This is a genomic window from Pseudomonas tremae (genome assembly GCF_023278125.1).
Classification (GTDB): domain Bacteria; phylum Pseudomonadota; class Gammaproteobacteria; order Pseudomonadales; family Pseudomonadaceae; genus Aquipseudomonas; species Aquipseudomonas tremae.
On the sequence record NZ_CP066270.1, the window covers coordinates 5,268,605 to 5,499,290 of the forward strand.

Annotated in this window: 219 protein-coding genes, 2 tRNA genes and 9 pseudogenes (2 of these 230 cut by a window edge); 98 read left to right on the forward strand and 132 right to left on the reverse strand. The window is 55.0% G+C overall.

From position 1 onward, the window contains the following. The 4 genes from I9H09_RS23695 to I9H09_RS23710 form a co-directional block, all read left to right on the forward strand. Positions 1–50, forward strand: the end of a protein-coding gene (locus I9H09_RS23695) for an amino acid permease (RefSeq protein ID WP_054989380.1). 1,327 nt of this gene lie to the left of the window's left edge; only the last 50 of its 1,377 coding nucleotides appear in the window; its start codon lies beyond the left edge, outside the window; its stop codon occupies positions 48–50. A 15-nt stretch (positions 51–65) separates the two neighbouring features. Beyond that, positions 66–1,271, forward strand: a complete 1,206-nt coding sequence (gene hutI / locus I9H09_RS23700) for an imidazolonepropionase (RefSeq protein ID WP_122346885.1) — start codon at positions 66–68, stop codon at positions 1,269–1,271. A gap of 11 nt (positions 1,272–1,282) precedes the next feature. Beyond that, positions 1,283–2,083: an N-formylglutamate deformylase gene (gene hutG, locus I9H09_RS23705; RefSeq protein ID WP_122346886.1), complete on the forward strand. Its 801-nt coding sequence runs from the start codon at positions 1,283–1,285 to the stop codon at positions 2,081–2,083. A gap of 62 nt (positions 2,084–2,145) precedes the next feature. Beyond that, the gene (locus I9H09_RS23710) at positions 2,146–2,604 is read left to right on the forward strand and encodes a thiol-disulfide oxidoreductase DCC family protein (protein WP_054989383.1); all 459 of its coding nucleotides are present in this window, start codon (positions 2,146–2,148) and stop codon (positions 2,602–2,604) included. 47 nt (positions 2,605–2,651) lie between these two features. On the opposite strand, the gene I9H09_RS23715 is transcribed toward I9H09_RS23710, so the two are convergent. Continuing rightward, complete coding sequence (locus I9H09_RS23715; protein WP_122346887.1) at positions 2,652–4,904, reverse strand: heavy metal translocating P-type ATPase; 2,253 nt, start codon at positions 4,902–4,904, stop codon at positions 2,652–2,654. 85 nt (positions 4,905–4,989) lie between these two features. On the opposite strand from I9H09_RS23715, the gene cadR reads away from it, so the two are divergent. Next, positions 4,990–5,436, forward strand: a complete 447-nt coding sequence (gene cadR, locus I9H09_RS23720; RefSeq protein ID WP_122346888.1) for a Cd(II)/Pb(II)-responsive transcriptional regulator — start codon at positions 4,990–4,992, stop codon at positions 5,434–5,436. A gap of 158 nt (positions 5,437–5,594) precedes the next feature. On the opposite strand, the pseudogene I9H09_RS23725 reads toward cadR, so the two are convergent. The 3 genes and pseudogenes from I9H09_RS23725 to I9H09_RS23735 form a co-directional block, all read right to left on the reverse strand. Next, positions 5,595–5,912 (reverse strand): annotated as a pseudogene (locus I9H09_RS23725) (thymidylate synthase); the annotation flags it as partial. A gap of 390 nt (positions 5,913–6,302) precedes the next feature. Then, positions 6,303–6,641: a hypothetical protein gene (locus I9H09_RS23730; protein ID WP_236502248.1), complete on the reverse strand. Its 339-nt coding sequence runs from the start codon at positions 6,639–6,641 to the stop codon at positions 6,303–6,305. Positions 6,642–6,742: 101 nt separating this feature from the next. Next, positions 6,743–7,905 (reverse strand): IS3 family transposase gene (locus I9H09_RS23735; RefSeq protein WP_122346372.1). Its coding sequence is split into 2 segments (ribosomal slippage): positions 6,743–7,650 and positions 7,650–7,905, totalling 1,164 coding nucleotides; the frame shifts between segments, so codons are not numbered across the junction. 124 nt (positions 7,906–8,029) lie between these two features. Between I9H09_RS23735 and I9H09_RS23740 the strand changes: the two genes are divergently transcribed. Next, positions 8,030–8,791, forward strand: coding sequence for an SIR2 family NAD-dependent protein deacylase (locus tag I9H09_RS23740; RefSeq protein WP_057431720.1), 762 nt, complete (start codon positions 8,030–8,032; stop codon positions 8,789–8,791). Between the two features lie 5 nt (positions 8,792–8,796). Then, positions 8,797–9,405, forward strand: a complete 609-nt coding sequence (locus tag I9H09_RS23745) for a BPSL0761 family protein (RefSeq protein ID WP_236502630.1) — start codon at positions 8,797–8,799, stop codon at positions 9,403–9,405. A 106-nt stretch (positions 9,406–9,511) separates the two neighbouring features. Here I9H09_RS23745 and I9H09_RS23750 read toward each other — a convergent pair. Beyond that, positions 9,512–9,720 (reverse strand): annotated as a pseudogene (locus I9H09_RS23750) (IS66 family transposase); the annotation flags it as partial. A 605-nt stretch (positions 9,721–10,325) separates the two neighbouring features. On the opposite strand from I9H09_RS23750, the gene I9H09_RS23755 reads away from it, so the two are divergent. The 17 genes and pseudogenes from I9H09_RS23755 to I9H09_RS23835 all read left to right on the forward strand — a co-directional run bounded on the left by I9H09_RS23755 (position 10,326) and on the right by I9H09_RS23835 (position 29,057). Further along, positions 10,326–11,381 carry an aspartate carbamoyltransferase gene (locus I9H09_RS23755; RefSeq protein ID WP_236502629.1) on the forward strand — a complete coding sequence of 352 codons (1,056 nt, stop codon included), beginning with the start codon at positions 10,326–10,328 and terminating at the stop codon, positions 11,379–11,381. 381 nt (positions 11,382–11,762) lie between these two features. Then, a complete protein-coding gene (locus I9H09_RS23760) occupies positions 11,763–12,743 on the forward strand; it encodes an IS5 family transposase (protein WP_046463982.1) in 981 nt (326 codons plus the stop codon). Between the two features lie 185 nt (positions 12,744–12,928). Continuing rightward, a pseudogene (locus I9H09_RS23765) lies at positions 12,929–13,820 on the forward strand (IS5 family transposase). A gap of 436 nt (positions 13,821–14,256) precedes the next feature. Further along, positions 14,257–15,117 (forward strand): phosphoenolpyruvate mutase, encoded by an 861-nt coding sequence (aepX, locus tag I9H09_RS23770; RefSeq protein ID WP_248972583.1) that lies wholly within the window; start codon positions 14,257–14,259, stop codon positions 15,115–15,117. Between the two features lie 16 nt (positions 15,118–15,133). Further along, positions 15,134–16,363, forward strand: coding sequence for a phenylacetate--CoA ligase family protein (locus I9H09_RS23775; protein WP_248972584.1), 1,230 nt, complete (start codon positions 15,134–15,136; stop codon positions 16,361–16,363). Between the two features lie 11 nt (positions 16,364–16,374). Beyond that, entirely contained in the window at positions 16,375–17,364 is a 990-nt protein-coding gene (locus I9H09_RS23780; protein ID WP_236502661.1) for a pyridoxal phosphate-dependent aminotransferase, read from the forward strand. After that, the gene (locus tag I9H09_RS23785) at positions 17,361–19,217 is read left to right on the forward strand and encodes an alpha/beta hydrolase family protein (protein ID WP_248972585.1); all 1,857 of its coding nucleotides are present in this window, start codon (positions 17,361–17,363) and stop codon (positions 19,215–19,217) included. The genes I9H09_RS23780 and I9H09_RS23785 overlap by 4 nt, the downstream gene beginning before the upstream one ends. A 20-nt stretch (positions 19,218–19,237) precedes the next feature. After that, positions 19,238–20,392 carry a phosphonopyruvate decarboxylase gene (gene aepY / locus I9H09_RS23790; RefSeq protein ID WP_248972611.1) on the forward strand — a complete coding sequence of 385 codons (1,155 nt, stop codon included), beginning with the start codon at positions 19,238–19,240 and terminating at the stop codon, positions 20,390–20,392. Beyond that, on the forward strand, positions 20,392–21,510 hold the full coding sequence (locus I9H09_RS23795; protein ID WP_103379373.1) for a sulfotransferase family protein: 1,119 nt from the start codon (positions 20,392–20,394) through the stop codon (positions 21,508–21,510). The genes aepY and I9H09_RS23795 overlap by 1 nt, the downstream gene beginning before the upstream one ends. A 52-nt stretch (positions 21,511–21,562) precedes the next feature. Further along, positions 21,563–22,369 carry a Fe(II)-2OG oxygenase family protein gene (locus I9H09_RS23800; RefSeq protein WP_248972586.1) on the forward strand — a complete coding sequence of 269 codons (807 nt, stop codon included), beginning with the start codon at positions 21,563–21,565 and terminating at the stop codon, positions 22,367–22,369. Positions 22,370–22,402: 33 nt separating this feature from the next. Next, positions 22,403–22,591 (forward strand): hypothetical protein, encoded by a 189-nt coding sequence (locus I9H09_RS23805; protein WP_236502653.1) that lies wholly within the window; start codon positions 22,403–22,405, stop codon positions 22,589–22,591. Positions 22,592–22,799: 208 nt separating this feature from the next. Then, positions 22,800–23,852, forward strand: a complete 1,053-nt coding sequence (locus tag I9H09_RS23810; protein ID WP_236502654.1) for a hypothetical protein — start codon at positions 22,800–22,802, stop codon at positions 23,850–23,852. Between the two features lie 17 nt (positions 23,853–23,869). Next, complete coding sequence (gene cysC, locus I9H09_RS23815) at positions 23,870–24,469, forward strand: adenylyl-sulfate kinase (RefSeq protein WP_057431038.1); 600 nt, start codon at positions 23,870–23,872, stop codon at positions 24,467–24,469. Then, on the forward strand, positions 24,463–25,200 hold the full coding sequence (locus I9H09_RS23820) for a TSUP family transporter (RefSeq protein ID WP_236502527.1): 738 nt from the start codon (positions 24,463–24,465) through the stop codon (positions 25,198–25,200). Before cysC ends, I9H09_RS23820 begins: the two co-directional genes overlap by 7 nt. A 7-nt stretch (positions 25,201–25,207) precedes the next feature. Further along, positions 25,208–26,647, forward strand: coding sequence for a phosphonoacetaldehyde dehydrogenase (gene phnY / locus I9H09_RS23825; RefSeq protein ID WP_236502528.1), 1,440 nt, complete (start codon positions 25,208–25,210; stop codon positions 26,645–26,647). 30 nt (positions 26,648–26,677) lie between these two features. Further along, positions 26,678–27,895: an MFS transporter gene (locus I9H09_RS23830; RefSeq protein ID WP_283108489.1), complete on the forward strand. Its 1,218-nt coding sequence runs from the start codon at positions 26,678–26,680 to the stop codon at positions 27,893–27,895. Beyond that, a complete protein-coding gene (locus I9H09_RS23835) occupies positions 27,873–29,057 on the forward strand; it encodes an ATP-grasp domain-containing protein (RefSeq protein ID WP_236502529.1) in 1,185 nt (394 codons plus the stop codon). The genes I9H09_RS23830 and I9H09_RS23835 overlap by 23 nt, the downstream gene beginning before the upstream one ends. 518 nt (positions 29,058–29,575) lie before the next feature. On the opposite strand, the gene I9H09_RS23840 is transcribed toward I9H09_RS23835, so the two are convergent. Further along, complete coding sequence (locus tag I9H09_RS23840; protein WP_236502530.1) at positions 29,576–33,565, reverse strand: ATP-binding protein; 3,990 nt, start codon at positions 33,563–33,565, stop codon at positions 29,576–29,578. Between the two features lie 63 nt (positions 33,566–33,628). Between I9H09_RS23840 and I9H09_RS23845 the strand changes: the two genes are divergently transcribed. Further along, positions 33,629–33,973 carry a LexA family protein gene (locus tag I9H09_RS23845; RefSeq protein WP_329610891.1) on the forward strand — a complete coding sequence of 115 codons (345 nt, stop codon included), beginning with the start codon at positions 33,629–33,631 and terminating at the stop codon, positions 33,971–33,973. Here the strand turns inward: I9H09_RS23845 and I9H09_RS23850 are convergent. The 10 genes from I9H09_RS23850 to I9H09_RS23895 all read right to left on the reverse strand — a co-directional run bounded on the left by I9H09_RS23850 (position 33,873) and on the right by I9H09_RS23895 (position 46,812). Then, the gene (locus tag I9H09_RS23850) at positions 33,873–34,529 is read right to left on the reverse strand and encodes a hypothetical protein (protein WP_236502538.1); all 657 of its coding nucleotides are present in this window, start codon (positions 34,527–34,529) and stop codon (positions 33,873–33,875) included. The two genes, I9H09_RS23845 and I9H09_RS23850, sit on opposite strands and share 101 nt — an antisense overlap. Positions 34,530–34,624: 95 nt before the next feature. Next, positions 34,625–35,458, reverse strand: coding sequence for a thymidylate synthase (locus I9H09_RS23855; protein WP_236502531.1), 834 nt, complete (start codon positions 35,456–35,458; stop codon positions 34,625–34,627). Positions 35,459–35,798: 340 nt separating this feature from the next. After that, positions 35,799–36,314, reverse strand: a complete 516-nt coding sequence (locus I9H09_RS23860; protein ID WP_236502532.1) for a hypothetical protein — start codon at positions 36,312–36,314, stop codon at positions 35,799–35,801. 1 nt (position 36,315) lies between these two features. Further along, positions 36,316–38,406 (reverse strand): tyrosine-type recombinase/integrase, encoded by a 2,091-nt coding sequence (locus I9H09_RS23865; protein ID WP_236502533.1) that lies wholly within the window; start codon positions 38,404–38,406, stop codon positions 36,316–36,318. A gap of 37 nt (positions 38,407–38,443) precedes the next feature. Next, the gene (locus tag I9H09_RS23870; RefSeq protein ID WP_236502534.1) at positions 38,444–40,807 is read right to left on the reverse strand and encodes a site-specific integrase; all 2,364 of its coding nucleotides are present in this window, start codon (positions 40,805–40,807) and stop codon (positions 38,444–38,446) included. Beyond that, the gene (locus I9H09_RS23875) at positions 40,804–42,036 is read right to left on the reverse strand and encodes a tyrosine-type recombinase/integrase (RefSeq protein WP_236502535.1); all 1,233 of its coding nucleotides are present in this window, start codon (positions 42,034–42,036) and stop codon (positions 40,804–40,806) included. Before I9H09_RS23875 ends, I9H09_RS23870 begins: the two co-directional genes overlap by 4 nt. Before the next feature lie 87 nt (positions 42,037–42,123). After that, the gene (gene thyA / locus I9H09_RS23880; protein ID WP_268949037.1) at positions 42,124–42,828 is read right to left on the reverse strand and encodes a thymidylate synthase; all 705 of its coding nucleotides are present in this window, start codon (positions 42,826–42,828) and stop codon (positions 42,124–42,126) included. 52 nt (positions 42,829–42,880) lie between these two features. Further along, positions 42,881–43,693 carry a prolipoprotein diacylglyceryl transferase gene (gene lgt, locus I9H09_RS23885; protein ID WP_005896178.1) on the reverse strand — a complete coding sequence of 271 codons (813 nt, stop codon included), beginning with the start codon at positions 43,691–43,693 and terminating at the stop codon, positions 42,881–42,883. A 338-nt stretch (positions 43,694–44,031) separates the two neighbouring features. After that, positions 44,032–46,311 (reverse strand): phosphoenolpyruvate--protein phosphotransferase, encoded by a 2,280-nt coding sequence (gene ptsP, locus I9H09_RS23890; RefSeq protein WP_024668687.1) that lies wholly within the window; start codon positions 46,309–46,311, stop codon positions 44,032–44,034. 21 nt (positions 46,312–46,332) lie between these two features. After that, positions 46,333–46,812, reverse strand: coding sequence for an RNA pyrophosphohydrolase (locus I9H09_RS23895; protein ID WP_002555745.1), 480 nt, complete (start codon positions 46,810–46,812; stop codon positions 46,333–46,335). Positions 46,813–46,954: 142 nt separating this feature from the next. Between I9H09_RS23895 and I9H09_RS23900 the strand changes: the two genes are divergently transcribed. Further along, positions 46,955–47,611: a histidinol-phosphatase gene (locus tag I9H09_RS23900; protein WP_122346766.1), complete on the forward strand. Its 657-nt coding sequence runs from the start codon at positions 46,955–46,957 to the stop codon at positions 47,609–47,611. Positions 47,612–47,624: 13 nt separating this feature from the next. Here I9H09_RS23900 and I9H09_RS23905 read toward each other — a convergent pair whose 3' ends face one another. Further along, positions 47,625–48,053, reverse strand: a complete 429-nt coding sequence (locus I9H09_RS23905; protein ID WP_054989389.1) for a DUF2269 family protein — start codon at positions 48,051–48,053, stop codon at positions 47,625–47,627. 195 nt (positions 48,054–48,248) lie between these two features. Further along, complete coding sequence (gene ilvA, locus I9H09_RS23910; RefSeq protein ID WP_248972587.1) at positions 48,249–49,763, reverse strand: threonine ammonia-lyase, biosynthetic; 1,515 nt, start codon at positions 49,761–49,763, stop codon at positions 48,249–48,251. Positions 49,764–49,929: 166 nt separating this feature from the next. Between ilvA and rpiA the strand changes: the two genes are divergently transcribed. Further along, complete coding sequence (gene rpiA / locus I9H09_RS23915) at positions 49,930–50,601, forward strand: ribose-5-phosphate isomerase RpiA (protein ID WP_005896165.1); 672 nt, start codon at positions 49,930–49,932, stop codon at positions 50,599–50,601. Positions 50,602–50,646: 45 nt separating this feature from the next. Here rpiA and I9H09_RS23920 read toward each other — a convergent pair whose 3' ends face one another. The 4 genes from I9H09_RS23920 to I9H09_RS23935 all read right to left on the reverse strand — a co-directional run bounded on the left by I9H09_RS23920 (position 50,647) and on the right by I9H09_RS23935 (position 54,933). Further along, complete coding sequence (locus I9H09_RS23920; RefSeq protein WP_055002595.1) at positions 50,647–51,552, reverse strand: SdiA-regulated domain-containing protein; 906 nt, start codon at positions 51,550–51,552, stop codon at positions 50,647–50,649. 124 nt (positions 51,553–51,676) lie between these two features. Further along, positions 51,677–52,609, reverse strand: coding sequence for an SdiA-regulated domain-containing protein (locus tag I9H09_RS23925; RefSeq protein WP_122313108.1), 933 nt, complete (start codon positions 52,607–52,609; stop codon positions 51,677–51,679). A 195-nt stretch (positions 52,610–52,804) separates the two neighbouring features. Continuing rightward, entirely contained in the window at positions 52,805–53,470 is a 666-nt protein-coding gene (locus I9H09_RS23930) for a fumarylacetoacetate hydrolase family protein (RefSeq protein WP_024670419.1), read from the reverse strand. Positions 53,471–53,538: 68 nt separating this feature from the next. After that, entirely contained in the window at positions 53,539–54,933 is a 1,395-nt protein-coding gene (locus tag I9H09_RS23935; protein ID WP_122324431.1) for an FAD-binding oxidoreductase, read from the reverse strand. Between the two features lie 157 nt (positions 54,934–55,090). On the opposite strand from I9H09_RS23935, the gene serA reads away from it, so the two are divergent. Next, positions 55,091–56,320, forward strand: a complete 1,230-nt coding sequence (gene serA / locus I9H09_RS23940; RefSeq protein WP_005896155.1) for a phosphoglycerate dehydrogenase — start codon at positions 55,091–55,093, stop codon at positions 56,318–56,320. Between the two features lie 183 nt (positions 56,321–56,503). Here serA and I9H09_RS23945 read toward each other — a convergent pair whose 3' ends face one another. Further along, positions 56,504–56,941: a DUF4399 domain-containing protein gene (locus I9H09_RS23945; protein WP_005888892.1), complete on the reverse strand. Its 438-nt coding sequence runs from the start codon at positions 56,939–56,941 to the stop codon at positions 56,504–56,506. Positions 56,942–57,078: 137 nt separating this feature from the next. Then, positions 57,079–57,714 (reverse strand): 2OG-Fe(II) oxygenase, encoded by a 636-nt coding sequence (locus I9H09_RS23950; RefSeq protein ID WP_024670418.1) that lies wholly within the window; start codon positions 57,712–57,714, stop codon positions 57,079–57,081. A 141-nt stretch (positions 57,715–57,855) separates the two neighbouring features. Here I9H09_RS23950 and I9H09_RS23955 point away from each other — a divergent pair, with 141 nt between their 5' ends. Together I9H09_RS23955 and I9H09_RS23960 are read left to right on the forward strand one after the other, a co-directional pair. Beyond that, a complete protein-coding gene (locus I9H09_RS23955) occupies positions 57,856–58,614 on the forward strand; it encodes a DUF2059 domain-containing protein (protein WP_005896151.1) in 759 nt (252 codons plus the stop codon). A 50-nt stretch (positions 58,615–58,664) separates the two neighbouring features. Beyond that, positions 58,665–58,856 (forward strand): hypothetical protein, encoded by a 192-nt coding sequence (locus tag I9H09_RS23960; RefSeq protein WP_122346350.1) that lies wholly within the window; start codon positions 58,665–58,667, stop codon positions 58,854–58,856. Here the strand turns inward: I9H09_RS23960 and bipL are convergent. Beyond that, the gene (gene bipL / locus I9H09_RS23965; RefSeq protein WP_005896147.1) at positions 58,853–59,794 is read right to left on the reverse strand and encodes a phospholipase BipL; all 942 of its coding nucleotides are present in this window, start codon (positions 59,792–59,794) and stop codon (positions 58,853–58,855) included. The genes I9H09_RS23960 and bipL overlap by 4 nt on opposite strands. Positions 59,795–60,070: 276 nt before the next feature. Between bipL and I9H09_RS23970 the strand changes: the two genes are divergently transcribed. Beyond that, positions 60,071–62,458 (forward strand): penicillin acylase family protein, encoded by a 2,388-nt coding sequence (locus I9H09_RS23970; protein WP_005896146.1) that lies wholly within the window; start codon positions 60,071–60,073, stop codon positions 62,456–62,458. 169 nt (positions 62,459–62,627) lie between these two features. Here I9H09_RS23970 and I9H09_RS23975 read toward each other — a convergent pair whose 3' ends face one another. The 7 genes from I9H09_RS23975 to I9H09_RS24005 all read right to left on the reverse strand — a co-directional run bounded on the left by I9H09_RS23975 (position 62,628) and on the right by I9H09_RS24005 (position 70,913). Next, positions 62,628–63,509: an ABC transporter permease subunit gene (locus tag I9H09_RS23975; protein WP_005896144.1), complete on the reverse strand. Its 882-nt coding sequence runs from the start codon at positions 63,507–63,509 to the stop codon at positions 62,628–62,630. Beyond that, the gene (locus I9H09_RS23980) at positions 63,506–64,426 is read right to left on the reverse strand and encodes an ABC transporter permease subunit (RefSeq protein ID WP_005896142.1); all 921 of its coding nucleotides are present in this window, start codon (positions 64,424–64,426) and stop codon (positions 63,506–63,508) included. Before I9H09_RS23980 ends, I9H09_RS23975 begins: the two co-directional genes overlap by 4 nt. Next, positions 64,423–65,565 carry a polyamine ABC transporter ATP-binding protein gene (gene potA, locus I9H09_RS23985; protein ID WP_005896140.1) on the reverse strand — a complete coding sequence of 381 codons (1,143 nt, stop codon included), beginning with the start codon at positions 65,563–65,565 and terminating at the stop codon, positions 64,423–64,425. Before potA ends, I9H09_RS23980 begins: the two co-directional genes overlap by 4 nt. Positions 65,566–65,620: 55 nt before the next feature. Next, a complete protein-coding gene (locus I9H09_RS23990; protein WP_024670413.1) occupies positions 65,621–66,715 on the reverse strand; it encodes a polyamine ABC transporter substrate-binding protein in 1,095 nt (364 codons plus the stop codon). 172 nt (positions 66,716–66,887) lie between these two features. Then, on the reverse strand, positions 66,888–67,985 hold the full coding sequence (locus tag I9H09_RS23995; protein ID WP_005896135.1) for a polyamine ABC transporter substrate-binding protein: 1,098 nt from the start codon (positions 67,983–67,985) through the stop codon (positions 66,888–66,890). A 132-nt stretch (positions 67,986–68,117) separates the two neighbouring features. Further along, positions 68,118–69,485 carry an aspartate aminotransferase family protein gene (locus I9H09_RS24000; RefSeq protein ID WP_024691076.1) on the reverse strand — a complete coding sequence of 456 codons (1,368 nt, stop codon included), beginning with the start codon at positions 69,483–69,485 and terminating at the stop codon, positions 68,118–68,120. 69 nt (positions 69,486–69,554) lie between these two features. Next, positions 69,555–70,913 carry a glutamine synthetase family protein gene (locus I9H09_RS24005; RefSeq protein WP_024670410.1) on the reverse strand — a complete coding sequence of 453 codons (1,359 nt, stop codon included), beginning with the start codon at positions 70,911–70,913 and terminating at the stop codon, positions 69,555–69,557. Between the two features lie 596 nt (positions 70,914–71,509). Here I9H09_RS24005 and I9H09_RS24010 point away from each other — a divergent pair. Both I9H09_RS24010 and I9H09_RS24015 read left to right on the forward strand, forming a co-directional pair. Continuing rightward, complete coding sequence (locus I9H09_RS24010; protein WP_005896129.1) at positions 71,510–72,886, forward strand: glutamine synthetase family protein; 1,377 nt, start codon at positions 71,510–71,512, stop codon at positions 72,884–72,886. 183 nt (positions 72,887–73,069) lie between these two features. Next, positions 73,070–73,714, forward strand: coding sequence for a TetR/AcrR family transcriptional regulator (locus I9H09_RS24015; RefSeq protein WP_183130949.1), 645 nt, complete (start codon positions 73,070–73,072; stop codon positions 73,712–73,714). Between the two features lie 10 nt (positions 73,715–73,724). On the opposite strand, the pseudogene I9H09_RS24020 reads toward I9H09_RS24015, so the two are convergent. The 8 genes and pseudogenes from I9H09_RS24020 to I9H09_RS24055 all read right to left on the reverse strand — a co-directional run bounded on the left by I9H09_RS24020 (position 73,725) and on the right by I9H09_RS24055 (position 79,823). Continuing rightward, positions 73,725–74,804, reverse strand: a pseudogene (locus I9H09_RS24020) (RHS repeat-associated core domain-containing protein). A 43-nt stretch (positions 74,805–74,847) separates the two neighbouring features. Beyond that, positions 74,848–75,333 (reverse strand): hypothetical protein, encoded by a 486-nt coding sequence (locus tag I9H09_RS24025; RefSeq protein WP_147473312.1) that lies wholly within the window; start codon positions 75,331–75,333, stop codon positions 74,848–74,850. Between the two features lie 74 nt (positions 75,334–75,407). Then, positions 75,408–75,938 (reverse strand): annotated as a pseudogene (locus I9H09_RS24030) (RHS repeat-associated core domain-containing protein); the annotation flags it as partial. Between the two features lie 134 nt (positions 75,939–76,072). Beyond that, positions 76,073–76,288, reverse strand: a complete 216-nt coding sequence (locus tag I9H09_RS24035) for a TOBE domain-containing protein (protein ID WP_002555770.1) — start codon at positions 76,286–76,288, stop codon at positions 76,073–76,075. A gap of 25 nt (positions 76,289–76,313) precedes the next feature. After that, the gene (gene ssuB, locus I9H09_RS24040) at positions 76,314–77,129 is read right to left on the reverse strand and encodes an aliphatic sulfonates ABC transporter ATP-binding protein (RefSeq protein WP_024691078.1); all 816 of its coding nucleotides are present in this window, start codon (positions 77,127–77,129) and stop codon (positions 76,314–76,316) included. Beyond that, positions 77,126–77,923 (reverse strand): aliphatic sulfonate ABC transporter permease SsuC, encoded by a 798-nt coding sequence (gene ssuC / locus I9H09_RS24045; protein WP_024670407.1) that lies wholly within the window; start codon positions 77,921–77,923, stop codon positions 77,126–77,128. The genes ssuB and ssuC overlap by 4 nt, the downstream gene beginning before the upstream one ends. A 28-nt stretch (positions 77,924–77,951) precedes the next feature. Further along, the gene (locus I9H09_RS24050; RefSeq protein WP_122312195.1) at positions 77,952–78,917 is read right to left on the reverse strand and encodes a sulfonate ABC transporter substrate-binding protein; all 966 of its coding nucleotides are present in this window, start codon (positions 78,915–78,917) and stop codon (positions 77,952–77,954) included. A gap of 267 nt (positions 78,918–79,184) precedes the next feature. Then, positions 79,185–79,823: a peroxiredoxin gene (locus I9H09_RS24055; protein WP_053931785.1), complete on the reverse strand. Its 639-nt coding sequence runs from the start codon at positions 79,821–79,823 to the stop codon at positions 79,185–79,187. 957 nt (positions 79,824–80,780) lie between these two features. Between I9H09_RS24055 and I9H09_RS24060 the strand changes: the two genes are divergently transcribed. Beyond that, a complete protein-coding gene (locus I9H09_RS24060; protein ID WP_236502643.1) occupies positions 80,781–81,023 on the forward strand; it encodes a helix-turn-helix domain-containing protein in 243 nt (80 codons plus the stop codon). Positions 81,024–81,990: 967 nt separating this feature from the next. Here the strand turns inward: I9H09_RS24060 and I9H09_RS24065 are convergent. The 5 genes and pseudogenes from I9H09_RS24065 to I9H09_RS24085 form a co-directional block, all read right to left on the reverse strand. Then, a pseudogene (locus tag I9H09_RS24065) lies at positions 81,991–82,142 on the reverse strand (IS3 family transposase); the annotation flags it as partial. Positions 82,143–82,191: 49 nt separating this feature from the next. After that, positions 82,192–82,896: a DUF2971 domain-containing protein gene (locus I9H09_RS24070; protein WP_236502644.1), complete on the reverse strand. Its 705-nt coding sequence runs from the start codon at positions 82,894–82,896 to the stop codon at positions 82,192–82,194. Between the two features lie 289 nt (positions 82,897–83,185). Then, positions 83,186–84,109, reverse strand: a complete 924-nt coding sequence (locus I9H09_RS24075; protein WP_248972588.1) for a hypothetical protein — start codon at positions 84,107–84,109, stop codon at positions 83,186–83,188. Then, a complete protein-coding gene (locus I9H09_RS24080; RefSeq protein ID WP_329610893.1) occupies positions 84,093–85,109 on the reverse strand; it encodes a nucleoid-associated anti-phage protein in 1,017 nt (338 codons plus the stop codon). The genes I9H09_RS24075 and I9H09_RS24080 overlap by 17 nt, the downstream gene beginning before the upstream one ends. Beyond that, entirely contained in the window at positions 85,046–85,258 is a 213-nt protein-coding gene (locus tag I9H09_RS24085) for a hypothetical protein (protein WP_236502597.1), read from the reverse strand. The genes I9H09_RS24080 and I9H09_RS24085 overlap by 64 nt, the downstream gene beginning before the upstream one ends. Positions 85,259–85,439: 181 nt before the next feature. Between I9H09_RS24085 and I9H09_RS24090 the strand changes: the two genes are divergently transcribed. From I9H09_RS24090 to I9H09_RS24100, 3 genes are all read left to right on the forward strand, one after another. Beyond that, positions 85,440–86,039 carry a hypothetical protein gene (locus I9H09_RS24090; RefSeq protein ID WP_236502598.1) on the forward strand — a complete coding sequence of 200 codons (600 nt, stop codon included), beginning with the start codon at positions 85,440–85,442 and terminating at the stop codon, positions 86,037–86,039. A 23-nt stretch (positions 86,040–86,062) separates the two neighbouring features. After that, positions 86,063–86,215 (forward strand): hypothetical protein, encoded by a 153-nt coding sequence (locus tag I9H09_RS24095; RefSeq protein WP_236502599.1) that lies wholly within the window; start codon positions 86,063–86,065, stop codon positions 86,213–86,215. Positions 86,216–86,448: 233 nt separating this feature from the next. Further along, the gene (locus I9H09_RS24100) at positions 86,449–86,700 is read left to right on the forward strand and encodes a hypothetical protein (RefSeq protein ID WP_058428200.1); all 252 of its coding nucleotides are present in this window, start codon (positions 86,449–86,451) and stop codon (positions 86,698–86,700) included. Between the two features lie 270 nt (positions 86,701–86,970). On the opposite strand, the pseudogene I9H09_RS27275 reads toward I9H09_RS24100, so the two are convergent. Further along, positions 86,971–87,400 (reverse strand): annotated as a pseudogene (locus I9H09_RS27275) (IS66 family transposase); the annotation flags it as partial. After that, positions 87,300–87,692, reverse strand: a complete 393-nt coding sequence (locus tag I9H09_RS24110; RefSeq protein ID WP_236502600.1) for an antitoxin Xre-like helix-turn-helix domain-containing protein — start codon at positions 87,690–87,692, stop codon at positions 87,300–87,302. The pseudogene I9H09_RS27275 and the gene I9H09_RS24110, both read right to left, overlap by 101 nt. Positions 87,693–88,385: 693 nt before the next feature. Here I9H09_RS24110 and I9H09_RS24115 point away from each other — a divergent pair. Further along, a complete protein-coding gene (locus tag I9H09_RS24115) occupies positions 88,386–88,964 on the forward strand; it encodes a hypothetical protein (protein ID WP_236502601.1) in 579 nt (192 codons plus the stop codon). A gap of 1,391 nt (positions 88,965–90,355) precedes the next feature. On the opposite strand, the gene I9H09_RS24120 is transcribed toward I9H09_RS24115, so the two are convergent. Next, a complete protein-coding gene (locus tag I9H09_RS24120) occupies positions 90,356–92,563 on the reverse strand; it encodes a glycosyltransferase family 4 protein (protein ID WP_236502602.1) in 2,208 nt (735 codons plus the stop codon). Continuing rightward, the gene (locus I9H09_RS24125; RefSeq protein ID WP_248972589.1) at positions 92,560–97,107 is read right to left on the reverse strand and encodes an ATP-binding protein; all 4,548 of its coding nucleotides are present in this window, start codon (positions 97,105–97,107) and stop codon (positions 92,560–92,562) included. The genes I9H09_RS24120 and I9H09_RS24125 overlap by 4 nt, the downstream gene beginning before the upstream one ends. A 147-nt stretch (positions 97,108–97,254) precedes the next feature. Here I9H09_RS24125 and I9H09_RS24130 point away from each other — a divergent pair. The 7 genes from I9H09_RS24130 (at position 97,255) to I9H09_RS24160 (ending at position 111,745) form a co-directional block, all read left to right on the forward strand. Continuing rightward, positions 97,255–98,417, forward strand: a protein-coding gene (locus tag I9H09_RS24130; RefSeq protein ID WP_122346372.1) for an IS3 family transposase whose coding sequence is annotated in 2 segments (ribosomal slippage) — positions 97,255–97,510 and positions 97,510–98,417 — 1,164 coding nt in all. Because the reading frame shifts where the segments join, the coding sequence is not laid out codon by codon here. A gap of 102 nt (positions 98,418–98,519) precedes the next feature. Beyond that, on the forward strand, positions 98,520–99,170 hold the full coding sequence (locus I9H09_RS24135; protein ID WP_236502570.1) for a toll/interleukin-1 receptor domain-containing protein: 651 nt from the start codon (positions 98,520–98,522) through the stop codon (positions 99,168–99,170). Between the two features lie 84 nt (positions 99,171–99,254). Next, positions 99,255–99,515 (forward strand): hypothetical protein, encoded by a 261-nt coding sequence (locus I9H09_RS24140; protein WP_236502569.1) that lies wholly within the window; start codon positions 99,255–99,257, stop codon positions 99,513–99,515. Positions 99,516–100,210: 695 nt separating this feature from the next. Continuing rightward, the gene (locus tag I9H09_RS24145; RefSeq protein ID WP_236502568.1) at positions 100,211–101,914 is read left to right on the forward strand and encodes a ShlB/FhaC/HecB family hemolysin secretion/activation protein; all 1,704 of its coding nucleotides are present in this window, start codon (positions 100,211–100,213) and stop codon (positions 101,912–101,914) included. A 24-nt stretch (positions 101,915–101,938) separates the two neighbouring features. Beyond that, positions 101,939–110,611, forward strand: coding sequence for a two-partner secretion domain-containing protein (locus I9H09_RS24150; RefSeq protein WP_248972590.1), 8,673 nt, complete (start codon positions 101,939–101,941; stop codon positions 110,609–110,611). After that, positions 110,608–110,946, forward strand: a complete 339-nt coding sequence (locus I9H09_RS24155) for a hypothetical protein (RefSeq protein ID WP_236502566.1) — start codon at positions 110,608–110,610, stop codon at positions 110,944–110,946. Before I9H09_RS24150 ends, I9H09_RS24155 begins: the two co-directional genes overlap by 4 nt. A gap of 475 nt (positions 110,947–111,421) precedes the next feature. Beyond that, positions 111,422–111,745, forward strand: a complete 324-nt coding sequence (locus I9H09_RS24160; protein WP_236502412.1) for a hypothetical protein — start codon at positions 111,422–111,424, stop codon at positions 111,743–111,745. Between the two features lie 554 nt (positions 111,746–112,299). Here I9H09_RS24160 and I9H09_RS24165 read toward each other — a convergent pair. From I9H09_RS24165 to I9H09_RS24195, 7 genes are all read right to left on the reverse strand, one after another. Next, on the reverse strand, positions 112,300–112,887 hold the full coding sequence (locus I9H09_RS24165; RefSeq protein WP_236502413.1) for an HAD domain-containing protein: 588 nt from the start codon (positions 112,885–112,887) through the stop codon (positions 112,300–112,302). Beyond that, complete coding sequence (locus I9H09_RS24170; protein WP_019741356.1) at positions 112,884–113,297, reverse strand: hypothetical protein; 414 nt, start codon at positions 113,295–113,297, stop codon at positions 112,884–112,886. The genes I9H09_RS24165 and I9H09_RS24170 overlap by 4 nt, the downstream gene beginning before the upstream one ends. 2 nt (positions 113,298–113,299) lie before the next feature. Further along, positions 113,300–115,270, reverse strand: coding sequence for a hypothetical protein (locus I9H09_RS24175; RefSeq protein ID WP_236502414.1), 1,971 nt, complete (start codon positions 115,268–115,270; stop codon positions 113,300–113,302). Positions 115,271–115,285: 15 nt separating this feature from the next. Next, on the reverse strand, positions 115,286–116,812 hold the full coding sequence (locus I9H09_RS24180; protein ID WP_329610887.1) for a site-specific integrase: 1,527 nt from the start codon (positions 116,810–116,812) through the stop codon (positions 115,286–115,288). Then, complete coding sequence (locus I9H09_RS24185; RefSeq protein ID WP_236502416.1) at positions 116,809–118,041, reverse strand: tyrosine-type recombinase/integrase; 1,233 nt, start codon at positions 118,039–118,041, stop codon at positions 116,809–116,811. The genes I9H09_RS24180 and I9H09_RS24185 overlap by 4 nt, the downstream gene beginning before the upstream one ends. 130 nt (positions 118,042–118,171) lie before the next feature. Beyond that, a complete protein-coding gene (locus I9H09_RS24190) occupies positions 118,172–119,530 on the reverse strand; it encodes an OprD family outer membrane porin (protein ID WP_122346320.1) in 1,359 nt (452 codons plus the stop codon). Positions 119,531–120,587: 1,057 nt separating this feature from the next. Continuing rightward, positions 120,588–121,028, reverse strand: coding sequence for a hypothetical protein (locus I9H09_RS24195; RefSeq protein ID WP_122346321.1), 441 nt, complete (start codon positions 121,026–121,028; stop codon positions 120,588–120,590). Here I9H09_RS24195 and trmL point away from each other — a divergent pair. Then, a complete protein-coding gene (trmL, locus tag I9H09_RS24200; RefSeq protein WP_005896110.1) occupies positions 121,027–121,482 on the forward strand; it encodes a tRNA (uridine(34)/cytosine(34)/5-carboxymethylaminomethyluridine(34)-2'-O)-methyltransferase TrmL in 456 nt (151 codons plus the stop codon). The two genes, I9H09_RS24195 and trmL, sit on opposite strands and share 2 nt — an antisense overlap. Positions 121,483–121,563: 81 nt before the next feature. Here trmL and secB read toward each other — a convergent pair whose 3' ends face one another. Genes secB through I9H09_RS24215 form a run of 3 tightly spaced genes read right to left on the reverse strand, consistent with a single transcriptional unit; the run spans position 121,564 to position 122,760 of the window. After that, complete coding sequence (gene secB, locus I9H09_RS24205) at positions 121,564–122,052, reverse strand: protein-export chaperone SecB (RefSeq protein ID WP_005896108.1); 489 nt, start codon at positions 122,050–122,052, stop codon at positions 121,564–121,566. Positions 122,053–122,092: 40 nt separating this feature from the next. After that, the gene (gene grxC, locus I9H09_RS24210; protein ID WP_005896105.1) at positions 122,093–122,344 is read right to left on the reverse strand and encodes a glutaredoxin 3; all 252 of its coding nucleotides are present in this window, start codon (positions 122,342–122,344) and stop codon (positions 122,093–122,095) included. A 2-nt stretch (positions 122,345–122,346) separates the two neighbouring features. Next, the gene (locus I9H09_RS24215) at positions 122,347–122,760 is read right to left on the reverse strand and encodes a rhodanese-like domain-containing protein (protein ID WP_005896103.1); all 414 of its coding nucleotides are present in this window, start codon (positions 122,758–122,760) and stop codon (positions 122,347–122,349) included. Between the two features lie 144 nt (positions 122,761–122,904). Between I9H09_RS24215 and gpmI the strand changes: the two genes are divergently transcribed. The 5 genes and pseudogenes from gpmI to I9H09_RS27280 all read left to right on the forward strand — a co-directional run. Further along, complete coding sequence (gpmI, locus tag I9H09_RS24220) at positions 122,905–124,437, forward strand: 2,3-bisphosphoglycerate-independent phosphoglycerate mutase (RefSeq protein WP_122312197.1); 1,533 nt, start codon at positions 122,905–122,907, stop codon at positions 124,435–124,437. Positions 124,438–124,590: 153 nt separating this feature from the next. Continuing rightward, on the forward strand, positions 124,591–125,919 hold the full coding sequence (locus I9H09_RS24225; protein WP_005896098.1) for a murein hydrolase activator EnvC family protein: 1,329 nt from the start codon (positions 124,591–124,593) through the stop codon (positions 125,917–125,919). Positions 125,920–125,952: 33 nt separating this feature from the next. After that, the gene (locus I9H09_RS24230; protein WP_005896096.1) at positions 125,953–127,290 is read left to right on the forward strand and encodes a S41 family peptidase; all 1,338 of its coding nucleotides are present in this window, start codon (positions 125,953–125,955) and stop codon (positions 127,288–127,290) included. A gap of 3 nt (positions 127,291–127,293) precedes the next feature. Next, a complete protein-coding gene (locus tag I9H09_RS24235; protein ID WP_024691083.1) occupies positions 127,294–128,076 on the forward strand; it encodes a divergent polysaccharide deacetylase family protein in 783 nt (260 codons plus the stop codon). A 67-nt stretch (positions 128,077–128,143) separates the two neighbouring features. Further along, positions 128,144–128,269 (forward strand): annotated as a pseudogene (locus I9H09_RS27280) (serine protease); the annotation flags it as partial. Positions 128,270–128,273: 4 nt separating this feature from the next. Here the strand turns inward: I9H09_RS27280 and I9H09_RS24240 are convergent. From I9H09_RS24240 to I9H09_RS24275, 8 genes are all read right to left on the reverse strand, one after another. After that, positions 128,274–129,029 (reverse strand): substrate-binding periplasmic protein, encoded by a 756-nt coding sequence (locus I9H09_RS24240; RefSeq protein WP_005896090.1) that lies wholly within the window; start codon positions 129,027–129,029, stop codon positions 128,274–128,276. Between the two features lie 184 nt (positions 129,030–129,213). Continuing rightward, positions 129,214–129,984 carry an imidazole glycerol phosphate synthase subunit HisF gene (hisF, locus tag I9H09_RS24245; RefSeq protein WP_122324969.1) on the reverse strand — a complete coding sequence of 257 codons (771 nt, stop codon included), beginning with the start codon at positions 129,982–129,984 and terminating at the stop codon, positions 129,214–129,216. Between the two features lie 19 nt (positions 129,985–130,003). Continuing rightward, positions 130,004–130,741 carry a 1-(5-phosphoribosyl)-5-[(5-phosphoribosylamino)methylideneamino]imidazole-4-carboxamide isomerase gene (gene hisA / locus I9H09_RS24250; RefSeq protein ID WP_005896086.1) on the reverse strand — a complete coding sequence of 246 codons (738 nt, stop codon included), beginning with the start codon at positions 130,739–130,741 and terminating at the stop codon, positions 130,004–130,006. A 107-nt stretch (positions 130,742–130,848) separates the two neighbouring features. Beyond that, positions 130,849–131,109: a DUF2164 domain-containing protein gene (locus I9H09_RS24255; protein WP_005896084.1), complete on the reverse strand. Its 261-nt coding sequence runs from the start codon at positions 131,107–131,109 to the stop codon at positions 130,849–130,851. Positions 131,110–131,113: 4 nt separating this feature from the next. Beyond that, positions 131,114–131,752, reverse strand: a complete 639-nt coding sequence (hisH, locus tag I9H09_RS24260) for an imidazole glycerol phosphate synthase subunit HisH (protein WP_005896081.1) — start codon at positions 131,750–131,752, stop codon at positions 131,114–131,116. Beyond that, positions 131,752–132,345: an imidazoleglycerol-phosphate dehydratase HisB gene (gene hisB / locus I9H09_RS24265; protein WP_053931860.1), complete on the reverse strand. Its 594-nt coding sequence runs from the start codon at positions 132,343–132,345 to the stop codon at positions 131,752–131,754. Before hisB ends, hisH begins: the two co-directional genes overlap by 1 nt. Before the next feature lie 93 nt (positions 132,346–132,438). After that, positions 132,439–133,638, reverse strand: a complete 1,200-nt coding sequence (locus I9H09_RS24270; RefSeq protein ID WP_236502417.1) for an amino acid aminotransferase — start codon at positions 133,636–133,638, stop codon at positions 132,439–132,441. A 274-nt stretch (positions 133,639–133,912) separates the two neighbouring features. Beyond that, on the reverse strand, positions 133,913–135,574 hold the full coding sequence (locus I9H09_RS24275) for an OFA family MFS transporter (protein ID WP_053479540.1): 1,662 nt from the start codon (positions 135,572–135,574) through the stop codon (positions 133,913–133,915). Between the two features lie 499 nt (positions 135,575–136,073). Between I9H09_RS24275 and I9H09_RS24280 the strand changes: the two genes are divergently transcribed. The 18 genes from I9H09_RS24280 (at position 136,074) to I9H09_RS24365 (ending at position 150,032) form a co-directional block, all read left to right on the forward strand. Continuing rightward, complete coding sequence (locus tag I9H09_RS24280; protein ID WP_122346818.1) at positions 136,074–138,311, forward strand: AsmA family protein; 2,238 nt, start codon at positions 136,074–136,076, stop codon at positions 138,309–138,311. Positions 138,312–138,400: 89 nt separating this feature from the next. Further along, positions 138,401–139,468: an A/G-specific adenine glycosylase gene (gene mutY / locus I9H09_RS24285; RefSeq protein ID WP_122324971.1), complete on the forward strand. Its 1,068-nt coding sequence runs from the start codon at positions 138,401–138,403 to the stop codon at positions 139,466–139,468. After that, the gene (locus I9H09_RS24290) at positions 139,465–139,737 is read left to right on the forward strand and encodes an oxidative damage protection protein (RefSeq protein WP_002555777.1); all 273 of its coding nucleotides are present in this window, start codon (positions 139,465–139,467) and stop codon (positions 139,735–139,737) included. Before mutY ends, I9H09_RS24290 begins: the two co-directional genes overlap by 4 nt. 101 nt (positions 139,738–139,838) lie before the next feature. Then, positions 139,839–139,914 (forward strand) — tRNA-Phe (locus tag I9H09_RS24295). 173 nt (positions 139,915–140,087) lie between these two features. Continuing rightward, entirely contained in the window at positions 140,088–141,404 is a 1,317-nt protein-coding gene (locus I9H09_RS24300) for a tyrosine-type recombinase/integrase (protein WP_053931781.1), read from the forward strand. After that, on the forward strand, positions 141,404–142,207 hold the full coding sequence (locus I9H09_RS24305; protein WP_053931780.1) for a hypothetical protein: 804 nt from the start codon (positions 141,404–141,406) through the stop codon (positions 142,205–142,207). Before I9H09_RS24300 ends, I9H09_RS24305 begins: the two co-directional genes overlap by 1 nt. A 100-nt stretch (positions 142,208–142,307) precedes the next feature. Next, a complete protein-coding gene (locus tag I9H09_RS24310) occupies positions 142,308–142,538 on the forward strand; it encodes a helix-turn-helix transcriptional regulator (RefSeq protein ID WP_053931779.1) in 231 nt (76 codons plus the stop codon). Beyond that, on the forward strand, positions 142,538–143,101 hold the full coding sequence (locus I9H09_RS24315) for a hypothetical protein (protein WP_236502423.1): 564 nt from the start codon (positions 142,538–142,540) through the stop codon (positions 143,099–143,101). Before I9H09_RS24310 ends, I9H09_RS24315 begins: the two co-directional genes overlap by 1 nt. After that, a complete protein-coding gene (locus I9H09_RS24320) occupies positions 143,098–143,814 on the forward strand; it encodes a hypothetical protein (RefSeq protein ID WP_236502418.1) in 717 nt (238 codons plus the stop codon). Before I9H09_RS24315 ends, I9H09_RS24320 begins: the two co-directional genes overlap by 4 nt. A 2-nt stretch (positions 143,815–143,816) precedes the next feature. Beyond that, positions 143,817–144,224 carry a virulence-associated protein E gene (locus I9H09_RS24325; protein ID WP_024690530.1) on the forward strand — a complete coding sequence of 136 codons (408 nt, stop codon included), beginning with the start codon at positions 143,817–143,819 and terminating at the stop codon, positions 144,222–144,224. Then, complete coding sequence (locus tag I9H09_RS24330) at positions 144,221–145,600, forward strand: AAA family ATPase (protein ID WP_236502419.1); 1,380 nt, start codon at positions 144,221–144,223, stop codon at positions 145,598–145,600. The genes I9H09_RS24325 and I9H09_RS24330 overlap by 4 nt, the downstream gene beginning before the upstream one ends. After that, a complete protein-coding gene (locus tag I9H09_RS24335; RefSeq protein ID WP_236502420.1) occupies positions 145,600–145,890 on the forward strand; it encodes a hypothetical protein in 291 nt (96 codons plus the stop codon). The genes I9H09_RS24330 and I9H09_RS24335 overlap by 1 nt, the downstream gene beginning before the upstream one ends. 295 nt (positions 145,891–146,185) lie before the next feature. Beyond that, positions 146,186–147,385 carry a tyrosine-type recombinase/integrase gene (locus tag I9H09_RS24340; protein WP_017277744.1) on the forward strand — a complete coding sequence of 400 codons (1,200 nt, stop codon included), beginning with the start codon at positions 146,186–146,188 and terminating at the stop codon, positions 147,383–147,385. 91 nt (positions 147,386–147,476) lie between these two features. Further along, positions 147,477–147,677, forward strand: a complete 201-nt coding sequence (locus tag I9H09_RS24345; RefSeq protein ID WP_017277745.1) for a hypothetical protein — start codon at positions 147,477–147,479, stop codon at positions 147,675–147,677. Next, positions 147,677–148,069, forward strand: coding sequence for an HNH endonuclease (locus I9H09_RS24350; protein WP_017277746.1), 393 nt, complete (start codon positions 147,677–147,679; stop codon positions 148,067–148,069). The genes I9H09_RS24345 and I9H09_RS24350 overlap by 1 nt, the downstream gene beginning before the upstream one ends. Before the next feature lie 85 nt (positions 148,070–148,154). Further along, positions 148,155–148,391, forward strand: a complete 237-nt coding sequence (locus I9H09_RS24355) for a MerR family transcriptional regulator (RefSeq protein ID WP_017277747.1) — start codon at positions 148,155–148,157, stop codon at positions 148,389–148,391. A 140-nt stretch (positions 148,392–148,531) separates the two neighbouring features. Next, positions 148,532–149,773, forward strand: a complete 1,242-nt coding sequence (locus I9H09_RS24360) for a phage major capsid protein (protein ID WP_236502421.1) — start codon at positions 148,532–148,534, stop codon at positions 149,771–149,773. A 52-nt stretch (positions 149,774–149,825) separates the two neighbouring features. Further along, positions 149,826–150,032 carry a hypothetical protein gene (locus I9H09_RS24365; protein ID WP_053931967.1) on the forward strand — a complete coding sequence of 69 codons (207 nt, stop codon included), beginning with the start codon at positions 149,826–149,828 and terminating at the stop codon, positions 150,030–150,032. A gap of 644 nt (positions 150,033–150,676) precedes the next feature. Here I9H09_RS24365 and I9H09_RS24370 read toward each other — a convergent pair. Then, positions 150,677–151,402 carry a hypothetical protein gene (locus I9H09_RS24370; protein WP_147476505.1) on the reverse strand — a complete coding sequence of 242 codons (726 nt, stop codon included), beginning with the start codon at positions 151,400–151,402 and terminating at the stop codon, positions 150,677–150,679. Between the two features lie 24 nt (positions 151,403–151,426). Next, positions 151,427–152,461, reverse strand: coding sequence for a DGQHR domain-containing protein (locus I9H09_RS24375; RefSeq protein ID WP_053931969.1), 1,035 nt, complete (start codon positions 152,459–152,461; stop codon positions 151,427–151,429). Between the two features lie 521 nt (positions 152,462–152,982). Here I9H09_RS24375 and I9H09_RS24380 point away from each other — a divergent pair. From I9H09_RS24380 to I9H09_RS24400, 5 genes are all read left to right on the forward strand, one after another. Beyond that, positions 152,983–153,210, forward strand: coding sequence for a type II toxin-antitoxin system Phd/YefM family antitoxin (locus tag I9H09_RS24380; protein WP_122312202.1), 228 nt, complete (start codon positions 152,983–152,985; stop codon positions 153,208–153,210). Further along, complete coding sequence (locus I9H09_RS24385; protein WP_024671245.1) at positions 153,207–153,581, forward strand: type II toxin-antitoxin system VapC family toxin; 375 nt, start codon at positions 153,207–153,209, stop codon at positions 153,579–153,581. Before I9H09_RS24380 ends, I9H09_RS24385 begins: the two co-directional genes overlap by 4 nt. 155 nt (positions 153,582–153,736) lie before the next feature. Next, complete coding sequence (locus tag I9H09_RS24390) at positions 153,737–154,015, forward strand: hypothetical protein (protein WP_005896060.1); 279 nt, start codon at positions 153,737–153,739, stop codon at positions 154,013–154,015. Between the two features lie 322 nt (positions 154,016–154,337). Continuing rightward, positions 154,338–155,708: a methyl-accepting chemotaxis protein gene (locus I9H09_RS24395; RefSeq protein ID WP_236502422.1), complete on the forward strand. Its 1,371-nt coding sequence runs from the start codon at positions 154,338–154,340 to the stop codon at positions 155,706–155,708. Positions 155,709–155,836: 128 nt separating this feature from the next. Further along, positions 155,837–156,322, forward strand: a complete 486-nt coding sequence (locus I9H09_RS24400) for a hypothetical protein (RefSeq protein ID WP_005896058.1) — start codon at positions 155,837–155,839, stop codon at positions 156,320–156,322. 56 nt (positions 156,323–156,378) lie between these two features. On the opposite strand, the gene gabP is transcribed toward I9H09_RS24400, so the two are convergent. After that, entirely contained in the window at positions 156,379–157,770 is a 1,392-nt protein-coding gene (gene gabP, locus I9H09_RS24405) for a GABA permease (RefSeq protein ID WP_005896056.1), read from the reverse strand. A gap of 524 nt (positions 157,771–158,294) precedes the next feature. On the opposite strand from gabP, the gene I9H09_RS24410 reads away from it, so the two are divergent. The 5 genes from I9H09_RS24410 (at position 158,295) to I9H09_RS24430 (ending at position 162,568) form a co-directional block, all read left to right on the forward strand. After that, positions 158,295–159,068, forward strand: coding sequence for an ABC transporter ATP-binding protein (locus tag I9H09_RS24410; RefSeq protein ID WP_053931972.1), 774 nt, complete (start codon positions 158,295–158,297; stop codon positions 159,066–159,068). 14 nt (positions 159,069–159,082) lie between these two features. Continuing rightward, positions 159,083–159,847 (forward strand): ABC transporter substrate-binding protein, encoded by a 765-nt coding sequence (locus I9H09_RS24415; protein ID WP_122324973.1) that lies wholly within the window; start codon positions 159,083–159,085, stop codon positions 159,845–159,847. A gap of 66 nt (positions 159,848–159,913) precedes the next feature. Next, positions 159,914–160,609, forward strand: coding sequence for an ABC transporter permease (locus I9H09_RS24420; protein ID WP_122346816.1), 696 nt, complete (start codon positions 159,914–159,916; stop codon positions 160,607–160,609). Further along, positions 160,606–161,295, forward strand: coding sequence for an ABC transporter permease (locus tag I9H09_RS24425; RefSeq protein ID WP_005896047.1), 690 nt, complete (start codon positions 160,606–160,608; stop codon positions 161,293–161,295). Before I9H09_RS24420 ends, I9H09_RS24425 begins: the two co-directional genes overlap by 4 nt. Before the next feature lies 1 nt (position 161,296). Beyond that, positions 161,297–162,568 (forward strand): methyltransferase, encoded by a 1,272-nt coding sequence (locus tag I9H09_RS24430; protein ID WP_122346815.1) that lies wholly within the window; start codon positions 161,297–161,299, stop codon positions 162,566–162,568. A 295-nt stretch (positions 162,569–162,863) separates the two neighbouring features. Here I9H09_RS24430 and I9H09_RS24435 read toward each other — a convergent pair. From I9H09_RS24435 to I9H09_RS24445, 3 genes and pseudogenes are all read right to left on the reverse strand, one after another. Then, positions 162,864–163,189: pseudogene (locus I9H09_RS24435) on the reverse strand (DUF6124 family protein). A 228-nt stretch (positions 163,190–163,417) separates the two neighbouring features. Continuing rightward, positions 163,418–164,580 (reverse strand): IS3 family transposase gene (locus I9H09_RS24440; protein WP_122346372.1). Its coding sequence is split into 2 segments (ribosomal slippage): positions 163,418–164,325 and positions 164,325–164,580, totalling 1,164 coding nucleotides; the frame shifts between segments, so codons are not numbered across the junction. 386 nt (positions 164,581–164,966) lie between these two features. Next, entirely contained in the window at positions 164,967–165,980 is a 1,014-nt protein-coding gene (locus I9H09_RS24445) for a J domain-containing protein (protein ID WP_122346814.1), read from the reverse strand. Between the two features lie 767 nt (positions 165,981–166,747). Between I9H09_RS24445 and I9H09_RS24450 the strand changes: the two genes are divergently transcribed. The 3 genes from I9H09_RS24450 (at position 166,748) to I9H09_RS24460 (ending at position 168,497) form a co-directional block, all read left to right on the forward strand. Then, positions 166,748–166,823: transfer RNA gene (locus I9H09_RS24450), tRNA-Thr, on the forward strand. A gap of 1,129 nt (positions 166,824–167,952) precedes the next feature. Next, positions 167,953–168,201, forward strand: a complete 249-nt coding sequence (locus I9H09_RS24455) for a hypothetical protein (protein WP_236502465.1) — start codon at positions 167,953–167,955, stop codon at positions 168,199–168,201. Then, positions 168,201–168,497: a hypothetical protein gene (locus I9H09_RS24460; RefSeq protein ID WP_236502466.1), complete on the forward strand. Its 297-nt coding sequence runs from the start codon at positions 168,201–168,203 to the stop codon at positions 168,495–168,497. Before I9H09_RS24455 ends, I9H09_RS24460 begins: the two co-directional genes overlap by 1 nt. 117 nt (positions 168,498–168,614) lie before the next feature. Here I9H09_RS24460 and I9H09_RS24465 read toward each other — a convergent pair whose 3' ends face one another. The 27 genes from I9H09_RS24465 to I9H09_RS24595 all read right to left on the reverse strand — a co-directional run bounded on the left by I9H09_RS24465 (position 168,615) and on the right by I9H09_RS24595 (position 188,936). Continuing rightward, the gene (locus tag I9H09_RS24465) at positions 168,615–169,004 is read right to left on the reverse strand and encodes a hypothetical protein (protein ID WP_236502467.1); all 390 of its coding nucleotides are present in this window, start codon (positions 169,002–169,004) and stop codon (positions 168,615–168,617) included. Positions 169,005–169,134: 130 nt separating this feature from the next. Then, on the reverse strand, positions 169,135–169,644 hold the full coding sequence (locus I9H09_RS24470; protein WP_236502468.1) for a hypothetical protein: 510 nt from the start codon (positions 169,642–169,644) through the stop codon (positions 169,135–169,137). Then, positions 169,644–170,555: an endonuclease/exonuclease/phosphatase family protein gene (locus I9H09_RS24475; protein ID WP_236502469.1), complete on the reverse strand. Its 912-nt coding sequence runs from the start codon at positions 170,553–170,555 to the stop codon at positions 169,644–169,646. The genes I9H09_RS24470 and I9H09_RS24475 overlap by 1 nt, the downstream gene beginning before the upstream one ends. Before the next feature lie 79 nt (positions 170,556–170,634). Then, positions 170,635–171,606 carry a hypothetical protein gene (locus tag I9H09_RS24480; RefSeq protein WP_236502470.1) on the reverse strand — a complete coding sequence of 324 codons (972 nt, stop codon included), beginning with the start codon at positions 171,604–171,606 and terminating at the stop codon, positions 170,635–170,637. After that, positions 171,579–172,289 (reverse strand): hypothetical protein, encoded by a 711-nt coding sequence (locus tag I9H09_RS24485; protein ID WP_236502471.1) that lies wholly within the window; start codon positions 172,287–172,289, stop codon positions 171,579–171,581. The genes I9H09_RS24480 and I9H09_RS24485 overlap by 28 nt, the downstream gene beginning before the upstream one ends. Continuing rightward, positions 172,286–172,816 carry a baseplate complex protein gene (locus I9H09_RS24490; protein WP_116828092.1) on the reverse strand — a complete coding sequence of 177 codons (531 nt, stop codon included), beginning with the start codon at positions 172,814–172,816 and terminating at the stop codon, positions 172,286–172,288. Before I9H09_RS24490 ends, I9H09_RS24485 begins: the two co-directional genes overlap by 4 nt. Next, positions 172,813–173,745, reverse strand: a complete 933-nt coding sequence (locus tag I9H09_RS24495) for a hypothetical protein (RefSeq protein ID WP_236502472.1) — start codon at positions 173,743–173,745, stop codon at positions 172,813–172,815. The genes I9H09_RS24490 and I9H09_RS24495 overlap by 4 nt, the downstream gene beginning before the upstream one ends. After that, positions 173,735–174,235 (reverse strand): hypothetical protein, encoded by a 501-nt coding sequence (locus tag I9H09_RS24500; RefSeq protein WP_236502473.1) that lies wholly within the window; start codon positions 174,233–174,235, stop codon positions 173,735–173,737. Before I9H09_RS24500 ends, I9H09_RS24495 begins: the two co-directional genes overlap by 11 nt. After that, on the reverse strand, positions 174,232–176,658 hold the full coding sequence (locus I9H09_RS24505; protein WP_236502474.1) for a phage tail protein: 2,427 nt from the start codon (positions 176,656–176,658) through the stop codon (positions 174,232–174,234). The genes I9H09_RS24500 and I9H09_RS24505 overlap by 4 nt, the downstream gene beginning before the upstream one ends. Positions 176,659–176,666: 8 nt before the next feature. Continuing rightward, the gene (locus I9H09_RS24510) at positions 176,667–177,191 is read right to left on the reverse strand and encodes a phage tail protein (protein ID WP_024670949.1); all 525 of its coding nucleotides are present in this window, start codon (positions 177,189–177,191) and stop codon (positions 176,667–176,669) included. After that, positions 177,188–178,357 (reverse strand): baseplate J/gp47 family protein, encoded by a 1,170-nt coding sequence (locus I9H09_RS24515; protein WP_236502475.1) that lies wholly within the window; start codon positions 178,355–178,357, stop codon positions 177,188–177,190. The genes I9H09_RS24510 and I9H09_RS24515 overlap by 4 nt, the downstream gene beginning before the upstream one ends. Beyond that, positions 178,354–178,671, reverse strand: a complete 318-nt coding sequence (locus I9H09_RS24520) for a DUF2590 family protein (RefSeq protein WP_003342289.1) — start codon at positions 178,669–178,671, stop codon at positions 178,354–178,356. Before I9H09_RS24520 ends, I9H09_RS24515 begins: the two co-directional genes overlap by 4 nt. Beyond that, complete coding sequence (locus I9H09_RS24525; protein ID WP_236502476.1) at positions 178,671–181,118, reverse strand: phage tail tape measure protein; 2,448 nt, start codon at positions 181,116–181,118, stop codon at positions 178,671–178,673. Before I9H09_RS24525 ends, I9H09_RS24520 begins: the two co-directional genes overlap by 1 nt. 5 nt (positions 181,119–181,123) lie before the next feature. Then, positions 181,124–181,267 carry a DUF6890 family protein gene (locus I9H09_RS24530; protein WP_003342293.1) on the reverse strand — a complete coding sequence of 48 codons (144 nt, stop codon included), beginning with the start codon at positions 181,265–181,267 and terminating at the stop codon, positions 181,124–181,126. Positions 181,268–181,287: 20 nt separating this feature from the next. Then, a complete protein-coding gene (locus I9H09_RS24535) occupies positions 181,288–181,578 on the reverse strand; it encodes a putative phage tail assembly chaperone (protein ID WP_236502477.1) in 291 nt (96 codons plus the stop codon). Between the two features lie 33 nt (positions 181,579–181,611). Next, positions 181,612–182,091, reverse strand: a complete 480-nt coding sequence (locus I9H09_RS24540; protein WP_236502478.1) for a lysis system i-spanin subunit Rz — start codon at positions 182,089–182,091, stop codon at positions 181,612–181,614. After that, positions 182,088–182,615 carry a lysozyme gene (locus I9H09_RS24545; RefSeq protein ID WP_236502479.1) on the reverse strand — a complete coding sequence of 176 codons (528 nt, stop codon included), beginning with the start codon at positions 182,613–182,615 and terminating at the stop codon, positions 182,088–182,090. Before I9H09_RS24545 ends, I9H09_RS24540 begins: the two co-directional genes overlap by 4 nt. After that, a complete protein-coding gene (locus I9H09_RS24550) occupies positions 182,612–182,818 on the reverse strand; it encodes a hypothetical protein (protein ID WP_024670943.1) in 207 nt (68 codons plus the stop codon). The genes I9H09_RS24545 and I9H09_RS24550 overlap by 4 nt, the downstream gene beginning before the upstream one ends. Next, the gene (locus I9H09_RS24555; protein WP_236502480.1) at positions 182,815–183,027 is read right to left on the reverse strand and encodes a TraR/DksA family transcriptional regulator; all 213 of its coding nucleotides are present in this window, start codon (positions 183,025–183,027) and stop codon (positions 182,815–182,817) included. The genes I9H09_RS24550 and I9H09_RS24555 overlap by 4 nt, the downstream gene beginning before the upstream one ends. Continuing rightward, positions 183,027–183,479 (reverse strand): phage protein, encoded by a 453-nt coding sequence (locus I9H09_RS24560; RefSeq protein WP_003342306.1) that lies wholly within the window; start codon positions 183,477–183,479, stop codon positions 183,027–183,029. The genes I9H09_RS24555 and I9H09_RS24560 overlap by 1 nt, the downstream gene beginning before the upstream one ends. Before the next feature lie 3 nt (positions 183,480–183,482). Continuing rightward, on the reverse strand, positions 183,483–184,595 hold the full coding sequence (locus I9H09_RS24565) for a DUF2586 domain-containing protein (RefSeq protein ID WP_236502481.1): 1,113 nt from the start codon (positions 184,593–184,595) through the stop codon (positions 183,483–183,485). 14 nt (positions 184,596–184,609) lie between these two features. Beyond that, the gene (locus I9H09_RS24570) at positions 184,610–185,278 is read right to left on the reverse strand and encodes a phage virion morphogenesis family protein (RefSeq protein ID WP_055002628.1); all 669 of its coding nucleotides are present in this window, start codon (positions 185,276–185,278) and stop codon (positions 184,610–184,612) included. Next, a complete protein-coding gene (locus I9H09_RS24575) occupies positions 185,268–185,711 on the reverse strand; it encodes a phage tail protein (RefSeq protein WP_044422694.1) in 444 nt (147 codons plus the stop codon). The genes I9H09_RS24570 and I9H09_RS24575 overlap by 11 nt, the downstream gene beginning before the upstream one ends. Next, positions 185,708–186,169, reverse strand: a complete 462-nt coding sequence (locus I9H09_RS24580) for a head completion/stabilization protein (RefSeq protein WP_236502482.1) — start codon at positions 186,167–186,169, stop codon at positions 185,708–185,710. The genes I9H09_RS24575 and I9H09_RS24580 overlap by 4 nt, the downstream gene beginning before the upstream one ends. A gap of 100 nt (positions 186,170–186,269) precedes the next feature. Then, entirely contained in the window at positions 186,270–186,992 is a 723-nt protein-coding gene (gene gpM, locus I9H09_RS24585; protein WP_236502483.1) for a phage terminase small subunit, read from the reverse strand. Continuing rightward, positions 186,989–188,011, reverse strand: a complete 1,023-nt coding sequence (locus I9H09_RS24590) for a phage major capsid protein, P2 family (protein WP_236502484.1) — start codon at positions 188,009–188,011, stop codon at positions 186,989–186,991. Before I9H09_RS24590 ends, gpM begins: the two co-directional genes overlap by 4 nt. A 1-nt stretch (position 188,012) precedes the next feature. Beyond that, positions 188,013–188,936: a GPO family capsid scaffolding protein gene (locus I9H09_RS24595; protein WP_236502485.1), complete on the reverse strand. Its 924-nt coding sequence runs from the start codon at positions 188,934–188,936 to the stop codon at positions 188,013–188,015. A 161-nt stretch (positions 188,937–189,097) separates the two neighbouring features. Here I9H09_RS24595 and I9H09_RS24600 point away from each other — a divergent pair, with 161 nt between their 5' ends. The 3 genes from I9H09_RS24600 to I9H09_RS24610 all read left to right on the forward strand — a co-directional run bounded on the left by I9H09_RS24600 (position 189,098) and on the right by I9H09_RS24610 (position 192,266). After that, positions 189,098–191,152, forward strand: coding sequence for a terminase large subunit domain-containing protein (locus I9H09_RS24600; RefSeq protein WP_236502486.1), 2,055 nt, complete (start codon positions 189,098–189,100; stop codon positions 191,150–191,152). Next, on the forward strand, positions 191,079–191,930 hold the full coding sequence (locus tag I9H09_RS24605) for a phage portal protein (protein ID WP_236502493.1): 852 nt from the start codon (positions 191,079–191,081) through the stop codon (positions 191,928–191,930). The genes I9H09_RS24600 and I9H09_RS24605 overlap by 74 nt, the downstream gene beginning before the upstream one ends. Before the next feature lie 75 nt (positions 191,931–192,005). Beyond that, entirely contained in the window at positions 192,006–192,266 is a 261-nt protein-coding gene (locus I9H09_RS24610) for an ogr/Delta-like zinc finger family protein (RefSeq protein ID WP_057426302.1), read from the forward strand. Positions 192,267–192,330: 64 nt separating this feature from the next. Here I9H09_RS24610 and I9H09_RS24615 read toward each other — a convergent pair whose 3' ends face one another. Both I9H09_RS24615 and I9H09_RS24620 read right to left on the reverse strand, forming a co-directional pair. Next, complete coding sequence (locus I9H09_RS24615; protein ID WP_057426303.1) at positions 192,331–192,516, reverse strand: hypothetical protein; 186 nt, start codon at positions 192,514–192,516, stop codon at positions 192,331–192,333. Between the two features lie 101 nt (positions 192,517–192,617). Further along, the gene (locus I9H09_RS24620) at positions 192,618–192,986 is read right to left on the reverse strand and encodes a helix-turn-helix domain-containing protein (RefSeq protein ID WP_236502487.1); all 369 of its coding nucleotides are present in this window, start codon (positions 192,984–192,986) and stop codon (positions 192,618–192,620) included. 87 nt (positions 192,987–193,073) lie between these two features. Here I9H09_RS24620 and I9H09_RS24625 point away from each other — a divergent pair, with 87 nt between their 5' ends. The 9 genes from I9H09_RS24625 to I9H09_RS24665 all read left to right on the forward strand — a co-directional run bounded on the left by I9H09_RS24625 (position 193,074) and on the right by I9H09_RS24665 (position 199,300). Then, positions 193,074–193,274, forward strand: a complete 201-nt coding sequence (locus I9H09_RS24625) for a DNA-binding protein (protein ID WP_057426304.1) — start codon at positions 193,074–193,076, stop codon at positions 193,272–193,274. 29 nt (positions 193,275–193,303) lie between these two features. Next, entirely contained in the window at positions 193,304–193,783 is a 480-nt protein-coding gene (locus I9H09_RS24630; RefSeq protein WP_283108492.1) for a YmfL family putative regulatory protein, read from the forward strand. Then, positions 193,780–194,142, forward strand: coding sequence for a hypothetical protein (locus I9H09_RS24635; protein ID WP_236502489.1), 363 nt, complete (start codon positions 193,780–193,782; stop codon positions 194,140–194,142). The genes I9H09_RS24630 and I9H09_RS24635 overlap by 4 nt, the downstream gene beginning before the upstream one ends. 69 nt (positions 194,143–194,211) lie before the next feature. Further along, positions 194,212–194,451: a hypothetical protein gene (locus I9H09_RS24640; RefSeq protein ID WP_236502490.1), complete on the forward strand. Its 240-nt coding sequence runs from the start codon at positions 194,212–194,214 to the stop codon at positions 194,449–194,451. Next, positions 194,448–197,141: a toprim domain-containing protein gene (locus I9H09_RS24645; protein ID WP_236502491.1), complete on the forward strand. Its 2,694-nt coding sequence runs from the start codon at positions 194,448–194,450 to the stop codon at positions 197,139–197,141. Before I9H09_RS24640 ends, I9H09_RS24645 begins: the two co-directional genes overlap by 4 nt. Positions 197,142–197,160: 19 nt before the next feature. Then, positions 197,161–197,559 (forward strand): hypothetical protein, encoded by a 399-nt coding sequence (locus I9H09_RS24650; protein WP_235668778.1) that lies wholly within the window; start codon positions 197,161–197,163, stop codon positions 197,557–197,559. Between the two features lie 72 nt (positions 197,560–197,631). Further along, entirely contained in the window at positions 197,632–197,865 is a 234-nt protein-coding gene (locus I9H09_RS24655; RefSeq protein WP_024670924.1) for a hypothetical protein, read from the forward strand. A 77-nt stretch (positions 197,866–197,942) separates the two neighbouring features. Further along, the gene (locus tag I9H09_RS24660; RefSeq protein WP_024670923.1) at positions 197,943–198,155 is read left to right on the forward strand and encodes a hypothetical protein; all 213 of its coding nucleotides are present in this window, start codon (positions 197,943–197,945) and stop codon (positions 198,153–198,155) included. Beyond that, on the forward strand, positions 198,152–199,300 hold the full coding sequence (locus I9H09_RS24665; protein ID WP_024691070.1) for a site-specific integrase: 1,149 nt from the start codon (positions 198,152–198,154) through the stop codon (positions 199,298–199,300). The genes I9H09_RS24660 and I9H09_RS24665 overlap by 4 nt, the downstream gene beginning before the upstream one ends. 147 nt (positions 199,301–199,447) lie before the next feature. Here I9H09_RS24665 and I9H09_RS24670 read toward each other — a convergent pair whose 3' ends face one another. The 3 genes from I9H09_RS24670 to I9H09_RS24680 are packed head-to-tail and all read right to left on the reverse strand — an operon-like array spanning position 199,448 to position 201,182. Further along, positions 199,448–199,789, reverse strand: coding sequence for a hypothetical protein (locus I9H09_RS24670; RefSeq protein WP_236502492.1), 342 nt, complete (start codon positions 199,787–199,789; stop codon positions 199,448–199,450). 40 nt (positions 199,790–199,829) lie between these two features. Next, a complete protein-coding gene (locus I9H09_RS24675; RefSeq protein ID WP_053486733.1) occupies positions 199,830–200,675 on the reverse strand; it encodes an RNase A-like domain-containing protein in 846 nt (281 codons plus the stop codon). A 12-nt stretch (positions 200,676–200,687) separates the two neighbouring features. Further along, positions 200,688–201,182, reverse strand: a complete 495-nt coding sequence (locus tag I9H09_RS24680) for an Hcp family type VI secretion system effector (RefSeq protein WP_024691073.1) — start codon at positions 201,180–201,182, stop codon at positions 200,688–200,690. A 649-nt stretch (positions 201,183–201,831) separates the two neighbouring features. Between I9H09_RS24680 and hsdR the strand changes: the two genes are divergently transcribed. The 4 genes from hsdR (at position 201,832) to I9H09_RS24700 (ending at position 209,021) form a co-directional block, all read left to right on the forward strand. Then, the gene (gene hsdR, locus I9H09_RS24685) at positions 201,832–204,198 is read left to right on the forward strand and encodes an EcoAI/FtnUII family type I restriction enzme subunit R (protein ID WP_122346813.1); all 2,367 of its coding nucleotides are present in this window, start codon (positions 201,832–201,834) and stop codon (positions 204,196–204,198) included. 88 nt (positions 204,199–204,286) lie between these two features. After that, complete coding sequence (locus I9H09_RS24690) at positions 204,287–205,756, forward strand: type I restriction-modification system subunit M (protein ID WP_122346812.1); 1,470 nt, start codon at positions 204,287–204,289, stop codon at positions 205,754–205,756. Beyond that, complete coding sequence (locus I9H09_RS24695) at positions 205,753–208,116, forward strand: restriction endonuclease subunit S (protein ID WP_122346811.1); 2,364 nt, start codon at positions 205,753–205,755, stop codon at positions 208,114–208,116. Before I9H09_RS24690 ends, I9H09_RS24695 begins: the two co-directional genes overlap by 4 nt. Positions 208,117–208,526: 410 nt before the next feature. After that, a complete protein-coding gene (locus tag I9H09_RS24700; protein ID WP_122346810.1) occupies positions 208,527–209,021 on the forward strand; it encodes an Hcp family type VI secretion system effector in 495 nt (164 codons plus the stop codon). Positions 209,022–209,369: 348 nt separating this feature from the next. On the opposite strand, the gene I9H09_RS24705 is transcribed toward I9H09_RS24700, so the two are convergent. From I9H09_RS24705 to I9H09_RS24835, 27 genes are all read right to left on the reverse strand, one after another. After that, entirely contained in the window at positions 209,370–210,014 is a 645-nt protein-coding gene (locus I9H09_RS24705) for a hypothetical protein (RefSeq protein ID WP_122346808.1), read from the reverse strand. A gap of 93 nt (positions 210,015–210,107) precedes the next feature. Further along, a complete protein-coding gene (locus I9H09_RS24710; protein ID WP_236502541.1) occupies positions 210,108–210,902 on the reverse strand; it encodes a DNA adenine methylase in 795 nt (264 codons plus the stop codon). Positions 210,903–211,105: 203 nt separating this feature from the next. Then, a complete protein-coding gene (locus I9H09_RS24715) occupies positions 211,106–211,651 on the reverse strand; it encodes a glycoside hydrolase family 19 protein (protein WP_122347951.1) in 546 nt (181 codons plus the stop codon). A 38-nt stretch (positions 211,652–211,689) separates the two neighbouring features. Beyond that, positions 211,690–212,733, reverse strand: a complete 1,044-nt coding sequence (locus tag I9H09_RS24720) for a phage late control D family protein (protein WP_122347952.1) — start codon at positions 212,731–212,733, stop codon at positions 211,690–211,692. Between the two features lie 92 nt (positions 212,734–212,825). Next, entirely contained in the window at positions 212,826–213,032 is a 207-nt protein-coding gene (locus I9H09_RS24725; protein WP_122347953.1) for a tail protein X, read from the reverse strand. Then, complete coding sequence (locus tag I9H09_RS24730; RefSeq protein WP_183142517.1) at positions 213,007–213,852, reverse strand: phage tail protein; 846 nt, start codon at positions 213,850–213,852, stop codon at positions 213,007–213,009. Before I9H09_RS24730 ends, I9H09_RS24725 begins: the two co-directional genes overlap by 26 nt. Before the next feature lie 9 nt (positions 213,853–213,861). Continuing rightward, entirely contained in the window at positions 213,862–216,615 is a 2,754-nt protein-coding gene (locus I9H09_RS24735) for a phage tail tape measure protein (RefSeq protein ID WP_236502542.1), read from the reverse strand. A gap of 138 nt (positions 216,616–216,753) precedes the next feature. Next, positions 216,754–217,056, reverse strand: a complete 303-nt coding sequence (locus I9H09_RS24740; RefSeq protein ID WP_024690546.1) for a phage tail assembly protein — start codon at positions 217,054–217,056, stop codon at positions 216,754–216,756. 15 nt (positions 217,057–217,071) lie between these two features. Beyond that, on the reverse strand, positions 217,072–217,581 hold the full coding sequence (locus I9H09_RS24745; RefSeq protein WP_024670873.1) for a phage major tail tube protein: 510 nt from the start codon (positions 217,579–217,581) through the stop codon (positions 217,072–217,074). 12 nt (positions 217,582–217,593) lie between these two features. Next, entirely contained in the window at positions 217,594–218,757 is a 1,164-nt protein-coding gene (locus tag I9H09_RS24750) for a phage tail sheath C-terminal domain-containing protein (RefSeq protein WP_116828073.1), read from the reverse strand. Positions 218,758–218,850: 93 nt separating this feature from the next. Beyond that, a complete protein-coding gene (locus I9H09_RS24755) occupies positions 218,851–219,393 on the reverse strand; it encodes a tail fiber assembly protein (RefSeq protein ID WP_116828072.1) in 543 nt (180 codons plus the stop codon). A gap of 7 nt (positions 219,394–219,400) precedes the next feature. After that, positions 219,401–221,563 (reverse strand): phage tail protein, encoded by a 2,163-nt coding sequence (locus I9H09_RS24760; protein ID WP_236502543.1) that lies wholly within the window; start codon positions 221,561–221,563, stop codon positions 219,401–219,403. After that, positions 221,560–222,165 carry a phage tail protein I gene (locus tag I9H09_RS24765; RefSeq protein ID WP_024660490.1) on the reverse strand — a complete coding sequence of 202 codons (606 nt, stop codon included), beginning with the start codon at positions 222,163–222,165 and terminating at the stop codon, positions 221,560–221,562. Before I9H09_RS24765 ends, I9H09_RS24760 begins: the two co-directional genes overlap by 4 nt. A 1-nt stretch (position 222,166) precedes the next feature. Next, positions 222,167–223,048: a baseplate assembly protein gene (locus tag I9H09_RS24770; protein WP_236502523.1), complete on the reverse strand. Its 882-nt coding sequence runs from the start codon at positions 223,046–223,048 to the stop codon at positions 222,167–222,169. After that, complete coding sequence (locus I9H09_RS24775) at positions 223,045–223,371, reverse strand: GPW/gp25 family protein (protein ID WP_024690888.1); 327 nt, start codon at positions 223,369–223,371, stop codon at positions 223,045–223,047. Before I9H09_RS24775 ends, I9H09_RS24770 begins: the two co-directional genes overlap by 4 nt. Before the next feature lie 3 nt (positions 223,372–223,374). Then, entirely contained in the window at positions 223,375–223,653 is a 279-nt protein-coding gene (locus I9H09_RS24780; RefSeq protein ID WP_122325360.1) for a hypothetical protein, read from the reverse strand. A 42-nt stretch (positions 223,654–223,695) separates the two neighbouring features. Then, positions 223,696–224,280: a phage baseplate assembly protein V gene (locus I9H09_RS24785; protein ID WP_054990875.1), complete on the reverse strand. Its 585-nt coding sequence runs from the start codon at positions 224,278–224,280 to the stop codon at positions 223,696–223,698. Next, positions 224,280–224,807 carry a hypothetical protein gene (locus tag I9H09_RS24790; protein ID WP_122347361.1) on the reverse strand — a complete coding sequence of 176 codons (528 nt, stop codon included), beginning with the start codon at positions 224,805–224,807 and terminating at the stop codon, positions 224,280–224,282. Before I9H09_RS24790 ends, I9H09_RS24785 begins: the two co-directional genes overlap by 1 nt. Further along, complete coding sequence (locus I9H09_RS24795; protein WP_122347360.1) at positions 224,800–225,456, reverse strand: hypothetical protein; 657 nt, start codon at positions 225,454–225,456, stop codon at positions 224,800–224,802. Before I9H09_RS24795 ends, I9H09_RS24790 begins: the two co-directional genes overlap by 8 nt. Further along, on the reverse strand, positions 225,453–225,767 hold the full coding sequence (locus tag I9H09_RS24800) for a head-tail joining protein (protein WP_122347359.1): 315 nt from the start codon (positions 225,765–225,767) through the stop codon (positions 225,453–225,455). The genes I9H09_RS24795 and I9H09_RS24800 overlap by 4 nt, the downstream gene beginning before the upstream one ends. A gap of 2 nt (positions 225,768–225,769) precedes the next feature. Further along, entirely contained in the window at positions 225,770–225,991 is a 222-nt protein-coding gene (locus I9H09_RS24805; RefSeq protein WP_031596562.1) for a hypothetical protein, read from the reverse strand. Position 225,992: 1 nt separating this feature from the next. Further along, entirely contained in the window at positions 225,993–227,021 is a 1,029-nt protein-coding gene (locus I9H09_RS24810; RefSeq protein ID WP_004663036.1) for a major capsid protein, read from the reverse strand. Between the two features lie 12 nt (positions 227,022–227,033). Continuing rightward, positions 227,034–227,384, reverse strand: a complete 351-nt coding sequence (locus tag I9H09_RS24815; protein WP_122347358.1) for a head decoration protein — start codon at positions 227,382–227,384, stop codon at positions 227,034–227,036. A 13-nt stretch (positions 227,385–227,397) separates the two neighbouring features. Further along, complete coding sequence (locus tag I9H09_RS24820; protein WP_122347357.1) at positions 227,398–228,630, reverse strand: S49 family peptidase; 1,233 nt, start codon at positions 228,628–228,630, stop codon at positions 227,398–227,400. A gap of 2 nt (positions 228,631–228,632) precedes the next feature. Further along, positions 228,633–230,234 carry a phage portal protein gene (locus I9H09_RS24825; RefSeq protein WP_122347356.1) on the reverse strand — a complete coding sequence of 534 codons (1,602 nt, stop codon included), beginning with the start codon at positions 230,232–230,234 and terminating at the stop codon, positions 228,633–228,635. Positions 230,235–230,236: 2 nt separating this feature from the next. Continuing rightward, entirely contained in the window at positions 230,237–230,452 is a 216-nt protein-coding gene (locus tag I9H09_RS24830) for a hypothetical protein (RefSeq protein WP_004663043.1), read from the reverse strand. A 10-nt stretch (positions 230,453–230,462) separates the two neighbouring features. Further along, positions 230,463–230,686: the 3' end of a phage terminase large subunit family protein gene (locus I9H09_RS24835; protein ID WP_346348451.1), read on the reverse strand. Its footprint extends 1,729 nt past the window's final position; the window shows 224 of its 1,953 coding nt (coding positions 1,730–1,953); its start codon lies beyond the right edge, outside the window — the gene reads right to left on this strand; it ends in the stop codon at positions 230,463–230,465.

Sequence of the window (230,686 nt, forward strand, 5' to 3'; positions counted from 1 at the left end):
TCGCCTACGCGGTGTGGGTCAAGCCGAAGGCGCTCAACAACCCCCATTGATCAAAGAGGCCCGGAATGAAAATGCTCTGGAAAAACTGTCACATCGCAAGCATGGCGCACGGCAAATACTCGATCATCGAAAATGCCGCCATCGTGACCTCCGGAGCACTCATCGAGTGGATCGGGCCTCAGGCCAAGCTGGCTGGGTCAGAACATGACAACTGCATCGATCTGGGCGGCGCGTGGGTGACGCCCGGCCTGATCGACTGCCACACACACACGGTCTTCGGCGGCAATCGCAGTGGCGAATTCGAGCAGCGTTTGCAGGGCGTGAGCTATGCCGAGATTGCTGCAGCAGGCGGCGGTATCGCCAGCACGGTACGGGCCACGCGTGCCGCCAGCGAGGATGAACTATACTCCAGCGCCGAGCGTCGTCTGCGGCACTTGCTCAAGGACGGCGTCACCACCGTCGAGATGAAGTCAGGCTACGGGCTGGACCTGGAAAACGAGCGCAAGATCCTCCGCGTGATCCGCCGTCTGGGCAATACCCAGCCGGTCACCGTGCGCGCCACCTGCCTGGCCGCCCATGCGCTGCCACCGGAATACACCGATCGCGCTGACGACTACATCAACCACATCTGCAACGAGATGCTTCCGACGCTGGCGGCCGAAGGTCTGGTGGATGCGGTGGATGCTTTCTGTGAGTACCTGGCGTTTTCGCCTGCGCAGGTCGAGCAGGTTTTCATCACGGCCGGGCAATTGGCACTGCCAGTGAAATTGCATGCCGAGCAGCTTTCTTCGCTGGGCGGCTCTAGCCTGGCAGCGCGCTACAAAGCGCTGTCGGCAGATCATCTGGAGTTCATGACCGAAGACGACGCCATTGCCATGGCCGCTGCCGGGACCGTCGCGGTGCTGCTACCGGGGGCGTTTTATTTCCTGCGAGAAACTCAACTGCCGCCGATGGACGCGCTGCGCAAGCATGGCGTGCCGATTGCCATTGCCACCGACCTGAACCCCGGCACCTCGCCCGGGCTTTCGCTGCGCCTGATGCTCAACATGGCCTGCACGCTGTTTCGCATGACGCCCGAAGAAGCGCTGGCCGGGGTCACATTCAACGCCGCCAAGGCACTGGGGATGAGCGCGACACATGGCTCGCTGGAAGTCGGCAAGGTGGCGGACTTTGTGGCGTGGAACATCGAACGACCGGCTGATCTGGCCTACTGGCTGGGCGGCGATCTGGACAAACGCATCGTGCGCCACGGCGTCGAAACATCGATCTGAAGGAGAGCCCTGTGGACAACGTTCTGACATTCAATCGCGGTCGCATTCCGCTGCTGATCAGCATGCCGCATGTCGGCCTGAAGCTGACGCCGGTCGTCGAGGCGGCGCTGGTGGACGAGGCGCTTAGCCTGCCGGACACCGACTGGCACATCCCGCGCCTGTATGACTTTGCTGCCGAACTGGGCGCGAGCACCCTGGCCGCCGAGTATTCGCGTTTTGTCATCGATCTCAATCGGCCATCAGACGACAAGCCGATGTACGTGGGCGCAACCACCGGCTTGTTCCCGTCGATCCTGTTTGACGGCGTGCCGTTGTTCAAGGAAGGCCAGACGCCCAGTGCCGAAGAGCGTGCGCGGTATCTGCAGCAGATCTGGACGCCCTATCACCAGACGCTGGAGCAGGAGCTGCAGCGGATGCGCGATGAGTTTGGCTATGCGCTGCTGTTCGACGCCCACTCGATTCGCGGGCACATTCCGCACCTGTTCGAGGGTCGCTTGCCGGATTTCAATCTGGGCACTTTCAATGGCGCAAGTTGCGACCCGGAACTGGCCAGCCGAATGGAGCAGGTCTGCGCAGCGGCCAAGGATTACAGCCATGTGCTGAACGGGCGCTTCAAGGGTGGTCACATCACCCGCCATTACGGCGACCCTGCCAACAACATCCACGCCGTGCAACTGGAGCTGGCGCAAAGCACTTACATGGACGAGTTCGTACCCTTCCACTATCGCCCGGACCTGGCCGAACCGACCCGCGCCGTACTTAAACCGTTGCTGGAAACCTTCATTGCCTGGGGGCAGAAGCGGTTTGGCTGACCGCCCCATTGTGGGTCTGGGTCATTGGGCATATCTTGTCAGGTCGATACGGGGGCTCACACATGTACCAGAAAACACATTGGCCACTGACGCTCTATTTTGACGGTGAATGCCCGCTCTGCGCTCGAGAAGTCAAGATTCTACGCGCGCGTGCCGCACCTGATCGCCTTGGTTTTGTTGATATCAGTGATGAAGCTTTTGATGCTGAAGCTGTGGGGTTCACGCTGGCGCAGATGGAGTCGTCATTGCATGCGAAATTTGACGATGGGACATGGGTAACCGGCCTGGACGCGACGCTCTGGAGCTGGCGAGCGGCGGGCCTGGGTTTCTGGGCTGCGCCGTTATCATGGCGGTGGGCCAGGCCGCTCCTTAACATTGTTTACCGTCTGTTTTGCCGCTGGCGTCCGCATTTGGCGTGGCTGCCTCATCCTGATGGCAGTGCTCGCTGTCGGGGCGACAGCTGTGCAGTTCCGGAAAACAACCGAGGTGCGCACGACCGTTCACCACCTGACAAACGTTAGACGCTTCGCTCAATCTTGTTGAAGAACGTCCGACCTGATGTGTCTGATCACTTCTTAAGCAAACGCAGCCCGTTGAACACCACCAGCAGGCTCACGCCCATGTCGGCAAACACGGCCATCCACATGGTCGCCATGCCTGCAAAGGTAACGCCGATGAATAGCACTTTGGTCGCGATCGCCAATGTAATGTTCTGCTTGAGCACCGCCGAAGTCAGGCGGGACAGTCGGATAAACGCCGGAATTTTGCGTAGATCATCATCCATCAGGGCGACATCTGCCGTTTCGATAGCCGTATCCGTACCCGCAGCGGCCATCGCAAAACCGATTTCGGCGCGAGCCAGTGCCGGTGCGTCGTTGATGCCGTCGCCCACCATGCCCACTCGATGGTCGCGAGCGTAAAGCGCTTCGATAGCACTCAGCTTGTCGGCCGGCAGCAGATTGCCCTGCGCCTCATCAATCCCGACCTGATCGGCAATCGCCTTGGCGGTGTGCGGATTGTCGCCAGTCAGCATGACAGTCTTGATACCCAGCGCATGCAGTTGAACGATGGCCTCACGGCTGGTTTCCTTGACGGTATCGGCCACCGCAAACAGCGCAATCGGGCCAGACGCATCCAGCAACAAGACCACGGTCTTGCCCTGCATTTCCAGTGCATCCAGCTTCGCTTCCAGCGCGGGCGAGCACAGACCCAGTTCTTCAACCAGACGATGGTTGCCCAAGTGATACATCTGGCCGTTCACTTCACCCTTCACGCCCCGTCCGCTCAAGGCTTCGAATGCAGTCACCTCATGCAGCATCAGACCCTCATCAGCGGCTTTGGCAATAGCCTGAGAAACCGGGTGATCGGAGCGACCGGCCAGGCTTGCGGCGATAGCAGGTGCAGTCTCTGCGGTGGTCGCGTTCAACGGCACGTAGTCGGTCTGCACAGGCTTGCCGTGGGTCAGCGTGCCGGTCTTGTCGAGGGCCAGATAGTCGAGCTTTTCGCCCATTTCCAGGTAAACGCCGCCCTTGATCAGGATGCCCTTGCGCGCAGCAGCCGCCAGACCGCTGACGATGGTCACCGGCGTGGAGATGACCAACGCGCACGGGCACGCCACTACCAGCAGCACCAGCGCCCGGTAAATCCAGTCATACCATTCGCCGTCAAAGAACAGAGGCGCAACCAGAGCCATCGCCAAAGCGACAATGAACACGACCGGCGTATAGATGCGCGAGAAACTGTCGACGAAGCGTTGAGTTGGCGCGCGTGAGCCCTGCGCTGCTTCCACCGCGTGAATGATCCGCGCCAGAGTGGAGTTATTCGCAGCGGCGGTGACACGGTATTCCAGCGATCCTGACTGATTGATCGTGCCCGCGAAGACTTTATCGCCAACGGTTTTCTCGACCGGCAGGCTTTCGCCGGTAATGGATGCCTGATCGATGGTCGAATTGCCGGACACCACCTCACCGTCCAGGCCCACGCGCTCGCCGGGCTTTATCCTGACAATCGCGTCCAGTTCGACGCTTTTGGCTTCAATCTCCTTCCAGCTGCCATCCGCCTGCCTGACCGTTGCAAGTTCGGGCGTCAGCTGCATCAGGCCACTGATTGCATTGCGGGCACGATCCAGAGACTTGGCTTCGATCAATTCGGCAATGGTGAACAGAAACATCACCATCGCTGCTTCCGGCCACTGACCGATCAGGATCGCACCGGTCACTGCAATGCTCATCAGGGCATTGATGTTCAGATTGAAGTTCTTGAGCGCTATCCAGCCCTTCTTGTAGGTGGTCAGCCCGCAGCTGAAGATCGACACCAGGGCCAAAACGGCAACGACCCAGGTAGGGCCAAGCGACGCCAAATGGACCACTTCGGCGCCCAGCGCAGTCACGCCGGACAATGCCAATGGCCACCAGTGTTTCGCAGGCGCTGCAGCCGACGCTACAGGCTCGGCGCCCTCTTCGACCGGCTCGGCCTGCATACCCAGCGCGCCGATGGCCTCGCGGATCGGATCAGTGGACGGCAGATCGTGCCAGACACCCAGCATTCGATTGATCAGGTTGAACTCAAGCTTCTGCACACCCGCAAGTTTGCCGAGCTTGTTCTGGATCAGAGTCTGCTCGGTCGGACAGTCCATCGCTTCGATACGGAAACTGCTCAGGCGACTGCCGGACGCCGACGCTTCAGAGAATGTCACCACAGCGGGCTGTGCATCGCTGGCACAGCAGGAGTGTGCATGCGCTGCAGGCTCGTGCTTGTGTTGCGAGTGATCATCGTCGTGATCATGCTCGTGTGCGGGGGAAGTCTTGATCGTCGTGCCCATTCTGCGTGCTCCAGGATTCTGCTTGTTGCCAAGTGAACACCCTGTAGCCACTATAGGGTCAAGCGCTCAATCAAGACGAGTCCCCATGAAAATCGGCGAACTGGCAAAACTGACCGACACCCAGGTCGAAACCATCCGTTATTACGAGCGCGAAGGCCTGCTGCCGGCCCCCGCCCGTAGTGACGGCAACTACAGGATATACACCCAGGCACACATGGAACGCCTCTCGTTCATCCGCAATTGCCGCAGCCTGGACATGACCCTGGAAGAAATCCGCAACCTGCTGAACTTGCGCGATAGCCCGCAGGACCAGTGCGAAAGCGTCAACGCCCTGATCGACGAGCACATCGAACACGTCAACGCCCGCGTGGCGAGTCTGCAAGCGCTTCAGGAGCAATTGCTCGACCTGCGCCGCCGCTGCAGCGATGGTGTGGCGGACCACTGCGCGATACTGGAGAGGCTAGAAGTGACGGGCGCGGTGTCAGCGCCAGAGGGCCAGGCCTCGCATGTCGGGAGGAGTCACGGGCATTGAGGCGGGTTTAATAGAGCTTCCATTCAGGGGTGCTCAGCGTTGTCTGAGCGCCCGTCTTCGCGAAAAAGTTCGCTCCCAGCCCTTCGGGCAGTAGCGCGTTTTCCAGATTCTTCACAAGCTGCCTGTAAAGATAAGCGCCGGAACAAGAGAATATGCGCTCAAACCGCCATCGGCGCAGTCATCGCCGGGTGGTGCTGATAGCCTTCCAGGGTGAAATCCGAAGGTTCGATCAGCTCCAGCCATTCAGGCTGGTAGACGCCGGTTTTGGCGAATTCCGGCACGCGGTCGGAGATCACCAGTTTCGGCATCGGGTACGGCTCGCGTGTCATCTGCTCGTTGAGCATGTCCAAGTGGTTTTCATACACATGGGCATCGCCGATGAAGTAGGTGAACCAGCGCGGCGTGTAGCCGGTCAGGCGGCCGATCAGGCTGAGCAGCGCGGCGCCTTCGGTCAGGTTGAATGGCGTGCCGAAGCCTTTCCTCCTACAGCTTTTCTGCACATAACGCCGTATCTAAGCGGATAAATAGGCTTTTCTCACTGTGCAATTATAATATTGCACAGTACAAAAAGGAGTAAAAGCTCCTTTTTAAACGGGAGGAAAAATTATCTCAGCCCCCTCTATAGCTGGGATCTGAGCGACCATCAGGCCCGCTAACATCGCGTTTCGATGGAGACATCTCAGCATCAGACGCCGTAGTTTGGAAGACGGCCCTGAGGCCCACCTACAGATTCTAAATCATCACCGACGATTGGAAGCGAACCGGCTCGGCACGACAAGGAAGCCAGCGCCATCGACCGATACGACAGGCTCAGCAGGCCGACCTTACGGGATCGCAAATCCGGAGCACGTAATGCCTGTCAATCGTCACTCAATAACATCAACAACAACAACAACAACAACAACAACAACAACAACAACGAAAGAATCGCTCCTCGCAGGAATGTTTGGATGTTCTCTCAGCAAGGGAGCGAGCACCGCCGCTGAAGTGATCCAAGCCCAGTGCCCCTGAAGCCCACCGTGACGCAATAGCTCTATCAGGACTGTGTAAGTTCGCGCCAGCAAGTGCTCAGACTCCATCGTTCCAAGCATCGTCATCCATGCATCTCCCAAACTGGGCTGCATTCGGAACATCTTGAAGATGGCGTAAGTCACAGGCTCTATGATGCCGGCATTCCAACCGGGGACAAACGTACCGTCGTTCATTACTTGAGACAATAGTCTCGGACGAGGAGGCGGTTGTCGTTGAGGGGCGCTGAAGGGGTGACTCACACTTAGAGCTGGAGAAATTCCGAGCATTGTAGTGGTCAACTGATCCCGGACACGACGTTAAGTTTTTTCTCGTACTGAGCGGGTGCCAGTCCATTATTGAACTGGTGTGGCCGAACCCAGTTGTAGCGATGCATCAGATAATGACTGATATCCCGCTGTGCCTCTTGGGCCGTCATGTAGCCCACGGCGGGTATCCACTCGGTTTTCAAGCTGCGGAATACACGCTCCATCGGCGAGTTGTCGTAGCAATTACCTCGGCGACTCATGCTCTGGCGCATGCGGTATCGCCAAAGCCGCTGGCGAAACTGTCGGCTCCCATATTGGGAGCCCTGATCTGAGTGAAACAGCAGGCCCTGAGGCTTGCCGCGTTGCTCATAAGCCATGTCCAGCGCCTTGATGACCAAGTCCGTGTCCGGTTTGTTTGAAAACGCCCAGCCCACCACCCGACGCGCATAAAGATCCATAACCACCGCCAGGTAATGCCATTTTCCTTGCGCCCAGATGTAGGTGATGTCGCCACACCAAACCTGATTGGGCGCGGGTACATCGAACTGCCGATTCAAAATGTTCGGAATGTCAGGCCTCTCCACTGTTGCTTTTTTATAAGCATGAGAGCCAGGTTGCTTGCTGATTAATCCCAGTTCCCGCATCAGGCCACGTACCTTGAACCGGCCAATTTGCTCGCCATCTTCCTGCAATACCGAAACGATACTGCGGCTGCCAGCAGCGCTTCGACTTTGCCCGAACAGCTCATTGACTCGACTGAGTAAACGAACCCGCTCGGTGTCTGGAGCCCGACGCCGCTGGCAATGGTCGTAGTAGCACGAGCGAGGTGTCTCGAACATCTCGCACAGCAATTCGATCGGCTCATGGGCACCTAGCTGATCGATCAGCGCAAGCGCTCGTGTTCTTCCGACATCAAGAGCGCGGTAGCCTTTTTTAAAATGGATTTCTCCCGCTCAAGACGAGCGATGCGCGCTTCCAGCTCCTGAATTTTCTGCTGCTCGGGCGTCAGGGCTTTGCTCTGAGGCGTCACGCCATTGCGCTCCTGCTGGAGCTGGCTAACCCAGCGACGCAGCGCAGACTCGACCACTCCAAGCGAGCGAGAAGCTTCGACATGGCTATAACCTTGATCGAGCACGAGGCCTGCGGCCTCACGTTTGAATTCAGCGGAGAAGGTACGGCGTTGCTTGGTCATCAGACACCTCTATATCTGGCGATATTCTCGCCTAAATGAGTGTCCGGAATCATTAGACCACTACAGAGTCAATGACGCTCGCCAGATTCGCCTGACCTTACCGGCCCAGTATTGAGGATATTCTGTGCCTGAATTTGGAAACGCCGCGAAGGCCCTGTCGGACGCCCCCGACATCGTAGTCTTCACGGGTGCGGGAATCTCAGCTGAAAGTGGCATCCCCACGTACGGCGATCAATTGACCGGTATTTGGGCTCCATACGATCCGCGCAATATGGAAACAGCCAAGGCTTTTCGTGAAAACCCTCCGTTGGTTTGGGGATGGTACCTGTGGCGGCGCCAACAGGTCTCTAAAGCCGCTCCCAATGCTGCACATCTTGCGGTGAGCCGACTGGCCAAATCGGGGTATAAAATCTCTGTGATCACTCAAAACATTGATGACTTGCATGAACGAGCGGGATCCGTGGATGTACTGCATCTCCATGGGAGCCTTTCTACGCCAAAGTGCTTTGCGTGCCATCGAACGGCAGAAATACCTCCATCGCACGTGATTTCTCTTATCGGTGGCGAGGTCGAACCGCCACGGTGTGTCAGGTGCAACGGGAAGTTACGCCCAGGCGTTGTTTGGTACGGCGAGGACTTGCCTTCAGACGTTTGGAAGTCGGCAATCGCCTCGGTGAAGAGCTGCGACGTTCTGATCTCCGTGGGTACATCTGGAATCGTTACGCCCGCAGCTGACATCCCCAGGACTGCCCTGTCGTATGGTGCGACAGTGATTCACGTCAACACGGAGGATGTCAGCACCGGCGCGGTGAATGAGCTCATGCTGATTGGGAAGGCGACCGAAGTCTTGAAGAGACTGTGCGCCCTCCTACCGAGTAGGGAGTAAGCACTATGACCACTGCCTATGAGCGGACACGCAGCGTAATTGAAACGGGCGGTTTTTTGGCGAGGATTTCCCGAGATAAAACCTTGCCCGACTACGTCCGCGAGCAAGCCAGGCTGTTGCTGCGTCACTACCCCACGGCAGAAGCTGTAAGACTGGCTGGGCGAAGCGAAGCGATCAGGCAGGATGAAGTTTCAAAGCTCTCTGGCAGTCCGAGAGCACTGCATCCAGCACTTTCGACCTGGCCTCTTCTTGATCCTTTCTTCTACGACCCTACAATCCACGATGCTTCTCAGCCGAGTGCTCCACCGGTTGTGACTGGCTCTACCGCGCTGCAACCCAGCCCTCGCCCAAAGGACGGTATGGTGGCCGCCAGCTTTCAAATATTGGGGCTGGCTGCACCCGCAGGCATGGGCTGCTTGAGCATTGAACACCGCTGCTTCAAATCAGCTCGAGCGCTGGTTCTCTCACGCGCCACTGTGGTGTTGGGGTCACCAACAAGCGCCCGCAACTGGTTTGAGAGTCGCATCCGTAACCGGGATAAGCAGCAGCCCTGCACGCTGATGCACAACGTCCACGAATTGACCCTTGTCATGGACACTCTTTTCCGTCTTTAGCACAGAATCTTCTGATAAGTCTCTCGCTTGCGATGCCCAAGCAGATCGGCGACATCCAGAAATGAGAGACGCGAGCTGGAAAACGCAGTGGAGCGCGCGGTCATCCTCCACAGTTGGCGACCCATTGCGCCAGAGTTGAAAGAGCGATGGCCAGACCGGCTCGACCAAAAATCGACCCTGCCGACAGAGCGGTAAATGGTCGGCGAACTTCGCGATCATGACGTGCGCCAGCAGCCCGGCGGTTGGGATGCCTTTGTCGATGACCTGCGCCGGAACCGGTGCCTGGATAAGGGTTTCGCACTCATCCCTGAGCCATGGACTGTTATCGCTGATGCAGAATTGACCCAACTGCTGACTTGGCATTGCCCCATAAGTATTCAGCCCAAAGTCAGACCTGCTAACGTGTTACAAAGTAGAAGCTTGGGTCAGCGAAATTTCGGCAGCTGGGTCAATTCTGCATCAGCGGCAACACGCTGATGCGATTTTGGGCCAGCCGGCAGATTTTGACTGACCCATATACAGCTTCCGAAACCACTCGAAAAACCAATGCTTGCGTAATATTCGGACCGTGTAACCACCTCCAGAAGCCTAGGTCAAAATCAAACCAACGCCAACATGCAGAGGAACTAAAGGTGTTTCTGGCTGAACAATTAATAACCTATTTATTGTTTGGGCCCGACGTGAGCAACGTACTAGTAAACACGCCATAAACGTCGACCTTTTTAAGTGCTTGTAAAACAGAATGGCCGCCAAAGCTAATATTAATCTAAGCCATAGGTGAACTTACGTTGCGAGGCAATGAGATGTGGGTAGCGCCTGCACATACACAGGGCGTGCAGAAATGAAATCTGTGCCCTTGCAGCCATTGCATACGGGTTTTTCATCAATTATAATCGCGAAAATTCAACTGGAGCTTCAGTATGTCACTTTTGATTTCTTCTGAAAATAAACCTCAGCTCTTATCTGTTAGTCAAATGACACTCGAGGGCGTTAATGCTCTTTTTCATTACGCAGACATACTCAAGCCTGTTGCCAGTCGTAAAAAGGTTTGCAGAGTTCTAGAAGGCGCTGTTTTAGCAAATCTATTTTTCGAGGCAAGTACCAGAACCCGTATTAGTTTTGGTGCTGCATTTTGCCGGCTAGGTGGCGCTGTCTGCGATACAACAGGGTTTACTTCGTCCTCAATGGCGAAAGGTGAATCAATCGCTGATACCAGCCGCGTAATTAGTGGTTACGTGGATGCGATTGTATTAAGGCACCCTGAAAAAGGTGCTGTTGCCGAGTTTGCCAGAGCCACAAACCTGCCGGTTATCAATGGCGGAGACGGGCCCGGCGAACACCCCAGTCAAGCGTTACTTGATCTTTACACGATAATAAAAGAGTTGTCGCGTTCGGGTAAGGATATCAATGGTTCGCATATCGCTCTTGTAGGTGACTTGAAGTATGGGCGCACGGTCCACTCACTTATAAAACTTTTATCTCTTTATAAAGGGCTTAAGTTTACACTGATTTCTCCTAAAGACTTGCAGATGCCCAGTTACATACTGGATGAAGTTTCAAATGGCGATAATATCATTGAGCAATTCAGTGTGCTGGACAAAAATGTGCACGACATAGACATAGTGTACGCAACACGCATTCAAAAAGAGCGTTTCTCTGCTGGTGAAGAAGATAATTATTCTCCAGAGTTACAACTTAACAAAAGTTTTATTGATAGATTTTGCAAATCCAGTGTTATTGTAATGCACCCTCTGCCCCGTGACAGCCGAGCTGAAGCTTTTGATTTGAGCACGGATCTGGATAACGATCCAAGACTCGCCATTTTTCGACAAACCGACAATGGGATACCGATCCGAATGGCATTGTTTGCGGTGCTAATGGGGGTGGAGTCGAAAATTCATGGCTCATTGCGTGATACTACTTGGAAAGCTCCGAATTTTACGGGACCCAACGACCACTTCACGCTGCACGAATGACGTCTACGTTAGCGGGCAATCACTTATGCACCTGTAATAATGGTCACGACCACTGTATAAAGTTTTTGCCCAACGGTGTTTTCAACTGCACAGGTATACTATCAAACTCCGGTGTTAGCCCCTTCCCCGATCGTGCCAATCCCTAAAACCAAAGCATTGGCCACTTAAAATTATTTTTTACATTCAGGGCGAGAGGGGAGTGCCAGCTTCTACCTTCGTGACCAGCGCGCTGTATTCATTATCGGCGTGTTTGTAACCCAAACGATCGCCAATTCCTGAGCGTCTTCCCAAGACGTCTCGCCTCTATTCGCTTCCTAGGGAATCTCCGAACAAGTCCCCAAATGTGATGAAATACGCCTGACCACCTGATCCGAGCCGCCCATGAGCCAGATGAGCTTTTCCGATTTCGAATATGCCGGCAAGCGTAAGCAGACACGCCGCGAACGTTTTCTCGCCGAGATGGATCAGGTCGTGCCCTGGACAGGTCTACTGGGCCTGATCGAGCCGTTCTACCCGAAGGCCGGCGGAGGCAGAAAACCTTATCCTCTGGAAACCATGCTGCGCATTCATCTGCTGCAAAACTGGTTCTCCCTGAGCGACCCGGCCATGGAAGAAGCGCTCTACGAAATCACGCCCATGCGCCAGTTTGCACGCCTGACCTTGAGCGCCCCGATACCTGAAGACACCACGATCATGAACTTCCGGCACCTGCTGGAAAAGCATCAACTGGCCCCTGCGATCCTCGCGGTCATCAATGGTTATCTGCAAGACAAAGGCCTGTCCCTGCGCCAGGGCACCATCGTCGATGCCACCATCATTCATGCCCCTTGCTCGACCAAGAACGAGGAAGGAAAGCGTGATCCCGAGATGCATCAGACGAAGAAAGGTAACCAATACTTCTTCGGCATGAAGGCGCATATCGGCGCCGATGCGGAGTCGGGACTGGTTCATCATGTTCATGGCACTGCGGCCAATGTGGCCGATGTCACGCAGGTCGCCGAACTGCTCCACGGCGAAGAAAGCGCGGTGTATGCAGACGCTGGATACACCGGTGTCGAGAAGCGTGAAGAGCATGAAAGTCGTGAGGTCATCTGGCAAATCGCGGCGCGGCGCAGCACGTATTCCAGGCTCAATAAACGCAGCGTGCTCTACAAGGCCAAGCGCAAGATCGAGTACTGCAAAGCTCAGACACGGGCCAAGGTCGAGCATCCGTTTCGGGTAATCAAGCGTCAGTTTGGCTATGTGAAAGTGCGCTTTCGTGGGCTGATGAAAAACACAGCTCAGCTGACCACGCTGTTCGCCCTGTCGAATCTGTGGATGGCTCGAAAACAGCTGATGGGTATGGGTGAGTTGCGCGTTTAACACGGAAAACCGGGCGGAAACGCCCTCAACGCGCGTTGCATCAGGCCATTTTCAGCAAATAGCGCTGGGTGCCGGGCAAATTGCGACTCGCCGCCGCTGCGTAGCAAGTTGATCGGAGCATCCCTAGGTTTTGTACGAAAAGTAGGTGCGGGTAAAATTGCCGCCATGATTGGCTGGTGGCCCGCATGGCAAAGCGTTACGAACTCTCCGACGCATGGTGGGAATTGATCAGGGATCTGGTTTCTCCAGAGCAGAAAATGGGTCGCCCACGCAGTGTGATCGTCTGGTACTCCACGCAATCCTGTGGATCCTGTGCTCGGACGCAGCCTGGCGTGACCTGCCTGAACGCCTTGGGCCCTGGTCAACGGTGTATCAGCGTTTTCGTGACTGGCGCGACGACGGCACGTTCGACCGAATACTGGAGCGCTTGCATATTCGACTGAACCGGGAAGGGCTGATTGATCTGGACACCTGGGTGATCGATTTCACGGCGATACGTGCAACCCGAGCCTCTTCAGGCGCCGGAAAAAAAGGGGGGCCTGAAGAACCGCTAGACCATGCCCTGGGACGCAGTCGAGACGGCCTTACTACCAAGATCCACATGGTCTGCGACGCCAATGGCGTTCCCTTACGCTTCATCCTTTCGTCGGGGCAAGCCAGCGATATCGCCCACGCCCAGCCGCTGGTGGATCAGGTGCGAATGCACGGTAAGCAGGGACGACCACGCAAGCGTAGTCGCTGGTTACTGGCTGACAAAGGCTATGACGCAGAACACCTGCGTCATTGCTTCGACCGTTACCGAATGCAGCCGGTCGGGGTTTGCGCGACATGCCACGCAAACCCCGACCGGGCTTGCCCCGACTCTTTGATCGTCCTAAGTATCGACAGCGGAACATCATTGAGCGGATGTTTGGCTGGCTAAAAGAGAACCGCAGAATAGGGACTCGCTACGACAAGCTGGCCAGGAGCTTTGCAGCCATGGTCACGCCGGCCTGCAGCCTACGTTGTATGAGGCAATACTTTTCGTACAAAACCTATTCTCGACCCCTCTGCCGAATCAGCATGCACGCCCAGTGAGCTGTAAATGAAGTAAACGTCGGTCAGGCCGTATGTCTTCTCGAGTCTTACCCAAGCATTCTTACCCTGTCTTAAGCGTTTGCGAGCGCTACGCGCTGACCTCTTTTCTGTGCAGTTGAGCTTCGGGTATCCAAGGGATGGGGGGCGACGAGAGTGGGCGATGCTCGAAAACGACAGATAGGACGAGCAAAAGTCATGAAATGAAAAATATTTAATAAAAATTGCCAAAAAAAATAAAATATCTATCTATCTGATTTTAATAGAAAAAAAAAAGATCTTTAGTTTTAGACCTAAAAAAAAACAGGCTTTTTACCGTTTTATACCTAGGTGAAACGTTTAACCCGTGGAAAAATTTGACTTCCAGGCTATTCCGTTACAAATTTATTGCAACAAGATGTTACGGAGTTTTACTTCAAATGACTGTTAAGGATTAGCAATGAAAAAGCCACAAATGCTGGAAGCACTCTTCACTCAGCCAACCATGCAACATCTACTTGGTGTGCACGATGCCTTATCCGCAGTAATTGCAGAAAGAGCCGGATTCAAAGGAGCTTGGATTTCTGGTCTAGGACTTTCTGCTACCGCCGGGGTAAGGGACTCTAATGAGTTGTCTTGGACGCAAGTACTTGAGCGCACAGAGCAAATTTGTGATCGCCTAGAGATTCCATGTTTGCTCGATATTGATACCGGTTTTGGCGACTTTAATAACGTCCGGCTGACCGTTCAGAAGATGAAACGAATTGGTGTAGCCGGCGCTTGTATTGAAGATAAGCTATTCCCTAAGACGAATTCCTTTATTGGAAATAATCAATCCCTCGCCGATGTAAAAGAGTTCTGCGGGAAGATTCGCGCGGCGAAGGATACTGTGGGCGATGATATCTATCTCGTCGCTCGCTGTGAGGCGCTTGTCTGTGGACAGGGTATGAGCGAAGCTATCGAACGATGCCAGTCATACGAAGAGGCGGGCGCAGATGCAATTCTGATCCATTCCAAGAACACAGATGGGAAGGAAATTTTAGAATTTATGCGCCAATGGAGAAAAACGTCCCCCGTCGTCATAGTGCCTACTAAATATACATCTGTTCCGTCCTCAACCTTTGATGAAGCGGGCGTAGCCGTTGCCATTTGGGCGAATCAAAGTTTGCGCGCCGCTATTTTGGGGATGGAAGAGTACAGCCAAAGAATATTCAAAGAAAAATGCATGAGCGAAATCGAGGCCGATATCGCGCCATTGGATAAGATATTCACACTCATCAATAACGATGAGCTTGAACGCGCAAAAGCCAAGTACGCATAACTGTTAGATAAAAAATATGCCATTGGAAAACCGCATCCAGCAGGCCTACAGACGATACTGCGAACGTGAGTCATGGTTCGGAACGTTTGACAGGCTGCAAAAAATAAAAGAGTATGCAAGGGAGCATGTTGCCTTCTATAAAGGAAGTCATGTGCTGGATAATAACGAGGTATTCACAAAAAAAGACTATATAAAGTGCCAGACGAATTTCAAATCAGCCGCTGAGCTATTTGGGAAGAGTGATATAGGCATTTCAACTTCTGGCACATCTGGAAAGAAAACCAATATAGATTTAGATCCTGCATCGTGGTTTGCGGTTAATTTTGGCTACTTCCGGAATGTGATGGACGTGCTTGGGTACGACGCCGATGAAATCAAAAAATTTAAAATAGGCGTCATGTTTGTAAGCAATAAAAGTGGTAGAAATAGCTTTCAGTGTGCCAACCCTATATTGAATGACAGTTTGTATTTCAGATTGCAACTTGGAAGCGACGTACTGGCCTGTAAGGAAGAGCTTAAATTATTTTTCAACATGCCATCTTATATTCTTTATGGTAAGCCAAGTTACTTACTTCACCTACGAAAAATGTTGTTAGCGTTAGGCTTGGAGAAGTCTCCTTGGAGCCCTAGCTTCGTGTTGACGAGTGGTGAAAGCCTTTACACGAATCAAAAGATAAAAATCAAGGATTTTTTTGGAGCTCCAGTGGTTGATGCGGTGTCATCGAGTGAAAGCGGATTGATGGCGTTGAAGCATGAGTCGCATGGTACCTATAAAATCGTAGATAAGAACCTTTCCCTCAGCATACAAAAACACGGAGACAATGGCCAACAGGCGTATGGATATGTAATCAGCTCAAATTTGGCATACACCGGCACCGTCTTTTTAAATTACCTGACCGAGGACTTAGTAAAGTACGACAAGGATACCAAAGATATCCATTGGTTTTACGGGAAAAACCTGAGTCACCTGGAGACGTCCAAAGGCCCTATGGATACGATGTTAGTTGAAGGCGCCCTAAGCAATGAGCACTATTTAGAAGATTATCGCATCTTCAAAAGCGGAGTTGAATGGGTGTTCGAATACTCGTTGGAAAAAAACGATGAAGATGCACGCCGAGGAAATATTTCCGACGCAGTGAAATGTCTGCGGGAAGTGCTCGAATCGACTTCAATTAGGCCTATACAGCGAGAGTGTGTTGTTCCAAATGGAGGCAAAAGTGTCCGCTACCCTCTAATAAACTTATAATAAGGATATACATGATAGACTTAACATGGACTGGCAATGTTCTTATTGATATTGAACAGCATAATAATCGAATAGCCACGCTAGCGGGACGTATAGACTTTTCGAAGAAAGGAAGTTCCGACTCGTCAAATGTCAAAGTTTCTCTTGCCAACTACTACGACATCCCTGTTGAATATGTTGAGGTGGGTGCGGGAGCGACACAACTTATTGAGTTGTTACTACGTGGTAACTATAAGTCGAAGATTCTGGATGTCGTACCGAACTTTCATTTGGTCAGAACAGTTTCAATGCAAGAAGGTTTTGATTACACGCCTCTGACCGTCGGTTGTGACGATGACGTGCTGTCAATGCTGAAAAAAATCGACGCTGATAACGAGTGTATTCTTTCTCTGTCTTCGCCAAGAAATCCTTTAGGATATTCTTGGACAATAGAGGAGCTGAGAGAAATTGTTGAGTACTTTCCTGGGTTAGTTCTAATCGACCAGGTATACGCGGAATTCGATGATGATTCCATCATTCCCTTGGTGCATAACTATCCAAATCTGGTGATTGTCAGAACGTTCTCAAAAGCCTGGGGAATGGCCAATATGCGTATTGGTTATGCAATCAGTTCCGGTTTTAGCAATGGTATAAGGCTTACTGTCCTACCCAATAGCGTAAACGGTTTGGCACAGAACACAGCCATTATGTTGTTGGAGCAGAATGATCTAGTTGCTGACAGCTTGAAGGTGAACAAAGAGAACAGAACTTATTTGGAAGGTAAACTAAGTCAGGTCGATGGATTAAATCTCAGGCCCTCTCAAGCTAATTTTATCTGCTTCGAATCAGACAAATCTGACCTGTGGTTCGAGTCTCTATTAAAAGTAGGCATCATGGTGCGTAAACTTCACGACTTGAAAGACTATCCGCTTCATTGGCGCAAGGGGCTCAGAATAACTGTGCCTAATCGTGCGGCCTGCAAAGTTATAGTTGAGGTTATAACTGCAGGTAAAGTCGCTTGATTAAAAAATTCGACGTTCAGGTTCACTTGCCGCATGATGCCCAACCGTTTTTATGTAACGATGGTAATCATGTTGCGTGGCTCAGTTCAGTTAACACCGCAGTGCAAGTAGTAGTGTATAACATTCACACGAATGCATTGAAAAATATTGCGGCTGCTAGTGGCCTGATCATGACGAACATTCATCCCCTGAAGCACTGCACCGGCTTCTTGATTGAAACGGATACCGTCGGCAATGAAAACATTTGCCTCCATCTGTTGGATCACGCCACAGAGACGTGGAGCTGTATTAATTTACCGGATTTGCATAATGTTAAATTCATCTGTCAGCATTCCACGACTACAAATGTAGTGGTCCTGTCTGCTTGGGATGAAAGTAATATAAAGAAATACTATGAATACGACCTGTCGACCTGCGACTCCAAAGTTATTGAGATAACTAATAGTCGATCAAATAAGATTTATTTCAATCATGCATGTCAGCCTGTTATCTATGAGCAATACACCGAGCTCGGCGGGATAGACTACTATGACTTACTCGGAAAATGCCTGTTAAGCATTCCTGCTAGCGGCGATCTGATGGTGAAAATTCTCGAGTGTGACGTAACTGATATTGCTTTTTTATGTGTGACTGCGCATGGCAAAAAGGGGTCGAAATTATTGCGTATTCCCTTGAACAATCGGCTTGCGGCTGAAGAAATTTTTGTATGCGGGAAAGGCAGTATAAAGGCAGCGGTCTTGGACGAACATGGCACGCCAGCGTTTGTCATTGTCGAGAAACAACGTTTCTTCTCTATTGCCTTATCAAAAAAATATGCCCGTATATTAAAAATAATTCAGAATACCATCGGCCGCGATGCTGTCATTCTAGCGATTAACCATGGGAGAGTTTTTGCGAAAACATCGAGCTTGGGCTTGAGGTCAGCGTATTTTATATTTGATGTTTCCAGAAGCCAAAATGTCATTTTTACACATGTTCCGAGTAGTGCTGATAACCCCACCATTATTAATAAGCACATCAAAGTTATTGCGCATGATGGGTATCCGGTGCCTGTTTATATTTCTTATCAAAAGGAATCTTATGCTACAGCAGGCATAGAATTGCTCGCTCGTCCAACCGTAGTGCTTATACATGGAGGGCCTTGGAAGCGTGTCAGTTGGGAGTTTAGTGAGAAACGCGATTGGTTGACGTCATTAGGTTACCTAGTCATCGAACCGAACTATCGTGGATCTCTTGGGTTTGGTGAGGATCACCTCAATCAAGGAAACTTAGAGTGGGGTGGAAAAATGCGCACGGATATAGAAGATGTAATACGCTGGGCTATAGATAAGCAATACACAAACAAAGCACGTATAGCGCTTTACGGAGGAAGTTATGGAGGGTTTGCCGCTCTGAATTTAGCGGTCAATCCGCTTTTTGAGTATGCCTGTATTGTCGCCATGTCACCTATCGTTGACATCAATCATTTTTTGAAAAATATCCCGGTCACCTGGAGCGACGTCGAAAGCATGTTGAATCGTCGGGTCGCACGCCCCGGGCTCGCTGGAGGTGCCAGTAGTATTTCTCCCGCTGAGCAGGTTAAACATATAAAGATACCGGTACTGATCGGGCATGGAAAGCACGACCCACGGTTAGCGGCAAAAAACACCGTCGATTTTTTTTTGAAGGTTTGCGAAGTAAATAACGATGCGACATTTTTATTTTTTTTAAATGAAGGACATTCTTTAGCTAGACCGGAGAATAAAGAGTTTTTCCTCGATCAAGTTAGAGTTTTTCTTAATAACTATATTAATGGGTATTCGCTAGACCCAGTGGTCTGCCAGCCTGCTCAATGCAAACTTTATAAATCCTAAAAATTAGTGAGACCAACGTGATGATAGATTCAGGGACTTTTCTGTCAAGCCTAGTCGACAGCGGAATACAGCGTTTTATTGGGGTGCCGTGCTCTTATATTTCCGGGGTCTATACACGGCTCGAAGCCGAGCATCAGAACGAATATCTATCGGCTACCTCAGAAGGAGAGGCCATTGGTATTGGCGCTGGGGTTTGGCTCGGGGGTAAACAAGCCTGTGTAATGGGGCAGAACTCTGGCCTTGGGAATATGGTTAATCCGCTGACATCGCTTATACAATCTTACAGTATACCATTACTTATCCTAATCTCGCGCCGTGGTTGGCCGATCGGCACAGATGAAGCCCAGCACAAGTTGATGGGAGAAATTACGTCCAGCATGCTGTCACTAATGCAGCTAGACGTTAATGATCTGCCCAGTACCCAACCTGACTATGCTTCTGCGCTTGAAAAAATCACGCGCTCACTTTCGCTGAGAGTTAGCCAAGCGCTAATAATAAATAAAGGAACGATCGACAACCAAAATACGGCTGTACCGGTCAATTCTAAAGAGCCTGTAAACAACGGCTATAGCAATATCATAAGCGTCGCCGGGGGCCGAGCGCCGACTAGGACTGAGGTGATGTCGTGCTATCTAGAGCAGGGACTACCAAATAGGATAATCGCCAGCACGGGTTATAACGCCAGGACACTTTATGGTCTAAACGACTCAGCAGACAACTTCTATATGGCGGGCTCCATGGGCTGTGCTTCATCCATCGCTTTGGGTTATGCGCATTCCACTCTATTGCCGATCACGGTCTTCGACGGCGACGGTTCCTTATTAATGAAGCTCGGCAACCTGTCAACGGTGGGACGGTATGTTTCCTCCCATTACGTCTATATATTACTGGACAACGGCGCTCACGAATCTACGGGAGCGCAGAAGACCAATTCCGGCGGGGTGCGGTTTGCAGAAATCGCAAAGGCTTGTAATTTTAAGCACGTCTATGAGTGTGACGGCATTGACGCAGTTCATTCAGTAATGGCAGAGCTTAAAAATACGACTGGGACAGTATTTATACACTGTAGAACCGCCATCAACCCGAACGAGGTCTTTCCTAGACCGGAAATCCCACTCGACAATATTGCATTGAGGTTTAGATACAAAACCTTGGACCTAACGGAGGTTAACTGATGGCTATCTATTTTCCAGATCAAAACGCTCTACTGCTACTTGTACCCAAGACTGGCAGTACCTGGGTGCGTGCCGTACTTGAAGATATGAATTTGAATATAGAGATTGTCGGTGATACCAAGATGCGTCATCATGATCAACTGAGTTATTTTGACCGAGACAATTATAGTTTTGTAGGAGCGTTCGTCAGAAATCCGATCTCTTGGTACCAGTCATACTGGTCTTATCGAATGGAGAAAGGTTGGCGTCCCCAGTATGAAATTGACCGGATATGCGCGGATGATAATTTTGAGCAGTTTATACGAAACGTAACAACGAAAATGCCCGGTGCCTTGACGAATATTTTTAGCTCTTATATTTCGTCAGCGAGCAAGCCTATTGATTTTGTTGGCAAACAAGAATCTTTGTCAGAAGACCTATGCGCGTTCCTACAATTGATTGGAATATCCGTGGATGAGTCTTTTTTTCAAAAGTACGGATTGATCAATAATACCAATACTAAGGCCGAACTCACGAGTGAGCTGGAAGAACTCATCACGCTTTCCGAATGGGAAACGATGAAGCGATTTAACTACTTGGAGGACCGACTTGATTGTTTCGGTCTTAGGCAGATGGAGGTTACTTATCCGGAAAAAGCCGGAGATCTACGTTTGCTCGCCCTATGGACAGAGCAAATCCATTGGGTTCATGACGATCGAAAAAAACACTCAGGGGCTTACATTAATCCCCGAACACGCTACGCACGCGTGTGTTCGAATTATGCGCTATTCGCCCAGCACGAACAGAAAGACCTCAAGATAGCCGAGGCAAAATTTCTAGAAGCGCTGGAGCATGACCCTCGTCACCCTCGAACGTTATGTAATTACGCCTTGTATGTGTGGCGCCATTTACAAGACGCACCGCGAGCAAAAACAATCATGCTGCGTGCGTTGGAAGTCCGACCTAATCACCCCTATACGCTGGGTAAATTAGCCAGGTTTGTAAGGTTGGTGGAGAACAATTTTTCTCTGGCTCATGAGTATTATAATAAAAGCCTCGAACTTTCACCTGCGCAGGATGCGTTAAGGGAAGAGTATCTACAGTTTTCCAAAAAATGCCACCGCGTGGAGAGTGTTTAATGCTTACATCAGAAAAGGTCTGTTTCGAAGAGATCGCCTACGTTCCCGGCGCGTGTTTTTTGAAAAAGTAAAAGAACACTTGCTACGCAATGGATTGGCTTATGTAAAAAACTTTCCTTTAGACGCGGACGTTTATTTATCTCTGGTGGAAAATTACGGTCAGCCGTTAGTCAACTACTCCTCCAAAAGCCTGCTCGATGATGGAAGTCCGAACCCTTATATAAACAGAGTGAAGTTTAAGCTACCAAAGAACGATGAGGCTGTATCTATTCACTATGTCGGTGCTGAGCTAAAGCCCCACAACGCCAGGTCTTGGCTCAATCCGAGACCGAAGTATTTCGCAATGCTAATGGTGGATCCAGGCTGGCGTAATACCGACGTGGGTAGCCGGGGCGAGTCTAAGATTGTCGAGTGGGCCGACTTTTTTTACCGCTTGCGTAAGGCAGACGCGCACAGCTATGATCGTCATATACATACGTTACTAACAACCAATATTAGATTCACCGCAGATAATGTAAAAGAAGAGGTCTTGGATTCACCACTCGTTTATGAGTTGCAAGATAAAAAGGGGCCGTTCGATTTCGGCGTTAGGCTAAAGCAAGACTTACTCGAGCGGTATGCCGGATTTAGTAATGAAATAAAAGACAGTGATTGTTACCTCTCTGCGTTGACGTATTTAGTGAATGCAGTCAGAGCTGCCAGCGCGCACAAATATTATGTAATGGATTCCGGTGACTTGATTATAATGGATAACAACAGATTTGCTCATGGCCGCTATCCGATTGTGGGGCAGCGTACCGAGCAAGATGGCGAGATAGTATCTAACCCAAGAGAGCTGTGGAGCTTGAGCCTAGCTTGAGCATAACTGACATCTACGTTCGGGAGAGTCGAAATGACCGAAGACAATCAACAACAGCACCAAATCGAAAGGCAGGCAGCATTGGATGATATGAAACAAGAACTGCAGGACTTATTGTTCAGCGATGAGCAAGCCGTCACCAGTTCATTAAGTTCAGCCATCGCCAAACTGAAGAATGTTGAAGAAAATAACGTGTCTTCAGTGCAACTCGTTGCCCTGTAACAAATGAATATGCGCAAAAACAGCCGGCAATGCTGAGCGTCTTAGCGTGCTATTTTTCGGTCAACGAGTAGTGCAGGTGAACACTAGCCGACTATTGCCGTACGTAGAGTTCGCACGTAGTAAAAAACTGAACCTGTATGAGTGTTCATGGCGTGGTCGCGTCCGAAAGTAGAAGGCGCTTGTGTGCGTTATTTAACAAGGAGTTCAAATGAATAATGTCAAAGGTTTGCATGGGGCGAAGGTCATTTCTGGTTGTGCGCGATTTGTGCCCGGACATGCTTTGGAGCACAGTATCGTATGCCGTAAACCGAAACTGCTAAGAGCGGGGGATTTAGTGCTCTGCCAATCGCAGGAAACGAACGGGGTCTACCAGCATGTCGAAAACTTTCAAGGACACCCTGTAAGGATATTTGAACGTGACTATTTTGTTGGTGTGATTGCCAATCGATATTCGGGAACCAATGTGAATGGTTGTGTGCCCGAGGGTGAAATAGGCGAAAATAGTGTGCTGTACTTGTTAGCTCAAGGGGGCATTATCGGCGACGTCATCAGTTATGATACCGTCGAAGCATTGCCGATGCGACTGAGGGTTGTCGGAACACTTGCGGCGCCGACGATCTTCAGTACAATTAACGTTGCTGAATACCAGCATCTTGCGCCGGTCATTAACTTCGATTTTTCCACGCTTGGTAAAAAAGTCATTTTAGTCTGTGGAACTTCTGCAGAATCTGGGAAAACAACGTTTGTCAGTAACATAAACCTGGTTGCCAAGAAGGCTTCAACTGAAATAAAAACAGCGGCAATTAAGGTATGTGGTACAGGCCGCATGAAAGACTATCTAAATTTCGCGGACGCTAACTATGATGTAGTGCTGGATTTTGTACACTGCGGGTTGCCCACGACCTATGGCGTAGAGAAAGACGTTATCTGCAGCTCGTTTGTCACATTGCTTCATGCCGCAGTGCAATCAGCTGATTTGATCGTGATAGAAATAGGTGGTGATCTTCTCGAGGCTGGGGCAGATCTTATTTTGCCACTGATCACAAAAATCAACGGGCTGAGTATCGTACTGCTGGTCAATGATGCGATGGGCGCCCAAGAGGGCGTCCGAATATTAACCAGTCTTTCCAAAGCTCCAGACGTGATTGCCTCTTATCGGCAAAATCTATCTGCACTTTCTGCTCGACTGGACCTTGCCGATACTAAAATTATGCACCCCATGGATTTGGATAACATAAAAGGCTTTCTTCAGGCATTATGAGAACAGGAGTTGTCATTATGAGTAACATCGTTTGGACACACCATTTCATTTCGACGGCACAACGTGAACAAAAACAGAAGCACAGGTCTGGCGTATTTTGGTTTACGGGCCTATCTGGCGCGGGTAAAACAACGCTGGCCATGTTGCTGGAGAAAACTCTTTTTGATATGCACAAAAATATATGTGTCCTCGATGGCGATAATGTCAGATTGGGCATAAATAAGGATCTAGGTTTTTCCAGTGACGACAGGTCTGAAAATATTCGAAGAGCTGCTGAACTTTCAAAGATAATGGCCCGACAGGGATGTATTGTTATTGTCTCGCTTATTTCTCCCGCCGCTCATGATAGACAATTGGCACGTGAGATTATTGGAGAGAACTTTTTTGAAGTATTTATCAATGCTGGTTTGGACGTCTGCATTGACAGGGATACCAAAGGCCTTTACGCTAAAGCGCTTAAGGGAGAAATTGAGGGTTTCACCGGGGTTGGTTCTCCTTACGATGTGCCCTTGCTGCCCGACTTGGTAGTCAATACGGCTGAAATCAGTATTGAGGAAAGTAACAATCTTCTGTTGGATTTTATCCTGAGTAGGACGGTGGGGGCACTATCATGTTGAGTGGAGTTTACCTGCCACTGTTTATTTGTGTGCTGACGGCTGTTCAATCGATATTCGGCGTCGGGCTACTATTTTTTGGAACACCGCTTTTGCTTTTATGGGGCTACACGTACATTGATGCAATTAATATATTGTTGCCCTGCTCGTTGTTCTTAAGTTGCTATCAGGTTTTTGAAAGGCGGATCGGGTTACGTTTGTTCGAAAAGAGGGTGATACCGTTAATTTTGGTATGTGTCTCATTCGGTATGGTCGCGGCGTCGGCATTGACGGACACAGATTTTTTAAAGCCTTTCATCGCCGCATTGCTGGTATTGGTCGCCCTGCTGCGACTCAACCCTAAACTGTTAGAACTTTTCAGGCGGGTGTGTCGACGTTATAAGCATCAATCATTGGCTAGTATCGGTGTTGTGCACGGCTTGACCAATATGGGCGGCGGGCTGCTGACCTCATTTGCCTCCTCAACCTTCTCGCTAAAAGAAGAGGTTTCTAGTTATGTTGTTGTGGTGTACACGTTATTTGCGGCTACGCAAATAACCACCCTAGCATACTTAGGCAAGCTTAATATCCCTCGTGTGCAAACAGCTATATTGATAGCCTGTGTATTTTTGGTTCATAGGTTTATTGGGCGAGCATTGTTTAATAGCTTTAATAGCTTGGTTTATCAAAAAATATTTTCTATTTTCTTATTACTTAGCTCCCTGATGCTCAGCTATCAATATTTCTATAAGTGAGGTGGTTATGGGTCTTAATTTTGAAATGACAGGGGTGGTCGCGGGCAACGAAGCTGGATGTCAGTCCAGCATAGATATCTTCAATCCCTATAACAATGAGCGCGTGGGAAGTGTACCCTCGCTTGACGTGAAAGCTATAATTGAATCTATCAATTATGCGAATGGTTACAAAGCTAACTTAAAGCGCTCTGAAAGATTTGATATATTGATGCTCGCAAAAGACTTGTTGATGCATCGAAAACACGAATTCGCACGGCTCATTACATTGGAGTCTGGATTGTGCTTGCACGACACGCTGCATGAGGTGGAGCGCGCTTGCGATGTGCTACTTTTCTCAGCACAGCAAGCCTTGAGTGACGACGGCGCGATTATACCCTGTGATGTGACGGCCTCAAGAAATAATCGTGTGATTTATACTAAACGTGAGCCATTGAGCGGTACCATCGTCGCAATCACACCTTTCAACCATCCGTTGAACCAAGTCGTGCACAAGGTCGCCCCGGCGATCGCCAGCAATAATAGAATTATCGTCAAACCTTCAGAGAAGACGCCGCTCACTGCAATTCTATTTGCGAAATTACTCTATGAGGCTGGCCTCCCCAGCCATATGTTCCAGGTCGTCACCGCTAAAGCCGACGTGTTCGCAGATATCGTAATGAATCACGATGGGGTTGACCTGATCTCCTTTACCGGTAGCTCGTCCGTAGGCAAGGCCATTTCCAAGGCTGCCGGCTATAAGCGCCTGGTGTTGGAGTTGGGTGGGAATGATCCGTTGATCGTGTGCAACGATGCAGACCTTAAGATTGCGGCTGCGTTGGCGGCATCAGGTTCATTCGCTAATTCGGGGCAGCGATGCACGGCGGTCAAGAGAATCTTGGTCGACAGCAAGGTGAAGTCGGAATTTATTGAACTTTTCAAGATTGAGGCAATGAAGTTCAAGAGCGGGGACCCCATGGATGAATCAACCCGTGTAGGGTGTGTAATTGATAAACAAAGTGCGCAGAGCATCTTTGATCGAATCGATTCGGCGATTGCCGGTGGGGCGAAATTGATGTTTGGGGGGGAAGGTTCGGGCGCTTTGATCCAACCAACTATTATCAGTAACGTTAACCCGAGCATGGCATTGGTCGCGAATGAAACCTTTGGACCGACGGCACCGGTCATGGAGTTCAGCAGCATCGATGAAGCTATCAGTATTTCCAATAACACCCGATTCGGACTATCGGCCGGTATTGTTACAAACAACCTCAATTACATATCCAAATTTGTGAATGAACTTGAAGTTGGTACTATAAATTTTAATGAGGTACCCGGATACCGTACAGAGTCCTCGCCTTTCGGCGGTATCAAGGACTCGGGGTTAGGCTATAAAGAGGGCGTGGTCGAAACGTATAAAGGATATACCAACATAAAAACGTATTCGTTGCCTTGGGAACGAAACTATTAAGCTCGGTTTATAACTTCTGGAGTATACGTTGTGCGGGCGAGTAGAGATAGACAGCGAATAACGCGTTTTTTTCTTTTCAGCGCTTTTTTTTTAATGGCCGTGCAATGCGCGATTGAGCCATTTCTTGCATTCTTTTTGCTCCGGCTGCCTAACGTCAACGGACTGGCTGTGATTCTCATCGTTTCGTTTCAGCCATTAGGTGCGCTGCTGAGTGGTGTCGTGGGCGGAGCGATGTCGGATAGATTTGGCAGGAAGCTGATCTCGAATATCGGTATCTGCGGTGTTTCAATGGTTTTCTTTATTTTATACCTAGTTAGTGCGAGCTGGTCCGATGCCGATTTTTACCCGTACTTTGTCGCTTCTGCTCTGTTTTTATCAGGTGTTTGTTTTTCCTTGTATTGGCCAGTATCCCAAGCCCAGTTGGCGGATTTTTTGCCGATAGAAGAAAGGCATTCTGCATTCAGGAAGCGATATGTTGCTATTAACATAGGTGCCGCGCTGGGGCCCCTGGCCGCTTTATACACCGGTTTTGCTGCGTCTAAGGCAATGTTTCTTGTAGCGTCTATTGTCTATATTGTTTATTTGTTGGTCCAACTCGTTTTGGCGAGGTGTATGACGAGACTTGACGTACCCGTTAGCGCTGAGAAAAAGTCTATGACCAACGTGACCCAGGTACTCACGGATACTAAATTGGTATATACGCTGATCGGGGTCATATTCTTTTTAATGACGTATTCCCAGCTGGAAACTAACATTGCTTTGCTCATTCGAAATCTGTTTTCTGTGGACAGTCTTGCCTTTTATACACAGCTCGTGAGCTTGAATGCCATCAGTATCTTTTTACTTCAGCCGTTGTCTTCTTTTTTGGAGCGCCGACTTAGCAAGCAAATCACGCTGATCGCTGGAGGTTGTGTGTCACTGCTGGCCTACGGATTGCTGGGCAGCGTTGAAACTAGCAAGTACATATTGTTTTTATTTGTCGCACTCCTGAGTCTCGCGGAGGTTTTGATTATTCCAACAGCAGCTGCTTATGTCGATTCCTTGGCGCCCCCGAATATGCGCGGCACCTACCTTGGGCTCATGACCTTGAAGCGGATCGGTAATGTAACGGGGCCCGCAATCGGTGCGTTCGTTATCGCTAAAGGCGGCGCAATTGCATTTTCATTAGCGATGGCAGTGTTCTGCCTGCTATCTATTCTGTCTTTCAAATTATCTGGAGAAAAACGTGAATATACTAATTATTCATAAAAGCGAGTTTTCCAACATGCGCTACGATGTGGCCGTTGATCATGATGAGCACTCGGTCGTTTATTTTGGTGAGCAGGCGTATTTGGATAATGTCCCTGCGAATCTACGCTGCACTAAAGTGTGCGGTGGCGCCGAGGAACGCCTTGGCGCTGCTTTGGATAAGTACCTGAGCTCGGCAGTAAAGTTTGATCGGATTATCGCTCGACATGAATTGCTCATAGAGTTGGCGGCTGAGATGAGGCTTAAGTACGGCATCCCGGGAATGCTTCCCGACACAGCCATCAATTTCAGGTCCAAGGTGCGGATGAAGGAGGTTTTGTCCAAGACGGGAATCCCAACGCCACTTTTTGTTGATGCTCAAGCCTGTGATCAAATTGGCTGGACGGGACGAACGATTGTCAAACCGAAAGATGGCAGCGCCAGCCGCGGGGTTATCGATTTTGCTTCCGTCTCAGCTGCCGTTGAGCATTTGACGCATTTGGACGCTTCTACCTTATCTCAACTGGAAGTTGAGGAGTTCATTGAAGGGCAGATATGGCATGTTGATGGATACCTACACGACGGCGAAGTCGTGGTTGTGGGCACGTCTCGCTACTTCGGCACCTGCTTGGAGTTCATGGAGGGCCGACCCTTCGGTTCAATTCAATGCTATAACGCGGAACTGGAAAGTCTGGCCATTCGATGTGTAAAGGCGTTGGGTGGTGTGACACTGACATTTCATCTGGAAGCGATAGAGTCTTCTCGCGGATTTATATTTCTTGAAGTGGCTGCCAGAGCGGGTGGAGGATACATCGTTGAGATGCTGGAGAGGCGTACCGGCACCCACCTACATTCGCTGGCGATAGCCTCTGAAGTCAAGGGTAGTGTAGATGAACGGTTTGTCAGTACGGCGGATAATGGCTATGTGTATGAGGATTTCATGTACCCGGGCCATATATATGAGGGCGCTCCCGTCAGAGTTGATACCGCTGTACTTTCCATGGCTGATACGAACATCGTCAAACACGTCGTCAATGAGAACGTCCCCTTGACGACCTTAGCCACTTATAGACCGAGAAACCTGCCCTTTTCGGGTGTTGTTCAGGGGCTCACATCAGAGGCGGTGATAGAAAATATCAAAGCGATATTCAACACAACCGCGATAACGCCTATTGAGTCTTAAGGGATCAAGTTGTCCTTAATCGGTGTTCGGGCTAGATGTCGTTCAGTAAGGTGGACGTTCATTTTGTGCTTTAGACGCAAATTTGACACGTCCAAACTGCCAGCACTGCTGAGCCGTTACTTCGATGGGTTATAACCTTTGCGGTATGAATTCACGTAAATGATGTCACAAAGCGTCAGCTTAACGCTGATTTCCGAATCGAGGTCTTGCTTGGTGTATTTGTCCATAAGTTCCGGAGCCTTGCTAACTGTTATATGTGTTTTATCTTCAATAAATCATATACTTACCTAATCTAACTATTTTTCGGATTTTTCTTGCGAGAAAGTTCGTGGCCGTCAATCTGAAAAAACGGCAACCGCACGGTAACTTCCTTTTTTTGAGCGACCGTCGGGAGGAGGCCTATTCCGTTCAGGTGCCTCTGGGAGGTGGCTCACCATTGAATTAGCCCTTCAGCTCCCTGCGGCCTAGCTCCAGACCTTCGAGCGATCGTTTGGCGAAGTAAATTACAAATTATCAAATCAATCAGAAATACCACGCAGCACCCCTCGAACGCGCCACGCATCCATCAATTGCAGTATGTGGGAGGATGCTTGGGCCTTGCAGTTTATGGCTATTGCGTCTCCGAAGGTGCCTACACTGTCGAAGATTCGCAGCTCTCCGCTAACGGGCATTCCTACTCGCTTCAAATAAGCTTTGCGGTCCCCGTCACGGCTGGCTACCAACGTTACTAGCTCACCACGCAGGGCCTCTAAGTCCTCCGAACAGGAAATCTGTAGGGGTTCCAATAGCACCCAGTCGCGATGACGAATTAATGGGTAGCCGCTGTGGTCAACAATACGAGCGATTACCAACGGCGCTCCAAAAACTTTGCTGTTGTCGATATATCTGGCCTCACCTGCACCGACTTGCGCAATTGAGTCGTAGAGGACCCCGACGATGGGCATTAGACGGACTTTATTTCGCGGTAATGCCAATGCAGGCGCAACCTTCTCGCTAACGGATTGCTCACAAGCCAGCATCAATTTGCTGATATCAGTTTTATCTGAGTGGTAACGTCTGGCGAACGTCTTATCGCTATACAGAGCGATGACTGGATCGCCACATTTTGCTGCTTTTTCAAGAGAGACGATCACCACTTGTCCCTGTCTTGCGAGGGCGCCAAGTGAATCACCATGGATCGCATACAGTGCCACATTCCCCAGCGAGTCCAATGAGACCGCGCTTGGGGGCTCAGCGGGTGAGGCGACCTCTGTCTGTGTTTGAGCGCTAAAGTCACCAAGCACACGAAATTTCTGCTCGTTATGAGCTAGTACAGTGGGTGCTTCTGGTGATGTGGCAAAGAAAAGTTCTTCATCGTCTCGAGTCAACCGTCCCATGAACCTTGCATAAGCTGCTGCGCAGCTTCTTATCAGCCGGTCAACCTCCGAAAAGCCTTCATCAACGGCTGCGGCATCATGGGGCGTAATTTTTCGAAGGTCATGATGGGCTTGGTTGATCGTTGTGTAAAAGTGGGTGCCCGGTTTCAACGAGTTACAACTCAGCAGCTTTTCGAAAGGAGGCTCTTGGAAAGGTAATTCTCCAGCATTGCGTGCACTGGCTATATGAGCGATCAGGTCCGCTAGGGTTGGTTTGTAGAGCAGCATAGGGTCAGCTGCGAGCAAGTCCCACAAGCGGTTCTCGATATGCAGCCTAACCCGTTCCACAAACTCTTGGCTCGCCGCAACGTCATTGGAGTCGTTACACCATGCTTGGCGACGTTCATTTACTTCTTCGAGCGTAGGAGTCAGAGCGATTGTCAACCTGGACAAAGACAAAGGGCTGATCTGCAACATGGTCCATGATGGGATCGTGGAGGAGCTTCTCGGTAACTTGTCTTTTACTGCGGCGATGAACCGATTGTCGTTGGACGTGATAATGATCGCCATACCCGCTTTTACTAAAGCTGGTACTGCTGCGGCAAGATTCTCGGTGTTAATAGGATCAAAGAAGGTCTGTGGATCATCCAGCTGCAACACCTCCAACGCGCCAGAGCGTTCTCGGATGCGCTCCCATAGGCTGAAAACGAACGCCCATACACAAGCTCGCAGATGAGATGAATTCATGATTTCGTGAGCTTGGACGCGTACCGCGCCTAGCCCGGCGTATAGCCCTACCCCTTGAGAGCGGGCAGGATCTAGTCCGAGATACCGCGGTCCACCATTGTAATGAGGACGATAAATCAGATCGAGCCAAGCGGTTGTACGAGTCTCCAGCAACTGAATCAGGCCTTGGACTTGATATTCAACCAATTGTGGTAAACGTGTCAGCTGCTGTATCGCTGCGGCTGCGCGTTTAATTAGCCTAAGTCGTTGACTCGCGAGCACCCAGCGCTTACGAGCCTCCTCTATCACGTCAATCTGCCGCGTTAAGGCAATTAACGGCTCTGAAGTGGTAATCGCCTGGTGCAGTGCTGACAACTGGTGCCTGATTGGCAGGTTGATCAAATCGGGCATTTCGTCGACTTTCTCGCCCCGGGAAAATGATCCGACTCCCAAGTAGTTTGCCAAAAGCGTCTGCATTACCGCCTTGACAGCTATACGCTGCGTACTCAACGTCACGACGTGCTGTAGATTGGCAAATCGGCTGGCCAGCCCCCCCGTCGCAAGCTCCTCAGGCAAGCTGATAAGATCGGAATGCTGTTCGGCGGAAAGCGAGTGCGCTTTGATCAAGCGGTCCCAAAGCTTACGTGCATTCCTCTGGATTGGTTGAAGGTCCGCTGCGAAAGATTGGTCCTTGAGTGCCTCGTTGACATAAGCATTTTTATAAAGATCGAGAACAGTACCGCGACCTTTGTATTCGGCAAAGGTTTTCAGGTTCTTCGGTAGCGCCTCCAGCAGCTCACTCGCAGCACCCTGTTGCCAATCCGCAAGTGATTTTGTTGCGTCCTGGTGCGCCTGAAGCCCTGCCTGAAGAGCGGTAGCGACATCGGAGTCTAAGAGGGCGTCAGGTGGCACTTTGACCAGATCTGAACCGCAGACTGGGCAGTCAGAGATCGGTTTATCTGGGTGTTGCCGCCGGTGCCACAGCGCAACCATTGTGTATAACTGCTGGCGTGCGGCTTGTTCCTTGTTCTGCTGACGCTTGACCTGATCTGCCGCTCGTTGTGCTAGCTCTTCTAGTTTAGCGAGGACGGCGATTCGATCCGCGTCGCTGATTTCCTCGATCTGTTGGATGGTTCGAAGTGAGGGAAGTCCTTTCAGAGCTGCGCCGGTTAATTGCTCTCTTGCCAAGGCGAGCTGGCCAAGGAGGGTTTGACTGCGCTCTGGCGTTGACAACGAGGTCGTGCTGCCAAGAATCATCTCAATGTCGCTCAGACCGCTTGCTTGGTGCTGGACGAGCTTCTCGCGGACGGTTGCGATCGAGCCGCTACAACTTTGTTCAGGGCTTACCTTTTCAGGTGTCAGTAAATCGGGCTCAGGACCAAGCGTTTCAGCCTGTGCACGCCAAGCGTCGAGAAACGAAGCCTTGCTGCCTATGAAATGAATACGAGCAGCATCCTTGGCATCTATGGCAGTGTCGGTGTCGTCCTTCTCCAAGCGTCGGACGAGGCGTGGTAAACGCATGCCCAGATCCTGCAATGGCCGTAAACCTGTTAGCTGAGCGATTGCCTCGGCAAAGCTTGTCTTTTCATCGAAGCGCATATTTGCAGCGATAGCAGGCATCAACGTACCAGCTTCGATGGCCCACTGTGGCAGCCGTAAGTCGTCTAAGCCACTTACGTTTACAGATACAGTTCCTCTGGTATTTCGCGTCAGCTCGCGTCTGACGGTCACACCGTTTCCATCTTGGTCCTGCAAGTCCAGCTCCACCCATGTGTCACACGCGGGGCGGTCGCCTAGCAGCGAGAGATCTGACGCTGAAGGCAATGGGACGATCACGGGTAGAGTGAAACTGGTGTTAGTGTCGCTCTCGCCATTTGTTGACATTACGTCGACGGTGATTGGATTGTGTACCTCCGATGGCTTGTGTTGAGAACGATGTGCCTTACCAGTTAGGCACCACATGATCGCACTCTGCAATGCGGATTTACCGGCGCCGTTGAACCCCCAGATGCAGGTAACATCGCGATCGAGTCGAACGGTCAGAACCTCAGGTGCTTTCCCGGCCGAATCGCAGTGACGCTGAAGCCCAGCAAAACGATGGGCTCGAAACTCTTGGAGCCGCCAACAAGGACGCGAGGCTGCGGAACTCGCTACATGGCTGCGAGGCACATGTGGCTGCGGCTTACCAATGGCACCGAGTAGTTGATCAACCTCGCTGCTTGAAACTGGTTTTGCCTGCGCCCAGAGATCCTGCCGCCGTGCATAAAATCCCAGCGCGAGGCGAGCATCTTCAAGGTCTAGGAAAAATTGACCAGCGCCCTGAGGAAGGTTGATCGGTTGACCGGCACAAAGCACATCAACGATTTGATCTAGCGTGCAGTTTTCCAGATCCAGAGTTTCGGATTGCGTAGGAGGGTCAGCTTTCATGAGGGCATCCTTGGCTTCATCTATTGCTAAAGGCTAACGTGTAATACAGCGGGAATCTAACCTTTGCAAGGTGCGGGATCATGCCGTTTTCCTAACCCAGCAGCGGATCACATCGAGCAGGACTTTTCATTCGACCGGTTAATGGATTTGCGTGCGCCTCACATCTACGTGGCCAAGATCGATGGCGACAGTATGGAAGGTGCAAAGATTTTCCATGACAGCCTGGTGGTCATAGATCGGTCGCGAACGCCGTCCAGTGGCAGCATCGTGATTGCGGCGCTGAACAATGAGCCACTGTGCAAAATTCTTATCCTGCAGGGTGACCATGTCGTGCTGAAGTCAGCCAACCCGGCCTATCCATACTGGTATTACGGCAAAAAGCAGAGCGGACACGCTGCCCTTGTTTGATCTGTCGAACCAGGATTTCCCAGCGATGATCTGCCGGGATGACGGCTTCCTTCATTTCAGGCGGCAGCGTCTCTTGCTCACCTGCATGCATGGGGCGCAATCGGTGAGACCTGTCTGGATGGTTCTCGAACCACAGGGCATCACCGGTTTTCCATGGCGTATCAGAGAGGCAGATACCGCTGACAGGCCCTGTAACACCCGCACGCTGCATGGTGCTCTGAACAATCTTATCCTGCCCGCCGATACCCGACGGCAGGTTCTTCGACGCCTCTAATGCGTCACCGACAGGCTGGCCACCTGAACCACCTTTCATTTGGTCAATCGCATCCAGGATGGCATCAGTATTCTGGTTAATGTAAACCCCAGATCCCATGACGACATCAAGCTGGTTTTGGCAGCACTCCCCGGCCAGAGCGGCCTGGCCATCCGGCAAGACTCCGCCGAAAGTACGTGAATTGTGCGGCAAGGGCTTGCGGCATATGCCACAGGCATCACCCGCCTTTTTCAGAACCTTCGGAAACTCTTTCTCGTACCTGCGGCACTCTGATCGGTTCATTCCGTGGAAACCTCGTGGTCGGACGAAGGAAACGCTAGCGCCGAACGATCTCGGCGCACTGAATGCATCTGCGAATGGCCGCTGGGTAAGCCAGACTACACGGCCACTGGAGCTTTAATACTTGGGTAGGCGTCGTACCCTACGATTTCAAAGTCCTCGAAACGATAGTCATAGATCGAGTCTGGGCGGCGCAATATCTTCAGCTGAGGAAGCTGTCGAGGCGTACGACTTAGCTGCTCTTGGATCTGCTCCATGTGATTGGAGTAGGCATGAGTGTCGCCGGTCGTGACTATGATCTCGTGAGGGATCAGATCGCATTGCTGTGCCAGCATATGGGTCAGCAGTGCCAACGCAGCGGTGTTGTATGGGAGCCCCAGGAACACGTCAGAGCTGCGGATGTAGAGCTGCATCGACAGATGCCCATCGTGGACGAACGCCTGGTAGAGAAGATGGCAAGGCGGCAGAGCTTGCAAGCCGTTCTTCGCGTTCTCCTGTGGGCTCTGACGCTCATCTGGGAGGTACTCAACGTTCCAGCCATGGAACAGAATGCGACGGCTGTTAGGATTAGTCCTCAGCGTCTCAACCATGTAGTCGATCTGGTTGATCGTGCGACCATCCTTGGTCGGCCATGCAGTCCACTGTTCTCCGTAGACCGGGCCTAGATCACCCTCCTCGGTGGCCCACTCGTCCCAGATTCTGACGCCGTTTTCGTTGAGCCATTTGACGTTCGTGTCGCCACTGAGCATCCAAATCAGCTCATTGGCGATGCTCTTGAAGTGAAGCTTCTTGGTGGTCAACAGCGGGAAGCCATCGGCGAGGTTATGCCGGAACTGCCGGGCAAACACAGCTTTGGTGCCGGTGCCTGTCCGATCCCCTTTGACCAATCCATTGGTGATGACGTCTGTGAGGAGGTCTAGGTACGCTTTCATGATGGCCTCTGGTCGGTTGCCCCAAAGGGGGAACGTCTGAAAACTGCAATGATACCGAAAAGGAAAACCGGAGCGCAGTGTGTTTGGTCGTGGGCGCAAGCACCGGATGTTGAGTGATGACTGATTGAGAGCGAAAAAACTGGACGACAGCGACATTTTCATCACCCGCTTCCACAGCACGAACGTCAGGGAGCCCTATCAACCTAGTACGCCGCTCTCGCAATCCAGAGTTAAAATAGTGGGCTCATTAATCCGAACGCCAATGTATCCGGCATCTGCCCTGCATGCTCAAAAAATGATCAGTGAACCACTTCTAGTCTTGCGATACCCACGCCCAAAGTCATCCTCTGTTAGACGTTTCCAGAACATCGATCACGTCCTGGAGGCGCTCGATTTCTTTACGCGCTTTGGTCAAATTTTGCTGGGTCTCAGCGAGCCTTCGTTTATAGAAATCCAACGACTCGGCCAATAGCTTTGACTCTTGTAGATGCAAGCGATGGCTGTCCTCCTTTTCAGCAGCGTTGTTGAACCAATAGATTAATTCCAAACGCGACGCCGCAAGCTTTTCCGTAAGCACGCTGACTGGATCAGACTTTTTCTTCTTAGACATTGCTTTACGGATTTCAGCAATAGCCCTATCCTCCTTGATGGACTCAAGCCTTTTGAGAGGCCATTCCCGACCACGAAGTGTGTTGCGATGAAGCCCAGTCAAACGACTTAATTCAGCCGCTGTAGGTTTGAGTTTGATATCACCAGATATCTTCATCAATGCTTGGGTGATGGATTCGGTATTCTTGTCAAAATCCTCACCATTCTTGGCATCAAAATCATAGCCTGATTTTATAGACGCACTCATATTATACCTCGTGCCCAAGTAACAGCAGCACTTCGCGCGCTTCGGTCATTGCTTCTCGACTGGCCTCGTGTAGGTGGCTCATTGAGGGGCTGGCGAGAATGCGTTGATTTTGTTCAAACACCCCCTGCCAGGCAGGAGCATTGCCTTCTGTTATAACTGCACTGGAGCAACGATTAGGGTTGCATCGTAATCCGCCAAGACAAGGAATTGAGGGATCAAACTCCTCAGCTCGGTTGCCATAACAAAATGCCTGACCGACGCTGACAACCGCAATACGCTGTTCAGCGATGGCCTCATAAATCTCACCTTCGGTGTAGCCTGCGGCGAGGTAACCATCAAATGTTTTTTGCAGGTTAGCTACATGGTGCGCGGCATTTTTCCCAGCAAATCCTTTGCCTGGGTCATATATGTTTTTGACCAACTCCAGCTCGGCAGTATGCCGAAGAACTCTGCTAGAATCATGTTTAGAGTTAGAAGCGAGCATATCGCCAATTTCGCCATAGGCCAATGTAGTCTTGCTAAATCCCTTGGTAACCCCAAATGAACCAACAATCCCGCTGAAATGTTTCAACTGATGGGAAATGAATGGGAGCCCCACATCCGCGCGATACAATTGGTATGCGAGAGTATGTCGCAACATATAAGGATAAAAATTCAACTCATTATATTCGTTATCACTAAGAGCCTTTTTTAGAAAGGCGCCAATCGTCGATTTATAAGAGACCCCAGATAGCGCCTCCGGCTCCTTTCCAAAAGGCACAGTGAATGCATTGGAAAATACATAAGGATTGGCTTTTATTTGAGAGATCAGTATGCAGGCCTGGACAGCGTCGCGGACGATTGGGATTGCCACCCAATAATCATCGAACAAAAGTACAGACTCTTCCCGATGCTTATGAACATTGCTTCTGATCAACCACCGGCTGCCATCAGGCTTCAAGCATTCGGAACTGATCAGATCGGCCAACTCCGAGACACGCATGCCTGTGTATTGGGCGATCATGTACATGCAAGCGTAGGAAACGAAATTCAAATAAAACCAAAATGCCTCATCCGGCACATAACCATGAACTTCTTTGAACCGTTTGAAAGCGGTGACTGAGCAACATGACAACATTTCAACAGTAAACTGGTCATCCCGGCCAATTGCCCGCTTTATATCTTCCATCGGGTGTCCGGCAATGGATAGGCGCTTGTACGTGTAAAGGGCAAAGGTGTCAGGATTAATATTATTACGCTCGGACTCCCTGTAGCCTTGCTCATTCCGGCGAGCCAAAGAGTTAGCGTCAATTATAGGGATATTCATCGACTCCAAAAAGTCCACAATCACAAGGGAGCCCATCATCGAAGCATGCTGGAAAGCATTATTCGATAAGATTTTTTCCTTGGGTGGTTTCGGCAAATTTTCTTTTTGTTTGGCCGCTACGGACGCCCAAGGAAGATTTGCCGCAACCACATTCGCCAATGCCCCTACGAATACCGTCCCCCTGAAAAATGGCGACCATACAATGTCAAAGAATTGCCGAATCCGTTCAGAGTAAATGCGCGGATATTTTTTTGCCGCTATCTCATAGCAATGTACCGGAACAAGCTGGAGAGAGTTGATCTCGGCTAACACAAATTCATCGCCGAACGCCTCCGACATCACTGAAAATAGCGTATCCAAAAAAGCTAGACCTTCGTTGAACAAGCTCACCACTGTGGCGGCCTTAGGGATTCTTTTGGCCTTGGAGTTTTTGTCGGCAATCACTAGAGCGTTTGGAGCTAATGCGTAGCACTGGATGATGACCTTGAGCTCAATCAGGACGCCCGCAGGCACATTTGGAAAGCGCTCAAAATTAATCAGCAACTTGCTACCACGCATAGTCTTAGCGGCATTTCTATTGTCCAGATTCCAATCCCAGACAGGATCCAGAAAATGCGAGACCTTGGTGACGCTGTAACCCTTGAGATAGTTATAGAAAGCTAACGCATCTCCTGCCAACTCTTGGCGCACGCTTTGGTCCTCTACTTCCTGAACCAAGCGATCTGTGACAGATTTGAAGTATGCCAGCCTAAGCAAAGGCATCACTTTGTATTCTAAATCCAGCATACACTATCTCCAGCTTTAGATGCCAGTACAAACACTGTCACAAACCCACGCCATCAATCACGACAGTTGAGTCGATAAATTCTGATAAGATTTCCGCTTCTCGCAACTCATCAGGAGAAAAATCAGACCCCGGCCCAACGATGCCCTCAATAAGAGAAAGATTATCAAGAATAACCTGCCCATAAGGAGTATCCATCACCCGAGCTACCTCTGTAGCTCGTAGGTAATCTCTACGCATCGCAAAAATATCAGGCAAGTTCATGACGGTTATCATGCAGTTATCACACGCCAAGCACTTATTATAGAGAGAACATGGTTTACCAGGGACGTAATAGATCGACTTCTTGATCATCTCTGGGGGATTGAAAATATTCTTACAACTAGCCAATGGGGTTTTGAATATGATATCGGAATCTTCAACCTGCTCATATAGTAATGATTCGCCAAGTGCGCTCGCTGGCTCGCCTTTCAGGGTTGAATGCAGTGCTTTCTCCTGCAGCGAACGAAGCTCAGACTCAAGCTTGTCACGGGCAATGCGGTTATAGTCCAACTGATCCAAATAATCGATGGTGGTTGAAAGGTACTTATGACCAAGAATGACTTGTACCTCTCTCAGCGGCACCCCCTTTTCGATAAGCTCACTTATGAAACTAGGCCTTAACCTAGCTGCAGTGATAGACAACGGCTGTCCATCATCTCCCACCAACCCCTTAGCTTTAGAGTACTCCATAAACAGATCAGTCACTACATCTGCCCTAGCAGTCTTCAGAGACCTGATGGCATTATAGTTTTTGCGACTGCTAGACTGCCATATGAATAAATGTTCTTTAACCCCAGGCGACGCTTGGCTCCGTAACTGCGCAGTCAAGGCCAAAACATCATCGATAATTTTCTTAACCTCAATAGACTGAGAATGAGTCAACCATGTGATATCTGCCTGAAATATGTCCAAATGGTATTCTTTTTCGCCACTGGATCGCTCCTTCCAGTAACGCAAGCAAGGCCTGCCGCTAAGCCGATGGCGCGGCACGTAATCTTCAACGTCCAGATATTTTAGCGAGTTTGCGTTTAACCCTGTAACCTGAGCAAGCCGCACGACATAGGGGGCGATAACCTTCAAATCGACCTTCCATATGACACCCCAACTCTCCAAGACCGCGCGCGTACCTATGCCGCTATTAACCAGAGTCCGACTAAAAAAATACTTGTATCCTGAAATTGCATTAGCATGGGAGAAGTCAAATTTGCAATCGAATTTATTTTCAAATACCCATCGCGCGCTATCAAGTGCATTCTCAGCCCAAATAAATTTACCGTTGTGCTTCATGGGGTCTTGGCCCACCCCACTCTTCGCATATGGCTTAGCCATAGAATTGTATTTAGCAATATCGGCCTCAATGACATTCGCGATGATATCTCGCTCAGCTGGCGTGTAGGGCTTGTAGTTATCTGTCACCCGCTCACTTGAGAAACCAGGGGCATTGAAGAACCTAAGCCCCTCCATCCCTTTAATAGATCCAGTAACTTTCAACGCAACGCGAACGTAGCTAAGCTGAGTTGTGGCAAATGATGGTGAAATGATCCTACTATTGACAAGATTATTAAGATATTTACGAAATCTTGCAAGAAGCATAGGATCCAACAAGCGCTGATAGGCCTCCTGACCACTGCACCCCTCGGAGACCAACATATTGCAAATGTACGTATAAGCACTCCAGCACTTGTAGTACTTTTTCTCACCGGACTTCGCCAGTGCACTCTGAGAGAGAATATGTAGCAAAGGAGCGAAAGGCAGCTCTTCATTACTGGCTGCCAGGTCCTCAACAGAATTCAGTACTTTCCCCAAAATTGCGTTAACTTTATCATTAACGCTCAAGCCCTTTTCGGACGGACCATAAGCTGCAGTCCGTTCCTTTACAGTTTTATAGGAAGGGTCTGCATAACCAGCCTCGGCGTGTTCTGCATTGATAGTTTCAAAAGCATCAGCAACGCCCTTGAGATATCCGGCAGCGTGCGTAACGCCTTTGAGCTGGGACACTTTGGTATGGCAATAACGGACTGTGATCTTATTGCCATTAAGGGGGACTGACTGCTTTTCTTCCGGGCTGAGAAATCGATACCACCTGAAGAGTTTTAGACGCCAACTACATGCAGTAGTGGACATCTCTCCGACCTGCAGAAGCCCGAATGCCTGTAGATCCAACACAATCAAATCAGTGTATTTCTCCAGAACCTCCTTATCGACTGCATTTAGTCTGTGCAGGTTGATGTAGTCGTCACTGAGCTCAAGGCGACCATCTGTCCTCATAGGCACAAACTCAATCTCAGTCATAAGCATCTGACTGGATCTGGTTCGCTGATACCATTCTTCGACATGAATGATGGGATTGTGCCTATTCATTTCTTGTCTCCAAGACCAATACGCTTACGCGTCTCACTCACAAGCTGGGCCGTAATCTCAGCACGAGTCTTAAGCTCAGAGTCGGTACCACACAAAGTTCTGTAAATACTTTGGGGAATCGCTGTATACGTCTCTACGGTTTCGAGACGAGCATGCCCCAAGGACTTCTGGGTAATAACAAGCCTGTCCAAAAAATCAGTCCCCAAGTCCGGGCTATTAAGGATGGCGTAAGCGTTGCCATGCCGGAGCTTGTGAGGCGACACAGCACGTGAAAGCCTGCCGGACATCACCCCACGCTTCGACACCCTCTCCAACAGCTTGCTGATGGTGTCAGCACTATATGCCTCGCCGTCAGCGTTGAAAAAACAAGGCGTCTCACTCTCATCTCTGAACTTGCGCGCATATGTTTTATATAAAGGGGAAGCGTGGTACTTGCGGATACGCTCAAGGGTAGGCCGACTAACAATCGAATATCGAGGCTTGATCTCATTTCCGGCCCCCTTGCTGCCTTCAATATAGACCGGACAGTAAGCAGGCAATGCCGCAACCGTAGTCGCCGTACCGACCATTTGAGTGGTGGCAAACCGAAGCGCTTCCTTTACCGCGAGGAGAGTAACCCGGCCGACCTCAGAGCGACGGGTACCGGCATCGTGCATAAACTGCAGCAAGCAGCGCTCCCTCTCCAGCTCAGTACTAAGCAGAAGGCCTTTTAGCTCTGAAGGGTCGCAGCCAATAACTAAACGGCGCTTGGGCGCAGGCGTGATGAGACCGAGCTCGTAAGGATTATCCTCACGATAGGCTGAGCGCTGATGACCAGTGCTGCAAAGAAAGTTAGAAAAGAATGCCATGTAGCAAGCATCTCGATTTCGCAGCGTCGTTGAGTCGAGCTCTTCCTCGACCCTCAGGTGATAGAAATAACGACTCAAGCCGCTACGACTTATGACCATCAGAATCTGATCAGCGGTCAAGTGCTTGTAGTCGTCCAGGGCCTGGTGGTGCTTGATCAGGTAGCCGAGGTTACGACCATAGGTTTCGGCGCTCTGGTAAGCGAGACTGGCATCCTTCACTCCCCGGGAAAGGTATTCACTCACGAGAGGGACGATTCGTTCTTGATCGTCGAACAGGGCAGCGCCAACCACCGTCTTAGCGCCTTTGACGGTTGGGGCTTCTTCATTCAACTGGGACTGGCCAAGGTCAAGCTTCAACCTTGCAGCGATGACCACCTTCATAACATTCCTCCATCATCCTCGTGACCATACTCCGCACTATGTGCAAAAGGTCAACGTCAATATAAACAGGAGGAAGAGGGAAATTTTTTAGGCGGCTAGGGCGTACTGTGCAGTATCACCGTGCTCCAATAAAAGGAACAGATCGTTGGAGCGGATGTACAGCGTCAGGGAAATTTCGCGGGTCTGCGGGTTCGGGTGCAGCTGGTAAAGCAGGTGGCACGGCGGCAGAGCCATTTCATCGAGCTGGGCGCAGTTCCAGCCGTGGAACAGGATGCGGCGGCTGCCTGGGTCGTTGATGATGGTATCGACGCACTGACGGATCTGGTCGATGGCCTTGTACAGCACCACGAACGACTGGCTGTCCTCTTCGGACTCGGCAATCTGCCGATAACCCTGGCCGAGGGCAAGTTCGATGGCCGCCACGTTGCCAGCGTCGATGCGCTTGTAGGCGGGCCATTTGCGCCATTGCACGCCGTAGATTTCACCAAGATCGTCCTCGCCCTTGCGGAACGGATTGTTCAGCCACTGGGCGTTTTCGTTGGCGTTCTGGTCCCAGACCTTGCAGCCGAGCTCGCGGAACTCTGCGGCGTTGCTCACGCCACGCAGGAAGCCGACCATTTCGCCGATGGCCGACTTGAACGCCATGCGCCGAGTGGTGATCGCCGGGAAACCTTCCTGCAGGTCATAACGCAGCATCGCACCCGGAAAGCTGATGGTGTTCACACCGGTGCGATTGGCTTGCAGGGTGCCGTGCTTGATGACATGCGCGACCAGTTCCAGATATTGCTTCATAAATAACCTGCCTTGTTGAACGCGCCGGGCGCTGGCACCCGGCGTTTCGGTATTAAGCCGCTGCCTTGCTGGCAGCCGGGTCGCGCTTGTAGGCCAGCCAGATCAGGAACAGGCCGGCGATGATCATCGGCAGGCTGAGAACTTGACCCATGGTGACCCAGCCCCACGCCAGATAGCCCAGTTGGGCATCCGGAACGCGGACGAATTCGACCACAAAGCGGAAGATGCCGTAGAACAGTGCAAACATGCCGGAAACAGCCATGGTCGGGCGCGGCTTGCGAGCGTATAGATTGAGGATGATGAACAGCGCGACGCCTTCCAGTGCGAATTGATACAGCTGCGAAGGATGTCGCGCCAGTTGCGCGGGGTCGCTGAACGGCGGGAAGACCATTGCCCACGGCACATCAGTCGGTTTGCCCCACAGCTCGGCGTTGATGAAGTTGCCTATCCGCCCGGCGCCCAGGCCGATTGGCACCAATGGGGCGACAAAATCCATCAACTGGAAAAAGCTTTTGCCGTTACGCTTGCCGAACCACCAGGCCGCGATCATGACCCCGACAAAGCCGCCGTGGAACGCCATGCCGCCCTTCCAGACTTCGAAGATCAGTAGAGGATTGGCGATGTAGGCCGACAGGTCGTAAAACAGCACATAGCCCAGTCGTCCGCCGACGATCACGCCCATGGCCAGCCAGAAAATCAGGTCGGAGAGTTTTTCCTTGGTCCAGGTCGGGTCGAACTTGTTCAGGCGCCGCGACGCAAGCAGCCAGGCACCACCGATACCGACCAAATACATCAAACCGTACCAGTGAATTTGCAGCGGGCCGATAGCGACGGCTACCGGGTCAATCTGCGGGTAAGGCAGCATTGCGACTCCTTAATTGGAACGCCCTTGCGAGCGACTGAATCAGGCGCGCATGTTACCGGACCCCGGCGGGATGCTCTAGCGGCGACCGAAGGAAGCTGGCTGAACGAAGTGAAAAAAGCGCACCTGATGTGTCTGACCGCGCGGTTATCGCTCCCACGGTCTGCGTGGCAGAGTGATAATCCCGACTATCGTGCGCCGCTCCACATCGGCATGCAGTTGTGGAAACTCTGCGTCCGGCCTTGAATGTGCGGCGCGGCGCAGATTTTTGACGCGGAGCGTCGCCCACGGCATTCCCACGCTTGAGCGTGAGGAACGATATTCTCTGACTGTCGTGGCGCTTAGTGCCCTTTGACCGAACTCGGGTTGATCATTCGCGACAGGCCGAGGTTTTTCAGCGCCAGTTGCAGGGAGCTGCTGATGACTTGCGGGTTGTCGTTAGTCATCAGTTGCGCCAGCAGTTCCTTGGCTTTACTAAGATTGATCTGGCGCAGCATCCACTTCACTTTCGGCAGGTTGGTGGCGTTCATCGACAGGCTGTCGAAGCCCATTGCCATCAGCAACACCGCCGCTGCCGGGTCGCCGGCCATTTCGCCGCAGATGCTCACCGGCTTGCCCTCGGCGTGGGCATCACGCACCACACTTTGCAGCGCCTGAAGCACCGCCGGGTGCAGGTAGTCGTAGAGATCGGCCACACGCGGGTTGTTGCGGTCGACTGCCAGCAGGTACTGGGTCAGGTCGTTGGAGCCCACCGAGAGGAAGTCCACCTGCCGCGCCAGGTCACGAGTCTGGTAAACCGCAGCGGGTACTTCGATCATCACGCCGACAGGCGGCATCGGCACGTCGGTGCCTTCGTCGCGCACTTCGCCCCAGGCCCGGTGGATCAGGTGCAGCGCCTCTTCGACTTCATGGGTGCTGGAAATCATCGGCAACAGAATGCGCAGGTTGTTCAGACCTTCGCTGGCCTTGAGCATGGCGCGGGTCTGTACCAGGAAGATTTCCGGGTGGTCGAGGGTGACGCGAATACCGCGCCAGCCGAGAAACGGGTTGTCTTCCTTGATAGGGAAGTAAGACAGCGACTTGTCACCGCCGATGTCCAGGCTGCGCATGGTCACCGGTAACGGGTGGAATGCAGCCAACTGCTCGCGATAGATCGCCAGCTGCTCCTTTTCACTCGGAAAGCGCTGGTTGATCATGAACGGCACTTCGGTGCGATACAGACCGACACCTTCGGCGCCACGCTGCTGGGCGCGGGCTACATCAGCCAGCAGGCCGGTATTGACCCACAGCGGCATGCGGTGCCCGTCGAGCGTGACGCAGGGCAGCTCGCGTAACGCATCCAGGCCTTGAGAAAGCTGACGCTCCTCCTCCACCACCTTGCCGAACTGCTTGCGCATGATTTCGCTGGGGTTGGTGAAGACTTCGCCGTGATAGCCGTCGACCACCAGATCAATGCCATCGACCTTGGAGTACGGGAAGTCCACCAGGCCCATGACCGTCGGGATGCCCATCGCCCGCGCCAGAATCGCAACGTGGGAGTTGCCGGAGCCCTGTACCGACACCAGACCGACCAGCTTGCCTTCCGGCACTTCGCCGAGCATCGCCGGGGTCAGCTCTTCGCTGACCAGAATCGTGTTGTCGGGGTAGACCAACGCCTGTTGCCGAGCTTCCTGAAGGTAGGCCAGCAACCGGCGGCCGAGGTCCTTGACGTCCGACGCCCGCTCACGCAGGTAAGCATCGTCCATCAGCTCGAAACGTTTGACGTGCTCACTGACCACCGAGCGCAAGGCGCCTTGCGCCCATTGGCCGGTCTTGATGACGTCGGTCACCTCGCTGCCCAGCGAGGCATCGTCGAGCATCATCAGGTAGACGTCGAACAGCGCGCGCTCTTCGGGGCGTAATTGAGTGGCGAGTTTGGCGGACAGGGTGCGCATGTCATTGCGCACGCCTTCCAGTGCATTCTGGAACAGCGCCAGCTCGGCGGCGATATCAGTGACGGTCTTGTCCGGCACCACCTCAAGATCGGCAGGCGGGAGCATGACCACCGCTACACCGACTGCCGCACCCGGCGAACCGGCAACGCCGACGAACTTGGCTTCCTGGATGCCCTTGCCCTGGCGACCCAGACCGCGGATCGAGCCAGTGGCCTCGGCATGCGCAATAACGCCTGCCAGTTGCGCACTCATGGTGACAAGGAAGGCTTCTTCGCCCTCGTCGAACTGACGGCGCTCCTTTTGCTGGATGACCAGCACACCGACTACCCGACGATGGTGGATGATCGGCGCGCCCAGAAACGAGGCGTAGCGCTCTTCACCGGTTTCGGCAAAGTAGCGATAGCGAGGGTGACCTGCAGCGTTTTCGAGGTTAAGCGGTTCTTCGCGCGTACCGACAAGACCGACGAGGCCTTCATTCGGGGCCATGCTGACTTTGCCGATGGAGCGCTTGTTGAGGCCTTCGGAGGCCATCAGAACGAAACGGTTCACTTCGGCATCAAGCAGGTAGACCGAGCAGACCTGGCTGCCCATGGCCTCCTTGACGCGCAACACAATAATGCCCAACGCCGCCTTGAGATCCTTGGCGGAGTTAACTTCCTGGACGATCTTGCGCAGCGTATTGAGCATGGCTCGGGGTCGAACTCCGTGTCAGTCGCGCGATAACAGGCGCGGGGCAAGCTCTTTGAGTGCGCGTCGATACACCTCGCGCTTGAATGTCACCACCTGGCCTAACGGGTACCAATAGCTGACCCAGCGCCAGCCATCGAACTCCGGTTTGCCGGTCAAATCCATCCGCACCCGCTGCTCGTTGGAGATCAGGCGCAGGAGAAACCATTTTTGCTTCTGGCCGATACACAGCGGCTGGCTGTGTGTGCGGACCAGACGTTGCGGCAGACGATAGCGCAACCAGCCCCGGGTGCAGGCAAGTATTTGCACATCATGTCGCTCAAGCCCGACTTCTTCGTTCAATTCACGATAAAGCGCGTCTTCCGGCGTTTCCTGCGGGTTGATACCCCCCTGAGGAAACTGCCAGGCATCCTGGTTAATACGCCGAGCCCATAGGACCTGACCAGCATCGTTTGTCAGAATAATCCCGACATTAGGACGGAAACCATCGGGGTCGATCACGGCAACAACCTCGCAAACGCATGTCGCCGCATTGTTCCACAAAGGCGATCAAACCAGCAACGAGGCTTATCACCTTATGTGAAGACTTGTGAAAACCTCGTATTCTGGGGCTCTTTTTTCAACTATTTCAGCGAGTAACCCTATGCGCCTGGCTTTATTCGACCTCGACAACACGCTTCTGGGCGGCGACAGCGATCACGCCTGGGGCGATTACCTGTGCCAGCGTGGCATCCTTGATGCCGCCACCTACAAGACCCGCAACGACGAGTTTTATCAGGATTACCTGGCTGGCACCCTGAACATGACCGAGTACCTTAATTTTACGCTGGAGATTCTGGGCAACACTGACATGGCTCAGCTTGAGGAATGGCACCGCGAGTTCATGCGTGACTGTATCGAGCCCATGATCCTGCCCAAAGCGCTTGAGCTTATCGGCAAGCATCGGGAGGCAGGCGACAAACTGGTGGTCATCACCGCGACCAATCACTTTGTGACTGCGCCGATCGTGGCGCGCCTGGGTATCGATACGCTGCTGGCGACGGAGTGCGAGATGCTCGATGGGCGTTACACGGGCCGCACGACTGATATCCCCTGCTTCCGCGAGGGCAAGGTGACACGACTCAATCAGTGGCTGGAGGACAACGCGTTCAGTCTCGAGGACAGCTATTTCTACAGCGATTCGATGAACGACCTGCCGCTGCTGGAGCAAGTTGCCAACCCGGTTGCAGTGGACCCGGACGCCAATTTGCGCGCGGAAGCCGAGCGGCGCGGCTGGCCTGTTATTACCTTGCGCAGCTAAGCCGCACTGAGGCTCAGGCCGGTTTGAAGCCCGTCAGACCGGCCATCGCCACAAAGCACACGACGCTGATCACAGTAAGCGCAAGGGTAAACCCTCGTTTGGCACCCTTGGCACCGAGGCGCAGCCGGTTGAGCCTGACAACCAGCCAGATCCAGCTGCACAGCCCCAGCGTGTAAAGCAGGCTGCTGCCCAGAACCCATGTCTGGCCCAGCGATAACCCTTTCAGATGCACCAGCCACCAACCACTGAACGGCAACGTCGCCAGACACGCGGCCATCAGCAGCCAGAAAAACACCAAAGGCCGCTTGAGCAGACGATTCTGGATGGTCGTATCGCCTTCAAGACGAACCTTGACGACCCCGCTGGCCAATACCAACGCGCTGATCAGCAATAACGTCAGGGCAACGATGTGCAGGGTATTGAGGGTGGTGATGGGTTCCATGACGCGGTGTTCCTCTGGAATCGGGCTTGAGTGAGTTTAGCAGCGCGGACACAGGGTTCGTGCCCTGAAACACCTATCGTTCCTCACGTTCAAGCTTAGGAATGCCTTGGGTGACGCTCTGCGTTGCAAATCTGCGCCGCACCACACGCAAAATCGCACGCAGAGCGTCGTGAGGAACGAGAGATATCCACGGCATCAGCCCAAAAACAACCGATACGCCGGGTTCTCGCTCTCGTCCCAGTACGGGTAGCCGATCTCGTCCAGCGCCGCGCCTACCAGATGCCGTTCTTCTTCTGGCACCACCAAACCAGCCACCACCCGGCCATCTGCCGCGCCGTGGTTGCGGTAGTGGAACATCGAAATGGTCCAGCGGCCGCCCAGGCGGTTGAGGAAGTTGAACAGCGCGCCCGGCCGTTCCGGGAATTCGAAGCGCAGCACCACTTCATCGTCGACGCGCTCGGCATGCCCGCCGACCATATGCCGAATGTGCAGTTTGGCCAGTTCGTTGTCAGTCAGGTCAAGCACCGGAAAGCCCTGCCCGGTGAGGCTGGCGATCAATGCGCTGCGCGGATCGTTTTCCGGATGAGTCTGCACGCCGACGAAGATGTGTGCTTCGCGGGCAGTGTGGTAGCGGTAGTTGAATTCGGTGATCTGTCGTTTGCCGATCGCTTCGCAGAAGGCCTTGAAGCTGCCTGGCTGTTCGGGGATGGTCACGGCGATGATCGCCTCGCGGCCTTCGCCCAGTTCGGCGCGTTCGGCCACATGGCGCAAGCGGTCGAAGTTTACGTTGGCGCCTGAATCGATCGCTACCAGCGTCTGCCCTTTCACGCCGCGTTGTTCGACGTACTTCTTGATGCCCGCCACGCCCAGCGCGCCTGATGGCTCGGTGATGGAGCGGGTGTCGTCGTAAATGTCCTTGATCGCAGCGCATATCTCATCGGTGCTGACGGTGATCACTTCATCGACATAATGACGACACACTTCAAAGGTGTGATAACCGACCTGCGCGACTGCCACGCCATCGGCAAACAAGCCGACCTGGCTAAGCACCACGCGCTCGCCAGCCGCCATAGCCGCCTGCAGGCAGTTGGAGTCGTCCGGCTCGACGCCGATCACCCTGATTTCCGGGCGCAGGTACTTCACGTAAGCCGCGATTCCCGCGATCAGGCCGCCGCCGCCCACCGGCACGAAAATCGCGTCCAGCTGGCCCGGTTGCTGGCGAAGAATCTCCATCGCCACTGTGCCTTGCCCGGCAATGGTGTCGGGGTCGTCGTACGGGTGGATGTACACAAAACCCTGTTCATCGACCAGTTTCAGCGAATAGGCCAGCGCTTCAGGGAAGGAATCGCCGTGCAACACCACAGTGGCACCGCGCGAGCGCACGCCTTCGACCTTGATTTCCGGGGTGGTGCGCGGCATGACGATGGTTGCCAGAATGCCCAGTTCGCGTGCCGCCAGCGCCAGGCCTTGCGCATGGTTGCCCGCCGAGGCCGTGACTACGCCGCGTGCCGTTTCTTCTGCGCTCAGTTGCGCCAGCTTGTTGTACGCGCCACGAATCTTGAAAGAGAACACTGGCTGCAGGTCCTCGCGCTTGAGCAGCACCTGATTGTTCAGCCGCTCGGACAGCTGGCGAGCGCCTTGCAGCGGCGTTTCGATGGCAACGTCGTAGACGCGGGAGGTGAGGATCTTCTTGACGTACTGTTCAAGCATCGGGGCGGCATCACTGACGAAGCGGGCAAGGCCGGGAAGTCTACCCTGCGTACCCGAGGACGACCACACGAATGACGGGGCTTTACAGCGCAGTCACCGCTATAATGTGGGCCTTTTTGCTCATCCCTACCTCTTATCTACTTACATCAGGCATCGTGGAGCCCGCATGACCCAGGATCAACTCAAACAGGCAGTCGCCCAAGCCGCTGTCGACTTCATCCTTCCAAAGCTCGACGACAAAAGTATCGTGGGCGTCGGCACCGGCTCCACGGCCAACTGCTTCATCGATGCGCTGGCAAAGCACAAGGCAGCGTTCGACGGCGCGGTTGCGAGCTCGGAAGCCACCGCTGCGCGCCTCAAGGGCCATGGTATTCCGGTTTATGAACTGAACACCGTGAGTGATCTGGAGTTCTACGTCGACGGTGCCGATGAGAGCGATGAGCATCTGAACCTGATCAAGGGCGGCGGCGCGGCGCTGACTCGCGAGAAAATTGTCGCGGCGGTGGCCAAAACCTTCATCTGCATCGCCGATGGCAGCAAGCTGGTGCCAGTGCTGGGCGCATTCCCGCTGCCGGTCGAAGTCATTCCGATGGCCCGCAGCCACGTCGCTCGGCAACTGGTGAAACTGGGCGGTGATCCGGTTTACCGGGAAGGCGTGCTGACTGACAATGGCAATATCATCATCGACGTCCACAACATGAGCATTACCAACCCGGTGGAGCTGGAAGCCAGCATCAATGCCATCGTCGGCGTGGTCACCAACGGTCTGTTCGCAGCCCGTCCAGCAGACTTGTTGCTGCTGGGCACCGATGAAGGCGTGAAGACCCTGAAGCGCTGATACACCCGGCCATGCCCACGCAAGGTGGGCATGGCCGGCAGCGGCTCAGGGCTTGCGAAAAACGTAAAAAAGGTTCGGCTCGCTCACCAGGTACAACGTCCCTTCCGCGTCCATCGCCATACCCTCTGCCTGCGGCACACCTTTGCTCAGCCCCATCGAGCCTTTTGCCAGCGAGCCGCTGCCAATCGGATGCCCACTGGTGTCGAGTTCCAGAATACGCTTCGATTCATCGGACAATGCCAGCAGGTGGCCGCTGGTCTCGTCGAATTGCAGGCTGGACAAATCACGAACGGACAACCGGCCATCGCGCTTGCTGTTGGAAATTACCTGGAGATCGCCGGGGGCGTCGTGGTTGGTCTTTGGAAAGCCGCGCACCTCGATGATCTGCACCGGGTCGCGTTCTCTGGCAACGAACAGGCGCTTGCCCACCGAGTCATAGGCCAGCCCCTCGTAACCTTTGTTGCCGCCCGCGTTGATCCCCAGCGTCAGTTGCTCGGCGTCGGCGGCGTTGAGGCTTTTTGTGTTGTCATCGACGTGAATCTGAATCAGCCGCAGCCGACGCTCGTCGCTGATGACATACAGGCCGCGGCTGATGTATTCAACAGCTTCAGCATCGCCAAAGCCCACCAACGGAATGCGCCGCAGCACGCGGCCATCGAGGCTCAGCTCGACCAGCTCGGCATTCTGGTTGGTCACTGTGAACAGGCTCTTGCGGTCCGGGTCGTAACTGAGACCCGAAACATCATCTTCCAGCCCTGTAATAACCTGCCCTTCTGTCACGACGCGATACTGATCAAGGCCGATGGCCTGAAGCGATTCGGATTGCCAGAACATTTGCCAGTCGAACAGGGCGCTCTCTACGTAGCGATACCGTTGATTGGCGAGCATGAATATCGCAACCAGCGGCACAAGCGCGAGGAGCAGGAGTAAAGAGCGGGTAGAACGGCGCATTCGGGTGACTCGGACGGATTGGGCGGGCGGACTTGATACCACGCCATTCTGAAAGCAAGCTTAATGGCACGGTGCTATTTGTTTGCCGATCATATATCGGCCATCTTTTATCTGCCGTCCTGGCTCAGTGCTTGCTAAACGAATAAAACAGGTTTGGCTCGCTCACCATGTACAGCGTCCCGGCCTCGTCCAGGGCCACCCCTTCTGCGCGGGGGATCGTGTCTTTGAGCCCATTCATGCCGCCCAGCAGGGTCATGAAGCTCACCTGCTCGCCTTGCTCGTCCACTTCCAGCAGCAAATGAGAGTCTGCCGAAAGCGCCAGCATGTGCCCGGTACGCGGGTCGATGCTCAACGAGGACAAGTTGCGCATGTCCAGCGAACGGCTGGGAAGCTTCTGCTTGTCGCCTTGCAGTACATCACTGCCGTTACTTTTCCAGGTGTACAGGGCAGGTGGCCGCTCTTCACCCAATATCAATTGCTGACGAAGCGGATCCCAGGCAATGCCCTCGAAACCCTTGTTCTGATTATCCGATTTGCCCAGCTCGTACTGAGGGAAATCCGCGATATTGAGGGTCTTGGTATCTGCCGAGACCTTCACGACGGTCAGCTTGTGCTGGCGCTCATCGGTGATGGCAATCAGGCCATCGTTCATGACCGCAACACCTTCCGGATTGCTCCAGCCCACCAACGGGATCTTGCGCAGAACGTCGCCTGTGAGCGTCAATTCGACCAGAAATGCGTTCTTGCCCATGACTGCGAACAGCGTTTTGCTCACCGGGTTGTAGGACAGGTCCGATGCTTCGTCCTTTTCCATGCCCGGCAACGCCTTGGCATCGATGTCCACGTGATAGTCCGGCAGCCAGATACTGGCGTGGCGGCCGGCCTTGGTCTCGAAGCGCTCCTGAAACCAGAGCAGCGCGCGGTCATCCCAATGCATCGCAAATGCCAGGCCATACCCCATCAGGGCAACCAGCAACAGCCATGAATACCAGCGCATGTTTCGAACGAAAGCGAAGCGTTTTTCGGCGCGAGGCGGCGTTTGGGCAGGAATGGCCATTAACGTGTTCCTGAGCAGATGAGATGTCGTGACGACTGTGAGCCGGCGAGTTCATGCCCGCGAAGCTCGGCGGGATTATCCAGACCAGGCGTGAAAAAAACGCAAAACCGCAGGAACTATCAACTACCGGGTAAACAAAAGCCACCCGGGAATGACCCCGCGTGGCGTTGGCTGAAACGTCAGGCGGCTGCTCGCTTAGCGAACGACACTGCTGAACGGAGTTTGCCCGACCAGCTCCAGAACGATTTCATCACCGGCTTGAAACGGGCCGACACCCGCAGGCGTGCCTGTCATGATGATGTCACCGGCCTGCAGCGAGAAGTTGGTCGCCATGTGCTGGATCATCGGCACGATAGGGTTGAGCATCAGGCTGCTGTTGCCATCCTGCACGACCTTGCCGTTGATGGTCAGGCGAATGCCGATATCGGTGAGGTCGGTAAAGGTGCCCGCCGGAACGAATGGCGGAATCACTGCGGCGCCGTCGAAACACTTGGCCAGTTCCCAAGGCAGACCTTTCTCGCGCAGACGCGACTGGACGTCACGTAGAGTAAGGTCCAGCCCCGGTGCGAAACCGCTGATTGCGTCCAGCACTTCTTCACGGGACGGATTCTTGCTCAGGGGCTTGCCGATCAGTACCACGATTTCAGCCTCGTAATGCACTGAACCGCGATCTGCCGGTATAGCGAACCCGCCTTCCAGCGCAACCACCGCACTGCCCGGCTTCATGAACAGCAACGGCTCGGCAGGCACCGGGTTGCCCAGTTCCTTGGCATGCTCGGCGTAGTTGCGACCGATGCAGACCACTTTGCCCAGCGGAAAGTGAATGCTCGTTCCATCAACATATTTGTGCTGGTAGCTCATGACGTCTCCTGAGTCTGATTAGTGTGGCGTGGCAGTGTTGGCGTGGCGATGCACGGTACGACAGGAACTCAGACCGCGAATATTTTTCCGGGGTTCATGATGCCGTTCGGGTCGAAGACCGCCTTAAGCGCCTTCATGTATTCGATTTCGACCGGCGAACGACTGTACGTCAGGTAGTCACGCTTGGTCATCCCGACCCCGTGTTCAGCAGAAATCGAGCCGTTGTACTTCTCTACGGTTTCGAACACCCACTTGTTGACCCGCGCGCACTTGACGAAGAACTCGTCCTTGTCGAGATTTTCGGGCTTGAGGATGTTCAGGTGCAGGTTGCCGTCGCCGATATGGCCGTACCACAGCACTTCGAAGTCAGGGTAATGCTCGGCTACGATGGCGTCGATTTCCGCCAGGAACTCCGGCACTTTCGAGACCGTGACCGAGATGTCGTTTTTATAGGGTGTGAAGTGCGAGATGGTTTCGGAGATGTATTCGCGCAACTTCCACAAGTTGCGCAACTGCTGCTCGCTCTGACTCATCACGCCGTCAAGCACCCAGCCCTGATCGACGCAGTGTTCGAAGGTTGCCAGCGCCTGATCAGCGAGGTCTTCAGTGGTCGCTTCGAACTCCAGCAGCACATAGAACGGGCATGGCGTATCAAAAGGTGACGGCACATCACCTCGGGCCATGACCCGGGCGAAGGACTTGTCGGAGAAAAACTCGAAGGCGGTCAGATCAAGCTTGCCGTGGAAGGCGTGCAGCACGGGCATGATCGAGTTGAAGTCAGAGGTGCCCAACACCATCGCGGTAAGATTTTTCGGCGCCCGATCCAGACGCATGGTGGCCTCGACCACAAAGCCCAGTGTGCCCTCGGCGCCAATGAACAGCTGTCGCAGGTCGTAACCGGTGGCGTTCTTGATCAGGTCCTTGTTGAGTTCCAGCAGGTCGCCCTTGCCAGTGACCACCTTGAGGCCAGCCACCCAATTGCGGGTCATGCCGTAGCGAATGACCTTGATCCCGCCTGCATTGGTGCCGATATTACCGCCGATCTGACTGGACGCCGACGAAGCGAAGTCCACCGGGTAATAGAGGCCGCTTTCTTCGGCCAGTGCCTGCAACTGACGCGTGATCACGCCTGGCTGGCAGACTGCCGTGCGGTCAGTGAGGTTCAGCTCCAACACCTGATTCATGTAATCGAACGACACCACCACTTCGCCATTGGCTGCCACTGCTGCCGCAGACAACCCGGTGCGTCCACCTGACGGCACCAGCGCCACGCGTCGCTCATTGGCCCAGCGCACGATGGCCTGGACCTGTTCGGTAGTTTTGGGGAACACGATGGCCAGCGGCGCAGGGGTAAACTGCTTGGTCCAGTCCTTGCCGTAGGTTTCCAGAGAACCGCTGTCAGTCAGCACTTTGCCGGGGTCGACCAGGGTCTTGAGCTCATCAATCAAAGCGGGATCGGTCATGGACTCAACTCTCGAACAATTCATGGGCATCCTGAGAACGGTTCACGTTCTGGAATGGGGTTTAGCGGGGCTCGTATGCTAGCATATGCCCCCCGCGAATCGTGCCCAGCGCCGATCCGGCCCCCTGCCATTTTCTCCGGGACACAGGTTTACGCAGATGAGCAAGACTTCCCTCGACAAGAGCAAGATCAAGTTCCTTCTTCTCGAAGGCGTTCATCAATCCGCTGTCGATGTCCTCAAGGCAGCCGGCTACACCAGCATCGAGTACCACACCAAGTCTCTGCCGGAAGCCGAACTGAAGGAAAAGATCGCCGACGCTCATTTCATCGGTATCCGCTCCCGCACCCAGTTGACCGAAGAGCTGTTCGATTGCGCCAAGAAGCTGGTCGCGGTCGGCTGCTTCTGCATCGGCACCAACCAGGTTGATCTGAACGCAGCGCGCGAGCGCGGTATCGCAGTATTCAACGCGCCCTACTCCAATACTCGTTCGGTCGCCGAACTGGTGCTGGCCGAGGCGATCCTGCTGCTGCGCGGTATCCCCGAGAAGAACGCCTCCTGCCACCGAGGCGGCTGGATCAAGAGCGCGGCCAACTCTTTCGAGATCCGCGGCAAGAAGCTGGGCATTATCGGCTACGGCTCGATCGGTACCCAGCTGTCGGTACTGGCTGAGGGCCTGGGCATGCAGGTCTACTTTTACGATACGCTGACCAAGCTGCCACTGGGCAACGCCACTCAGGTGTCCAGCCTGACCGAGCTGCTGGGCATGTCCGACATCGTGACCCTGCACGTTCCGGAAACCACAGAAACCCAGTGGATGATCGGCGAGAAAGAAATCCGCGCGATGAAAAAGGGCAGCATCCTGATCAACGCCGCTCGCGGCACAGTCGTCGAGCTGGACGCCCTGGCCGACGCGATCAAGGACAAGCACCTGATCGGCGCTGCCATCGACGTATTCCCGGTCGAGCCGCGCTCGAACGACGACATCTTCGAAAGCCCGCTGCGTGGCCTGGACAATGTGATCCTGACCCCGCACATCGGTGGCTCGACGGCTGAAGCACAGGCCAACATCGGTCTGGAAGTTGCGGAAAAACTGGTCAAGTACAGCGACAACGGTACGTCGGTGTCCTCGGTCAACTTCCCGGAAGTAGCCCTGCCTGCCCATCCTGGCAAGCACCGCCTGCTGCACATTCACGAAAACATCCCGGGCGTGCTCAGCGAGATCAACAAGGTCTTCGCCGAAAACGGCATCAACATCTCTGGTCAGTTTTTGCAGACCAACGAGAAAGTCGGTTACGTGGTCATCGACGTCGACGCCGAATACTCCGACCTGGCGCAGGCCAAGCTGCAACAGATCAAAGGCACCATCCGCAGCCGCGTGTTGTTCTGATCCGATCGCGCTGATCAGCGAGCCCATGCCATGCGTGGGCTCGCCTTCTGTCTGTGACATCCCCTCTCAAAACCAGACGCAGAGCGTCCAGAACGGCATGCCCACGCTGGAGCATGGGCACGATAGTGTTGCCGGGCCAGAGCGCCGTTCGTGACGCTCTGCGTCATACCTACGCTGACAGCCCTACTTCACATTGATGGTGATCTTTTTCGACTCGACCGGCGGGTTCAGAGGCATGTGGCCTTTGTCACCCATCATCAATTGCAGGGTGTGCTGGCCTGGCGGCAGGTTGATTTCGGTTTCGGTCTGGCCTTTGCCGAAGTGACGTACGTTGTCGCTGACCGGCAACGGAGCGTCCAGTGCAGGCTGGTTTTTGACGTCGATCAGCAGGTGATGGTGACCGGTGTCAGGAACATCCACACCCGCAGGCGCAACGCCCATGCCCTTGAGACCGAATTGCACGGTAAACGGAGAGGTAACGGTTTCACCATCCTTGGGCGAGATGATGTACACCTCAGCACCTTCGGGTGATGCAGTGCGCGGCATGTCGGCGGCGCTGACCAGCATGGATGCGCTCAGCAACAGGCCCGCCACTGCCGTTCCAGAAAATAAGGATTTCATGATTGCTCCAGATCCAGTTGACGTAAGTCCGACCCTGCACACGACGATCCGTCGTCTCAGGAATGCTCACGATAGACCGCCGCAGGGCTCAATAGCTCACTGCATTCATGAAACAGTTTTCATGAGGCATAACGGCATTACTGGAACAGCTCGTTACCGCGACGCCGGAACCAGCCCGTCAATGAAAGCCGGTCGCGGGTTGCAGGCATGACTTCGTGGGGGATATCGCCGGACAGGAAGACCACCAGGCAGCCGCCCGTGGGCTGGACGTCATACGCCAGGTCATCCTTGAGGTACATACGCAACTGACCGCCATGCTCCGGCAGCCAGGCGTTATTAAGGTAAAGCACTGCGGACACCACGCGCTTGTCATCGTCGCGAAAGCGGTCCACATGCCTTAAATAGAAGGCCCCCGGCGGGTATAAGGCAAAGTGGCTTTCGTAATCATCGAGCCCCAGAAACAGCCCGCGGTTGAGCGCCTCGCGCAAGCTGTCCATCAACTCCAGATAGCTGTCGCAGCACTGCACCTGACCGGCTTCCAGCCACTGAATGCGATCACCACGGATACCTTCGCGCACTTCCAGTGCCGGCCCCTTGCCGACGCCGGCAGGCTCAAGTTCGCCTTCGGCAGCGCGCTTGCGGCACTCCTGCTCCAGCTCGAGGGTCAGAGCTTCGGGCAGGAAAATATTCTGCTGCGACCAGCCATTGGCGGCCAGGTCGTCGACGATTCGCAACAGCAATGGGTGGTCAGAGGGTATGCGCATGGCGTGCATAGTATCCATAAGCCCTGAAATCCGACAGTGGCGTTTAGGCATGCCATCAAAGGCGTGAGATTTCATTCGCCGAGGGCAGTCATAACTCGACAAATCCACGCGAACACCCGGAGAATAGCGGCCTGCCGACAGGAGTCCCCAATGCGTCGTTTGTTTGTTTTGCTGTTGATGTTCTGCACCATACCTGCCTGGGCAGACAACTACGATCAGTTGTACAAGGCTGCAGGCTGGCCGGACCAGCGCGCGCATTTCAACGATGCCCTCAAGGCTGCGCAACAGCGCTACAGCAACAACCTGCCGCCTGCGGTTTATCAAGCACTGGTGAATAACAGCAATCAGCGTTTCGCCCCACAGGCCATGGATCAACGTGCCGCGAAACGTCTGCGTGAAAGCCTCAAGGACCCGGCCCCTGCGCTGCAATTCTTTCAATCGCCGCTGGGACGCAAGATCGTCAATGCCGAGCTGACCGCAACCCGCGCCGATCAGTTGGCCAAGCACGCGCAGGGCCTGCCTCACATTCAGGCGGACGCCACACGTCAATTGCTGATCGGCCATCTTGCCCAGGCACTGCCCGCCAAGCAGGCCGGTGCCGAAGTCAGCCTCGCCATCGCGGGCGTTGCAGCCGACAGCCTGAGCCAGATGATCCCCGGCCTGCTGGGCGGCGGTCAGGCGCAGGGCATGCTGGAGGGCCAGCGCGAACGTCTGATGGCGCAGATCAGCGCCGACTTGAACAACACGCTGCTGTACGTCTACCGCGACCTGTCAGACCCGGAGCTTGAAGAGTTCTCGACCTTCGCAGAGTCGCCGGAAGGCAAAGCCTACTATCAGGCTGCGCTGGACGCGATTCGCGCAGGGCTGGCCGTCGGGCAAAGTGCGTCGAGTTTGAACCCCGGACAATGAACCCGGCTCAGGCCAGCGTGCGCCTGAGGCCAAAGGAATGGACGCACTTTATGAAAGACTCTATCGCCCTGCTCGTCACTGCGGTCGTCATGGCGTTTTTCGCCTGGCTGTTCTGGAGCACTCTGGGGCCGAATGCTTTTGTTGTTCTCGGATCGCTGATGGTAGTCGTGCTATGCACTGACAATTTCCGTCTGCGTCGCCAGGTGAAGGCGTTACAGGCTGGCGCGGCTAAAAAAGCTTAAGCCATGCGCGCGGAAAGAAAGTCCAGATACCGCTCGCGCATTTCCGGCGTTTCGTTGGCCAAATGATGCCGTGCATGGCCGAGCATGAGGATTTGCGGCTGACTGAATTTATCTTTCAGGACCGTCAGGTTATGCGACCAGTCGACGGTCATGTCTGCCTCGCCTTGAATGATGATCGGACTGCGTCGGCTGCGGGGCGCGCGTTCGATGCGCGTGATCCACTTCGCCAGCGCACCGACCCATGCGGTCGGCAGGCGATTGGGCTGCAACGGGTCTGCCAGCAGAAAAGGCAGAAAAGCCGGGGCGTTGGAGTTTTCCGTGAAGCGCCGGGCGATACCCTTCACAAACGGCCTGAGTGCGTGATAACTCAGGCGCGACCAGCCCCAGGCGCGCGGCCGAACCAGCGGAGCCAGCAGAATGACCTCGCCCTGTGCCGGGGAGTCAGCGCCCTGATGCAGCAGGTGGTCGATCACAATTGCGCCGCCCATGCTTTGCCCGCACAGGTGCCAGGGCTGCGGCAGCCGGAGGCCCTCGGCTTCCAGCAGCAGGCGCTGCAAGACGGTCTGGTACTCGGAAAAATCACGAATGCTGGCACGACTGCCACTGGACAACCCGTGCCCCGGCAAGTCGCAGGAGATCACCGCAAACCCTTGGGCCAGCGCCCACTCGACCACATGTCGGTACAGCCCCATGTGGTCATAGAAACCGTGGAACAGGAACAGCGTCGCCACCGGACTTTCCGGCAACCACACCTGCCCGACAACCTCGTACCCGTCGACGTCGAGACGCCCCAGCCAGCTGCGCACGCCCTGCTCACCGCCCAGGCCGGCAAGGCCGTAAAAGCGCTGATAGGCCTGGCCGTGCATTGAAAGCGGATCAATGACGTTCAGCGGCAGCAGGCTGGCTCTCAGGTTGTCGGGGTCGAACGTGACGGACATGTATTTAGATTCCGGCGGAAGGCTCGTAAAGTTGTGTAACGATATTCTTCTGTATGCTTCGGCATGGCAAGCTGTGCCGCTGTAATCGCAGCCCTCAGGCATGAGATCAGTACGCCACTACGGGCCTGCACGATGGCGTCCAGTATCTTGATGCCTGCTTTGCACTCGATCACGGTAGGCTTTCGTGCTGTGTCCGGTCGAGCTGTGTATCAGCCTGCTGCCTGTTGCACAACCTTGACCCTCACCCACGCCTAACGCCATTTACAGAGAACCCGGATGAAACGCAGTCTCGTCATTCTTGCCATCATTATTGCCATTCTTGCTGGCGGCGCTGGCTGGTACATAAACAGCAAGCAGCCAGTCCGGGATGGCGAGATCGCCATGAGCCGTCTTCAAGCGCCCGTCACGCTGCGTTACGACGAGCGCGGCGTGCCGCATATTCACGCCGAAAACGAAGCAGACCTGTACCGCGCCTTGGGATACGCCCACGCGCAGGACCGGCTGTTCCAGATGGAAATGCTGCGCCGCCTGGCGCGTGGCGAGCTGGCGGAGATACTGGGACCGAACCTCGTCGAAACCGACAAACTGTTTCGCAGCCTGCGCATTCGTGAACATGCCGATGCCTACGTCGCTCACCAGGACAAGAACACGCCGACGTGGCAGGCGCTGGAAGCCTACATTGATGGCATAAACCAATATCAGGACAGCCACGCAAGGCCGATGGAGTTCGACGTATTGGGCATCCCCAAACGGCGCTTCACTACCGAAGACACGATGAGCATAGGTGGCTACCTGGCTTACAGCTTCGCGGCAGCGTTCAGGACCGAGCCACTGCTGACGTATGTGCGCGACCAGCTGGGTCCGCAGTACTTGAAAGTCTTCGACCTGGATTGGCACCCGGACGGCGTACTGAACTCTAAACCTGCCCTCGCCAGCGCCGACTGGAAAAGCCTGGGCGAGCTGGCCCAGATCAGCCACAAGGCGCTTGAGGACGCCGGCCTGCCGCAGTTCGAGGGCAGCAACGCCTGGGTGATCTCCGGCAACCGCACGCAAAGCGGCAAGCCGCTGTTGGCGGGCGATCCGCACATTCGTTTTTCGGTGCCTTCCATATGGTACGAGGCGCAGCTGTCAGCGCCCGGTTTCGAGCTGTACGGCCATTTTCCGGCACTCAATCCGTTCGCGTTCCTGGGGCACAACATGGACTTCGGCTGGAGCCTGACCATGTTCCAGAACGACGACGTGGACCTGATTGCGGAAAAGACCAACCCCGACAACCCGAATCAGGTCTGGTACCACGGACAATGGGTCGACATGACCCGCACCGAACAGCAAATTGCGGTCAAAGGTCAGCCGCCCGTCACCCTGTCCCTGCTTGAATCGCCGCACGGCCCCATCGTAAATAACGTGATGGGCAAGAATGCCGGCCAGACACCGATTGCCATGTGGTGGTCCTTTCTGGTGTCCGCCAACCCGGTGATGGATGGCTTCTACGAGGCCAATCGCGCTGACACACTGGAAAAAATGCGCAGCGCCGCCGAGAAGATCCAGTCGCCGGGGCTCAATATTGTCTGGGCCAATGCCAAGGGCGATATCGGCTGGTGGGCAGCGGCGCAATTGCCGATCCGTCCTGAAGGTGTCAACCCGGCCTTCATTCTGGATGGCAGCACCGCGCAGGCTGATAAACTCGGTTTCTACCCGTTCAGCGCCAACCCTCAGGAAGAAAACCCGGCCCGTGGCTACATTGTGTCGGCCAACTTCCAGCCGCTGTCGCCGAGCGGGATGCAGATTCCCGGCTACTACAACCCACCTGAGCGCGGCCAGGAACTGAACCGGCAACTGAGCGATACCACCATCAAGTGGGACCTGACGGCCAGCAAAGCACTGCAATTGAGCACGCAGACCGATTACGCACCGAGCATTCTCAAGCCGTTGATTCCGGTATTGCGCAGTGTGATCAGCGACCCCGAGGAGCTGGCGCTGGTGGAACGGCTGGCAAGCTGGAAGGGTGATTACCCGGTCGACTCGGTCGGCGCCACGCTGTTCAACCAGTTCCTGTTCGATTTGACTGAAGAGACCTTTCACGACGAGCTGGGTGATGCGCTGTTTGAAACGCTGCTATCCACCCGCGCACTGGACTCCGCGCTGCCGCGACTGGCTGCCGATGCGGATTCGCCGTGGTGGAACAACCGCAATTCGCCCCACGAAGAGAGCCGCGCCAACACCGTCAAGGTGGCCTGGCGGGCCAGCGTTTCACACTTGAGGTCGCTGTACGGCACCAACCCGGACGAATGGGTATGGGGCAAGGCGCACACCCTGACCCAGGGTCACCCGCTGGGCTCGCAGCCGCCGCTGGACAGGATCTTCAACGTGGGTCCGTATGCAGCGCCAGGCACCCATGAGGTGCCGAACAACCTGTCATCGAGCATCCGCCCTGCCCCGTGGCCGGTCGGCTATGGCCCCTCGACCCGCCGCCTGATCGACTTCGCCGACCCTGCCCACAGCCTGGGAATCAACCCGGTAGGACAAAGCGGCGTGCCGTTCGACAAGCATTATTCGGATCAGGCCAAGGCATTTGTGAAGGGCGAATACATGCCTCAGCGTTTTAGCGAAGACGATGTGGCGGAGCATACGGAAGGGGTTTTACGGCTAGTGCCGGGGGAGTAGCGATCCGATCACCCTCTGCGCCGAACCCGGAAATGAGGCTTCTGCCCTTAGGGCGTGTGAGCGGACTTGTCCGCGAACTGTCGGGAACCGACAGTGAAACCGAGCAAGCTCGCCCCCACGCCCTGCAGGCAGAATCAAGAGCGGACTTGCGTACCGCGCACGAAGGTCCTCACGCTGCAGGCGCGCGCCTTGGGTCGGGTTGCTTCCAGGCGTCTGCCGCGCTTTCTTCGATGGCCTGCTGAATCGCACGCTTGCGGTTGTTTTCGGCGCGGCGGGTAAAGAACCAGACCAGAAACGTCGCCAGTGAAACGGCCAACAGGATCAGGCTCGCGACGGCGTTGATTTCCGGCTTCACGCCCAGACGCACAGCAGAGAACACTTCCATCGGCAGCGTCGTCGAACCAGGCCCGGAGACGAAGCTGGCGAGTACCAGATCGTCCAGCGACAGGGCAAAGGACATCATGCCCCCGGCTGCCAGCGACGGCGCGATCATCGGGATAGTGATCAGCAAGAACACCTTCCACGGACGCGCGCCCAGGTCCATCGCCGCTTCTTCGATCGACAGGTCCAGCTCACGCAACCGCGCCGAGACCACAACAGCCACGTAGGCCGCGCAGAACGTCGTGTGGGCGATCCAGATGGTCATGATGCCGCGTTCCTGCGGCCAGCCGATCATCTGCGCCATCGCCACGAACAACAGCAGCAGCGACAGACCAGTGATCACTTCCGGCATCACCAAAGGCGCGGTAACCAGCCCGCCGAAGAATGTACGGCCCTTGAAGCGGCTGATCCGGGTCAGCACAAACGCAGCCATCGTCCCCAGCGCCACCGCTGCAACAGCTGTGTAACAGGCGATTTCCAGCGAGCGCATCACTGAACCCATCAGTTGCGAGTTGTCCAGCAGGCCGGCGTACCATTTCACCGACCAGCCACCCCAGACCGTGACCAGTTGCGAGGCGTTGAACGAGTAGATGACCAGAATCACCATCGGCGCATAGATAAACAGCAAACCCAGGACCAGCATCAGGTTCGAGAATCGAAAGCGGTTCATGCCTTGCCCTCCAGTTCTTTGGCCTGACTGCGGTTGAACAGGATAATCGGCACGATGAGCACCAGCAGCATGATGACCGCCAGCGCCGAAGCCACCGGCCAGTCGCGGTTGTTGAAGAATTCCTGCCACAGCACACGGCCGATCATCAGGGTTTCCGGGCCACCCAGCAGCTCGGGAATCACGAATTCGCCCACCACCGGGATGAACACCAGCATGCAGCCGGCAATCACACCGTTCTTGGACAGCGGCACGGTGATTTTCCAGAAGCTGTTGAAAGTGCTGGAACCCAGGTCGGACGCAGCCTCCAGCAGGCTGGTGTCATGCTTCACGAGGTTGGCATACAGCGGCAAAATCATGAACGGCAGGTAGGAATAGACCACGCCGATGTACACCGCCAGGTTGGTGTTGAGAATCTGCAACGGCGAGTCGATCAGGCCCAGCCACATCAGGAAGGCATTGAGCAGGCCGTTGTTGCTGAGAATACCCATCCAGGCATAGACGCGAATCAGGATCGCCGTCCAGGTCGGCATCATGATCAGCAGTAACAGCACGGTTTGCAGGTCCTTGCGGGCGCTGGCAATGGCATAGGCCATCGGGTAACCGATCAGCAGGCACAGCAAGGTGCTGATGAAGGCCATTTTCAGCGAGCCAAGGTACGCTGAAACGTACAGGTCATCGCCACTGAGCAAGGTGTAGTTGGCGAAATTAAGGACCATCTGCAGCTTTTCGTCGGCGTAGCTGAAAATCTCGGTATACGGCGGGATCGCAACGTCTGCTTCGGCGAAGCTGATCTTCAGCACGATCAGGAACGGCAGCGCGAAGAACAGGAACAGCCAGAGGAACGGCACGCCGATGACCATCTGCCGCCCGTTGGGCTTTATGCGCTCGAAAGCGCGCTTGATCTTGCGGATTTTCATGAGCGCAGTACCACGCCGCTGTCGTCTTCCCACCAGACGTAGACTTCATCGCCCCAGGTAGGTCGCGCGCCCTGACGCTCGGCGTTGGCGACAAACGACTGCACCAGCTTGCCGCCCGGCAGCTCGACGTAGAACACCGAATGGCCGCCCAGGTACGCGATGTCGTGAACCTTGCCGCGTGACCAGTTGTATTCGAAACCCGGCTGTTCCGTGGTGATCAGCAGTTTTTCCGGGCGTAGCGCGTAGGTGATGTGCTTGTCTTCCACCGACGTACTGACGCCGTGGCCGACATAGATATTGCGCTCCAGCTCGGGGCTGCGGATCAGCGCGTGTGCTTCCATGTCCTCGATCACGTCACCTTCGAACAGGTTGACGCTGCCGATGAATTCGCAGACCAGGCGGCTGGTCGGGGTTTCATAGATGTCGATCGGGCTGCCGATCTGCGCGATCCAGCCCAGGTGCATGATGGCGATGCGCTCGGCCATGGTCATGGCCTCTTCCTGATCGTGGGTCACCATCACGCAGGTCACGCCCACGCGCTCGATGATTTCCACCAGCTCCAGCTGCATCTGCGAGCGCAGTTTCTTGTCCAGCGCGCCCATCGGTTCGTCGAGCAGCAGCAACTTGGGTTTCTTGGCCAGCGAGCGGGCCAGAGCGACACGCTGGCGCTGCCCGCCCGAGAGCTGATGCGGCTTGCGTTTGGCGTACTGGGTCATCTGCACCAGTTTGAGCATTTCAGCCACGCGAGCTTCGACTTCCGGCTTGGCCAGCTTGTCCTGCTTGAGGCCGAAGGCAATGTTGTCCGCCACGGTCATGTGCGGGAACAGCGCGTAGGACTGGAACATCATGTTGATTGGGCGTTCATACGGCGGCATGTCGGTGATGTCGACGCCATCGAGGTAGATACGCCCCTCGGTCGGACGCTCGAAACCGGCCAGCATGCGCAGCAGCGTGGACTTGCCGGAGCCCGAGCCGCCGAGCAGGGCGAAGATCTCGCCCTTGTTGATCTGCAGGGACACGTCGTCCACTGCGATCGTCTCGTCGAACTTCTTGGTGACCCGATCGATCCGGACCAGCACCTCTTTGGGTTGCTGACCGCCTTCGATGGCTTTCTTGTAGGCGCCGGAGGCAACTGCCATGGGTGAAACTCCCAACAGGTAGGCAACCCGGCCAAAACGACCGGGTGCTGAATAGTTATTTGCCCGACTTGACCTTGGTCCAGCTGCGGGTCATGAGACGTTGCACCTTGGGCGGCAACTCGCTGTTCACGAACAGCCGGTCCAGCACTTCCTGAGGTGGATAGACCGCTGCGTCAGTACGGATACTCTGATCCATGAACTCGCCGGCGGCAGGATTGGGGTTGGCATAGCCGACTTCATCGCTGACCTTGGCGATCACCTTGGGGTCGAGCATGTAGTTGATGAAGGCACTGGCCGCCTTGACGTTCTGCGAGTCCGCGGGGATAGCGAGCATGTCGAACCACAGGTTGCCGCCTTCCTTCGGAATGCTGTAGGCGAGTTTCACGCCCTTGCCTGCCTCTTCGGCCCGCGCCTTGGCCTGAAACACATCCCCCGAGAAACCGGCTGCAACGCAGATGTCGCCGTTGGCCAGGTCGGTGATGTATTTGGACGAGTGGAAATAGGTCACGTAAGGACGAATCGCCATCAACTTGGCTTCAGCCTTCTTGTAGTCGGCTTCCTTGGTGCTGTTGGGGTCCAGCCCGAGGTAATTGAGCATGGCTGGCAGCATCTCATCAGCGGAGTCGAGAAACGCTACGCCGCAGCTGGACAGCTTCTTGATGTTCTCGGGCTCGAACAGCACGGACCAGGAGTCGATCTTGTCGACGCCGAGCACTGCCTTGACCTTATCGACGTTATAACCGATGCCGTTGGTGCCCCACAGGTACGGCACAGCGTACTGGTTACCCGGATCGTTCTTCTCCAGACGCTTGAGCAAAGCAGGGTCGAGGTTTTTGTAGTTGGGCAACAGCGACTTGTCGAGCTTCTGGAACGCACCCGCCTTGATCTGCTTGCCGAGGAAGTGATTGGACGGCACGACCACGTCATAGCCGGTACGCCCTGCCAACAGCTTGGCTTCGAGGGTTTCATTGGAGTCGAACACGTCGTACATCGGCTTGATGCCGGTGGCGGCTTCGAAGTCCGCCAGGGTGGTCTTGCCGATGTAATCGGACCAGTTATAAATATGCACAGTGGATTCAGCCTGAGCACTGACCGTCAGTGTCAGCCCGACAGCCACTAGCAAGGCTTTGGACAAGATAGAAATAGACAAAGAACGCATCCTTTTAAACAGAGGTGCCTGAGCGCCGGAGGGCGATCGGAAAACAAAACCGGCGCGCAACTTACCGTCTATGAGCCAAACCAGCAAAGTGTCAGACAATATTCCTGTCTGCTGGATGCTGCGCAGCCAAAGCTACGCAGCATCCACAGGTTTCATGACAGGCTTATTTACCTGACTTTATCTTGGTCCAGCTGCGGGTCATGATGCGCTGGGTAGCCGCTGGCAAGTCGGCAATGGCATACAGCTTGGCCTGTACGTCGGCTGGCGGGTAAACGCCAGGATCGCTGGTGATTTCCTTGTCGACCAGCGCCGTGGCCGCCGCGTTACCGTTCGGGAAGCGCACCGCATTGGTGATTTCAGCCATGATTTCCGGCTTCATCAGGAAGGTCATGAACTTGTAGGCACCCTCGACGTTTTCGGCATCCTTGGGGATGGCGACCATGTCATAGAAGCTGCCAGCGCCTTCTTTGGGAATGTTGTAAGCCACTTTGACCTTGCCACCGGCCTCGGCAGCGCGCGACTTGGCCTGATAGATGTCACCCGAGTAGCCGACCGCTACGCAGATGTTGCCGTTGGCCAGGTCCGAGATGTACTTGGACGAGTGGAAATAACCAATCGACGGACGAATCTTCATGAACAACGCTTCGGCTTCGGCGAGCTGCTTCTTGTCCTGAGAATCGGTCGGGTAACCGAGGTAATGCAGCGCAATTGGCAGCATCTCGGTTGGCGAATCGAGGAAGCTGATACCGCACGACTTCAGCTTGGCAGCGTTTTCCGGCTTGAACAGCAAGTCCCACGAGTTGACTGGCGCGTCAGCACCCAGCGCGGCCTTGACCTTGTCCGGGTTGATGCCGATACCGATCGAACCCCACATGTACGGGAAGGCGTGCTTGTTTTCCGGGTCGCTGACCGACACGGCCTTGAGCAGCGATTCGTTCAGGTTCTTCCAGTTCGGCAGTTTGGACTTGTCCAGTTCCTGATAGACGCCAGCCTTGATCTGCTTGGCGAGGAAGTTGTTGGACGGTACGACGATGTCATAACCGGACTTGCCGGCCAGCAATTTGGCTTCCAGCGTCTCGTTGCTGTCGAAAACGTCGTAGACCACCTTGATGCCGGATTCTTTCTCGAACTTGGCAACGGTGTCCGGCGCGATGTAATCGGACCAGTTGTAGACGTGCAGCACTTTGTCATCAGCCTGCGCAGCAGTGGCCACGACGCCCATCAGGGACAGCGCGAGAAGGGTCTTGCCAAATTTTTTCATGCGTAGCTCCAATGTGTTTTTTTATCACTGACCGTCGGTTAGCGGCTTGTAGCCATTAGTCTGGCAAGTTCGAGGGCAGGCTTTCAAGCTGCCCCTTGTTAAACAACGCATATCCCGCGCTTTTTTGCGGATTCAGCCCTGCAAGGCAGCCAGCGTCAGATCCAGGCATTTGCGAGCCTTGCTCACCAGTTCGTCGATTTCCGCAAAACGGATGACCAGCGGCGGCGCGATGATCATGGTGTCGCCTACAGCACGCATGATCAGGCCCTTCTCGAAGCAGAAGGTTCGACAGATCATTCCCGCGCCCTTGTCGGTATAGCGCTCGCGGGTGGTCTTGTCCTTCACCAGTTCAATAGCACCCAGCAGCCCGACACCCCGGACTTCGCCCACCAGAGGATGGTCACTCAGCTCACGCAGACGCTTTTGCAAATACGGTGCCGTTTCCGACCGGACCCGTTCGACGATTCTTTCCTGACGCAGGATACGAATATTCTCCAGCGCGACCGCTGCAGCCACGGGATGCCCGGAATAGGTGAATCCGTGATTGAAATCGCCGCCCTCATTGAGCACAGCGACAATTTCATCACGCACGATCAGGCCACCCATCGGCACGTAACCGGAAGTCAGCCCTTTGGCGATGGTCATCATGTCGGGCTTGAGGCCATAGAAATCGCTACCGAACCACTCACCGGTACGCCCGAAACCACAGATCACCTCATCGGCGGCGAACAGGATGTCGTAGCGCGACAGAATCTCCCTGATTTTCGGCCAGTAGGAATCAGGCGGAACAATCACGCCACCAGCACCCTGGATCGGCTCGGCAATGAACGCGCCGACGTTCTCGACACCCAGTTCGAGAATCTTCTTTTCCAGTTGCTCGGCAGCCCACACCCCGAATTCGTCGGGCGTCATGTCGCCGCCTTCACCAAACCAGTAAGGCTGCGGGATGTGCGCAATACCCGGAATCGGCAGGTCACCCTGCTCGTGCATATAGGTCATGCCGCCCAGGCTCGCGCCGGCGACAGTGGAGCCGTGATAGCCGTTGATGCGACTGATGATGGTTTTCTTGTTCGGCTGGCCTTTCAGTGCCCAGTAATGACGAACCATGCGCAGCATCGTGTCATTGCCTTCAGAGCCTGAACCGGTGAAGAACACGTGGTTCATGCCTTGGGGAGCGATCTCGGCAATGACCTTGGCCAACTCCAGTACTGGCGGGTGGGCGGTCTGGAAGAACAGGTTGTAGTAAGGCAGCTCGCGCATCTGCTTGCTGGCAGCATCGGCCAGCTCTTCGCGCCCGTAACCAATGGCCACACACCACAGGCCGGACATGCCATCGAGGATTTTATGGCCCTCGCTGTCCCACAGATAAACGCCCTCGGCGCGAGTAATGATGCGCGGGCCGTTTTCCTTGAGTTGCTTGTAGTCGCTGAACGGTGCCAGGTGGTGCTCGCTGCTCAAGGCCTGCCATTCGAGGGTTTGCGGGTTTTTGTCGGCACTCATGCAGCACTTCCTTGATTAAGGTCAGTTATCAGAGCGCCGCGCAACGACCTGCGGCGGCGCTCTGCGTAATCAGACGGCAAAGAGCAGGAATTCCCGCTCCCACGAGCTGATCACGCGCTTGAAGTTTTCATGCTCGGCACGCTTGACCGCGACGTAGCCGATGATGAACTTCTTGCCCAGGTACTTCTCGATGGTCTTGCTGTTTTCCATACGCTCCAGCGCGTCTTCGATGGTCAACGGCAAGCGCAGATTGCGGCGCTCGTAACCGCGTCCTACCACCGGCGCACTCGGGTTGATGCCTTCAACCATACCGATGAAACCGCACAGCAGGCTGGCGGCGATGGCCAGATAAGGGTTGGCATCGGCACCCGGCAAGCGGTTTTCAACGCGGCGGTTCTGCGGCACCGCATCCGGCACGCGCAGGCCGACAGTGCGGTTCTCTTCGCCCCATTCGACGTTAACCGGTGCCGAGGTGTCGGGCAGAAAACGCCGGAATGAATTGACGTTGGGCGCGAACAGCGGCAACAGCTCGGGGATGAACTTCTGCAGACCACCAACGTGGTTCAGAAACAGCTCGCTCATGGTCCCGTCGTCGTTGGAGAAGATGTTCTTGCCGGTCTCGATGTCGATGATGCTCTGGTGCAAGTGCATGGCGCTGCCCGGCTCGCCGGTCATCGGTTTGGCCATGAAGGTGGCAGCAACGTCGTGCTTGAGAGCCGCCTCGCGCATGGTGCGCTTGAACACCAGAATCTGATCGGCCAGCGACAGGGCATCGCCGTGACGGAAGTTGATTTCCATCTGTGCCGTGCCGTCTTCGTGAATCAGCGTATCCAGGTCCAGATTCTGCAGTTCGCACCAGTCATAGACGTCTTCGAACAACGGATCGAATTCGTTGGCAGCCTCGATCGAGAACGATTGACGCCCGGTCTCCGGACGCCCGGAGCGACCGACTGGCGGTTGCAGCGGGTAATCCGGGTCGTCGCTGCGCTTGGTCAGGTAAAACTCCATCTCAGGCGCCACGATAGGCTGCCAGCCTTGATCGGCGTAGAGCTTGAGCACCTTCTTCAACACGTTGCGCGGCGACAGCTCGATGGGGTTGCCCTGCTTGTCGTAGGTGTCGTGGATCACCTGCGCCGTTGGCTCGACGGCCCAAGGCACCAGATACACCGCGTTCTGGTCCGGGCGGCAGATCATGTCGATGTCTGCCGGGTCGAGCAGCTCGTAGTAGATGTCATCCTCCACGTAGTCGCCGGTCACTGTCTGCAGCAACACGCTCTCGGGCAGACGCATGCCTTTTTCGGCAATGAACTTGTTGGTCGGCGAGATCTTGCCGCGGGTGATGCCAGTGAGGTCGGATACCATGCATTCGACTTCGGTAATCTTGTGTTCTTTCAACCAATCGGTGAGCTGGTCGAGGTTGGTACTCATAAATACCTCAGGGTTTTCTTGTCCTGATCGTGATCAGGCGTTTTTTCGACGCGTCGGCGTCACGGTGTACAACTCGTTTCGGCAGGCGCCGATTAGGGGTAAGGTGACACCTGTAGAGCCGGATTTCCAGACGGCGACGGTCACACTGGCGACGCCGTTAAAGTGGTAATGTCCGGCCTTGAGCGTAGGACAGTAGGGCCTTGATGGCCGTCGGAGGATGGCGCAATGTGCGTCAATCCACCACGAACACCGATATCACAGGCATGATGACCACCGTGCAGGCTCACTGACGGACGCCAGGCAAAAAGCGGTGAGGCGTTGAACACCCGCTGCTACTGTTTCCATATGGGTTGCGATCGAGCTTAGCCTCGTTCATTTTTTTATACAACAGCCCGTCATGTATAGAAGAAGGGCCGCTTTAGCCCATATTCGACATTGGCCAGAAACACGATAAAACGCCCTAAATAGCAGCAAAAAAGGCCATCTGGCGCAGTTTTAGGGCAAAAAAGGCTCTATTGACTTCATCATGGCTTTCGGATTGACTGAGATCCGCAATCATTGATGATTGATATTTTTAACAACAAAGGTGTTGCATCATGTCGGTACCCCCGCGTGCCGTTCAGCTTAACGAAGCGAACGCGTTCCTTAAGGAACATCCTGAGGTTCTGTACGTTGACCTTCTGATTGCAGATATGAATGGTGTGGTGCGTGGCAAACGCATCGAACGCACCAGCCTCCATAAGGTTTACGAGAAAGGCATCAACCTGCCGGCCTCTTTATTTGCTCTGGATATCAATGGCTCGACGGTGGAAAGCACCGGCCTGGGCCTGGACATCGGCGATGCTGACCGAATCTGCTATCCCATCCCCGACACCCTGTGCAACGAGCCCTGGCAGAAGCGCCCTACCGCGCAATTGCTGATGACCATGCACGAACTCGAAGGCGACCCGTTTTTCGCCGACCCGCGTGAAGTCCTGCGCCAGGTAGTCGCCAAATTCGATGAAATGGGCCTGACCATCTGCGCCGCATTCGAGCTTGAGTTCTACCTGATCGATCAGGAAAACGTGAACGGTCGGCCGCAACCGCCCCGCTCCCCGATCTCCGGCAAGCGCCCGCATTCGACTCAGGTCTACCTGATCGACGATCTCGACGAATACGTCGACTGCCTTCAGGACATTCTTGAAGGGGCCAAGGAGCAAGGCATTCCTGCTGACGCCATCGTCAAGGAAAGCGCCCCTGCGCAGTTCGAAGTCAACCTGCACCATGTCGCCGATGCCATCAAGGCGTGCGACTACGCCGTTCTGCTCAAGCGTCTGATCAAGAACATCGCCTACGACCATGAAATGGACACCACCTTCATGGCCAAGCCCTATCCGGGTCAGGCAGGTAACGGTCTGCACGTTCACATCTCGATTCTGGATCGCGATGGCAAGAACATCTTCACCAGCGAGGATCCCGAGCAGAACGCCGCATTGCGTCACGCGATCGGCGGTGTGCTCGAGACCCTACCGGCACAAATGGCGTTCCTGTGTCCGAACGTCAACTCGTACCGCCGGTTTGGTGCCCAGTTCTATGTACCCAATTCACCGACCTGGGGCCTTGATAACCGTACCGTCGCGGTTCGCGTCCCGACCGGGTCGGCTGATGCCGTACGTATCGAACACCGCGTTGCCGGTGCCGATGCCAACCCGTATCTGGTGATGGCCTCTGTTCTGGCGGGCGTGCATCACGGCCTCGTCAACAAGGTCGAGCCGGGCGCCCCGGTTGAAGGCAACTCCTACGAACAGCATGAACAGAGCCTGCCGAACAACCTGCGTGACGCCTTGCGCGAGCTGGACGACAACCCGGTCATGGCCAAGTACATCGATCCGAAATACATCGACATCTTTGTCGCCTGTAAGGAGAGCGAGCTGGAAGAATTCGAACACTCCATCTCCGACCTTGAGTACAACTGGTACCTGCATACGGTCTGATTGAGGCTGAGTAATACAAGACGCCGCAAAGCCTGGAGCTTCGCGGCGTTTTTGTTTGGCGTGCATTCCCGAACATCTATCGTTCCTCACTCCAGCGTGGGAGCGCTAATCGTTTGGCGACGACAGCGATTCCTCCAGCCAGAATCCCTTACAATGCCGCCAGCCCAATCAAGAGCCACGCCCATGACACGCGCCGCCGCCCCTCGCAAACCTCAAGCACGCAGCCAAGCCAGAATCGATTCGATTCTCGTCGCCGCCCGTACGTTGCTTGCCGAACAAGGTGTGGCCAGCCTGTCGATCTATAGCGTTGCAGAGCGCGCTGGCATTCCGCCGTCGTCGGTGTATCACTTCTTCGCCAGCGTACCGGCGCTGCTCGAAGCACTGACCGCCGACATCCACGCGGCCTTCCGCGCATCGCTGCAAGCGCCCATTGATCACGATCAGCTCACTACCTGGCGCGACCTGTCACGTATTGTCGAACTGCGCATGCTGGCCATATACAACGCCGACGCCGCCGCCCGCCAGTTGATACTCGCCCAGCATGGCCTGACTGAAATCAACCAGGCCGACCGCCAGCACGACATTGAACTGGGGCACTTGATGCTTGAGGTCTTTGATCGACACTTCCAACTGCCTGCGCTGCCAGACGATGTAGACGTGTTTGCCTTGGCAATGGAATTGGGCGACCGGGTGTATGCGCGTTCGGTGCAGTTGCATGACGAGATTACACCGCGTATGGCTGAGGAAGGCATGCGCGTGTTTGATGCTTACTTGGGGTTGTATTTGCCGGTATTTTTGGGGAAGAGACTGGTCATCGCCAAAGCGTGATCTATCGTACTTATGTAGCTGACCCCGAATTCGGTGGGTCAGGGTTTCGTATGAAATTGGGATGACTGACATAAAGAGCTTCGCTGTAAGCTTTTAAATCACGCCTCTCGCGCTTTAAAACCTCTTTGAAGCGCTTAAAATTTTTAACGTCAGAGCCGCGGTAATATTCTTTTATTTTTTTAGCATCCGCCACTCTGTTCTGATGAATTGTTAAAGTATTTTTTGCAGTATGCTCACTGTCAGACACACCACCGACCAGACTATATCTCAGTCTAGCCCGAGTTTTCTTCAGTTCCTGTTCGGATAATGACGCTCCCCTTGGAGAGCTTGCGCCCGCTCTGTATCTTGAGGTTGAAGCAATAGGAGAGTCAGGGCCTGCTGAGGTATGTGCTGTTGTCGCTGCCAGCTTATTTACTAATGGGCTTGGCGTATTTCGATTGAGCGCCTTGACGTTGCGCCTGATCGGAGCGTTCCAAAATCTATAAATTTCAATACTTCCTCCACGGGCCGTGGAATTGTGTGTCGCGAACTTTCGTAGGTTATTCGAGAGGTTAAACGGCATATGCCCCGTCTCATCTCCAAACCCGACCGGATCCCCACCCACATACCCATACGCATTCAACCCACCCTCACCAAACGGGCTCAAACTGTCCGGGCTGTTAAACCGCATCAACACCGGGTTATAAGCCCGATACCCATTCCCCAGCAGATAATGCCCCGTCACCGGATCGCGTCGCTCGCCATTGAACCCCAGCAAACTGGTCAAGCCGCTTTCAGCCGGATGGTGACCGTAGGGACTGTAAGCAATAGGCTGAGTGCCAGCCTTGTCCACAAGCTGCAAAACAGAACGCTGCTGATCGGTCGCCAGCAGCGTGGTTTCGATCACACCCTCAATACGCCGTTACTGGGCCAATAACAGGTCGTCATGCTGAAAGACCGTGCGTCGTAACGCGCCCTGAATCTCGATCGTCAGGCGGCTCTTCTGATAGAAACGCAGAATGTCCGCCTGGCCAGTCGGCATGCTGGAAGCCAGTCGGTCCAGTGGGTCGTAGCGATACTTGCAAAATACCGTCTGATTTGAAGGAATCATGATAGAAATTTCAAAAGGAATATTGAGGGTTATTTATAACTTATCAAGATCCACCCACGGGGCCTCTGACAATTAATACGGAGTCCGCTAACGAAGCATATTCACGCCAGTACCTATCAGTCAGTCCAGTATATTTGAAAAACTTGTCACGCATGCGCTCATTTTTTTTATAGTTCATCTGATAATGGCCCTGCATAGCTCTCGCAGATTCAAATTTTTCCTTGTAAGCATTTTTTATACGTTGCGCTGATACAGGAAGCCCATGCTCATCGAACATATGTATAGGTTTTCCTTGCACATATCGATGGTGAACCAACTCTTTATTACTCAGAAGCTTTGAAGGCGAAGAATCAAGGACCGCGTGCCTTGCCCCAGATGTTGACGCAGTGGTTATTTCACCGCCTGACCAGCCAACAGATCCTGATTTATTTAAAGAGGGCTTTATACGCATACCGGGGGGCAATGAGCGGGTGTAACTAAGTTCACTAATTGAAGGCATTGATTCGACGAGTTTTGGCGGACCTTTCATTATGGGTGTCCGCTTGATCACACGCTCCAGAGATCTGTTTGAATTACGCCTTGCAATATCAACTATAATGCGTAACTTTATATGCCCCGTCTCATCCCCAAACCCAACCGGGTCCCCACCCACATACCCATACGCATTCAACCCACCCTCACCAAACGGGCTCAAACTGTCCGGGCTGTTAAACCGCATCAACACCGGGTTATAAGCCCGATACCCATTCCCCAGCAGATAATGCCCACCGGATCGCGTCGTTCGCCATTGAACCCCAGTAGACTGGTCAGACCACTTTCTGCGGGATGATGGCCATAAGGGCTGTATGTCACGGGCTCGGCTCCAGCCTTATCCACAAGCTGCAGTACAGAGCGCTGCAGGTTGGTTGCCAATAGTGTTGTATCCACCACTCCATCAACCCGACGCTGCTGAGCCAACAACAGGTCTTCATGTTGAAAGACAGAACGTTGTACCGCACCCTGGATCTCGGTCGCCAGTCGGTTTCTCTGATAGAAACGTTTAGTACCGTCCTGGCCGGCTGGCGTGCTGGATATCAGTCGGTCCAGTGGGTCATAGCGATAGCGGCACAGCACTGCTTTAGTGGAAGAGGTCATGGCTGGATGCATCAAAAGGAACCAGCGTTCAGCATCCGGCAAAACCGGAAAGCTGCCTACCTCGCAAAACTGCTAGGTAAAAAAGCAAAACACCCCGGAGGGCTGCAACCGTCCGGGGTGTTTTTGTACATTATTTACAACTTGGCAATAGAGACTTCTGTCGACTTCACGAAAGCAATAACTTCGCTGCCGACGACCAGCTCCAGCTCTTTTACAGAGCGGGTGGTGATGACTGAAGTTACGACGCCCGATGCGGTCTGCACGTCGATTTCCGACAGTACGTCGCCGTGGACAATTTCCTTGATGGTGCCTTTGAACTGGTTGCGAACGTTGATGGCTTTGATAGTCATGGCGTGTCTTCCTTTGGGATCAGGGTTAATTTGCCCAGCGCAGTTGCGTAGGCAGTGGCGAAAAAGGCTCAGGGTCGGGTGGCGAGCCGGGGATTGCCAGCACGCGGTTGAGGACTTCAGCTTCCAGCGCGGCAAGACGATGCGAGCCGCGGACACGTGGGCGAGGCAGATCGATGAGCAGATCGAGGCCGATCTGCCCCTCTTCGATCAGAATCACCCTGTCAGCAATGGCAACAGCCTCGCTGACATCGTGAGTAACCAGCAGAACCGTAAAGCCATACTGGCCCCACAGTTTCTCGATCAGTTGCTGCATTTCGATCCGGGTCAGGGCATCCAGCGCCCCCAGTGGCTCGTCGAGCAGCAACAGACGCGGCTTGTGAATCAGCGCGCGGGCCAGGGCAACGCGTTGCTTCTGGCCGCCGGACAAAGCAGCCGGCCATTCGTTGGCCCGCTCGGCAAGGCCCACAGCCTCAAGCGCTTCAAGTGCCTGCGCACGCCAGTCGCCACTCAGACCAAGACCGACATTGTCGATGATCTTCTTCCAGGGCAGCAGGCGCGCCTCCTGGAACATCAGTCGTGTATCTTCGCGGGCATAGTCCAGCGATGAAGAACCCGCCAGAAGCTGGCCTTGCGTCGGCTTGTCGAGACCGGCGAGCAGCCGCAGCAAGGTGCTTTTGCCGCAGCCACTACGGCCGACAATGGCGACAAACTGGCCGGCAGGAACGTGCAGGTCGATGTCCTTGAGCACTTCGCGGGAGCCAAAGGCCTTTTTCAGGCTTTGCACCGCCAGCGGGATACCACGCAGTAAATGGGAAGGCTGCTGTTGTTTGAGACTGGTCATGCGGCACCGCCTTTACTCGTTTGATAGGCCGGATGCCAGCGCAGGCAGACGCGTTCCAGGCCTCGTGCTGCCAGATCGGCCAGCTTGCCGAGGACCGCATACAAGACGATGGCCAGTACCACGATGTCGGTTTGCAAAAACTCCCTTGCATTCATTGCCAGGTAGCCAATACCGGAGCTGGCCGAAATGGTTTCCGCCACGATCAGCGTCAACCACATGAAGCCCAGCGCGAATCGCACGCCGACCAGAATCGAAGGCATGGCGCCCGGCAGAATCACATGACGAAACAGGCTGAAGCCGGACAAGCCGTAGCTGCGGGACATTTCTACCAGTGCCGGATCGATGTTACGGATGCCGTGGTAGGTGTTCAGGTAAATCGGGAACAGCGTGCCCAGCGCGACCAAAAATATTTTCGCGGTCTCGTCGATGCCGAACCACAGGATGACCAGTGGAATAAGCGCCAGGTGCGGAACGTTGCGGATCATCTGCACCGAACTGTCCAGCAGGCGCTCGCCCCATTTGCTCAGGCCGGTAATAAAACCCAGTGCCAGGCCAATGCCGCCACCGATGGCAAAGCCGATTCCGGCGCGCCAGCCGCTGATGGCCAGGTGAGTCCATATCTCGCCACTGGCGACCAGATTGATCCCGGCTTCAATGACTGCGCTGGGCGCTGGCAGGATGCGTGTGGACAGCCAGCCAGCGCTGACTGACAGTTGCCAGACCGCCAGCAGCAAAACTGGAAGTGCCCAGGGCGCCAGTCGGTGAACGATGCGTTGGGAAGCACTGAGGCTCATGGAGTGTTCTCCTCGAAGGGCCTGAAGATCACTGTGCTTGAGCAACAGTTGCTGGAGGCGTCCAGACCACATCAGCGATACTGAGCGGCTTGGGAATCAGTTTGAGCTGATAAAAGGTGTCAGCAATTTTTTGCTGCGCTGCAACAACCGGCGGTGTCATGAACAGTGCGCCGTAGCCTTGGCGTTTTACCGAAGTCAGCGTGATGTCGGCAGGCAGACCCAGCAACGGCGCGACCTGCGTGGTCACCTCATCGGGATGGGCCTTGGACCACTCGCCCACCGCACGGACCTCTTCGATCAGAGCCTGAATCACCTTCGGGTTCTTCTGCGCATATGGCTTGGTTGCCAGATAGAACTGGTGATTGTCGACGATACCGGTACCGTCTCTCAGCGTACGTGCCTGCAATTGTTTTTCAGCTGCGGCCTGATAGGGGTCCCAGATAACCCAGGCATCCACACTGCCGCGCTCGAATGCAGCACGTGCATCGGCTGGGGGCAGGAAGACTGTCTGGATATCGGTATATTTCAGGCCCGCATCTTCCAGCGCCTTGACCAGCAGGTAATGGACGTTTGAGCCCTTGTTGAGGACGACTTTTTTACCTTTCAGATCTTTCACGGACGTGATCGGCGAATCCTTGGGCACCAGGATAGCTTCACTGGTCGGTGCTGGCGGCTCGTAAGCCACGTACAACAGATCCGCGCCCGCTGCCTGCGCGAAGACCGGTGGCGTTTCGCCGGTGACGCCAAAGTCGATGGAGCCTACGTTCAAACCTTCAAGCAACTGCGGGCCACCGGGGAACTCAGTCCACTGAACCTTCACGCCCTGCTCGGCCAGACGCTTTTCCAGCGAGCCCTTGGCTTTGAGCAGCACCAGCGTGCCGTATTTCTGGTAACCGATGCGCAGGCCTTCAGCCTGGGCCTGCATGGAGGCACCGAGCGCAACCGCAGCAGCAACCAGCGCAACAAGGCCTCGACGCAAAATGACAGTGCGCATATGCGCTCCTTTACCTATTGGGGTGGCCCCATGCTCGACCGGTGACGATGGAACGAGGTGGGAATAGGCACGACATTAACAGCCCTTTTTTATATCCATAAATCTTATTTATTCATTTAGTTATTCCATAAATGAATATAAGTAAAGATTCGTCGATTGCATGCCGCGGACCTGTGACGCCGGAGCGGTTGGCGGAGCAGGTGGCTATGGGCATAAAAAAGGGCCGATAAATCGGCCCGAATAACCCCACGCTTGGTAGATCGAAAATCAGCGGTTTGGCTGTGGTGTCAGGCGTAGATAGGGCGTGACTGCTTTGTAGCCCTTGGGAAAGCGCTCATTGATTTCGGCTTCATCCTTTATTGACGGCACAATAACTACGTCGTCGCCGTCCACCCAGTTGGCGGGCGTGGCGACCTTGTAGTTGTCGGTCAATTGCAGCGAGTCGATAACACGCAGAATCTCGTGGAAATTACGTCCGGTACTGGCCGGATAGGTAATCGTCAAACGCACCTTCTTGTTCGGATCAATCACGAACAGCGAGCGCACAGTCAGTGTGTCGTTGGCATTGGGGTGAATCAGGTCATACAGGTCAGAGACCTTACGATCAGCGTCGGCCAGGATCGGGAAGTTGACCAGCGTGTTTTGCGTCGTATTGATGTCGTCGATCCACTTGATGTGCGAATCAACCGGGTCCACCGACAGCGCAATAGCCTTCACGCCGCGCCTGGCAAACTCGTCTTTCAATTTGGCAGTGAAACCCAGCTCGGTGGTACACACCGGCGTGAAGTCAGCCGGATGAGAAAATAAGACACCCCAGCTGTCGCCGAGCCATTCATGAAAACGGATACGACCCTCGCTGGATTCCTGTTCGAAGTCAGGGGCGATGTCGCCAAGTCGCAGAGTCATGGTGTTACTCCTTGTCTGTATCGGGTAAGCCTTGGTATGGCAGTACTGCGCGCCCTGCCCAGAGAAGTTAAAAAGAATAAATAATGTGGCTCATAGACCTGCCAGGAATATCAAAAAACGGGCAAAAGAAACCCCGCACGCGGCGGGGTTCCTTTGAGCTTCAGTACACTTACATAAAATTATCTACTTACTTGAGAGTCAATCTATAAGATGCAAGCAACTGATTTATATAGATAAAACGAAAAGATTTATATATTCTGTAAAATTTTTAGTAAAGCTTTAATGCTTTTTGCACACAATTCTTTACATTGGTGATTGGCCAGCATGAGTTGAAAAGCTCGCTTGACTTCTATCACGTCATGCAAAGCTCTTCACCTGCCGCAGCTGGCGCGAACCTATTTTTGAGGACTTTTGATCTCTGCAGAGTACAGCAAATAAGAATCGTATTTGTCGCTAGGGAACTTAGCCGTCACGTACTCAGCTCTCTCCGTAACATAGCGCTGGCCAGCTTCGTTACAGCCCTCGTCTATCAAAATGTAAGCTTCAAGCAAAAATTCAATTCTCCAAGACTGTGAGCCTACCAGATCAGGCGGAAGTACGACATACACGCTCTGCAGACCTACTACCTGCGTGTTGGATCGCTCTCTAACCAAACTTTGGAGACCGACTAGATCGCTGACCACTGAGAAAGCAGACTGCCTAACTGCGCTACTTGTAACCCAATGCGTAACAAGAAAGAGTGGATTATTCACTAAACAGTCTACTCGGAGGATACGCGTAACTTCAGCCCCAAGAGCGGCGTCGGGTAAATCTAGCTCTTTACCAAACTGGTCAATGACAGAAAACATACTGTAGCTCCTACCCAGCAATCATGGATAAAAATGGAATATTCCCAGTATACTGGGAAGACTAGCACAGCGCCGTCCTTCACAGTTCTGTTTTTGGACGGGAGGACAGGTGGATACTGCTGTTGCATTTGGAAAAGCGCTGCGCTGTATTCGGAAGCAGAAAGCAATGACGCAGGAGGAACTGGCGGATCTGTCTGGCTACCAGCGTAATTACGTGAGCCTGCTAGAGCTAGGTCGTAATCAACCTACCCTTACCGCCATTCTAGCTCTATCAAAGGCTTTGGAATGTTCCCCTTTGTTATTACTCAAAAATACGCTTGAACTGGTTGACGGTCCTAACTTATCCGAGTAGTGCATGCACATTGCGCACCGCAATTTTATTCCCCATTTCGGCATGAGCAAACTTACGGATCACAACGTTCACTGAAATCTAAATCTTGCATTCAGCCTCACGGCGATAGATGACATTAGGAGGATACACTTGAGCGCTTAATTTCGCTCCAGCGTCATCGACGCAACCTGTACTCTGCAGTTAGACTTATATCGTATAATATGCTCTTCATCAGCACTGCCTTTGCCTCCGACACATTGCCGGATTGGCAATGCAGCATGTATCATATAAGTTTTTCCTGGCTCTCGTAATGAATCTCTAGCCAATCCACTTCCGTATAAACGTGTCTACGACGTGTGAAGATCAAATGAGTGTTAGCGCGGATACAACTTTGAACCAGGTTGCTGATTTGACTGACCTATATACGGCCTCTGAAATTCCGCGCAAAGACTTAGCTCGCTGGGTATTTGCGGAGGTCTATGAATTCCATAAGCTTGAGTCAGAATCGCATCAGCGGCAACAGGTTCGGCTACCCACGCGAAGGTATCTTAGTCATAGAGAGACCCTGAGCAAATGAACTGCCGAGCATTGTTTTCTGCTTCGCCAGCGGTAAGAGGTCTTTCACAGTATTCTCGGCTTAGAAAATAATTGTATAATTAGCGTCAGGACTATTGGGATAACCGGGGTATTTTGATATCACTGCAAGCAAGTCCTCGAGATGGGAGTGGCATGAAAATGTGCGTTGAAAACAGGAGAAAAACCCAATTATAGAGAATAACTTTGTAGAAGGAATACACTTTTGCCAGCAGACGCCCCTAGTTTTTCATCACCAAATCGAGAGATAACATGGCTAAGTCGCTCAAATCGCTGAGACCTGAACACATCTCCTTAGATGAAATTATCAAAATGCTCTTGGAAACTTGAATATCGCCGATGAGTTACCCCCCATGGGAGTTGCTGAAACTTGTAGCTGCTGCTGCACAGCCGGCTCATTGACCATCAGCCGGTCAATCAACGCGAACGCTCGTGGTCTTCCGGCATCATGAGATGCGGTAGCCTTTTTAGTATGGATTTCTCTCGCTCAAGTCGAGCGATCCGGGACTCCAGCTCCTGACTTTTTTGCTGTTCCAGCGTCAGCGCATTGCACAGCTGCAATTGACAGACAGCTGTTTGAAGCATTGCCTCCAAATCAGAGCATATCCGCTGAAATCTCCTCCCCATCGACGTTAATTATTCTCGGAGTTTTGTATAAGACCGAGCGAGTAACCTTTCCTTTAAATTTAAGTTTCTTCTCAAAGTAGAACTTAAAGGCGTCGATTAGTTCGTTAGGTGCACGAGGATCAAGTAAGATATTATCAATTAAGAAGTGGGGATCTACAGGTATAGCAATACCAGACTTTTGAATTTTTCGATCTTCTGATGTTGAATAAATAGCTGCACGCCATTCTGTTTCGTGCCGGAAAGCATCTCGCTTCATATAGAGCATGTCCACAGCCCTTGATACGGTGTATACGTTTTTTAGATCCACTTCGATCTTCTTTGCTTCTCTGTTCAAGGTAAGTTGTGATTTGTATTGGACAGGCTTGAGCCTGTACTTTAACCTACGAGCGCGAGTTGACTCTTTTATAGTGGTGCGAAGTTTGCTAGGAGATGTGGAAATCCGCACGCCCATCCCATCCTTGGAATAGATGCGCCACATGGCATCTGATATCCCTAAACGCCCCCAGCATTGAGCAAAAATCGCATGGTCCAATGGATGCTTAAGCATCTGTTCATATGGATCATCCCAGATGCTAGGGTGCGCGAAATATAACATCCTGCTTTCGAAAATCTGCACCACTTTCGTGAAATCCATTATGCGATAAAGCTTATGCGGCTCGTCAGTGGGTCTCATCGCGCATCCTTGAATTCAATTTTTCTTTAGTTTCAAAAAGAGCCGTTCCTGGCATCATCTCAAAAGATGGTTGAGCGTCGAAGTCCTTAGTGCGGTGTAAAAAACTCCCATGATAAAAATAGTGACTGAGAGGGCATTAATGAATTCCAGTCTGCTTTTTGATCTTTTGATTAATACTAGAAGTTTTTCTTTGGCCCCTGTTGCACTGACCCTTACCGAGTCTTCATCTTTCATGATCTCGTAGCGCGCCATAGAGCGTGTTACTTGGTCTTCAAGAGCATCATAGCTTTCAAAGTGAATTCGATTTGCTACAAATGTCAGGACCGTTACGCTTAATAGTCCAGCGCAAACGAAAAGCAAAGAGAAAAAATCTGCATTCTTTATCAGCGCCGCAATGGCAATCAGCACCCGGTAGTGCGAATGCTTTGGACTGGCTTGAGGATATCGATTCATTAATTTTAGAAATGTAATCTGTAGACTTTTCCTCAATTTCAGATAGTAGCTTGTTTACTGAAAATTTATGAAGATACACATCATGATTTTCTTCGAACTTCTTCTTTAGTTGCTTGCTCTGTTGCAGCAGCCACAGCATTATAGACGCCGTGTCGGTGCTATCTAAAAGCTCCGCCAGTGAAGAGCGCAGCACTTCACGTCTTTCCTTATCATGGGCATCTTTGAGGGTGACGATATCAGTTAGATGCTTGAGATACTCGAAATCATCAGGAGTAATTTCGATTTTTAGAAGATCCGAAAGCTCAATTTTTTTGTAATCAATCTCATACTTCTTTGCGCCTTTTTCAGAGCTTATATAAAATGTGAAGATGGGATCTTGAGCGCTTCCCCCATGGTCCTTGATTTTAGACAGTAAAGCCACCCACTGAATATAAAATTGCATCAACAATATTATGCGGTCAGTTAAGTCCTCGCTGTGGGTGTTGTTTTCAATGATGTAAAAGCGCTCAGGCAAGCTGCTACGCTGGATGACTCTTTGCCAAAGCTCAGCATTGGACATGAGAAAAAAAGAGTTTGGCCATGAGGTTCTATTCAAGCTGATGCTCAAGGTTTGGCCAGATACGTAATATTCGCCTTGGTAGCCTAGGCCGACCAGGTGCTGATAAATAGCAGATAGCTCTACCTGAGTAGACGCTATCTCTAGGCTACCCTCCTCAACGTGACATCTGGATTTCTTCAGCAGCTCAGCTAAGGTTTTCATCTGCGTCTTCTTTATCGCCGATAATTACGCGAATTTTTTCGCGATCTGCAGCGGATAGCGGGATCATCAAATAGATTATATTTTCATCAACAAGTACAGGTTTGTCTGAGCCTTCGTACCCGAGTGATCCTGACTTGACGGAAACCGAATAGTTGCTCTCGAAATCGACGATTTTAATTGAAACTCCGTTATTCAGACTAGCTCTGGTTGCCTCGAAGAAATCGTTTATTTGAAAGCCATGTTCATTCGCAAACTCCGAAAAGGAACCAACGGCCTCATGACCATCAGGTAGCTGCTTATCGACAATGTGCTGGATGTATCCGAGAGAAACCTGCTTGCCAATGTGCTGATTTAAGAAGTCATATACGCCTTGGGTCAGTCTCTCTTGCAGGACAGGTTTCAGATTGTTGTGTAGCGAAAAACTCTTAATGGCTTCGAAAATATTGGACACGCTTTCCTTGTTAGGAATAGTGTTGTCGCATCCCAACGCGGTTTTGAAGAAATCTGATTTGGAACGCCCTTCAATAAAATGAAGATATGTTGATCCTTCTTTTTCGGGATAAATTACGGAAAACAACGTCAGGTCAAACATTGCTGCTTGCCGCAATGCATCCGTATCGATGGGCTGCAAAGCTTTAGGCTGAAGAGTATCATCAAATTCGAACGCACTCTTCCTGTCTACCATTACAGTCATCAGGCGGCCCACATCATCTGGGTCACCCGGTGTCTTGTAGTGCACAAATACCAGATTGCCACCTTGCAATGTGCCACGTTCGTTATCATTGGCTACATAAATGATTACCGCCATTTGGGATTCGGCGAGCTGCTCAAAGCTTAGCTTGCTTTCAATGTATTTCTGGATATTAATAGGTGTGCTGTTAGAGGGTAGGCCAGAAAAATAACTATGGAATTTGCTTTTGCGGCGAAATTTTTTATCTATTTGCTCAATGAAGTCATTTGCAGCCTTGCTGTGAGATTCCAGAGCTTTCCGAGCTGAAATTTGAACGGATTACCCACCAAGGTCGTATCACGCTCCATCGAAGCAGTGATCGCAGCCACTACTTCAAACTGAGCCTGAGGCGCTGATCCCGGCTCCCCGGCGGACTCTTCGGTAGCACCTGCGGCATTTGTCGCGGATAGATCATTCATGTGCACTTCCCTTTAGGTCGGTCAACAAAGCCCCTCGTCTGAATGGGAGTGGGGCCACTATGCGTAAGGACGCTGAGCTGAGATACCTAAGGGATCACCGCGACGTCCGTGTGCTGGTGCCTCGTTATATACCTTGAGCGCCTTGATGGCCAATAGATACTAAGATTATAGGTTGCACTGTATGAATATACAGGCCAGAATTGAGTATGCATACCTTCCATTATCAACAGGCGTCGCCGATCGTCCTGTGGCTCGCTCGATATCGCTAGCCGTCGACGCGGATGTGCTAAGCAACTCCATATTAGATGTTGTCGCTCTACAGGCCTTGATGATCAACGGGTACAAGTTCAGCGCCCGGAGCCATGATCGGGCAGATGTGGGCCGGGACGAATCCCCCCTCGTTCCAGAGGACATTCTTGATACTGCGCAGGATGCAGTACGAATGGTTTATCAAGGAGTCACAGGGCCCGGCCCCCCTCAAAAAGCAGCCATTACGATTCCTAGCAACCTTTCAGAAGGCACAAAGATTACCGTTAGTGCGACATTCTGCTATTGGGCGCCGATGGACTCAGCTCACGCGATTAACTACACCGCGGCGGGCAACTGGGTGAGGGCCCACAAAGCCCCGAAGAAACCTTTGCCGCTGTTCTATAACAGCATGTACAAAACCCAGGCTGAGACGAGCAAGGACTCCATGCGTTGGGACACTGTCCTCCATGTGAGGCGAAAGATCGCGGCGATCGATTTGACATCCCTTACTTTCGTATCAACTATCAAGTGAGCGACTAGGGTGAGGCAGTTCGCATGGAAGATGCGGTGCCAATGCCCTATGCACATGTGGTCACGATCGAAGCCCATTGGGTGCAGGATCTGCTGCTGGCAAACGTTCAAGCAGAGTACCATGTGCTGCAGACACTCTCTGTCGACGTCGATAGCGATGTCCGGCCTCGGAACTGAGTTTCGCACAGGCGGATGTGAGTCAGTTACAGGCCGCCACCGAGTGATTCAGAAATACATACAGAGTCGACAGCATGGCGTTATGCGTGAACTCTTCAAGCCGATAATTGGGAAAGAATATGAGTGGGCCAAATCTGAGCGTGCGATTCGTAAATGCCTTAAGGCAACTACCGCAATATCGATGCAATGTTTGTAACGACGGACCGCTTACTCATCCGCTGACAGGGGCTCAAGTGTCGCCAACCGGCGACTTGTCGAATGAAGACGACGAAAGCGGCATTCTAGAAATCACATTTTCTGGTGGCCATTCGATACAGGTGAACGGGTTAGCTTTTTTCGCGATTGCTTTGAAAGAGGGCGTCGAGTTGGAGCTGCACTCCGCGCCTGAAGACCCTGGGATTCTTGAGCCAAGGCTTTCTCTTGCACAACGCAGGATCAAAGATCTTGGCGATCACCTATGCCGCAAGCACTCACTTGAACTCTAGCCCCGCCACCAGATGAGATCCTGCAACGGGCAGCAATGGCTCCCGCCTTTCGCAGAAGGCTGGAGCATGGCGCCATTAAACAAACCAAGACGATAGTCGCCGTTTTAAAGCGACTATTGATTAGACTGTTGCCGCTGCTGCTATTCTGACCCAAGCTTGCGGAATCCATTGACCTACGCAAATATTCAGCGAACGAAGTCTTTGCGCGGAATTTCAGAGGCCGAATATAGGTCAGTCAAAAATTAGCAACTTGGGGCAAAAATGTATTAGCGCTACTACCAAACCTTCAGGCACTGCATCAGACTGGGCGATCATAAAGGCATTCAGCCGATCCATCACTGGCACGGCTTTTTCTTGCCGTATTCGGCACCGTAAATCCAGCTCCAGGTCGCGCACTTCGCTTTCGATTTCGTACAGCAACTGGATGCAGCGTAGGGCTTGTTAAGCGATCTGGCTTTTGCTGGTGGCGTGAAACTCGAAGAACTTGCGAGCATGGGCCATGCAGCCGATTTCGGTCACGCCAAGTTCGAAACTCGCCTTTCCAGCCATGCTGGAAGTTACGAGCATGCTCAACCACGCGGCCCGGCTGCCACCAGTGGTCACGTATGTCCGAACTGAAGTTGTTTGATACGTATGTAAGTCTCGTAAAGGGAGATGAAACTGCCTTGAGCCATGACCTCCAGCGGCGATTGCCCTTCGAAAAAAGAATTGTTGTTTTTGAGGCCAGGGAAGCCCTGAACATTCGCCTGATTGGTGAACACGGTACGCATCGATGCGTGAATACTCAGAACGATGCCAATGCGCTGTTGCTGATCTAGGTCGAGCCTGCTCCCTGCATCCAAGCCTCGTGAGATCCGGCGATAAGTTGAGGGCGAAATACGAAGGATTTTGCATGCCTGCCTGGGCGTGGCACGCCAGGCGTTGATTATCCGTATGGCCACCTTAAGCCCTGTCGAAGACTGCTCTTCGGAAATACGTATACTTGCTGCCATGATGCTTCCTCCTCCAACATCAGTAGTGTACCGCTGAAACACGCATTGACACCACGGCACGGCTTGAGGAAATTTAGTCATCTGCCAGCTTACAGTACCCGATCTTCCGTCTAGCTACCACTGATACGCGTAAAGAGTCACCTCGCTAAACAGCTGTTCAGGGCGTTCAGCGTTACCGCACAATAGCCGCTAACCATTAGGAATGGGGGGATTGCCGTGAATTCAAATTCCGTAAGCTCGCCGAATATGGGAGCGTTAAGTTGTCAAAGGGGCTCGGAGTGGGGTCAAATGCGCTCGAGAGTTAGCTTATCGGTCGGCCATGACGTGATCTTTTCAGCTTGGCTACATAGCGACGGACTGCCAATGCACACGATCAGGAAAGCCTTAAAGCTATCGGATTTAATGTGACCTCGGCCACCATGGCGGGGCGCGTGGGAACTGGAGTTAAACTTGGACCTGCCTATCCCCCTTAACTTGATCGCGAAGGCGTTGTGTTGGATTAAACAGCGCGTGACAAAGACTCTACTGTACAAAACCTATGTGAGATCCCACATGAAGTGGAATTCCCGCCACCAGCTAGGATCACGGTGGCGGCCCCTTGGGGATCACCTTCAATACTCACTACGGCTAGCGCAACCTACAGATCCCCATCCCCAAGTTTCCCGTCTCGCACTAAAATCGACAGGCCAAACCTTGGCAAATGTGGATTTCTATTTCGAAGCGAGTGGCGCGGGAATTCGCTATCAGGAGCGGATCTCGGTGTGCGACGTCAACCAGACACCAATTATTTGGACCTTGACTAACGTACCGGTATTGAAATTTATCGGAGGCGAGCCGGACGGAATCGCATTTTCCGTAGAAAAGGTCCAGTTGCGTCAGTGCATTGTGAGAGTGTCGAACGGCGAAGTCTTACCCCCCTGTAATTCCATGCGTTCAGACCTCACCCAAAGCTGGCTTATGAGTGACAATTGGGCATATCAGTGGGGTCATTGGTGGAACTGCAACGCGATCAAATTCGCCAAGGGAGAGTTGGCCATGTACTGGCGTTGGTGGTTTGGCCACCCCCGAGATACGGTTTATACGCCTCTCACCAGACGGCGGCGCAATAAGCCGATACTGACATCGCTACTTAGGAGCTTGGGGGGCCTTATGGCGTTGCCGCCAATTGTCACCGTTCAGTTCTGGCTGGCGATTTGGTCGGGGCTGTGCGTGTTGGATAGGAACGACCGGCTGGCATTCAGGTGGCGCGCAAAACGGTCGGAAGACGTCTGATTGTTAGCGCTGATACAATTTTGAACTAGGTTGCTGATTTTGACTGACCTATATGCGGCCTCTGAAATTCAGCGCATACACTTCGTTCGCTGGGTATTTGCGTAGGTCAATGGATTCCGGAGGCTTGGGTCAAAATCGCATCAGCGGCAATAGCCCACCTACAAAAAGGCTGTATTGCAACGTCGATCGGGATCAATTGGCAGACGTTCTTGGCCGATTGTCGTATCCAGGATTTCTCGCTGTCACCGCAGAGAATCGACAGCTACAGTGAATTATTGAATCATGGTAAACGCCAAAATTAATTCGCCCAGACGTAGGAATGAGAGGTCGCTGCGCTCATAGGCAGTGGTCATACGGCAAGAAGGCATAGCATTGAACAGGGTTGACTGCAAAACTTGAATGCGTAGGTTGCACCTGAGCGACGCGAACAGTAATGCGAAAAGCTTGCCATCGAGTCGGTTTTTTTGCGAGCGTGGTCTATGCTATAGCGCTCACTCAGCGAGGAATCAAGGATGGCCCATGAGACGTAACTTTGAAGTCGCTAGATGCATTATTTTTTTTGCCCAAGAGTCATCTGACATTACAGGAATGACCTACCTGGATTTGGACAAATTCGCTGCACCCGCCGTACTTTCTGGGTACGACTGGTCTTAAGGAATGAGGTTGATGATGACTGGAGGTTTTCTGGTATGTGAAAGTGGAGGTACCAGCTCACGTGGTCTGGACACGATTTACTGGATGAGTTGAATAAAAAAATAAGAATATGAAAGAATGAGCTTCAAACCAAATAGTTATCACAAAATCTTTTAGCACATTTATAAGTAGTTCATTAATAGCTGAACGATATGTACTATTTGTTCCCGTGGAGATCCACCTCTGCAAAGGCGATACGGGATAAGCCCCAGCTCTCAAGGCTGGGGTTATTTCTTTATGTGTGCCAATACCATATGCATTTTTACAAGCGTATAGTACTGACACAGTTCATCTATATAAGTTGGGATGTATTGCCTAGGGTATTGCTTCAAACACAGTAGCACTTTTTATACGAATTAATTCCGAAAGTTTACACCAGATGTTCAAAGTCACTACCTGATGGCCGTTACTGTACTCCGATTCCTTTCTGGAGCCAACCACTCATGATAAGTTTCGACGTGAACGCTCAAAGAGCTTTAGCTATTGAAAGCCTCAAGTGCTCGTGGTTCATACACCGTCTTCATTAGGTGGGATTGTTTACAGTAGACTACTGTGCTCATGGGAGGGGGAAGTCATTCCCCTCTCAGGAGAACCGAGCAAAAGCACGTCAAATCTAGTAGATTTTACAATAGCGCTCATTAAAATTTTCATCTACAAAATTGACAATAACCAGACATTGAAGAAAGCTTCCCTAAGCATCAATTAAATGCCATTTTCATAGATGCAGTAAAACTTTCTACAGAATTCAGATTAAGATTTTTGATCCGAGCTAAAAGTGTAGCAGCATCATCATGCGCTTTTTCAAAGTCTCTAAGCTTCACAACTAACTGCTCCGATAATGACTTTACATCGTCCTCTCGAGGAGTGTCCATACTCCCAAGAACATCCACAGAACCAACATAGTTCTGAAGCCCTAGCTCAGTAAGATACTCATAAACTCCTGTATTTTGCGAGATTACTAATGGTATTCCGAGAGATATAGCTTCCCATCCTACCAAACCAAAGCCGTCATGGACAGATGGCATTACAATCAAGCTACTATCCATGATGTGTGTTAGCGTATCCAATCTGGAATTCCTAAAAGGAAGAAACTCAGTACTGACAAGCTTACCGGCACCGTCATTTATAAGTTTTTTGTAGTGCGCTTCATCCTGGGCATCGGCGCTGCCAATAAACCGGACCACTGGATCTCGCAATCTCAATTCTTTGATAGCTACACCGATGGCGCTCACTGCGAGCAAGCCTTGTTTCACTAGTTCTGAGCCCTGCCCGAGCCGTCCTACGTAGGTGATACACGGTATCCCCCTAGGAGAACGTGCTGGATGCAGGTTAAGTAAGTTGGGTATGTACTCATACACCTGTGCGCGGGATGTAGATATCCTCAAAAGAGCCTGAGCGTGTTTCGCCAGTTTTGGACCTACTGCGAATACGACATCAGCCTTAGCCAATAATCTACGCTGACCTTCAACTTTATGACTACTCTGCTCGGATGAGTTCATCATCGAGTAGTATGCCGCGTAAGACATGTGACAAAAAACTATCGACTTCGCACCAAATTCCATAGCTAGGTTACAACAAAAATCTCCGGTTATTAGGTCATGACCAAGCACAAATCTTATTTCACCTGCGTCCCGCAGTATTTCACGAGCCAAAGATACATCAAAGCCGAAGAATTGACTTCCGCCTTCAACCCTGATGTAACGAACATCAACACCGTCGGCTTCTTCAACAATATCGGCATTTGTTGGGACGAGACAGATAACCTCGTATTTCTGCTTTGTGTCATGAGTCAATGAAACACAAAAATCTAAATTGAAGGAGTTAATACCACCATGGAGTACACCCCAGCATGTAGCAGCTACGACAATGATTTCCTTTTTCGTCGCGGGCTCTGTCAAACCGGTACAATCGGCCTCGCTAGAAACTTTCGGACAACCGTCCGTACTAAGCGTCGAATCAAGTAGTATCTGCTGCGAAGCCGAATAGCCAACTAACTGTGAGCGAAGCTCCCCACCCTCAGTGAGGAGCATGTTTGACCATTCATGAAAGTCGATCCGAGCAAAAACTGTGGCCAACGACTCGTTGTTATACATTTTGGCGAGAGTGCGCGTAAATGATTTCTCACCACGAGCATCCAGCCATTTGAAGAATCGATAGCAGATATCAGCGGCACCATTATGTGCAACTTTAGTCAACTCATCTAAACCTTCACAATATTCAGCTTCGCGGATCAACCAATTCATTAAGTCAGGTATGCCTCCGCTTAGATCTAAGATTTTTAAAAAGAAAACTTTATTGAGCTTATGAGTGGCGACTGCAGCTTCTACTTCAGACTGTGTATATCCTGTTAACGTTAGCGTGCTGTGCCCTTGACCAAATTCAGATGCAAGAAAGTCATGTTTATTATTCTCGACCGCCCATCGACTCCGGAGAGTGCTGAGTTTGACCGGTAACTCGACGACAGTTCGTAATTTTAAATTGTGCTCCAAGTCACGCAATGCTGTGCCGACATCCCAAGTAAGCGTCCGCACAGCTTGGTGAAACGCCTCAATGATCAGTACCGGTATACGGCCGGAGTCATATACTGCCTTTAAAACCTTACGTAGATCGCCACCAATGTCATTACCTTCGCATTGGATAAGGCCAGTAGGGTCCCATTGCGCTACTACACCATTTATGAATGTCTGAGGGCTTTCAATCCGACCAGCCCGGAATCTTGCTATTGACAACAAACCGCTATCCACCCCGCTCTCTATGTGAAATTTCCGATCGCTCAAGAGATCGAAGAGAGAGGTAGCATCTGTAAGCGGTGGAGATACTAAAATCGTATTGCTACCATTGATCCAGGACCTTACAACGCGTCGCGCTAGAGCAACAGATGATTGAGGCATCAGAGAATTATTCATGCGCTGACCAACTGTTCAAGTTTGTCGTTTATGATTGCCCAAAGCGCTCCTGAACGATGGCGAATTGACTCGCCAAGCATTGGGATGCTGAACTCGATCGCAGCTAATTCCTTATGTCGTTTAAGATACCCCAGTTGGATCGCGCTTTCGACGCCAGAATTAATATCAGATTTTGAAAAATTATATCGACCAATTAATGGTGATCTTGGCGATCTAAGCTCGCCATTCATTAATGGACCGCCGGAAACAGGGCTCCTTATTTCTGCGGCGGAATATAAGACAGCCCGTATCAGCAGTTGATCCCTTTCGTCCCGAGTATAAAGAACTCTAAGCTCGTCCTCCCCTGGATCATCGAGACTGTCTAAAGCAGTTACTCCGGTTGACTTATCCAAGAGAGCTGCAAGACCTTGAATAACGTCCGAATGCATTAGGTATTTTTGCTGTGAAACTGCGTAAGTAGCTCCGGCGACTAATTTCATATAATAAGGTATACCTGCCGTTAGCTTAATTAAGAATTCTAAAGTCTTATCCGGGAGCTTATATTTTCCACGTAATACTGCAGGCTCCACAATCTCACGAGAACGCCTTTTCTGTAACTCGGTTTTTGCCCCAAACGGAATTAAATCAAAGTTTTGAATGCTATTATACAAAGCAGCTTGCGGATTTCTTACAAACATAGTTCGTGCAGGATTTGATCCTGAAAATACGATGCCGATTGTAGGCTGGGAAGAGATAATGTGGCGAAACTGCCACGTTAGTTCATTTGCCACATCTTTAGAGACTCCTCCCGACAACGTCATTTCGGCAAGTTTGTCAACTTCATCAATTAAGAAATATACGCGCGTAAGTCCCTCAGATCTAGAGATGATTTCTTTCGCCAAAGTCGTTAGAAATATATCTGCACCTGATGCAAACGGAAGTTGCTCACCGATTCGGGCGAAATCAAGAATGCCATTCCTCAGTTCTAAATTTTCATCATTGAACTGAGCACGTGACCAAACCCAGTGATTAAAATCTTTGACCGTGTGAAAGCCTTTGTCCATCGACAAGAAAATAATTGCATTATCACGACCGACTTTGTGCGAGTAGGCGTCCAAGATCCTAAACAACATTGTAGTTTTACCCGAACGCCGCGGGCTTGATATCCAGATGCTCCCGGCGCGTTCATGATCGAACAGGGCCGTCTCAATTCGCTTCTCGTCTTCATCTCGATGAACATATTCAAGGCCACGCATTTGAAATTTAGGGAAATCGCCAAATGCTTTGCTGAGCTGATCGGAGTTTGTGGGATGAAATGGAATAGCGGAATCCGCTTTTAAGCTTAAGTCGATATCGGAAATAACACGCTTTTCTTCAAGTGTTATGAATTCACATCGTACCCGGATCACTGTCGAACTCAGCTCCGGTATATTTATTATCAAGTTAACACGTTCTTCCCTCGTGCCAAAAAACGGACCAACAAATTTTATTTTGCTCCGACCATTCCCAAAAGTTATATTTCCGTCACCAGGTAGTTCAAGTTCTATGTCCAGTGGCGGATTAATTGACCTAGGCGTAATCGTGAGAATCCCAGTCCATTCTCTCCGACCAGACGCTTTCTCTAAAGGAGATGCAAATTCAATCTCAGCCGGCAATCCACTGTTTCGTGTTACTGACGCCAAGACCGCTTGTGTGAATATCACGAAAGGTTTGGATTGCGAAGCTCCGCGAATATTTTCAAGGCTCTCTCGACCTTGAGAGGAGTCTGACGAGCCTAATAACTGCGCATATGCTAATGCAACTCTTTTTTCAATATCTATAGGCGGTAGCGTGAAGCATAGCCCGATATGTTTGTATAGGCCGACTTTATACAGAAGAAGCATCAGCGATGCTCTAACCTCCGCTTGTTGCTTATCTCCAGTGAAGATATCCCAGAGAAGCTTCATCGCAATACCGGGAGGGAAAGCTGGAAGTTCTGGCCTACCGAATAACGCGACAGCTTCTTGGCGGGGGACGTCTGTCGAAATTTGTAAATTGCTAAGCTCGCGCACAGCCGTTCCGACTTGACTTCTAAAGTCATGCTTGCCCGTACCAACGTCAGTAATATCCTTATTTGCCCATCTCAGGATGATCGCTCCAATGGCATCAGTAATGACTGCGCTTCCTAACTTTCCTTTTTGGTTAAGTGCCCATTGGACGGGGCCAGCTTTCTCGCACGCAGTAATTAAACCCAGTGCGTATGAGGCTTCAATGTCTGCTAAAGCAGCAGGAATATTCAAAGTACATATCGCTGCTGCTAAAAAAGCGTCCCGTTCAGGTGAGTCAATTGTAATTGTTACCGAGGTGACGTCATGAATCGATGAAAGGCTGAGCGCTAAGCCGCTGGTCCAGTCTCTACACTCCATCGCATCATTATACCCCCCCATCGCTATGGATGGCTCAGGCGCATGACGGAGTAACCATGAATAAACCAGATCTCTATAGTCCCCCAACAGCCAGTGCTCCGCGGAAGTCAAATCTGATGGTGGACTTGTAATGAAATCGTCAAGCTTAATCGGGTTTAGAATATCGCCTGGCTGTGCGTCGACCATCTCCAGCTCTTCTATCAGACCAGAGAGATCAGCATCGATAGCAAACTTTTTAATAACAATTTTAAGTTCTTCCGCAGTGCTAACATCCTCAATCAGAGTCGCGCAGTCTAGCCATGATTCTATTAGTGACTGCCCTAGACTCAAGTCCTTTAGCAAGGAAGGCATCGCCTCTATAGCTTGCGATGCCAATAACTCCAAAAGTTTCTTATACTGAGCCTGAAGAACTTGTGGCCTTCTCAACTGGTCGGCAATAGGATTCAGCAAAGACTCCCAAACCTCCGCTAGGAACTGCGACTCGCTAGCATTTGGTAACGCTTCTGGCGCGGAAAGTCGCTTAACCTGCTCCAAAGCGCAATCAAATAGTCCAGACGACAAATTTCTAGTATCAGCGAATTTTCTTAGAACCTTAACATGGTGTCTTCTATTAGATGATGCTTCGATGAGAGCCTGATATCTCGTTGCTAAGACTGACGTTTCCTCACTTGGATCGACATCTGCTTCAAATGCACGGATACCCTCTATCAATTCTTCATGTTGCGCTAACAGCTTCGCCTCAACTTCAAGTCGGTGCAATAGCGCCTGAGCTGATTTGATTAGAATCCCACATTGCGTCCAATTTTTTGCTTCAAAAGCTAGCTCCATACTTCGAACTTGCATTGAGCTTTCGGTATTGAGGTCGAGTGACATGAGCCTTCTTTTGACGTCAGATATGCTCACAGCAAGCTTTATTGAGGACAAGTGAATTTCTTGCTCAAGAATTTTCTTTTCGTTCTCCGTTAAGAGATTAGGGAACGAATAGATCAGGTGTTCTTGGGCTTCTAGAGAGCCTGCAGCTTTGTAAAAATCAGATAGTATCTCGGGTGTATTACAACCGGCTAACTGAGCAAGATAATCTGTCCCTAATTTTCTCCACCCTATCGAAGCTCCTGAGAGTCGGTCTAGATATGACCTGGGCAGAGTGCAGTCTGCAAGTATTCCAGCTCCATGCCGAGCATCTTGAGAGTCAGTTCTAACTGCTACTATAGCATTTGTTTTATCATTCAAAACTTTGGCAATGTGATCGATCCAACGCTTTAAGCGAGCACGCTCGAATTCATAGTCAACGGTCGAAAGCACATCGTGAATAGGGTGCTCTACTCTGGAGTTTACATATTGCTCAACAGCGTTCAGTTCGCACCAATCTTTTATCTTTGCGAGTCTGCCTGCGACATATACCTTCGTTGCAGCCTCATACTGAGACTCGGAATAGACCGAGTGCTGCAAAGTTCTGAGCCAATGTAGATAACGGTCATCGATATCTATATCTTCAACGGCAGCAAGCAACTGCTTTGAACTTTCCGTGAGATCACCATCAATGACATAAGATTTTAACGGCTCAATGCAATCCTTGTAAGCCGTTTTCCATAACGCAGCGTAATTACCTTCACCATGCGGACGATAGGTTAGTAATATGTCCAGGTCATCCCAAGGGGAGGCATCACTGATTTGATCGTTCAATCCTCCAGCCAGTTGAATTTCGTTGCCAATTTCTCGCAACTCTTCTAGAACTCCAACGCCCTCATCTTCGGCGCTGCTTATGTATATTGCAGAAATTAATCGATCTAGGGGTGGACTACTGATGTCAGTAGGGTCTCTCATATACTGAGACAGCGGCCATAGTGACCAGTAATCAAAACTTTCTGGATCTTTTTGCAAAGCTGCAACTAGGAAGCCCAATACTTGGGCTAATAGAACGCTTGAGCATAGCTCTGTTGAGAACCTAGCAATTTCCTCTAGTTGTACGGGATCTAGAAATGACAATTTTCGCCCGACTTTGAGCCAGTCATCCGCATCGTTCTGTAGCTTCTCGACGATCAGTTCCTTTACTGAAGAGAATTGTAGAGAGAGTGCTCTTCTGCAGAATAGCCAGGTGAAATCATCGTCTACGTAGTTTTCCAAGCAATACGCTGCAATAGCGACCCAGTGTTCCTCCATGTGCGGATCGGTTGTCGCGTCCCACTCTATGCTCGGGGCAAAGGCTGTAACGTAATGTAATGATGAAAGCCACTCAATATGTTGTAGTGGTCTAATGATTCCGGACACTCATTTAGGCGAGAATATCGCCAGATATAGAGGTGTCTGATGACCAAGCAACGCCGTACCTTCTCCGCTGAATTCAAACGTGAGGCCGCAGGCCTCGTGCTCGATCAAGGTTATAGCCATGTCGAAGCTTCTCGCTCGCTTGGAGTGGTCGAGTCTGCGCTGCGTCGCTGGGTTAGCCAGCTCCAGCAGGAGCGCAATGGCGTGACGCCTCAGAGCAAAGCCCTGACGCCCGAGCAGCAGAAAATTCAGGAGCTGGAAGCGCGCATCGCTCGTCTTGAGCGGGAGAAATCCATTTTAAAAAAGGCTACCGCGCTCTTGATGTCGGAAGAACACGAGCGCTTGCGCTGATCGATCAGCTAGGTGCCCATGAGCCGATCGAATTGCTGTGCGAGATGTTCGAGACACCTCGCTCGTGCTACTACGACCATTGCCAGCGGCGTCGGGCTCCAGACACCGAGCGGGTTCGTTTACTCAGTCGAGTCAATGAGCTGTTCGGGCAAAGTCGAAGCGCTGCTGGCAGCCGCAGTATCGTTTCGGTATTGCAGGAAGATGGCGAGCAAATTGGCCGGTTCAAGGTACGTGGCCTGATGCGGGAACTGGGATTAATCAGCAAGCAACCTGGCTCTCATGCTTATAAAAAAGCAACAGTGGAGAGGCCTGACATTCCGAACATTTTGAATCGGCAGTTCGATGTACCCGCGCCCAATCAGGTTTGGTGTGGCGACATCACCTACATCTGGGCGCAAGGAAAATGGCATTACCTGGCGGTGGTTATGGATCTTTATGCGCGTCGGGTGGTGGGCTGGGCGTTTTCAAACAAACCGGACACGGACTTGGTCATCAAGGCGCTGGACATGGCTTATGAGCAACGCGGCAAGCCTCAGGGCCTGCTGTTTCACTCAGATCAGGGCTCCCAATATGGGAGCCGACAGTTTCGCCAGCGGCTTTGGCGATACCGCATGCGCCAGAGCATGAGTCGCCGAGGTAATTGCTACGACAACTCGCCGATGGAGCGTGTATTCCGCAGCTTGAAAACCGAGTGGATACCCGCCGTGGGCTACATGACGGCCCAAGAGGCACAGCGGGATATCAGTCATTATCTGATGCATCGCTACAACTGGGTTCGGCCACACCAGTTCAATAATGGACTGGCACCCGCTCAGTACGAGAAAAAACTTAACGTCGTGTCCGGGATCAGTTGACCACTACAGATAGCACCCTCTAGCGGCACATTGGCTTGCGACTGATGCAAGAACTTATGGCGTCACAGAGGCATGCTCACTTTAGCTTAAAGAGTATTGCACATGGCAACAGAAGAGACTCACGGCTCAATTTTCATTTCATACGCGTGGGGCAATGGTTTCAGTAACAAGGAATGGATCCGGCAGAGCATCCTGAGCAACCTCACATGGAAGTACGATGTTTTCTGGGATCGCGACAGCATCGCGATCGGTGAGTCGATAACTCGTAACATCAGCATTGCTCTCGAACCGCGGCCATTGATAGTCCTGTGTTTGTGCGATCAGGACTACCTGGAGGCAGCTCAGCGCATGGGGTCAGGCTTGTATGATGAATTGAGCATGCTGTCCAAGATCGCTGATGAGCCTGGTGTGAGGATAGTTCCGTTGATTTTGGAGCCGGGGTGCTCGAAGCATCTACCTGCGCCGTTGACTGGACGTGTTTATTTGGATCTCCAACCTTTACATGAAAAAAATATTGATATCGGAGCAACCATTCTCGGGGTAGCTGAAGGACGGACCCAGTCGCAACTGCAAAGTGGGATAGACAGGCGGGTAGCAGTTTTCAACCTGCGCAATCGCGCTTTGGACTACCTGATGCAGCGTCCTCTTGAGCTTTGGGGTAATGGTAGAACGAATGAGGTGACCGTTCGGCCGGAGGATGGAGCTTCTTTTTTACTAAAACCACCGCAATGGATGTGGCAGAGCAGCTATTAGAACTACTTTCTTAAGGACGAGTCCCCTAATTTTTGCCCTGCCAAAGGACGATGGTATTGGGATTACACCGAAAGCTCGTCAGAAATGCGTCCGTTGGCCACCGCCACGGCAGCGATGTTTTTCCCTCAGCTAACCGGTAAGGATGGACAGGAGCTGCTAAACGTGGTTGGCACACTCCTAGCGACGAAGTTTTTCAGGATGAACTATTCTCACGAGCCATTCGTTTTTAACGCGTCGGATCTGGTGAACGAGTTGATTCCCCATGCCGAAGGCTTCGGCATTTTAGAGCAGCTGTTGGATGCCGTAGAAGCTGTTGGCAAGGGCGCTACGCCCTGCAGTGAGTAGATGGACAAAAGGCAAGGTCTTTCATGGGACTCTTTTCAATATGGCTATTGATACTCTCCCTGATTTTATAACTTCAGCCTCACCAGACCAGTAGCGATGGTCCAGAGCTCATTGAGTTTAGTCGCGCGGTTTTGGCTCGATTTAGTTCTTTCGCTGTGATTCTATTTACGTGCCGTGTGGCATGACTACGACAAGGAACAGAAAATGTATAAAAGAGAGGCATTCGCGCTGGGTGCGGTGGGGCTCATGATGCTGTTCGGATCTATCTCATGCGCGAGTTTCACAGTCACTTTGGTCTTGCACACTTGGAGTATGGCCGTTGATCTCGGCGTGAGAGAGGTGCTCAGCTACATAATAACCACTAGCATTGTAGGCATCCTGTCCCTACTAGCATTGCCGGTGCTTTTTTTGACCGCTGCTGCTATGGCTATGGGACCGTGGATGGAGGATCGGGGTGACTAGCAGTACGCTTGCAAGATGAAGAGCAGGACGAGCTATTTACTAGCAACCGCATAAGTACTTAGAGGTCAGCGCCAAAATAGAAATTAATGGGAACTTTCTGAGATATGTGTGGTCTGTTTCACAATCGTCACACATGATGTCACTTTGCCTCTATCTGGCATGGCACTGAACGTCGTATTGACTAGTCTCGAACAGGCGTACCTCTCGCCACTAGCGCTTCTAATGGAATATTTATGCTTGCCTCTAAAAGGACATGGCTGGGTTTGTGTGCGCTGCTCTTGGCCACGGGAGCGTTTACGCCTGTTCAGGCTGCAACCCCCGGTGAACAGGATCTCATACGTGATCGCCAGGACCGCTTGCTCGAAGAGCAGCGTCGTCGCCTGGAAGAGCTAAAGGACCTACCCGGCAAGCAGACCACGCCGACAACACCCGCCACGCCCGCCGACACCCGCTGCTTCACTATCAATCGCATCGAACTCAAAGGCGCGGATTCCTTGTCGCCCGCTGAGCGCGATGCCCTGATCAAGCCGTTTCAGGGCAAATGCCTGGGCGTGGCCCAGCTCAATGAACTGCTGAAGGCCATCACCGACCATTACATCGACAAAGGTCTGGTGACCACTCGGGCCTATCTGCCGCAGCAGGATCTGTCCAAGGGTGACCTGCAGGTGCTGGTCATCGAAGGCAAACTAGAGAATCTGCGCAGTGACGCTGCTAGCGGCCTCTCGGATCGCGAACTGGCCATGGCCTTTCCGGGTAAAGAGGGCGAGTTACTCAATCTGCGGGAAATCGAGCAGATGGTTGATCAGCTCAACCGCCTGCCGTCCAATCAGGCGCAAATGGAGCTGACTCCGGGTCAGGCTGTTGGCGGTAGCGATGTTATGGTCAAAAATACCCCGCAGAAGCGTTGGCGTGCCAACCTCTCGCGCAATAACGAAGGCCAGCGCAGTACTGGCGAGCAGCAGTGGAACGTGGGTCTGGACTGGGACAGCCCGCTAGGTCTTGCCGATCAGTTGAGTCTGCGCGGCGGTCATGATGCGGTCAGCGACCACCAGCAAGCTTCGCACAACGGCCTTCTGTCATACAGCCTGCCGTGGGGCTGGTGGACTTTCAGCTATCTGTATAGCGAAACCGAATATCGCTCGCAGGCCGAAGCCGATGGCTTCAAGTTCAACCAGGATGGCGACAGCCAGAACCATCAGTTTCGTGCCGAGCGCGTGATCCACCGCGATTCGGTCAGCAAGACCTCGCTTAACGCCGGTCTCGCGTACCTGCGCACCAACAACTACGTCAAGGACAGCAAGCTGGCCTTGAGCAGCAACCGCATCACCGAAGCACAATTCGGCATCAACCACGGCCGACGAGTCGGGTCTGCGTTCGTCAACATCGACCTGGGCATGCAACAGGGCATCGGTTTGCTGGATGCACAAGGCAACCACGATCCAGGGCCGGGCGAAGCCGATGCTCGCTACCGCAAATACACCGGTACCATCAGCTACCTGCATCCGTTTCAGTTGTGGGGCGAGAACCTGGTCTTCACCAGCCTGGCCACCGGACAACGCAGCGAAGACGTGCTGTTCAGCCCGCAACGCCTGAGCCTTGGCGGTTCGTCGTCGGTGCGCGGCTACAAGGATGAATTTCTGTCCGGCGACAGCGGCGGCTACTGGCGCAACGAAATACGCCTGACGCGTCCGGTTGCGCTGGACTGGCTGCGCCCGGTGTTCACTGAATACGGCGCTGCCGCTGGCTACGATCAGGGGGTTATCCGCAATGATCGTTATAACGGCCAAAACCATGGTCGGTTGTCCAGCAACTCATTGGAATTGTTTACCCGCGGCCAGCACGTCGCTGCGTCCGTCACCTTTGCCCATTCCCTGGAACGTCCCGACGTGATCGAGCGCGAAGCGCCGATCTACTTCCGCATGGACTTTTTCCTTTAATAACGCTGCTCCGAGGTCGCCCACATGGACGCTCATCAACTGGCTCTGCTGGCACGTCAGCCCTCTGCTGCAGTAGCCGAGCGCACGCGATTTCTGGGCATTCCCAAGCGCCTGCTGGCGTTGCTGCTAGCCAACGTCATGTTCTGGCAGCCGATCTGGGCGCAGGCCGACGGGATAGCAGTCAGCGGTACCACCAATACGTCCGTAGGCCAGGCAGGCAACGGTGTGCCGGTCATCAACATTGCCGCTCCCAACGCGGCAGGGCTTTCGCATAACCAGTACCAGCAGTACAACGTCGACAGCAAGGGTGTGATTCTCAACAACGCCACCAATGCCATACAAGCCACACAGCTGGGCGGCAATATCCTTGGCAATAATCAGTTAGGCGGGCGCGCCGCAAGCACCATCCTCAATGAAGTAACTGGCGCCAATGCCAGCCAGCTCAATGGCTACACCGAGGTGGCCGGGCAGGCGGCAAGGGTGATCATTGCCAACCCGTATGGCGTCACCTGCAGCGGCTGCGGCTTTATCAACACGCCTCGTGTCACCCTTAGCACTGGCAAGCCGGTACTCGATGCGAATGGCAAACTCGACCATTTTGCCGTGGACGGCGGCAGCGTCACGATCGATGGCAAAGGCCTGGATGCAAGCGCAGTCGACCAATTCGATTTGATCACCCGTTCGGCGAAGATCAACGCCGATATCTACGCAAAACAACTCAACATCGTCACCGGTGCCAACGACGTCAACGCCGACACGCTGGCGACCACACAGCGTGCTGCCAATGCCGCCGACAAGCCGCAACTGGCCATTGATTCCTCTGCGCTTGGCGGTATGTACGCCAACGCGATCAAGCTGGTTGGCACCGAACAGGGTGTCGGCGTAAAGACGGCAGGCAATATGGCTGCCAGTGCCGGCGATATTCAGATAGACGCCAACGGTCACCTGAACATGGCGCAGGCCTCGGCGCAGGGTGCGCTGAACGTCAATGCACCTAGCGTCGAAATGACCGGCAAAACCTATGCGAGCAGCGTTAACGTGCGCACCGACGGCGAGCTGGTCAACCAGCAAAGCCTGGCGGCACGCGAGCGGGTCGAGATCAACGCGGGCAAAGTCACTAACGCGGGCACCATCGCTTCGGGCATCGAAGCGGACAACAGCCGCAACGCGACAGGGGACGTCACGATCAACGCGCCGGTGGTTGCCAACACCGGCAGCATCGAAGCCAGTCGCGCACTGACTATCAATGCGGCTCAGACCCTCAACAACCAGAGCGTGGTGCAAGGCGGCGCGGTCAACCTGACCAGCGGCCAGATCATTAATCAGGGATTGGCGGCACGTCTCGTCGGTGAACAGTCGCTGTTCATCTCGACCCCGGCCATCGTCAACCTGTCCGGCGTTATTCGTTTTGCTACCGGGCAGGCGGCCAGCCTGCAACTCGACAGCCTCGATAACCGCGAAGGCCTGATTCAGGCAACGGGCGGCAGCCTGGCGATCAGCGCGGGCGCACTGGACAACAGTGCCGGTCAGATCGACGCCGGTAGCCTTACGGTTGCGTCCACCACGCTCAACAACCGCTCCGGCTTGTTGTCAGCTCGTACGAGCGATGCACGTGTGACGGCGCGCAACACGCTGGATAACACCCGCGGCACCGTTCAGGCGCAGAACCTGTTGAGCGTCACCGGTGGCAATGTTCTTAACCAGAGCGGCAGCCTGCTGGGGACGAGCATCAACGTGACTGCGCCGGGCGCGCAAATCGACAACCGTAGCGGCCTGATTCAGGCATCTGGCGGCAGCCTGACGATCAGTGCGGATGCACTGAATAACAGTGCGGGTCAGATCGATGGCAATAGCCTTACCGTTGCGTCCACTTCGCTCAATAACCGCTCCGGCCTGCTGTCGGCCCGTGCGGGCGATGCACGGGTGACGGCGACCGGCACACTGGATAACACCGGCGGCACCGTTCAGGCGCAGAACCTGCTGAGCGTCACCGGTGGCAATGTTCTGAACCAGACTGGCCGCCTGCTGGCGGTCACCGGCAATCTCGACCTTAACGCGACAGGCTTGGATAACCGCAGCGGCAGCGTGCTGGGGGCCGGCGTCAACGTAAGCGCGCCGGGTGCGCAGATCGATAACCGTGGCGGCAAAATCGTCGGTGACCGCATCGACCTGAACGCCGCCGGTCTCGACAACCGCGAGCAAGGCCTGCTGGCAGCCGGCACGCAGGGCATGGCCCTGAGCTTTGCCCCGACGGCGAGCCAGGCTCAGTTGCTTAACAGCGGCGGCCAGATTCAGAGCGACGGCGGCCTGCTGCTCAGCGGCGCATGGCTGGACAACAGCGCCGGTACGTTGCTCGGCCAGAACGTGCTGATCGACGCACCACGGCTGATCAACGACAACAACGGCGCAGTGGTCAGCAGTGGCGGCGACGTGACTCTGAAAGTCAGCAACCTGCTGAGCAACATGACCGGCATCATCGATGCGGGCAGCAGCCTGGTCACGATCAGCGGTTCGTCTGACCTCAACAACCAGGGCGGCAGCATTCGTGGCAAACAGCTGAGCCTGCAAGCAACCACCCTGCGCAACGGCCAGCAAGGCCAACTGGTTGCGGGCAGCGGCGGGCTGATCTACACCGGCGGCACGCTGGATAACAACGGCGGGACGCTGCTCACCAGTGGCGGCACCACGCGGCTGGCGCTGGGCAGCGGCACCGTCAGCAACGTCGGCGGCACGATTCAGGGCGACACGGTAAACATCACCGCCGCTTCGCTGGACACCAGCAGCGATGGCAGCAAGGCGGGCATGGTCTCCAGTCTGGTCGACAGCCTGACCTTGAACGTGGACTCGCTGACCAGCAATGCGGGCAAACTCTTCGCCAAGACCTCGCTGGTATCGACTGGCACCACACTGTCGAACACCAACGGCGCCCAGCTCAGCGGCGACAGCGTCAACCTCACCGCCACCAACCTGGTCAACCGCGGCGGTCTGATCGAATCCAATACCACGCTGAATCTGCAAGGCGGCTCGCTGGACAACACCTCGGGGCAACTGCGCGCTTTGGGCAACGTGGTCAATAACAATGCTGGCATCAACAACACAGGCACCGGCGCACTGCGCGCCCTGACCACCGACACCAGCACTTTCGATTTTGCCGGCAGCATCATCAACCAGAGCGGCCGTATCGAAGTCGGCAACACCGACTTCGCCCTCAAGGCAAATGCTCTGGACAACCGCGCAGGCAGCATCGAGCACGCTAACACCGGCCTGCTGACACTGGACTTCAATCGCGTCTCCGGGACGGGTGGCAGCATTACCGCGCTGGGCAGCGGGGACTGGAATTTCGGCGCTGTCGACGGGCTGGGCAAGGTGCAGCTCAATAATGCACTGACCTACACCAGCGACTCACTGGCACTGCTGGCCGGTGACCGGCTGGCCAGCGGTACCGGTCTGACCCTCAACCTGAACAGCCTCAACAACGGTGGCGAACTGCTCAGCGATGGCGACCTGACGCTCAACCTGAACGGCGATCTGACCAACAGCGGCCGCCTGTCTGCGCAAAACCTGCTGACCATCACCGCCAACAACGTCAGCCAGAACGGTGGCCGCATTGGCGCGGGCAGCGACACGCGCCTGAAACTCAGCGGCACCCTCGACAACCTCGGCTATCTGACCGCTCGCCAGAACCTGCGCATCGACGCGGCACAGATCGACAACCGCGGCACATTGGGCGCACAGGGCGCCGTTAACCTCAATGCCAGCAACGCCATCACCAACAGCGCTGATTCATTGCTGTTCAGCGGCGGCGCCATGGCCTTGCGCACCGGCACGTTTAGCAACCTGTACGGCGACGTCTACAGTCGTGGTGATTTGAGCGTGGCCAATCTGGACGGCAGCGCAGCACAGCGTTTCAGCAACCTGTCCGGCACGGTGGAAAGCGAGGGCGCAATCACCATCAATGCCACCGCTGTGGAAAACGCCAAGGCCGAGTTCGAGCTGGGCCAGAAAATCGTCAGCGGCAGCCTGAACTGGCAGTGCGGCCAACATTGCGACGGCCATGACTCGTTCAAGCGCGGCGCAATTACCATTGAGCAGACCCTGCTCGAAACCGCCGTCAAGGATTCCCCGTCGGCCCGACTGGTGGCAGGCAAGGACCTGACCATTCAGGCTGACAACGTACAGAACCGTTACAGCCTGCTGGCCGCCAATGGCAACCTGAGCATCACCGCCAACGACTTGCTCAACCAGGGCGCCTCAGAGCGCACCGGGCAGAACAGCATCTCGATCGGCACACCGGGCCGGATCGACACCGGCTACTGGGATCAGATGGAGTTCGTCGACATCCCGGCCTTCAAAGCCGCTGTGGCTGCTGGCAACTTTGACTTGGCACGTTTTGAAGTGCTCAAGGCTCGTTCCTCCGATAGTCGCTTTGAAGAACAAAGCAATGTCACGGTCTGGACAGACAGCACGCAGCCCAAATACGCCGCCACGCTTCAAGCGGGTGGTACGGTCAACCTGAACGTCGCCCGCACTGTGCAGAACGGTTCGCTGCGCGCCAACAACACCCCGGAAATACTCACCGGAAAGCTGGGTGAGGATCAGACAGGCATCAAGGTCGGTGGCATCGACATCACCATCAACAAACAGGCCACCGACGCGAGCACTGCGACCGTGGCGTCGGTCAAGCCCGTCCAGCGCGTCGCCGCCGATGGCAGCGTGCAGACGGTCTTCACTCCGGTGGACTACAGCGGCATTCCGTTCGCCGCCGTGGACCCGACCGCAGGCGCAACCTTTCAGTTGCCCAAAGGCGATTACGGGCTATTCATTCGCAACCCTGACCCGACCAGTAACTACCTGATCGAAACCAACCCGAACCTGACCAACCTGTCGCAGTTCCTCGGTTCCGATTACATCCTCAGTCGCCTCAACATCAGCCCCGACAACAACTGGCGTCGTCTGGGTGACGGCCTGTACGAACAGCGCCTGATACGCGACGCAGTACTGGCACAAACAGGACAGCGCTTCCTCGCCGACGGCCTCACCAGCGATTACGACCAGTACCGCTATCTCATGGACAACGCGCTGGCCAGCAAAAGCGCCCTGAACCTCAGCCTAGGCGTCGCGCTGAACGCCGAACAGGTCAGCGCCCTGACCCACGACATCGTGTGGATGGAAAACCGTGTCGTTGACGGCCAGAAAGTCCTTGTGCCGGTGCTGTACCTGGCACAGGCCGACTCACGCAACTTGCGCGGCAGCAGCCTGATCCAGGGCCGCGACCTGAACCTGATCTCGGGCGGCGACCTGATCAACGTCGGCACCCTGCGCGCCAGTAACAACCTCAACGTCAGCAGCGGCGGCAGTATCTATCAGGGCGGGCTGGTCGACGCCGGCAACAACCTGCAGATGATCGCCCAGGACAGCATGCGCAACGCGATGGCTGGCGAGATTCGTGGTGGGCAAGTCAGCCTCACCGCCGTCAAAGGCGACATCCTCAACGACCGCACCGCCATCAAGGTGCGTGACGGCGCGGGTATGCGCACCGTAACCGACGCGGGCAGCACCATCACCGCTCGTGAAAACCTCGCCCTCAACGCTGGTCGGGACATCACCAACTACGGCGCCATGAGCGCCGGTGGCGACCTGTCGCTCAAGGCGGGCAACGACATCAACCTGCTGGCCAAAACCGACAGCAGCGAAAAGCACGAACTGTTTGATGGCGGGCACAAGTCGGTCATCACCACGGATGTGAAGAATCTGAGTTCAACCGTGACGGCGGACGGCGATCTTGGGATTGATGCGGGGCGCGATGTCAATGTTCTGGCCAGTAAGGCCAAGGCGGGCAACGACTTGAGGCTGGCTGCAGGTCAGGACATTAACGTCAGTTCGGCGGGCGATGTTTACAACATCGCGACCAAAACCAAGGACGGCAAAAAACGTATCACTGAAGCCAACGACCGCACCACCCAGCTTGCCAGCGAACTGACCGCAGGCAACAACGTGAGCGTCCAGGCTGGCCGCAACCCCACGCTTGTCGCCAGCAAGATCACCGCCGGCAACGAAGCGTACCTGTACAGCGGCAACACCCTCAGCCTGCTAGCCGCGCAGGACAGCACACACACCCTTTACGACATGAAGGCAAAGGGCAGCTTCGGGGCGAAAAAAGCCCAGCGCGATGAAGTCACCCAGACCACCAACGTCGGTACTGAAATCCGCACTGCTGGCAACCTCACACTGGCCAGCAACGGCGATCAGCTGTACCAGGTCGCCAAGCTGAAAAGCGGCCAGGACCTGACCCTGCAAAGCGGCGGGGCAGTGACCTTCGAAGGCGTGAAAGACCTGCACGACGAGAGCCATACCAAGAGCAAGAGCGACATGGCCTGGTTCTCGATGAAGGGCAAAGGCAACACCGACGAAACCCTGCGCCAGAGCGAACTGGTCGCCCAGGGCCAAACCGTGATCCAGGCCGTGAACGGGCTGAAGATCGACGTCAAACAGGTCAATCAACAAACCGTCAGCCAGACCATCGACACCATGGTCAAGGCCGACCCGCAACTGGCCTGGATCAAGGACGCCGAGAAGCGCGGGGATGTGGATTGGCGGCAGGTGAAAGAGCTTCACGACTCGTTCAAATACAGCCACTCGGGCATGGGCCAGGGAGCGATGCTGGCGGTGATCATCATCGTCACAGTTTTAACGGCAGGCGGGGCGAGTGCGCTGGCAGGAGGCGCAGCAGGTGCGACCGCAGGTTCGGGAAGCGCCATGGCGGCAGCAACCACCACTCAAGCTCTCGCAGCTGGCGCTTCTTATACAGCTGCCGGCTGGGGTAACGTAATGGCCACGGCAGCACTGACGTCCATGGCCAGCACCGGCGCGGTGAGCGTCATCAACAACAAGGGCAATCTGGGCACTGCTCTCAAGGATACCTTTGGCAGCGACAGCCTGAAGAACGCCACCATTGGCGCATTGACTGCCGGTGCGTTGAACTATGCCGACAGCACCTGGTTTCAGGGTGCAAGCCCGGCCAACGGAAATGGGGCGAAGGTCATCACAGGTGGGCCGGTACAAAATCCGGGCTACTCCAGCGAATGGCTCAGTTGGCAGAAAGCGCAGGATGCAGTCGTGCGCAGCGGCACGCATGCGGTTATCGAGAGCGGCATCTCCACGGCCATTAACGGCGGTAGCCTGAAAGACAATCTGGGCTCTGCGTTGGTGTCGCAAGGTTTTGACCTGGCAGCTGCCGTTGGCAACAAAAACCTAGGTGACTTTGCAGACTACATGGATCTGAGCCCAGGCTCGGCAGAGAAAATCTTTCTGCACGCCATGCTGGGCGGCGCACTGTCAGCCGCCCGTGGGGGAGACTTCAAAACCGGCGCAATTGCTGCCGGAGCGGCTGAGGGGCTGACGAGCGTCGCGACGGATAACCTCGGCAAGTACCTGGATACCCGTTTTGTGACGGACGATCAGTTCCGCGTCGCGACGGCCCAGATCGTCGGCATTGCGGCGGGCTCACTGGTGAACGGCGATCCGAATGATGCTGCGTGGGTGGCGGGGAATGTTGAGCGTTATAACGCTCAGTTGCATAAGCCTCAAACGACTGCACTGGAAAAACTGAGAACGCTCAATCCAGAGCTTTCAGATCGTCTGAATGATGCTGCGTGCGCATTGTCCCAGTGCGCGGCCTCTATTCCGGTCGATGATCCACGGTACGGTAACTTCAAAGAGCGTCAGGATCGCGGTGAAGGCTACAAAACCGAAATTGCAATGCTGCAGGCAACAGGAGAGTTCGGAGGTCGTAGCTGGACAGATCGCAGCGATGACTTCCTGAATGCCCACGGCAACGTTGTTCAAGCTGCGGATGCGAGCGTGGACACTGCCTCAGGCATTGTCGGTGGCATAGGCAGTTATGCTGGCATGATGGCTACTTCGCCGGTCTGTGTAGGCGTCTTGACCTGTGCTCTACCGGCTGGGTTAGGTGTGTTGGGCACCCAGCAACTGGTGGGCGCGTGGGACTCCGCAAGTCAGATCAATGCGGGCTTCATATCCGACCAGCCTGGGCGAGTAGAGGCTGCTTTTAACCTTGACACGTTCCCTGGCGAGTCGAGCATAACCAAAGACCTGGCGGCCAGCGCCGGTCAGTCCGTGCTCGAAATGAGCGTGTTTGGATTGGCAGGAAAGTATTTCAACAGCCTTTCTGCTGCGGATACGGTGGTGTTTCCGCGAGGCGGTGAGAGTGTTAGGGGGGCAACTGGAGAAATAGTTGACGCTCTAGACCCTGTACAAGCAGCACGCCAACGTCAGGCTGCTATGCTTGAAGAAAATAAAGGTTTCAATATGAGCCCGATTGGTTGGGATAAATATCCGACCATTGGCCGTAATGGAACCTATATTACCGATGGAGAGGCAATCTCCAGTATTACCGGACCTCTAAATATCGGTGGGGAAACGGTGATCACTAGATCACAGGCAGCCCAGCTTGAACAGGCAATGGGGTTGGAGCAGGGTTCTATGGCTAGTGGATTCAAGGTGCGTCAAGTAGACGGAATTACTGAAATGTCCCCGAATAGTCCCCTTCAAGGAAACGAGTACTTTCAAGGTGCAGGTCAGCATCTTCCAGGCGGTGCGCCGGAGATGGTTATCGATTCAATTCCTACGATTGATTCTGCGAAAGTGAAAACCATTACGACGGTGATAGTGAAATGAGTGTTGATGCAAGAGCCTTTGTTTCGGAAGGAGCATTATCTGAAATAGTAGTAAAAGTCATAGATGATAGCGTGATTGAATTTCTTTTAGGTATAGGTTTTGTCGCTGCACCATGTAAGGAGCAAAAAAAACTATCATTGACGGCGCCCGATCAAGACTTTAAGGCAAAGATATTCTCAATATTGAGAGATGAGGGGGTTTGCTTTTCCGCTGGTTCAGATTGGTGTCCTGCTGAAGTATTTGAGTTTTTGAGGGATCAAAAAATACTGACCGGGAATTATCGAAAAATAATATGGTATGGGCCGGGAAAGTTGAAAATACTCGAAGATTGTTAGTTGCAAGACTTTTGAGTTTTATTAGTTGCTGCAAAAGCAACAGGCGAAGTCGTGTGCTTCCGCACCTGTTGTTATTTCTGGTACTGCTGGGCAGGTGTTGTTCGTACAAATGCCGAAGACTGGTGAGCACCGAGTGATAACTGGGATGACCTTGGTATGGCCAAATCTTAAGTGCTGAAAATCGGGCCGCGATTGCTGAAGGAAAGACTCCGAAAGTTGCCGATGTTGCAGAATTGATCCAGCTGCCGAAATTTCGCTGACCCAAGCTTCTATTTCGCAAAGCGTTTGCAGGTCTGACTTCGGATTGAATAGTTATAGGGCAACACCAAGTCGGCAGCAAGGTCAATTCTGCTTCAGCGCTAACAGCTAACCCAAATCTAGGTGCTGGGAATTTTGATCAGATATTTGTTCCGAATTTTGAGAACATACTCGCCCCCTGTACTACATTCGTTTTAAAAATAAGTGAGTGTACGGTATGGTAGATACTAAAAATGGTTATTGTTTAATTGATAATGAATTTATTCTTAAACCTCGGCTGACGAAGGTTGAGCTTGAAAAGGGATTGGGTGTTCATATCGAATCAAGCATGAATGGAGATTGGTCATCTTGCGTAAGCAGTCCACACATAGTTTTTGGACAAAGATCAAATATGCATTTTGACTTTTATCGTGATGCCTTGATTGGTTTTAAATTTACAGTTAGCAGCTCCGTAAATTCTGAGCTCGCTGCTCTTAGGGAGTTGCATGACAAAATACTCGAAGACTTGCTAGGCAAGGCTGATAAAAAAACGAGAATATGATTTCTTATGATTTTTTTTGGGGCGTTGTAACTTCTTACCTGGATCCGAAAGGAGGCTCTTGTTGTGTTGGTGTGCGATGGAGTTGAGATTTTAAAGTCTTTTAGACAGTTTATTAGTGTTTTAAAAGAGCTGGAGTCCTGGAAGATTTTATTGAAGAGCTCGTGAGGGTTGATTCACAAGAAATGGTCGATTTCTTAGGCCGCCGTATCGAGGCGCAGCCAGATTCGCCTAAATGCGAGCATGATCCATAGTGATAAACTCAGCCTCGGTACGGTGCCCTCCTATAGAATAGATATGCCCTCCACAAATGAAAAGAAAATGCATATCCTGATCTTGGCTAACATTGCTAAAAGTTTGGCGCGAATAAGCGGACAACTTCAGTTCAAGATAGGCATTTACGCTTGGTCGACCAGTTTTTGCACCATTAACCAATAGTACTAGCATAATCGTCCTGTAAAGGGCTGCTGAGCCCTAAAGAGGACTGGTGATTATTTTGCACAGCGTCCGAAAGCTTTTAGGGTACTTCAGATAAGGCTCGCGCCCGAAATTATCTTTCATAGCAATCGGCTATTAGCAAGTTGCTCAAGCCGCTGGTATAGGTTTCGCCGTGCATCAGGATCGCCTAAGCCAAGTTGTGAATTGCAAGCGACAAGCCGATCCAATGCATCCTCCGCCCAACCTGCCGACTCGTCATCAAGTGAGATCCATTGACTAAGGTGCGCCCGCGCAGCATATCTACTTATTTGGTCGTAACGCGTGCGCCCATCCCATACGGCTTCGTCTGCCCAGACCTTACCCATCGAGCTGTGCCAAGTTGCTCCTACGACTCGCTCCACCAAAAACGCGGGAAGGAACCCCAAAACACGATTGAAGCCTAGGTGACGCACCCAACTAGTGCTGAGTACTACTGACACGGATGGAAAATGCTCCAAAATTTCAACTAAATACGGTGCCCACATGAATAGCTCTCCATCAGCCCGGAGCATTGGACCTTGCCGGGAAAGATAGACTGCGTCCGGGTGGAGTACACCGTCGAAATCAAGAAAAAGAACGTAGTTTGCTTTTTTTTTCAATTTACCCTGCCGAAATCTAAGATTACCGTATTTTTTAGTCGACGAATGCTTCTCGAGAACAACACTCATGCAGAATCAGTTCGTTCCCGATCTATGGGGGGCAGAGGCATCAGAAGTTGATCCTCCTTTACACCATGCTTATAGGCGTTGTATTGGACAATGAGAAAATGCTCGAGCAACTGCCTGTTACGCTCCCTCTGTTCGGCAAGTTCAGACTCTAGCCGTCGAATGCGTTGGGCGGCGATTGCTAAGCTTGCAGGCTTGGCAAGTGAAGTGGCAGCCGTACGCTCATTAGTTTTACGGCTCTTGTATGCCGAAGCTATTGCTACATGTTTGCATAGAGACTGTCGGGTGGGCCTTTTTCCTATAACGAGCGTTACCCCGTCACAGATCGCATCCCAGGTCAAACCTGCTTGTTCCACACTATTTATATGCTCAACAATAGCCTTTACATCCTTGACGGTTAAATGCTTTGCCATTTTTATTCTACCTCCTTAGCTAAAGCTGTCCGACTGCTGACAGCTCGTTGAAGATGGCTATAGCTGTCACCAGCCAGGCGTATTAAAGAACCGTCTGGCAGGTCGTTGTCCGTTAAAAGTGAGATCAGCTGCTTTATTCTGGATATGGAGACTCTGTGATGTGCAACCCAACGATCAGCACCTATCGTTTCTTCGTCCGCCCCAGCCAACGCCAATGCAAGAACCGATTCCATACGCGTCAAACGTGCTTTCAGTCTTTCTAACTTTTCACTATCACCTTTGATGCACACCTGCTCCTCGCAATTATTGCAATCGCGATACTTAAGGCACGGCGCTATAATAAAATTGTGAACACAAAAGCCCGCTTCAGTCACATGCATGGCCGGAGTAATGATACCCAAGAATTCGTCTTCCTTGACGGGCAGCATGGATCGCTGCACTAACTTCACACCTTCAGGCGCCTCACTTGCTTTAAATTTACTTTCGACTTTAGCTAATCTATCAGTATCAGTGACATGATCGTACGCTCTGTTTTGCAAAATATTAGCTCGACCAGACCACTTAGCTATGTGCTCTTGAGACAACCCCGCGCGGCTTGCCAAGGTATTTAAGAGATGTCGAATCTGGTGCGTGCTGACTTTCATTGATTGGCCGCTACTCCCTTTGTAATTATGACGATCAAAAATGCTTTGATGCCCTTTAACGTTAGGCCGCGGACTTAAATCAAACGTAAAAAAATTGACAGGGAGAATTTGCAGCTCTATTGGCATTGAAGCACGAGAACCATGAGCTTGGTTTCTTAATATACAAAATAACGCTTCGCTAAATTTAATCTTCTTGTCTTTGTCCAGCCATGGAAAGCTCGAGGGCAAGCGTTCAAGAGAATGCTGCCAGAGTGATGCCAACGAGTTTTGTCCATCACGGGAAGGCAACCCCCTGTAGTGCAAAGCCGTAGCAGCTTGTTGCCTATCTCTTGGATTCATCCCTAGCGCAAGTGCCGCTTCGATCATGGTCAGCGGCTGGTCCTCAGGAACAGCAGGGCACTTGGGATGACGATAAAACCTGTTCGGAAAATCTTCGATCCATTTAGCAAGCTTACGTCCAGGCTCGGTTAACGCTCGAACTCGTTGAAAGGCAGTCTTTCCTATACCCGCCATCGTGGCAGGAATCCACTTAATGTCGCCCTCACCGCCTTTGGCGGAAAAAAACCTCCAGCCATACTGCACGACACCGTTCCTATCCTGCTCAGAATATTCAGCCCACACAGGCAACGCTAAAATTTCATTCCCTCTAGACGGTGCGCACATTGCCATCGCCATAAAGGAAGTGGTGAGTATGTCCCGAGGAAGCTCGGAGTTTCCGGCGAACACTTCTGCGATTGCGTCAAGAGCGGCATCATCTGGTAACTTGGATTGACGGTAGCGCTCTGCTTCACTACCAATCTTGGTACGTTTCACATCGGGCTTTCTAGTTGGATTTTTCCAGCCATGTATAGAAAAGGGCGTCAGCTGATTGTCAAACAAAAATTTTCCCAGCAACTCCAACTTACTCGATATCTGATAACAGGTCCCACCAACGACATAGTGTTGTCTCAAAAGCTGCACTGCCTCGTCCAACACTTGTACATTGCATTGCCAGACTGCCCCCTCGCCTTTCAGCCGCATAAGTGCCGCTTCTATTGCACGTAGGCCAAGATAGCTATGGGCAACATTGAATCGGGGATCTCGAAATTTCTGGTGCCAAAGGTAAGCTTTAGCGAACTCTTTGAACTGCGGATCAAGATTATTTTCCGCAGCCGGCTTGCCGCGACCAACCCGAGGAGAGCCTAATTTAGTAAAGCCGACTTCAGGCCACCGTAGCGATGCCCACACCATCCCCGCGCGCCCACATTCCAACCGACATGTTGAGATAAAGTTTTCAACATTAATTCTAGCCGAGAATTCATTATAAGAACTGCATGAGTATTCTTCCACTTATTAAAACCTCAGTTAAGAAGCTTGCGCCTTCATCTGTCTACATACTTCTATCACCTCTGCCACCGCAATAATAGTCCGATCTAGCGCAGCCGCAACGGCGTTATCTTGAGTACTGTGGAAAATAGCAGTGCGTTCTTGCACCAAATGCGTATAAAATTTTTCATGCGGACCGTTTAACCAAGCTTGAAAGTGAATGCATGTATAGCAAGGCATGGGGACATTTGCATCACATCTTCCCTCGTGTCCGCAAGTACCTGTACCCACGCCCGTGTGATCACGAATATCACTTCCTGGCACCTCGCATCTTTGTGCTTTTGATTTGCTTTCGACGATAGCACCTGAGAAAGCTGCAGCGTAGCGTGTAAGATGCTTACCAACTAATCTGTCAATATGCGCACCGTGTTCGGGCACATTACGCGTGTATACATGAGCATTGTCAGTATTGGAGTGATCCAACAGCTCTGCGATGATTATTACTCCGCACCCTTCCCTCGCTGCGCGGGTTCCAAGCGTATAGCGAAACCTACGAGGAAATACCTTAAGACACTTGCCGGTGCGCTCTGAGTAGACTTCACACTTATCCACAACCTCTTGAAGAATCTGCCCTGCCTGACGCCTAACCATATGTAACGTGTCGAGTTCCAAGAGAGTATTCAAATGCTCGATAGATTTGAGCTTGACTAGCTCCTGTTCATCGTAGAAAAGGGGAAGTTCGGAAACTATTTCCTCAGAAATAGTAGATCCGAGTTGCGCTTCGAACTGCGACACCACATGCTCATATTGCAATTGCAGCACATCCCATATGATTTTTATAACTTCAACTTTTCGAAACTCGGCACGAAAACTCCCGCCCCGCTGTTTTATTCTGGGCACATTGACAAAGTATCTAAAAAATCCTTGCGCCACTGGAACGAGTAATAAGTCCTTTAAACGGAGATTTAAAAGTTGCCAAGGTCTTCGGCCGCTAGCCTGAAGTAACATTACTAACGCCAATCCCGTTTTGGAGACGAGGCCTTGCTCGAATTTCATCGAAACCGTTTCCATGAAACCTTGAACCTCCACGTCGGAAAATGGACCTTCTTCAGGATGAAGTCTTTTGACAGCGTCACCTTTTATGGCCGCTTGAACTTTCCACCCCCGGAGCAGGTCATAAAGATCCCGCTCGACCCCAACGTTTTGCAACTCGTACCATTTACGAAGCAGAGCCCTGATGTAGCCAAGCGTAGTCGAATCAGAAAACCTGCGAAATTCAAGCAGTAAGCCACAGTCTAGCGGCCGTCCTGCAGCCATTTTTAGAAGTTTCCGAAAGGCATAGTCATAAAGTAGTACTGTCCTAGCTGCACATGTAACCGCAAATACGCTGAGCGTATTTACATAGGAATCGAAATTTTTCTCGTTTGACAGTGCTTTAACGGGCTTCAACAGCACTACCGTGTCCCTGTTAAGTCTCCATCTCGTATCCGTCTTGCAGAATTCGTAGCCGTCAGTTGAGGTTAACATCTCACACAAACCTACCGTACAGGACGGAAGCGAGCTCATAGATTTACTCCTCTCATGGCAATTTTCTGCAGTTTCAGGCCAGCCTCGAAAGCTACTTTCTCGACGAAGCGCTTGTTATAAAGCCTTGCGGTGCCAGACCCTTGCTTCCACCCCATCAAAACGGATCGTATAGCTTCTTGCTCAGACTCAGTCAAATCAAAGTGCTCAGAGTCCATCAGCTTGGAAAAACGGTAATTCCACGTGTGCCGAAGTCTATGCGCTGTTACATCTTTTAGCAAAGGTCGGTGTTGCTGAATAGTGTGCCACATTTTAGTATACGCAGTTACAGAAAAAGCTTTACCTTGTGTAGGACCATACTTATATGTAATGAACAGATAAGCACATTTTTTTGAGTTAGGCACACGATTTCGGTCAGTTATTAGATAGTTATGTATCTCCGAAATCATCCAATCGCTCACGATCAGTTTTCTATCTTGCGTCTTGACAAGAGGTTGTCTTACTCTAGCATCATCATATTGATCCGCTCTTCGTACAATTAATAACGTATTGTTAGAGAAATCAAAATCTTCGATTCTAATATTCAGCAACTCCCCACCTCTAATTCCCAGCTCATACTCGAGCAAAACCATCAGGCGATTTCTGCGTCGAACACTCAAAGAAAAAGGATTGTTTAGAGAGTCTGGCTCTATTACGTCGAGCAGACAGGCAACCTGCTCGGCACTTAGCGCCCTATCAACCAAGCCGCTGTTTCGCGACTTTGGTATAGGCCTGCTATGGAGAAGCGCTGATACCATCTCTTTAATGTCGTCTTGCTCGCGCTGATGCATTGGAATCAACTGCATTGCGTACCATTTAAGAAAACTTGCTATTACTGTCAAACGCCGGTAAATGGTAGTTTTAGCAACACGGCGTTTTTCGCGATTCAATTGTTTGAGCGGATAAATCGGTATCTCTTCGTAACCTGCCCATTTACTAAAGTTGAAAGTACAGAAGTCTCGAAGACTATCTATCTCATGTCGAGAAAGGTAGATGCAACGAGCGAACCGGTCGGCTAAATCTATGTCTGACTCTACGCAAAACCGTAGTAGTACAACTAAGCATCCTGCATTGGCTGCAATTGAAGCATGAGATTGGCTTGTATTGCGAACACGGCACGTTAGAAACAGATTAGGTGAATAAAGCGGCAGTCCAGATCGCTTATCTACCACCAAGCTGTATCGTTCGCCATCAGACAGGACGACAGTACGGACACCGAATATAGGGGGCATAATATTTACAATATTCCTAGGTAAGGAATATTGTAGATTAGGTGATTTTTTGAAAAACGCCTTACCAATAAAAAAGGCCCTGAAATCAGGGCCTTAACGGCAAACTTTACACTTTACGCTTTGGTATAGCTCAGAAGTTGTAGGTGTAGTTAAAGATCACGCGAGCCTGGTCGGCGTTCGAAGAGTTGTTCAGACCGTCATCAGCACGGTAAGTACCGTAGCGGACGCTGGTACCGAAACCTTTCAACACACCGCTTTGAACGACGTAGTCAACACGCATGTCGCGTTCCCACTCGGAATACTCTTTACCGAACGAGGTGGTTCCACGTGCGCCTTTGATATCGTCAGCATGCAGGTAGGCAATAGCTGTTTTCAGGCCTGGAACGCCAAGCTTGGCGAAGTCATATGAATACTGACCGAACGTGGTGTTCTCGCCCGCACGATTGAAGCTGTTGATCATCGAGTCAGTGAACAAGTAGAAGCTGGCGCCGCCGTTGCCTTCTGGACGATTGTTACCGTTACGCAAGGAGCCTTGGTTCAAGTTCACGAAACCACCGTCATCACCAACTTGCTGATGACCGACCATGAAGGCGTGACTGCCCAGAGAGTAGGTGAACATGGCAGACCAGGTTTGGTTATCAACTTCACCAGGCGTCTTGGCATAGCCGCTGTTGTTGTTGAAGGCATAACCTGAAGCGCCGCTGCTGTTCTTGCCGTCAGAGCTGCTGTTGAAGTAACGCAGGTCAGTCTTGAAGGACTGGTTAGCGTCAATCTGATAAACGTGGACCAGACCAAGGAAGTGCTGCTTGTAGAAATCTTCCAGATTGGCGTAGTAGTACTGCAAGGTCAGGTCTTTGGTGACTTTCCAGTCAGCACCACCAAAGCGGAATTGATCACTGCCTTCGGTTGCGCCATTGACCGAGAGATCGCCCCAGTCCGACGACGCACGGCCGATAGATTTGTTCAATTGACCCGCGGTAAAGGTAACGTTATCCAGTTCCTTCGAGGTCACGATGCCGCCTGCAAACGCCTGAGGCAGCAAACGACCATCGTTGCTGACCAAAATCGGCAGGTTCGGGGCCAACGCGTTACCGAGTTTCAATTCGGTTTTGGAGAAGCGCACCTTTGCGTTGGCTCCGATACGGGACCAGTCGCTGACGGAAGAGCCATCGGTGTCGGTCGGAACAACGGTGTTAGCTGTGTTGGCATTATGGTGATCAATGCCGCCACCCAAGTGCAACCCGATCAGGGCTTGTGCATCAAGACCGAAACCGACGGTGCCCTGAGTAAAGCCAGAGAGGTAGTCGAATTTCAGACCGGTAGCGGTTTCACGCTGGTCGGAAGCGCGAACGCCTTCACGAAGATCGTTGTTGAAATACAGAGTACGAGAACTAACGGACGCTTTGCTGTCTTCAAGGAAACCAGCTGCACCGGCCTGCTGGGCCAATACACCGACGGTTACGGCCAAGGCCAGGGTGGACTTCTTCATTAACTACGCTCCTCGTGAATCTAATTTTTTATGTCCTTGGTGCCGAGCGTTGCTCTGACCCAAGGATTTCGCGAAAGGCGACAGTCCCGACCTGAAGGTCAATGGATTCTGTCTACCCCGACTTTGACTAGACCGCGCATGTCGTAGGCCGCACCCGTGTGAAACCTTAATATCCATAAAGCCCGATGCGGCAGCTTTTTCAGAACATTCAGGTATATGTCACAACTCGTGTCAGCCCGGACGTCACGGAGTGTATCGACCTCACTGAGCATTTCCCAAAATTTATTTTGGTACCGTTCGTCAGATCTGTTGTTTTAATGCCTCAGATCGATCAAATGTCCCTCAACCGATCACAGTCACCCGCGACAGCGCGCAATTAGCCTGCCAGCAAAAGCCTTGTAAAACGGGCACTTCGGAGAGATTAGTGACTAAATGTGACAGTTGTCACCACTTTGACGCCAACCACTCCCTGGTCGTGAAAAAAATTCGGAATATCGCCTTTCAGACTGCTTTAAGGGCCTTTTTCAAGGGTTATAACGCCTCGTTGACTGTAGTCCATATGAACAAAAGTGCAATTCGGGTGTCGCCCTCGTTCTGCACAGGCGGATAACGCCTACAAGAAAGCTACCGACTCAAACAGTGCTGGCGCAAATTTCGGCAATGGGGCCGACGTCATAACCACACCGTTGCGCTGGCACGGGCAGCCCATTAAATGCATCAGTATGGGTTTTGCATCGCCGCTGTGCGCAAATTGAGTGCACCAACCAAAGCTGCGAGATCGGGAGAACACTGCCCTCCCCGAGGGGAGGCGGTGTGACAGCAGAAGTGCCGGGGGGACGTTGAAAAAGGTGAGCAAAGATAGTCGAGAAAAATAAAATCATATTAATCAGTAGCTTATGAAGCACAAGCCGACCGAACACAGGCAGTATTTAATACGACATGGCTCAATACACGCGTTCTTTTTTCTTAATTGTCAAAACTGGCATGCCCTCTGCAATAGGTATTACATAACCAGTTTTGGGGACCTTGGTACAGGCAGGCCGGGGATTCCCCTCTTTTATTCCTCCCGGAGACTGACCTCCAGTTTCCAGCGCCCGTCCACCTTCTCAGTGCGCCAGTCGCCATGAAGCGGACGAGCTGCCAGGAGAGTCAGCACCAAGCCCTTCTCTCCTCGCTCCACCTTCCAGCGCGCCACCTTGTTGTCGAACCTCAGCTGACCGTTCCATGGTCGTCCGGACGCTGCGACGTTAAGCACAACCGCCCCATCGACTGTTGCGCCCTGATACATAGGTTCTTCGTTGAACCAGAGCGCAAGGCCCGCAGGCAACTCTTCAATCTGTTCGAGCTCGACAGGGTCCGGTTGCTGCAAGCGACCGATTATTGTGCCCACGGTAAAGCCGACAATCGCCATCGAACCCAGAACACGCGGCCATAGCTTCGGTCTCGGGTCCTCTTCGGGGGTAGAATGCCTCCCGTCCTTTCGTTCGGAGCCGTGCATGTTTCACGTCATCCTTTTTCAACCAGAAATTCCGCCGAATACCGGCAACGTCATCAGGTTATGCGCCAACAGTGGCTGCACCCTGCACTTGATCGAACCCTTGGGTTTCGAGCTGGACGACAAGCGCCTGCGGCGTGCCGGCCTCGATTACCACGAGTATGCCACGCTGCAGACGCACGCTGACCTGGCAACCTGCCTGGAGAAGATTGGCAACCCCAGGCTATTCGCGTTTACCACTAAAGGTTCGCGCCCTTTTCACGATGCGAGCTTCGAGCCGGGTGATGCGTTTTTGTTCGGCCCTGAAAGCCGTGGCCTGCCCGCCGATATTCTCGACTCGCTGAGCAGCGACCAGCGCCTGCGACTGCCCATGCGCGAAGGCTGCCGCAGCCTTAACCTGTCCAACACCGTTGCCGTCGCTGTTTACGAAGCCTGGCGCCAGCATGGGTTTGCCTGATAACGATCGCGCCTGCATCGGGTGATTTGGCAAACACAAAAAAGCGCCCCGAAAGGCGCTTTTTGCTTGCTGCGATAACGCTTACTGAACGGTCGGCGTTTCGCCAGCTTCCTGCATACGCTGAAGCTCTTGCGCATACAGTGCATCGAAGTTCACCGGAGCAAGCATCAACGCAGGGAACGAGCCACGTACCACGAGGTTATCGATGGCTTCGCGCGCATACGGGAACAGGATGTTCGGGCAGAACGCGCCCAGCGTGTGGCTCATCGCGCCGTCGTCCAGGCCCTTGATCAGGAAGATACCGGCCTGTTGCACTTCAACGATGAACGCAACTTCGTCGCCGTTGTTGACGGTCACGGACAGGGTCAGCACGACTTCGTAGAAATCGCCTTCCAGCTGCTTTTGACGGGTGTTGAGGTCAAGGCTGACGGTCGGGGTCCATTCCTGGCGGAAGATGGCCGGGCTTTTTGGCGCTTCGAACGACAGGTCGCGGACGTAGATACGCTGCAGAGAAAATTGTGGGCCGTTTTCTTCGTTTTCAACAGCGCCGGTGTTCGGTTGATCGGTCATCTCGGATCCTTGTCAGATAGGGCTGAAAGATTAAAGGGAATCAGGCCAGCAGCGCATCAAGCTTGCCGGCACGCTCCAGAGCAAACAGTTCATCGCAGCCGCCCACGTGGGTCGAACCAATCCAGATCTGCGGAACAGATGTGCGACCGGCCTTCTTCGTCATCTCGGCGCGAAGCTGCGGCTTGCCGTCGACCCTGATTTCCTCGAAGGCCACGCTTTTGCTCTGCAACAGCTGTTTGGCACGTATGCAATAGGGGCAGTAGTCGCTGGAATAGACGATGACTTGAGCCATTTTTACTTCACCAAAGGAAGGTTTTCGCCGCGCCAGCTGGAAATGCCGCCGGACAATTTGGCGGCCTTGAAGCCGGATTTGAGCAGCTCACGGGCGGTAGTGCCCGCATGCTGCCCCATTGCATCAACGATGATCAACGTCTTGTCCTTGTATTTCTGCAGTTCAGCGGTGCGCGTCAGCACCTTGTCCTGCGGAAAATTCAGGGAACCAACGATGTGGCCTGCAGTGAAGTCCTTTTTCGAGCGCACGTCGATGACCACAGCCTCATCGCGGTTGACCATCGCAGTCAGCTCGCGCGTACTCAGGCTGGCACCGCCTTTGCTCAGTTCGTAGGCAATCAGCAGTGCCAGCAGAATGACGAAGGCGCCGGTGATCAAATAGTGGTTAGTGGCGAATTCAAGCAGGTGAGCAACCATCAGTAGGTTCCAGGGCGTTAAAATGTCGGCCAGTATACACAGCAGCCAAGGTCGGCCAAAGTCCGTACGGCAGTGACGCCGTTTGAACTTGTCCTTAAAATGCCGTTCCCTTGTACTTTATCCAACCAGCATCGAGTGGGTTCTATGACTGCCACGCCAAAACCTCTGGTTCTTATCATCCTGGATGGCTTCGGACACAGCGAAAGCCACGAAGGCAATGCCATCCTGGCGGCGAAGATGCCCGTCATGGATCGCCTCTACCGGACCATGCCCAACGGCCTGATTTCAGGGTCTGGCATGGATGTCGGTCTGCCGGACGGGCAAATGGGCAATTCCGAAGTCGGGCACATGAACCTCGGCGCTGGCCGTGTGGTGTATCAGGACTTCACTCGCGTGACCAAAGCGATTCGAGACGGCGAGTTTTTCGAGAACCCGACCATCTGCGCTGCGGTAGATAAAGCCGTGAGCGCCGGCAAGGCTGTTCATATCATGGGCCTGCTGTCGGATGGCGGCGTTCACAGCCACCAGGACCATCTGGTCGCCATGGCCGAACTGGCCGTCAAACGCGGCGCCGAAAAAATATACCTGCATGCGTTTCTCGATGGTCGCGACACGCCACCACGCAGTGCGAAAAAATCCCTCGAGCTGATGGATCAGACCTTTGCCCGCCTCGGCAAGGGCCGCACGGCCACGATCATCGGCCGCTATTTCGCCATGGATCGTGACAACCGTTGGGACCGGGTCTCCTCTGCCTATAACCTTATCGTCGACAGCACAGCTCAATTCCACGCAGACAGCGGCGTTGCCGGCCTTGAAGCGGCCTATGCACGCGACGAGAACGACGAGTTCGTCAAAGCCACGCGTATTGGCGAACCTGCCCGAGTGGAAGATGGCGACGCTGTGGTGTTCATGAACTTCCGCGCCGACCGCGCCCGTGAACTGACCCGCGTATTCGTCGAAGATGACTTCAAGGACTTCGAGCGCGCTCGTCAGCCCAAGGTCAATTACGTCATGCTGACTCAGTACGCAGCGAGCATTCCGGCGCCCTCGGCATTTGCCGCTGGCAGCCTGAAAAATGTGCTGGGTGAGTACCTGGCAGACAATGGCAAGACGCAATTGCGCATTGCCGAAACCGAAAAATATGCGCACGTGACCTTCTTCTTTTCCGGTGGTCGTGAAGAACCGTTCCCGGGTGAGGAGCGCATTCTGATTCCATCGCCAAAAGTCGCCACCTACGACCTGCAGCCTGAAATGAGCGCGCCGGAAGTTACCGACAAGATCGTGGATGCCATCGAGCACCAGCGTTATGACGTGATCGTCGTCAATTACGCCAACGGTGACATGGTCGGCCACAGCGGGATCATGGAAGCGGCGATCAAGGCTGTGGAATGCCTGGATGTCTGCGTTGGCCGTATTACCGCAGCGCTGGAAAAAGTCGGCGGCGAAGCATTGATAACAGCCGACCACGGCAACGTCGAGCAGATGACTGATGACTCCACAGGCCAGGCACATACCGCTCACACATCCGAGCCGGTGCCTTTTGTGTACGTTGGCAAACGTCCGCTGAAGGTCCGCGAAGGTGGCGTTCTGGCTGATGTGGCACCGACCATGCTGCACCTGCTGGGCATGGAGAAACCGCAAGAGATGACTGGCCACTCGATACTTGTGGCAGAGTAAACCGCTGAAAACCGGCCTATAGCCATCAGGCCAGGCCGGTTTTTTATGTTTCAAGCCCTAAAGCAATGGCTGCGGGGCGTTTTTTTTGCAGCGCATGGCGGGCATACTAGGCCTGACATTTTTTCTCACAATTCCTCGGTATCGCCCACCCACATGCTCCGCGCCTTGATTGCCCTTGCTCTGATCTGCCTGCTCAATCCGGCGTTTGCCGAAGATGAGCGTGTGCAAACCCAAAAACAGATAGATGCTGCGCGTCAGGATGTGACGGAGCTGCAAAAAGTCCTGGGCAAGCTTCAGGAAGAACGTACAGGCGTCCAGAAGGACCTGCGCACCACTGAAACCGAAATGGGCAAGTTGGAAAAGCAGGTCGAGGTCCTGCAAAAGGAACTAAAAAAGACGGAAACCGAGCTGCAAAAGCTCGACGGTGAGAAAAAAAAATTAAACAGCGCCCGCGTTGAACAGCAACGCCTGATTGCTATCCAGGCCCGCGCCGCCTACCAGAGTGGCCGCCAGGAATACCTGAAGCTGCTGCTCAATCAGCAGCACCCCGAGAAGTTCGCCCGCACCCTCACCTATTACGATTACCTGAGCCAGGCGCGTCTGGCGCAGTTACGCAACTTCAATGAAACCCTGCGCCAACTGGCCAATGTCGAAAAAGACATCGACCTGCAACAAGCCCAACTGCTGGTGCAGAAGAGCACTCTGGACAGCCAGAGCGAAGAACTGGCCAAGGTCCGTCAGGAACGCCAGCAAGCGCTGGCCAAGCTCAATCAGGATTACAAGGCCCGCGATCAAAAGCTCCAGGCCCGCCAGCAGGATCAAGCCGACCTCGCCAAAGTCCTCAAGACCATCGAAGAAACCTTGGCACGTCAGGCCCGCGAAGCCGAAGAAGCCCGCCAGAAGGCACTGGTCGCTGCTCGCGAGGCCGAAGAAAAACGTCAGCGCGAAGCGCAAGCCGTCGCCCGCAATAACAGCAAAAGCAATGACAGCACCAAAACCGATGATGAACCCGCGCCGCGCCGCCCGGTCAAAGCCCCCGGCGCAGTCGTTTCCAGTGCAGGTGTTTCTTACGGCGGCCCGTTTGCCGAAGCCCGTGGAAAACTTCCATGGCCTGTCAATGGTCGACTGTTGGCACGCTTCGGTGAAGCCCGCGGTGATGACGAACGGACCAAATGGGACGGCGTCATGATCAGCGCAACAGCCGGAAGCCAGGTGCATGCAGTACACGGCGGACGAGTGGTGTTCGCTGACTGGTTGCGCGGCGCAGGGCTTCTGGTCATTCTCGATCATGGCAATGGCTATTTGACCCTATACGGGCACAACCAGAGCCTGCTCAAGTCGGCAGGTGACATTGTAAAAGCCGGTGAAGCGATTTCCACGGTCGGCAATAGTGGCGGTCAGGACACGGCAGCGTTGTACTTTGCTATTCGTCAGCAGGGTCGCCCCAGCGATCCGGCCCAATGGTGCCGCACTCAAGGATAAGTCGGCGTCAATATCTGTAGGAGTTCGTTAGACATGCTGCATTTGTCCCGCCTCACCTCGCTGGCCCTGGCGATTGCCATCGTTATCGGCGCGCCTCTGGCGCAAGCTGCCGAAAAGACCGCGCCAGCCACGCCTGCAGCAGTCACGCCCGCCAAAACCAATGCCACTGCCAAGCCGCCGCTTCCGCTGGACGAGCTGCGTACCTTTGCGGAGGTCATGGACCGGGTCAAGGCGGCCTATGTCGAGCCGGTGGACGACAAGACACTGCTGGAAAACGCTATCAAGGGCATGCTCAGCAACCTTGATCCGCACTCTGCCTACCTCGGCCCGGAAGATTTCCAGGAGCTGCAGGAAAGCACCAGCGGCGAATTCGGCGGCCTGGGCATCGAAGTGGGCGTCGAGGACGGTCTCGTCAAAGTGGTCTCGCCCATCGACGATACCCCTGCTTCCAAGGCTGGCATCGAGGCAGGCGACCTGATCGTGAAGATCAATGGCACGCCAACCCAAGGCCAGAACATGCAGGAAGCGGTCGACAAGATGCGCGGCAAGATCGGCGAAAAGATCACCCTGACGCTGGTGCGCGACGGCGGCACGCCGTTTGACGTGACGCTGGCGCGGGCGACCATTCAGGTCAAGAGCGTCAAGGCGCAGATGCTGGAGAACGGCTACGGGTACATCCGCATCACTCAGTTCCAGGTCAAGACCGGTGACGAAGTCGGCAAGGCGCTGGCCAAATTCCGCAAGGACAATGGCAAGAAGATGAGCGGCCTGATTCTCGACCTGCGCAATAACCCGGGCGGCGTGCTGCAGTCGGCGGTGCAAGTGGCGGATCACTTCCTCACCAAAGGTCTGATCGTCTACACCAAAGGCCGCATCGCCAACTCTGAGCTGCGTTTCTCGGCAGACCCGGCAGACGCCAGCGAAGGCGTGCCACTGGTGGTGCTGATCAACGGCGGCAGCGCCTCTGCATCGGAAATCGTCGCCGGCGCCCTGCAAGACCAGAAGCGCGGCATCCTGATGGGCACCGACACGTTCGGCAAAGGCTCGGTGCAAACCGTGCTGCCGCTGAACAACGACCGCGCCTTGAAAATCACCACGGCGCTGTATTACACGCCGAACGGCCGCTCGATTCAGGCTCAAGGTATCAACCCGGACATCGTGGTACGTCGGGCCAAGGTCACCAGCGAAGCGGACGGCGAGAACTACAAGGAAGCCGACCTGATGGGTCACCTGGGCAACGGCAATGGCGGCGCCGACAAGCCGACCGTTAAAGGCAGTGCAGCAGCCAAGGCGCGTCCGCAGGATGACGACTTCCAGCTCAGCCAGGCGCTCAGCCTGCTGAAGGGGCTGAGCATCACCCGCGGCAATTGACGGATGCGCTTACTCGGCTCTTTGTTGTTGGCACTCTCGATCACTGGCGCTGCCCACGCAGCGTCAGTCGCGCAGGCTGACAAACCCTCAAAAGCTTACCTCAGCCTGATCATCGATGACCTGGGGCAAAATGCAGATCGCGACAGCAGGACGCTGGCGCTTCCCGGCCCGGTAACGCTGGCGATCATGCCTGATACGCCGCACGCCACTGACTTTGCCCGCCAGGTACATCGCGCAGGCAAGACGGTGATGCTGCACATGCCGATGGACCCGGCCACCGGGCCATATGCCTGGCACCCGGAACTGCCATTGCCCGAACTGGAAAGCCGTCTCAATGCGGCGCTGCTGAAGGTGCCTTATGCTGCTGGCATCAATAACCACATGGGCAGCCGCATGACTGCCGAACCAGTCGCCATGGCCTGGTTGATGGCCGAGTTGCAGCGGCGTCATCTGTTTTTTGTTGACAGCCGCACCAGCGCAAAAACAGTGGCCGCCGCCGAAGCACAGCGTATCGGTCTGGCCAGCGTGTCTCGCGACGTATTTCTGGACGATGAGCGCACAGCCGAAGCCATTACCCGGCAATTACAGACGGCAATCAAACTGGCTCACAAACAGGGCTCGGTCGTTGTGATTGGTCACCCCTACCCGGTCACGCTGGACGTACTCGAGCGCGAACTGCCCAAACTCAAGGCCCAAGGCGTGGAATGGATCGATCTGCGCAGCATGATCGGCGAACGGGGCAATCAGGCAAGTGCGGGGCATGGCAAGAACGGGGTGTATCGCTGATTCTGCGAATCATGAAACGCGTCTGTGCGTTTCCCTGATTGTCGTGAGCCTCAGGGCTAGGGGCTAAAAGACCCAACTAAGCAATCTGACGTTCCGCGCAAAGTCGCTGCCGATGAAAATATGCACCTACGCCCACGGCATCAACAGACAGCCTTCCGCTTTACGTGAAGATCTGGTGCCTGCCGCAGGCTGAGCGGTTACTGATAGCGCGCCTTGACGGCATTAACCCAGCCTTCGGCGCGCATCTGATCGAGGGCCTTTTGCAGCCGAGTGACGATTTCGTCAGGCGTGCTTTTGTTCACGGCCAGGTACAACTCGGCGCTGTTGAAACGCAACGCCGTCTTGAACCCGGTAACGCCTTCGAGCTTCGCCAGATAGCGCCCTACAGGATCGCCCACCGCCCACAGGTCGATTTGCCCGTTGGCCAGCTTCTTGACGTTGTCCCGGTCACGCAGCATAAGGATCGGATTCAGTCCCATGGCGTTCAGACGCTCGCCAATGGCGTCGCCCTTGTAGGCACCCACTTTGTAATCGCGGACCTGCTCCAGTGAAGTCAGGGTGATGGGGCTGTCGCCACGCGCAAGCATTATCCAGTCGTAGGAGCCCACCGGGCCGACCCATTTGAACAGCTTCTCCCGCTCGGGCAGGCGAGTGGTGGAAAATACGCCGTAGCCCGGCTTATCGCGAGCAAGCTTGTAAACGCGATCCCAGGGGAAGCGCAGGGTCATGCTGTAACCGATGTTCGCGCGCTTGAACATCTCGCGCACCACTTCGGCGGCGATACCGTCGATGTTGTTTTCCTGCGCGAAATTCTTGCCATCGATCGCCATGTTGAATGGCGGAAAGTTCTCGGTCAGCAGCACCATTGAATAAGGCGGTGACGGGTCGGCCCGAGCCCCCTCACTCAGCAAGGCGCCGACCCCGATCAGGGCAAGAAATAGACGTTTGAACATGTTCCGGCACTCGATCGTGAACGACGCATGCAGAGTGCCGGTAACCCGGTGCACTGTCTAGCCCGGTACTCTGCGATGTCGCTTGCAAGCAATACCCGAGCCGCAAAGGACCGAAATGAAACGAGCGCCGAATCTTTCAAACCAGGTCTGAAACACGCGACGCTCGCTTTATGGCCGCAATTGCCTACCGCACGACGATACCGCGGCTGGCCATATAAGCCTTGGCCTCGGGAACGGTGTATTCGCCGAAGTGAAAAATACTGGCAGCCAGTACTGCACTGGCATGGCCTTCGATCACACCGGCAGCCAGATGCTCCAGGTTGCCGACACCGCCCGAAGCGATGACCGGTATCCCCAGCGCGTCGCTGATGGCGCGGGTAACACCCAGGTCGAAGCCGTTTTTCATGCCGTCCTGATCCATGCTGGTCAGCAGAATTTCGCCGGCGCCCAGCTCTTCCATCTTTTTCGCCCAAAGCACGGCATCGAGCCCGGTAGGCTTGCGTCCGCCGTGGGTGAAGATTTCCCAGCGCGGGGTTTCGCCCGGGCCGGAGACCTTCTTGGCATCGATGGCAACCACGATGCACTGCGAGCCGAAACGCGCGGCGGCCTCACCGACAAATTCGGGCGTGAACACGGCAGCGGTATTGATGGAGACTTTATCCGCGCCTGCATTGAGCAGGTTGCGAATGTCCTCCACAGTACGCACGCCACCGCCCACGGTCAGCGGAATGAACACCTGACTGGCCATGCGCTCGACCGTATGCAGCGTGGTGTCACGACCATCGACGCTGGCAGTGATGTCGAGAAAGGTGATTTCGTCAGCACCCTGCTCGTCATAACGGCGAGCAATTTCCACCGGGTCACCAGCGTCGCGAATGTTCTCGAACTTGACGCCCTTGACCACTCGACCGTTGTCGACGTCCAGGCAAGGAATGATGCGTTTGGCTAGGGCCACAGGGTCAATCTCCAGCTATTCAACGTTGTTCGCGGTCACAGAGCGCTTGCGCTTCGGCCACATCCAGCGTGCCTTCGTAAATCGCACGACCGGTGATGGCACCAATGATGCCCGGAGCCTTGGCGTTCAGCAGCGCCTGGATGTCGCCCAGGTTGTGAATGCCGCCCGACGCGATGACCGGGATTCTCGTGGCGGCTGCCAATGCAGCAGTGAACGGGATATTGCAGCCCTGCATCATGCCGTCTTTGGCGATGTCGGTGTACACGATCGCCGCTACACCATTGGCCTCAAAGCGCTTGGCCAGGTCGATGACCTGCACGGTGCTGACTTCAGCCCAGCCGTCGGTGGCGACGAAACCATCCTTGGCATCCAGACCGACAATCACCTTGCCGGGGAACGCACGGCAGGCTTCGGCCACGAACTCGGGCTCTTTGACGGCCTTGGTGCCGATGATGACGTAGCTCACGCCGGCCTTGATGTAATGCTCGATGGTTTCCAGCGAACGAATACCGCCGCCGATCTGGATCGGCAGGTTCGGGTAGCGTCTGGCGATGGCAGTAACCACATCGCCGTTGACCGGCTGACCTTCGAACGCACCGTTCAGGTCGACCAGATGCAGACGGCGGCAGCCGCCGTCGACCCACTTGGCAGCCATCGCCACCGGGTCATCGGAGAACACCGTGGAATCTTCCATACGGCCCTGACGCAAACGTACGCAGGCGCCATCTTTGAGGTCGATAGCAGGGATAATCAGCATGCTTTTTCCTTGGTCAAAAAGAGCGGCAAGCTGCAAGCGATTAGCTGCAAGTATGCGCACTCATTGATTCTTGCGGCCTGGGGCGGGAAGCTCGAAGCCGCTTCTATTCAATTTTTTTCGAGTGCCCAGAGATCACTTTCGATGCTCTCGAACCGCTCCTTAAGGTGCTGCTGAACATCGAAAATGGCGCGATTGTAGTAATGCGGAGCGATCTCGCGCGTGAACAGCTCAAGCACTTCCGCCACTTCAAAAGAGCCGAGTTCCAGCTCGAAGCGATCGGCAAACAGGCGCTTGAGCTTGTCGATTGCCTGCTGCTCATGTTCAGGCGACAGGGTCAGGATCGGCGGCTTGCCCTTGGCTTTGTTCATACGCTTACCAGCGACCATCCCAGGCGGCGAAGTTCTGCAGCAATTGCAGGCCGTGGGTATGGCTCTTCTCAGGGTGGAACTGCACCGCGAAACGCGAACCATCGGCCAGTGCTGCGGCGAAATCGAGACCGTAGTGGCCGCGCCCGACCACTTGACGCTGGTTGGCGGCATCAATGTAAAAACTGTGTACGAAGTAGAAACGCGCCAGGTCCGGGATGTCGTGCCACAGCGGGTGATCCACGGCTTGCGCCACCTGGTTCCAGCCCATGTGCGGCACTTTCAGGTGTTCGCCCTCTTCATGCAGGTCCTTGCCGAAGAACTTCACCTGGCCGGGGAACAGGCCGATGCAGTCCACGCCACCACTCTCTTCGCTTCTGTCGAGCAACGCCTGCATACCTACGCAGATACCGAGAAACGGGCGGTCCTGGCTAACTTCCCTGACCAGAGAATCGAAGCCCAGACGGCGGATCTCGGCCATGCAGTCGCGAATCGCGCCGACGCCCGGAAATACGACACGGTCGGCTTCACGAATCACTTGGGCGTCACTGGTAATCAGCACACGACCGGCACCCACATGCTCCAGCGCCTTGGCGACAGAGTGCAGGTTGCCCATGCCGTAATCGATGACCGCAACCGTCTGCATCAGAGCACACCCTTGGTGGATGGCATTTGTCCGGCCATACGCTCATCCAGCTCGACCGCCATGCGCAGCGCACGGCCAAAGGCCTTGAACACGGTTTCGATCTGGTGATGGGTGTTGGTGCCGCGCAGGTTGTCGATGTGCAGCGTCACGTTGGCATGGTTGACGAAGCCCTGGAAGAACTCCTGAAACAGGTCCACATCAAAGCCGCCAACCGTGGCGCGGGTATACGGCACATGCATTTGCAGGCCCGGACGCCCGGAAAAGTCGATGACCACACGCGACAGCGCTTCATCGAGCGGCACGTAGGCGTGGCCATAACGACGAATGCCCTTCTTGTCGCCGACGGCCTGGCTGAAAGCCTGACCCACGGTGATCCCGACGTCTTCGACCGTGTGATGGTCATCGATTGCCAGGTCACCCTTGCACTCGATGTCCAGGTCGATCAGCCCGTGCCGGGCGATCTGGTCGAGCATGTGCTCAAGAAAAGGCACGCCGATATCGAATCGGGCCTTTCCGGTGCCATCCAGGTTGATCGAGGCTTTGATCTGGGTTTCCAGAGTATTGCGCTCGACGTACGCCTTACGTTCGACCATCACCAGCTCCGCAAAATCATTGGGCGAAAAAAGGCGAGCATTATAGGCCCAGAAGCGCTCGCCATGAAGCAAACAGACGGCCAGCAGGGCATTTTAGTGAGTGAACAGGCTCGCGATGGCGTCACACACCTTGTCGACATTGCCTTCATTCAGACCCGCCATGCACACCCGGCCGCTGCGCAGCATGTAAATGCCGTGAACGTCTTTCAGCTCGTCGACCTGCGGCGGTGTCAACCCGGTGTAGCTGAACATCCCGCTCTGCCTGAGGATAAAGCTGAAATCACGCCCGGGGACTTTCTGCACCAGTGCCGAGACCAGCCGCGTGCGCATGTCGATGATACGCAGACGCATGGCTTCGACTTCGCTCAGCCATTGGTCACGCAAAAGCGGTGTATTGAGCACTTTGGAAGCCAGAAATGCGCCATGTGCAGGCGGGCTGGAATAGTTGCGGCGCACAGTCGCCTTGAGCTGGCCGAATACGTTGGCAGCCGACGAGGTGTCTTCGCAGACCACCGACAGCCCGCCGACACGCTCGCCATACAGCGAAAAGATTTTCGAGAACGAGTTGCTGACCAGCGTGGTGACACCCGCATCGGCCATTGCACGGATCGCATAGGAGTCTTCGTCCATGCCCTTGCCGAAGCCCTGATAGGCAATGTCCAGAAACGCGATGAGCTGACGCTCCTTGACCACTTCGATCAACTGATCCCACTGCGCAACCGACAGGTCGGCGCCGGTCGGGTTGTGGCAGCAGGGGTGCAGTAACAGGATGCTCTGCGCGGGCAGGCTTTGCACGGTGTCGAGCATGGCCTCGAACCTGACTCCGCCGGTCTGCGCGTCGAAGTACGGGTAGGTGTTGACCTTGAAGCCCGCCCCGCCGAACAGCGCCAAGTGGTTTTCCCAGGTCGGGTCACTGACCCAGACTTGAGAGTTCGGGAACGCATACTTGAGGAAATCAGCCCCCACCTTCAACGCGCCCGAACCACCCACGGTCTGGATAGTGGCCACACGGCCAGCCTGCACCAGCCGGTGATCAGCACCAAACAGCAGGGTTTGCACCGCCTGCCGATAAGCGGCCAGGCCTTCCATCGGCAGATACACCGAAGCCACCTGCTCGCCTTGGGCCAGTTGCTGTTGCGCCGCTGCTACACATGCCAACTGCGGGATACGACCCTGGGCGTCGTAATACAGACCGATGCTCAGATTGACCTTGTCCGCACGTGAATCCTTGCCAAAGGTTTCCATCAGCGAAAGGATCGGATCACCGGCGTATGACTCCACGTGGGCTAGCATGCAAACAACTCCTTCAGGCAATAAATCAGGGGTTGCTAATGTAGCAGCGTCTGCAAGGGAACGGGCAGAGCTTCGAGCACATTGAGCCGCAGATGGGTGACGCAGAGCGTCACGCAAGGCATTCCCACGCTGGAACGTGCGGAACGAGAGTCGTCAGTCAGATCACTATCGTGCCCATGCTCCGCGTGGGCATGCCGTTCTGGACGCTCTGCGTCCGCCCCAAAAAAAAGCGCCGGCACCGAGGTGCAAGCGCTTTTCTGTTACCTGCAGGCTTTTAGTGGAACAGCACTGCGGTCTTTTGCAGGGTGATCCAGACGCCCCACGCCAACGGGATACCGACGGCCAGCCAGGCCGCGATGACCAGTGGCTTGCTGCTGTCGGATGCTTTCCACTCCAGCGAAGTGCTGGCGTTGGCGCCCTTGTCGTGGCCGATGGCTTGTTCAACAGCCAGTTCGGCGTCGGTCATGAAGTACTTGTCGGCAACCGGACGAATCAGCAGGTTGCAGATAAAGCCCAGCACCAGCAGACCCGAGAGGATGTACAGCGTGATGTCGTAAGCATCGGCACGCGCAACACCGTGGCTGAGTTGGTACTCACGCAGGTAGTTGACCAATACCGGACCCAGTACGCCCGCCGCCGCCCATGCAGTCAGCAGACGCCCGTGGATCGCGCCGACCATCTGCGTACCAAACAGGTCAGCCAGATACGCCGGAACAGTCGCGAAACCGCCGCCGTACATCGACAGCACCACACAGAAAGCCGCAACGAACAGCGCGATGCTGCCCATATGACCCAGGGTCGGAACCGACGCGTAAAGCAGGAAGCCCAGCGCGAAGAACACAAAGTAAGTTGCCTTGCGACCGATGTAGTCCGAGCACGAAGCCCAGAAGAAACGACCGCCAATGTTGAACAGACTCAACAGACCAGTGAAACCTGCGGCAATCGCAGCAATGGCTTTCAGTTGATCGGCATTGAGCTGGCTGAATGTCAGATCGTTGCCCAGCAGCTTACCGGCGAACACTTCCTGCAACAGCGGCGAAGCCATGCCCAGGATGCCGATACCGGCCGATACGTTCAGGCACAGCACCAGCCACACCAGACGGAACTGCGGAGTTTTCCAGGCCACGCTGACATGCACGTGACGGTTGGTGATCATCGAGTTCTTGGCCTTGGCGGCCGGAGCGGTCCAGCCTTCTGGTTTCCAGCCGGTAGGCGGAACGCGGTAGCCCAGAGCGCCGCCGATCATGAAGACAAAGTAGATCGCCGCCATCACCACGAAGCTCTGCCAGACGCCCACACTTTCAGCGGATGCAAAGTGGCCCATCAGCGCAGTGGCCAGAGGAGCGCCCACCATCGCGCCACCACCAAAGCCCATGATCGCCATACCGGTAGCCATGCCGCGCTTGTCCGGGAACCACTTGATCAGGGTCGATACCGGGGAGATATAACCCAACCCCAGACCAATACCGCCGATTACACCCGACCCCAGCCACATCAGCCAGATCTGGTGCGTGTAAATACCCAACGCAGAAATCAGCAGACCACCACACCAGCACAGTGCCGAAACAACACCGGCCTTGCGTGGACCTGCGTGCTCAAGCCAGCCACCCCAAATGGCAGCCGAGCAACCCAGGAAGATAAAGAACAGCGTGTAGATCCAGCCCAGCATGGAGATCTGCCAGTCACAGGTCGACGCAAACATCTGCGCGAAGAAACCCATGTCCGGGGTGCAGGCAACAGGTGCGCTAACACCGACTGCTTTGGACAGCGGCAACCAGAACACCGAGAAGCCATAGGCCATACCGATGCAAAGATGGATTGCCAGTGCTGCTGGTGGAACAAGCCAACGGTTGAACCCGGGCTTGGCGATAATGCGCTCTTTGGACAAGAACGCAGGCTGAACGGCTTCGCCGCCCAAGGCTGTGCTTGTGCTCATTATAATTACCCCAATGTGTGAAGCTCGTAGATGGTCCGCTGGTCCGCCACAGACTCCATGCCGAGCGGCCATGTCTGTTTTATCGGCAGGTTATTCAGATACGTGACAAAAAGACGCACCCAACCTAACAAAAACGGAGACTATCACTCTCTGATTGCAAAAGAGCATCTTCTTACATGCTTTTTATCAACAATATCAGCACCTTAATCCATGCAGTCTATTACCCCATAGATGCCCTCAATTAACCGGTACAGATAGCCTGCTCAAACGTTAGTGGGGCAACTAACTTGCCGATCTGCCCGATACATGAAAAATACCCGGCAGATCCATCACGCGGCACCGCCCTCTTGGTTTTCCCGTACACCCAGTGCGTGCAGCAAGGGTGCGCCATTTTTCGAGCAGGGCGCTGAAGGGCAATAACGGCATCCGGGGCCCGGGATGCTCCCCGGAGCGGTATACTCTCGGGCTAATTTTTGAACATCGACACAAGGACTCGCCCATGAAAGCGTTCGGCAAAATCCTGGGGCTGTTTATTCTCGGGTTGTTGCTGATCATCGTGGCTCTCGGCTTCGCCCTGACCCACCTGTTTGATCCCAACGACTATAAAGACGAGATTCGACAACTGGCACGCGACAAGGCCAACGTCGAGCTGACGCTCAATGGCGATATCGGCTGGAGCCTGTTCCCTTGGCTCGGCCTGGAATTGAACGACGCCCATGTCGCGACCCTGACCGCTCCCGACCAGCCATTTGCCGATGTGCAGATGCTCGGCCTGTCGGTCCGAGTCCTGCCGTTGCTTCGCCGCCAGGTGCAGATGAGCGATATCCGTGTCGAAGGCCTGAACCTGATGCTGCACCGTGATGAAAACGGTCATGGCAACTGGGAAGACATCGGCAAGCCCGCTGTCGCAGCTACCGCAGCATCTGACGACTCGACACCCGCGCCAACACCCGCGCCAGCACCAGACGCACCTAAAACGGATCGCCCTGCCCAGCCAATCAGGCTCGACATCGACAGCCTGACGGTCAACAACGCACGCGTGGACTACAGCGATGCCAGAAAAGGCCGCACCTTCACAGCTGAAAGTATCCAGCTGAGCACCGGGCCGATTCGTGAAGCCTCTGATATACCCATCAAACTCACCGCGTTCCTCAGCACCAACCAGCCCGTCGTGCGCACCAAGACCGAACTGGTCGGCCAACTGCGCATGGATCGCGTGCTCAAACGTTATCAATTCGAAGACATGCGCCTTTCCGGCGAAGTTGCAGGCGAGCCGCTGCAAGGCAAAACCGTCACCTTCTCTGCCCAAGGCCAGTTGCTGGTAGATCTCGCCGCGAACATTGCCGAATGGAACAGCCTCAAAGTGTCAGCCAACCAGCTGCGCGCGCTGGGCGAACTGCGCGCCCGCGATCTGGATAAAACCCCACAGATCAGTGGTGGCCTGTCCATTGCCCAGCTTGATCTGCGCACCTTCCTCGACAGCATCGGCCAGCCGCTTCCGGCCATGACCGACGGCGCACTGAGCAAGGTCGAGATGGTCACCAGGCTCGCTGGTACGCCTACCAGCCTTGCGCTGGAAAACCTCAACCTGAAAGTAGACGACAGCAGCTTCACCGGGCGCATCGCCGTCGATGACTTCGCCAAGCAGGCGCTGCGCGTCCAGCTCAAGGGCGATACCTTCAATGCCGACCGCTATCGCCCCGCCGAAAGCGAAGAAAGCAAAGGCACCAAGGCCGCCCGCAAAGCCGAAGTCCAGTCGGGCGAAGCTGCCGCCGTAGCTGGCGACTCGCCACTGCCGGAGCAACCGACCAAGACCGCCTGGAGCACCACAAAGCTGCTGCCACTGGAGCGCTTGCGCACGCTGGACGTCGAGGCTGAGCTGAGCTTCGGCAAGCTCACGCTGAACAAGCTGCCCATCGATAACGCCGCTTTCAAGACCCAGGCCAGCGGTGGCGTGATCAAGCTTGATACGTTGAGCGGCGATCTTTACAACGGCAACTTCGAGGTCAAAGGCAACCTGGACGCCCGGCCCGACATTCCCGTCGCCAGTGTGCAGACGCACATTGCCAAAGTGCCGGTCGAGCGGGTACTGGAAAGCCAGGGCCAGACGCCGCCGGTACGCGGCCTGCTGACCCTGGACAGCAACCTGACCGGCACGGGCAACAGTGAAAAAGCCCTGATCGACAGCCTGAACGGCACAGCCAGCTTTGCCCTCAACAATGGCGTGCTGGTCAATGCCAACCTCGAGCAGCAGCTGTGCAAGGGCATTTCGACCCTGAATCGCAAGCCACTGACCGGCGAACCGCGCGCCAAGGACACGCCCTTCCAGCAGCTGAACGGCAATCTGGTGGTGCGCAACGGCGTGGCCAGCAACCCTGACCTCAAGGTCCGGATTCCCGGCATGACCGTCAACGGCAATGGCGATGTGGACCTGCGCGTACTGGGCATGAACTACCGCGTTGGCATCATCGTCGAAGGCGACAAGAGCGACATGCCGGACCCGGCTTGCGAGATCAACCCGCGCTTCGTCGGCATCGAATGGCCGGTGCAGTGCCGTGGCCCGCTGGAACTAGGCGCCAAGGCTTGCCGACTGGACAAGGACGGCGTCGGCCAGATCGCCGCAAAACTGGCCGGCGACCGGATCAGCGAAAAGCTTGAAGACAAGCTGAACGAGAAACTGGGCGACAAGGTCAGCCCGGAATTCAAGGACGCGCTCAAGGGATTGTTCAAACGCTGAGCCACAGCCAGCAGTGCAGGAGCGCCATCCTATGGCGCTCCTGCACTGGCAACCCTCTTCACACCCCGACAACGAGAGCCAACCCGGCCATGCAGCCCGAACAATTCTCCAGCGCCGTGCTGGACTGGTACGACCGCCATGGCCGGCATAACCTGCCCTGGCAACAAGGCATCACGCCCTATCGGGTATGGGTATCGGAAATCATGCTGCAGCAGACGCAGGTCAGCACCGTCCTGAACTACTTCGACCGTTTCATGGAGGCCTTGCCGACCGTGCAGGCGCTGGCCGAAGCCCCCGAGGACGAAGTACTGCACCTGTGGACCGGGCTGGGCTATTACACCCGCGCCCGTAACCTGCAGAAGACCGCAAAGATCGTGGTTGCCGATCACGAGGGCGAATTCCCCCGTGACGTTGAAAAACTGATCCTGCTTCCGGGTATCGGCTTGTCCACCGCAGGCGCCATCGCCAGCCTGAGCATGGGTATACGCGCGCCGATTCTCGACGGCAACGTGAAACGCGTGCTGGCGCGTTTCACTGCGCAAGAGGGCTACCCCGGCGAACCCAAGGTGGCCAAACAGCTCTGGGCCACCGCCGAACGCTTTACACCTCACAGCCGCGTCAACAACTACACCCAGGCAATGATGGACCTCGGCGCCACGCTGTGTACACGCAGCAAGCCCAGTTGCCTGCTCTGCCCGCTGGAGCGCAGTTGCGAGGCGCACATGCTCGGCCTGGAGACCCGCTACCCGATCCCCAAACCGCGCAAGACCGTCCCGCAGAAACGCACGCTCATGCCGATGCTCGCCAATGGCGACGGCGCGATTCTGCTCTATCGCCGCCCTTCCAGCGGCTTGTGGGGCGGCCTGTGGAGCCTGCCGGAGCTGGATGACTTCGCCGACCTGCAACATCTGGCCACGCAGCACGCCCTGGAGCTGGGAGAACATCACGCACTGCCGGAGCTGATCCACACCTTCAGCCATTTCCAGTTGAGCATCGAACCATGGCTGATCAATGTCCAGGAGTCGGCCCATCACGTGGCCGAGGCCGACTGGCTCTGGTATAACCTCGCCACCCCGCCACGCCTGGGCCTTGCTGCCCCGGTGAAAAAGCTGCTCAAACGCGCAGCCGACGTATTGAACGCAGGAGAGTCGTCATGACCCGTACCGTAATGTGCCGCAAATACAAAGAAGAACTGCCCGGCCTGGAGCGCGCCCCGTACCCAGGCGCCAAAGGCGAAGATATCTTCAACCACGTCTCGCAGAAAGCCTGGGCCGACTGGCAGAAACACCAGACCCTGCTGATCAACGAACGTCGTCTGAACATGATGAACGCCGAAGACCGCAAATTCCTCCAGACCGAGATGGACAAGTTTCTCTCGGGCGAAGAATACGCTCAGGCCGAAGGCTACGTACCCCCCGAAAAATAAAGCGTTTCACCCAGTGAAGGTCGTAAGCGTCGGTAATAATTCAAATTTTTTAAAAAACACGCTTGACGACCTCCTGAAAAACACGTCTAATGCGCCCCGTTGCCCAGATAGCTCAGTCGGTAGAGCAGGGGATTGAAAATCCCCGTGTCGGCGGTTCGATTCCGTCTCTGGGCACCATGAACATAAATCCGAGTGGTCATGTATGACCTCGGAACACAGAGAAACCGGCCCATTGGCCGGTTTTTTTGTGCTTGAGTGAATCTGTATAGCGATGTACAACCCCTGGCTTTAGGGGTACGTTTAGGGGTACGACCCAGTTCGATATTGACCGTACCCCTAAAAGTGACTCTATGGCCCGCCCAATCACGCCCCTGACAGATTCCAAGTGCGATGCCGCAAAGGCAAAGGACAAACCCTACAAACTGTCCGACGGGGGCGGTCTGTACCTTCTAGTCCGCCCCTCTGGCGGCAAGGTGTGGCGAATCAAGTACAACCGCCCCAACGGTCAAGAGAACACCCTTACTGTGGGTGAGTACGGCCGAAGCGGCATTAGCCTAGCGAAAGCCCGCGAAGCCAGGCGTCAGGCCCGCGATATGCTCGCGCAGGACATCGACCCAGCCGAGCACGCCCGCCTCGAGCAAGCCAAGGCCCAGAACGCGACGACATTCGAAGCTGTCACCCGAGAGTGGCACGCAGCGCAGGTGAAACGCGGGAAATGGTCAGAGGGCCACGCCGAGCGCGTATTGCGGGAAATGGAAGTCGATCTATTTCCTGCACTGGGCAAGCGGCCCGTTGAACAGCTCAAGACCCGCGACCTTCTAGCGCCACTGCAAGCCGTGGAAGCGCGAGACGCCCTCGACATGGCCTCCAGACTCAAGCAGCGGCTGTGCTCGGTGATGCGCCACGCCACTCAGACCGGGATCATCGACTACAACCCCGCTCAAGACCTTGGCGGGGCGCTTGCAACGCGTAAGACGACTCATCGCCCTGCCCTGCCCCTCGACCGCTTAGGCGAGCTCCTGAGGCGCCTCGAGGCGTATCCGGGGCGTCCACTGACTCGACTAGCCCTTATCCTCACCCTGCAGGTATTCGTGCGCTCAAGCGAGCTGCGCATGGCCCGGTGGGGCGAGATAGACATAAAACGGGCGCTATGGATCATTCCAGCTAAGCGCGAGGCCTTAGCAGGCGTCAAACACTCCACTCGCGGGAGCAAGATGGGCGATGAACACCTAGTGCCTCTCTCGCCTCAGGCAGTGGCCACACTCGAACAAATTCACGCCATGACCGGAGATGGTGATCTGGTATTCCCAAGTGATGCCTACGCCAGCAAGCCGATGAGCGAGAACACCGTGAATGCCGCTCTGCGACGCCTAGGGTACGACACAAAAAAAGACGTATGTGGTCATGGATTCCGCACTATGGCTTGCTCTGCCCTGGTGGAGTCAGGGCTGTGGTCGAAAGACGCGGTTGAGCGGCAGATGAGCCACAAGGAGCGCAACGGCGTGCGAGCGGCCTACATCCATCGTGCCGAGCACATCGAGGAACGCCGACTGATGCTCAACTGGTGGGACAACTTCCTGGAAGCGAACAGAGAAAAATCGGTGACGCCATTTGAGTACGCCAGGCCGCCAAGTGGCAACGTTGTAGGTCTGCGGAGGGCTGTGTAGTGAGCAAGCTGAGTAAGTTCTCAAAGTTCCTTTCGCTTCAAGACGCGGCAAAACTGATGTCAGACCTGATAAATGAAAAGGTTGACGCATATCACTTGTTTTCCCTTTATGAGGGAGAGTGGATTAGTCTGTTTAGAAGTTGCCACGGCGAACTAGTAAAGCTGAAGCCAATGTTTGACGAGAAAACCCATCAGGATCACATTGAAGACGGCCGCTACTTTATGGAGGAAGATCAATCCGTAGCTTTTGGCACATGTTTAGGCTTTTATATTCCTTGTCAGGAAGTGACCATCAATGGGATTTCAGCATACGCATTACGAGACTCTTCAGGAGGTTTTTATGCAGTCAGGGACATGATGACTGATGAATACTTATCCCCAAGACTAGACGTTAACGAGGAACTTACAAAGTTCTTGGCATTGACTGTCGACATTTACGATATAGCTGAGAAAGCAAACAAACACTCAATACCTGAAAAACCAGAAATAAAAATCATACTGAACGACCACTGTCTGTGCTCAGACAATGAGATATACAACTTCGCACCGAACGAAACTCCAATTATTCACAAAGCAAAAGATGATAAAACTCAGGAAATATTCCCCCCTTCTTTGAGAATAACTGTCGCCGCACTGCTCGAAGCTGCAACTAGCCAAAAGAAAAACCACACACAATCATCGCTTATCGAGTTTATTCTAGAGCGAAACAAGGGAGTCAGAGGTTTGAGCGAGAGCTCACTCCAGAAACACTTCAGCGACTCAAACGCCGAGCTGGCCAGATTGCGAAAAGACACCCAGGATTGAAGTGACCGATTTGCAATTGCAAATCTGATTTTTGCAATTGCAATGACTGGGGATGCATCCAGTACTGAGAATGGCTTCGTACCCAATCGGAGCCATACACATGCACCAAGAATCCATCCTTTCCAAAGGCCTCATCCGCAAGGTGAAGCTGTGCCAACAACTGGGTATCACCGCTGGCGGCTTGGACAAACTCAAGAAGCGTGACCCCTCCTTCCCAAAACCCATCAAGGACAGCGATAGCCGACAGGCTGCCGCTTACTACGTCGTGGCCGAGATCGAAGCTTGGTTGCAAGCCCGTGTCGCCCAGCGCGATGCGCAGGCGGTTGCATAATGTCCACGAAGGCGCTCAGTAAAACACCGAAGGTGCTCAAGGCGCTCAGCAAAAAGACTGAGCACCTTCATGAGCATCTTGGCGAAAAGGTGGCCTTGTGCAATTACAGCAAACGACTAATACTCACGCTTGCGTTGCGCTGTAACTGGGGTTATCGTTTGCTCGTCGCTGCAAATTCAGCGACCGGGCTTGGCCGCTCGATAAACAATAGGCGCAACGGCGCCCCCATTACGATTGCAGGCGCTTTTTTTGTGCCCGCGATCCTGTGTTATGGCGGGTTGCGCAGGGACACCTTCGGGTGTGCCGGGTTCCTATTGTCCCGGTCGGCCAACCCCGCGCAATCTGCCACCCTCCCTCGCTTGGCCGCGAAAGGTGGCAGTTCCTCAACAATGGGAGCTTCACCAATGACCACCCTTATTCCGTCCAAAATTCGCACAATAGCCCATCGCCGCATGGCCCTGAGCGCCCTCCGCGCAAACTCGTCCCTATCCGTTCGCTTGAAACGCTACAACCACCACATGAGCCAGGTCCGTGCACTGGAAGCTCAAGGCGGTGCGCTGTGAAGACCAATACGACTCTCACGCTTGGCCGCATCCAGTACCGCAATCTTGCGGAAATATCCAAAGAAGCGGGTTGCTGCCTCGCGATTGGCACTGACGAAGAGCTGAGGGGCAACTGGGGTATGTTCAACCCTTTTGCACAGGCTGTTTATCCTGACGCGTCAGTCAACGAAGTGTCGCTGCAGGAACGAGTTGTAATTCTGGTTGCCGAAAAAATCGACGCGGCCACCCTGAGGAGCGTCCAGCGTCCAGAGATAGATTGGTCCCAACTTGAGGACGACGAAATCCACACGTTCGTTGTTATGCATGAGATCGGACACTATCGCGATAACTACAGCGGCTTTAACACTTTCGGAATTACCGACCCGGAACTTCGCGCCGATTGCCAGAGAGTTATTGGTGCTGTAAACGAAATATTAGCTGATCGCTACGCATGGAACGCTATTCGACCTGGTGAGCCTGTTCCTTTGTGTGAAACCGGCAAACGACTGCAAGACTCAATGGCTGAGTCAATGGCGCTGCTGGATAAGTGCATGCCTCGTATCCGTCGGGCTCCGCGCACTCTGCCACGCGGCCAATATGCATATGTCCCGCAGGCGATGTTAATGACCAACTCTAAGGTCGCTTATGTGGGAACGAAAGTATCTCCAGAACTGGTGGACCGAGTTCGTGATCGTCGCCGCATTTATCGCCGCGATACTCGCGTAAGGGGCTAACTATGAAAATTCAAAACGGCGCACTTGCGCCGACGGGATCGGCTTGCCTTGAGAACGTACTTTCGAGGCTCGACAAAGTTAAACCGGCAGGCGCGCACAAGTGGAAAGCGTGTTGCCCAGCGCATGATGACCGCTCTCCAAGTTTGGCAATTTCGGACACTTCAGATGGCACCGTTCTGTTGCGTTGCTGGGCGGGTTGTTCAGCTAAAGCGATTGTTGAGGCGATCGGTTTGGAGCTTCGGCATCTGTTCCCAAACAGCGTGCGCGAGCGAACCGGCCCCAGCAAAGCTGCGATCAATCACGAGCGCGCGATTTACCTGATCGGCGCGGTACTCCAACAAAACGGCACGCTTTCCGGGGATGACCTGGAGCGGTTCAACATCGCCAAGCAACGTCTGGGGGTCGCATGACCATTAAAAAAGATCCGTTCGCTGCGCAATGGGAAGGGCCGAAAAGCGCAATCAGCCTTACTGATCTGCCGGCCGTATGGCGAGTGAACGCCGTAAAGGCGTCTGACATCACGCCAGTAGCTATCCGCTGGCTGTGGCCTGGCTGGCTGGCTCAGGGAAAGCTGCACATTCTCGCTGGCGCTGGCGGCACAGGTAAAACCACGTTGCTGCTGACGCTGATAGCGACCATCACGACAGCCGGCCGATGGCCCGATGGCGAGCCATGCAGGCAGCCTGGGAACGTTCTGATTTGGTCGGCGGAGGATGATCCGTCGGACACGCTTGTTCCGAGACTGATCGCGGCGGGCGCAGACCTCTCCCGGGTGCGAATCATCCAAGGCCGGATCAATGCACGCGGTGACGCTGACCCGTTCGATCCTTCAAACGATATCGGCCTGCTGCGCATGACCGCCGAGGAAATGGGCGGCGTTGCCTTGCTGATGCTCGATCCCGTAGTGAGCGCTGTGAAAGGCGATATGCACAAAGCCAACGACGTGCGCCGGGGGTTGCAAGGCGTTGTGGATTTTGCGGAACACAATCTGTGCGCCGTAGTGGGGATTTCTCACTTTGCAAAAGGTGGCGCGGGCACATCGCCGGCCGATCGGGTTATCGGATCACAAGCGTTTTCGGCGCTGGCGCGGACGGTGTTGGTCGCTGCCAAGCAGCAGGAGTCAGATACCCGCGTCCTTGCCCGCGCGAAATCCAACATCGGCACTGATGAAGGCGGCGTGTCATACACGATCGAGCCGTGCACGGTCCTTGACGATATTGAAACTGTGCGGGTTGCGTGGGGCGATCTGATCGCCGGCTCGGCTCGCGAGATCCTCGGCGACGTGGAGGGCGACGATAACGACGGCGACCGTTCAGAGCTGGACGAGGCCTGTGACTTCCTCCGCGATCTGCTAAGCCAAGGCCCGGTGCCCACAAAGCGTATCAAAGCCGATGCGGACGGCGCCGGTCATGCCTGGGCCACGGTGCGCCGTGCTCAAAAAGCAATCAGTGCCGAAGCCAAGAAGCAAGGGATGGGCGGCGGTTGGGTCTGGCAACTGGGCGAGCTCGTCCCCCCATTTTCGGCGCACGGTGACAGTGATGACTCGAAGATGCGCAAGAAGGTGCTCAGCCGTAACGGTGAGCACCTTCGGGATGACATGAGCGCCTTCGGGTCAACTGAGCACCTTCGGCAAACCTCAGTGGTGCCCTCGCGCCTTGATTCGTGCCCAGCCTCAGACACGGGCACGAATGAGGAAAAAGGGCACGAATGGAGCCAATACCTCACAGGCCCACTGCCAGACGGCACATCTCTTCCCTTCCTGGACGATGACGCGGAGGAAGTCTGATGGCCGCTCTCGCCTACCTGCTGAATCTTGGCTTCGCGGCGAAATTGAGCGGAAAGCGTGTTCGAGTTTCACCCGCGAGCAGGCTCAACGATCAGGTGCGGACCTACATCAAAAACCACCGGCTGGAGCTGATTGCAGAGCTGGCTTCAAACGACGGCATTGAGCGCCGCTGCCACTGGCAGGTTACGAAAGACGGAAAAAGGCTCTGCACGATGATCGGTGAACCGATGACTCGGGCCGAAGCGCTGGAAATTGTCCGCTGGCGATGGCCTGACGCTGGCCTTGGATAGATGTGAGCAAAACTGCGCGCATCTACTCCCCCCATAACTGGGGGCAGTGTTCCACCGGCGGCGGAATACCCAGTGCCTTTTACAGATTGCTCTTAACCCGATATCGCCCCGCCACTAACGCTCGCACCGTCATCGCGCCGTTAGCCGGGATGCGCTCAGATTTGAGCGCATCTCGCCGGAGTAGCACCCAGTTTATCGGTACGGGAACGGATTTTATCGGAACAACTCCCGCCATTGGCGGAGGTTCAACCACATCAATGCATCCACAGCTGGATGCCTCTCAGAGGCCGGAACCATGAACACGCTACACGTCACTGTTACCGATGCTGAGATTCGCAAACAGGCCGCTGGTAACGCACGCCAACTGCGCGACCCGCGTTACCCAGAGCTTCGGTTTCGCTACTCCACATCAGACCGCGCCAAAGGTGCATGGCACGTCGTGGTGCGCGGCAAATGGGGCAAGGCCGGTAACTATCCCGGCATCAACGCCAAGCTGATGCAGTCCACGCTTCCCGCCATCCTCGCTCGACGCGCCGTCGATCCGGACGCCGTGTCCACCACCAGCAGTTGGCGCACGGTGGGCGACGTACTGAGCTGGTACACCGAGCGCATGAAGCGTGACCGGGCGTTGTCGGCCAAGCGCAAAGCGGGTGCGGAATCTGCGCTGCGCTGTCACCTGGTGCCTCGGCTGCAAGAGGTCGAGCTGTGCACGTTCAACGGCCCGACGCTGGATCGCCTGCTGATGTGGCCGATGCAGGAGCGTTACAAGGCCTCGTTCGTGCGCCTGGTCTATGGCGTGCTGGCCGTGGCATTCAGCCAGGCATTACGCCTCAAGATGCTGCCGGTCAACCCGATGGCCACGCTCAAGTTCACCGACTTTATTGCGACCCGCATCCGACCCAAGCCAGCGCGAGTGCGTGGCGACGATCTGCCCGCGCTCATGGTTCAACTGGCAGAGAAGTATGAGCTCGCCCCCACTGCCTCGATGCTGGCGCTGATGATGCTTTGTCACGGCACGCGACTGGGCGAAACGCGGCTGGCGCGCTGGAAGAACATCAATCTCACCACCGGGCTGTGGTTCATCCCCGAAGAAGACACCAAGACCAAAGCCGAGCACACGTTGCCCCTGACTGCCCAAGCCTGCGCGTTGCTAAAGCGCTACCGCGATCAGCAGTACGCCAATGGCTACACCGGCCCTCATGTGTTTCCCGGTCGTCCTGGCGCCCCGGTGAGTGCCAGCAAGGCCAGCACCTTGTTCGCAGAGTTGGCCAAGGGTGAGTGGTCGAGCCACGACCTGCGCAAGGTGGCCCGCACCGGATGGGCCGATCTGGGCGTCGACTACATGGTGGGCGAGATGCTGCTCAACCACGCCATGAAAGACCTGGACGCGACGTACATCCACACCACCGCCGAGGGCATGAAGCGTAAGGCGCTGGAGACCTGGCATGACCACCTCGACAGCCAGGGTTTCCGACAGCTTCATGGTGGGACATAGCCGGGATCTTTTGCATGGTTAAACGGCTGCAAGCCACGAAACACAAGGGCCGCAGGCCGAACACGAATCCATCCCAAGGGAGTACGTAGAAATGAAAAGCAGCACAGATTACAGCCGCCCGGTCAGTCGAACATTCCCTGCCGAGCTTGCGACGATGATCGCTCGCAAGGCCTCGATCATGGCGCAACGACTTGAAGATCAGGCGATGAGGCAGATGGTCCGCGAGGCCCAGCGCGCACTTGATCGCGGTACCGATGTTGAACAGATCGCCCGTGAGATGGAGTTGAAGTAATGCCGCAGAGACCACAGAAGCCCTGCAACGCCCAGGGCTGCAACACACTGACACGCAACCCTCGGTACTGCGACGAGCACGCACACCTGCGCACCGGCTGGAGCAGGCGCGGGCCGGACGCTGGCAACACCACTGAACGAGGGTACGGCCATGCCTGGCGAGTGAAGCGCGATCGCGTCCTTAGACGTGACCATTATCTCTGCCGGATATGTACACACAACGGGCGAGTTACTGAGGCCTGCGACGTTGATCACATCGTGAATAAGGCGGCGGGCGGCAGTGATGCGGACGAGAACCTGCAATCGATCTGCGAGACGTGCCATAAGGCCAAGACAGCGACCGAAAGCCGCATTGGGCGTGGGGCGGTCCCAAAGTCTGGGACCTCTCGCTAAGTGACCGTCCCCTCAGTCGTTTTTTTACACCCGCGAAATTAAAAGTTCAGACCGAGATGCGACCGAGCAGCTCAGGAGCCAAGGCATGACAAGCAGTGTTGAAGAAGAGATCGCGGCCCGCCTGGCGACGGCGGGTGTAACGCCCCTGATCGGAGGGCTCGTGCCGGAACCGGCCACGGCTGAACTGCTGGGCTACGCGCCGAGCTACCTGCGCCGACTCGCTGCCGAGGGGCACGCTCCGATCCCCTTCGTGCGCCGGGGTAACCGCAGGTTCTACAAAGTCGCCGACATCGTGAGCTTCGCGACCAATACCGCCGCATAACGTCGGACTTCGCCGAAGACTGGGGCTTGTGTGCGCGCATAAGGTAGTCGGCATGAACTCACGCCGTGCGCTGGGGGATTGCCCACCGCCTCACGCCTTGCGCTGGGGCGGCTCCCATAACACCTAGATGGGATTACCCCATGACGACCCCTCACGATCAACGCTGGCATAAGCTCAAAGCAGCTCTCGCCTCGCACCACCCTACGGCTGGCGGAAATGAACATCTCGCCACCATCACTCAAGAGATGAGCGAAATGGATCAAGACATTGGCCAAATGGCTGCCGCGATGAAGGCGCAGAACGAACACATCGCCGCTCAAACTGAAAAGCAGTCAGAACTGCAGGCTCGTATGCTTGAGCTCGAGCAACGCGCCGTAGCTGGCGGCTTCAACAAATCCCAAAACAGCAAGACTCCAGGCAGCAACGTTGTCAGTGCCGCGGTAATTGAGGCTGACGGAATTTCTGCATTCCGAGCAGGCCAAAAATCCACCGGAAAAATGCGCGTTGGCACAAGCCTGCGCGCCGCACTGACCAACCCTGACAAAGGAGCCGCGGGTTCAAAGGGTTATCCCACCGCGCCAGTACGAGCGCCAGGTATCCAAGGCATTCCACAGCCTCGCTTGAGCCTGCTCGATGTGCTGCCAGTGGTGCCTGTCGAGGGCTCGACGTATGAGTACGTCCAGCTCGACGGCTATCTGAACGGCGCTGCTTATCAAGTCAAAGAAGGTGACGAAAAGGCTGAGGGCCAACTGCCCACGAAACTGTCACGGGCAGAGATTGCCACCATTGCGACGTGGATTCCGGCAAGTCTTCAGGTCTTGAACGACAACGAGCAGCTCGAGGATCAGATCGGCCTGCTGATGAGCGTTGGCGTCCGTCAGAAACTGGAGGCTGAGTTGCTGGTCGGCGACGGCGGTCCGGGTGAGATCCTTGGATTCGTTGCCCAGGCCCCGGAAGCTGGCATAACCACTGGTAAGCCTGTTGACCGCATCGGCTTGGCGCTGACCGATCTGAAAGCCGCCGGCTGGAATCCAAATGTGGTGGTTATGAACCCCCGCGATTGGTTCGCCATCGAGAGCGAACGCGCAAATGAGGGTGACGGACAGTACGTGATCGGCACGCCTCGCGACCCGGCACCACCGAGCCTTTGGGGTACGCCAGTAGTTGTCACCATGGGAATGCCCGAGAGTAAAGCGCTGATCCTAGACACAACCACCACCGCACTGCTTGATCGCCAGGAGGTGACGGTTGAGGCAAGCCGGATGGACGGCGACAACTTCCGCCGCAACCTAGTGACGATCCTCGCTGAGCTCCGCGCCGGCCTCGCCGTGTATGCCCCATCCTCGATGCGCCTGGTGTCCCTGACCCCAACCGCCCCTTAATCACTGGCTGGGCCGGGTCGATGCGTTAGCCCGGTCCATGAGGACTGCACACATGAGCTCCACCAAACCTGAAACGCTACCCAAGCCAATCCAGCAAGCGCTAAACCAGATCGCTCACAGCCGGTCCCTGCTCTACCAGGCAGCCTGCCGCGATCAGATCCGGAAGGAAATCGACACGCTACTGGCCAGTGGCATGAGCCACCAGGACGCGATCGAGGCGCTGCGGGCCTGCCCGCCGATTCTCGACCCCGACTACTAGGCCTGATGGCAGCCCACCACGTCGATTCCGTGCGAAACGCACGATTTCGGCATCGAATGAGAGGTTTACTCGTTCGCGGGTGGGGCGGGTCGAGACTTTGGAGCCTTTGGCCTTGGACACCGCCGCCGACCGCACGCAGAGATTTTTTCCCTCTCACACTTTTTTGTTAAAGCCGAGTTAACAAATTTCAGCCATGAGCTTCAACGCAGAATGCCCGAATTTACTAGGTATACGGCGTTTTTCTGCTAACGCGAGGGTGTTAACGATTTCACTTTTTGTTAACTCGGATGTTAAGCCGGCGAGGCTCAAAAATGACCCATCAAGAACGATTTTCCGAGGCCTGCAAGGTGACTGATTTCGAGCCGCACCCCTCAATGCTCGGCGGCTACAAGGTCTGGGGTGTGAGCGACATCGTGAAGGGAGGTCGCGTGCAATTCGACGGCCCGTACTTCACTGAGGCTGAGGCGTCAATCGGAGCAGAGCTATGGTTTCAACGGACCAGTGAACCCTCAGGCCCAGGGCAACCCGGCACCGTTGAGTTATGGGAGGATGATCGTCGGCAGCGCGGCAATCAGCTCGGGGATCTACGCAGAAGATCAGCAATGAACCCCATCCGAGGGAAGCGCGGTCGGATGATCTCCTTTCTATTTGAACAAATTCATAGCCTCGGCTATGGGGCCCAACCGATCACAAAACAGGCTTGCCAAGTATTTACGTTCATCTCGCATCCGCTCCGGGTAAGTGCGCAGCGCGGCGACATTTTGCTTAAGGAGCTCAGTAGGAAGAGCTAATATCGCGTGATCTCGATCGAAACAATAGAGGAGGCTTGAGTCGTTCAAGTACGCCGCCAGCGAACGTCTGACGCCAGCTTTGGCTATTTTTTCTAAATGCTTTGGCGTTGTTGGTTCAGAAAATTTTGCAACGTTATAATTAGCCTCTTCACGCCGCTTAACCATCCACTCAAAGGCATCGACCGAGTCTATCGGATTACTGATTGCTGGATGATGAGGCATCGAAGATTTAAATATGCTGAGCACTGCCTTATGCGTATTTCCATCAGCTTTTTTTGGACATTCACCTGCTACTGCTTTAACCGTCATAGGTTTGGTTTTTTTATAGAATATCGCTGTCCCTTTCTCGGCTAGCTGTCCTCTTGCCAAGTAAAAAAGAGAGTAGTAGAGCTTGACCGTGGCCCATGTGTACATCCCTCGATCAATCGCTTGAATTGCATCAGCTATTGACACTGCTCCAGAGTATAAATAATCAAGAGAATCCTCTGATAGAACTCGAGCTAAACCTGAAGCCTGCGTTGCATTTAGCAACAAAGGTGCTGGCGCAACAGCGCTGCACTGTGCCAAGAGTGAATCCATGTACGCCTGGGATTTGTGCATGACTTAAATTTTAAACTTGGCGGTTTGGTTTTTGGCTGGCGTAAACGCTCGCACGAGCCTGTCGTAAACCTCCTTTGAAGCGCTTGCCCCGCCGAGGCCTTTGACTTCCTCTTGGAAGATAAGTCCTTCACCTGCCAAGTCTAGAGCTCGCGAAATAGTATCAACCTCGAAAGACTCTTGCTTTGTGCAGTATGGAATCAACTTCAAGCTAAGGAATTCCATTGCTCCTACAAACCCTGCAGCATACATGAACGCGTTGCGCTTGCTGTTCCAGTCTTCACCATACTTAGCTTCTAGGACCAAGAACAAATTCGCGATTATCTGCTTCTGGACCTCAAGCTCGTTTACTTCGATTTGCTCAAAGCCGCCCTTGTCTTCAACTAGCGGTTTTATCGCGGCTACGGCCGTTGAAAGCGCGATCCCCCCTTTTCGTGTTTTGAGTCCTGGAAACTTAATCTCACCATTATATGGAGAATCGGAATCCTCATTGAGAAACATTGCAATGTCGCGAGCACGCACTACAGCCAAGTCAACCAGCTCCTCGCTCGAAACTCCATACAAATCAAAAACCAAACTTCGCGGAACAGGCTTCTGCTCAGTATTTATTGCCAAAAAAAGGTCAGCGCATTCTCGCGTACTCAAGCTTTCATATATAACTACAGGAAGCTCCATATCCCCAATTGATGGGCGCTCATCAATAGCGGCCTTTATACCTGCCACACGGTGTTGGCCATCAATAACCTGAGCGGTAAACTGCACATCATCGAAAGATATATCTTTCTTTCCTTTTATTAGCGGATTCTTTGAATTTACCCAGTTAAGAACAATTGCGTTAGGGTAGTTACCACCGCTTAGTGTAAATTCCTTAATGCTTGATATCCGGGATCGGTTGAGCACTCGCTGAATGGCTCCCTGCTCCTGAGACTGACCTCTCACCGCGACGTAGCTGATATCCGACAGGATTCTTGCTGGCAAGCGGGTCAGGATAAAGCTGCGTGAACCCTGGGTAATCTCAATGAACGGTGATTTATGCTTCATATTGCTCCTGCAGGCTGAGGCCGAAATTAAGAACAGGCTATTCAGAGTCGGTCTACCATCACTACACCTACAGCAGGCATGGATGGTGACGCTTGACTTGATGGCGCTAAGCTATCGAGATTATCAGTAATTGCGTTGACAGAGCTACCTCACAGGGAGCTGCGCATCGCTGTCGGTATGACGATGCATAAGGATATATAGTGACCGCCAATTTAGGGGTACGGATCGGGGTACTGCGGCCGTAAACCTAGTCAACACCTAAGCTTTATTTGACCTGTACGGATTTTTTCGATTCCGTCTCTGGCACCACCTTCCGTTTTCGGGTGATGCCAAGCACACCTGAAAGCACACAAAAAGCCCGCCTCGTGCGGGCTTTTTGCTGTCTGGGGCTAAGCCCTGCAATCTTCTTTGACGCGACTGCCCCCAATCGATAAAGCATTGCCTAACCTTCGGATGTAACGCTCTTCACTTAGTCCACCTACTGGACCAAGATAAGCCCCTACGTAACGGGAGGCTATACCATGCAAACCCATAACATCCATGCAGCCAAAACCCACTTCTCGCAGCTGGTCGACGCAGCAGCGAGCGGCGAAACCATTATTATCGCCAAAGCAGGCATACCGGTTGCCAAGCTGGTGCCCATCTCTGCACCCAAGCGCAGAGGAATGTTAAGCCGCGTGACGTTTGACGCAGAAGCCTCGGATGCCATGGACGCAGAAATTACAGAGCTTTTTAAGGGCAAGGAATGAAGCTGCTGCTCGATACGCACATTCTAATATGGGCTGCAACCGGCGATACCAAGCTCTCCGCGGCGGCCGCCCAACTTATTGACGATGAGGCCAACACCTTATATTTCAGTGCAGCGAGCATATGGGAACTGACGATAAAAGGTGCAGAGCGCACAGGCGTGAACCCCGCGCTGCTGCGCAAAGAACTTATAGACGCAGGTTATCTGGAGCTACCCATCACCTCTACTCACGGGCTGGCCGTTGCCAGCCTGCCAAACCATCATCGCGATCCATTTGACCGAATTATGGTTGCTCAGGCACTTGCAGAGGGTATTACTCTGGTCACGCATGAGAGCGCCATGCACGCCTACCCTCACACCATCATCGTTTGAATCCACATGCTTTCCGAACAGCCATTAGGCCTCTGATCGAGACTAAATTCGGCACCGAGACGCGCCATCCAGAGCTGTGAGCACTTCCATCCCATTGAACTAATTTTCCCCGTCCGCCCTCGAAGCCATACATTTGCTTTCACAAGGAACACGACGTGCTCAAGTTAACTGCCTCTGCCCTCATCATCGCCGCCACTCTGAGTCTGGCTGCCTGCGACAGCAAGTCCGAGCAGAAAGCACAGGACGCTCAGGCCCATCAGGAAAAATCCCAGGAGAAGATGGAATCTGCTCAGGACAAGGTGAACGAGGCTGCCAAAGAAAATACCGAAGCTGCCAAGGACAAAGCTGCGTCCAAGGAAGCTGCCGCCGAAGAGTCGAAGACCTTCGTGCCGACCTCTGAAGTGACCAACACCATTCAGCCGGAAAAAAAGTGAAAACAGTGAAAACTCTTCACAAACTTTTCACAGGCGACAGGTCATTGTAGAGCTGCTCCCAAGTGTGAATCCTTAAGCCCGCTCCCCCATCGCGGGCTTTTCTTTGCCTGGCGTTTGGCAATTGCAGGCCTGCATGGCCATTCGGCAGAGGCCTTCCATCCCTCGTAAAGCGAAGCGTTCACCGCTCGAACGCATCTGTCTTTTTTGACGCCAAAATTTCTCACCATATTTCCCCTGAAGACTCGCCTTGGCTGATTAATGTCGCAACCTTTTGTGTCGATACCCTTTCACGCAAGTCCACAAATACACCAAGGGGCAGGTTATGTTCGGGAACAAGAACAAAGCTGAACTGACAGCCATGAAGGCCGAGGTAGATGGACTCAAAGGACTGACAAACGCGCTGGAAAAATCAATGGCGGTGGTCGAGCTTGGCCTCGACGGCAAGGTGCTGCGTGCCAACGATAAATTTCTGGCGACGATGGGCTATCGGGCTGAAGAGCTGATAACCAAGACACACCGTGACTTCTGCGACCCGACACTGCTCCGCAGCCGCGAATACACTGACCTATGGACGTCTTTGAAGGCCGGCAAGTTTATCTCCGGGACATTCAAACGCCTCAACAAGAACGGCCACAGTGTCTGGCTTGAAGCCAGCTACAACCCGGTTGTCGATGCGCAAGGCAATGTGTTCAAAGTGGTCAAGTACGCTCTGGACGTGACAGAGCGCGTAATGCTCGAGAACGAAACCAACAGCAAGCTCGCAGCGGTAGACCGGGCCATGGCCATCTGCGAATTCGAGCCCAATGGCAACGTCATCACTGCCAACAACAACTTCCTTAACGTCATGGGTTATGCGCTGGCGGAAATCAAAGGCAAACACCACAGGTCGTTCTGTGAACCGACATTGGCCAACAGCCCCGAGTACTCCGAGTTCTGGCGCAAGTTGAACCACGGCGAGTTCATCGGCGACCAGTTCAAGCGCCTCGGAAAACATGGCCGGGTCGTCTGGCTTGAAGCAACTTATAACCCGGTTTTCGATGTAGACGGCAAGCTCTACAAGATCGTCAAGTTTGCCAGCGACATCACGCACCGGGTCGAAAAGCAGGAAGCCGACGCCCACGGTGCCTCGCGCGCTTACCATATCTCGGCAGAAACCGAGAAAGTGGCTGAACAGGGAACTCTGGTCATTCAGGAAACCGCCCGGGAAATGCGCCAGATCGCTGAAAACATCGGTGCGTCGGCCAAGCTGGTGAGCCAGTTGGGGGAACGCTCCGAGCAGATCACCGCCATCGTCAACACCATTCGGGGCATTGCCGATCAGACCAACCTGCTGGCGCTCAACGCAGCAATCGAAGCAGCGCGTGCCGGCGATCAGGGTCGCGGCTTTGCCGTAGTCGCCGACGAAGTCAGGCAACTGGCAGGCCGCACCAGCGGCTCCACCGCAGAGATCGCTGAAATGATCGGCAAGATCCTCGCCGAAACGCGCGACGCCGTGGCGAGCATGGACGCTACTCAGGAAGGTGCCATTCGAGGTGTGACACTGGCCGACCAGGCCGGACAGGTCATCGTCCAGATCCGTGACGGCGCGAGCGATGCGGTCGAAGCCGTGAACATGTTCGCCAATCGCATGGACGAGGCTGAAGCGTTCGCCGAGCCGGGCAAACGATGGCGCATCGTTAATCGCCAACCATAAGAAACCCGCGCTCGGCGGGTTTTTTATTGCCTGGCGGCTGCACTGTGTTTGGCCAGCAGCTTGGTTATCGGGCCGGTCTGCGCTTCAATAGCGGCCATTGCACTTAACAGCCAGCCAAAGGAACGTTCATGGCCTCGCCAGACAAACAGCAAAAACGCGCCAAGCGCGCAAAGATCAAGGCCAAGCAGAACCGTTCGGGCAAGGGCACAACCAGCCTCGTCCACCCGGTATTTGCTTCTGCCTTGGTCAATCAGCCGTTCGATGACGTTGAACTCGACCTCAATACCTTCGACTTCAGCGACATCGTCGAGAATGGTTTCGACCCGGCCGACTATGACGACCTGTTTCTGGCGATGAAAGCCGCCGAAGACATCAGCCAACTCGCGCTGTGCGTGGTCTTCCTGCAGTATCCGGTGCTGGCACTGGTCGTCTCCGAAGAGGAAGAAGACCCGGCCACGGACTTCATGATGGGCTTGCTGATTGTGTACCGCGCCATGTACCACGATGAAGACGAGGACACCGCAATCGAATGGATCGAAAGCCCGGCCTTCCAGAAGGACTACACCCTGGCGTCGGACCTGCTGATGAAGAGAGATACCAAAGCTGCACGCTGATCGAGATCGTGCCGACGCATGGCGTCAGCACGACAGTCAGCTCGCAAAGCGCCTGATCAGCCTAGCGCAGCGGCGCCCACACGTCCGTCCTTGCGACGGCGCGAGACGAGCAGGCCGGCACCGATCACCAGCAGGCTAAGCACACCGGTGGCGATGATTTCGATGCGGTGTTCTTCCTGGATCAGCATGATCGTCAGCACTGCAACGATGAACGCAATCACCAACCAGGTCAGCCACGGGAACAGCCACATCTTGAAGTCGATGGCCTCACCCGCCGCAATACGCTTCTGACGCATCCGCAGTTGCGAGACGGCGATCACCAGATACACCAGCAGCGCGATGGCGCCGGAGCTGGCGAGCAGGAAGTCGAACACGGCAGCCGGTGCGATGTAGTTGGCGAATACGGTCAGGAACGCCGCCGCCGTCGACATGATCACCGCCCAGTGTGGCGTGCCGCCCTTGCTGGTACGCTTTGACAATGCCGGTGCATCGCCGCGTTTGCCCAACGAAAACAGCATGCGCGAGGCGGTATACAGCGCCGAGTTCAGGCAACTGGTTACTGCCACCAGTACTACAAGATCGACAATCAGCTTGGCGTTCGGAATACCCATAGCATCAAGTACGGTCTGGTACGAACCCACCTCAGCCAGACGCGGATCGTTCCACGGCACCAGCGAAACAACGATGAAGATCGAAACCAGATAGAACAGGAAGATCCGCCAGATCACCGAGTTGGTGGCCTTGGTGATCTGCTTGCCCGGGTTTTTGGACTCAGCCGCTGCGATGGTCACGATCTCGGTGCCCATGAACGAGAACATGGTGGTCAGCATCGCCGCCAGTACCGCGCCCATACCGTTGGGCAGGAAGCCACCGGTGTCGAACAAATGGCTGACGCCACTGACGTTGCTGGTTGGCAACAGGCCGAAGATCGCCGCCACACCCAGCACCACGAACGCGATGATCGCCACGACCTTGATCAGCGCGAACCAGAACTCGAATTCACCGTAGTTTTTCACACTGAACAGGTTGGTTGCGGTCAGCAGCAGGGTAATGACCAGCGTAAACATCCAGATAGCGATGTTCGGGAACCATGCATGCAGAATAGTTGCAGCAGCGTTGGCCTCCAGCGGGATCACCAGCACCCAGAACCACCAGTACAGCCAGCCGATGGTAAAACCGGCCCAATGCCCGATGGCACGATCGGCATAGGTCGAAAACGAACCGGTGTCCGGCGAGGCCACGGCCATTTCGGCCAGCATGCGCATCACCAATACCACCAGCGTACCCGCCGCGGCATACGCCAGCAGCACGGCAGGCCCGGCTTCTGCAATCGCGTGGCCGGAGCCTACGAACAAACCGGCGCCTATCACGCCAGCGATCGACAGCATCGTGATGTGTCGAGGTTTCAGCCCTTGTTCGAGCTCGGAAGAGTTAGCGGGATTGCTCATAAAACCACCTGTGCAAGACGAGCGAGACACACCGAAGCGTTACGTAAAGAGAAACCTACGGTGCCGTTCTTTATATTTGACGCAAGAATTGCGCCAAAATATTTCGAAAACGACGTCGCTCACAGAATATGCGGCCTGTGGCGTGAACCGCCAAGTGAAACCGAAGACGACTTATATACGCCGTGTGTAGGATTTGTTACCGATTGCCTCAGATTCGTCTACATATGCGCACTAAAAGTGCGCCACCCGCTACCGACGGCTCGCATATGGTGCAGCCTGCGCGTTGCCGCTAAGCAAAAGCTGCTTCCAACCCCCGGCCAAAGCTGGCAACATCGCGCCTTTTTCGCGCACGACCGCCTGAACCCGGCATCGTGCATGCCGCTTTTCGACAGTCTGCTGCTGCGACGCGATACCCCGGCGAATGCCTTCACCAAGGCAATGACATGCCGATGGTTGCGCTTCAACCGCTGTGCTAGCTTGGCGTTCGCGCGCAGCAAGAGCGCACACTTCAATGAGGTCCCCACATGGCCGAGGCCACGCCCGCCCTGGAAATACGCAACCTGCACAAGCGCTACGATCAGCTTGAGGTGCTTAAAGGCATCTCGCTGACGGCACGCGATGGCGACGTCATTTCGATCCTCGGCTCTTCCGGCTCCGGCAAGTCCACGTTGCTGCGCTGCATCAATCTGCTGGAAAACCCCCATCAGGGCCAGATTCTGGTGGCGGGCGAAGAGCTGAAACTCAAGCCAGCGCGCAATGGCCAACTGGTTGCTGCCGATAACCGGCAGATCAACCGCCTGCGCAGCCAGATCGGTTTTGTGTTTCAGAACTTCAACCTGTGGCCGCACATGAGCGTGCTCGATAACATCATCGAAGCCCCGCGTCGCGTCCTCGGTCAGAGCAAGGCCGAAGCCATTGAGGTGGCAGAAGCGCTGCTGGCCAAGGTCGGGATCGCCGACAAGCGTCACGTCTACCCCGCCCAACTCTCCGGGGGCCAGCAGCAACGGGCTGCCATTGCACGCACACTGGCCATGCAGCCAAAGGTTATCCTGTTCGATGAACCGACCTCGGCACTCGATCCAGAGATGGTTCAGGAAGTGCTCAACGTCATTCGCGCACTTGCTGAAGAAGGCCGGACCATGCTGCTGGTGACCCATGAAATGAATTTTGCGCGTCAGGTATCAAGTGAAGTGGTGTTTTTGCATCAGGGAATGGTCGAAGAACAGGGCACACCACAGCAAGTGTTCGAAAACCCGCTGTCGGCACGGTGCAAACAATTCATGTCGAGTCACTGCTAACGGAGCAACACCTCATGCAGATGTATAAAAAGATCTTGATGATCGCGGCAGCCACTCTTGCCTTCAGCGGCAGTGTACTCGCCGAAAAAATGAAAATGGGCATCGAAGGCGCTTACCCGCCCTTCAACAACAAGGACGCCAGCGGACAAGTTGTCGGCTTTGATCGCGAGATCGGTGACGCCCTGTGCGCCAAGATGAAGGTCGAGTGCGAGGTCGTGACGTCGGATTGGGACGGTATCATTCCAGCCCTCAATGCCCAAAAGTTCGACTTCCTGATCTCGTCGCTGTCGATCACCGAAGAGCGCAAGCAAGTGGTTGACTTCACCAGCCCGTACTACTCCAACAAGCTGCAGTTCGTGGCGCCCAAGACGTCATCCTTTGAAGCCTCGCCCATCGACAAACTCAAGGAAAGCCTTGCCGGCAAGTCAATCGGCGCACAGCGCTCGACACTGGCCAGCACCTGGCTGGAAGACAAGCTCGGCATCATGGACGCCAAACTTTACGACACTCAGGAAAACGCGTTTCTTGACCTGGTGGCTGGTCGTATGGACGCCATGCTGGCCGACAAGTACGCCAGCTACGAGTGGCTGAAAAGCGAGGCCGGGCAAAACTTTGAGTTCAAGGGCGAGCCTGTTGTGGAAAACGACAAAATCGGCATCGCCGTGCGCAAGGGCAATGATGAGTTGCGCGAGCGTCTGAACGTTGCCCTGAAAGAAATCATCGCTGACGGCACCTATAAAAAGATCAACGACAAGTATTTCCCTTTCAGCATTCTCTGATTCACCTGACAGCGTCGCCGCCGCTTCAAGCCGAAGCGCGGCGACCGGTCCCGATAAAGCCTGCCCATGAACATTGATCTCCACGGATTCGGCCCGGCCCTTGCGGCTGGCGCGCTGCTGAGTGTCCAGCTTGCACTCGCAGCCCTGTGCCTGGGCCTGATACTCGGGCTGCTCGGCGCCCTGGCCAAAACTTCGCCCTCCGCGCCGCTGCGATGGCTGGGCGGTACTTATTCCACGCTAGTACGCGGCGTTCCAGAACTGCTCTGGGTGTTGCTGATTTACTTCGGCACCGTCAACGGCATGCGCGCCTTGGGCGAATTGTTCGGCATACCGGACCTGGCCCTGAACGCTTTCGCTGCCGGGGTAATTGCCCTTGGCATATGCTTTGGCGCCTACGCGACCGAAGTGTTTCGCGGCGCGATTCTGGCGATACCCAAAGGCCACCGTGAAGCCGGACTGGCGCTGGGCATGTCACGCTCGCGCATCCTGTTCAAACTGGTCCTGCCGCAAATGTGGCGCATTGCGCTGCCCGGTCTCGGCAACCTGTTCATGATCCTGATGAAGGACACCGCGCTGGTTTCGGTGATCGGCCTTGAGGAAATCATGCGTCACGCACAGATCGCCGTCGGCTTTACCAGAGAGGCATTCACGTTCTATATGGTTGCCGCCGTCATGTACCTGTGCCTGACCGTACTGGCCATGATCGGTATGTACTTCCTTGAAAAAAGCGCCGGGCGCGGCTTTCTTAGGAGTGCGACATGAACTGGGAAGTCATCATCAAGTGGCTGCCACGGCTGGCGCAGGGCGCGACCCTGACCCTGGAGCTCGTGGCCATTGCTGTCATTGCCGGGCTTGTTCTCGCCATCCCGCTGGGCATCGCCCGCGCGTCCCGGCTCTGGTCGGTGCGCGCCCTGCCTTACGCCTATATCTTTTTCTTCCGCGGTACCCCGCTGCTGGTGCAGCTGTTTCTGGTCTATTACGGCCTTGCACAGTTCGATGTGGTACGCCAGGGGCCGCTGTGGCCTTACCTGCGCGACCCGTTCTGGTGTGCCGTGATCACCATGACCCTGCACACCGCCGCCTACATCGCGGAAATCCTGCGCGGCGCCATTCAGGCCGTGCCGGTAGGTGAAGTCGAAGCCGCGCGAGCGCTGGGCATGTCGAAATGGAAGGCGCTGTTCTACATCGTCCTGCCCCGCGCCACCCGCATAGGCCTGCCCGCCTACAGCAACGAAGTGATCCTGATGCTCAAGGCCAGCGCCCTGGCCAGCACCGTTACGCTGCTGGAACTGACCGGTATGGCGCGCACCATCATCGCCCGCACCTACATGCCGGTGGAGATTTTCTTCGCCGCCGGGATGTTCTACCTCGTCATGACCTTCGTGCTGGTGCAAGGCTTTCGCCTGCTGGAAAAGCTATTGCGCGTAGACGCAACCCAGGGACGCTGATATGAAAGGTGCTGGCGTTGACCCAACCAGCACCTTGTCACGCGAAACTATCGATATGCCAGCAACCCCAAGCTTGCAGGATGAACACCTCGGCAGCCACTTCGGTGCGCTGGACAGCTTCCTGTTCGCTCATCAGGCCCTGTGGCGACCCAAGCCGTTCACCCACCTGCGCCTGCCGTGGGAAAGCAAATACCCTGAGCTGGCGCAGTGGCTGCGGCAACGCACACTGGAACAGGCCGACGCCGCACACAATCACCCGGAGCAGCTCGACGCGCCCTTCCCGTTCGCGCAACTGGCTGGCGAAGCTGTTGCGCTTAGCCACGTCGCCGAGCTACCGGTTTACCCGCTGGCGTCGGTCGATGCGCGCATGAGCGTCGATGTGCCGGGGCGCAAATGGCAGCAGATCGAAGCCTTCGCCAGCCATCTCGACATGCGCGACAGCGCGACCCACTGGCTGGACTGGTGCGCAGGCAAAGGCCATCTGGGCCGGCGCCTGACTGGGCACGGCCAGAGCCTGACCTGCCTGGAGCAAGACCCGGCGCTGATCAAGGCGGGCCTTGCCCTCAGCGCCCGACAAGGCATCGAGGCGCGTCATGTGTTGCAGGATGTGATGGCCGATGACGCTTGGCGCTGCCTGCAACCGCATCACACGCCAGTCGCGTTGCACGCCTGCGGTGACCTGCACATTCAATTGATGGAGCTGGCCAGCCAGACCGGTTGCCGGCATATCGCAATCGCGCCGTGCTGTTACAACCGCACCCAGCAGGAGCACTATCAGCCGCTGTCCAGCGAGGGCAAGGCGTCAGGGCTGAAACTGTCGCGAGACGAACTGGGCCTGCCCTTGAGTGAAACCGTCACGGCAGGCGCTCGCGTGCGCCGCCAGCGCGATACATCGATGGCCCGTCGCCTGGGCTTCGACCTGCTGCAGCGCAGCTTGCGTGGCGTTGATGAGTACCTGCCCACGCCGTCGCTGCCTGCATCATGGCTGGACGAGTCTTACGCTGATTATTGCGGTCATCTGGCCAGGCTCAAGCATGTGCCGGCCCCAGGCAAGCAGGACTGGGCCTGCCTGGAAGCTGCTGGCTGGAAAAGACTGGCCGAAGTGCGCAACCTGGAGCTGCTGCGAAACCTGTTTCGGCGTCCACTGGAAGTCTGGTTGGTGCTGGACAGGGCGATGTATGTGCAAGAACAGAGTTATAGCGTCAGCGTTGGCGCTTTCTGTGACAGCCAGCTTACCCCTCGCAACCTGCTGATTCTGGCAAGAAAATCGTAAGGCAAAACACGCGAGTAACCTGTGGATAAGTCTGTTGATGAAAATGTGGATGAGTGCGTTAAAGCTTGGCGCGCCAGTTAATCAAGCCCCTGATTTTTTCTCGCCATCCTTCTCAATGCCCGCAAAAACAGTGCTTTGCGGCACTTTCAATGCTCTTGCACATATCTGGCCACGCACGCAAATCTTTATAGGCCAATTGTGCATAAAGATTTGGTAAAGGCTCTGGCACAGGCTTGTAGCAGGGCTGAATCGTGTACAGGTTGCAGCCTGCACACGATCATTTTGACGGGATGTGTCAGGCCTCTTCCACGCACTCCAGCGAACGCTCGATCATGACTTTGGCCATTTCCATCATGTGCACGGAGGCGAACGCCAGATCCGCTGCGAGCCTTCCATTTCATCGCCAAGTTCGTGAGCAGTGGCCGACGCACATCGGAGAAAGTCCAGTGCATGAATCAATGTCGCTTCCAGGCTTATAAAGTCAAATTTGCCGTCGTGCGGTTCTTTGGTTGGCCGGGAAGTCGGCAGGTAACATGCCATGGCACGCTTGACGACAGCTTTATCCATGACAGGCGCATTGCTGAGCGGCCTGTTGGGCGGATCGGGGTTTACTTTGACCATGCTTAGCTCTCTCCTCAATGGAAACTGCCACTTGGTCGCGACTAAACGATTGAGGTGGCAGCTGTACGAAGGTTAGTCGACCGGGAGCTAAGACCGGCGCACCCGAAGGTGCCCTTACGCACAGCCGCCATAGAGTGCAGGAAGAAAACCTGTACGTAACAGCGACGCGATACGCCTTAACTCAAATCCGGGCGACTAAACCCGATCGCTGATGTGCAGCTGTAGTGGTCAACTGATCCCGGACACGACGTTAAGTTTTTTCTCGTACTGAGCGGGTGCCAGTCCATTATTGAACTGGTGTGGCCGAACCCAGTTGTAGCGATGCATCAGATAATGACTGATATCCCGCTGTGCCTCTTGGGCCGTCATGTAGCCCACGGCGGGTATCCACTCGGTTTTCAAGCTGCGGAATACACGCTCCATCGGCGAGTTGTCGTAGCAATTACCTCGGCGACTCATGCTCTGGCGCATGCGGTATCGCCAAAGCCGCTGGCGAAACTGTCGGCTCCCATATTGGGAGCCCTGATCTGAGTGAAACAGCAGGCCCTGAGGCTTGCCGCGTTGCTCATAAGCCATGTCCAGCGCCTTGATGACCAAGTCCGTGTCCGGTTTGTTTGAAAACGCCCAGCCCACCACCCGACGCGCATAAAGATCCATAACCACCGCCAGGTAATGCCATTTTCCTTGCGCCCAGATGTAGGTGATGTCGCCACACCAAACCTGATTGGGCGCGGGTACATCGAACTGCCGATTCAAAATGTTCGGAATGTCAGGCCTCTCCACTGTTGCTTTTTTATAAGCATGAGAGCCAGGTTGCTTGCTGATTAATCCCAGTTCCCGCATCAGGCCACGTACCTTGAACCGGCCAATTTGCTCGCCATCTTCCTGCAATACCGAAACGATACTGCGGCTGCCAGCAGCGCTTCGACTTTGCCCGAACAGCTCATTGACTCGACTGAGTAAACGAACCCGCTCGGTGTCTGGAGCCCGACGCCGCTGGCAATGGTCGTAGTAGCACGAGCGAGGTGTCTCGAACATCTCGCACAGCAATTCGATCGGCTCATGGGCACCTAGCTGATCGATCAGCGCAAGCGCTCGTGTTCTTCCGACATCAAGAGCGCGGTAGCCTTTTTTAAAATGGATTTCTCCCGCTCAAGACGAGCGATGCGCGCTTCCAGCTCCTGAATTTTCTGCTGCTCGGGCGTCAGGGCTTTGCTCTGAGGCGTCACGCCATTGCGCTCCTGCTGGAGCTGGCTAACCCAGCGACGCAGCGCAGACTCGACCACTCCAAGCGAGCGAGAAGCTTCGACATGGCTATAACCTTGATCGAGCACGAGGCCTGCGGCCTCACGTTTGAATTCAGCGGAGAAGGTACGGCGTTGCTTGGTCATCAGACACCTCTATATCTGGCGATATTCTCGCCTAAATGAGTGTCCGGAATCATTAGACCACTACACAGCGACGGCCGGAGAGTAGAAGCACAGATCGAGAGGCGCAAGCGGTCGGGGATTCTCTCGGAAATGTCCTTCAAAAGAAAGAGACCAAACCTGCAAAAACCCGCCTGAAGCATTGCAAAAGATGATCTCAGACCACGTGCGCAAAACGCTGTGGGAGCGAACTTCTTCACGAAGACTGAGCGGATGACATCAGCGCACAACGCCCGGGATCCTGGCTGAAGGCAACAGGAGTAGACTTGTCCACGATCTGTCGGGAACCGACAGTAAGGTAAATAGACGCACCAAGCCGCGTCCATCAGACACCGAACGGGCGATGTCCTTTAAAACTGATCATCCCTCAAACGCGTAAACGGCACACTGCGGTTCTGCAACTTGCGCAACGTCAGCTTGTAGGCACTGGACTTGATCTGACTGCCCATCGGCGTTTCCTCCAGCAAAATACGCCCCGACGCAAACGCGCAGCCCGTATTCAGCATCCGGTACTTGAGCAGGTACAGCCCAGGGTCCATCTTGGCGAAACTGAACACCGCCCCGGCAGGCACATACGCATGCCGAAACGCCCTGCGCCCCACCGCATCCGTGACCTTGGCATACACCGCCGACTCCCCGGCCGAGTTATCCACAGTGATCTGCGACCAGCCGTTGTCCTTGAGCAACGGCATACCCTTCAGATACCCCGGTTTGTCCGGCCAAGGCTCACCCATCGGATCCAGCCGAGGTAACTCACATTCGGAGGCCACAGGATCAACCGTCTTTACCGGGCTGGCCACAGATGGCTCAACGGCAACAGCAGGCAAAGGCTTGACCCACGTCTGCGCAACCGGCACAGGCTCAGGCGGCGCAAATGACTTGCCCGCATCAGGGTCATACCCCATCCACGCCCCACCTGCGCAAAACACCACGAACAGCAAGGCCCAACGCAACACATGACGGCGACGCTTGCCACTAGAGGGGGATTTAGAAGAAAGAGCAGCCTTGCCAGCCGCCCCAGGCTGAACCGTGCGCTGAGGCGCAACAGAGCCATGCGCAGCCGCCGAGCCATAAACATGCACAGTCTGCCCTTTGACTGCCTGCGCCTGCCTGCGACGAGCAGCGTCAGCACGAGCCTTGTACTCATCGGCAGCCAGCTGCGCGTCATACGCCGCACGCTTGCCCGCATCCGATAGCACATCATGGGACGCATTGACGACGCCCATCATGTCCGAGGCATAGGGATCGGAATTCCTGTCCGGGTGCAGCTTCTGCGCCAGCTTGCGATAAGCCTTCTTGATCTGCTCAGGAGAGGCATCGCGAGCAACACTCAGCAGCTCGTAATGCGTGGGCGTTCTCTGCATTGCACTTGCTGTCCATGGCCGACTGCCATTTTTGATACAACTGTATCGGCCACAAAAACCCAAACTCCAGCAAAAATGCCACACCCGCGCCCCACAAAAGAAAGCACCACACAGAAAATGCCCGGATCCACAGGACCCGGGCATTCTCCTGACATTGATGGAGCCTTCGCGAGCATCCAGACGCACATTCATGCGATTCAGACCCCCATCCTCAGCCCCACCTTGCGCACAGCCCGAAAGGGCCAGACACTGATACAAATATCCTTCAACAACCCTTCAGCGAATGACCCGCGTGTGGCAAACAACACCCCAAGCCTGGTTACGATCCATCGCATCACTCATCAGATAATCCTTTATCTGCTGGCTGAAAAGCCAACGACCTGCACTACTGACTCAGTAGCCCGGGCCGTTGAGAACAAGCCTATGCAAAGCCCCCATCCCGCGCAACAGCCTGAAAACGGGCAATCCTGATCATGATCTGTTGATGCGCCAGATAGCCATCAGCGCCGCACGCATCGGTCTGCCCAGCCAGGTTAAAATCCCCCACCCGTCAGCGCCGAAGTCCTCAATAAAGAGCGACAAAATCGCGCCCAATACCACAGCGCTCACACGCACCAAACAGACCAATCCCCATAAACCAAAGGAAACGTCCTGCGTCGCGCTGCGCCCAAGTCCCACTCAAAGCACCAATGGTCGATTTTTTTCAACTGAATCAGACAGCTAGGGTTTACAAGCGCATCAGAAGCTATATACTCGCAGCCCATTACGCCGGTATAGCTCAGTTGGTAGAGCAACTGACTTGTAATCAGTAGGTCCCGGGTTCGACTCCTGGTGCCGGCACCATATAAATCAAGGGCTTGCAGCGATGCAGGCCCTTGTTTTTTCCCCCAGACGTAATAAGCCACGTAACAAGGCCACCGATCGAGCCTGCCTTACGTGCTCCTACGTCGAGATCCGACTGCAGCTACACACGCTCATGAACAGTAGCGTGAGACGCTGGCCAACCGCTCGGTATGAGGTGCCTCTCTCAAAATTCGAGGGGGGTCAGAAAAAAGGTAATATTAGTAATATGACTCGCGAAAAATGTCTGCAGCCCTTGTAAAACGTGGCTTTCAGCGTTTGCGAGCAAAGGTAATATTTAAGCGATACGAAAGCGATATTATTACCTTTTACTAAAGCTATATTTTCATTTCCTAAAACCCAATGAATCCGGGGGTTTCAGGAAAATATTACCTTTCATATCGCTTCATATTACCTTCCGATGTAATACGCAGAGCCCAGTAAAACCGTGGCCTCCAGCCTAGGTTCGCGGGTCATATAGCTAATATCGCTCTTTTTGAAAACACCCTCCCATACCTGAGATTCAATCTCATTTAAAACGCCCTTTTTTGAAAATCTGACTGCACGGCATTAAGGCCTGTAGATCGTCACCAGCGCGTGCAACCGTGTGCAATCTCCAAAGCCCCCTGAATGCGGCTACAGCGCCCGTTCTGCTTGAGTTGTATAGGTTGGATCTGATCTGGCCGCCGATGCCCTGGTGCGCAGCTTTGAGACCGGTGTCGATTTGGAAAACCACCCCATTCCTCGGTTTTCCAATTTTTTGCCTAAGCAGGCCGGGCTTCCGGGGACTGCCCCCGCCTGCACCGCCCTGTCGCTCGCTGTGCAAGGCGCTGACATTTTCCTGCACAAGCTTGCACGTTGTGCAATTGCAGCTCCCCTACGCAACCCCACGGCTGGCTTGGGCTGGAGTATTGCTTTCATCGCATCTGGGTTTGCACAAAAAACGGACGCGGAGCCCGTCGGCGGGAGGGGGATAAGTGCTTTTCCTTCGCTTTTTTTTATTCCCGAGCAAATTTTTCTCCACGGATTTTCTGAAGCTAATTTAGGCACTTCATCGGACACCGTTGGCAATCCAAGATCGACTGAATGTACTGTATGCACATACAGCTAAATACCTAAAGGGTAGACAATCATGTCCACGGTCAACACAGAGAAAAAAACAGCGGTGGCCGCATGGGTCGCTCTTCTTGACGACAGCACCACATTGCTCACCAGTCCTGGCGTTCACCATAAACTGCTGGTTCGGCAGGCCGGCGCTTTGCATACCTCTCGTATCGTGAGCCCAGAGGAATACAGCGACATGCTGGAGCTAGCTGACGGAGCGCTCGCCTATGCAATTGAGGCGCAAATGGACCTCCCTGCATCAGACAGTGCCGCCTGATGCAGGTCTTGGTCGTTCCAATGAGGCACAAGGGTGTAGCGTTGGACCCGAGAGAAAGGGACCGTTTTGAAGCGGTACTAGGGAACGTAATAGTCCGATCAGTTCACTGCGATCATTTTGGCAGACATGCAAACGTTGCTTGGCTCGATGCAGGTATGCCAAAGGAGGCGCAGCGGCTGCCGGAGCTACTGGACGTAACATTGGCCACAATGGCCCACAATGGATTTGTGCTGAGCGGAATCGAATACATCGACGGCTGTGCCTATGCACAGTCCTGGTGGTGTAGACATCAATGAAACGAAGGGGACGGGGATGGGTTACCGACTCGCAAACAGTTGAGCCAGCCAAAGGGCAAAAGCACCATGCCCCTCAGCAAGTGTTTTAAAAACACTCACTCAGCCCATCCTGGCTGTTTAGTCGGTTATGAGTAGTTCACGCCCGTTTAATTCTTCGAAGCGTGTAATCGCAATCTCAAAGCGTTTGAATAGCCCAAAAAACTGCTCTAAAGACACGTCAAAACTCACTTGCTTTACCGGAATAGGGTCAGGGCCATTAATGGCAGTGCTGACCTCGTCGAACCCGGGACTCTCGATGAGATAGGCTGTAATACCAACTGGCTGATTTTGTAGGTTCCCATGAACCTCACCTGACCACATCTTTATACCGACTATTCGGTCATCGCTCGTCTTCAAACCCTGACTAACCATATAATGATCAATGGTATAACTGTCATGATCGTCAGCAGCGACGGAACCCTTGTAGTCCCCGTATTGAACACTAGCCTTGAAGAAATCAGTACTCATTGAGTAACTCCTTAAGTGACCAAGAATCGCTTTATTTATAAGCCGCCATCTTTCTAAACCGCACCCGTAGAATAATGGCATTTGAATTCAAATTAAGCTTAGCGCACACTTTAAATATTTCTAATTACACCTAAGAGTCTTTAGACTCCGAACCATCAGACTCTGCATAGGTCACCTTGTACTGCATTACTTTGTACATTTTATCAGCAGCCACAGGATCACTTAAAAGGTAACTTAAAGCCTGTTCAAGCGCCTGCTTATCCTCGCAGAACATTTCCTCATCCCCAACTTTAAGCTCACATGGATAACCAGCCCGCCCAACTTTGAACTCCGAAAGCCTGAGTTTATTTTTATTTTCGGACCTTGGATTCCTGCAAGACAAATAATTTACTTTCTGCAAGTGAGCAGCATTGTTACCCATACCAACCGCACCACTCAGACCACCAATAAAAATTGCGGCCCTTACCGCGGCGCTTGTGTCCGCGTAGTCAAGATCTTGAATAATTTCTAGCTTGCCGTCAGTATCTTCCTGCAATTGCTTATTCAATTCTTCAATAACTGATTCGATTTCTTTTCGATTTGCCTCAGCCTTTTCCGCAGCATCAAGACCTTTTTTTAACGCTAACTTAAAATCCGCCATTATGCCACCTGCTCAATAATCCCATAGACTGGAAGATGATCAAATACCGACTTTCTACTTTTGACCATTTCAACCAGCTCTGGAAGTTGAACAATATATTCACAATCGTCAGCAAGTCGCCAGTGCGTGGCCTTGATAAAACCATGAGAAAATATTATTTGGTCAAACGTATGCCACTTTGTGACTTTTCCGCCTTTATAGAAATAGCTTCCTACAGAAAGCCTATGCGAACTCTTACGCCCTAAATAACTCCAAAAAGGATTATATAAGAGATGCGGCTTCTTTTTCACCAAATCTATATCGCGCGAAGCTTTAAGCTGTTCGCTCAGTGACAAGTCGAAGGGCTCATCATTAAAATCACCTAATAGAATAACTAATGAATTAGCTCCCTCCACCTCTAAAGCATCCTCAACTTTAGAACGCAGCCTAATACCCAACTCATGACGTGTTGAGTCATTAGGGCTTGTATACATCCTACTTGGCCAGTGAGAAATAAATAAACAAATGGGCAGAATAGAGCCCTGAACTCCGAGCATCACGCGATGCGCCAACTTCAAAGTGGAAGTTCCAGACATTGTGGTAATATTAGCGGTCTCTATAATAGAAATTTTTAACGTATTGTATAGATAACCTAAATCAAACCTTGTTCTTCCCGCTGTAGCAACAGCTGACACATATCGATAATGCGCAAATGAGTTCCTTTGGGATAGAAAATCAAAATCCAGATCAGAAACTTCGCCTAAAGCAATAAAGTCCGCACCTTTCTCAACGATCAGATACTCAAGAACCTGCGCTGCAAAATTTTGCAACTCAGGTGTTGATTTACTAACTGACTTTGGTGCCAAGCTGGTGTTCCACCAGGCGAAGGTCAACGTATTTCGATCAGCTTTCTCAGCGTCAATACCTTCCATGTTGCCTACCTGCTATCCGATGGCTACGTGCATTCGCATATAGTTTTACACAATCTACTCCAATTTCGCTTTGTGGACATCAAAGGGTAACGGCTCTGAGCCTTCCTCCAAGTAGCAAAGCTTTGGCAGCATCCGCAGTGAATGCAATTGCATTACCAGGTACAGGCGTAGGCCCATGAGTGTGTGCAGCGAGCTGGGTATTCATATCCTGGACCAAATCGAGCAGATCGCAAACCACCTGAAAGATGTTCACCGAACCTGACCCGACCCAGTTCTTCGGGGCCTGCAGCCGCTGGCTCTCGCTGGTGATGCTCTCTCGTAAACCCTGAATCCGTTCGTGCATGTCGCCGCCCACCGTGGCGTTGTGCTTCTGCCCGACCACCAGGTTCAGATCACGACCAGTAGCCTGGTGCAAATCGTCCACTGCCGCCAAGCTTGCAGATCCGCCTGACAGCAGCTTGAGCGCCCCCAGGGCCTCGATCTTCTTCACGCCACCCACTGACTCGGTCGAATGGTCATCCACCGTCCTGGTGTGGCTCTGGAAGCTTTCGGTGTTCGTCATGGCGTCGACTTCGCGCTCGATCGCCAGGTCCTGGATCTTGCCGTCAGTCTTGCGCAACCAGTTCCCATCCGCGTCGACGCGCTGCTGCACGGCGTCACTGTGCTGCCACACCTGGTCACCCTTGGGTACCTTCGGCAATGTCAGGCCATGCGGCAGGATCGTCTGAATGTAAGGCTTATGCGGCAGGCCGTAGGCGAAACACACCACTACGCTGGTGCCCTCCTCCGGAAAGGCGAAGAACCCCATTTCATCCCCACCTACTGGTATAGGCAGCGGCACACCGGCCAATACCGGCAACGTCGTGTCGACCTCGCCGTCTGGCCCCATCACCTGCAGGTCGACCGAGAAGCGCGGTCGGAAGTCGTCACACAGACCGGCGCTGGCCGGCGCATCCGCAACGGCTACGACCTTGGCGAAGCGCGGCAAGTGATAGCCCCCGGTGAGTTCAGGAAATTGTCGCTCTACGCTGCGCTTGATTGCGTCGTCCATTTGATAGCCATCTGCGTGCCGGCCAGCGTCACGTTCGTGATCCGCTCGCCCCGGTTGATTGATACGCCTGGTCGCAAGCCCGGTAAGGCCGCGATCATCGCGCTCTGGCTGCCCTGGTAACCGTCGAAAAGGTTAACCGGCAACTGCAACGGCGACCGAGCGCCGAAGAAACTGTCAGCCCAGGCACCAACGTAGATCTCGCCGTCGCCCTGTTGCTGCCAGATAAAGTCCTTGATGCCAAACACCCGCGCCATGCTGTCCAGTGCCTGGTAACCAGCGGCCAGGTTGTAGAAGAACGGCGTCTTGGTGCGTGTATAAGCCTGATCCGGTACCCGAAAGCGCAGCCCGGTCTTGCCGCCGATATCGGCAAGCACAGCGCGCAGATCCACGTGGCGTAGGTTCATGGGCAACGGGTTGGCCAGCACCGCGGCTAACTCGCGGCAAAGCACCACCTGCTCGATGCCGTTGGTGGCAGTGCAGCGTTCAACATAGCCAATGAAATGACGCTGCAAAACCGCTTCGTTGTAGCCGATATCGAACGTGACCAAACCTTTGACGGTTGCGCCCGCCTTGATGGTGAACGTGGCACGGCCTGGACTCTTGAGGTCCAGACGGACATCGTCGTTGATCAGCGACATGATCGTGCCGCCGATCGTCAGCACCTTGTGCAGCTTCATGCTCATGGCGTGCCGCCCAGATAGGTGTCCACTTTCTTGAGCACCGCTTCAAAGCCTGTCAGCTCTTCGGGCGTGCCCGATCCGCTGCCTGCAACACCGTCACCTGGTGCTGACTGGGACGTTACGCCATTGCCAGCGCGCCGGTTCTCGACCTTCTCCGGGTTGGATAGCTTCTCGCTCAGGGTGAACTGGACGATCCATTGGGCCAGTGTGTCGTCCTCACGGGCGCTGACCCCGTCAGAGAACGTCACCTGCCGGATGCCGAAGGCCTTGGCCGTGTCATTGACGATGCGGTAGGTCTGGAGCTGGCCACCACCTGCAGTCGCCTCGGCCAGGCGCATGATAGTGCGCAGGTTATCGAGCGACTTGTAGGGGATCGTCAGGGCTACTGTCAGCGTCTTGGGCTTGAAACCCTTGTGTGACTTATCGGTGCCCGATGTCTGACCGCCCAACTCGTCGGCCTCGATCTTGAGGTTGGCCGTCAGCTTCATCCGGTGGCCGATGATCTGTTCGCCGTTGAGTAGCAGCGTCATAGGCCTACCAGTTCCTGGACAAAGCTCAGGCTCTCTGCAGATCCCACCAGCAGCGCGCCGGCACACAGCGGCCATTCATGGCCAGGTGCTTCGCCCTCGAGTAGTTCGCGGCGCAACTGGCCCAGGTCACCCGGTCCCAGCATCCTGGACTGGATCGACACGTCGTCGGCACTGTTGGTGAACTGGGCTTTCAGGTCGGCCAGCTGCTGATCGCGCTCTTGTACCTGTGCCTTCTTGCGCGCCTGCAGATCTGCGAGGTCGGCCATGGGCGAACTGTCGGCGGCATAGCCCTCAAGTACCGCCAGTTGGCCGGCCATGGACTGGCTGGCCAGCTTGGTGATCGGGCAGCGCTGCAACGGCAACTGGCTCCAGAGCGGCATTTGCCCCGCGATCGGCATCACCCACTTTTCCACCTCCAGCTTGGCCAGGTGCTCGGCACGACGTTCGGCCCGCACCAGATCTGGCATGGGCAGCACCACGTTGAACCGACCCAACGTCGCCGCGAGCTGGTCCAGGCGTGTGGCGAGGAATATCAGTACCAGGGCGCTTTGCTGACCTTGCGGACGGACAGCATCGGTGGTGTCAGTGAGCTTGTCGGCCAGCAACTGCAGCAGGTTGGGCGCGGACAGAAAACGCTGATGGCCACCGCTGCCCTGGCCAACACCGTGCTGAAACGGCGTCACCACGATGCACGAAGGGACGTTCTCGAACTGTGCGACCAACGCATCGCGTCCGGCGCTGATCGCCGACTTCGCGGCACCCGCTATCAGACCAGGACTGGTCTTGGCGATATCGGCCAGCATCGATACGCGCTGGCCGGTGATGACCATTTCACTCTGGATCAACTCCCGAGCGTCCGCCATCTGATCCATCCACTGCGTGGCCTGCACCGGCCATTGCAGTTTGATCGGTGCCCATTCATTCGCCATTGAGCACGACCGCTTCGATCCAGTCCGGGGTCACCGGCTGTGTGTTCTCCTTCGGGTAGCCACGCACTTGCGGCCATTCACGTACCGCCTGCCGCCAGGTCAGCAACTGGGTGAACTGCTCGGGCGTTACCGGCAGCTCGCCGCCCAGATCGCGAGCATCGCGGTACTGCGATACAAGGTTATCCGACACCTTCAAACGCAGCTCCACCCAAAGCTTGGCCAGCAACGCAGGGTCGGCCTGAACAACGATGTCCTCGGCGTACTCGGTAGCCTGGCCACCGGCATCCAGATAGTCGACAACGGACTGGTAAAGCGGCGGGTTGTAGTCCTGGGTAACGTGACAACGGTTGCCAGCAACGGTTATCACGAACGAGCCATCGTTTTTAAGGGCCACATCAGAGAAGGCCACACCCAACGCTATTGGCTCTTCAGGAGCCGCGAACATAGGTGGCAGTACCTCTGCAGGGGATTCAAGTGTCACGTCCGTCATGCTGCGTACCTCCAGGCGAAACCGTAGATGGTGCTTCCGCCGCTGAATGAAATAACTGTCCCGCCAGCCGCCTGGCCACTTCGACCGATCACGCCGGCGCCGCCCGAGTAGTAATGCATCAGCGAATAGCACCAGGTGCCGCCGGCGGGCAGTCTCACTTCAGTGGCGGTGATAGAAACGGCCAGAAAGTTGTTGTTGTCGGGCCGGTAAAAGTTTTGCTCGCCCCACAACAGCCCGAGGTCGGTCGCGTCTACTTGTGCCCGGATGCCCGCTCCGTTGGTCCCCCAGCCCAGACGCAACTGGTTGGTGGACTGGTTGGCACCGCCACCTTGTTGCACGGGCGTGTAGCCCAGGCGGTTCTGCAGGTAATGAATGCCGCCGGTAGAAGTGCGACGGAAATAGGGGAAATCCGTGTTGTCACTGGCAAAACCCGCTGTCTGCACCGAATCTCCTGCGATGCGCTGGTTCAGCAGAGAGTTGATCTGGTTGACCGTGTAACAGTCAGTGATGCCGTAGCCAGCCACCGAGTTGGACTTGTTGGCTTTGTCGCCAAGAAGCGCGTTCACCTGGTTAACGGTGTAGCAGTCGGTGATGCCGTAGCCGGCAATGGAGTTAGCCTTGTCGGCCTTGTTGTTGGGGTTGAACGATTGTTCCGTCCAGATCCGCCCGATGTCGGTGGTATCGACGGTCAACTTCAGACCGACATCCGACCAACCGATAAACACCTTGTTGGTCTTCTGGCCGGCACCACCACCCTGTTGCAGTGGCGTGTAACCAATCTGCGGCTGCAGGTAATAAACCTTTTCATCAGAGATACGCCGAAAATACGGATAGTCCGTATTGTTGCTCGCAAAACCGGCGTGGATGATGGAGTCGGCCAGTACCCTTCTGCCCACCAGATCGTTGACCTGGTCGACGGTGTAAGCGTTGGTGATTCCGTAGCCGCTCAGCGAGCTGGCCTTGGTGGCCTTGTCATTGGGGTTGAACGAGGTTTCGGTCCAGATCCGCCCCAAGTCCTGCCCGTCAACACTCGCTTTAAGCACCGCGCCGGTCCAGCCGATGTTAATTTTGTTGCCCTGCTGGCCAGGCCCGCCGCCTTGCTTCACGAAGCTGCTGTTCGCGTCATCCTTGCTATACGCGTCGGTGATGCCATAGCCGGCCAGAGTGGTGGGGTTGCTGCCACCGGTCACCAGGCCTTTCAGGTTGACGGCAACTTTTGTGTACGTGCCTGCCGCCACACCGCTGTCGGCCAAGGTCAGGGTGATGGTGGTGTCACCCGCACCGTCATAGGTCCCGATGCCACTGGCCGCACCGTTGAATCTAAAGGCTCGTGGCGTTACCAGGCGCACGGCCCTGCCGACGGTGGTCGAGCCATCAACGATCGACGCGATCGCCTGGCTGATTACCGTGCGCACGGCATTGACCATTCTGGTGGTGGCCAGCACCCCGCCGCTGTTGCTGTTTGGATCGTCGCTGATCGCGTTGGGCAGGTTGCCCAGTTCCACGTCTTCCTTGGTCGTGGCACGGGCGCGCAGATCTGGATAGTCACCCACCCGCGCCGCGAAGTACTTCACCAGCTCGCTGTTGATCGCCTCGACCTGGCGCAGGTCGACCAGACTGCTGGTACCGGTGATGTCGGCCAACGGCACCAGGTAGTGTTTGGCCGAGGCGCTGTCGGTGTAGTCGACCTTCGCTTCCTGGCCGAACACAACCTTGAATGAAGCCACGACGTCGCTCAGCTCGCGCTGCAGCACCACATCCAGCCAAGCCTTGGTCGGCACTGCCGGCACGGTCACAGGCAGCACGGCATCGAGCTGCAGACGAACGCCTTCGACATACGCCACGCCCGGATTGAGCTGATAGGCATTGCCCACCTTCTGCAGCTGCAGGCCAGCGCCGAAAAAGCAGGCGCGCCCGAACATGTCGCGGTTGCTGATGCGCTCGCGCTCATCAATGCCTTTCATGCGAGCCGTGTAGTCGAACTGCCAGGTACTTGCATCGACCTTGAGGCCAGTCAGTTGCTGGGCACCGTCGAACACCACCAGGAAGTTGCGCGTGACGTTGTTGCCGATCTGGTCGGGCAGGATGTTTTTGCGCTTCTGTTGCAGCGGCACGTAGGCGACCGACAACAACACATCGTCGCTGGTCTCCATGCCGATCCAGTTCCAGTCGAAGTCACCGATATCGGTGCCCATCAGCAGGCTGTACACCACTTGGTTAGGGTTCACGTAACCCTGCTGGGTGATGTTTGCGGTATAGACGATCTGGGCCGCTGGCGGCTTCACGCCGGCGCGATTGACCGGGCCGCTCACGTTGAGGCCTGGCACGTTGGCCAGCACGAAGCGGGCCACGGTCAGCGGCAGGTTGGCCGCTTGTTTCTGAGCGATCAGTTTCTCGCCGGCGATGGTAATGCTTGCAGCCATGAGGGCTCCTAAAGGCTGGCGACCAGCGTTTGCTGATCGTCATTGAAATCGACCAGGGCAACGGCAAGCCGCACCGGGGTGATGGTTACGAAGTCGTACCGGCGACATGTGCGTCCGTACTGACGAATCAGCACGCGCAGCAAGTCGGGGTTCTCGGACAGTTGGGAATCGCTCAGGGTGAGCAGCACGACGTCCCAGTCGCGCTCTGGCATACGTTCCTGGATCTCGACGTAACCGACGCCAAGGCGCTCCAGGATGCGTTTCAAACCGGCAGTGCTGCCGGCGTCCACGGAATTGATGAAGGCGTACTTGACCCGCAACCGGAACAGGTTCTCCGGTTCGGCCGCAAAGCGGGTGACGTCGCGCTGCCAAGCCCACAGTTCCAGAATGGACAGGTGACAGGTGTCCGCGTCGAACTGCAGATACGGCCAGCGCAGCCACTCGGTGACCTGCTCCCACCAGATCTGCGCAGTGGCGACCAACTTGGTCAGCTCCACCCCTTCGAGCCAGAACGGCAGCTTGAGCTTGATCATTGCAGGACCACCGCCAGGCTTTTGATCCGGGGTATGGTCAGGGCGGACACGATGTCGGCGTTGGTGAACCGCAACGAGCTGATGTTCGGAAACTGGACGTGCAGCTCTTCGGTCAGCCGGCTGAAACTGAAACGCGACTGAGGAAACGTGCGGGTCGGTGCGTAGTCGCTCTGGGTGCTTTCGCGGAATGCGGCGCGGATGAACAACCCGATCTCGGCCTGCAGCGTCTGCAGCTGCAGCGTCGTGAGGTTGGCCACCGGCCAGACGTTGACGCTGATCGCATGCAGGGTTTCGGGCATGGCCATGGCCAGCAGATCGTCGCCGTGTCCATGGTTGCCGCCATCGCGGATATGCGTGTTGATCTGCTCGAGGAACGTATCAGCGGGCACGCCGGCATCGAACAGCACGAAGGCATTGGCGCTGCCTGGTCCACGCGGCGCGCCATGTTCAAAGTAAACGCCGTCTGCCGCCACACCTGGAAACCCGGTAATGATCGCCCGGTACACCGCGTCGGTGTGCCACTGGTTGACCGCCGAGAACTGGTTACGCACGCGCAGACGCAACTGGTCGTCATGCTCGGCGTCCGCACCAGGGGTGAGCAACCAATCCGTGGCGTTCACCACCTGGACGATGCCTGGCACTAACTGAGGCAGCACTGCGTAATAACCGGGTGCCAGGTTGTAGCCGCTGCCGGCTCCCACTGCTTTCACCGGGACCACCAGTTGGCTCTGGCCCTCTTCAAAGCTGCGCGGCTCGGTGGTCACCAGTTGATAGATATGCCCGTTGAGAGTCGGTGACTGAACGACTGTGCCGATCGGCACTTCCAGCACGCCACCGGTATTGGCGCGAGTGAACAGCAATTCTCCGGTGGCCACCGTCGCGGCCTTGCGCTCAACGTTGACCGCCCAGGCCAGCATGTCCAGCCACTGCGCGCCGGCGGTCTTGACGAAAAAGTTTGGCAGCACCGTGCCGCTGACGAACTCCAGCAGCCACAACACAGGTTTGGTGACCAGGGCGGTGATAATCCGCCAGAAAGGACTGTAGGCGCTGGTGTTGGTCAGCGTGCTGCCCTGCTCGACGGCCAGCTTTTCCCATGCCTGTTTGAGCTGGGCCTCGGTGGTCGGGATTCCGGAATCGCCCAGGGCCTTTTTGAAGTCGACGGTCATAGGGTGATCTCCACCTGACCGAACTTCACGGTCGTGGCGGTCACCAGGTACACACCCGGCTGGGTCTGCTCGATCTGCGCGGTGCCCGGTACCAGGCGTTCGTCATCCTCCACCAGCAGTTCCATCTGCTGGATGCAGTCACGCTGACGCAGCCGGTCACGCTCGGCCACCAGCGTGATCAGCAGACCGCTTTCGCGGATAAGGTGCGCGATGTCCTGGGCGATCGAGGCGCGATCATCCACCAGCAACGGCTGGCGGGCCGGATCAAGCACCAGGTCATTGTTCATGATCAACAGATCAACGTATTCGCTCATCAGCCGCCCACCGCCATGGCCATCATGTTTTCCAGCTCCAGCGGCGTCATCGGTTTGGAGGTATTGATATTCAGTGTCTCGACGTGGGTACCAGGACGCTGGTTCGGGTTCATGGCGTTGCTCTGGTTCTGGAAGCTTTGCATCAGTCCTCCTTTCGGGACGGCCTGCGGTTTGGTGGGGCTGATCGAGGTGTTGGCGTTGATCGCCTTGCGGGCTTCAATGCCCTTGTCCGATTTGGCGGGCAGCTCGATGACCTTCTCGACGCGCTCTGGCAGTGCCGTTTGGGCTGGCATCGAAAACGCCAGGTCAGCTGATGCCGGCGGCAGCTTGATCGGCTCGCTCTGATCGATCTGCGGCAACGGCATCTGCAGCGCCTTGAATGGCAGCACCTTGGGTTGAGGCAGGCTGATCGGCTCCGCCTGGTTGATTTGCGGGGCAGGCATCTGCAGCGGCTTGAATGGCAGCACGTTGGGTTGCGGCAGGCTGATCGGCTGTGCAGCTTTCGCCTGGGCTTTTGCTGCAGCACCTTGGGCCGGCGCAGATCGGGCGACCGCTGCCGGTACCAGAGCCAACGGCTTAGGTGGCTGGCTTGCTGGCGCGGGAGCTGCCGAGGCGACTTTCGGTCCCGGCACTGTGCCCGCCGGCGGTGCTGTCACTACTGCCGGCAGTTGTGGACCCGGTACAGGCGCACCCACCTGACCAGGCAGATCGGGCACCTTCGGCGGCTCGGGCAAATCGCCGAACGTGGTCTCGATATTCACGCCGGGGATCTTGTTGACCATCTCGATCAGGCCATTGATCGCGCCCTTCACCGTAGCCAGAATGCTGTCCCAAGCCGTCTTGGCGATGCCCGACCAGCCGCCCATCGAGCCGAACCAGTTGGACAAGGTGCTCAACTGATCACTGATCCACTGGAACGCGGTGGTGTTCATCAATGCGGCGCACAGCTCGTCCCAGTACACGACGGCGGCGACTACGGCAGCGGCCAGCAAAACGATGCCGGCTACGATCAGCAATACCGGGTTGGCCAGCATGGCAGCGTTGACCAGCCAGATAGCCCCCTGCCACAGCAACATGCCAACCCGCACGATCGCCATCCAGGTGTACAGACCGATCAGGCCGACCACGAAGGCCGCGATCATCACCGTGTGGAACAAGAACATGGCAATGGACTTGAACCCCTGCCAGGTCAGCAGCTTCCAGACGGTGAGCATGCCCAACCAGACCATTTTGCTGACGCCAACCACCAAGGTCAGCAGCGACATGGCGGCGACGAAGCCGAAGATCACCAGCGTGGTGATGCCGATAACCCGTGTGATGTTCGGGAACAGTTGCGTCCAGCGGGTCAAGGTCTTGGCAATGCCCACCAAACGTTCCATCAGCGGGGTCAGCGTCGGAATCAGGGACTGGCCGAAGGCGATGCGCAGCGCTTCGACGGCTTTGCCGAATTGCTGCCAGGGATCGACCATCGCCTTGGCCATCTTTTCGGCGTTCTCCAGGCCTCGGACCTTGCCCAGCTCAATGATACCGTGGGTCAGCCGGTCGGTGTCCTTGGCCAGCGCGCCGATCACCTGGGCACCTTCACCGCCGAAAGCGTCCATCAGCTTGGTGCCGGCAGCGGCGCTGGTCAGGTCGCCATACTTGCCCTGCAGCTTATCCATGATCTGGATCATCGGCAGTGCGTTGCCAGCGGCATCTGTGAACGTGAGGCCCGTTTTCTTGGCTGCAGCCTCCAGATTCTCGAAAAACGCCTTATAGCGCCCGCCGGCGTCACCGCCTTCCATCGTGCTCGACAGTGTCCCGATCACGGCCATTTGCTCGGCAAAGCTGACGCCGGCCTGGGTGGCGATCGCGCCGACCTCCTTGAAGGCGTCTTTCAGTTGGGCACCGTCTGTACGAAACAGCTTCACTGCCAACGCCGTCTGGCCGGTCAACTGTTCGGCCCATTCAACCCGTCCCATCTTGTCCGCCTGGGACTTGAACAGGTTGTACATGGTGCCCAGGTACGCGCCGGTGGTTTCGGCATCAGACTTGGTGACCTTGGCCAGCAGGTTACTGGCGCTTGTGAAGGTGGCCAGCTGGCCGCCGACCAAGCCCTTGATCGCGCCATCGATGACCCGTGACGACGCCACGAACTCCGCGGCGCTGGTTGCATAGGTGATCGAGAATTCGAGGGCAGTCCGGTTCAGAGACGCCAGCGCGTCTTCAGTGGTGCCCAAGGCGCGCATGTCGCCCAGCGCCCGGTTCACTTCCAGCGCCGGTTCCAGTGATTCGGTGATGGCTGTCCCCGCGCCCACCATGCCGGCCAGGCCCGCGCCCATCTGAATGATGTTCTGCTGGCTCTTGGCGGCAAGGTCGCTAAAGCTGGTTTTCACCTTGCCCAACGGGGCACTGACCTTGTCGGTCAGTTTCAGGATGAAAGCCAGGCGGGCGGAACGGTCAGCCATCAGGGTTATCCGTTAAAGGCAGTGGAAATGCCGTTGGCGACGGCAATTTCCATGCGTCTCCAGTGTTCGTCTTCAAGCCACTTGGCGGTGCCCATGCTTTCGATCGTGGGTTCAGCACCAGGCAGCCAGCGTTGGGTCAGGGCCAGCAACTGGCCCAGCCCGTCCTGGGTCAGGGCTTCGGCGTGTTCAAGGGCTTTTTTACGATCACTTCAACGTCCGGCGAATACTCTTCAAGCAACGCACCGGCCAGCGTCATGGTGGTGATCGGGTTTTCCAGCAGCGCTTTCAGCGCGGCCTTGTCTTCATCCTTGACGGTGCCCATCAGCAGGTTGTGGGCCGGCGCGACCTTGTTGGCCTGGGTCGTGGCGTTGAAGTACTTGGTGATCACCTGCGGGGTCAGGTTGAACGTGAACTCCTTGTCGCCACGTTCCAGGGTGATGCTGCGGTTTACTTCGCTCATGTCGGTGTTTCCGTAAGGTTGAGTTGCAAAGGTTCAGGGTTGTGCCGGCGTGCGTTGCACGACCTGGCGGATGTAGTCCTGCAGGCCGAGGATCATTTGCCGGCTGAGGGCAAGCTCGTCTCTGAGGGTGAAATAATCCGATCGAGCGTCTGCTGCGAGTTCGGCGCTGCCTGCATCAGCCAGGCCGGCGGTGCCGGCGGCACCGGGCATTGCGGGGCAGACAGCTTTGATGCGCAGCCGGTAACTGCCATCAGCAACAGCAAGCTGCAGAGTGTTGATTTGAGCGCGGGCACGGTTCAGTTCCTCGGTGTGGTGGGTATCGAGTTGGTCCCGCGCTGCCAACTGAACGCGGGCCAGGCGCGCTGCCTCTCGCTCGGTGTGCAGATCTGCAGTGGCGTCGACCAAATCAGCGCGGGCAGCAACGAGCTGGTTGCCCTGGTACTCGAAAGCGCACCAGGTCAGCAGACCGACCACCAGCAAAAACAGGGCAAGGCGCAGCGGGCTGACGGTCATTTCAGGCAAAGCCTCATTTCGGCCAGCCGGCGGTTGTGCAGGCCACGAACAAAGGTCTTGCGACCATTGGCACCAATCACATAGCTCCAGGCCGGCGTGGTGCCATCGGAGGCAAACGCCAACGCCTTGCAACCCTCGGCAACACGGCCTGCGTTAATCAGGCCCACGGCGCGGCTCGCGCACGTCGTCGGCACGCCGAAGTTGTGGCCGTGACTGCTTAACGCGTCGAACGTGTTCTGCCCAATCGTCTGATTGGTCAGGCAGTCGGCCAGGCTCATCTGGCCCTTGGCGACAACCAGCTCTTCCACCTCGGCGCAGCGCGAGTCAGACCAGTAATCACCCACCACGACCGCATCCGGGCTGGTATGGCGCGTGATGCCTTTGCAGACCGTGGGCAGACCGCCGGCCAGCTTGTCGGCGTACACCACGTTCTGGCCGTTGCCTTCCCATGTCCCCAGGAACGCAGTCAACGTGCCGCTGCAGAGCAGCAGCAAGCCTGCGGTGATCTTGACGCGCAGGCTCATGGCTTGACCCTCCAGTCCCGCAGCATCTGGCGGTATTTGGGGACCAGCAACACGATCTGCAGCACCATGTAAAAAGCGGTCAGCATGTAGGCCACTGCCGACCAGTCGACAGCACCGGTTGCGCCCGTGGCGGCAACGCCGATGGCAGGCGATGCTTTCACCAGGGCAATGGCGGTGTCCTGGGCGGCCTGGCTCGTACTCATGAGCGCCCCCCTTTTTCGTCCAGGCTCTGGCAAGGCACGCAACGGGTCATGCCGCCGAGCGCCTGGCGCGCCAATGGGATCTCCTTGTCGCAGTCCACACAATGGGTGAGGCTTGGCCCGCTCGCTCGCGGCTTGGCCAGCTGGGCAGCAATGGCCTGGTCGCGTTGACGCTGCTCCAGAGCCTGCGCACGATCGAACGGGCAGACCATTACGTCAGGCCCTCGATCTCAGCAGCCGCCAGGTATGGCACGCCGTTGATCTTGATGAAGTCCGGGCTGGTGACGTCGAACGGCACCTTGTGGGTGTTTTTCGCCCCGCCCTTCGGATCGATGCTCAGCAGGCTGGAAACGCGGACCTTGCAACCGAACGCCTCGATGCGCAGTTCCTCTTCGCCGGCCTTGGCAAAGAAGACGATGTCGAACGGCTCCAGCTCGCGGAAACTGCCCGCAGTCTTGGCCTGTTCGATCAGCAGATTGAAGTTGGTGGTGTCCAGCTCCAGTTCGCCGGCTGCAGCGACATCGCCGTCGACGTGCCCGTTGGGCACACCCTTGGTCTGAGCCACGGTGCTGTTGTCCGTGATGTCGATGGTGCCGGCCTCGACGTGAACGAGCAGATCGCCCAGGTTCACGTCGAAGTTCTTACCGCCAATTTTTGCGGCCATGGGTTACTCCGAATCCGTAACGGAAAGGTCCAGCGCGATGTTCGCGGTCAGGTCTTTCGGGCAGTTGAGGGGGCGCAGCTTGAGGTAGGCCACGACAGAGGTTTTGCTCGTCCAGGTCAGCACGATGTCGCCGTCCTTGGGCTGCTCGATCTCGCCCGGAAATACCTGGCCGGCGAATTTGGTGGACTTGGCCATCGCGCGCAGCGGGGCCATCAGCTTGGACGTGGTGGTCGCCATGCTGTTGGCCGAACTGTTCAGAGTGCGATCGCCCACATAGCGGATCAGCAGAGCGCGCACGCGGCGGGCTGCCTTGTCCACGACACGCAGGTTCTCAATCACCTGGAAGTCACTGCCGGGGGTATCCAGCAGGTTGCCGTCGCCCCAGTAGGTGCCCGGATAGTCCGGGTAGGTCTGCGGGACAGAAAGACGCGCTGCGTCGAGCTGCGAAAGCACCGCAGTGCTCAGCGGAATGCCGTCCATGTCCTTGGGTTCAGCGCCCAAGCCCAGGATCGCGCCGGTGGCCACGCGCATGGGGGTGTCGGCAATGCTCACGGCGGCATTGGCCAGTCGACCGGCCAGCACGCCCAGGTTGTTGCCGTGCAGTTGCGGTACCGGCAGAACGCGAGGCGCAGCCAGGCCGTCGACAATGGCTTTCTGCTCGACGACGTAAGCGCTCCAGCTCAGCTGCGGAGCAATGCCGGCAGTGGCGGCCAGCACGAAGACGCGGCGGCCCAGCTTGTTGCTCAGGTCGTTGGCCGCGACGTGCATCGCTGAAAGCTCGGCCTGTTTGGTCACCGGGTTGACGATCACCACCGCCTCGAAAGAATAACTGCGGGTCGCGCTCTCAAGCGCCTGTTGCCAGGTGGTTTCGCCTGCGATCGGAGCGGCGATGCAGGCCCAGCGATCGCCGCCGTTGCTGCGTGCTGCCAGGATCTGGGTTTTCAGGTCGCTGTCCGCAATGCCCAGCTGGACGTCCAGATCACTTTGGGTGTCCAACGGGACCAGCTTGCCGACGTTCTTGGCGGCGGGACCGATGAATAGGAAATAGCGTTCGATCTCGCTCACGGCACCCTGGCCGAGGTTGAGATTGTTTACGCTGACTTTGCCGAGTGCCATAAAGCGGTGCCTCGTTAGCGGGGTGAATTAAGGATTTGTTGCAGCACCAGGTTCACCAGTTGGCTGGTTTCGCTGTCACTGGCACCGAGGAACTGACGCGCAGGCAGCTTGATGTCCCAGCTTTGCGCACCGGTGGATTCGGCTCGTTCGTTGTCCAGGACGCGGATCAGCAATCCCGCTCTGGCGTAGTTCAGGTGTTGCTGGATCCACGCCACGGATGGGCGGGTCAGCGTCTTTTTGCCTTCCTGGCGGGTTTTGAAACCCAGACGACGCAGGCTCTTGGCCTGCTTTTCGGTAGCGGCAGTGCCAGGCGGAACCTTGTTCCACTGGCGCATCTGCGCAGCGGTGCGCCGTTCGGACACGCCGTTGTGTTGCTGTGAAGCAACCCAGCGGGTCAGCGTGTTACGCCAGCCCAGCTCCGCTTCGGTGCCAGTCAGGCGGGTGACATCGAGCAACTTGCCCAGGCCGGCTTCCATCTTCTTCTTGCCCTTGGACGTGTCCTTGCGGGCCGCGAACGAGGAGCCGTCCAGGTTCTGCTGATTGCGGATCCGCTGGCGGCTAAGGCTGCGCACGCGCTTGGCGACGTTGTTCAGCAGACGTCTACGCTTGGGGGTCGGAAGCTCCATCAAAGCCAGCAGGTCCTGGGCTTCGAGCATGCCGCGAATGTCCAGATCAAAGGCCATGACCGGTCACCTCGCCGCTCTCAGCTACCCACAGTTCGAACGGTACGAACGACCAGGTACTGCCAAACGCCTCGATCTCCCCGGCAGGATCCTCGGCCAGGTACTGCGCTTCGGTGAACTGCAGCTTGATGTCGACGTCGGCCAGGTCGTTGTCGAGCATGACCACGTCGAACACCACGTTTGGCAGACCGTCACGGTCCTGGTCGTGGGTTTCCAGCCAGCTGCCAACCAAGGCGAACAAGCGAGCCGGGTGATCCGCGAATCGCTCGATCGAGATGGTCGCGCCGTAATTCATGTCACCCATGTGCATGCCTTGGGTGTCAGGTTTCCAGATCAGCTCCACCTGCACCTGGTCGGTCCAGCTGTCGAGCTGCTCAGGGGCAACCAATTGGCGTTCGAGCAGGTAGGCGGTCAACGCCTTGAGCTTGATCACAGCAACGCCGCCGTGATGCGGCCACGGCCCTGCAGCGAGCGCACCGCAGCCTGACTGAACGCGAGGAAGGTTTCGGACCGCTCTGGCAGTTCCTTGCCCACGTTTTCTGCGCTTTCGCGACGATTGACCGTGGCGAACTGAGTCAGCAAGCTGGCTTTGGCCCGGCTGTAGACGGCACGCTTATACGTCGCCGCTTGAAAGGTGCTCTCTGGCAGGATGGTGGTGTCTGCGGACTCAACGTTGGACACGCCAGCGCCCTGCCAGCGCGCTTTTAACTTGGCCAGGTCGGTATTGACCTCGACCATGGCCATGTTCAGATCGGCGGCCAGCATCTCTACCAGGTACTCCGCCGGCAGGCGGTAACCCTTCTGAAACTCGGTCACAGAGAGATCAGGCCAAAAGCCGTCGTTCTCGATCGCTTGTTCCACAAAGGTGGTGGGTTTCCCGGAAAAGCTCATTGCTGGCCGCTCAAATAGGGGCGGGAAAACTGTTTCAGTGGGTCAGGGCCATAAATGGTTGGCTCACATCCACAATTTCTCGCCGGGGGGGGGTAGTCGGTTATTCGGTGCCGTTGCCGGCGTTTTCGTTGGCTTGCGCCTTGGCCAGCGCCTTGCGGCAGTCAGACAGGCGTGTCCCTACGCCGATGCTTTCGTAGAGCTGTTCGGCTCGTTCGAAGTGGTGAATAGCGACAGGCCAGTCCTTGCGATGCAGCGCGATCATCCCCAGCAACTTGTGGTAACGAGCCGGAATGCGCTCATACAGCTGCCACTCGCCATCCACGCGGGGCAGCAAGTTGGAGACGTAAGGTTCAGGGCTGCGCCTGGCCTTGAATTCAGCCTCGGCCCAATAGATCACCTCGTCTGCAACAAAGGTCGGAATGTCACGGTTGAAGCGCTCAGGCAGTGCCTGCCCTTGAGACATGGCGAAATCGGCCAGCTCCAGGCCCTGGGTAAACTGCTCGGTGTCGAACAGCCAAATCAGGACGTACACCAACACAGAGTTCGGGAAATTCAATTCCGAATCGCGATACCGCTGTACGTACTCCAGGTATTTGGGCAGCAGCTCGTCACGCTTGAGCAACTGGCGCAGCGAGTGGCTGTTGATCGCGCTGATGCGCTCCAGATCGCCCGCCAGCGCGTCTTCCATCAACTTCAAGTGCTTGCGTGCATTGGCAGGGCTGGACATCGCGGTGTCTGCTGAATAAGCCATTGGGGCACCGGCGATCGCAGCCGCTGGGCCTTCTGCGATCAAGCGGCGTTTGTGCGCCAGTGCCAGGCTCATGCTTTCACCAGTTCGACGTTTTCAGTCATGGCGAACTTTTCCAGCTGCTCGATCACATAGCCTTCGTTACGGCTGTTGTAATCCTCGACGCGGGAGCGCTTCGGGTTATCGATGGTTTGCTTGCGCCAGCTGGAATCCTGGAAGTAGATCGACAAGTTGTCGAAGCTGGTGACCACGACGGCGTTGACCGGGAAGAACGGCACGCTGAAGCTCGGCAGACCGCCATAGGTCGCGATGACCTGAGCGTCTTCGATGCGTTCTTTCTCGGTTGGCAGATCGCCTTGTTTGGCGTACAGCTTGGCTTTGTCAGCCGCCAGCAGGTCACTGCCGATGATTGCGATCAGATCGCCGCCATCGCGAACGCGCTCGTCGACCATCTGCTTGGTGTCATGCACCAGAGCGTCCAGGTTGGCGTAGTCGCCACCCTCACCCAGCCTGACCTTGCCCGCTTCCAAGCCTTGGCTCAGAACCTGTTCAGGGATCTGCTCACGAGCGATCTGCAACCAGCCCTTGTTCACATCCTGCAGCATCGGGAATTCAGTGAGGTTGGTCTGCGGCGCGGCTTTGAGACCGTGGAAACCGATCATCAGACGGTCGAGTGCGATCTGCTTCTGCACGGCAGCGGAGTAACGCTGTTGGAAGTCCGGGAACTTGGCCCAGGCGTCGATCTTGGCGTAAGGCAGACTGACGTCAGATTCGGTTGAATACAGCTCGTACTGGTTGTCATCCAGCGCCGATGCGTCCTTGGCTTCGCGATCGGTGGTCTTGGTGTTGGTGCGACCGGTCACCGGACCAGAGACACCCAGGAATACCTTTTGACCCTTGATCTCGGTCACGCCGATGACGTTGATGCGCTGCAGGAAATCGGACTTGTGGGTGATCGCCTCGTTGAGTTCCTGGGCAATCGACGGCTCGACGCTGAACGTCTTGCTGGCCAGCTCGACGCCGTAGGATTCAGCCAGGGAAACCTGCAGGGCCGCGAACATCTTCGCGCCGTATGCGCTCAGTGACTGGGCCATGTCAGAGTACCCGCTTCGGTTTAGGGTCAGCGGCACCGGTGGTGCGTGACAGGTGGCGGCCATCCGGCTTGTCCAGCAAGGCGCTGAACTGAGCCTGCAGCTTGTTCATGCCGGCCAGCACTGCAGCGTTGGTTGGGCCTTTGCGGCTCAACTGCTTTTCTTCTTCGGCGGTGGCCACGATGTCATCGACTGCCGTCTGCACGTCATCGATCGGAGCCTGATCAGGTTCAGGTGTGGCTTCTGCGAAACTGTCGATCAGTGCCTGAATGCCGGCGGCGACGATCAGTTGCTGTTCGATCAAGGCCTGCAGCGCTTTGGCTGTAGCTTCATCCATTGGGGGTTTGCTCTCGGTAGGGGTTTGCGGGGTGGTTTCGGCTGGCACCTCTTCAATGCCAAAGCGCTTGAACAGGCCGGTGAACAAGCTGAATAACTTGGCTACGTCGCCCTGCGGCTCTTCCTCTTTCAGCGGGCCGATCTCTACAGCCGCCGCGTAATGCACGGGCTTGCCGGTCTTGCGGGAGAAATAGAGTTCTTGGGTGCCCAGGCTCGCAGGCGAGTCGGTGACGGCCAGACCGGTCAGATAGGCCTTGCCGGTGGTGGCAAAGTCCGGGGTGATCTCGATGCTGGTGAAGAGCTTTTCACCCTGGTCATTGAGCCAAAGCAGCTTGTCGTTAGGTTTCAACTGCGCTTCGAGTGCGACCTGACCAGGTGCTAAACCGTCGACGTCCTCGATCAGGCGCACGGCAAACACGGTGCCGTAGGAGCCTGGCCAGCGGTCATGTTCGGACCAGATGGTGGCCGTGTAAGTGGCGGTGCTGTACGTCTCGGCGATGTCACGCAGTTCCTGGGGCGTGATAACGCGACCATCGACGGTAGGACCGCTGGTGGCGACGCGTTTCCAGAAGCTGACAAGGGAACGGGGCATGGGAAGAACTGCGCTCATCGGTAAGTTGAGGCCCCAAGATAGGGAGCCGCAACGCCTCCAACAAACGGTTTACTTTCGCGTTTCTCCGATATTCGATTTATAGGAGAAACGCGAAATTTAACTGCACGTTTTCCGCCTTTTCGCCGCATAGACTGCGGCCCATGTACTATTCAACCGAAGTCAAAGAAGCCGCCAAACGTTTGTTTCTGCGCCGTCACAAGGCCAAGGAAATTCAGGCGCAATTGAACCTGCCCAACATTCGGATCGTGTATCACTGGATCCGCGTCGGTGGCTGGGAAGACATGCTGACGGACGAAGAACCGCTGACCGCCGTCAGCCGGCGGATCACTTTGCTTCTGGAGAAAACCGAGTCGCTGACCAAAGGCGACCTGGACGAACTGGACAGGTTGACGACCGTTCGCGAGCGGCTGGCCAAGCAGTGCGCAAAGCCTGCTGCTGCGCCGGTACGCGATGAACAGGATGACGATGGCCGTCGCCGCGATGATCAACGTGGCGAGCGCCGCGAGCGTGGCAAGCGAGACGGCAAGAAGCGGGAAAAGAAGGTCAAGAACGATGTCAGCGAGCTGCGCGAAGTAGACTTTCTCGACAAGTTCATCAGCAAAATGTACGGCTACCAGAAAGAGCTGTTCGCCGCGAAACAGAACCCGCTGACGGCCAGGATCCGGAACATCCTCAAAAGCCGCCAGGTGGGCCTGACATACTACTTCGCCGGCGAAGCCTTCATGGATGCGGTGCTGACCGGCGATAACCAGGTGTTCCTGTCGGCCAGTCGCGCCCAGTCCGAGATTTTCCGCAGCTACATCATCGCCTTTGCCCAGGCGTGGTTTGGCCTGGAGCTGACCGGCAACCCGATCGTACTTAGCAAGGACGGCAAGCCCTGGGCCGAGCTGCGCTTTCTCAGTACCAACAGCAGCACTGCGCAGGGTCACCATGGCCATGTGTACGTTGACGAATATTTTTGGATCCGCGACTTCGAGAAACTGAACACCGTGGCCAGCGCCATGGCGACCCATAAGAAGTGGCGCAAAACCTATTTTTCTACGCCAAGCGCCGTATCGCATCAGGCGTACCCGTTCTGGCAGGGTGAGAAATTCCGCAACAGCAAGCGCAAGAACGCGAAGGAGCCATGGCCGAGCGATAAGCAAATATCGGCGGGCGCGCTGTGTCCGGACGGCCAGTGGCGGAAGGTCATAACCATCCTGGACGCGATCGCTGGCGGCTGCGATCTGTTCGACCTCGAGCAGCTGCAGCTGGAGTACGACGACGACAAATTCCAGCAGCTGTTCATGTGCAAATTCATCGACAGCAGCCAAAGCGCGTTTTCCCTGGCCGATCTGGAGCGCTGCTATTCGGACCTGTCTCTGTGGGCCGACTTCGACCCGGACGATCCGCGCCCGTATGGCAACAGCCCGGTCTGGATCGGTTACGACCCGAGCCGGACACGCGACGATGCGACGTGCGTGGTCATCGCACCGCCGCTGGAGAACGGCGGCAAGTTCCGGATCCTGGAGAAGTACAGCTGGCGGGGCCAGTCTTTCAAGTACCAGGCCGAGCAGGTCAAGAAGCTGACCGAGCGGTTCAACGTCCAGCACATCGGGATCGACACAACCGGCATCGGCTATGGCGTGTTCGATCTGGTGCGCGACTTCTACCCTCGCGCTACCTCGATCCATTACAGCCTGGAAACGAAGAACCTTCTGGTACTCAAGGCGCAGGACACCATTCAAGGCAGCCGTATCGAATGGGACGCCGGCTGGAACGATATCGCCCAGGCTTTCCTGACGATCAAGCGCGGCACGACCGCCAGCGGCCAGGTCACCTACAGCGCGTCCCGCACCGACGCCACCGGTCACGCAGACGTAGCCTGGGCGGTCATGCACGCCCTGCAGTACGAACCCCTCAACACGAACAAGCTGCGACGCAGTCGCTACGCACTCACTGGATCAAGTCCCAATGGCAAAACCCAAAACCCTGCAGCAGGAAAAGCCGGCGCAACGGCCCATGCGAGCGTTCACATTTGGAGCGCCGGAATCCGTGCTGACCGACAATATCGCTCAGTACCTGGGCGTGTTTCCCAGCGACGACGGACGCATCTATACGCCGCCAGTGTCCCGCAGGGGCCTGGCAAGACTGCTCAAGGCAAACGCGCACCACGGCGCGATACCAGGGTTCAAGCGCAATCTGCTGCTGCGTGAGTTCATCCCTTCAGCCGGACTGACGGTGGCCGATATGAGTCGGGCGGCGCTGGACTTCATGGTCTTCGGCGAAGCGTACTTCTATCGGGTGCCCAATATGCTCGGCCAGATCCTTGAGCTGCGACACCTGCCCGCTATCAACATGCGGGTAAAGGTCGACGGTGGTTTTGCTCAGCTGGAACAGAATGGTCAGCAAACGGAGTTTGACGCTGACGAGATCGAACATGTTCTCAACTACGACGTCGAGCAGAACATTTACGGCGTGCCTGAGTACCTGGGCGGTCTGCAGGCGTTGCTGCTTAACGAAGCCGCAACGCTGTTCCGCCGGCGCTACTACAGCAACGGCGCACATGCTGGTTACATCTTCTACACCAACGACCCGAACCTGACCGAGGAGGACGAAGAGGAGTTGCGCGCCCAGATCACAGCCAGCAAGGGTGTGGGCAACTTCCGTTCGATGTTCGTCAACATTCCGGGCGGTTCCGAGAAGGCCATTCAGATCATCCCGGTGGGTGATTTTCAAGCCAAGGACGAGTTGGAGAAAGTGAAAAACATCACCCGCAATGACGTAATCGCAGCCTGGCGCATGAACCCCGCATTGGCAGGGATCATCCCCGAGAACAGTGGCGGGTTCGGCGATATCGAAAAGATTGATCGCGTGTACACCAGCAACGAAATCAGGCCGATCTGTCAGCTGTTTGACCAAGCCAACTCAACATTACGGGAAGACAGGCGGTTCGCCTGGAAATCAGTGCCGGATACATCTGTAACGGCCTGATATGACCGAAAGCACAGATAATGCCATTAGAGATATGGCAAAATAGTAGCCATAGGATGGCCCTGGGGAGGGAACATGCGAATTTATTGCACAACATGCGGGCACAAGGGACGAATCAGTTCACGGGAGGAAGTGACCAGGGCGTATGTAAAGTTGTACTGCCAATGCCTTGATGCAAAGTGCGGTCACACATGGGTGGCCAACTTGATGTTTTCGCACACGCTCAGGCCGTCCGGGCAGCAGCTGGACGTGATGCTGTTCGACCGGCTACGTGATCTGACACCTGACAAGCAAAAGGAATTGTTTGAGCAGTTGGGTATGCAGGCAGTAGCTTGATGGGTCGCCAACGTTGTGTCGGCGATCCATCAACGCCTAGCCGGAATTAATCTCCAACCCGCAATTAGATCGATGCTTGCTCTTGCTCAAGGATCGCTAACCCGGAGGTGAGGCGCAGGAGCTGCTGTTGATCCCGCTCTGATATACGCCGATGAAGCTCGATCAAAAGCCGCTCTTTGGGGCTGATGATCATCCACCCGTGCTCAGAATCAACTGCGCAATTATTTTCCATTTCGACGTGATCCAACATACGGACCGCTCCTTTCTATAAATTTCGGAGCGGACGTAGACGCTGTGTTTCGGGATAGGAAAACGCTGCTAGACATATTTTTGAACAGATATTTGAGATGCTTATTTCTTGTCTCTTTCAGCTACCGCACCTAGCGCGTCAACCATTCGAAGCACTGTTTCTTGGTCATGGGGGGGCAAAGCTCTCAGGCGTACCAAAAGGGTGGCTTCGCTTCCGGATATGCCTGTCACGGTTGGGGCGCTTCTTATACCCGTTACGACATACAGGACGTCGAGGCCAATGCTGTGGAGGGCCTTTAAATAGCCGGTATCTGGACGTCGTTCATTTCGCTCATAACTTCCCTGAGTATTACGGGTCACGCCGCCAATTTCGGCCATTTCCTCCTGCTTCAGGCCCAAACGATTCCTTTCTTCACGCAGGCATTCTCCCGCGCTCAAATCCGAGAATTCTCCCGAAGACAAATTTTTCAAACATAAGACCCTTTACAAGACAAATTAACTGGTCATAATCGGCACTGTACGAACACCAACACACACCAACGCACACGAGCCAACACTATGCCCGCCACTCTCACACCCGAGCAAGCCCGTGAGTCCCTTGATCGTCGAGGCGAAAGCATTGCGGAGTTCAGCAGGAAGCATGAATTGAACAAGAATTTGGTTAGCGACCTTTTAAACGGCCGCAAAAAAGGTCGCCGAGGGGAGGCACATCGCGCCGCGGTTTTGCTAGGTATCAAAGACGGTGTGATCGCACAGTAATGGCGCAGATCAGCAGGGAAAAGCAGAACATGAAAAGTCCAGTTCTAAAGACACGCCGCGAAGTAGTTAGCGCGATCATCTGTAGTTATCCAGGCGGACGTGAATGCGCTGCAGCTCGGATCGGTTTGGCCTTGAAGAAATTCGATAATCACGCCTACGAGAACAACAACAGCCGGCCACTAACAGATGCGCAGTTGCTTCAGCTTGAGCAAGAGGCCTGCACACAACATCTTCCCAACTATATCGCGTCATTGTACGGCGGTCTGTTTGTTCCCGTACCTGACCCCGAAACAAATGACAACGTCGAGATGTACACGCTATCGGTCAATGTTGCTGCAAAGCGCGGATGCGTCGACCAAGAGATTGCCAAGGCACTTGCAGACGGTTGCATCAATAAGGCTGAGGCAGAGCACATCTTGAGCGCCCACAACCTGCACATGGCAGCGCGTCATGCGGAAGTATTGGCAGCGATAGATCTGTACCGCGCCAAATCAGGGACCGAAAAATGAACAACGTATCAGCTGATATGGATTATCAAGAAACCATTCGCGCTGCAGCTCAGGCATTTATTGAGCGCCATCAAGGCGAACACCTCGGCGATCTTGGCCAACTGCTTGGTCGAGCGACCGACCACCTGGTTGAAAGCCTTGAGGTAAAGGAGCCACTCGCTAACCATCTAGTTCACCAGGCCTACAGCAACGTGTTGGCTGTGAACGGTCGGCAGCGTATCGATCTGCAGGCGAGCGCAGAAATGACAGTAGTGATCAGTGATCCCGTCAGGGGACTCGCTTGGTCTGTCCCTGTTCACCTGATCTACGAACACCTGATCGCTGCCGGCTACGGCAAACCCGTCTCCCCCGCTACTTAAACACCCCAAACATTGCCTGCCCCACAACCGTGGGTATGGGTGAGCTGCGCCCAAATTCGAGGTTTCAAGATGGGAGACGCCGTGCTTATCACCACTCAACTGCCCCCAGCAGAGGCAAAAGCGCTGCTGGATGCCCTGCGTGAGCAGTACCGCTTGAGTCTCAATGAATACTGGTATGACGATCAATTCCGCTTCGTCGCGGACGGTCAGCGTCACGGTGCAATTCTCGCCCATATACCAGTTATGGCAGCGCAAAAACGCCTTATGGCAGCCCTGAGCCAAAGCCTCAAAGCAGTGAAGCATTCATGAGAGACGATCTACGCCACAACGTTTTGCAGCGCATTCAATCCGACTACGGCTTGAAGCTCCGCGAATCGACCAACTATATGCGCGGCGGCACTTGCCCCAAGTGCAATAAGAAGGAGCTATACACACGCTTCGACAGTCCGTGGCAGTTGATCTGTGGCAGGCAGGAGAAATGTGGTCACACCCTGCACGTCAAAGAGATTTACGACGATCTGTTCGAGGACTGGAGCAAACGCGCCCCTGCTACCGATAGCGCACCTACAGCAACGGCAAGGGCCTACATGGAGTTTGCGCGCAGCTTCGACATGTCACTGATCACCGGCTGGTTCACGCAGGAGACTTACTTTTCCTCACACCATGACGCTGGTAGCGCCACAGTGCGTTTCGCGCTGGATAAAGGCGGCTACTGGGAGCGGCTGATAGATCGCCCTGCCCGGTTCGGCAAGATGAAGGCGCGTTTTAAACCAGGTGAAAGTTACAAGGGCGTCTGGTGGTGTCCGCCGTGTGTCGAGTTGCTGGACGTGAAAGAGCTATGGATTGTTGAAGGGATCTTCGATGCCATCGCACTGGTGCATAACGGCGTGGCAGCCGTATCAGCGATGTCGTCCAACGCCTTCCCTAACGAGTCATTGAAGCGCCTTGCCAAAGAGCGTGAAGGGAAGCTGCCGAAGCTGGTGTGGGCATTGGACAATGAGCCAGGCGCACACGCTTATACCAAGCGCTGGGTTCGCCAGGCGCGTGAGCTGGGTTTTAGCTGCGAAGCGGCTCAAATCCCGCAGCGTGACGGTCGCAAGGTCGACTGGAACGATCTGCACCAGCGCTGGTGGGCAATCGACGAAGCTGACAAGAAGGCAGAGCAGATCCAGAAGGATCTGACGGTTGCGAGGCATAACGGTGCCCTGCTGATCGCCGACAACGCAACGGAAAAAGCGTTGGTGCTTTTCGACTGGAAGCGCCGTAGCGAATTTCATCTTGAATTTGGAAACCGCCTCTACTGGTTCAAGCTCGACTTGGAGAAATTCAACCGGGCCATGCAAGACCTTGAGGACAGCGAGCATCAGGACGATCAGTTACTGAACGACAAGCAACGCCGGGCGAAGGCCATGCAGCAGTGCGGAGCAATACAGCGGATCGCGACCTGCAACCCCAAAGCACTGTACTACCAGGAAAATAAGCTGACCGACGAGTCCTGGTACTACTTCCGGATAACGTTTGCCCACGACGCTGCGCCAATCAAAAACACCTTTACCAGCTCGCAGATCGCCTCGTCCGCCGAGTTTAAAAAACGTCTGCTCGGGATTGCTCCCGGCGGGATGTTCACCGGCACCACGCAGCAACTGGACGCATTCATTGAAGAGCAGACAAATGCGCTCAAGACCGTGCAGACGATCGACTTCACCGGCTACACCCGCGAACACGGTGCCTACGTTTACGGCGACGTGGCCGTGCGCGACGGCAAGGTTTACAAACTGAACGAGGAAGACTTTTTCGACATGGAGAAACTGAGCATTAAAACGCTCAGCCAATCCGTCATGCTGAATATCAACACCGACCTGAACAAGTTCACCACGCGCTGGCTCGACATTCTGTGGCAGTGCTTTGGAGCCAAGGGGATCGTTGTTCTGGCTTACTGGCTGGGGGCATTGTTCGCGGAGCAGATCCGGCAACACCAGAAAAGCTACCTATTCCTCGAGGTGGTAGGCGAAGCCGGAGCCGGTAAGTCCACGCTCATCGAGTTTCTGTGGAAGCTACTCGGTCGCCTCGACTACGAAGGGTTCGACCCTTCCAAGGGCACACCAGTTGCCCGCGCACGTAACTTCGCCCAAGTCGGCAACCTGCCAGTGGTACTGATCGAATCCGAACGAGAAAAGACCGACGGCAGCGCCACGAAGCAATACGACTGGGACGAGCTGAAAACCGCTTACAACGGACGGAGCGTCCGCTCGACCGGCGTCAAGAATAACGGCAACGACACTCGGGAACCGCCGTTCCGTGGAGCCTTTGTATTTGCACAGAACCATGCCGTTAACGCTTCGGAACCCATCCTGCAGCGGATCGCCCACGTAGGCATGACCAAGGACGGTCAAACAGCCAAAACCAAACTGCTGGTGGAAGAGCTCGAGCAGATGCCCGTCGACAAGGTGAGCGGCTTTCTATTGATGGCGACAACCCGGGAAGCGCAAGTGATGCAAACCGTGAAAGCGGGTGTGCCGATCTACGAGCAGCGGCTGCTGCAGCTTCCCGAGATACGCACGGTGCGTATCGCCAAGAACCACGCCCAGTTGCACGCGCTGGTCGACGCGCTGGTGCATGTCGTCCCGCTGCAGCAACACCAGGTCGATGCCGCCCATGCCGAGGTACAAAGCATGGCCAAAGAGCGACAGCTGGCAATCAATGCCGATCACCCGATGGTCGTTGAGTTTTGGGAGCTTTACGAATACCTCAACAGTCATGCCGGCGCACTGAATCACTCCCGCAATGAGGGGCTGATTGCCGTCAACCTGAACGACTTCGCGGAAGCGGCTGCAAACAAACGGCAGAAAGTCCCGGATCTGGCCGAACTCAAACGTCGCCTGAAAACCAGCAAGTGCCCGAAGTTCATCGAGACGAACCGCAACGTGTGTTCGTCCTGGGATATCGACGCCGCTGATAAACCGAAAACCGTCCGATGCTGGATTTTCCAAGCTGCCTGATCACCGCCCAGAGGAAGCAATGATGCGTGAAGAAGAGAAGCAATGTCTCGAACAGCAACTGAACGTTAAAACGTTCGCAGAGCTGATGTTCCACAAGATCGATGCAAAGCAAATGGGCCATGACGGTACATGCTTCGTTAATAAGACGGTTCAACTGGTATTCGAAGCATATCTGGAGGGGCTGACACCGAACCCGGCGCGTGTATTAGGTCAGCAGCTTTACGCGGAAATTAAAGCAACAAGCAAGTACGCCTCCCAGATCGGCTGGATGCAGGCTGGAAAAGACTATCCGTTCCCGGTGAGATTTGAACCTGATCCGGCGGGCTACATCGTTAAGGGCGGTGTAGGGGGATGCTACCGAGTAGAGGACGTCGACCTGATGTTCAAAATCGATGGGGGCTATTACCGAATTAACTGACATTAGCGATTTAAGCAAACAGTACTGGAGAGTTGCAGCTCTCCAGTACCCACTACAACTAGGAGTACGACAATGCAGACGGAACACCTAAGCAGCAGCCTTTCGAAGGCTAGCACACCCTCCCGAAACCTGCTGATTATCGCCATGATCGGCACGGCACTGATCGGCTACCAGGTTCACAAAACTCAGGATGCACGCGGTCGGCTAGTGGGTCTGGCCAGCTTGGCGCAGGTCCAAGGCGATTTGACCGCGAGCGACTTGGATGTGCTGGCGCAGATTCTCGCCACCCCTACCCCCAGTAATTGAGCCGCCAGGTTCTGGCTTTTAGCACCAGGGCGAAGCGATACACTTCCCCTGGTTGCTGCTTCCTGCAGAGAGCAAACATGAATTCCCCAACAAACAATGTCCTCACCTTTGAGGACCTGCAGCGCATCACCGGCTACCAGCGCCGCTCCGACGTCGAACGCTCGTTGATCACTCAGGGCATACGTATGTTCCGAGGCCGCACTGGCCCTTGGACAACGCTGGATCTCATTCACCATGCTGCAGGCATGGAGTCCGTAACCTCAGAGCGCTATGACACCAACATCCTATGAGGAAAGCGCGTAAGCGGAAGCACAATCCGCACATTCCCCCACACATAGATCAGGCCGCTCTTCCAGCGGCCATCTACTTTGATCATCGCAACGCCGGCGTCTGGTACACGTTGCATTACGACGAGACCGGCAAACAGCGTCGGCGTAACGTAGCACCAGGTGACGTGACCCTTGCCGAGCTGCATCAGATCATGGAGCAAACCTCGGGCGTCGACCAAGGCACCTTACGTTACGTCTGTGCGCAGTTTCACCAGAGCGATCGCTACAAAAAGCTCAGTCTCAAAACTCACCACGACTATTGCTATTCGCGGGACGTTCTGCTGAGCATCCCGACCCGGCTGGGCAAGCCATTGGGAGATCTGCTGGTGAAGAAATTCACGGCAGCATTGATCCAGCGGATTGTTGATCGCTTAGCCGACGAGGGCACGCCGTCCAAAGCGGCGCATGTGCTGAGATACCTCCGACGGGTGCTGCAGTGGGGCCGCAATCGGGGCTATCTAGACAGCAACCCCGCGCAGGGCATCGAAGCGCCTGTGGAGCGCAAGCGTCGACGTTTGCCGGAACACCTGGTTATGGAGACGCTGGTCGACCGCGCTCTGGCGTTCGGTCGCTTGGCCAGAAACGAGAAAGGCGGCTGCCCGGAGTACCTTAGCTACGTCATGGAGATTGGTTATCTGTGCCGTTTACGGGGCATCGAGACAATCACGCTGACCGATGCTCATGAACTGGCCGAAGGGATAATGACCAATAGGCGCAAAGGCAGCCGGGACAATATTGTCCGCTGGACACCGCGTCTGCGGGCAGCATGGGAAGGAGCAAAGGCATATAGAGCCAAGGTATGGGCCAGCAAATCAACGGTCGTTCCGATTCGGCCCGATCGGCGCTACATTGTTGTTGCCAGCCATGGGGGAGCCTTACGCAAGTCCAGTCTGGATACGGCTTGGCAACGGTTTATCACCTCAGCCATCGAAGACGGGACCATCATGGCCGAACAGCGCTTCGGGCTGCATGACCTGAAGCGGCGTGGTATCACCGACACTGTCGGCAACCGAGCGGACAAGCAGGAGGCCAGCGGTCATCGGGACGGGGCAATGATGGACGTCTACGACCTCAGCGTCCCGCTGGTTAATGCATCTCAGACCTAGCGCAAGGCGTCAGACTTAGACCTGAAGCGCCATGACGCCAAGGCTTTCGGCAAATCGCCATGCCCTCGTCAAGCTGGCTTAAGTGCATGGCGCTTCGCGTGCAGCACCGACCTCATCGAGGTATTATTTGCAAATATTTAGATATGATCATTTAAACCCTAACCAGCCAAAATATTTAACAAAAAAAAATTTTCTTTTCTCTTCTACATGAGAATCTATTGATTGGAGTATATCACTAAAAAAAATATGCTCATCAACTCCAAATCTTTCAGGAATAAAAGAAAGGTCATACCATGACAGTATCTCATCAACTGAAAAATCGCCAGACCTTTGAAGCTTTATATAAGTCTCTATATCTTTTCTCAGCGAGCGGCTGGCGCAATAAGACTTATTTGACATCCATTTCTCGATCACCTCCTCGACGGTAAGTTGCCCAACTCTTTGGTCTTCAGGCAAATGATCAAGTATTCCATCACCCAACTCTTTCATAAAGCTTATCAACTCCATATATCCGCGCATTACAAAAACCTCAAGGAATCGGGAAGGCAGTAAGTATATACCTAGGCATGTGATTAAACTCTACAAACTCTATAATCACCCTCACCTTCGTCATGCTTACTGGGATATTTGGTGCTGAACGGTATATACCCCAACCTACCTCCTGCCCAGCATCAAAGTTCAGGACTAGTCGGTTGCTCTTACGAATAAATTGAGTTTTGGAGTACATCAGAATTCTGAGACGATTTGCTTTCAATGTTTGGCTTACTGCCCACTCTGCAATATCCATTTTTTCAAACGTGGACATTACAGTCGCCGACCTTACTTTTTTTAAGCGTTGCTGTAATCCGGGAATATCTTTTTGGAAATGATCCAGCAGTGTATGACCACCCGGGTCTTTCCTGGGCAGGTTTTTGGGTTTTTCACTAACCGCAACTGTCATTCTGCCAGCTCGTACCGAGGAAACTCGAAATGCGTTGTACATAGAAGCAGTAGTCAGGGGAACCACAAATTCAGTAGCTAGCCCAATAACCTGACCAGTTTCTCGGGAAGCCCCCAACGCCTCTGCCGCAGTCATCCCGGCTTTGAATGCATAAGAATCGGTTTGCTTTCCTGTTACAATCTGCGTTGATGCCGCTGAAAGCTGGTCAGATGCATGCACTCCCATTGCCACACAGCCAACTTTTGAAATCATCGTTGGCTCAGGTAATGCACACAAGACGCCCGAGCCGGCAAGTTCAATGATGCCGCCGACCAGTCGAAGGCTGCCAAATATACGGTTAGACATAATCTCAGCAGGCGTAAGAGACTCATGAGCGAGTATCGCCGCCATTTGGGCAAAATTGAGGATGACGCGAAAGCTTCCATCATCAGACATAAGTACGTTTCCTTACGCAAATGGCTTATTAGCGGTCCTGTCCCAGCCACCGGAAACGATACCCGCACTCCCACCATCAGCACGTCGCTGTTGTGAGTATTCAAATTTGATTCGGCCGTAATTTAAAGTCACAACTTCTACAGGAAAGCCAGATTGTTCTGCACCTTGCCCACTCACCAACGCAATCAGCACCTCTTCGAGCACTATGTCCAAGTACTTGAACTTTTCAGTTCCCGCCCGATGGATTCGGATGGTCACATTTTTGATGTGGGAGCCCCTGCAGCAAATCTCAAATAGCTTCGGTGTGGCTCTGTCTACATATTTGCTGATCTGAAAATCCCCGAGGGAAACGCCTCCTGCGGTCGCCCCACCACTGGAGCTGGCAGTCTGACTGATCGACTGCATCGCATCGTAGTGATAAGAAAGCAGCTCAATCCACCCCTTGTGTCCGTCGTCAAGAGACTCGCCCTCAACACCATCAACTTTCATAAAAGCATCAAAAGACATAATCGCAGCTCCTTGCTTTTCAAAATTTCGAAGGGAAATATTAGCTATGTTCTCTCGTGTTTTACCAGCGTCGAGTGCGCATGGTCTGATTGCACGTTGAGAGCTGGCCGCGTAGCTGGCTGACGCCCCCTAATTCCGTAGACACCATTTAGCCGTTTTTGGCCGCAACTGCCCCTTGACTGGGCCTTGCCCTAGTCGCCAGCGCTCTTAGTGCCACGTAATAACGCGCTACGACCCCACGCAGGTCACTGCCTCCACCTCATAGGCACGTAATAAAAAAACCTGCAACTCATTGATTTATAAGTTAAAAGCATCTTCCTTGTAATCAGTAGGTCCCGGGTTCGACTCCTGGTGCCGGCACCATATAAATCAAGGGCTTGCAGCGATGCAGGCCCTTTTTTTTCTCCTGTACGTACAATCCAGCGTACAAATCCTCGCTCGCACGCGATTACGAGGCGGCGTTATGGTCAGTCTCATACCGAATGGATACCGCAATTTCCCCGACCAGCAATTCATCGGACCTCAACCACTAAAATCCTGAGTTTTCCGCAACCTCACTTAACGCCAACAATGTACATTTACGCCCATAAAGTGCGATCAGTAATGCCGGACTGGAAAGATCAGCCTGGTTTGAAATGGAATTGGGGTAATGGATAAAAAATCGCTTTCCGAACGGGACATATGCAGCAAGTACATCGCGCCATCTATTCAGCAAGCTGGCTGGGACATGCACAAGCAGGTACGTGAGGAGGTCAGCTTTACCAAGGGTCGTATCATCGTCCGAGGCAAGCTGCACAGCCGTGGTGAAGCCCGTCGAGCCGATTTCATCCTTTACCATCAGCCCAACCTACCTCTTGCCGTGATCGAGGCGAAGGACAACAAGCACTCTGTAGGCTCCGGCATGCAACAGGCCTTAGGCTATGCGGAAGCCCTGGATGTGCCGTTCGTGTTCTCCAGCAATGGCGATGGTTTTCTATTTCATGACCGTAGCGGCACCGGCAGCCAAGTGGAAACCCAGCTGAGTCTCGACCAATTCCCCAGCCCTGAAGAGCTATGGCAACGCTACTGTCAGTGGAAGGGGCTGGACGGACAAGCTCAGCACAAGATTGAAGCACCCTACTATGATGACGGCTCCGGTCGTATGCCGCGCTACTACCAGATGAACGCCATCAACCGCACGGTTGAAGCTGTGGCACGCGGTCAAAATCGTGTGCTGCTGGTAATGGCAACGGGCACGGGAAAGACTTATACCGCCTTCCAGATCATTTGGCGGCTGTGGAAGTCCAAGCAGAAGAAGCGCATCCTCTTTCTGGCCGACCGCAACATCTTGGTCGACCAGACTAAGAACAACGACTTCAAACCTTTCGGCCAGGCGATGACCAAGATCGCGAAACGCCAGATCGACACCTCCTACGAGATCTATCTGTCGCTCTATCAGGCCGTCACGGGCAACGAAGAAGAGATGAACATCTACAAACAGTTCTCTCGTGACTTCTTCGACCTGATTGTGATCGACGAATGCCACCGTGGCAGTGCGGCTGAGGATTCTGCATGGCGCGAGATTCTCGCCTACTTCTCCAACGCCACCCATGTCGGCCTTACCGCCACACCGAAGGAAACCAAAGAGGTGTCCAGCATCACCTACTTTGGTGAGCCGGTGTACAGCTACACGCTCAAACAGGGCATAGAAGACGGCTTTCTTGCTCCCTACAAAGTGGTACGCATCGACTTCGATAAAGACTTACAAGGCTGGCGGCCACCCAAAGGCATGCTCGACAAAAATGGCGAGCTGATCGAAGACCGTATCTACAACCTCAAGGACATGGATCGTAATCTGATCATCGAGGCGCGCACTCAACTCGTCGCTCAGAAAGTCACCGACTTCCTCAAAGCCACCGACCCTTACCAGAAGACGATCGTTTTCTGTGACGACATCGATCACGCAGAACGCATGCGCCAGGCGCTGATCAACCTCAATCCTTTGCGGGTTGCCGAGAGCCGCAAATACGTGATGCGTATTACCGGTGATGACAAAGAAGGCAAGGCCGAGCTAGACAATTTCATCAACCCGGAAGAGCGTTACCCAGTCATAGCCACCACCAGCAAGCTTATGACTACCGGCGTCGATGCGCAGACCTGCAAGCTAATCGTGCTCGACCAGCACATCAAGTCGATGACCGAGTTCAAACAGATCATTGGTCGCGGCACCCGGATCAACGAGGACTTCGGCAAGTACTGGTTCACTATCATGGACTTCAAGAAAGCGACCGAACTGTTTGCCGATCCAGACTTCGACGGCGAACCGGTCGTGATCTACAGCCCTGAAGGTGACGCCTCGCCTGTGCCTCCAGACAGCCCATTGGAAGATGAGGATGGCATTGTCGATGGCGGCGAATGGCTACCTGAAGAAGGGGCCGAGGGTGATATCCCATCCGATAAAAAGCGCATCAAATACGTTATCGATAACCTGCCCGTGTACGTCATCGCCGAACGCGTGCAGTACTACGGTCCGGATGGCAGGCTAATCACCGAGTCATTGCACAACTACACCCGTGCCTGCGTGCAAAAACAGTTTGCCTCGCTGGATGACTTCCTGCGCCGCTGGAGTGATTCCGAGCAAAAGAAAGTGATTATCGAGGAGATGGCTGTTCAGGGCGTAATGTGGGAAGCCTTGGCGGAGGAGGTGGAAAAGAAGCAGGGCCAAGCACTCGACCCGTTCGATATAATCTGCCACGTTGCCTTCGACCAGCCCGCCCTGACACGCCGCGAGCGCGCCGAGCAAGTAAAAAAGCGCAACTACTTCGCTAAGTACTCCGGCTCTGCCCGCCTGGTGTTGGAGGCTCTGCTAGATAAATACGCCGACACAGGCGTTGAGCACATAGAAGACATCAAGATTCTCCAGCTTGATCCATTTAGCCAGATCGGCGCACCGATGGAACTGGTCAAAGCCTTTGGCGGTAAGGCTGGCTACAACCAGGCGATTCACGAACTGGAAGATGAGCTTTACGCAAGTTAAAAGCTACGTACCGACGATATCTCAGGGCAGGAAGTCGACCTGTCCTGTAGAATATCGCCCCCATTGCGGCACGCGTTGAGAGAACTTCATGTCCATTAGCTCCACCATCAAGTCCATTCAAGACATCATGCGCAAAGACGTCGGCGTCGACGGCGACGCTCAGCGTATAGGCCAATTGGTCTGGCTGCTGTTCCTGAAGATCTTCGATGACCGCGAGCTGGAATGGGAGCTGATGGACGATAACTACCGCTCGCCCATTCCCGACAGCTGCCGCTGGCGAACTTGGGCCGCCGACCCGGAAGGCATGACCGGCGATGCACTGAAAGACTTTATCGACTATAACCTGTTCCCCCAGTTGCAGAATCTGCACGAGTACAGCAACACGCCGTCGGCCTATGTGGTGCGCAGCGTGTTTGAAGACGCCTACAACTACATGAAGTCCGGCCAATTGCTGCGTCAGGTGATCAACAAAGTGCAGGAAGGCGTGGACTTCAACAAGGCCCAAGAGCGCCATGAATTTGGCAATCTTTATGAGCAACTGTTGCGCGACCTACAGAACGCCGGTAACGCTGGTGAGTTCTACACCCCGCGCCCGGTCACCGAATTCATGGTGCGCATGGTCGATCCCAAGCTGGACGAAAAGGTCATGGACCCGGCCTGCGGGACGGGTGGCTTTCTCACCTGTGCCATTGAGCACAAGCGCAGCCGATACGTAAAAACCGCCGAAGACGAACGCACTCTGCAGGCCAGCATCTTCGGCGTGGAGAAAAAGCCGCTGCCGCATCTGTTGGCGACCACCAACATGATCCTGCACGGCATCGAGGTGCCTAATCAAATCCGCCACGACAACACGCTGAGCAAACCGCTGATCAGTTGGGCCCCGAGCGAGCGCGTGCATTGCATCGTTGCCAATCCACCGTTTGGCGGCATGGAGGAAGACGGTATCGAAACCAACTTCCCCGCAGCCTTCCGCACCCGCGAAACAGCAGACCTGTTTCTGGTGTTGATCATGCACCTCCTCAAGGACGGCGGCCGCGCCGCCGTGGTGCTGCCCGACGGCTTCCTGTTCGGCGAAGGCATCAAGAGTCGTATCAAAGAAAAACTGCTGAACGAGTGCAACCTGCACACCATCGTTCGCCTGCCCAATGGCGTGTTCAATCCCTACACCGGCATCAAGACAAACTTGCTGTTCTTCACCAAGGGCACACAGACCAAACAGGTGTGGTTTTACGAACATCAGTACCCGACTGGAGTGAAGAACTACTCGAAAACTCGGCCTATGCGCATTGAAGAGTTCGCAGTGGAACAAGACTGGTGGGGAAACGAAGCTGATGGCTTTGCCACTCGGGTGGAAAATGAATTTGCTTGGAAGGTCAGCCTCAACGAAGTGCAAGCGCGCAACTGGAATCTGGACTGCAAAAACCCGCATGTCAGTGAACAGGTCAGCCACGACCCTGAAGATATGTTGCGTAACTACGCCAAGTTGCAAGGTGAAATCAGCGACCTGCGCGACCAGCTTAAAGCCGTCTTGGCCGATGCACTGGAGCGTCAAGTATGACTGCCTTGCTTACCAATAACCTTCCTCTGCTGGCTGGCGCGCCCAACGGCATCAAGAAACTGCGAGAGCTGATTCTGGAGCTAGCGGTGCGTGGGAAGTTGGTGCCACAAGATCGGACTGATGAGCCAGCCAGTGAGTTGCTTAAGCGGATTGCCGAGAGAAAGGCACAACTGGTGGCTGAGGGTAAGATCAAAAAGCAGAAGGCGCTGGCTCAGATTAGCGATAAAGAGAAGCCATTTAACCTTCCGACCAACTGGGAGTGGGTTCGTCTTGGACAGATAGGCTCAGTGGGATCCAGTTCACGCGTACATCAGAAAGATTGGCAGAGCAGCGGAGTTCCGTTCTATCGTGCCCGGGAAATAGTGCGCCTATCCAGAGACGCATTTGTTGAAAACGAACTATTTATCTCGGAAGAGCTTTACCAAGAACTCTCTACGAAAGAATCAGTACCTAGGGCTGGCGATATAATGCTTACGGGGGTAGGGACGATCGGCGTCCCATACCGCGTACAGGAAGGTGATCGCTTTTATTTTAAGGATGCCAGCGTCCTAATTTTTAAAAACTATATAGCCGAAAACTCAAATTATCTGCTTAAGTACTTTTTCTCACCGTTTTGGTTCAACACGATTCACGCCGAGAGCATGGGTACGACAGTACATACGCTAACTATCACGCGAGCAAATGAAACACTTTGCCCGCTGCCTCCCCTTGCCGAACAACACCGCATCGTCACCAAAGTCCATGAACTTATGACTCTCTGCGACCGACTGGAAGCCCAGCAGGCCGACGCCGAAAACGCTCATGGCCAACTGGTGCAAGCGCTGCTCAACAGCCTGACCCAAGCCATCGACGCCACCGAGTTTGCTGCCAACTGGCAACGCCTGGTCGAACACTTCCACACCCTGTTCAGCACCGAATCCAGCATCCACGCCCTCCAGCAGAGCCTGCTGCAACTGGCCTTGAAGGGCAAGCTGGTGCCGCAAGATCCAAACGATGAGCCGGCCAGTGAACTTTATAAAAGTGTCGAAGCCGAGAAGCAGCGCTTAGTAGCTGCGAAAAAGATAAAAGATACCCCACGCCTAGAGCCAGTAAGCCCTGAAGAAGAGCCTTTTCCAATTCCAAGTTCTTGGCTATGGACACGCATTGGCGATATCTGCCGGCCTATATCTTCTGGTTCAACTCCGTCCTCCGAGCTATTTCAGTACGATGAAGGCATACCGTTCCTAAAGGTATACAACATTCGAAACCAAGAAATTGACTTTGATTACAAAAAGCAATTCATAAGCGCCGAGTATCACGCAGAGAAGATGAAACGCTCCGTTTTAATACCTGGCGACGTAGTTATGAATATCGTAGGCCCGCCATTAGGCAAGGTTGCAATAATTCCGGATACTTTTCCTGAATGGAACTGCAATCAAGCTATCGTTTTTTTTGGGCTTGTTGCACCAGTAAGCTCTGAGTACATATATACATTTTTAAGAGAAGGCTCGTTCTTAAAAAACATTGTTCTTATTGGTACCGCAGGGCAAGATAACATCTCAGTTACCAAGTCTAAAAATATTGCCGTACCGCTGCCTCCGCTCGCAGAACAACACCGCATAGTCGCCAAAGTCGATCAGCTAATGGTACTCTGCGACCAACTTAGAACCCGCATAATTCAAGCCCGCCAACTCAACGCACAGCTGGCCAACACCTTGGTCGATCGCACTCTTGCCGATGATACCAAGCAGGCTCCCGTTGCCACGGACCAAAAAACTGCTCGTACCCTGCTCGCAGCCGAAGTCACTCACCGGCTTCACGCGCAACACACTTTTGGCCAGCGCAAACTGCAGAAAGTGGTTTACTTGGCCGAGTATGCAGCTAGGCTCGAAGCGATTCAAGGCAGTTACTTACGTAACGTGGCAGGCCCCCATGATCGCCAACTGATGAGCCAGGTCGAATCGGATCTGCAGAAGCACCAATGGTATGAACGTATCGAACGCGAAACTTTCGGCCATGCCTACCGCCCGCTATCCAAAGCGGGGCAACATCGCATGGCATATAACCGCACTTGGTCAGCCAATGAGCAGGAGAAGATTGAGCGAATCATCGAGCTGATGCGGGACTGGGACACGGATCGCTGCGAAATGACAGTGACTCTCTACGCCGCCTGGAACGACTTCATCATTGACGGCCATCCGGTAACCGATGATGCAATCGTAAATGAGGTCATGCACCGCTGGAACGATGCTAAGTTGCGCTTCAACAAGGTTGAGTGGCTGGCAGTGCTTAGCGAGATGAAAAAGCACTGCCTGCTGACTCCGACCGGCTTTGGCAAACGCACAAGCGGCGGTACGCTAACCCTACCTGGTTTCGAGTAAACCGCCTTTCGGAAAAAGGGCCCTCCCCATCAGTGCAGGATTTGACGGTTTTCCTACATATGGATATGCAAGCAACCCAGGTGCACTCACACGCGCTAACCGGAAATTGGATGTCTGGCTGAATTGAAGCCGGTGCTAGCTGCCGCGCGGTATTTCAAGAATACTTCTTGGTCATTAGTGTACCGTTTGCGAAATAAGCTACCCACTAAATGAAAGCTAAGCTATTGATAATAATTGACTTTTCCGTTATTTAGCAGCTTGTTTTTTTCGAAAACAGTACATTAGGTTGCTCACACTGGTTTTCCTTTGCATGGTTGAATCTATCCTAAAATGTAGATTAGATGACGCTGGCAATCCACGCACCCTATAAGCTAGGCTAAGCCCTCTAATCTTTGAAGCAGGAAGCTGATATGTCTTTTGACGCATTTATGCAGGTGGACGGTATAGAGGGCGAATCCCTTGACGACGCCCACAAAGGCTGGGTAGAACTGCTGTCCTACCATTACGACGCGGTTCAGTCGATCAGCACATCTGCCAGCTCTAACGGCGGGGCGAGCGCAGGCGGCGTTACTCTAGGCGACTTTAAAGTAAGTAAGTACATAGACAGAGCAACGCCGAAGCTGTTTGAGCTTTGCTGCCGTGGGTCGCATATTAAGAAGGTGACTATTCGTGTTCACAGAGCAGGCACAGAGAAGTTCAAATATCTCGATATCGTTCTTGAGGAAGTCTTGATATCAACCGTCAGCGGTAATGGAGCAGAGAATGCAGGCTTACCCGTAGAGTTAATCACCCTTAACTATGGACGAATAAAATTCGAGTACTCGCAGCAGCGCCGAGCTGACGGTGGTAATGCCGGGATCGTATCCGGCGGATGGGACAGGACTGCGAATAAGCCATTTGCATAAAACATTGGTTTGAGCACCCTGCCACGGCAGGAGCCCGCCTCCCAACTAGGCGGGCATACCCAGATCACCAGTAAATGGCAAATATCAAAGCAAGAAGAGCCGCGGTAACCACTGACTCCTTTCTAGTGCAGATTATGAAAATCAAAAACTGTACAAAAATAGCAATAATCACAGTCATAGTTCTTATATCGCCGCGGGTATTGGACCTGTCCTCAATATGCGGCACGATAGAGCTTGGCTCCATCCAATCGTATTGCGACCCATGAAACATCATGTACATTAGCAGACAGGAAACGTAAACCGTATACAACAAAACCCTTATAAAAACGCCTTTAGCTGTCATATATATTACCTTACAAGCTGACCAAAAAAGCTCCACCTTTTTACAATAAAATCCCCGTAACTGGTGTCTTCTTTTATTTTTTCAATAGATGGGTTTGTGCCTCGATTGTATCGAGCACCAATGATACGCACTTCGTCCATACCGATGGAGGTAAATTTGTCGTAATCAGCAAGCAGTCGCAAGTGCTTCGCAGCCAGATCTATATTATAGACATCCTGCTCCAAACAGTTTGCTAAGCTTCTCAACTCGCTGATAGACATGTCATCTGGGTTTAGACCTAATGTAACTGCTGCTGTTCTAAGCTGAACACTTACCCAGCCAAAACTAGTTTTGGCTGGAGGCGGCGTAATTACGGTCGGTAAATTGCCCAAATGATCGAACACTCGCAGTTCGAATGCTGCTCTATCGGCAGAATTTGGATCTCCTCCGGCTTCTATCCAACACACACCAGCCAACAGCTCAACTGGAAGCGAATATTTTGCGGCTGATGCCTTGATAAACTGCTTATTGTGTATCAGCCAAGTATCTTTGAAGCGCTGGATATGACCTCGCCCTCCACCAAATCGTGCTGGCAATAACTTCCAAACAAAAACATCAAAGAGCCCCCATGTGGGACTACCGTTGGATTCAGGAGTGCAAAAATCATTCATATCAACTCATCCATGATTTAGATCGCGTTAGCATACTGTACCATCAAGCTTCAATTTTTGTGTACTGGTCGCTGGCCGACTTGAAGCCAAACATCAGAACAACCTGCCCAACGCCACAGGTTCCCAATTCATAATAACCAGCTCACCACTGACATCAGCCTTCCCCTGTCTCTGGTTTGCCGTGCTGTAGCGAATATCGACCGTTTCGAAATGGAAGCCTTCAAACACGCGCCGTATGTCAGGGTGGTCATTGATGCTGACCATCACCTTTCCCTTGCAGCGTCGCATGAAGTCGGCCATTCGCTCATAGTTTTCAAACGAAAAATCCACCCCGTACCCAGCCGTCTGCCAGTAAGGCGGGTCCATGTAGTGAAAGGTGTGGGGCCGGTCATAGCGCTCGGCACATTCGAGCCACGGCAGATTCTCCACGTATGTACCTGACAAACGCTGCCAAGCTGCAGACAGGTTTTCCTCGATCCGCAGCAGGTTGATGGCCGGGCCGGTCGTGGCAGTGCCAAACGTCTGCCCGCTCACTTTTCCTGCAAAGGCATGGTGCTGCAGGTAGAAGAACCGGGCGGCCCGCTGGATGTCGGTGAGGGTTTCGGGGCGTGTCATCTTCTGCCACTCAAACACCTGGCGCGAGCTGAGTGCCCATTTGAACTGGCGGACGAATTCTTCAAGGTGGTTTTGGACGACGCGATACAGCGTCACCAAGTCTCCGTTGATGTCGTTCAAGACTTCAACCGGGGCGGCCTGGGGGCGCATGAAATAGAGGGCCGCACCGCCAGCGAATACTTCGACGTAGCATTCGTGGGGTGGGAACAGCGGGATGAGACGGTCGGCCAGGCGGCGTTTGCCGCCCATCCAAGGGATGATGGGTGTGGACATAGAAAGCAAGACCTTTACTGTATATATAGACAGGTGCTAGGCTCGCTCCGCTTTGTGCACGAAGCGAGAGCCTTGGCTGGACTTGCAGGGGTAATCTGCGGGAACGGTGACCAGTCGTGATGTTGACGCATCTCGGCTGGTCGCTCTTTTTCAATTTGCTGCAGTGACTCTTTCCGCCCAGGGCTGAATGGCCAATAGCTCGATCAGACCAGAACCTTCAAGGCTCTCTCGTAGAGCATTCGCCGATCTGCCTGGCCATTGATGCCGCCATTGATGCGTCTGGTGATCGCCAGGAACTCGCCTTTATCCGCCAAGGTATTGAGTCCAGCTCGGTGCCAGAACCAACCTGCCGACATGGCTGCATGCTCTGGTCGCTCCAGGAGTTCGGGGTGTTTGAGCAGATCCACCCCTAATGCCTCTGCGCACGCGGCGTAGTTATCTCGCCCGGTGACCTGAATAAGCCCCCTGCCCCGATACAACTGACCATCATCATCGTCCTCTGGCGTGTTACCAAGGCGTTCAGCCAGCCGCCCGGTGTCGTACTTGTCGAGGTAGTCATCGCTGCCCAGTTCGCGAACGTAGCGCAACTGGCCAGACTCATGGCCGATCTGGGCGATGAATGCGGCAATGCGCAATCTGGTGACGATGGCGTACTTGCTCATTGCAACGTTTAAGACAGGAACAAAAACGCCAGCTCGGGAGCTGGCGTTGGGAAGGATCTGCAGCAACTGCTGCGTGGTAATCGACATGCGTGGTTCTCCTGATAAGTGGGTGCTGATCTGGCCGGTTAAAGCTGTACGACCTTGACCGGTTTCTTCTCTTTCTTTTTCTTGCCCTTCGCTTTGGCCTTGCCGGACTTACCGCCGTTGCACTCCACCGTGGTGGTCCAGCCGGACTGGGTGAATACCTGTTCAACCGAGTCGACCAGGTACTCACCATCCAGGCCGACCTTGAAGCCCTGGGCGTCGACCATCCGCTCGGCGAATAGATCGGTGCGCCCGGCCATTTCCAGCCGAACGCCAGCGGTGCTGCGATTGAATGCGGCAAGACGCGCCTTCGCTGCCTGCTCTGCAGCAGATTTGTTCGGGTAGATGTGGCGGTCGGTGTGAACGGGCGGCAGGCCGTCAGGCGACTGATCGTTGGTTAGCTCAACCACCTTCAGCTTTCCCGTTTTTTTGTCCTGATGCTTGGTCTGCACGGCTCTTTGCGTGGTCTTGTCACTCAGGCGAAACTGCCAGCGCGTCACGTCATGGCGTTGAATCCTCACAACGCCTAATGCCTTACCACTTGCGCTCTCGCCGCCTTGGCGTGGCAGCACCAACAACTTGCCGTCTGCGACTTTGGCAGTGCAGTCATGCTTTTTGGCCAGCCGGGTAATGAAGTTATAGTCCGACTCGTCAAGCTGATCAGCGCGGGGCACCTTCGTTGCGACGTTACAGACAGGCTTCCAAGTATTACGTGTCGCGACGTCGTTCACGATCTGCTGCAGCGTGACATCTTCCCAGCTACCGGAACGAGTGGTCCTGCCGCTGCCACGCATATCGCTGGCCTTGCCGCGAATGACCAAGGTATCGGGAGGCCCAGACGACTCAATGTCATCCACGGTGTAAAGCCCCAGCCGCGTCAGTGGCTGTCCTTCGTAACCCAGGTAAATCTCGATGTCCGCGCCTCTCGAAGGCAGGGCAACGGCTCCGTCCCGATCATCAATACGCAGCTCAAACTCATCAGACTCCATGCCTGGCTTGTCACTTGTCCGGAGCAATAACAAACGGTCATTGATCAAGGCCGTGATATCGGTGCGATCCGCAACGATTCGGAATGCAGGCTTCATGAGACCTTCTTTGATAGCCATGGCAAGGCATGGCAGATTCACTAGAATCCGCCGCCAAGCGTTAATAAAGGGTGGATGTGAACCGGCTGACCCTAGCCCCAGAGCTGAATAGCTTCTTCGCTTTTGACCTGCAGATCCGGTAGCAGTATCTGCACGCCAGCCCGGTACGGTTGAGGCTCATCTGCCAGGCCCTGATTGGCATCCAGCACCGCTTCGACGCTGCCATTCAGGTGCCCGTAGTAGTGCTGACACAGAGTGTCGAGCAGATCCCCGTCAGACGTTCTGCAAATCGTCGCCATAGCTCACAAACTCCAATGAAAAGTCCTGCTTGCGGGGTATGCCACCTGCCAGCAGGTTGCTCTGTTCTTCATCCACACTGAGCAGACACCAGTTGCCCAGCACCTCTCCGTAGCCTGTTGTCAGGCTGAGCGGTTGCAGATTGCGACCCATGCTGCGCAGCGTGTTCAGTTGCTTAAGCCCGCCTTTGAAGCCTGGAAAGATGGACCCTTTCAAACTCAGCTTGTCGTCGCCGAACCCAACCGCCTGTTGCGCAATGCTGCGTGTCAGACGTTCTTGCCCGGCCCAGCGGAACGCAGTCTGTCTGCGCAGTTCGTCAAATGCCGCCGTGTCCAGATTGAAGTAGTAAGGCTGCGCCTCGGGCTTGAGCGGCTGAATAATCAACAGGTGCGGAAACGGCTTTACAGCTTCCGGGGCCGGCGTGGTCTGCGAGGCAAAACTGCCGGTGGGCACGATGTTGCCCAGAGACGGGCTGATCTTGCCGGCAACCCGATTGATTGCCGCACTTGCCTTGGACGCTTGCTCTTTCAGTGTGCCCATACGCTCTTGCACCTGCGCCGCCGCACTGGTCGCCTGCCCATACATCGCCACCACCTGGCCAACCTTCGACTGGGCGACATTGATGCCACGCATGGTGCGCTGCAACTTCGCGCCTACGGCAGGACCGATGAAAGGGATGTTCTCCAGCTCCGACGCGGCCCCTGTCATGTCGCCAATGGCCCCGTTCAAGGGACCGAGCATGTCATCCAGACTACGGCGTCCCACCTCTCCCGCTGCAATCAGGTATTTCAACGATGACTGCAGTTGTTCCGCATAAGCCATAACCTTTCCTCAACCTACGTGCGGGGCATCAAACAGTTGGCGGGCAGCCGCCTGCCGACTGAACTCTTCAAATTGGCGCTGCAGAAACGGTGCAATGTCCCGCGCCAGCTGTGCCGGGTCCTTTACATCGCCTTGTACGTTGACGGGCATATTCGGCGAGAAGGTGAATTGCTGATCTATCTTCGCGGGCTCGGCCTTGCTTTGCTCGGCGGCCTTGATGACAGCAGGCAACGCCTGGGGTGGACCAACCGCCGCCATCGCTTTGACCACATCGCCAGGCGCAGCAGACGGCTTGGTATCGCCTGGCTTTTCAGCAACAGCCTCGGCTTTTTCGTCTGAGCCAAACAGCGCTTTGCCCAGAAAGCCACCGACGTCCTGCCCGCCCATGCCTCCGAGAAATGCGCCCACCAGCCCGCCGATGGCCGTGCCGACAACGGGCACAATGGAGCCAATGGCTGCACCTGCCGCACCGCCCGCCAACGCGCCAGCCAATCCCCCGGCAGCGCCGCCGTAGCCCTCGGCCTTTTCGTCCTGAGTTTCGGCGTTTTGGTACGTGTCCAGCGCAAGCATGCCCGCATCCAGAAACTTGGCACCCGGAACCACCTTGGCAAGACCGCCCAACTTCCCGGCAGCCCCGGCCATACGCGCCAGTCGACCAGCGGGCACCGGAGGGGGTGGAGATGGAACAGGTGGCCTTGGCGGCATAGGAGGACCACCACGACGACCACCGGCACCACCCGCTGCGCCACGGCGGCGGCCGCGGCGAGACCGACGCTGGTCACCCGGTGCATCTGAACCACCGCCGAAAGCATTGGCATTGACCACAAAGACTTTCTGCGGCTCCGAGCTGCTGCCGCCACCTTTGCCACTATCGCCGTCGCTACTGCCTTCGCCGAACATATCGAGGATCTTGAGGCCGGTTTCGACAGGATCAAAACCTGTCTTGCCGCCTTCCTCAGACTCATCGTCGTCACCGTCACCCTGTTCCTTGTCACCGTCCTGAGTCTTGCTTTTGTCCTTGCCCTTGGCTTTATCCTTGCCCTTAAAGGCTTTGAGACCAGTCTCCAGCAGCCCTTTGACCGCACCGACTTTGCCCTCGGGCTTGCCATCGCTATCGCCAGAGTTCGTGACGAAGACCTTCTGAACCTTGTTCGGGTTGCCGCCTAACGCACCGCGTCCGAGGTTGAGCAACCCCTTGCCGATTTTGAATGCACCGGCAGCCGACTTGAGGGCTACCAACCCGCCACCGAGTAACGCGATGGCCAGAACCACAGGCTTGGCGTTATCAGAAAGCGTGGTGAATTCCTTGGCTGTTGCAGTGATACCTTTGGCGACTGCGTCAGTGACCGGGCGAATGGCGTCGCCGATGCTACGCATCGAGTCGTTGACGGCCTGAAACGTCTCTGCCCAGATCTGCGACGAAGCGCCACGCCGCTCGGCCAGGTTCTTGTCCAGAATCCCTGAAGCGTTCTGAGCGTCCTTTTTCAGTTGCTCATACATGCCACGGTTTTGCGAGTACGCCGTCAGCGCAGCCTTGACCTGCATGTCGGCGAACAGATCGCCGGTGCGCAGCGCCTGCTCCAGCGAATCCAGCATCTCTTTCGCCTTTTTCGGATCAGCTTCCTTACTGATCTTCTCCGTGGCCTCCTTCATTTTTTTGGCTTTGGCCGGATCGGTCTTTTCGATGTAATGCTGGGCCAGCGCAAAGCTGGACTCCAGGGTCGACATTCCCTTCTGGATGCCCGTGTTGAGAGAACCCTGATAGTCGATACCAACGTCTTTGTAAGACTTAACCACGTCGGTGGAGCCGATCTTCTCCATCCAGTTTTTCAGGTTGTTGGCCGCCTCATCCGAGCCGCCGGCTGTTTTCATCTGTACCTGTAGCATCGCGCCGAGCTGGCTCACCGAATCCATGCCGGTCACACCCAGCTTGCCCATGCCAGCAAGCAGTTGCGGAAACCACTTAGCCATGTCACTGGCTTCAAAACTACCGGCTTGGCCCTGCATGGCCACTGCCTCAAGGGCTTTTTCCATCATCTTCGGGTCGGTGATTTTGGCGTTCTGTTGCAGTGCCTGAATCATGTTGGCCGTATCGACGCCGCTAGCCCCCTGCCCGACCGCAAACTTCGCCGCCACCGGCGCGTAGGACAGCGCCTTGTCCAGGCTCATGCCCGCACCGACCAGCTTGTTGACCAGGTCAGCCACATCGTTGCGTGCCATGCCCGTGTCTTGGGAGGTCTTGATCACCGAGGTGGTCAGTTCCGCTTCCTGCGGCTTGTTGGCCACACCGGCCTTGATCGCGATGTCACGGATGATCGCCTGATAATCCGCACTGATTTTGGTCGGTACCGCCAATGCGCCGACACCGGCAACGGCGGTGCCAATCCCGGACTTGATCCCGGCCTTGCCCTGCTCGATCTGTTGGTGTCCTTTGACTTTGAGGTCCATGCTTCTGGCCACACGGTCAAGGGACTGATATTCCTGCCTGAGTTTGCCAACCTGAACGCCCTGTTTACGCAGCGTGTCGAGGTTGTTCTCAAGCTTGCGCAGCAAACCAGAGGCCGATGCAGCGCCACTGTCGTGCGCCTTCTTCCACTCATCACGCAACCGCATGGTTTCGCCAATGGTGTTTCTCAACACCTTGGCCTGACTACCCTTTTGCTCCAGCTTCTTGATACGGCCTTCGACGGTACTGAAGGCCGAACCCAAGGTGGAACTGACAGAGCCGCCAATCACCAGCCCCAATGCCAGATTGTTCGCCATCACTCACCTCAGATATTGGGATGGGCTCAGTCCGTGAGCCACCAGATCATGTCCGAGAAAGACATGGACATGATTTCCGCCGACGAGAAGCCCAGCTCTTTTGCAAGTCGCTTTGCCGCCAGCTTCTGAAGTACAGGATCAAAGCTCGTCGTCTTGCACCAGACGAAAATAGCCCGCCTGCAGGCGGTTGTAGTCTTTGAGCGGTAGCCTTTCCAGATCACTACCGCCCACTTCGGCGAGCGACGCGAAGAGGTTGATCTCGCGCTGTTCGGCATCACCGTTTGAGGCCGCTTGCGCAGCACGCACATCTCGCACAGTCGGAGCACGCAAGGTCAGAGTGTCCACCTGAACGCTGTTGACTTCGGCAGGCTTGGACAGCTTCACCGAAACACTCTCGGCCGTCAGGGTCATCCAGCTTGGTTGGGTATTTGCTTGGGACACAGGAGTTTCCTTTTATCAGAGGCCGAGGGCCGAACGTTCTGCAGCGAGTTGGTCGACACCGTTGATGACGCGTTTCATGCCCAGCGCATCGATCTCGTAAATCAGACGGCCATCCACTTCCAGCTTGTAGTAGGTGACCGCGACCGAGTGTTTGATCTCGGACTTGTCACCCGGCTTCCAGTCACCCATGTCGACCTCTTTGAGCCGACCGCGAAGGGTGACCACGACTGGAGTGATCTTGCCTTTCAGGCCCTTGAACGCGCCTCGGAAAACGCTGTTGAAGGCAGTGCCATCAGCCAGGCCGAAAAACTTCAACGACTCACGGCGCACGCCCGTTGTTGTGAAGTTGGCTTCCTGCTTCTCCATGCCCATATCCAGCTCAACTGGAGCATCCATGCCTCCAGCCCGGTGCTCTTCCGTCTTGATCGTCAACTTGGGCAGCGTCAGGCTTGGAACATCGCCTTGGAAGCTGACACCGTCGACGAACAGGTTCAGGTTGCTCAGTGTTTCGGGAATCATTGCCATCGTTGCAGTTCCTTAAGCGGCAGAGTCGAGCACTTCGGTCAGCCATTGATTGGTGACTTCGACGCGGAAGTTGGGGTTTTCGGCAGGTGGAACGTCGGTGAATCGGATGTTCCAGAACACCTTGCCCTGCTCAAGCTGGCTGGCCGTGTTCAGTTCGGTGTCCGCGAACACTTCAAAGTTGATGATTGCGCCCTGATTTTTCAGGTCACGCATGAACGCTTGCAGGCCCTCGGTCACGTCCTTGATGTAGGTCGCGGTGATCGAACGGTCGACCGCCCACTTGTGCCCGTATAGGATCGCGTCCATGACGATGTCCATGGTGCGCACGCGAGTGACGAAAGCCCATTTGGGGTCGCTGCTGAGTGTGCGGTTGCCCCACAGGCGATAACCGTCATCACGGATGATGGTGGCGATGTTCGCGTTGTTGAGCAGGTTGGCGCGGCAGGTTTCGTCGCCGTCCAGAAACTCGATGGGCCGGGTAGTGCCGGTGATCCCGGCGAACTCTTTATTCGACGGCGAGGCCCAGAAGCCATACTCCGCGTCGGTCCAGGCGAACAAGCCCGCCACCCAGGCAGAGCCAGGTGCATCGACCGTCGCATTGGCGGCGCTATCCCAGTACTGGACACCGGGGTCGACCATAAAAGAGCGCTTGCCGCCGAAGTTCTTGGCATACGCCATGACCGCTTCGTCTGTCGTGTTCGGGCCATCGAAAATCGGCAGCGCCCGCAGTTTGTCTGCCAGTGCCGCCATGGCGGTGCCGACCGCCAGAATCGAGCTGTGCTTGGGCGCGATCAGCAGTCGCGGCTGAGCGTTGAAGCGGCTCTTGCCATCGAGCAGTGCCTGTAGCCCGGTGCGCGTGCCATCAGCTTTGACACCGCCGATGATGGCGGAAGTTTGCAGGGCAGCATCGTCCAGTTTGGCAACGCCACAAGCAACGATCACCGCCTTGGCCCGCACGTACACCGCCTGACAGGCTTTGGTGATCGCCGAGTCAGGACCAAACGCTGCAATGGCTTCGCGCTCGGACGTGATCAGCACCAGGTCATTGGCCTTGGCACTGTATGCCGGGGCCTCGGTGAACGTATCGACCAGACCGATGATTGAGGACGTGGGCAGCGAAATGGTGCGTGCGCCCGTGTCAACGTTTGTCATGGTCACGCCGTGGAAGAAACTCATAAGACGATCTCCAGAAACGAAAAAACCCCGATCAGCGGGGTTGGTGGTGGAATGCAAATAGCGGGTAAGAAAACGCCCCGTCAGTGCGGGGCGTTAGGTGCTTTGTTGATCGTCGTCGCTGACGTCCTGCGCAGGAGCTTCCGGCTTGGGCGGCTCATAAACGAATGGAACGGCAGGCGGCACCGGCCATTCAAAGTCCAGCGGATAGCCGGGCTTCGTGTCGAGCTGCGCGAGTTCGACGCGGTATAGCCGCTGCGCCTTAATCTCGGCGCTGATAGCAGGCAGCGCCGTTTGCTGCTCGGGCGTCGCGACGCCCAGATCAACGGCGTCTTGCAACGTTTCCAGCTCGACGACCAACTCGTTGATTCGCGCCGTAGCTGCAGCAGAAAGTCCGCCACGCTCGCACATGACCTGTACCTGCACCGTCTGGAGCGTCGGCTCTTGGACCTCACCAAACTCACCGGCCAGCGCACGTTCAAACAGCTCTACACCATGAGGCTCGGTATCGTGAGGAGAAGCCGCGAACGGCGTCTCTCCATAGATCTCGAACACTTCTTTGAACGCCACCATCAGAACGATGGACGAATGAGCCTGGTCGGACCAGCGAGGATCGCGAGCGCTTAATACTGTTCTCATAGTTAACCTAATTGATTCGTTGAAAGAGCGTGCGCTCAGTACCGTTAAACGCGCCATGAGCACGCCAGGTCCCTATGCCAATGGTTCCCGAGTTACTACTTGCGCCGTCGCCTGCAGCTGTAGAGCTGTAAAGAAGGTTGTTGCCGGGAATCGATGTACCTTGGTTTATAGAATTACCATATGTATTGATTACTCGTGCAAATGCATACTGACCAATGCCAGTCAGTCCAAGTCCCGCAACTTTCGTCGCCAGGTTAATATCGCTTATCAGATCGCCGTAATCAGCGCCATCTACTGAAAAACGAACACTGCCGGCATTGTTGTAACCTAGCCTCAGTTTGAAATTACCCATATTTGCGCCGCCACCCTGCTCTACAGGGGAGAAGCCTAGACGGGTCTGCAGGTAAAATATTCCGCCGTCGGACGACCGCCGCATATAGGGAAAAGCAACATCACCACTGGCAAACCCTACGTGGGTGATTGAATCAGCAATTGCGCGAGACGAGTCCCGTGCATCGACCTCAGCCTTGGTATACGCATTGTTAATCCCGTAGGCAGCAAGCGTGGAGCCTACGTTCGCTTTACTACTGGGGTCAAAATTGCCCGAGTACCAGAGATTGCCAAAGTCTGTTTCGTCAACTGTAATTTTAACGCCAACAGCGGAATGACCTATTTTTATCAGGTTGCTTTGCTGCCCGACTCCCGTGCCCGCTTGAACGGGAACATACCCCAGCCTTGTCTGCAGGTGGTAAACGCCGCCATCAGTGGATCGACGCATATAGGGATATTTGACATCATTGCCCGCAAACCCGACAACCGTAATGCTGTCCCCAGTCGCCTTGCCCGAAAGTCTTAGATCAGTTTCCTCTTTTGTGTAGCGCTGCGCGTCCCGAGTATCAACCTCAGCTCTTGTATACGTATCAGCCTTCGAATAAACCTCCGTCTTCAAGGCACGCTCAGAGACACGCCGATCAACATCTGCTGACGTATAAGCGTCATTAATACCGTAGCCTGAGAGGGTTTCAGCACGATCCGCTTTTTTGTCGGGGTTAAAGTTACTTGAATACCAGAGTTTCCCAAGATCTGTCTTATCAACAGTCGCTTTCAGGTCAGTCCCGCTCCATCCGATCTTCACCGCGTTGTCCAATTGGCCCGCACCGGTGCCTTGTTGCACCGCGGTAAACCCCAGCTTGGGTTGTAACGCCGCAACCCGCGTATCGATCTCGGTCTTGCTGTAGGCATCGGCAATGCCGTACCCGTCCAGCGTGGTCGGGTTGAAACCGGCCATCACCAAGCCGCGCCGGTCTACCGTGACCCGGTTGTAAATACCGGGCAAAACGCCAGTCGGACCTGCGACTTGCTCGAACACCAGCGCAGTCGTACCTAGGGTAATTGGCGCGTTGGTCGTCAACTGCCAGAGCGTGTCGAACAACGTGTCACCCTGCTCGACGCTGACCATCAGGTTGGGCGTCACCTCGGCGCTTGCATCCGCGTCAACAACGCGCAACCAGGCATTACCAGCGACGACTGAGTACAAACCATTGTCTTTGCCGCTAGCCTGATTTTTCACCAGTACCCGGTCACCTGCGACAAGCGAAATGCCATCGACCGTCTGAATGCCAGCAAGGACAATCGGGCCGGTGGTGGCAGCACGAACAGATTGTTTATTGTCGAGTTTGGAAAGCTCTTCCTGAATCCGCAGGTCCACAAAGGAACGTGTGGCCAGCACAACCGTTGGGTCAATGCGCAGCTCGACGTTGCTGGTATTGCTGACCAGCAGGTTGATGCGCACGATCTGTGTGCGCCCAGATCCTTGTGCCAGTGACGGTTTGTACGAGGGCGCGCAGTTCGCAACCGCCACCAGATCCCCATCCGTATCGTACAAGCCAATTTCACGAATCCAGAAGCCGCCCACCTCTGCCGGGATAACCTGCTCGGCGATGATGATCGCGTTGTTGGCTGGATCAACCTTGAGCTGGTTGAGCGGAGCACGGCGGCGCTCGTTAATAAGCTTCTTCTGTGTAGCATCTGGCACAGGGTCAGCACCATTGGCATCACCCACGCCCATTTGAGCTATTTTCCAAGGCACGCCGAGGGCATCGGCGTTGGCCTGCTTGGCCGCACCGACATTCGTCAGGGTGGCAAAGAATTGCGAAGTCTGATCGATCATGTGAAGACATCCAGAGTATCGATAGTAGTTTCACGCCCACCCAGCCCCATATGCCCCGTGACCTCGATGTCACGCGGTACAGGTGGGTAAACATCAATTTCGTCGCCTTCAGAGACCGAAGCGGCGAGGTAGAAACGGCCGGTCGTTTCAAGGCTGATGGCCAGTTCCAGCATATGACGGCTAACAGGCTTGGCGTCATCGATCAGGGCCGTCAGTTCCTGATACATCTCCTCGGTGATGCCGGTGTCCAGCACACCCACCTTGAGGGCAAAAGTACCGGGGATTCCCTCAGGTACGGTCTGCCACCACTCCAGGACATCAATGAGATAGCCAAGCGGTTCAACCACTCGGCGTATCGCACCAATCGTCCCCTTGCGTTCATGGATGAAGAACGACGCGGCAATGGCTGCACGCTTTACCGGCTCAGACCATGCTTCATCCCATCGGTCCACCGACCAGGCCCACGCCAGGTGATAGAGCAAGTGCGCGGGACAGGTCTGAGGGTTGTACAGCGTGCGCAAGGGAATCGTCGTGACTTCATCCGTGGCAACCTCAATGGCGCGCTCAAGCGGGGAGCTGTTGAGGGGGAGCAAGCTGGTCATCTCAACTACCCCGCGTCACGGTGAATGCTTCACACCAGGCTGCCTGCGCCTTGGTCGGACGGATGTCCGTCCAGTCCTGAAGATCAACCCGACTGACGCCGCTGATGTGCAGCTGCGCGTCAATGCCGGATCGAGCCACCTCAAGGCCCAAGCGTCTCCTGGGATTGACCCAGGCCCCCAGCCGGTTCTTGCATTCAGCCAGAGTAGCCTCAGTTTCAGGCCCGCTTCCCACCATGTGGACGACAGCATTAATGCGGTAAGGCAGAATCTCAGCGCTTTGAACAGTCAGGCGATCTCCTAGGGGACGCACGTCCTCGTCACTGAGGTTGAGCCGAACCGTCTCCAGCAGATCCGCATCGGCCGCACCACTGCCTTCCAGCGCAAGCACTGTAACCACGACTACTGCCGGGGCTGGGCTTTCCGCAGTGGCATCGGCCACCAAACCTGAGGCGTTGCGTGCGTGAAGGATGTAGCTGTTTCGTGGCCCCGCCGTGGTCAGTCCCTCGTAGGCAAGCTGGACACGTTCCCGAAGCGCATCGTCTTCTTCCATGACAGCTGCAGTGGGAGGCACTGCAACAGGGTCTGCAGCCTGGATCTGCAGACGTTTGAGGTTGACGTTGGCTGCCAACTGATCGAGATCAGCTTTCTGGGCATATGCCAGCATCAATGACTTCGCCGCATCGTTGACACGTGCCCTGTTCTGGAGCCGCCTGTAAGCCCCCAGTTCGAGCAACTTGGTGACAGGGTCGCTTTCCAGCAAGGCGCTCCAGTTGTCGCCCATGTATTCGCGAAAGGCGGCTAGCTCGCCCTGATACTCTTCTTCAAAGTCCAGGTCCTCAAGGACTTGCGGCGCGGGCAGCGCCGACAGTTCAATCAAGCTCATGCCGTCACCTCTAACACCGCATTGTCACCCAGATACGTCCCCTGCACTTCCAAGGTGACCTGGCCGTTCAGGACCGCAATCACCCTGACACGCTCAAGTCTTAGGCGAGGCTCCCAACGTCCGAGCGATCTGGCCACCTCGGCCTGCACCGCGCTTTTCCAGCCCTCGTTCACAGGCAGATCGACAAAGCGCCGGATCTTGCTGCCGTACTCCGGGCGCATTCGGCGGCTGCCCACGGGAGTGCCCAGAATGTCTTCGATGGACTGCCGCAGGTGCGTCAGGCCGGAGACAGGCTGACCGGTACGGCGATCCATTCCGATCATGAATTACTCCAGCGGCTCAAGGTCCGGATGCGCACGCAGACACTCCAGCGCGACCGCGTCATCTGCCTGCGCGGTGACAATGCCTTTGGCGACAGCCAGCGTGCGGTCATCCGGCAGAATCAGCGTGCGCGAGGTGAACAGCGTGTCTCGATACGTCCGCACCGCTACAGCGGGCTCGGGAGGAGGCACGGCGTCCGTGACTGATTCCGACGTGGGGGTGACCTGGCCTGTTGGTGCTGGCGGTTGATCACCAGAAGTCTTATCGATTTTTACGGTCGCCATGGGTTATCTCCAGACATTAAAAAGCCCGCAGTGCGGGCCGGGTCAGTGCTTGTGGTTCGGGGTGTTGCCACCAGTGTCGATGATCTGGCCACCGCCGCGAATATCACCGGCGACGGTGAGCGTTCCGCTGATCGTGACGTTTCCATCCAGCGTGATCGTGCCAGCCTTGGCGGTGATCGTTCCGGAGGTCACACTAATGGAGTCGTCGGTCACAACAGCCGAGCTGGCTCCGACGGTGACAGTCACCGTCCCGGTAGGCAGATCAATCGTGTAAGTGTTGGCCTGCCAGTCGTAGATCAGGGAACCGCCGTCGTCGAAGCGCCAGACTTCCACATGATCGCGGTTATCAGGCTGGGCACCTGCATTGCCATACAGCCCGGGAATGAACGTGCCTTGCGACACGTCACCGCTGGCACTGAGCAACGTGCCCTGCTCACCAAGGGTCGGTGCCCGCCAGTGTCTTGCGTTGCCTGCCGCCACGCTGTGCCAGCGCACCCATGCGCTGACCCAATCACCATCCGAAACACGGCATACCGGAGGTGATGCCGTCAGGTCCAGCGCAACGACATAGCAGTCCTTCACCACACCAGCCAGCATGCGGTCATGTTCAGCCAACGCGAAACTCATCACATGTCCTCAGGCGACTGGTACTGATCTTCGTTACCACGTCCGGTGTCCGGACTGAAGGCAAACACCAGAGTGCCAGGCGGCTCATTAGGCCAAGGCCATTCCTCTTCCCCGAGGTAAATCCCTTGGGTCCACTCGACGACCCAGACCGCGTAGCCGTCCAGCTCGGGACGCGACCAGTCCTGAGCGGCCCTAACGAACTCGGCGGGCTCGACCTCAAGCCCCCAGGTTTGTAGCCTCAGCAGGACAGCCAGTTGCGAGGCCGCGAAGGCCGCCTGCTGCTGGCATTGCTCGCGCTCGGACCCAACGATCACCCGTGCTTCGAAACGGGCAATCAAGGCCGTTTCCCCGGTGCCCTGATCAATGCCTGGCTCAAACTCCACCAGTTCGATCAGCACGGCCGGGACGGCAACCTGCTGAAGCATGTCCGGCATGGTGCCGACGTACTCAAGCCCAGCAATCGCGGCCCTGATGTGTCGTTCAATGGCTTCGTACAACGAATCAAGATTGAAGGTTTCATCAGACACGGGCAGTTCCTTTCAGGTACTTCTGCAGCTCGTAATTGAATTCCTGCTTGAGAATCTCCAGCAGTCGCTCATCTGCCCGTTTCACCCAGCTATCGAAGTGTGGCCTTGCCTCCTCCAGAGAAACTTTGGCTTTGGCCAACGGGAAGCGGCTGCCGTTTTCTTCAATGAAGCCAGAGCGGCGTTTGCCTTGCCTTGTTTCGGCATACGCATCGGAGTCAAAGTGCTTGCTCGCAGTGCGGATCCAGATATCGGGACTGCTGCCGTAGACCGTTTTGAAGAATGCGCCCTGATAACGGCGACCGGCAACGGATACGCCGGTACGGCTCTGTCGCGCACGGCCGATACGACTGGCAGAAATGGCATCCAGACCAAACCAAAGCTTGCCGCGCATCGCGCCACCGCTGACCGGGTAGGCCCGAAGGCGTTGTCGAACGGCTGCGACCGCGATGCGCTCTTGCCGCCCAACTGCCCTGGCAATGTGCGTGCGCAACCAGCGTAGCGTCTTGTTGATGGATCGCCGCTGAGCCGCTGCCGCAGCTTTGGGAACCGCTGCAGCAAAGTCCTTGAACGCTTCCAGATCAGCCGCAGAAGGCTGAAGGGTGATCATGCCGTCCTTGGCCGACTGTTTGTAGAAGCTGCCTATGCTCATCGCTTAAGCCTCAGGATAAGAGATACCCAGCCAGTACCGTCAGGTTCCAGTCCGACCAGGTCATACCGACCGCCACCATCCTGCTCAGGCAGGTCGATGGAGACAATCTGACCAATCGCAATCCCAGTAGCGTCGTGAATACGTATCGCGAAGTGCGGCTCCCTGATGCCGGTGTTGATGCGTCCGAGCTTGGGTTGCAACCACGGGATTGAAAGGAAACCCTCGATATCGCGTCCGTCGATGGTTGCGATATCGCCCAGAGATTCAAGGATCTGGGCGTCCATGTCCTCAGCCAGTTCTCGAAAGCTCATGATCAGTCACCGTCGGTGGCGTCATCAGTATCGCCACCGCTAGCTGCCTGGGACTGGATGGCCTCTTGCGCCCGAGGGTCCGTGCTCATGGCGATACGCCCTTCTGCCACCAGCGCATCCTCCATCTCTTTACTGGCCGGAGTGTATGGGCTGCCTCTGACGATGACGTTGCGTCCCTCCTGAATGCAGCCGTCCACCACGATATAGCCGGGCTTCTTGGCCATCTCACACCACCTTGGCGTAGATGAATGCGTCCGGCTCCAGCAAACCGGCGAGTGCCGCGCTCTGAAGCTTCAACCAGCGAGCGCTCGGCTCCTGAGTAGTCCAGCTTTTGGGGAAGCGTGCCGCTTCGACCAGCCCGCTCTCGATGGCTTCCAGATCCTGAATCGCACCGTAAAGCATGGCGTTACGCGTGGACGTCGCGCCCAGAATCAAGCCGCCTGCTGGAATCATGGGCTGCTCATCGCCCTCGTCATCCAGATACCACTCGTCATAACCGTAAAGGTCGACGCCCGGATCGTTCAGGTAGCCCAGATAGGTGACGCCGTCCGGCAACTCTTCCGGCTTGATCAGGCCCATGTCGACGCGGCGCGTGTTCAGTTGCTTGATGACCGTCAGGTTGGACTGGAACGCATCAAGCGCCTCACCGCTCAGCGCAGCAGTGTTGGCAGTGCGGCCGGAGTCTTTGGCAATCTTGCGTTTCCAGGTGCGCAGGTTACCAATCGGATCAGAGTTGTCGGTGCCCCACTGCCCGGTGCCCAGCGTGATTTTGTGATCGTTGGCCATTAGGAAGTCGATTGTGTCATCAACGCCGTCGCCCAGCACACGGACCTTGCCGGTGGTCAGTGCCTGGGCACACATCCACTCCTCGCGACGAATGATCTCGTCATCCAGATCGCGCAGATCCTTGCCCAGCATCTGGCCTGCCCGCTCCAACGGCGACCGGCTGGAGAAAGGGTTGTCCCCTGCCGAGCGTTTGAGGACCAGCTCAGCGGTCGTTTCACGCTTGGGCTGGATGTACGGCGGCGCGTAGGAGTCAGTCCGGTAACCGTCACGCAACGAAATGCTGCCGGGCAGGCGCGGATGAACAAACGGTGCCATTTTGCGCTGGCCTTTGACGATATCAATGTCCACCGTTTTGGTGGGGAACGTCACGGGGCTGCCACCATTGAAGAACGTGTTAAGGAGAAAACGTCGCGCCGTGGGCATCTGCTCGACGGCTTCAAGCATGGTACGGGTGTCAAAAATATCCATCAGAAGCTCCGGTTAACGAATGAACAGGCACAGCGGCCGCAGGGCTGCTTTTGCTTTGGCGAGTGACAGGCCTTCGCCCAACATGAGCTCAGAGCCCAGCACCTCGCCGGTGAGAAGGATCGATGCTGGAAAAGCGCCGCCGGTGGTATCCACGTCTTGATCAAGCACAGCCTTGGGTGCCTGAGAGCCGTTGTCGGCCGCGGCGGCGCAGAGCAGGTACTCGCCCGAGGCGTCCACCTGACCGAGGACCGCACCTCGCTTGAGCTTCTGGCCTGCCGCAATGATTCCGGTCTCAATCACCACAGGGAATGCACCTGCAGAGAGATGACTGGGGACGTAGGTCTGACGGGTTGGATTACTCATGATGTTCTCCTGATCAGCGACGCGAAGCGCCCGCGACAATGGCTCCGACTACGGCTTTGCGCTCACCCTGAGCGTTGCCATCGGCGGGTGTAGAGGTCGATGCACGGGTGCTATCGGCCTTAATGGCGCTCAACGAAATGCCACGGTCCTGGGCGGCCTTGAACAACTGCAAGGCGGTTGCCTCGACCGAGGCCCCGGAATCAATGGCCGCCGTGATCTCGGCCTCGAAGCCCTTACTGGCCAGACCGTTGATGCCCTTGATGCGCTCACGCTCAGTGGTGACCGCCTGCGTGCTGGCTTGCGTACGTGCAGTCTCCAGTTCGGAATGGCTGGCCTGGGCAATTTCAATGGTGTTTGGGTCGGTGCCAGCGGCCAGTGCTTCGCGCAGCTGCGCGGTGGAGTTGACGGTGGTCATAGTGAATGTCCTCGGTTGTGTCGCGGCCGGTTTGGCCAGTTCGGTAATTAGTCCTTCCAGCGAGCCCAGGCGGTGAGCAAGGCCCGATTCAACGGCTGCGACACCTACTCGCAAGCCGCCAAAATCTCCCATTGCTGGAACAGCGTCGGATGCCACACCAAGGTTGCGGGCGACCTTGGCCACAAACACTTCGCCCATTGCGTCCACGGTTTCACCGACCTTGGCACGTCCCTCTTCGGAGGCCATGTCGAGCCGTTTGTTGGGGGCGTTGCGGCTGACAATCTGGTAGCGCTTGCGGCCGCTGCTAGCCTCCCCCTCGACCACGGCTTCCACCACAACGCCGATGCTGCCGAGCAACGCCGTCTCATCGATGACAATCTCGCTGGCCGCAGAAGCCAGCCAGTAAGCAGCGCTGGCCCCCGTTCCACCGACGTAGGCCACAATGCGCTTACGCGCACGTCCCGCATGGATCTGGTCAGCCAGTTCGTTGATGCCCGCCGCCACTCCGCCAGGGCTGTCGATGTTGAGGATGATGGACTTGATGCTTGGGTCATCCAGTGCCGACTGCAGGTCGGTGGCCAGTACCTGGGTGCTGGTCGCGCCACTGATCTCGGTAAAAAGATTGGCGTAGCGAAAAACCGGACCGACCACTGGGATGATGGCGACGCCGTTGCGAACGCTGACCGTGCGGCTGTTCTCCAGCCGAATACCGGTTTTGCTCTCCAACGCACCTGGATCGCCCATGCGGTCGGCAATGGTCAGCAGGTTATCCAGGGCGTCAGGCAGCATCAGCCAAGGCTGCGATGCAGCCAGCTCCAATGCGCGGGGCATGGTTATTCCTCGTTGGATGGTGTGGGTGGGTCAGCGATGACGCCGCCTTTGGGCAACATGTGCAGGTTGTCGGAGCGTCGCTGCTCAACTTCGCGAACACGCTGGCGGTAGACCTGCTGCCAGGGCTCGCCCGTCATTGCGGCCGTTTCGAGGGTTTCGTTGCTGACCCCGATTTCGATTCGCTTACCGGCTGCATTGGCCTCTTTGAGCTCATCGATAGCGCCTCGCGCCGGGCCGATCCAGATCCCCTGACAGTAAGCTTTACGCTTTGCAGGGTCCGCGTAACCCGGCAGGTGGATCAGCCCTCTCGCCACGGCCTCATCAATGATCAATTCACGGCTGGGCTGACAGAAGTCGCAGGCCAGCCACCAGCGCCGAACGCTGTAGAACCGCCACGCCTGCAGCATCGCAGCGCGAGCCGCGCTGTAACTGCTGCTGTAATGCAGCAGCAACTCTTCCATCGGTTGCTCGAGCGCCGCGCCGATCTCTTTCACGACCGCCGTGAAGAAGGGGTCGAACTGGGCATTGGGTCGAGCCGGATTGGCAACCACCGGCTCCTCGCCCATTCCCAAGTCGACAATGGCCCCCTCCCCCAATGCCAGCTCACCATCGTCGGTGGTATCACCACCCGCGCCCTCGTTACCCATGGCGGACATGGGCAAGTTGGAGACGTTGAAGTCGTTGTTCTTTTTGATGAACACGGTGAACATCGCCGAGATAACCGCCGCCATCAACTCAGCACTGCTGTAGCGCTCCAGCTTCTGCAACGGCTCCAGCACCGGAGCCAGATAAGGAGCGCCTCGCTTCTGGCCTGGCCTTTCCTTGTCCGACATGACATGCATGACCCGACGTCTGCCGGTCACATCACCGAAAGCAGGCAGTCGCTCCCACGCTAGGCTCTGCCCTGCCAAATACTCATTGGGATAACCGTTGCAGACGTGATACGCCAAGGGGGCTCCCAACCGATCAAACTCCACACCTTCAACCATGTTTGCGCGGTCCATGCCCCCGTCCGGATTGCAGACACGATCCGATTCGATCAACTGCAAACGGGTGCTGAAGATGCATCCCGGACGTTCATCGTCGGGGCTGGCTATCAGGACGTCGCCGCATACCATGGCCGATATGAGCACCAGCGCCTGCAGTTGGTAGTGATTGAGCGTGGCTTCGGCATCACACTCGCGGGGGTCATCGGCGTACAGCGACCAGATCCTATCCAGTTGAGCATTGATTTGCTCGGCCTGCTGCTCGTCGATGCCCACCGCGACATGATCAATCTGGGCACGGCAGACCAGTCCGGTTCCGACCACATTGGTACGCAGACGGGTGATAGCCGCCCGAGCAATCAGGTGGTTGCGCATGGCATCACGCGACCGGGCTACCAGCATGCGACGCTCGCTGTGGTGCAGGTCGCGCCTGGCACTGCCCAATCCCGGAATCCAGCCTGCCATGCTACGCAACACACGGGATGCGCCGCGCCAGCGGGTTTCAACCCCGCCACCGCCACCCTGCGCTTTGGCAGGCGACCCTTCAGACACAGACTTGGCGAGCTTGAGTGCCTCTCGCATCAACAACTCGGCAGGGTCTTTACGGAAAAAACCCATAATCAAATCACCATGTAGGAGATGCGATTACGCCCCCTGCCCTGCAGCGATGCTTGCTCCAGCGCGACCTCTTTGGCGTATTGCTGTTCCAGCAAACGCAGACTGTCGAGCTCGGCCCGATAGATCTCGCGATCCGCTCGCTTCAGCCGCTGACCCTTTTTGAGGACGTCAGAGATCGCCGCCCGTACTTGCTCCAGGCGCATTTGTGCGTCAGTCATGATTGAACCTCTAATAGCCTGCACGGCTGCGCGTGCCACGACCGCGAGCATTCGCTTTACGTGGCACAGGAGTGACGGCCTGCTCGGTGTTGAAAAGAGTGGGTTGCAGCAATTGTTGCTCCAGCTGATCCCACTCATGTTCGCGTAACAGATGGGTCTTCAAGCTTCTGGCCGCATGCAGTGCATACACTTCGCAGTCCAGCGCTTCGTTACGACGGCCCGCCTTCTTCTGCC

Excerpts from the sequence above, each read along its gene's own strand:
- I9H09_RS23710 (WP_054989383.1), top strand. The coding sequence starts at position 2,146 with ATGTACCAGAAAACACATTGGCCACTGACGCTCTATTTTGACGGTGAA.
- hisH (WP_005896081.1), bottom strand. The coding sequence starts at position 131,752 with ATGCAGACGGTTGCGGTCATCGATTACGGCATGGGCAACCTGCACTCT.
- serA (WP_005896155.1), top strand. The coding sequence starts at position 55,091 with ATGAGCAAGACTTCCCTCGACAAGAGCAAGATCAAGTTCCTTCTTCTC.
- I9H09_RS24345 (WP_017277745.1), top strand. The coding sequence starts at position 147,477 with ATGAAAAGCAGCACAGATTACAGCCGCCCGGTCAGTCGAACATTCCCT.
- I9H09_RS24140 (WP_236502569.1), top strand. The coding sequence starts at position 99,255 with ATGCGTCCGTTGGCCACCGCCACGGCAGCGATGTTTTTCCCTCAGCTA.
- I9H09_RS24815 (WP_122347358.1), bottom strand. The coding sequence starts at position 227,384 with ATGAGTAATCCAACCCGTCAGACCTACGTCCCCAGTCATCTCTCTGCA.
- I9H09_RS24310 (WP_053931779.1), top strand. The coding sequence starts at position 142,308 with ATGCACCAAGAATCCATCCTTTCCAAAGGCCTCATCCGCAAGGTGAAG.
- I9H09_RS24165 (WP_236502413.1), bottom strand. The coding sequence starts at position 112,887 with ATGAGTGTTGTTCTCGAGAAGCATTCGTCGACTAAAAAATACGGTAAT.
- I9H09_RS23760 (WP_046463982.1), top strand. The coding sequence starts at position 11,763 with ATGAGCCAGATGAGCTTTTCCGATTTCGAATATGCCGGCAAGCGTAAG.
- I9H09_RS24330 (WP_236502419.1), top strand. The coding sequence starts at position 144,221 with ATGACCATTAAAAAAGATCCGTTCGCTGCGCAATGGGAAGGGCCGAAA.
- hisA (WP_005896086.1), bottom strand. The coding sequence starts at position 130,741 with ATGCTGATTATCCCTGCTATCGACCTCAAAGATGGCGCCTGCGTACGT.
- I9H09_RS24625 (WP_057426304.1), top strand. The coding sequence starts at position 193,074 with ATGCCCGCCACTCTCACACCCGAGCAAGCCCGTGAGTCCCTTGATCGT.
- I9H09_RS24270 (WP_236502417.1), bottom strand. The coding sequence starts at position 133,638 with ATGCTAGCCCACGTGGAGTCATACGCCGGTGATCCGATCCTTTCGCTG.
- aepY (WP_248972611.1), top strand. The coding sequence starts at position 19,238 with ATGATAGATTCAGGGACTTTTCTGTCAAGCCTAGTCGACAGCGGAATA.
- I9H09_RS24745 (WP_024670873.1), bottom strand. The coding sequence starts at position 217,581 with ATGGCAATGATTCCCGAAACACTGAGCAACCTGAACCTGTTCGTCGAC.
- hisB (WP_053931860.1), bottom strand. The coding sequence starts at position 132,345 with ATGGTCGAACGTAAGGCGTACGTCGAGCGCAATACTCTGGAAACCCAG.
- I9H09_RS23805 (WP_236502653.1), top strand. The coding sequence starts at position 22,403 with ATGACCGAAGACAATCAACAACAGCACCAAATCGAAAGGCAGGCAGCA.
- I9H09_RS24010 (WP_005896129.1), top strand. The coding sequence starts at position 71,510 with ATGTCGGTACCCCCGCGTGCCGTTCAGCTTAACGAAGCGAACGCGTTC.
- I9H09_RS24170 (WP_019741356.1), bottom strand. The coding sequence starts at position 113,297 with ATGGCAAAGCATTTAACCGTCAAGGATGTAAAGGCTATTGTTGAGCAT.
- I9H09_RS24185 (WP_236502416.1), bottom strand. The coding sequence starts at position 118,041 with ATGCCCCCTATATTCGGTGTCCGTACTGTCGTCCTGTCTGATGGCGAA.
- I9H09_RS24610 (WP_057426302.1), top strand. The coding sequence starts at position 192,006 with ATGCGAATTTATTGCACAACATGCGGGCACAAGGGACGAATCAGTTCA.
- I9H09_RS24725 (WP_122347953.1), bottom strand. The coding sequence starts at position 213,032 with ATGGCGACGATTTGCAGAACGTCTGACGGGGATCTGCTCGACACTCTG.
- I9H09_RS24650 (WP_235668778.1), top strand. The coding sequence starts at position 197,161 with ATGATGCGTGAAGAAGAGAAGCAATGTCTCGAACAGCAACTGAACGTT.
- I9H09_RS24425 (WP_005896047.1), top strand. The coding sequence starts at position 160,606 with ATGAACTGGGAAGTCATCATCAAGTGGCTGCCACGGCTGGCGCAGGGC.
- I9H09_RS24375 (WP_053931969.1), bottom strand. The coding sequence starts at position 152,461 with ATGAAGCATAAATCACCGTTCATTGAGATTACCCAGGGTTCACGCAGC.
- I9H09_RS24825 (WP_122347356.1), bottom strand. The coding sequence starts at position 230,234 with ATGGGTTTTTTCCGTAAAGACCCTGCCGAGTTGTTGATGCGAGAGGCA.
- I9H09_RS24795 (WP_122347360.1), bottom strand. The coding sequence starts at position 225,456 with ATGAGCATAGGCAGCTTCTACAAACAGTCGGCCAAGGACGGCATGATC.
- I9H09_RS24070 (WP_236502644.1), bottom strand. The coding sequence starts at position 82,896 with ATGAGACCCACTGACGAGCCGCATAAGCTTTATCGCATAATGGATTTC.
- I9H09_RS24120 (WP_236502602.1), bottom strand. The coding sequence starts at position 92,563 with ATGAATAATTCTCTGATGCCTCAATCATCTGTTGCTCTAGCGCGACGC.
- I9H09_RS24240 (WP_005896090.1), bottom strand. The coding sequence starts at position 129,029 with ATGTTCAAACGTCTATTTCTTGCCCTGATCGGGGTCGGCGCCTTGCTG.
- gabP (WP_005896056.1), bottom strand. The coding sequence starts at position 157,770 with ATGAGCAATCCCGCTAACTCTTCCGAGCTCGAACAAGGGCTGAAACCT.
- I9H09_RS24755 (WP_116828072.1), bottom strand. The coding sequence starts at position 219,393 with ATGAGAACAGTATTAAGCGCTCGCGATCCTCGCTGGTCCGACCAGGCT.
- I9H09_RS24555 (WP_236502480.1), bottom strand. The coding sequence starts at position 183,027 with ATGGTCTGCCCGTTCGATCGTGCGCAGGCTCTGGAGCAGCGTCAACGC.
- I9H09_RS24785 (WP_054990875.1), bottom strand. The coding sequence starts at position 224,280 with ATGAGTTTCGCGTTGGCTGAACATGACCGCATGCTGGCTGGTGTGGTG.
- I9H09_RS23995 (WP_005896135.1), bottom strand. The coding sequence starts at position 67,985 with ATGAAAAAATTTGGCAAGACCCTTCTCGCGCTGTCCCTGATGGGCGTC.
- I9H09_RS24595 (WP_236502485.1), bottom strand. The coding sequence starts at position 188,936 with ATGCCCCGTTCCCTTGTCAGCTTCTGGAAACGCGTCGCCACCAGCGGT.
- I9H09_RS24670 (WP_236502492.1), bottom strand. The coding sequence starts at position 199,789 with ATGAAAGAGTTGGGTGATGGAATACTTGATCATTTGCCTGAAGACCAA.
- I9H09_RS24360 (WP_236502421.1), top strand. The coding sequence starts at position 148,532 with ATGACGACCCCTCACGATCAACGCTGGCATAAGCTCAAAGCAGCTCTC.
- I9H09_RS24180 (WP_329610887.1), bottom strand. The coding sequence starts at position 116,812 with ATGAGCTCGCTTCCGTCCTGTACGGTAGGTTTGTGTGAGATGTTAACC.
- I9H09_RS24695 (WP_122346811.1), top strand. The coding sequence starts at position 205,753 with ATGACTGCCTTGCTTACCAATAACCTTCCTCTGCTGGCTGGCGCGCCC.
- I9H09_RS23925 (WP_122313108.1), bottom strand. The coding sequence starts at position 52,609 with ATGGCCATTCCTGCCCAAACGCCGCCTCGCGCCGAAAAACGCTTCGCT.
- I9H09_RS24315 (WP_236502423.1), top strand. The coding sequence starts at position 142,538 with ATGTCCACGAAGGCGCTCAGTAAAACACCGAAGGTGCTCAAGGCGCTC.
- I9H09_RS24690 (WP_122346812.1), top strand. The coding sequence starts at position 204,287 with ATGTCCATTAGCTCCACCATCAAGTCCATTCAAGACATCATGCGCAAA.
- phnY (WP_236502528.1), top strand. The coding sequence starts at position 25,208 with ATGGGTCTTAATTTTGAAATGACAGGGGTGGTCGCGGGCAACGAAGCT.
- I9H09_RS24535 (WP_236502477.1), bottom strand. The coding sequence starts at position 181,578 with ATGAGCGAAGTAAACCGCAGCATCACCCTGGAACGTGGCGACAAGGAG.
- I9H09_RS23980 (WP_005896142.1), bottom strand. The coding sequence starts at position 64,426 with ATGAAAATCCGCAAGATCAAGCGCGCTTTCGAGCGCATAAAGCCCAAC.
- I9H09_RS23820 (WP_236502527.1), top strand. The coding sequence starts at position 24,463 with ATGTTGAGTGGAGTTTACCTGCCACTGTTTATTTGTGTGCTGACGGCT.
- I9H09_RS23905 (WP_054989389.1), bottom strand. The coding sequence starts at position 48,053 with ATGGAACCCATCACCACCCTCAATACCCTGCACATCGTTGCCCTGACG.
- I9H09_RS24075 (WP_248972588.1), bottom strand. The coding sequence starts at position 84,109 with ATGAAAACCTTAGCTGAGCTGCTGAAGAAATCCAGATGTCACGTTGAG.
- I9H09_RS23960 (WP_122346350.1), top strand. The coding sequence starts at position 58,665 with ATGAAAGACTCTATCGCCCTGCTCGTCACTGCGGTCGTCATGGCGTTT.
- secB (WP_005896108.1), bottom strand. The coding sequence starts at position 122,052 with ATGACCGATCAACCGAACACCGGCGCTGTTGAAAACGAAGAAAACGGC.
- I9H09_RS24350 (WP_017277746.1), top strand. The coding sequence starts at position 147,677 with ATGCCGCAGAGACCACAGAAGCCCTGCAACGCCCAGGGCTGCAACACA.
- I9H09_RS24195 (WP_122346321.1), bottom strand. The coding sequence starts at position 121,028 with ATGCACGGCTCCGAACGAAAGGACGGGAGGCATTCTACCCCCGAAGAG.
- I9H09_RS23950 (WP_024670418.1), bottom strand. The coding sequence starts at position 57,714 with ATGCACGCCATGCGCATACCCTCTGACCACCCATTGCTGTTGCGAATC.
- I9H09_RS24830 (WP_004663043.1), bottom strand. The coding sequence starts at position 230,452 with ATGACTGACGCACAAATGCGCCTGGAGCAAGTACGGGCGGCGATCTCT.
- bipL (WP_005896147.1), bottom strand. The coding sequence starts at position 59,794 with ATGTCCGTCACGTTCGACCCCGACAACCTGAGAGCCAGCCTGCTGCCG.
- I9H09_RS23730 (WP_236502248.1), bottom strand. The coding sequence starts at position 6,641 with ATGAACGACGGTACGTTTGTCCCCGGTTGGAATGCCGGCATCATAGAG.
- potA (WP_005896140.1), bottom strand. The coding sequence starts at position 65,565 with ATGGCAGTTGCCTCCGGCGCCTACAAGAAAGCCATCGAAGGCGGTCAG.
- I9H09_RS23975 (WP_005896144.1), bottom strand. The coding sequence starts at position 63,509 with ATGAACCGCTTTCGATTCTCGAACCTGATGCTGGTCCTGGGTTTGCTG.
- I9H09_RS23935 (WP_122324431.1), bottom strand. The coding sequence starts at position 54,933 with ATGACCGATCCCGCTTTGATTGATGAGCTCAAGACCCTGGTCGACCCC.
- ilvA (WP_248972587.1), bottom strand. The coding sequence starts at position 49,763 with ATGCTTGAACAGTACGTCAAGAAGATCCTCACCTCCCGCGTCTACGAC.
- I9H09_RS24660 (WP_024670923.1), top strand. The coding sequence starts at position 197,943 with ATGAATTCCCCAACAAACAATGTCCTCACCTTTGAGGACCTGCAGCGC.
- ssuB (WP_024691078.1), bottom strand. The coding sequence starts at position 77,129 with ATGACCAGTCTCAAACAACAGCAGCCTTCCCATTTACTGCGTGGTATC.
- I9H09_RS24380 (WP_122312202.1), top strand. The coding sequence starts at position 152,983 with ATGCAAACCCATAACATCCATGCAGCCAAAACCCACTTCTCGCAGCTG.
- I9H09_RS24235 (WP_024691083.1), top strand. The coding sequence starts at position 127,294 with ATGCGCTTACTCGGCTCTTTGTTGTTGGCACTCTCGATCACTGGCGCT.
- I9H09_RS24025 (WP_147473312.1), bottom strand. The coding sequence starts at position 75,333 with ATGAAAGGTCCGCCAAAACTCGTCGAATCAATGCCTTCAATTAGTGAA.
- I9H09_RS24735 (WP_236502542.1), bottom strand. The coding sequence starts at position 216,615 with ATGGCGAACAATCTGGCATTGGGGCTGGTGATTGGCGGCTCTGTCAGT.
- I9H09_RS24145 (WP_236502568.1), top strand. The coding sequence starts at position 100,211 with ATGCTTGCCTCTAAAAGGACATGGCTGGGTTTGTGTGCGCTGCTCTTG.
- I9H09_RS24085 (WP_236502597.1), bottom strand. The coding sequence starts at position 85,258 with ATGAATGATCTATCCGCGACAAATGCCGCAGGTGCTACCGAAGAGTCC.
- I9H09_RS24290 (WP_002555777.1), top strand. The coding sequence starts at position 139,465 with ATGACCCGTACCGTAATGTGCCGCAAATACAAAGAAGAACTGCCCGGC.
- I9H09_RS24505 (WP_236502474.1), bottom strand. The coding sequence starts at position 176,658 with ATGGCTGCAAGCATTACCATCGCCGGCGAGAAACTGATCGCTCAGAAA.
- rpiA (WP_005896165.1), top strand. The coding sequence starts at position 49,930 with ATGACCCAGGATCAACTCAAACAGGCAGTCGCCCAAGCCGCTGTCGAC.
- I9H09_RS23865 (WP_236502533.1), bottom strand. The coding sequence starts at position 38,406 with ATGCTGGATTTAGAATACAAAGTGATGCCTTTGCTTAGGCTGGCATAC.
- trmL (WP_005896110.1), top strand. The coding sequence starts at position 121,027 with ATGTTTCACGTCATCCTTTTTCAACCAGAAATTCCGCCGAATACCGGC.
- I9H09_RS23775 (WP_248972584.1), top strand. The coding sequence starts at position 15,134 with ATGCCATTGGAAAACCGCATCCAGCAGGCCTACAGACGATACTGCGAA.
- I9H09_RS24190 (WP_122346320.1), bottom strand. The coding sequence starts at position 119,530 with ATGAAGAAGTCCACCCTGGCCTTGGCCGTAACCGTCGGTGTATTGGCC.
- I9H09_RS23795 (WP_103379373.1), top strand. The coding sequence starts at position 20,392 with ATGGCTATCTATTTTCCAGATCAAAACGCTCTACTGCTACTTGTACCC.
- I9H09_RS24645 (WP_236502491.1), top strand. The coding sequence starts at position 194,448 with ATGAGAGACGATCTACGCCACAACGTTTTGCAGCGCATTCAATCCGAC.
- cadR (WP_122346888.1), top strand. The coding sequence starts at position 4,990 with ATGAAAATCGGCGAACTGGCAAAACTGACCGACACCCAGGTCGAAACC.
- hsdR (WP_122346813.1), top strand. The coding sequence starts at position 201,832 with ATGGATAAAAAATCGCTTTCCGAACGGGACATATGCAGCAAGTACATC.
- I9H09_RS24325 (WP_024690530.1), top strand. The coding sequence starts at position 143,817 with ATGAAAATTCAAAACGGCGCACTTGCGCCGACGGGATCGGCTTGCCTT.
- ptsP (WP_024668687.1), bottom strand. The coding sequence starts at position 46,311 with ATGCTCAATACGCTGCGCAAGATCGTCCAGGAAGTTAACTCCGCCAAG.
- I9H09_RS24225 (WP_005896098.1), top strand. The coding sequence starts at position 124,591 with ATGCTCCGCGCCTTGATTGCCCTTGCTCTGATCTGCCTGCTCAATCCG.
- cysC (WP_057431038.1), top strand. The coding sequence starts at position 23,870 with ATGAGTAACATCGTTTGGACACACCATTTCATTTCGACGGCACAACGT.
- I9H09_RS24805 (WP_031596562.1), bottom strand. The coding sequence starts at position 225,991 with ATGGCCAAGAAGCCCGGCTATATCGTGGTGGACGGCTGCATTCAGGAG.
- aepX (WP_248972583.1), top strand. The coding sequence starts at position 14,257 with ATGAAAAAGCCACAAATGCTGGAAGCACTCTTCACTCAGCCAACCATG.
- I9H09_RS24525 (WP_236502476.1), bottom strand. The coding sequence starts at position 181,118 with ATGGCTGACCGTTCCGCCCGCCTGGCTTTCATCCTGAAACTGACCGAC.
- I9H09_RS24775 (WP_024690888.1), bottom strand. The coding sequence starts at position 223,371 with ATGATCGGAATGGATCGCCGTACCGGTCAGCCTGTCTCCGGCCTGACG.
- I9H09_RS24765 (WP_024660490.1), bottom strand. The coding sequence starts at position 222,165 with ATGACCAGCTTGCTCCCCCTCAACAGCTCCCCGCTTGAGCGCGCCATT.
- I9H09_RS24340 (WP_017277744.1), top strand. The coding sequence starts at position 146,186 with ATGAACACGCTACACGTCACTGTTACCGATGCTGAGATTCGCAAACAG.
- thyA (WP_268949037.1), bottom strand. The coding sequence starts at position 42,828 with ATGAAGCAATATCTGGAACTGGTCGCGCATGTCATCAAGCACGGCACC.
- I9H09_RS24410 (WP_053931972.1), top strand. The coding sequence starts at position 158,295 with ATGGCCGAGGCCACGCCCGCCCTGGAAATACGCAACCTGCACAAGCGC.
- ssuC (WP_024670407.1), bottom strand. The coding sequence starts at position 77,923 with ATGAGCCTCAGTGCTTCCCAACGCATCGTTCACCGACTGGCGCCCTGG.
- lgt (WP_005896178.1), bottom strand. The coding sequence starts at position 43,693 with ATGCTGCCTTACCCGCAGATTGACCCGGTAGCCGTCGCTATCGGCCCG.
- I9H09_RS24480 (WP_236502470.1), bottom strand. The coding sequence starts at position 171,606 with ATGGACGACGCAATCAAGCGCAGCGTAGAGCGACAATTTCCTGAACTC.
- I9H09_RS23870 (WP_236502534.1), bottom strand. The coding sequence starts at position 40,807 with ATGAATAGGCACAATCCCATCATTCATGTCGAAGAATGGTATCAGCGA.
- I9H09_RS24125 (WP_248972589.1), bottom strand. The coding sequence starts at position 97,107 with ATGGAGGAACACTGGGTCGCTATTGCAGCGTATTGCTTGGAAAACTAC.
- I9H09_RS24565 (WP_236502481.1), bottom strand. The coding sequence starts at position 184,595 with ATGGCACTCGGCAAAGTCAGCGTAAACAATCTCAACCTCGGCCAGGGT.
- I9H09_RS24680 (WP_024691073.1), bottom strand. The coding sequence starts at position 201,182 with ATGTCTTTTGATGCTTTTATGAAAGTTGATGGTGTTGAGGGCGAGTCT.
- I9H09_RS24705 (WP_122346808.1), bottom strand. The coding sequence starts at position 210,014 with ATGAATGATTTTTGCACTCCTGAATCCAACGGTAGTCCCACATGGGGG.
- I9H09_RS24665 (WP_024691070.1), top strand. The coding sequence starts at position 198,152 with ATGAGGAAAGCGCGTAAGCGGAAGCACAATCCGCACATTCCCCCACAC.
- I9H09_RS23955 (WP_005896151.1), top strand. The coding sequence starts at position 57,856 with ATGCGTCGTTTGTTTGTTTTGCTGTTGATGTTCTGCACCATACCTGCC.
- I9H09_RS24035 (WP_002555770.1), bottom strand. The coding sequence starts at position 76,288 with ATGACTATCAAAGCCATCAACGTTCGCAACCAGTTCAAAGGCACCATC.
- I9H09_RS24055 (WP_053931785.1), bottom strand. The coding sequence starts at position 79,823 with ATGACTCTGCGACTTGGCGACATCGCCCCTGACTTCGAACAGGAATCC.
- I9H09_RS24430 (WP_122346815.1), top strand. The coding sequence starts at position 161,297 with ATGAAAGGTGCTGGCGTTGACCCAACCAGCACCTTGTCACGCGAAACT.
- I9H09_RS24275 (WP_053479540.1), bottom strand. The coding sequence starts at position 135,574 with ATGAGCACAAGCACAGCCTTGGGCGGCGAAGCCGTTCAGCCTGCGTTC.
- I9H09_RS24470 (WP_236502468.1), bottom strand. The coding sequence starts at position 169,644 with ATGGCGGATTTTAAGTTAGCGTTAAAAAAAGGTCTTGATGCTGCGGAA.
- I9H09_RS24800 (WP_122347359.1), bottom strand. The coding sequence starts at position 225,767 with ATGAGCTTTCGAGAACTGGCTGAGGACATGGACGCCCAGATCCTTGAA.
- I9H09_RS24155 (WP_236502566.1), top strand. The coding sequence starts at position 110,608 with ATGAGTGTTGATGCAAGAGCCTTTGTTTCGGAAGGAGCATTATCTGAA.
- I9H09_RS24540 (WP_236502478.1), bottom strand. The coding sequence starts at position 182,091 with ATGACCGTCAGCCCGCTGCGCCTTGCCCTGTTTTTGCTGGTGGTCGGT.
- I9H09_RS24545 (WP_236502479.1), bottom strand. The coding sequence starts at position 182,615 with ATGAGCCTGCGCGTCAAGATCACCGCAGGCTTGCTGCTGCTCTGCAGC.
- I9H09_RS24335 (WP_236502420.1), top strand. The coding sequence starts at position 145,600 with ATGGCCGCTCTCGCCTACCTGCTGAATCTTGGCTTCGCGGCGAAATTG.
- I9H09_RS23970 (WP_005896146.1), top strand. The coding sequence starts at position 60,071 with ATGAAACGCAGTCTCGTCATTCTTGCCATCATTATTGCCATTCTTGCT.
- I9H09_RS24710 (WP_236502541.1), bottom strand. The coding sequence starts at position 210,902 with ATGTCCACACCCATCATCCCTTGGATGGGCGGCAAACGCCGCCTGGCC.
- I9H09_RS23860 (WP_236502532.1), bottom strand. The coding sequence starts at position 36,314 with ATGAGTGCGTCTATAAAATCAGGCTATGATTTTGATGCCAAGAATGGT.
- I9H09_RS24615 (WP_057426303.1), bottom strand. The coding sequence starts at position 192,516 with ATGTTGGATCACGTCGAAATGGAAAATAATTGCGCAGTTGATTCTGAG.
- I9H09_RS23920 (WP_055002595.1), bottom strand. The coding sequence starts at position 51,552 with ATGCGCCGTTCTACCCGCTCTTTACTCCTGCTCCTCGCGCTTGTGCCG.
- I9H09_RS23855 (WP_236502531.1), bottom strand. The coding sequence starts at position 35,458 with ATGAAAGCGTACCTAGACCTCCTCACAGACGTCATCACCAATGGATTG.
- I9H09_RS24090 (WP_236502598.1), top strand. The coding sequence starts at position 85,440 with ATGAATATACAGGCCAGAATTGAGTATGCATACCTTCCATTATCAACA.
- I9H09_RS23840 (WP_236502530.1), bottom strand. The coding sequence starts at position 33,565 with ATGAAAGCTGACCCTCCTACGCAATCCGAAACTCTGGATCTGGAAAAC.
- I9H09_RS24255 (WP_005896084.1), bottom strand. The coding sequence starts at position 131,109 with ATGAACAAAGCCAAGGGCAAGCCGCCGATCCTGACCCTGTCGCCTGAA.
- I9H09_RS24810 (WP_004663036.1), bottom strand. The coding sequence starts at position 227,021 with ATGGATATTTTTGACACCCGTACCATGCTTGAAGCCGTCGAGCAGATG.
- I9H09_RS23930 (WP_024670419.1), bottom strand. The coding sequence starts at position 53,470 with ATGAGCTACCAGCACAAATATGTTGATGGAACGAGCATTCACTTTCCG.
- I9H09_RS24415 (WP_122324973.1), top strand. The coding sequence starts at position 159,083 with ATGCAGATGTATAAAAAGATCTTGATGATCGCGGCAGCCACTCTTGCC.
- I9H09_RS24700 (WP_122346810.1), top strand. The coding sequence starts at position 208,527 with ATGTCTTTTGACGCATTTATGCAGGTGGACGGTATAGAGGGCGAATCC.
- gpM (WP_236502483.1), bottom strand. The coding sequence starts at position 186,992 with ATGAGCCTGGCACTGGCGCACAAACGCCGCTTGATCGCAGAAGGCCCA.
- I9H09_RS24095 (WP_236502599.1), top strand. The coding sequence starts at position 86,063 with ATGGAAGATGCGGTGCCAATGCCCTATGCACATGTGGTCACGATCGAA.
- I9H09_RS24780 (WP_122325360.1), bottom strand. The coding sequence starts at position 223,653 with ATGGCGACCGTAAAAATCGATAAGACTTCTGGTGATCAACCGCCAGCA.
- I9H09_RS24385 (WP_024671245.1), top strand. The coding sequence starts at position 153,207 with ATGAAGCTGCTGCTCGATACGCACATTCTAATATGGGCTGCAACCGGC.
- I9H09_RS24715 (WP_122347951.1), bottom strand. The coding sequence starts at position 211,651 with ATGTCGATTACCACGCAGCAGTTGCTGCAGATCCTTCCCAACGCCAGC.
- I9H09_RS24485 (WP_236502471.1), bottom strand. The coding sequence starts at position 172,289 with ATGAGCATGAAGCTGCACAAGGTGCTGACGATCGGCGGCACGATCATG.
- I9H09_RS24460 (WP_236502466.1), top strand. The coding sequence starts at position 168,201 with ATGCAGGTCTTGGTCGTTCCAATGAGGCACAAGGGTGTAGCGTTGGAC.
- I9H09_RS24135 (WP_236502570.1), top strand. The coding sequence starts at position 98,520 with ATGGCAACAGAAGAGACTCACGGCTCAATTTTCATTTCATACGCGTGG.
- I9H09_RS24750 (WP_116828073.1), bottom strand. The coding sequence starts at position 218,757 with ATGAGTTTCTTCCACGGCGTGACCATGACAAACGTTGACACGGGCGCA.
- I9H09_RS24730 (WP_183142517.1), bottom strand. The coding sequence starts at position 213,852 with ATGGCTTATGCGGAACAACTGCAGTCATCGTTGAAATACCTGATTGCA.
- gpmI (WP_122312197.1), top strand. The coding sequence starts at position 122,905 with ATGACTGCCACGCCAAAACCTCTGGTTCTTATCATCCTGGATGGCTTC.
- I9H09_RS24150 (WP_248972590.1), top strand. The coding sequence starts at position 101,939 with ATGGACGCTCATCAACTGGCTCTGCTGGCACGTCAGCCCTCTGCTGCA.
- I9H09_RS24500 (WP_236502473.1), bottom strand. The coding sequence starts at position 174,235 with ATGACGGACGTGACACTTGAATCCCCTGCAGAGGTACTGCCACCTATG.
- I9H09_RS24280 (WP_122346818.1), top strand. The coding sequence starts at position 136,074 with ATGAAAGCGTTCGGCAAAATCCTGGGGCTGTTTATTCTCGGGTTGTTG.
- I9H09_RS24365 (WP_053931967.1), top strand. The coding sequence starts at position 149,826 with ATGAGCTCCACCAAACCTGAAACGCTACCCAAGCCAATCCAGCAAGCG.
- I9H09_RS24720 (WP_122347952.1), bottom strand. The coding sequence starts at position 212,733 with ATGAAGCCTGCATTCCGAATCGTTGCGGATCGCACCGATATCACGGCC.
- I9H09_RS24215 (WP_005896103.1), bottom strand. The coding sequence starts at position 122,760 with ATGGTTGCTCACCTGCTTGAATTCGCCACTAACCACTATTTGATCACC.
- I9H09_RS24770 (WP_236502523.1), bottom strand. The coding sequence starts at position 223,048 with ATGAGCTTGATTGAACTGTCGGCGCTGCCCGCGCCGCAAGTCCTTGAG.
- I9H09_RS24015 (WP_183130949.1), top strand. The coding sequence starts at position 73,070 with ATGACACGCGCCGCCGCCCCTCGCAAACCTCAAGCACGCAGCCAAGCC.
- I9H09_RS24655 (WP_024670924.1), top strand. The coding sequence starts at position 197,632 with ATGCAGACGGAACACCTAAGCAGCAGCCTTTCGAAGGCTAGCACACCC.
- I9H09_RS24005 (WP_024670410.1), bottom strand. The coding sequence starts at position 70,913 with ATGAGTACCAACCTCGACCAGCTCACCGATTGGTTGAAAGAACACAAG.
- I9H09_RS23745 (WP_236502630.1), top strand. The coding sequence starts at position 8,797 with ATGACCACTGCCTATGAGCGGACACGCAGCGTAATTGAAACGGGCGGT.
- mutY (WP_122324971.1), top strand. The coding sequence starts at position 138,401 with ATGCAGCCCGAACAATTCTCCAGCGCCGTGCTGGACTGGTACGACCGC.
- I9H09_RS24000 (WP_024691076.1), bottom strand. The coding sequence starts at position 69,485 with ATGAGTGCCGACAAAAACCCGCAAACCCTCGAATGGCAGGCCTTGAGC.
- I9H09_RS24420 (WP_122346816.1), top strand. The coding sequence starts at position 159,914 with ATGAACATTGATCTCCACGGATTCGGCCCGGCCCTTGCGGCTGGCGCG.
- I9H09_RS23945 (WP_005888892.1), bottom strand. The coding sequence starts at position 56,941 with ATGAAATCCTTATTTTCTGGAACGGCAGTGGCGGGCCTGTTGCTGAGC.
- I9H09_RS24550 (WP_024670943.1), bottom strand. The coding sequence starts at position 182,818 with ATGAGTACGAGCCAGGCCGCCCAGGACACCGCCATTGCCCTGGTGAAA.
- I9H09_RS23715 (WP_122346887.1), bottom strand. The coding sequence starts at position 4,904 with ATGGGCACGACGATCAAGACTTCCCCCGCACACGAGCATGATCACGAC.
- I9H09_RS23875 (WP_236502535.1), bottom strand. The coding sequence starts at position 42,036 with ATGAAGGTGGTCATCGCTGCAAGGTTGAAGCTTGACCTTGGCCAGTCC.
- I9H09_RS24515 (WP_236502475.1), bottom strand. The coding sequence starts at position 178,357 with ATGACCGTCGACTTCAAAAAGGCCCTGGGCGATTCCGGAATCCCGACC.
- I9H09_RS23780 (WP_236502661.1), top strand. The coding sequence starts at position 16,375 with ATGATAGACTTAACATGGACTGGCAATGTTCTTATTGATATTGAACAG.
- hutI (WP_122346885.1), top strand. The coding sequence starts at position 66 with ATGAAAATGCTCTGGAAAAACTGTCACATCGCAAGCATGGCGCACGGC.
- I9H09_RS24110 (WP_236502600.1), bottom strand. The coding sequence starts at position 87,692 with ATGGCAGCAAGTATACGTATTTCCGAAGAGCAGTCTTCGACAGGGCTT.
- I9H09_RS24590 (WP_236502484.1), bottom strand. The coding sequence starts at position 188,011 with ATGGCCCAGTCACTGAGCGCATACGGCGCGAAGATGTTCGCGGCCCTG.
- I9H09_RS24455 (WP_236502465.1), top strand. The coding sequence starts at position 167,953 with ATGTCCACGGTCAACACAGAGAAAAAAACAGCGGTGGCCGCATGGGTC.
- I9H09_RS24580 (WP_236502482.1), bottom strand. The coding sequence starts at position 186,169 with ATGAGCTTTTCCGGGAAACCCACCACCTTTGTGGAACAAGCGATCGAG.
- I9H09_RS23850 (WP_236502538.1), bottom strand. The coding sequence starts at position 34,529 with ATGAACCGATCAGAGTGCCGCAGGTACGAGAAAGAGTTTCCGAAGGTT.
- I9H09_RS23900 (WP_122346766.1), top strand. The coding sequence starts at position 46,955 with ATGCGCCTGGCTTTATTCGACCTCGACAACACGCTTCTGGGCGGCGAC.
- I9H09_RS24490 (WP_116828092.1), bottom strand. The coding sequence starts at position 172,816 with ATGACGCTGCTACTCAACGGCGAACAGATCATCGGCCACCGGATGAAG.
- I9H09_RS24570 (WP_055002628.1), bottom strand. The coding sequence starts at position 185,278 with ATGGCCTTTGATCTGGACATTCGCGGCATGCTCGAAGCCCAGGACCTG.
- I9H09_RS24370 (WP_147476505.1), bottom strand. The coding sequence starts at position 151,402 with ATGGATTCACTCTTGGCACAGTGCAGCGCTGTTGCGCCAGCACCTTTG.
- I9H09_RS24050 (WP_122312195.1), bottom strand. The coding sequence starts at position 78,917 with ATGCGCACTGTCATTTTGCGTCGAGGCCTTGTTGCGCTGGTTGCTGCT.
- grxC (WP_005896105.1), bottom strand. The coding sequence starts at position 122,344 with ATGGCTCAAGTCATCGTCTATTCCAGCGACTACTGCCCCTATTGCATA.
- I9H09_RS24510 (WP_024670949.1), bottom strand. The coding sequence starts at position 177,191 with ATGATCAAGCTCAAGCTGCCGTTCTGGCTCGAAGGGGTGGAGCTGACC.
- I9H09_RS24600 (WP_236502486.1), top strand. The coding sequence starts at position 189,098 with ATGTACTATTCAACCGAAGTCAAAGAAGCCGCCAAACGTTTGTTTCTG.
- I9H09_RS24395 (WP_236502422.1), top strand. The coding sequence starts at position 154,338 with ATGTTCGGGAACAAGAACAAAGCTGAACTGACAGCCATGAAGGCCGAG.
- I9H09_RS23755 (WP_236502629.1), top strand. The coding sequence starts at position 10,326 with ATGTCACTTTTGATTTCTTCTGAAAATAAACCTCAGCTCTTATCTGTT.
- I9H09_RS24355 (WP_017277747.1), top strand. The coding sequence starts at position 148,155 with ATGACAAGCAGTGTTGAAGAAGAGATCGCGGCCCGCCTGGCGACGGCG.
- I9H09_RS24160 (WP_236502412.1), top strand. The coding sequence starts at position 111,422 with ATGGTAGATACTAAAAATGGTTATTGTTTAATTGATAATGAATTTATT.
- I9H09_RS24495 (WP_236502472.1), bottom strand. The coding sequence starts at position 173,745 with ATGGCGAATGAATGGGCACCGATCAAACTGCAATGGCCGGTGCAGGCC.
- I9H09_RS24300 (WP_053931781.1), top strand. The coding sequence starts at position 140,088 with ATGGCCCGCCCAATCACGCCCCTGACAGATTCCAAGTGCGATGCCGCA.
- I9H09_RS23810 (WP_236502654.1), top strand. The coding sequence starts at position 22,800 with ATGAATAATGTCAAAGGTTTGCATGGGGCGAAGGTCATTTCTGGTTGT.
- I9H09_RS24630 (WP_283108492.1), top strand. The coding sequence starts at position 193,304 with ATGAAAAGTCCAGTTCTAAAGACACGCCGCGAAGTAGTTAGCGCGATC.
- I9H09_RS24560 (WP_003342306.1), bottom strand. The coding sequence starts at position 183,479 with ATGGCCGCAAAAATTGGCGGTAAGAACTTCGACGTGAACCTGGGCGAT.
- I9H09_RS24640 (WP_236502490.1), top strand. The coding sequence starts at position 194,212 with ATGGGAGACGCCGTGCTTATCACCACTCAACTGCCCCCAGCAGAGGCA.
- I9H09_RS24635 (WP_236502489.1), top strand. The coding sequence starts at position 193,780 with ATGAACAACGTATCAGCTGATATGGATTATCAAGAAACCATTCGCGCT.
- I9H09_RS24760 (WP_236502543.1), bottom strand. The coding sequence starts at position 221,563 with ATGATCGATCAGACTTCGCAATTCTTTGCCACCCTGACGAATGTCGGT.
- I9H09_RS24400 (WP_005896058.1), top strand. The coding sequence starts at position 155,837 with ATGGCCTCGCCAGACAAACAGCAAAAACGCGCCAAGCGCGCAAAGATC.
- I9H09_RS24820 (WP_122347357.1), bottom strand. The coding sequence starts at position 228,630 with ATGCCCCGCGCATTGGAGCTGGCTGCATCGCAGCCTTGGCTGATGCTG.
- I9H09_RS24520 (WP_003342289.1), bottom strand. The coding sequence starts at position 178,671 with ATGAGCGAATACGTTGATCTGTTGATCATGAACAATGACCTGGTGCTT.
- I9H09_RS24465 (WP_236502467.1), bottom strand. The coding sequence starts at position 169,004 with ATGAGTACTGATTTCTTCAAGGCTAGTGTTCAATACGGGGACTACAAG.
- I9H09_RS24475 (WP_236502469.1), bottom strand. The coding sequence starts at position 170,555 with ATGGAAGGTATTGACGCTGAGAAAGCTGATCGAAATACGTTGACCTTC.
- I9H09_RS24230 (WP_005896096.1), top strand. The coding sequence starts at position 125,953 with ATGCTGCATTTGTCCCGCCTCACCTCGCTGGCCCTGGCGATTGCCATC.
- I9H09_RS24675 (WP_053486733.1), bottom strand. The coding sequence starts at position 200,675 with ATGTCTGATGATGGAAGCTTTCGCGTCATCCTCAATTTTGCCCAAATG.
- I9H09_RS24445 (WP_122346814.1), bottom strand. The coding sequence starts at position 165,980 with ATGCAGAGAACGCCCACGCATTACGAGCTGCTGAGTGTTGCTCGCGAT.